This is a genomic window from Streptomyces rapamycinicus NRRL 5491 (assembly GCF_024298965.1).
GTDB lineage: Bacteria > Actinomycetota > Actinomycetes > Streptomycetales > Streptomycetaceae > Streptomyces > Streptomyces rapamycinicus.
On sequence record NZ_CP085193.1, the window covers coordinates 4,802,908 to 5,030,584 of the forward strand.

Below are 227,677 nucleotides of genomic sequence, written 5' to 3' on the forward strand. Positions count from 1 at the left end.
GCAGCGTGCCCGCCGCGCAGCGGATCGCCGGGGCGCTGCGCCCGGCGCTGCCCACGGTGGTCCAGATGTATGTGATCGAGTGTCCGCACGCCCGGCGGCGCGAGATCGTGCGGCGGATCGACCGCGAGGCGGAGGGCGGGGCGTGGATCGTGCCGTGTCCGGTGCGCCCGAACCACGTGCTCGCGCTCGTACCGCCCGAGCCGGGCCCGGGCCCGGCGACGGTGAGGGGTGACCCGCACGCGGGCCCGGCACCACTGGACCTGCTGATCGTCCGGCTGGTGCCCGAGTGCCGGGTCGGGGTGAGCGCGGCGGTCGCGCTGCGGGACACGCCGACCGCGTACGAGCAGGCCATCCACGCGCTGGCGGTGGCCCGTAACGCGCCCGGGCGCCGTGCGGGCTTCGGCGGCGACGTGGACGTGACCGTCCTGGCGGGCCCGGAGGGCTGTGCGTGGGCGAGCGAGCTCCTGGCGCCCTGTCTGCGGTACACACCGGCCCGCCGCGCCGACCCGGGCCCGCAGGAGCTGCTGGGCACGCTCGGGTCGTGGCTCAGCTTCGGCGGGGCGGCCAGCCGTCATCTGAAGATCCACCGCAATACGCTCGCGGCGCGGATGCGCCATCTGGACGAGCTGCTGGGCGTGGAGGTCAGCCGCAGCCTGGCCGCGCAGTCGGCCGCGTGGCTGGCGCTGCGGCTGCACACCGCGCCCCAGGCCGCGGCGGCCCGCGCCCAGGCCCCGCCGGGGCGCACGGCCACGCTGGACGCGGTGCTGGGCACTACCGCCGCCGGGACCTGGGCCCGGGCCCAGCTGCGCCCCCTGGAGCAGGCCGGTCCGACGGCCGGGCTGGAGACCATACGCACCTGGCTGCGCGCCGACGCCCGCCTCCCCGCCGCGGCCACCGCCCTCGGCATCTCACTCCCGGGCGCCCGCAAGCGCCTGACCAGGGCGGAGGACGCCCTGGGCCGCTCGCTGCTGACCGCGCCGAGCGCGAAGTACGAACTATGGCTCGCGATGCGCGCCCTGGGCTCGCTCTGAGACGGGGCGACGCACACCGGGGTCACCCTCGGGCGCGCTCACCGTTCGCCGCCGTACTCACCGTTCACCAGAGCACTCACCGTTCGAAGGGGAACCGCCCTGCGGGCTCACTGTGCACATCGTTCCTCGCCGCGGGTGCCGCGGCCGCATATTGTCCTGGACAAGCCACGACGGGCCGCGCAGAGCCCCGCCTCTCGCCGAGGGCTGAGTGCGCACTCCCCCACCCGCACGGCACCGCACCCGGCCACCCCGCCGGGCTCATGAGCCGGGGCCGGCCGCCGCGCGACGACGGGGGTGTCGCGCGCGCGGCCCGCCCCTGTCCCCGTGGCCCAATCGATCAGCTGAGCGCGGAATCGCCCTCACGACCCCAGGATCGACGTCAGGAACTCCCCGGTCCACGCCAGCAGCTCCCGCCCCACCAGCGGCTTTCCGCCGATGCGGGCGGTGGAGGGGCGGGGCACCAGGACCTGCTTGGTGGCGGGCTTGATGATCGAGCGCTGGTAGAGGCGCTTGAGGCGCAGCTCCTGGGATTCGCGGAGCTCCACCGGGGAGAAGCGGATGTTGGAGCCCTGGAGGGTGATGTCGGTGACGCCGCAGGCGCGGGCCAGCAGGCGCAGACCGGCGACCAGGAGGAGGTTCTCCACCGGCTCGGGGAGCTTGCCGTAGCGGTCGGTGAGCTCCTCGCGGACGGCGCGGATGTCGTCCTCGCTGCCGGCGGAGGCGATCGCCCGGTACGCCTGGAGTCGCAGCCGCTCGCCGGGGGCGTAGTCGTGCGGGACGTGCGCGTCGACCGGAAGCTCGATCTTGACCTCCAGCGGCGCTTCCTCCTCCTCACCGCCCTCGATCGAGGCCCGGTAGTCGGCGACGGCCTCGCCGACCATCCGGACGTAGAGGTCGAAGCCGACGCCCGCGATATGGCCGGACTGCTCGCCGCCGAGCAGATTGCCCGCGCCGCGGATCTCCAGGTCCTTCATCGCCACGTACATGCCCGCGCCCATCTCGGTGTGCTGGGCGATCGTGGCCAGCCGCTCATGGGCGGTCTCCGTGAGCGGCTTCTCGGGCGGGTAGAGGAAGTACGCGTAACCGCGCTCGCGCCCTCGCCCGACCCGGCCGCGCAGCTGGTGCAGCTGGGAGAGGCCGAAGTTGTCGCCGCGCTCGACGATCAGGGTGTTGGCGTTGGAGATGTCGATCCCGGACTCGACGATGGTGGTGGAGACCAGGACGTCGAACTTCTTCTCCCAGAAGTCGACCACGACCTGCTCCAGCGCGCCCTCCGACATCTGCCCGTGGGCGGTGGCGATCCGCGCCTCGGGGACGATCTCGCGCAGCCGGGCGGCGGCCCGGTCGATGGACTCCACCCGGTTGTGGATGTAGAAGACCTGGCCCTCGCGGAGCAGTTCGCGCCGGATGGCGGCGCCGATCTGCTTCTGCTCGTACGGACCGACGAAGGTCAGCACCGGATGGCGCTCCTCCGGCGGGGTGGTGATCGTGGACATCTCGCGGATGCCGGTGACCGCCATCTCCAGGGTGCGCGGGATGGGCGTGGCGGACATGGTCAGCACGTCCACGTTGGCGCGGAGCTTCTTCAGCTGCTCCTTGTGCTCGACGCCGAAGCGCTGCTCCTCGTCCACGATGACCAGGCCCAGGTCCTTGAACTTGGTTTCGGAGGAGAAGAGCCGGTGGGTGCCGATGACGATGTCGACCGCGCCGTCCCGCAGCCCCTCGAGCACCGCCTTGGCCTCGGTGTCGGTCTGGAAGCGGGAGAGCGCCCTGACGTTGACGGGGAACTGGCCGTACCGCTCGCCGAAGGTGCCGAAGTGCTGCTGGACCAGCAGGGTCGTGGGCACGAGCACCGCCACCTGCTTGCCGTCCTGGACCGCCTTGAAGGCCGCGCGGACCGCGATCTCGGTCTTGCCGTAGCCGACGTCGCCGCAGATCAGCCGGTCCATCGGAACCGACTTCTCCATGTCCTCCTTGACCTCGGCGATGGTGGTGAGCTGGTCGGGGGTCTCCGCGTACGGGAACGCGTCCTCCAGCTCGCGCTGCCACGGGGTGTCCGCGCCGAAGGCATGGCCGGGCGCCGCCATCCGGGCCGAGTAGAGCTTGATCAGGTCGGCGGCGATCTCCTTGACGGCCTTCTTGGCGCGCGCCTTGGTCTTGGTCCAGTCGGCGCCGCCGAGCCGGTGCAGGGTCGGCGCCTCGCCGCCCACGTACTTGGTGACCTGCTCCAGCTGGTCGGTGGGGACGAAGAGCCGGTCGCCGGGCTGGCCGCGCTTGGCCGGGGCGTACTCCACCACCAGATACTCGCGGGTGGCGCCCTGGACGGTGCGCTGCACCATCTCGATGTAGCGGCCCACGCCGTGCTGCTCGTGGACGATGAAGTCGCCCGCCTCGAGGGTGAGCGGATCGATCGTCTTACGGCGGCGCGCGGGCATCCGCGCCCCGTCCTTGCCCGCGGCCTTCTGCCCGGACAGATCCGTCTCGGTCAGCACGGCCAGCTTCAGGGCCGGGTCGATGAAGCCGTAGTCGATCGAGCCGCAGGCCACATGCACCACGGACGGCTTGATCTCGGTGAGGTCGCCGTCCAGCCGGGCCGCGATCCCCTCGCCGCCGAGTACCTCGACGGTGCGGGAGGCTGGGCCGTGGCCCTCGGTCACATAGACCGTGCGCCAGCCGTCGGCCAGCCAGCCCTTGGTGTCGGCCAGCGCCCGGGCGGTGTCGCCTCGGTAGCTCTCGGTGGCGTGCATGCCGAGCTTCACGGTGTCGCCCGCCGCGTCAGCGGCAAGTGTCTGCGTCAGCTCCTCATCGGCCGCGAAGGGGCTCACCGACCACCACATCATGCCCAGCTCACGGGCGTGGTCGCGGACGTCCGCGATGCTCCACAGGGAGGCCGCGCCGACGTCGATCGGGGCCTCTCCTCCCCCGGCGGTGGCCGCCCAGGACGCCTGGAGGAACTCCTGGCTGGTGGCCACCAGGTCCGCCGCCCGGGTGCGCACCCGCTCCGGCTCGCAGACGACCGTCATGCTGCCCGCCGGGAGGACGTCCAGCAGCAGCTCCATGTCGTCCACCAGGACCGGGGCCAGGGACTCCATGCCCTCGACCGCGATCCCCTCGGCGATCTTGCCGAGCAGCTCGCCCAGCTCGGGATGGGCCTCGGCGAGGGCCGCGGCCCGCTCCCGTACGTCGTCGGTCAGCAGCAGCTCCCGGCAGGGCGGGGCCCACAGCCCGTGCTCGGCGACCTCCAGGGACCGCTGATCGGCCACCTTGAAGTAGCGGATCTCCTCGATGTCGTCGCCCCAGAACTCGATCCGGAGCGGATGCTCCTCGGTCGGCGGGAAGACGTCCAGGATGCCGCCGCGCACGGCGAACTCGCCGCGCTTCTCGACCAGTTCGACCCGGGAGTACGCGGCGGCCGCGAGCCCGTCCACGATCTCCTCCAGATCGGCGGTCTGCCCGGCCCGCAGGCTCACCGGCTCCAGGTCACCGAGCCCCTTGACCTGCGGCTGGAGCACCGACCGTACGGGCGCGACCACGACCGATACGGGACCGGCCGCCGGGTCGTCCGGGCTCGGATGGGCCAGCCTGCGCAGCACCGCCAGGCGCCGCCCGACCGTGTCCGAGCGCGGGGAGAGCCGCTCGTGCGGCAGCGTCTCCCAGGACGGGTACTCCACCACCCGGTCCGGCGGCAGCAGCGAGCGCAGCGCCGCCGCCAGGTCCTCCGCCTCCCGGCCGGTGGCCGTCATCGCGAGCACGGGACGGCCCGCGGAGCGCGCCAGCGCGGCGATGGCGAACGGACGGGCGGCGGGCGGGCCGACCAGATCGACGTGGGGGCGATGGCCATCGGCGGCGCCGCGCACCGCCTCGGCGAGCGCGGGGTCCCTTACGACGGCGTCGAGCAGACCGGTGAGGCTCATAAAGGGGTATTCCATCCCGGAGGCGGACAACGCGAACGGCCCGACACGTGTCACGGGCCGGGGGTCTTCCAGAGTACGGCCACCCGCCGACAACTCGCGCCGGGTGCGGCCAGGGGGCCGGGCGGCCCTCATACCGCACTTGCAGGCCGGCTGCGTGAGGCAGCGGCGGTGGGCGGTGAGCGGCGTGTTCGGCCGCGGCGCCGTTTCGCGCCTTCGGCGCAATTGAGCAGCGGCGGCGGAGGTTGGGGGCGCGGCGCCACCGCCGTGCGCCGGGCCCGTGGATGCGGGCGCCGGTGGCGGCATCCGTTCTCGGGAGCAAGGCCGGTACCGGACTGCCGGGTCGGTGGGGGTGGAGCACCCCTCTGGAAACTGATTGATAAATTAGTTGCGTCAGATCAAGCATTTTTTCAGGGAGGACCGGGAGGGCCCCACCCGCAGTCCGGAGGGTTCCCCAGCCACTGAGCCCGGAAGCCGCCAACCGGCTCTCGCCCCCAGCGGCCCGGCGGACGGCGGCGGCGCCGCGCCCTCTGCCCCCTGCCCCGCTGCTCAATTGCGCCGAAGGCGCGAAACGGCGCCGCACCCGGCCGAGCCCGACAGCCCCGGCTCATGGGCACGCCGCCCCCGGTCCCGGTGCGCTCCCCCGTGGGCGCACCGGACCGGGGGCGTACGCTGCGCGAGCGAACGGCTGTGGTCCTCGCTGAGCCCGCAGGAGCGGGACGAGGCGGACGGGGCCTGAGCGCTCCGCCGGAAGTGCCCTGAGCCGCCGTCGATCGTCCGCGGCACCGTTTCCGGCCCGTGACGGCAAGCGGCCGTCTGGCCCATCACGACAGGCGGCCGGACACGCCCTGTGATCACACTGATGCACATGGCAGAGCGAGACCCGCGCCCATCGCCCACCAAGACGAGCACCCGGCCCCGAGCCCCCAAGCCGGCCGAGGCCGCCCGGCACGCGTGCGAACAGCTCGCCTCGCTGATCGTCCATGAGCCCGAGGGCGTCAGCGGGGTGGCCCGCCACGAGGACGGCTGGCTCGTCAGCGTGGACGTCCTCGAGGTCGCCCGGATCCCCGACACCACCAGCCTGCTGGCCACGTACGAGGTGCGCATCGACGAGCGGGGCGAGCTCCAGGAATACCGGAGGGTCCGCCGCTACCGGCGCGGTGCGGCCGACGACTGCTGAGACGACAGCCGAAAGGACACTCCGAGATGCCCACTGGCACTTACACGGAAGAAGTCGTCTGCGTCCAGCGGACCGGCACCCTCTACGACTGCCTGGAACTCATCCTCGACCGGGGCATGGTGATCGACGTCTTCATCCGGGTCTCCCTCGTCGGCATCGAGATCCTGAAGATCGACGCCCGGATCGTGGTCGCCAGCGTGGACACGTACCTCCGCTTCGCCGAGGCCTGCAACCGCCTGGACCTCGAGTTCGACCGCAGCAGCACGACCGTTCCCGAGCTGCTGGGCGGGGTCGCGGGCGGCGGCGGGAGTCCGGCCGGGCGGATGGCCACGGGCCTCGGCAAGAAGAAGGCCAAGAAGGCGGTGGCGGGCGTGGGCGAGAAGGTCAAGCGGGCCGTCGGGGCCGATGAGGACGAGGAAGAGGGGGAGCGGGAGGAGCGGGAGAGCCGCCCCCGGCGGCGCACCGCCCCCACCCGCCGCCGTTCCGCTTCCGCGTCCGAGCCTTCCGAGGAGGACTGATCCATGACCGCGCCCGCGCCCGCACCGCAGAGCGTGTACGTCTACGGCGTCGTCCGCGCCTCCCATGCGGTGCCGCCCGGCCGCACCGGAGTAGGCGAGCGGCCCGCCCCGGTCCGTACCGTCCGGGCCGGAGCGCTGGCCGCGGTGATCAGCGACGCTCCCGCCCGGCTGCGCGCCAAGCGCCGCGACCTCCTCGCCCACCAGGACCTGGCCCTGACGCTGGGGCGGGACGGTCCGGTGCTGCCGATGCGCTTCGGCATGGTCGCCCCCGACGAGGAGGCGGTGCGGCGGCAGTTGCTGTGCACACAGAACGACTGCCTGGCCGCGCTCGAACGCGTCGACGGGCGGATCGAGATGAACCTCAAGGCGCTGCCCACCGAGGCCGGCCTGGGCGCGCTGGTACGGGAGGACCCGGAGGTGAGCCGGTTGCGCACGGCCGCGCGCCGGGCCCCGGGGTACGAGGCCAGCGTGCGGCTCGGGGAGGCCGTGGCGCGCGGGCTGAAGCGCCGGGCGGCGGCGGCCGCGGCCACGGTGCTCGCGGAGCTCTCGGCCGTGGCGGACGCCACCGTGCACGGCCCGGAGGTCGAGGGGTGCGTACTCAACGCCTCGTTCCTGCTGGACCTGCGCGCGCAGCGGCGGTTCGAGGGCGCCGTGGAACGCCTCGCGGCCGCCCACCGCGACCGGGCCGAACTGCGTCTCACCGGTCCGCTGCCCTGCTACAGCTTCACGGAAGGCCGGGCCTGAGATGGGCGTACTGAGCCAGGTCGTCCTCTTCCCGCTGGCGCCGGTGCGCGGGGTGGTGTGGGTCGCGGAGCGCGTGCGGGACATGGCGGAGGAGGAGATGTGCCATCCGTCGGTGCTGCGCGCCCGGCTCGCCGCGCTGAACGAGGCCCTGGAGTCGGAGGCGATCGGCCCGGAGGAGTTCGACCGGGAGGAGGACCGGCTGCTGGATCTGCTGGAGCGCTCGGGCGGCCGGGGAGGAAGGGCGGGGGTGCGGACGCCATGACCGAACGCGACCTGGTCCACCCCCCGTCCGTGACTGACGAGCGGCACCCCTCCGACCTCGCCGAGATCCTGGAGCGGGTCCTGGACAAGGGCATCGTGATCGCCGGGGACATCAAGATCGACCTGCTGGACATCGAACTGCTCACCATCCGGCTGCGGTTGTTCATCTCCTCCGTGGACACCGCCCGCAAGGCCGGAATCGACTGGTGGGAAACCGATCCCGCGCTCTCGTCGCGCGCCGCGCGGGACACCCTCGCCCAGGAGAACGCGGAACTGCGGACGCGGCTTCACGCCCTGGAGTCACGGATCGGCGCGGAGGAGCTGAGCACGGTCGGCGCGGCCGAGGAGGAGAGGCACCCATGACCGAGGCCGCCACCCTCACCTACGCCTTCGCGGTCTGCCGGGGCGGCGACCTCACCGCCCCGGCGGAACCGTTCGCGGAACTCCCCGGGCTCGGCACCGGCGCCCCCGTCCGTACGGTCGCGGCGGGCCCGCTCACCGCCGTGGTCCAGGACGTGCCCGCGGCCGGGTACGACGAGGAGGCGCTGCGGCGGCGGCTGTCCGTCGGCGCCGAGCTGGAGCGGTGCGCCCGCGCCCACCACGCGGTGATCACGGCGGCGTCGGCGCTGGCCCCGGCCGTTCCGCTGCCCCTGGCCACGGTCTATCTCGACGACGGCCGGGTACGCGAGGCCCTGGGCGACCGGGAGACGTCCTTCCTGACCGCCCTGGGCCGGATCGCGGGCCGGGCCGAATGGGGCGTCAAGGTCTACGCCCCCACGGGACCGCCGCCCGCCCCGGCAGCCGTCCCGGCGGTCGTCCCGGCGGAGGGTCCGGGCCCCGGCGGGAACGGCCGCGCCTATCTGGACCGCGTCCGCACCCGGCAGCGCGGCCGCGAACAGCGCCACGCTCTGGCGCTGCGGGCCGCCGAGCGGGTGGACGCCGCCGTCCGAGGGCTCGCCGTGGCCGCGCGCCGACTGCGTCCGCACGGCGTCGAGGTGACCGGGAAGCACCGCACCCATGTGCTGAACGCGGCCTACCTCCTCGACCTGGGCCGGGAGCGCGAACTGCGCGCCGCGCTAGCGTCGTTGCGCCGCGACGAGACGGACGTCCAGATCGAACTCTCCGGGCCGTGGGCGCCCTACTCCTTCGCCGACGGAGGAATCACGGACCCGGGGGCGGCCCCATGACCGGGCCGTCCGCCTGGGACACCACCCCGGCGAAAGCGCGGTGGGCAGCGACCCCCGCCGCCACCGCCCGCGAAGCGGCCCCCGCGTGGGGAACCACCCCCGCCGAGGCGCTGGGCCCGCTCGGCGTCCCCCTCGTGGACCTCCTGGACCGGGTGCTCGCCACCGGCGTCGTCATCAGCGGCGACCTGGTCATCGCGATCGCCGAGGTCCCCCTCGTCCGCCTCTCCCTGCACGCCCTTCTCTCCTCGGTCAACGAACGGGTCCAGGCCCCATGGACCGACAGCGGCCCACTATGAGCGCGCCGATCCCCGACGCCCCCTCCCGCGTGTCCCGCGTGGACATCGACCGCGACTCGGTCGGCCGCGACCTGGTGGCCCTGGTGCTGACGGTCGTCGAACTCCTCCGTCAGCTGATGGAGCGCCAGGCCATCCGCCGCATCGACGCGGGCGGCCTCACCGAGGAGCAGATCGAGCGCATCGGCACCACGCTGATGCTGCTCGACCAGCGCATGACGGAGCTGTGCGACCAGCACGGCCTGACCCCGGAAGACCTCAACCTGGACCTCGGCCCCCTGGGCACCCTGCTCCCCCGCGACTGAGGCAGGGGCCGGTCAGCCGCCGAGGGCTTCCGCCATGCGGTCGAGGTCGGTGAGGAGGGCTGCCAGGCGCCGCTGCGGAAGGGCGCCGACCATTGTCCGTTCGATGGCGTAGACGGCGGACCGGGCCGCGTGGAGCCGTTCGCGGCCGTGCTCGGTGAGGTGGGCGGGGAGCGCGCGGCCGTGGTCGGTGGTGGCGGGCCGGGAGATCAGGTCCGCGTCCTGGAGGCCGCGGAGGACGACGTTCATGGACTGCCGGGTGACGAACGTGGAGCGGGCGAGCTCGGCGTTGGACAGGCCGGGCCGCTCGTCGAGGAGTTCGAGGCAGGCGTACTGCGGCACCGTCAGCCCGTGCTCGCGCAGGGCCTTGTCCATGGCGCCGCGCAGCGCCGCGGCGGCGCGTTTGAGGCGGTAGCCCACATGCTCGGTGACGTCGTCGGCGGGGTGCGGCGGGGGCACGGGGGTCCGGTCTCTCATGTCAGGATTTTGACATAGGGAGCGGCCGTGCGTACAGTCCATGAATGTCAAAGTCCTGACATCGACATCACTGGCTCAGCCAACAACCGGGGAGGACCCGTGCCCACCACCATCGAAGGCCCCGACTTCATCGCCTTGCAGGTACGCGATGTCGAGGCGGCGGCCGCCTTCTGCGAAACCCACCTCGGCCTGCGGCGGGCACCGGCCTCGCCGCCCGGTGCGGTGGTGTTCACCACCGAGCCGATCCCGTTCGCCGTCCGCGAGCCGCTGCCGGGCGTGGACCTCGACGGCGTCGCACGTCCCGGGCTCGGAGTGGCCCTGTGGTTCCGCACCGCGGACGCCCAGGCACTGCACGACCAGCTCGCCGCCGCCGGGGTGCCCATCCTCAGCCCGCCCCAGGACAGCCCCTTCGGCCGTACGTTCACCTTCACCGGCCCGGAGGGCTACGCCCTCACGGCACACGGAGGCTGACCGTGACCGCCGTCGCCCTCACCCCGTCCGGCCCCTTCTCGCTCGCGGCGGGCGTCCGCTTCCTGGAGGACTTCACCCCGGCGAGCTACCGGGGCGCGGCGGACGACGTGCTCCGCCTGGCCTTCCCCGCCGACGACGGCCACTCGACGGTGGCCGTCGCGGTGCGGCAGGAGGAGACGGCGGAGGGAGAAGCGGGCAGCGTCCGGGCCGAGTTCACCACGTACCCCGACCCCGACACCCCGGCGGACCCCAGGTCCGCCGGGACCGGGGCCGGGGCCGTCCGGGCCCAGCTGGCCCGCGTCCTCTCCCTCGATGTCGACGGAAGCGGCTTCCCCGGACTCGCCGCCGCCGACCCCGTGGTGGCCGGGCTCATGGCGGACTATCCGGGCCTTCGGCCGGTGTGCTTCCACTCGCCCTACGAAGCCGCCGCATGGGCGATCATCGGCCACCGCATCCGCATGACCCAGGCCGCCGCCATCAAGGCCCGCATCGCCGAGCGGCACGGTCGGCGCGTCCGGATCGAGGGCCGGACCCTGTACGCCTTCCCCACCCCACCGGCCCTGCGCGCGATCACCCGCGCCCCCGGCCTGACCGAGGTGAAGATCGAGCGGCTGCACGCACTCGCCGAAGCGGCCGACGCCGGTGAACTCGACGCCGCACGGCTGCGCTCGATGCCGGTGGACGACGCCCTCGCGGCGCTGCGCGACCTCCCGGGCATCGGCCCGTTCTCCGCCGAACTCATCCTCATCCGCGGCGCCGGGCACCCGGATGTCTTCCCGCGTCACGAACCGCGGCTGCACGCGGCCATGGCCGACGCGTACGGCCTCGGCGCGGCCGCCTCGGGCGACATCCGCCAACTGGCCGGTATCGCCGACCGCTGGCAGCCCTACCGCAGCTGGATCGCGCTGCTGCTCCGCGCCCGCGCCGCGCACATCAGCGGCCGCGGAACCAGCGCGATCCCGGTCGGGGCGCCCGCCGGGGCCGCCCCGAAACTCATCGGTCCCCCGGTCAGCGGTTGACGAAGGTGAGGCTCTTCTCGTCGTAGCGGGTGCCGGCGACCTGGTCGGCCGGGGCGGCGGCGTCGATCGCGGAGAGTTCCTCGGGGGTCAGCTCGAGGGTGGCGGCGGCCAGGTTCTCCGCCAGGTACTTCTGGCGCCGGGTGCCCGGGATGGGGACCACGTCGTCGCCGCGGTGCTGCACCCAGGCGAGGGCGAGCTGGCCCGCGGTGACGCCCTTCGCGGCGGCCAGTTCATCCAGCTTCTCCACGATGGCCAGGTTCTGCTCCAGGTTGCCGTCGGCGAACCGGGGCTGGGAGCGGCGTACGTCGCTCTCCGGGAGGCCGTCGGTCGAGGTGTAGCGGCCGGTGAGGAAGCCGCGGCCGAGCGGGGAGAAGGGGACGAGGCCGATGCCGAGCTCACGGCAGACCGGGACGATCTCGTGCTCCAGATCCCGCGTCCACAGCGACCATTCGCTCTGCAGGGCCGCGATGGGGTGCACCGCGTGGGCCCGGCGGATGGTCTCCGCGCCCGCCTCGGACAGTCCGAGGTGGCGCACCTTGCCCGCCCGGACCAGCTCGGCCATCGCGCCGACGGTCTCCTCGATGGGGACGTCGGGGTCGACGCGGTGCTGGTAGTAGAGGTCGATGTGATCGACGCCGAGCCGCCGCAGCGAGGCGTCGCACGCCTGGCGGACGTACGCGGCGTCCCCCCGGATCGCGGTCGGCTCCCCCAGCCGGTTGGCGAACCCGAACTTGGTGGCCAGCACCGCCCGCTCCCGCCGCCCGGCCAGGGCCCGGCCGAGCAGTTCCTCGTTGTGCCCGGTGCCGTAGAAGTCGGAGGTGTCCAGCAGCGTGACGCCGAGGTCGAGGGCGCGGTGGAGAGTGGCGATCGACTGGGCGTCGTCCGAGGCGCCGTAGCCGTGGCTCATCCCCATGCAGCCCAGCCCCTGGGCCGCGACGGTCAGTGCCCCCAGGCGGCGGATGGGCAGTTCGGACATCGGGTACCTCCTCGTGGTCGTGACGATCACGCTAGGAGTTGGAGCGCACTCGAAGTCAAACCGGCTCCGTACACCCGGAGATCCGCGGAGATATCGACCATCGGCGACGAACACGAGTGAATTCCTCGAATTGGTCCGGCTAGCTTTCTCGTTGAGGTGGAAGGTCCACCGGATCGGAGTGTTCGATATGCGCTCTCGTCGCCTTGCGTTAGCCGCGGCAACCACCCTCGGGGCCCTGGCCCTCACACTGGGGATCGGAGGAACGGCGCAGGCCGCTCCGCGCCCTCCGCTCACCAAGGCCGAATGCTGGGCCTCTGGAGGCATAGTCGTCCCGATCAATGTCGTCGGGTCCGTCTGTATCTGGCACAACCCCGACGGCACCAGCGACTCCGCGCAGATCACCGACCCGCTGGGCAGCAACTGACCTGAGTGCCCCGTGAACGCGGCCGGCCCGGTGCGCTCCCCCGTCGCGCACCGGGCCGGTCGGTGGGCCTGCTGCCCTGGCCCCCGTCGAGGGCAGCAGGCCTCATTTCCCCCGTTGGCTTTGCTATTCCGTGGCGATCGCGTTCAGGACGTTCATCCGCGCCGCCCGGAAGGCCGGGACCAGGGCCGCGATCAGGCCCACGACGGCGGAGCCGATGAAGACCGTGATGATCGTCGGCCACGGGATCTCCAGGGTCTTCAGACCCTCGAGTGCCAGCAGCTTCTGGGCCGTGGTGCCCCAGCCCATGCCGAGCCCGAGGCCCAGCAGGGCGCCGAAGAGCGCGATGACCACGGACTCCAGGCGGATCATGCGGCGCATCTGGCGGCGGGAGAGGCCGATGGCGCGCATCAGGCCGATCTCGCGGGTCCGCTCGACGACCGAGAGGGCCAGGGTGTTCACCACGCCGAGGACGGCGACGATGATCGCGAGCGCCAGCAGGCCGTAGACCAGGTTGAGCAGCTGACCGACCTGGTCCTTGACCTCCTTCTTGTAGTCGGTCTGGTCGCGCACCTTGACCGACGGGTAGTGGTGCAGCTGGGACTTGAGGGAGGCGTACGCCTGCTTCTCCTGGCCGTCCCTGGCCTGCGCCAGCATCATGACGTCCGCCGGGATCAGCTTGGCGGGGACATAGCGCTCGACGGTGGCGATGTCGAGGTACAGCGCGCCCTTGTCGAGGCTGACGTCGTCCGAGGTGATCGCGGCGACGGTCAGCTTGGCGGTGCGGCCCTCCTTGAAGGCGACGGTGAGGGTGTCGCCCCTCTTCACCTTGTGGTCCTTGGCGAAGCCCTCGGGCACCGACATGGCGTCCTTGCCGTACGCGGCGGACAGGTCGCCCTCGACGACCGGGGTGCGCAGGTCCTCGGCGTAGGTCGGGCTGGCGGCCGAGAGGTCCTTGGTGACCGTCTTGCCGTCGGGCAGGGTGAGCTTGGTGCCCTCGATGTCCTTGGCCTCGCTGATGTGCTTCAGACCCTTGGCCTGGCGTACCGCGTCCGCGATCCCCTTGGTGATCGGCTGGCCGGTGTCGGACTGGACGATGAAGTCCGCGCCCACCGACTTGTCCAGCTCGTCGGTGGCCGAGGCGACCATCGAGGAGCCCACCACCGACAGACAGGCGACCAGCGCCAGGCCGATCATCAGGGCCGCGCCGGTGGCGCCGGTGCGCCGCGGGTTGCGCAGCGCGTTGCGCTCGGCCAGCCGGCCGACCGGGCCGAAGATCCGCAGTACGACGGTGGCCAGTACGCGGACCACCAGACCGGCCAGCAGCGGGCCGATGACGATGAAGCCGATGAGCGTCAGCACCACGCCGAGGCCCAGGAACATCGAACCGTCGACCGCCTTGTCCGCGTTCCCCGCGACCACCAGGGAGGCCGCGCCGCCCGCGGTGAGCAGGGTGCCGATCGCGCCGCGGATCCATCCGGCCTTGCTGTCCGCCGGGGTGCCGGCGTCGCGCAGGGCCGCCATCGGGGAGATCTTCCCGGCCCGGCGGGCGGGGATGTACGCCGCGATGACGGTGACGACGACGCCGATGCCGATACCGACGATGGGCGTGGTGGCCTTCACCGTCAGCTGGTCGGTGCTCAGGTGGAGCCCCGCGCTGCCCATGATCTTCATCAGGCCGACCGCGAGGCCGACGCCGCCGAGGACGCCGAGGATCGAGCCGACGATGCCGAGCAGCAGCGCCTCGATCAGCACCGACCGGTTGATCTGCTTCCGGCTGGAGCCGATGGCCCGCATCAGGCCGATCTCACGGGTGCGCTGGGCGACCAGCATCGAGAAGGTGTTGACGATCAGGAAGATGCCGACCAGGACGGCGATCCCGGCGAAGCCGAGCATCGCGTACTTCATCACGTCCAGGAACGAGCCGATGTCGTCCTCGGCCTCCTTGCTGGACTCGGCCTTCGTCTGCACCTTGACCCCGGTGCCGAGGCCCGCGACGACGTTCTTCTTCAGCTGGTCGTGGCTGACGCCCGCCTTGGCGGTGAGCGAGTAGCTGGAGTAGACCCCGGGGGCGCCGAGCAGCTTGCGCTGCGCGGTGTCGGTGTCCATGTAGATCAGCGTGGCGCCGGGGTTGGTCACCTGGAACGTGGCGATGCCGACGATCTTCGCGCGGAACTCGCCCGGGATGGCGATGATCCGCACCTCGTCGCCGAGCTTGAGCTTCTTGTTCTTGGCGGTGTCGCCGTCGACCATGATCTCGGTCGGGCCGCGCGGCGCGTGGCCGGAGGTGATCTCGACCGAGCGCTGCTCGGTCGGGTCCCAGTTGGTGCCGATGGTCGGGGCGCCGGTGTCCGAGCCGATGCTGTCGTCGTTGCGGTCGGCGGCGGTGATCGACTGGCTGGTGACGTCGCCGAGCACCGACTTGACGCCGTCCACCTGCTTCAGCCGCGCCAGCTCCGAACCGGGCAGCGTACGGATCCGGCCCTGCCTGGTGTCCTTGTCGCTGACGCCCTTGGGGCTGACCGTGACATCGGAGGCCGTGCTCGCGAAGAGCTTGTCGAACGTGGCGTTGGTGGTGTCGGTGAAGACGAGCGTGCCGCAGACGAAGGCCACCGACAGCAGCACGGCGATCGCGGACAGCGCCATCCGCCCCTTGTGGGCGACGAAGTTGCGCAGTGAGGTCTTGAGGACGGTCATGACACCCGTCCTCGCGCGTCGAAGTGCTTCATGCGCTCCAGGACCAGATCGGCCGTCGGGTTGTACATCTCGTCGACGATCCGGCCGTCGGCCAGGTACAGGACCCGGTCGGCGTAGGAGGCGGCGACCGGGTCATGGGTGACCATCACGATGGTCTGGCCCAGCTCGTCCACCGACCGCTTGAGGAAGCCCAGCACCTCGGCACCGGCCCGCGAGTCCAGGTTTCCGGTCGGCTCGTCACCGAAGATGATCTCGGGGCGGGCGGCGAGTGCGCGGGCCACGGCGACGCGCTGCTGCTGACCGCCGGAGAGCTGGTTCGGACGGTGCTTGAGCCGGCCGGACAGACCCACGGTCTCCACCACCCGGTCCATCCAGGCCCGGTCGGGCTTGCGGCCCGCGATGTCCATCGGCAGCGTGATGTTCTCGATCGCGCTGAGCGTGGGCAGCAGGTTGAACGCCTGGAAGATGAAGCCGATCCGGTCCCGGCGCAGCTTGGTGAGCTTCTTGTCCTTCAGCTTGGTGATCTCGGTCTCATCGATGAAGATCTGCCCGGAGCTGACGGTGTCCAGACCGGCCAGGCAGTGCATCAGGGTCGACTTGCCGGAGCCCGACGGGCCCATGATCGCGGTGTACTGCCCCCGCGCGATGTCCACGTCCACATGGTCCAGCGCGACCACCCGGGTCTCCCCGGAGCCGTACGCCTTGGTGACCTGACGTGCGCGGGCGGCGACGGCCGTATGTCCTCCGCTGCCCCCGGTCCTGGGAATCGATACAGCCGTTGTCACGGTCTTTCTCCTTCGGTGTCCGATCGGCGATCTCTGTTCCCCGATCGCCGCAATAAGACTGCCGCGATCCGGGAACCTCCGCGATGGGGAATGACTCCCTCTTAGCGGTAGGGCTAGCCCCACCCCCTCGGTCGCGCAGCCCGTAGCAACCATATGAAGCGGGGACGACAGGCTCCTCATCCGCCCGGACGAACCGGGAGTAGGAGTACAGGGTGGGCATCCCCTAGGGGAGTGAGTCCTGGGTCTGACCCCGGACTCGGGGTCGATGGTGCACCCTCCCGCCACGTCAGGCTCAAACCGGGCCCTCTGGACAGCCCGGATGCGTTCTTCCGCCAGCCTGCCCCGGCATGGAATCGTGGGTCGTACAAGAATCGTGCGCAGGCGAGTCCGTCGTACGAACAACAGGGACACGTGCCGGCGCGGACCGGCGGAGGGAGCTCGCCACCGTGGGCGGCACCGCACGACGGCCGATGGACGCGGACCCCAGGCCCCCCGCACCCCAGCTCCACTCCGAGACCCCCGCCCCCGGCCACCGCCGCCCCGTCGTCGCCGCCCTGATGCTCGGCATGTCGCTGGCCGCGCTGGACTCGACCATCATCTCCACCGCCGTCCCGCAGATCGTCGGCGACCTCGGCGGCTTCTCCGTCTTCTCCTGGCTCTTCTCCGGCTACCTGCTCGCCGTCACCGTCTCCCTGCCGCTGTACGGAAAGCTCTCCGACACCTTCGGCCGCAAGCCCATCCTGCTGGCGGGCGTCGTGCTCTTCGTCATCGGCTCGCTGCTGTGCGCCGGGGCCTGGAACATGGCCTCCCTCATCGCCTTCCGGGTCGTCCAAGGGCTGGGCGGCGGGGCGCTCCAGGGCACCATCCAGGTCGTCGCCGCCGACCTCTATCCGCTCAAGGAGCGCCCGAAGATCCAGGCCAGGCTCTCCTCGGTGTGGGCGCTCTCCTCCGTGGCGGGCCCCGCGATCGGCGGCCTGCTCGCCGGATACGCCGACTGGCGGTGGATCTTCCTCATCAATCTGCCGGTCGGCGCCCTCGCGTTCACGCTGATCACCCGGCATCTGCACGAACCGCGACGGCACCGGGAGAGCCGCCCCCGGGTCGACTGGGCCGGGGCGCTCGGTGTGTTCCTCAGCGGCGGGCTGCTGCTGACCGCCCTCGTCCAGGGCGGAGTGGCCTGGGGCTGGCTGTCCGCGCCCTCGCTCACCATGCTCGGCGGCGCCGCGGTGTGCGCCGCGGCCACCGTATGGATCGAACGGCGCGCCGCCGAACCGATCATCCCCGGGTGGGTCTGGCGCCGCCGCACCATCTCGGCGGTCAACGTCGCCTTCGCCGCGCTCGGTCTGCTCATGATCGCCCCGACCGTCTTCCTGCCCACCTACGCCCAGTCGGTACTGGGGCTCGGACCGATACCCGCCGGGTTCGTGCTGTCCACGATGACGCTGAGCTGGCCGATCGCGGCCGCGCTCAGCAGCCGTCTCTACAACCGCGTCGGCTTCCGGCGCTGCGCCATCACCGGGATGACGGCCGCCACGCTGGTCCTGGCCGCCTTCCCGCTCCTCCCCTACCCGGGCGCCGCCTGGCAGCCCGCGCTGATCATGCTGCTGCTCGGGGGCGCGCTCGGGCTCTTCCAGCTGCCGCTGATCATCGGGGTGCAGTCGTCCGTCGGATGGGCCGAGCGCGGCACCGCCACCGCCTCGATCCTCTTCTGCCGCCAGGTCGGCCAGAGCGTCGGGGCGGCGCTCTTCGGCGCCGTCGCCAACGCGACGCTGGCCTCCCGGCTCACCGAGGCCCCCGGCGCCATCCGGCCGGGGCTGCCCGACGACCTGGACTCGGTCTCGCGCGCGCTGGAGCACCCCGGCGCCCTCACCGACCAGGCGGCCGACTATCTGCGACGGGCCGTGGACACCGCCGTCGACCACGTCTACCTGGGCTCGGCCACGGCCGCGCTGCTGGCCCTGCTGGCCCTGGTGTTCCTCGCCCCGCGCCGCTTTCCGGTCCGTACGGAGGCGGAGGCGGACGCGGAAGCCTGAACGACGGCCGGCGCACGCCTGCGGCTGCCGGTGCGTGGGTCGGACGCAGCTCGTCGGTACGTGGACCCGTCGGCGGTCCGCCGGTGCCTGCGGCGGCCTGTTCCCCTCCCCGCCCCTTCCCGTAACCAGGGGCTCCGCCCCTGGACCCCGGGATCCGGGGCAGAGCCCCGCCACGCGGCGGAGCCGCATATCGATGCTGCGGGAAGCGGCGGAGGCCCGGTCCAGGGTCTAGGGGGAGCCCCGCGCAGGGGCCGGGACGCAGCCCCGCGCAGGGGCCGGGACGCAGCCCCGCGCAGGGGCCGGGACGCAGCCCCGCGCAGGGGCTGGGGCGCAGCCCCGGGCGGGGGCTGGGGCGGAGCCCCAGTTTCGGGAAGGGGCGGGGAGGGGAACAGGCCGCCGCAGGCGTACGCGTACCGTCCGCCGGTGGGGTCAGGACTCGTGGTGCGGGGCCGCCGCCGCGTCCTCCGCCACCGGCTTGCCGGTCAGCGCCGCCAGGCTGCCGCGCACATGCTCCAGATGCGCCTTGAGCTCCTCGCGCCGCTCCACGTGCTCGCGCAGCGTCCGCTCCGTCTCCCGGGCCAGCCGCTCCTCCCGGGCCCGCGCCTGGGCGATGATCTCCGCCGCCTGCGCCTGCGCGTCCTCCTGCCGCAGCCGCGCGGCCTGATCGGCCATCCCGTACTCCCGCTTGGCGTCGGCGAGCCCCGCCTGCGCGTACTCCTCCAGCTGGGCCAGCCGGGCCGTCATCGCGTTGTCCCGCTCGGCCAGTTCGCGGCCCGCCGCCTCCCACCGCTCGGCGTGCTCCCGCTCCTGCTCGGCCAGGATCCCGGCGGTGCGCTGCCGCATCTCCTTCAGCTCCGCCAGCGCCTGGGCCCGCCACTCCTTGGCGTCCTGGCGCGAGACGGCCCGTAGCTCGTCCACATCCACCTGGGCCGACTCCAAGGTGGCGCGCGCCGCCGCCTCGGCGGCCTCGCGGACCAGCTCGGCCTCGTCGCGGGCGGCGTCCCGCACCGTACGGGCCACGGCCTGCACGGCCTCCCACTCCTCCTGCGCCGTCGCCTCGGCCGCCGCCCGCAGACAGACGACCTCCTCCTCGGCCGCCATCAGGATCAGCTGGGCCCGGTCGCCGAGGGACTCATAGGTCTGGGGGGCCAGTTGGGAGATCACCTCGCGCAGCCGCTCCGCCTCGGCGGACAGCTCATTGGCCAGCACGGTGAGGCGCGCGGCGCGCTCCCACGCCGCGTCCCGCGCTTCGGACAGGTCTGCCACATAGCGGTCGACCTGCGCGGGACGGTAGCCACGGCCCCGTCCGCCGACGATGGTGAAGCCATGACGTGACACCGATGCGCCCATCCTTGGAACCCCTTTTGTCCGGTATGCAACGCGCTTCGGCGCACATCTTTATAGATGGCCTCTCATCCCCATAACGCGACACTCCGCCCATATCCGCGGCCGGGAGCGCCGCCGGTGACAACAACGACGAGGCGCCCGCCCCCGTCACGGGGGTCGGGCGCCTCGATCGCCATTCGTGCTTCGGTCGCGCGGTTCGTTCGGTGGCGCGCGGTCAGGGCCGCGCGGGCGGGCTCACCGCGGGCTTACAGCAGGCCGTCCCACATCTGCTCCAGCAGCACCGCCCACCAGTTGTCCGGCGCGGACAGCGCCGCCGGGTCAAGACCCGCGAGCTGCGCCTGGAAGTCCACCGTCCAACGGCCGGCCTGGTCCGGCGTCAGCCCGTACCGCAGCCGCCACATCCGGCCCAGCAGCGCCATGCACCGCACGAACTCCGGCAGCCCGGTGTTCACGAACTGCGGCGGGATCGGCTGGGGCGTCGCCTCCAGCGGCACCGCCACGATGTTCGCCGTGCCGTACTGCACACACAGCTGACGCCCGAAGTCATTGCCCATGACCAGGTACGAACCCGCGTCCGGCGCGGACTGCGCCCCGCGCTCCGCCGCCAACTCCGCCAGCGTCGGCACCGGGCGGCCCGCCTGGGCCTGCGCCCAGAAGAACGGGCCGAAGTCCAGCGGCAGCCCCGCCCACACCAGCGTCTGGGCCACCACTTCCGGAACGCCCATCCGCGACACCGCGCGCTGGTCGAAGCGGACGATGCCCTGCGGCCCGAACGCCTGGCCCAGCTCATGCGCGAGACCCTCCGGCGGCACTGGCGGGATCGGCTGCACCTGGCTGGGATGCGGCAGCGGCACCCGGTTCGGCGCCGGACGGGCCGGGCCGTCCGCCACCTGGTGCAGCTCGCCCTGGTGCTCCAGCAGATGCCGTACGCCCTGCTGCCGGGTCGCGTGATCGCGTCCGTACGGAGCGGTGTGACTGATCCGCACCTGCGGCCAGCTCTCCCGGATCATCCGGGCACAGTAGCCGCCGGGCAGATCACAGGACTCCAGCTCGGTGTGGAGCTCCAGCACCTGCTGCGGTGGGACGTTCATCGCCCGCAGCTCATGCAGGATCTGCCACTCCGGATGCGGGGTCCCGGGCGCCGAACGGCGGATCAGCTGCTGCTCCGAGCCGTCCTGGGCGCGGTAGCGCAGCACCGCCATATAACCCGGGCCCACGGTCGGCTGACCGGGAGGCGGCGGATACGCATAGCCGGGCTGCGGCGCCATCCCCGGCGCGGGCGCGCCCGGAGGCGGCGCCACCCCCTGAACCGGAGCACCGGCGGGCGGCGGCATACCGGGGGCGCCCGGCGCGCCAGGGGCACCGGGTCCGCCCGGGTACGGCGGCCCGGCCGCGCCCGGCGGGGGCGGCGGCGTGTGCGGACCACCCGCACCGGGGACACCGGGTGGGCCGGGCGGCTGCGGGCCGGACGGGGCACCCTGGCCCGGAGCGCCGGGCGCACCGGGCGGATGCGGGGTGCCGGGGGGCGGGGTCTGCCCGGGCGCACCCGGCCCACCCGCGAGCATCGTCGCCGCAGCGTGCACCCCACCACCGGGCGCACCCGGAGCACCAGGCGGAGGCGGCGTCTGACCACCACCCTGCCCACCAGGAGCACCGGGGGCGCCATGGGCGCCGGGCGGACCAGGCGGCCCGGGAGGTCCGGGGGGACCGGGGGGACCGGGCGGATGCGGGGTGCCGGGGGGCGGGGTCTGGCCAGGCGCACCCGGCCCACCCGCGAGCATCGTCGCCGCAGCGTGCACCCCACCACCGGGCGCACCCGGAGCACCAGGCGGAGGCGGCGTCTGACCACCACCCTGCCCACCAGGAGCACCAGGGGTTCCAGGAGCCCCGGGCGCGCCCGGTGCACCGGGAGGCTGCGGGGCGCCGCCGAGGCTGTCGGAGTCGAGCTGCGAGACCAGCTGCGTCGGTACGTACCCCCCGGCCGGAGCGCCGGGAGCACCGGGCCCGGACGGCGCGGGCGGCGGAGGCGTGGAGTCCGCACCCGGCCGGGCACCGGGCGCACCCGGCGTCCCCGGGGCACCGGGCGGCGGAGGCGTCGGTCCGCCGCCCGCCTTGCGGGTGGCGGCGTCCGCGATGTCGCTCACGTTGGGATTGGCACCCGGACCGGCACCCGGACCGGCACCGGGGCCGCCCTGCTGCGCGGGGAAGTCGAGGGACGGGGCGATGGCCGTGGGCGGCAGCGCGCTGCCGCCGGACATCAACTCGGTCTTGGCGTCCGCCCGTATGCCCGGCGGCGGGGTGTCCTCGTCGTCGGACCCCGCGAGCGGCGGGGCGAAGACCGTGGCGGGCGGGGCGACCGAGCGGTCGTCGTCATCGTCGCCCTTGATGTCCGTACCGGCCCACGGCGTAGCGCCGCCGGGCGTGGCCGCGTTGTCGGCCTGGCCCCCCGAAGAGGGCGTACCGGCGCCCGGCGCGGGCGGCGCCCACGGGCCGGCCCCACCGGGCGGGGGCGGAGGCTGCGCGTTCCGCCAGCCCTCGCCGCCGGACGGGGCATTGGGCGCGGAAGGGGCGCCCGGCGCGGGCGGGCCGTCCTGCGGCCGGTCGCCCGCGAGCGGACGCGCGACTCCGTCGGACGGCCAGTCGTCCACGGTCCCGCCCCGCTCCCGGGGCGCACCCGGAACGGACCCACCGTGAGCGGGCGCGCCCGGCACGGGTCCAGACGGAGCGGGCGCACCCGGCACGGGCGCGGGCGGAGCGGGTGGCGCGCCCGGCGCGCTGTGCGGCGTGCCCGGACCGGCGCTCCGCACGCCGCCGTCCGACGGCCAGTCGTCCATGCCCGGGGCCCGGTGTCCCGGCGCCCCGGACCCGGCGGCCCCGGCCCCCGGCCCACCGGCCGGCGGCCAGTTGCCCTCCGGCGGCAAGGGAGGCGATGCGGCACCGGCAGGCGGAGCGGGCGGCCCGGAAGGGCCCGGAACCGAAGCGGAACCAGCGGACGCGGCGGCGGCATCCGGCCCGCCCCCGCCGGGCTCCGCCCCCGCCCGCTGCTCGGGAAGGTCCAGCCGCCCCTCGGACCGGCTGTTCATCGCGTCCGCCGCCTCCTGCAGCCACTCCGGCGGAGTCAGCAGGAAGGACGTCGCGTTCAGGTCGATGCGCTGCTGCCGCCCGGTGGTGGACTCGTCGCGGGAGCCGTCGGTCGTGCCGTACCGCTCCTCGTAACGGCGGATCACCTCGCCCACCGGCAGCCCCGGCCACAGCGTGGTCTCGCCGCTGTCGCGGGCGATCACCATCCGCGTGCCCTCGGCCCCGTGGCCCGAGACCGGTCCGTCCGCGCGGTCCTCGGCCCACACCACGAAGCCCAGGTCGAACTCCCGGACCCGTGCCTCGCGCTGCTGATAGGCGGGCACATCGCCGTTGATCCAGAGTTCCGCGCGCTCCTGCGCCTGTGCGAAGGTCACCATCGCGCTCACCCCTCCACCGGGACGGCGTACGCGAATCCACCGTCCACCATCAGGTTCGCCACGGTCTCCAGCTCCGGCGGATTGCCCGCCAGCCGGAGCAGGAAGGCGTCGAAGTCGTCGCCGCAGGGCAGCAACAGCCGCTCCACCCGCTCCTGGACCGTCCAGCCGTCACGGTCCCGCGCGTCGTCATACGCACAGAACCACACCGAGCCGATCGCGTCACCCTTCACCTTGACCGCGATCACCCCGCCCTGGACGAAGCCGACGCCCAGATAGTCCTTGGTGAAGTGGTCCCGCAGACACTTGTTGACATAGACGAGGTCATTGACCGCCGCCTCGTCGCGCACCGTGAAGAAGGGCTGGTCGATCAGCAGCCCCAGCTCCGGGTCGAGCGCCGTGCCGACCGGTGCGCAGCCGCCCGCCGCCTTGAGGAAGGCGCGGTACGAATCGGGCAGCCGGTAGCCGAGGTCCTCCTCGACGCCGAGCACCTGCTCCTCGGTGACGGAGATGCCCCGCAGCGGCAGGCCCACATGCATCGGCCGGGTCTCCTGCAGCGGGCGGGTGCCCCGCTTCTCCTGGTCGACCTGCGCCGTGGCGAGCCCTCCGTGGTGCCGCAGCAGCGCCTTGACCTCGACCGGAATCAGCTCCATGCGCCGAGTGCCGACGACGTGGTGCCAGGTCCAGCCGTGCGGAGTGGCCACCGCCGACGCCTCGTTCCACAGCTCGTGACCGGCGGCGTGCAGCGCCGCGTTCGCCGAGACGTAGTCCGTCAGCCGGAGCTCGTCGACGCCGAACCCCTCCGGGGGCTCGGCGATTTCGGCGGCCGCGCGCGCATACGGCGAGAAGTCCGGAAAGCCGTTTTCGTCCACGCGGACACCCTTGGGGTGGCGCGCGGCCCGGACCGGATCCGGGAAGTGCACGACCTGCCCGGCGTAGGCCGTGTTCGGTGGCGCGGCATGCTGCCCGAGCCGACCTGTCGTCATGGCGGTTGCCCCCTGCTGATGCTGGCTACTGGGCACAGCCTATGCGGTGACGCAACCGTCCGAACCGGGCGGCCATCCACCCTCACGACGGCCTCCGTCCCCACCAGGTCGTTCAGGCCCGGACTACCGCAGCGCCCGCGGGATTTGGCAATCTGATCATTGCAACCGGGGGATTGCACAGGGAGGGATCCACCACATGCACATCACGCAGAGCAACGGAGGCGGCGACGGCGCCACCCCCGCGGCCGGCGACCCCCGGCTGAGATGGAGCAGCGTCGACCCCGACGCAGGACCACCGCCGCTCCACCGCCGCCGCGACGGCATCCTGCCCGCCGTCGCGGCCGCGCTGTCCGTCCGCGGCGAGACGCTGACCTGCACCGGAGGCAAGGCCGACCAGCCGCCGACGCTCCATCCGCTGGTGCGGGAATTCCTCGACGCGCTCGCCAGCGGCCAGCGTGAACGATTCACCGGCCGCTGCCCCGAAGTGATCCTGCTCTCCCGCCATCTGGCGAGCGTCGAGGCCGGCCGTTCCAAGCGCGCCTCCCGCAAACCGCTCACCCAGGGTGAGGCCCGCCGCTCCCTCAAACAGGCCAAACTCACCACTCGCCGGATCCGGGAGGCGGGCGACCCGCAGCACGGCAGCTACGCCCCGCCCTGTCTGTCCTGCGCCGCGCTGCTGGCCCATTTCGGCGTACGGGTGGTGGGTGAGAGCACGTGAGCCAGGCACATCAAGCACCACAAGCACCGCAGACTGCCCAGGCCGCGCCGGGAGCGCGGACACCGCAGCCGACACGCCCGGCGCGGCAGTCGATCGACCGCCTGGACGTCACCCGCTTCTCCGTCGCCGTCGACGCCGCGCTGCGCGAGGCGGGCTGGCAGCCCGGCCACTGGGACATGCGGCGCGCCGAGGTCTGGGCCGACACCCTGCGCGCCCACACCTCCCCCGCGGGCCACCGGCACGCCGTCTTCCCGGCGGCGGTCGAGGCATGGGCGGAGTTCGGCGGGCTGCACATCCAGCCGCCCGGCGCGGGCCGCGAGATCGCCCCGACCCCGTTCCGCATCGATCCCCTGCTCGGCCTCCACCTCGCCCGCACCCTCGGCGATCTGGGCCGGGCCCTGGAGACCGAGGTGAGCCCGCTGGGCGAGGAGGCCGACGGGCAGGCGGTGTTGACCATCGACGCGGAGGGACGGGTCTACAGCCTCGACCACACCGGGGACTGGTACCTCGGCCCCACCCTGGACGCCGCCCTCAGCACCCTCGTCACGGGCGCGCTCCCGGCCAGGCTGACCCGCGCGTGAGGCAGGCAATCCGAGTGCGGCCCCGACCGCGCTCGGCCCCCGGCAGAAGTGCCCCGCAGGGGCGGACCGCGCTCGGGCCCCGGCGGATGCGCCCCGCAGGGGCGCGGGGGCTGTGCCGATGTGCGGCTCCGCCGCGTGGGCGCGACCAGCCACAACGGCGCAGCAGCCGAACGACAACGGCCCCTTGCAGAACGCTCAGGCGCTCTTCGCCCGCTCCACGACCCCACCGCGCCCCTCGGCCACATTGCGGTTCGCGGACCGATCCGTACCGTCAGGGCCGTCAGGGCCGTCAGGCCCATCCGGGATGACCGCCGACACCCGGAAGCCACCCGCCTCCGTGACCCCCGACACAAAGCCCCCGCCGAGTGTCGAGACCCGCTCCCGCATCCCGACCAGGCCGTTCCCCCCGCTCGGCAGCCCCGCGTCCGTCGCGCCGCGCTCCGACGGCCCGTTCTCGACCTGGACCGCGATCTCGGCGGTGCGATGCGCCACCCGGACCCGGGCGCTCGCGCCCGGGGCGTGCTTGTGGACGTTGGTCAGCGCCTCCTGGACCACCCGGTAGGCCGTCTGCTCCACCCGAGCCGCGTACCGCCGCTCCTCGCCCTCGACCGAGAGCTCCACGGCCATCCCCGCCGCCCTGGACTGCCCGACCAGCGCCTCCAGCTCCGCCAGCCGCGGCCCCCCGGCCACCTCCACGCCCTTACCGGCCGCCCCCGCGGCCTCGGCGGCCTCGGCGGCCTCGGCGGCCTCCGCGGCGGCCGAGGCCGCGGCCGCCACCCCCGCCAGCGGCCTCTCCTTGGCAGCGGACCCGGCGGCATCGTCGGCGTCGGAGGAGGAGCGTCCAGCGGCGGCGGAAGACGAGGACCCGGCGGCGAACGCCGCCCCCGCCCGCGGACCGTCCTCCGAGCGCAGCACCCCCAGCATCTGCCGCAGCTCGGTCAGCGCCTGCCGCCCCATGTCGCCCACCAGCGCCGCGTTCTTCGACGCCTTCTCCGGATCCTTGAGCGCCACCGCCTGCAGCGCCGCCGCGTGCACCACCATCAGGCTCACCCGGTGCGCCACCACGTCGTGCATCTCCCGCGCGATCCGGGTCCGCTCCTCGTTACGGGCCCACTCGGCCCGTTCCTCCGCCCGGTCCGCGAGCAGCGAGAGCTCTCGTTCCAGACCGTCCGCCCGCTCCCGCAGGCTCTCCACCAGCCGCCGCCGCGCCCGGACGTACAGCCCCAGCAGCACGGGCGGGGCGGTCAGCCCCAGGGTGAGCACCATGGCGAACATCGGGGCCTCCCACACCGAGGTCCCCAGACCACTCTGGGGGTCGTCCCGGCGGAGGCCGATCACCGTGACGAGGAAGCTGCCCACCGCCGCCATTCCGGCCAGCACCGCCGTGATCCGGCGCGGCACCTCGGACGAGGCGAGGGTGTAGAGCCCCACGACGCCGAGCAGCAGACCCATTTCGGCGGGGGTGACCGCGATCGATATCAGCACCACGGCGATCGCCCAGCGCCGCCGCAGCACCAGCGTGGCGCCGACGAGGATCCCGATCAGCACCCCGGCGACCACCGGAATCCGGGCATCGTGGGCGAAACCGACACCCTCCGCCGCGCACTCGATCGACGACGCCACGGCGAGCAGGACATCGAGCCCCATGCTCCGCCGCCGCGCCCACCACCACGGCCCCGCGGGCGCGCCCCGCGCGCCCGCGGCCTCTTCCCCCGTCGAACTCATAGCGACCAGCCTACGGCCGGGCGCCAGCGCTTTTCCCGGTGACACGGCGGCGTGCCCGCCGCGCCGTCCGCGCCCCGACGGGCTGGCACATACCGTCGCACCGAAGGCTCCTGGTACGGCATAGTGGAGGGCGCCGAGGCGGCGATCTGATCGAATTCCGGTCAGATGGCTTGCGCCATCCCCCGTGGTGTAATTGGCAGCACAGTGGCTTTTGGTGCCATTTGTCCGGGTTCGAGTCCTGGCGGGGGAGCTTCACATTCCGCCCCGGATCCCGCTCCGGATCCCACCTCGGACCCCGCCTCGCGCTCCGCCTTCCCGGGGTCTGACCTCCCGGCTCGGGACCCTCCTTCCTTTCCGCCCGGAAACCTCTCGGTATCCTGCGGGTGTCCACCCCCGAAGCCGAAGGGCACACCCGTGAGCGCCAACCGCCCGGCAGCCGTCGTCGTCCTCGCAGCGGGTGAGGGCACCCGCATGAAATCGGCGACCCCGAAGGTTCTGCACGCCCTCTGCGGCCGCTCCCTCGTCGGGCATGTCGTCGCAGCCTCCCGTGAGCTCTCCCCCGAACATCTCGTGGTCGTGGTCGGCCACGCCCGGGAGCAGGTCTCCGCGCATCTGGCCGAGACCGACGCCGAGGTGCGCACCGCCGTCCAGCACGAGCAGAACGGCACCGGCCACGCCGTCCGGATGGGGCTGGAGGAGCTGTCCGACAGCGGGGTCGCCCTCGACGGCACCGTGATCGTCGTCTGCGGTGACACCCCGCTGCTGACCGGCGAGACGCTCCAGCGGCTCGCCGCGGCCCACGACGCCGACGGCAACGCCGTGACCGTGCTGTCCGCCGAGGTCCCCGACGCCACCGGCTACGGCCGGATCGTGCGGGAGGACGCGACCGGCGCCGTCACCGCGATCGTGGAGCACAAGGACGCCACCGACGCGCAGCGCGCGATCCGCGAGATCAACTCCGGGGTCTTCGCCTTCGACGCCCAGCTGCTCACCGACGCCCTCGGCAAGGTGCGCACCGACAACAGCCAGGGCGAGGAGTACCTCACCGATGTGCTCGGCATCCTGCGCGAGGCCGGGCACCGGGTGGGCGCGTGCGTGGCCGGCGACCACCGCGAGATCGTCGGGATCAACAACCGCGTCCAGCTGGCCGAGGCCCGCAGGCTGCTGAACGAGCGGCTGCTGGAGCGGGCGATGCTGAGCGGCGTGACCGTCGTCGACCCCGCCACCACCTGGATCGACGTGACCGTCACCTTCGAGCCGGACGCGCTGGTCCACCCCGGCACCCAGCTGCTGGGGGCCACCCACCTGGCCACGGACGCCCAGGTCGGGCCGAACTCCCGGCTCACCGACACCATCGTCGGCCAGGGCGCGGCCGTCTCGTTCACCGTCGCGGACGGCGCGGAGATCGGCGCGGGGGCGAGCGTGGGGCCGTACGCGTATCTGCGCCCCGGGACCCGGCTGGGGGCCAAGGCCAAGGCCGGCACGTACGTGGAGATGAAGAACGCCACGATCGGCGAGGGCACCAAGGTGCCGCATCTGTCCTATGTGGGCGACGCGACGATCGGCGAGCAGACCAACATCGGCGCCGCCAGCGTCTTCGTGAACTACGACGGTGTGAACAAGCACCACACCACCATCGGCAGCCACTGCCGGACCGGAGCCGACAACATGCTTGTGGCTCCCGTCACGATCGGGGACGGCGCATACACCGCCGCCGGATCGGTCATCACCAAGGATGTGCCCCCGGGCTCGCTCGCCGTCGCACGCGGACAGCAGCGGAACATCGAGGGCTGGGTCGACCGCAAGCGCCCCGGAAGCGCCGCGGCGCGAGCCGCCGAGGCCGCTCGTCAGGAGGACGAGGGCCGGCAGTGACATCTGCACAGCTACGCCGTGCGGGGCGTACGGTGAGAAGTGCACCAAAGTGACATCCAAGGAGACTTGTTGTGACCGGGATCAAGACGACCGGCGAGAAGAAGCTGATGCTCTTCTCCGGCCGCGCCCACCCCGAGCTGGCCGAGGAGGTCGCCCATGAGCTGGGCGTCAGCTTGGTCCCGACCAAGGCATTCGACTTCGCCAACGGCGAGATCTACGTCCGCTTCCAGGAGTCGGCACGCGGTGCCGACTGCTTTTTGATCCAGAGCCACACGACTCCGATCAATAAGTGGATCATGGAGCAGCTCATCATGGTCGATGCGCTGAAGCGGGCCTCCGCGCGCTCGATCACGGTGATCGTTCCGTTCTACGGCTACGCCCGTCAGGACAAGAAGCACCGTGGCCGTGAGCCCATCTCGGCGCGGCTGATCGCCGACATGCTGAAGACGGCGGGTGCCGATCGGATCCTCACGGTCGATCTGCACACCGACCAGATCCAGGGCTTCTTCGACGGCCCGGTGGACCACCTCTTCGCGCTGCCCGTACTCGCGGACTACGTGGGCGCCAAGGTCGACAAGGCCAAGCTCACCGTGGTGTCGCCGGACGCCGGCCGGGTGCGGGTCGCGGACCGCTGGTGCGACCGGCTGGGCGCGCCGCTGGCGATCGTGCACAAGCGGCGCGACCCGGACGTGGCCAACCAGGTCACGGTGCACGAGGTGGTCGGCGATGTGCGGGGCCGGGTGTGTGTGCTGGTCGACGACATGATCGACACCGGTGGCACCATCTGCGCGGCGGCGGACGCGCTGTTCGCGAACGGCGCGGAGGACGTGATCGTGACCGCCACCCACGGTGTGCTGTCGGGTCCGGCCGCGGACCGGCTGAAGAACTCCAAGGTCAGTGAGTTCGTCTTCACCAACACCCTGCCGACCCCCAACGAGGTGGAGCTGGACAAGGTGACCGTGCTGTCGATGGCGCCGACGATCGCCCGCGCGGTCCAGGAGGTCTTCGAGGACGGCTCGGTGACCAGCCTGTTCGAGGAGCAAGCGTGAGCGGCTTAACCTCGCCCGACCGGACGTAGAGGCCACTCCCGTGAGGGGGTGGCCTCAGCCATTGGTAGAATGGTGGGGTTGCTCGGCGAGGGAGGCCGCTTCTCACAGCGGCTGTCCGTTATCGACGCGCTCTTCGTAGCAGGTCTGTCGTGGGCCGGGTAACGCCCACACACCGTTAACGATCTACGAGGAGTGCCCCATGGCCGAGGTAAAGATCGGCGCCAAGCCCCGCACCGAGTTCGGCAAGGGTGCCGCCCGCCGCACCCGCGCCGCCGACCGCGTTCCCGGCGTGGTCTACGGCCACGGCGTCGAGCCGCTGCACGTCACGCTGCCGGCGCACGACCTGCTGATGGCGCTGAAGACCCCGAACGTGCTGATCCGCCTGGACGTCGAGGGCGGCAAGAACGAGCTGGTCATCCCGAAGGCCGTGCAGCGTCACCCCATCAAGATCGGCGTGCTGGAGCACATCGACCTGCTGCTGGTGAAGAAGGGTGAGAAGGTCACCGTCGAGGTGCCGATCCTCACCGAGGGCGACCTGGCCCCGGGCGGCAACCTGCTCGAGCACCTGCTGAACGCCCTGCCGGTCGAGACCGAGGCGACCCACATCCCGGAGTCGGTCACCGTCTCCATCGCGGGCCTGGACGCGGGTGCCACCATCCACGCCAAGGACATCACCCTCCCGGCGGGCACCACGCTGGCCGTCGAGGAGGACGCGGCCGTGCTGCAGGTCGTCGCCGCCCAGGCCGAGGCTCCGGCCGAGGAGGGCGCCGAGGGCGAGGCCGAGGGCGCCGAGGCGTAATCTGCGCCTGCTCCCTTTTCGCTTCTCCGGCCGCCGTCCCGCCCCCCGGGGTGCGGGGCGGCGGCCGTCCTCAAGGAGAGACATCCAGATGACGGACGACACGAGCCCCTGGCTTGTGGTGGGCCTCGGCAACCCCGGTGGCGAGTACGCGGGCAACCGCCACAACGTCGGCTTCATGGTGGCCGATCTGCTGGCCGAGCGGATGGGCGCCCGCTTCAAGGCGCACAAGTCGCGGGCCCAGGTCATCGAGGGCCGGGTGGGCCCGCCCGGACCGGCGAGCCGCCGCGTCGTGATCGCCAAGCCGATGTCCTTCATGAACCTCTCGGGCGGTCCGGTGACCGCGCTGCGCGACTTCTACAAGGTGCCGGTCGGTCATGTCGTGGCCGTCCATGACGAATTGGACATCGATTACGGCGCGCTGCGGTTGAAGATCGGCGGTGGTGACAATGGCCACAACGGGCTGAAGTCGATCACCAAATCGCTGGGGGCGGACTACCTCCGGGTGCGCTTCGGAATCGGCCGCCCGCCGGGCCGGATGGACGTCGCGGCGTTCGTCCTCAAGGACTTCTCCGCTGCGGAGCGCCGGGAGTTGGACTACTTCGTGGACCGCGCGGCGGACGCGGTGGAGACGCTCATCGCGGACGGGCTGGAGCGCGCGCAGGGGACGTACAACTCCTGAAAGACGCCGTTCGCCCGTTTGTCCGGCGGAAGGTTGACCGGCGGCCCGGGGATGGCGAGGATCGCCGCCATGGCTTCCACCGGTGTGACCAAGCGCAGCCGTACGCGGCGGGCGGGCGAGAGCGCGTTCGGGTTTCTGTTGCTGGCGAAGAACGTGGCGATGACGCTCGTCGCGCTGCTGATCCTGGTCGCCGGCGTGTGGTCCTCCTGGGGCGACGCCAAGCCGTCCATGCTGACCAAGGGGCTTGAGCGCGGCACCGTCACGGTCTCCGACTGCGGCGACGAATGGTGCACCGGCTCCTTCACCCCGGCCCGCGAGGGCGGCAAGTCCCGTGGCCGGGTACGGATCGACGAAGCCGTCACGAACGGGACGGGCGACCGGGTGACCGTGGCCCTCAAACCCGGCACGGACCACGCCGTCCGCACCGGCGCCGCCGGCATCCTCCACGCCTGGGTCCCGTTCGGCGGCTCCCTCCTCCTCACCTCCCTGATCGTCGCGGGCGGCCTCGGCCTACGCCGCACAGGCTGGGCCATGGGCCTGCTGGGCGCGGCGCTACTGGGCGCGTCCTTCGCCACGCTTACGCTGTAGCGCTCACCGGTCCCCCCTCCTGCGTCTGTCCTCCCCCTTCGTCCCGGGACCACCCCACCTTCGCGGCGCGACGCCCCCCCTTGGCTTGGGCAGTTGGGCACCGCCGGACACCAGGGTGGGTGTCCTCGCCATCGCGGCGGGGAAGAGGGGCCGTACCGGGCAGCGGCGCAGCGCACGCAGGCAGTTCGGCACCGCCGGACACCAGCACCGGGGTCCTCGCCATCGCGGCGGGGAAGAGGGGCCGTACCCGGCAGGGAAACCCCGCCCCCGAGCGGGGAACACGTGCCGGGCGGCGGCGCAGCGCACGCAGGCAACTCGGCGCCGCCGGACACCAGCGCCGGGGTCCTCGCCATCGCGGTGGGGAGGAGCACGTGCGCGGCGTATCGGGAGCGCTCCCGGCTTCCGCAGTGGGCCGGTTGAGCGCGCCGACGAGCGGCAAGCACGGCACGGCGGCCCACCAGGGGGCGGGGCTTGGCAGCGGCGGAGCCTGCTGCCCGGCGGGGGGCCGGGGGCGGAGCCCCCGGGAATCTCACTACCTCACCAACACCACCGGGCGGGGCCCGCTCCGTCAGGAGTGGGCCCCGCCCGGTGTCGGGTGCACGCCGTCGTCAGCCCGTGTTGCGGAGGCCCGCCGCTACGCCGTTGACCGTGAGGAGGAGGGCGCGGGCGAGCAGGGGGTCGGGGTCCTCGCCCCGCTCGGCCGCGGTGCGCTGGCGGTGGAGCAGGGTCACCTGCAGATACGAGATCGGGTCGAGGTAGGCGTCCCGGACGTGGAACGTCTGCTTCAGCACCGGGTTGGAGTCGAGGAGTTCCCGTCCACCGGTGATCCGCAGCACCTCCCGCACCGTCAGTTCGTGCTCCTCCTGAATCACGTCGAAGACATGCTTCAGCTCATCCGGGACGAGCGTGTCGACGTAGTGCCGGGCGATCCGCAGATCCGTCTTGGCCAGCGTCATCTCGACGTTGGAGAGGAAGTTGCGGAAGAAGTGCCAGTGCTGGTGCATTTCGTCGAGGACGGTGTCGAGTCCGGCCTCGCGGGCGGCCTTGAGGCCGGAGCCGACGCCGAACCAGCCGGGGACGATCTGCCGGGACTGGGTCCAGCCGAACACCCACGGGATGGCCCGCAGCCCGTCGAGCCCGGCGCCGGAGTCGGGGCGGCGGGAGGGCCGGGAGCCGAGGTGGAGTTCGGCGAGCTGGTCCACGGGCGTGGAGGCGAAGAAGTACGCGGGCAGGTCGGGGTCGTCGACGAGCGTGCGGTAGGCGCCGTGTGCGGCTTCGGAGACGGTTTCCATGGCCGCGTCCCAGCGGGCGAGCGCCTCGTCGGACTGACGCGGGGCGGTGTGCAGGGCGGATGCCTGCAGCGTGGCGGCCACCGTCAGCTCCAGGTTCTCGCGGGCGAGCGAGGGCACGAGGTACTTGTCGGAGATGACCTCGCCCTGCTCGGTGACCTTGATCTCGCCCTCGAGGGTGCCCCACGGCTGCGCGAGGATCGCGTCGTGGGTGGGGCCGCCGCCGCGGCCGACGGTGCCGCCTCGGCCGTGGAAGAGCCGCAGCCGTACGCCGTGCCGGTGGGCGACGTCGCGCAGCAGCCGCTGGGCGCGGTGGATCTCCCATTGGGAGGTGGTGATGCCGCCGAACTTGGAGGAGTCGGAGTAGCCGAGCATGACCTCCTGGACGTCGCCGCGGAGGGCGACGAGCCGCCGGTAGGAGGGGTCGGCGAGCATCTCGTCGAGGAGCTTGTCGGCGATCTTCAGCTCTTCGGTGGTCTCCAGCAGCGGAACGATGCCGATCTTGGCCCAGCCCGCGTGGAGGTCGATCAGCCCGGCCTCGCGGGCGAGGACGGCGGCGGCGAAGACGTCGTCGGAGCCCTGGCACATGGAGATGATGTACGACTCGACGATCTCGGGGCCGAAGCGTTCGAAGGACTCGCGGATGGTGTGGAAGACGCCGAGGGTCTTGGCACCGGCGGCGTCGAGCGGCGCCGGGGTGGGGGCGAGGGGGCGGCGGGAGCGCAGTTCCCTGGCGAGCAGCTTGCGGCGGTAGTCGCGCGGCATGTCGGCGTAGCGCCAGGACTCCTCGCCGAGCCGGTCGAAGAGCTGGCCGAGGGCGTGGTGGTGGGCGTCGGCGTGCTCGCGGACGTCCATGGTGGCGAGCTGGAGGCCGAAGGCGGCGAGGGTCCGGATGGACCGTTCGAGCCGGCCGTCGGCGATGAGCTGGCCGCGGTGGGCGCGCAGGGAGTCCTGGACGAGGTGGAGGTCGGCGAGGAGCTCTCCGGAGCCGAGGTAGTCGCGGCCGGGCTGGTGGGGGGTGTCCCCGGCGAGCCGCTCGCGGGTGTTGACGAGCTTCTGCCGCATACAGGTGGCCTTGAGCCGGTAGGGCTCCTCGGCGTTGAGCCGCTTGTAGCGCGGGCTGATCTCGGGCAGCAGTCCGAGGTCGCGCTGGAGGGAGGCGAGGAGCTCCTCGGAGGCGCCGGTGTTGCGGATGGAGCTGGAGAGCGCGGCGCGCAGCTCGTCGACGATCTCCAGTGCGTCGGTGATGCCGTGCTCGTGCTGGAGGATCAGCACGTCGCGGGTGACCTCGGGGGTGACGTTGGGGTTGCCGTCGCGGTCGCCGCCGATCCAGGTGCCGAAGGTGAGCGGGCGGGTGGTGGCGGGCAGCTCGACGCCGACGCGCTCGAGCTCCGCGGTGAGGTCTTCGAGTACGTCGCCGACGGCTCCGGCGTGCAGCTCGTCGAGGTAGTAGATGGCGTTGCGGGCCTCGTCGGCGGGCTCGGGGCGGGCGACGCGCAGCTCGTCGGTCTGCCAGAGCAGGTCGATGCTCTCGGCGAGCCGCAGGTCGGCGCGGCGGGCGTCGCCGCCGACGGCGAGGGTGTCGAGCAGCTCGGCGATGCGCCGGAGCTTGGTGAGGACGGTGCGGCGGGCGGCCTCGGTGGGGTGGGCGGTGAAGACGGGGCGCACGCCGAGGTTGGCGACGGTCTCCCGGAGGTGCTCGGGGTCGGCGTCCTTGAGCTGGTCGGCGGTGCGGGCGAGGATGCCGCCCTCGGCGGCGCGGCGGGCCCGCAGCTCGCGGCCGCGGTGCACCTGCTCGGTGACGTTGGCCAGGTGGAAGTAGGTGGAGAAGGCGCGGACCAGCTTGGCGGCGGTCTCGAGGTCGGTGGTGCCGAGCAGGTCGGCCGCGGCCTCGCCGTCACTGCGGGTGAGGGCGCGGACGCGCTCGACGAGTTCGAGGAGGTCGGGTCCCTCCTGTCGGACGAGGGTCTCGCCGAGCAGGTCGCCCAGACGGCGGATGTCGGCACGCAGGGCGGCGTTGGTGTGGTCGGCACTGCTCACAGGTGCGGGCTCCTTGCAGTGAACGGGGGTTCGAAGCGCGTCATCAGAGCGTGCGCGGCGGGCGCCGCGGGCTGCTGACCCGGTGCTTTCGGCCATGTGCGGACCGCGCTGTCCGACGCTCACCAGGATAGGCGGCACGCCCCTGGGTGGGACCAGAGCCCTATTGCCCCGCTTCCCGGCCCTGCCATACTTACGACGCCGTAGGTTACGCATCCGTAGCCATGCCCCCGAGCCCCACGAGGGATCCCATGACTGCAAGCCCCGACGTGGTCAATGACACGCCGAAGGCCCAGGAGGCCCCGCTTTCCTCCGCCACGCTCGGCGGGGACAGCAAGCGCTCCGTCGAACAGATCACCCTTCTCCTGTTCATCACCGTCCCCTTCGTCGCGCTGCTCGCGGCAATTCCCCTGGCCTGGGGCTGGGGGGTCAGCTGGCTGGATCTGGCGCTACTGGTGTCGATGTACTACATCGGCTGCCACGGCATCACGATCGGCTTCCACCGCTACTTCACCCATGGCTCGTTCAAGGCGAAGCGGCCGCTGCGGATCGCGCTGGCGATCGCGGGGTCGCTGGCCGTGGAGGGCCCGCTGGTCCGCTGGGTGGCCGATCACCGCAAGCACCACAAGTTCTCCGACGCGGAGGGCGACCCGCACTCCCCGTGGCGGTACGGCGAGACCGTTCCGGCCCTGCTCAAGGGGTTGTGGTGGGCACATATCGCCTGGATGTTCGACGAGGAACAGACATCGCAGTCCAAATACGCACCCGATCTGATCAAGGACGGCGCCATCCGGGCGGTCTCCCGGCAGTTCGTGGTGTGGACCGTGGTCTCCCTGATGGTGCCGCCGGTGATCGGCGGACTGGTGACCTGGTCCTGGCAGGGCACGGTGACCGCCTTCTTCTGGGGGTCACTCGTCCGGGTGGCTTTGCTGCACCATGTGACGTGGTCGATCAACTCGATCTGCCACGCGGTGGGCAAGCGCCCCTTCAAGTCGCGGGACCGCTCCGGCAATGTGTGGTGGCTCGCGGTGCTCTCGTGCGGCGAGTCCTGGCACAACCTGCACCACGCGGACCCGACCTGCGCCCGGCACGGGGTGATGCGGGGGCAGCTGGATTCCAGCGCCCGGATCATCCGCTGGTTCGAGAAGGCGGGCTGGGCGTATGACGTCCGGTGGCCGAGCCAGGACCGTATCGATGCCCGCCGTCAGAAGGAGACCGCCGGAGCGGCATGATAGAGGGCGTGGCGACCGACAGTAATACCAGCGGTGAAAAGGACCGGCCGCGCCGGGCCGGCCGGTCCTCCGGATCCGGAGCCCGGCGGCCCCGCCGGGTCCGGATGACCGGTAAGGAGCGCCGGGAGCAGCTGCTGGACATCGGTCGCACGCTCTTCGCCGAGCGCGGTTTCGAGGGCACCTCGGTGGAGGAGATCGCGGCGAAGGCGGGGGTCTCCAAGCCGGTGGTCTACGAGCACTTCGGCGGCAAGGAGGGGCTGTACGCGGTCGTGGTGGACCGCGAGATGCGACGGATGCTCGACATGGTGACCACGTCCCTCACCGCGGGCCATCCGCGCGAACTGTGCGAGCAGGCCACCTTCGCCCTCCTGGACTACATCGAGGAGTACACGGACGGCTTCCGCATCCTCGTCCGCGACTCCCCCGTCGCCCAGTCGACGGGCACCTTCGCCTCCCTGATCAGCGATATCGCCACCCAGGTGGAGGACATCCTGGGCCTGGAATTCAAGGCCCGCGGCTTCGACCCCAAACTGGCCCCCCTCTACGCCCAGGCCCTGGTGGGCATGGTCGCCCTGACCGGTCAGTGGTGGCTGGACGTCCGCAAACCCAAGAAGGCCGAGGTCGCGGCCCACCTGGTGAACCTGGCCTGGCACGGCCTGGACGGCCTGGAGCAGAAGCCCCGCCTGATAGGCCACCGCAAGTCCTGACCTCCCGGGACTGGTCCGCGCGTCCCCCCTGTCGGGATGATGGTGGCCCACGGGGGAGGGGGAGACAAGGACATGAGTACGGGGGAACGGTCCGAGGCGCGCCGTAAGGCGGTGGCCGTGGGGCCTGGTATCTGTCATGCGCTCGGTCTGATGATGCTGGCCATCACGGAGTGGGTGCGCGCCGATCTGAAGGACGCGACGTCAGTGGCGTCGCACGCCTATCTGAAGGACATGATCGAGTTCGCGGGCTCGCTGGCCGACACGGACTGGTACAAGCCCGTCGTGGACCTGTACGACAAGGTCTCCTTCGGTGAGCCGCGGGCCGCCCTGTGGGCCGCCGTGTTCATGGCGCTCGTCGTGCGGCTCAACCGCTACGGGCCGGAGGAGGGCCAGCAGGCGCTGTCCTGGGTGGCCGCCGCGTACTGCCTGCTGGCCACGGTGGCTCTGCTGCCGTATCTGGCCGCCCCGGGGGTCGGCGTCATTCTGCTGCTGGCGCTGAGCGGGGGCCTGGTGAACGTGGCCACCCGCTGAGCGGTCAGCCCTGGTACACCATGGTGCACAGCAGTGTCCGGCCGTCGTTCACCAGCCATGACCAGTAGTACGTACGATCGCCCTGGACCCGGGCGCAGTTCGCCGCGGAGGCGCTCGCCGGGGCCTTGTAGACGCCGGTGATGTGCAGAATCCGGTTGTACCGGGCCGGGACCCGCTTCGCGTCGCAGTCCACCACGGTCATCAGCCCGGCGTTCATCCGCGCCTGCCGCCCGCTGCCCGTCTGCTCGGCCAGCAGGCAGTACCCCACCTTGAACTGCCGGGTCAGGCACAGGGCGGTGGTACGCCCCCGCGAGGTGTACGACATGTAGTTCTGCCCCGGCCCCTGCCGGCAGGCCCCGCCGCCGCTGCGCACCGCGCTGACCCACATGTAGGCGTTTCCGGCGTCGCAGTCGACCGGGGCGGGCACCTTGGTGTTGTAGTCGCCGTACCCGGTGTCGTACACGGCGAGGCAGTCCCCGGAGCTCACCGCCCGGTATGCCTGCTCGGTGGGGTCCGGCGCCACGGTGGGTGTGGCGGGCGCCCGGGTCCCGCCCGATCCCCCGCTTCCCCCGCTGCCTCCGGAGCCGTACCCGGGCAGCGAGGCGCTGGGGACCCCCGTGGGAACTCCGCTGGGAAGCCCACTGGGGAGCCCGCCGGGGCTCGTCGGCGGCCGTGAGGCTCCGCTGGACGGGAGGGCGCTGCCCGCGAAGGAGGTCTTGTCGTCCCCCTCGACCACCTGCGGCAGTACGAGCACCGCGAACGCCAGGGCGGCGGCCACCAGTATCCAGATGCCGCGCTGCCGCTGCTCCTCGCTGCCCCCACCCATGCCCGGACCCGCCCCGCCCGACGCGCTGCTCATGGCTCTCCCCCGAGAAACGTGGCCACCGTTCTGTTGTTCAGCACGTCAACGGTCTCATGACATGTCGATTCAGGGGAGCACCGCGGCAAAGCCTGCCCGGACGCCCCCAGCCGCGCCGACGTCCCGCCTTCACCTCGCTGACGAACGAGGCGAAGGCGTCGGCGGCGACCCTTCGGCCCCAGGTGGGCCACGAGGTGACCGGCCGCCGGACCGCGACGATGACCGCCGAGGACCAGATCGCGGTCACCGGAACCCTGGAGTCGGGCGCGGTCGCCGCCCTCCGCTTCCGGGGCGGCAGTTCCCGCGCCACCGACTTCCACTGGGAGATCAACGGCGCCGAGGGCGCACCCGGCTCACCCCGGACTTCACCCACGCGGTCCGCCGCCACCGCCTCCTCGACCGCATCCAGGAATCGGCCCGCACCGGAGCACGCCTGACGGTCACGGCCCGACGATGGCCTCGCCGATGACGAAACCCTTCGCGGGGCCATCCGGGATGACGGCGTCGGTGCCGTAGGGGACGCGGTGCTCGTCGGCGTAGGCGGCCTTGTCGGGGTCGGGCGCCGTGAGAATGACGACCGTGCCGTCGCCGTCGAAGTCGTCGATCAGGATGTAGAGCGGGATGCCCGCACGGGCGTATGCCCGGCGCTTGCGCTTTCTGTCACGGGAGCGGGCCTCGTAACCGGGCGAGACCACCTCAAAGGCCGCCTTGACCCCGCCCGCGTCCACTCCAAGATCTCCCTCGTCGGGGATCTCGTCGAGGTCCTCAAGGGCGATGAAGAGGTCGGGGATCCATACCTTGCGGCGGTGGATGACATTGACGTCGTGGTGCGTGACATCGTCGCCGCCTGCGAGATGGGCCTCCAAGGCCCGGCGGAGGCGGTTGATGATCACGCCATGACGGCGACGGCCGGTGGGCGACACCTCGATGAACTCCTCGATGATCTCGGCCCGGTAGCCCTCGGGGAGTTCCATGGCCTTCCACGCGTGCCACAGCACCTCGTCCAGGGACACGGCCTCATGCCCGGCGGTCGAAGGCACGTCTTCCTCCAGTGCGGGGTACGGCTCATGCGCGAGAGCGGTCATCGTGAAGCACCTCCTCCATCAGTTTGGGCGCCGACGCCACTGCGGCACAAGCGACACCGTGACGCTATGCGTCCGCGAGGGCTCAATCACGGCAAACATCGAACTGATCATCTGATCGGGTGATATCACCCGATTGGCTCCAGGAACTCCAGCCGGTTGCCGACCGGGTCCTCGGAGTAGAAGCGGCGGTGCCCCGGGAGTTTCCCGTCCCAGACGACCTCGGCACCGTGCCCGGCGAGGCGGGCGGCGAAGGCTTCTATGCCGACGACCCTGAGCCCCGGGTGGGCCTTGCGGGAGGGGCGGAAGTCCGGGTCGATGCCCAGGTGCAGCTGGACCGGGCCGCGGGCGAACCACAGGCCGCCGTTGGCTGCGAGGGTGGCCGGTTTGGGGAGCTCGGTCATGCCGAGCACCTCGCCGTAGTAGGCGCGCAGGGCGGGCTCGGTGTGGGGTGGGGCGGCGAGCTGTACGTGGTCGAGGGCCGTGATCATCGGGCGGCCCGGTGGGCGACGACGAAGCCGCGGCGGAAGGGGAAGGCCGTGCCGTGGGGGGCGGAGGGGTAGGCGTCGCGGAGGAGCTCGGCGTAGGTGGCCAGGAAGCGGTCGCGGGCGGGCGGGTCGTCGGCGAGGGCGGTCAGGACCGGGCGCAGGGCGGTGCCCTTGACCCAGTCGAGGACGGGGTCGGGGCCGGTCAGGATCTGCACATAGGTGGTCTCCCAGGCGTCGACCTCGCAGCCGAGCGCGGCCAGGCGCGCCAGGTATTCGGTGGGCTCCAGGACGCCACCGGGGTCGCGGACTCGGTCGGCGAGGCGGTCGCGCCATTCGGGTGCGTTGCACAGGTCGCGCAGCAGGGTGTGGCTGGGGGCGGTGAAGTTGCCGGGGACCTGGAAGGCGAAGGTGCCGCCGGGGCGCAGTCCGGCCAGCCAGGTGGGGAAGGCGTCGGGGTGGCCGGGGATCCACTGGAGGGCGGCGTTGGAGACGATCAGGTCGTAGGGCTCGTCCGGCGCCCAGTTCCGCACATCGGCCCGCCGGAGGTCGAGGCGGCCGCCGCCGGTGGTGGGGCCCGCCAGGGGCTGGGCCTCGGCGAGCATCTCGGCGGAGCTGTCCAGGCCGGTGACCTGGGCGTTCGGCCAGCGGTCGAAGAGCAGGGCGGTGACGTTGCCGGCGCCGCATCCCAGGTCGGCGATGCGGGGCGGGCAGCCGGGGTCGGTGGGCAGTTCGGGGACGCGGGCCAGCAGGTCCAGGAAGGGACGGGTGCGGTGGCCGGCGTGGCGCAGATACTGCCGAGGGTCCCAGTTGGGTGCGGTGGTCATGGTCGGTCCCCCTGCGGGTACGGTCGGTACGAGGCTCCGTGAACACGCTTGCGCGTTCCGGCGGCCTACCGTGCTCCACGTTATCTCTTGATGTCAAGAGACTTCATGTCGACAGACCCACTACACTGATCGCCATGGAGGACGAGGTCGATCGGCTGGTCGCGGCGTGGCGGCGGGAACGCCCCGATCTCGATGTGGAACCGCTCGAAGTGCTCAGCCGAGTCAGCCGGCTCGCCCGCCATCTCGACCGGGCACGGCGAATCGCCTTCGCCGAGCACAATCTGGAGCCCTGGGAGTTCGACGTCCTGACCTCGCTGCGCCGGGCCGGGCCCCCGTATCAGCTCTCCCCCGGGCAGCTGCTGACCCAGACTCTGGTCACCTCGGGCACCATGACCAACCGCATCGACCGGCTCGCCAAGAAGGGGCTGGTCGAGCGGGGGCCCGACCCCAGTGACCGGCGCGGTGTGCTGGTCCGGCTGACCGCCGAAGGGCGTGACCGCGCCGATCAGGCACTGGCGGGGCTGCTGGACCATGAGCACGCCATCCTGGCCGAGCTCTCCCAGGCCCAGCGGGCCGAACTGGCCGCGCTGCTACGCCAGCTGACCGCCCCGTTCGACAATTTCCCCGGCTAGGTCGACCGGGCCCACACCGGCGCGCCGGGCCAGCGCCACGGCCGCGAGCGTGGAGTGGACGCCCAGCTTGCCCAGCACATTCTGCATATGGGTGCGGACGGTGTGCGGGGAGAGGAAGAGCCGCTCGGCGACGGCCTTACGGCCGAGCCCGGCCACCATGCAGCGCAGCACCTCCCGCTCACGCGGCGTCAGCGACTCGACCAGCCGCTCGCTTTCGGTGCGGTGCTTACGGGCGGCCGTCAACTCCCGCAGAACGCCGGTGAGCAGAGCGGGCGGCAGATGGGTCTCCTCCCGCAGCACCCCCCGGATGACCGCGAGCAGCCGGACCAGTGAGCAGTCCTTGGCGACCCAGCCGGACGCACCGGCCTGCAGCGCCGCCGCCGCGCGGCGCGGATCGTCGCGCTCGGCCAGCACCACGGTCCGCACCCCCGGCTGGCCGGAGCGGACCGCGCCGACGAGCGATATGCCGTCGGCCGCCCGGCCGTTCACCGCCCGGGCGGGACCGCCATGGGCCCCACTGTGCGGCCCACTGTGCGCCCCGCCGTGCGCCCCGCCATGGATGCCGCCGTGCGCCGTGCCGTTCGCCCCGCCGTACGGCAGCTCGGCCGGCACTGGAAGCGGTGGCCCCATACCGTCGGCGGCCGTGCCCAAGTCGGCATCGACCAGCAGGACGTCGAAGCGGCGCCCCTCCGCCGCTCCACGCTCCAGACAGCGCAGTGCCGCCGGACCGCTGCCAGCCGCCGCCACGTCCACGTCCTGCTCCGCCGCGAGGGCGGCCGCTAAGGACTCGGCGAAAATACGATGGTCGTCGACCACGAGAACCCGAATACGTGCCACGAACAACCCCCCACGTCGCCGGATGAAAAGATCCCGGATACACCGAGAAACAGTGCGGGTACGGCGCCCGACGCAAGGTCACCGCAACCCGCACGGCCGCCGCCGTGCCCTGATTGCTACCCCACCCCGGGCGTCGTACCTGACTGTCTCGCCCCCTGATAAGCGTCGGCCCCCACCGACGCTGTACTCAGAGTAAGGCCGTGGTCTCATATAGGAAGCGGATTAGCGAAACTGACCGCTCTCGCCTGTTCACTGTGGGTTTCTTGTTCGCTCTTGAGGAGTACGAGATCCACGAGCGGCGAAAATTTACCGAGAGGCGATCAAGGGCCGGTGGGTACGGCCCCCTACAGCCGCCGCGCCCCCGCACTCGGCACCGCCGGGAAGATCCGCGGCGCCCGGTGCCCGGCCGCGCCGAACGCCTCGGTCACCGACTTGCTCACCGCCTCCGCATCCCCCTCGGCCACCAGCACGATGGCCGAGCCGCCGAAGCCGCCCCCGGTCATCCGCGCCCCGAGCGCCCCCGCCGCGTTCGCCGTCGCCACGACCAGGTCGAGCTCGTCGCAGGAGATCTCGAAGTCGTCGCGGCAGGAGGCGTGCCCGGCGGTCAGCACCGGCCCGATGGACCGGGTGTCCCCCGCGTCGAGCCGCTCGATGACCTCCTCCACCCGCCGGTCCTCGGTCACCACATGGCGCACCCGCCGCCGGGTGGCCGCGTCGCAGCCCAGCCGCTCCAGCTCGGTGAGCGTCGCGTCCAGCCCCTCGAAGGGCACGTCCCGCAGCGCCCGCACCCCGAGCGCCCGCGCGGCCGCCTCGCACGCGGCGCGCCGGCTCGCGTAGGCGCCGTCGCCCAGTTCGTGCTTGACCCGGGTGTCCACGACCAGCAGCCGCAGCCCCTCGGCCGCCAGGTCCAACGGCACCTGGCGCTGGGTGAGATCACGGGCGTCGAGGAAGAGGGCGTGCCCCTCGGTGCAGCACGCCGACGCCATCTGGTCCATGATCCCGCAGGGCACGCCCACGAACGCGTTCTCCGCGCGCTGGCACAGCTGGGCGATGCGCGGCGGGGTGAGCCCCAGTCCGTACAGATCGTTGAGCGCGGTGGCGGTGACCACCTCCAGCGCGGCGGACGAGGACAGCCCGGCGCCGGTGGGCACGGTGGACGCGAAGTGCAGATCCGCACCCCCGGCCGCGCCCGTCAGCAGCCCCGCCTCGCGCAGCGCCCAGACCACTCCGGCCGGATAGGCCGCCCAGCCGCCGCGGTCGCCGCCGCCCGCGCCGCCCGCGACCGGCGAAAGCTCCTCGACCCGCAGCTCGACGGCCCCGCCCGGGACGTCGCCGGAGTGCAGCCGCAGCACCCCGTCGGCGCGCGGGGAGGCGGCGGCCAGGCAGGTGTGGGGCAGGGCGAGCGGCATCACGAAGCCGTCGTTGTAGTCGGTGTGCTCGCCGATCAGATTGACCCGGCCCGGCGCCGCCCAGACGCCGCCGGGCTCGGTGCCGTAGACCTCGCGGAACTCCGCCGTGACCCGCCCGGGGCCGTGCTCGTCCGTCACTGACTCTCCCTCCGCTGCGCGAACTCCCATGCGTCCGCGACGATTCCGGCCAGGTCGGCGCGGGTCGGGCGCCAGCCCAGACGCTCCTTGGCACGCTCGGCGGAGGCCACCAGGACCGCCGGGTCGCCGCCGCGGCGCGGGGCGGCGATCTCCGGGACGGGGTGGCCGGTGACCTGGCGCACCGTCTCGATGACCTCGCGGACGGAGAAGCCGTTCCCGTTGCCGAGGTTGCAGATCAGATGCTCACCGGGATTGACTCCGCGGCGCGCAGCGCCTCCGTTGAGGGTGGTGGTGGGAGACGGGAGGGCGGCGCCGAGGGCGAGCAGATGGGCGTCGGCGAGGTCGGCGACGTGGATGTAGTCGCGGACGCAGGTGCCGTCGGGGGTGGCGTAGTCGTCGCCGAAGACGGAAATGGCCTCACGGCGGCCCTGGGCGACCTGGAGCACCAGGGGGATGAGGTGGGACTCGGGGTCATGGCGCTCGCCGTACGCCCCGTAGGCGCCCGCGACGTTGAAGTAGCGCAGGGAGACCGCGGCCAGGCCGTGGGCGGCGCACTCACCGCTGATCATGTGGTCGACGGCGAGCTTGCTGGCCCCGTAGGGGTTGGTGGGCGCGGTCGGGAGGTCCTCGGTGATCGGGACCTGGTCGGGCTCGCCGTAGGTGGCGGCGGTGGAGGAGAAGACCAGGGTGCGCACCCCGGCGTCGCGCATCGCGGCGAGCAGTTCGGTGGTGCCGCCCACATTGTTGACCCAGTACTTCTCGGGGTTGACGACGGACTCGCCGACCTGGGAGAACGCCGCGAAGTGCAGTACGCCGTCGTAGGTGGGGTCGAGCCACTTGCCCGCGTCCTGGATGCGGCCCTCGATGAACTCCGCGCCCTCGGGGACCCCGGCGCGGTGGCCGGTGGAGAGGTCGTCCAGGACCGTCACCCGGTGCCCGGCTTCGAGCAGATGCGCCGCGACCACGCTGCCGACATAGCCGGCACCGCCGGTGACCAGGTACTTCTTCTGCTGCGCAGTGTTCACTTGCTCGCTACCTCTCGCAGTCGCTCGGCCGCGGCCTCCGGCGGCACATCGTTGATGAACACATTCATGCCGGATTCGGAACCCGCGAGAAACTTCAGCTTGCCGGAAGTGCGGCGGATGGTGAAAAGCTCGAGGTGAAGTGCGAATTCACCGCGGTCGGCCATGCGGTACGGCGCCTGGTGCCAGGCGGAGATGTAGGGCGTGGGCGGCTCGCCCTCGCCGAAAATCCGGTCGAAGCGCTTCAAGAGTTCCAGATACATCTGTGGAAACTCTGTGCGCGCGGCCTCGTCCAGCGCCGGCAGGTCCGGGACCCGCCGCTTCGGGTAGAGGTGCACCTCGTAGGGCCAGTGGGCGGCGTAGGGGACGAACGCGACCCAGTGCTCGCCGTCGAGCACCACCCGGCGCCCGTCGGCCAGCTCATCGGCGACCACATCATCGAACAGATTCCGACCAGTCGCCTCACGGTGCTCGCCGAGCGAACGGAGCATCAGCCGTGTACGAGGGGTCACAAAGGGATACCCGTAGATCTGGCCGTGCGGATGGCCGAGGGTGACGCCGATCTCCTTGCCGCGGTTCTCGAAGCAGAAGACCTGCTCGACGGCGGGGTGTTGGGCCAGTTCGGCGGTGCGGTCGGTCCAGGCGTCGAGCACCAGAGCGGCCTGTTCGGCGTCGAGGTCGGCGAAGGAGGCGTCGTGGTCGGAGGTGAAGCACACGACCTCGCACCGGCCCGAGTCACCGGCCAGCGACGGGAAGCGGTTCTCGAAGACCACGACGTCGTAGTCGGAGGCCGGGATCTCGCTGTGCCGCCCCTCGCGGGAGGGGCACAGCGGGCATTCGTCGGCCGGCGGGTGGTAGGTGCGGGCCTGGCGGTGGGAGGCGATCGCCACCCGGTCGCCGAGCAGGCGGTCGTGCCGGATCTCCGAGCGGGTCGCGATGGGGTCGAGCGGCCGCTGGTCGACGGCGTCGCGCACCGCGTCGTCGCGTGCGTCGTAATAGATCAGCTCGCGTCCGTCCGCGAGCCGCGTCGCCGTCTTCTTCACTCCGCCAGCTCCTGTCAGGTGCACCCAACACAACTCAACATAATGAACCACAAGCCAACAGCGCCGTCAATGCACGGTGCAGGTGCTCGGACAAACCACAAGAATTCGGATACGTTCACCGAACGTTTCTGGTGCATTCCGTTCAGGCGATGAGGCGAGACCATGCACTATCTGGCCGAAGGGCTACGGCTCCCCACCAACGCACTCGACTACACGATCCTGATCCTCTATTTCGTCGTCGTCCTCGGCGTGGGATTCGCCGCCAGAGCGAGCGTCAAGACCAGCCTCGACTTCTTTCTCTCCGGCCGGTCGCTGCCCGCGTGGGTCACCGGTCTGGCCTTCGTCGCCGCGAATCTGGGCGCCCTGGAGATCCTGGGGATGGCCGCCAACGGCGCGCAGTACGGGGTGTACACGGTGCACTGGTACTGGGTCGGGGCGATTCCGGCCATGGTCTTCCTCGGCCTGGTGATGATGCCGTTCTACTACGGTTCCAAGGTACGGTCCGTCCCCGAGTTCCTGCTGCACCGCTATGGACCGTCCTCGCATCTGCTCAGCTCGATCATCTTCTCGATCGCGTCCGTGCTGATCGCGGGGGTGAACCTCTACGCGATGGCGATCGTGGTGGAGGCGCTGCTGGGCTGGCCGCAGTGGGTGGCCATCGTGGTCGCGGGGCTCTTCGTCCTCGCGTACATCACCCTCGGCGGACTGTCCTCGGCGATCTACAACGAGGTGCTGCAGTTCTTCGTGATCCTGGCCGCCCTGATCCCGCTCACCGTCGTCGGCCTCCGGCGGATCGGCGGCTTCGGCGGGCTCAAGGACTCGCTCACGGACTCCCACGGCCCCAACTTCGTCTCCGCCTGGGGCGGCACCGGCATCGGCTCGTCCAACCCGCTGGGGGCCAACTGGCTGACCATCGTGCTGGGCCTCGGCTTCTGTCTGAGCTTCGGCTACTGGACGACCAACTTCGCCGAGGTGCAGCGCGCCCTGTCGGCCAGGAACCTCTCGGCCGCCCAGCGCACCCCGCTGATCGCCGCGTTCCCCAAGGTGTTCATCCCGCTGATCGTGGTGGTGCCCGGGCTGATCGCCCTGGTCATGGAGCCGGACATCGGCTCGAAGACGAGCGGTCTGCAGTACAACGACGCGATTCCGCTGCTGATGAGCGAACTGCTGCCCAACGGGGTGCTGGGGCTCGCGGTGACCGGGCTGCTGGCCGCCTTCATGGCGGGCATGGCGGCCAATGTGTCGTCCTTCAACACGGTCTTCACCAACGACATCTGGCGGGCGTATGTGCGAAAGGGCCGACCGGACGGGTACTACCTGCTGACCGGGCGGGTGGTGACGGCGATCGGGGTGCTGGCCGGCATGGGGACGGCGTTCATCGCCTCCTCGTTCAGCAACATCATGAACTACCTCCAGACCCTGTTCTCGTTCTTCAACGTGCCGCTGTTCTGCGTCTTCATCATCGGGATGTTCTGGAAGCGGGCCACCGCCGCGGCCGGGTTCTGGGGGCTGCTGTGCGGCACGGTGGCCGCGCTGATCAACTACTTCTGGCTCTACCGGGCGGACGTCATCTCCATCCCCAGCGACCAGGGCGCCAACTTCGTCTCGGCCATCGTGGCGTTCGTGGTCGGCGGGGTGGTGATGGTCGCGGTGACACCGTTCACCAAGCCCAAGCCGGTGGAGTCGCTGGCCGGTCTGGTCTACGGCACCACCGCGCCCGGGGTGGCCGAGCCCCCGGCGCCGGGCGACGAGGCGTGGTACCGCCGTCCGGCCGTACTGGGCTGGAGCGTGCTGATCCTCGCGGCCCTGTGCTACATCCCGTTCTCCCTGTGACCCTTCCGGGATTAAGGAGCGTGCGCCATGAGTGAGGAGTACGAATACCGGCACGAGGTCGAGGACCTGCAGCAGAAGTCGGCGACCGCGGCCCGGCTGTTCGATGTGCGGCGGATCATCGGCGGGCTGTTCGTGATCTACGGGATCATCGTCCTCATCGCCGGGTTCACCGCCTCGGACGCGGATGTGAGGAAGGCGTCCGGCATCAACATCAACCTCTGGACGGGGTCGTGCATGCTCGCGGTCGGCCTGCTCTTCCTGCTCTGGATGAGGCTCAGGCCGCTGTCCGCGCCCGGGGCCGAGCCCAAGCCGGAGCCCGCTCGGCCCGGGGGCGGCCCCGGTGCCGGGCCCGGGACCGGAGAGCCCGGGCCCGGGGAGCCCGGGGGCCGGGAGCCCGGATCCGGAACGGGCTGAGCACCGCGGGCCACCGTACGGCCTACGGCGCCGACGCGGGCGGCTGCGGCGGGGCGGGGGGCTGCAGCGGGGGCGGCGCGGTCCGGCGCGTCGCCGCGCGGTCCAGCAGCCCCGTACGCGCCGCCAGGGCCGCCGCCTCCAGCCGCGAGCCCACCCCGAGCTTCATCAGCACCCGCTGCACATGGGTGCGGGCCGTGCTGGGGGCGATCCCCATGCCCGCCGCGATCAGCCGGGTGTCCTCGCCCTCGGCGACCCGCACCAGCACCTCCACCTCGCGCGGGGTCAGCATCCGCAGCAGCCGGGCGCCCTCGTCGTCGGGCTGGGCCGCGGGGTTGAGCAGCTCCGCGAACGCCCCCTGGAGCAGCTGGGGCGCCACGGCCGCCTCGCCCGCGCGCGCCTTCATCATGGCGCGTTCGACGCCCTCGATCCGCTCGTCGTGACGCACATAGCCGGACGCCCCGGCGGCGAAGGCGGCGGCTATGCCGCGCGGGCTCGGCACCGGACCGAGCACCACGACCGCGACCTGTGGCCGCTCCTTCTTGATCCGCACCACCGGGTCGAACACCCCCGGTTCGGCGGGTGCCGCCGTGCCCAGCAGGCACACCTCAGGTGCCCGGCTCACCACCAGGTCCGCCGCGCCCGCGCTCGGCGCCGCCGCGGCGAGCACCCGGTGCCCGCGCAGCTTCAGCGCCGAGGCGAGCGCCTCCGCGAGCAGACGGTGATCGTCGACCACCATGAGTCGCACGCCCATGAGCTCCCCCCATTCGCTCAGGGGGGAAAGCTACACGCTTGTTCGACGTTGCGCGCCCCTTACCGGGCAGAAGCCCCTCGGAATGCCGAAATCCCGGCCATTCGTGCCTACTTGACGTCCGGTTGACGTCCCAATCCGATCGATGCGGCCGGGCTCCCGGGGGCGCGCACCCCGGCGCTCCGCCGGCGCGCACAAGCGGCGGCCCCGCCCGTACGGTGTCGTACGGGCGGGGCCGCCGTGGGGTGGGCCGGGCGGACGCCGGAACGTCAGCTCGCGCCGAAGATGATCGCCAGCGGGTCGTCCCGGTCGTAGGTGCCCGAGGGCTTGGTGGCGTAGACGTCGCTCATGTAGAGGTGCTCCCCGGAGTAGATGATCTCCGAGTAGCTGGGGCTGAACTTCTGCTCCATCTCATGGTTGGCGACGGGGTTCTGCAACAGCTTGGTCTTGGCGTACGACTTGGGGTCGATCCGCCAGACCGCGCCGCCGGTCTCCCAGGTGCTCTCCTGGTAGGCGAGGACCGAGCCGTCCTCGTCCAGCCCGAGCGGGGTGAGGGCGGCGCCCTTGACCCCGTCGGTCTTCCCGACCGGCTTGCCGGTCTTCAGGTCGAAGGCCACGATCTCGTTGGCCGTCGCGGCGCTGGAGTCGGTGCGGTCCTCGGAGCCGAGGAAGAGGGTGTTCGCCGACTTGGAGACGGCGAGCTTCCGGCAGCCCTCGACGTTGGTCGACTCGCACTTGGCGTCGTACTTGCCGTTCTCGGTGCCGATCTTGCCGAGCACCTTGCCGGTCTTGGCACTGTCGTCGATGGACAGGAAGTCCGAGACCGCCGAGCCGGTGGAGTCACCGGCGTCCAGGCCGATCACCAGCGGATCGGTGGAGGCGACATGGACGTAGTCGATGCCCTGCGAGACCTTGTAGGCCGACTTCACCGCGCCCGTCTTCGGGTTCAGCGTCTGGACCTGGATCTGCGGGTTGTCGTAGTCGCCGCAGCGGCGCACCGCGACCAGCTTCTCCTCGCCGCCCGCGTAGCCGTCGTCCGAGCACTGCTCGCCCGACTTGGGCTTCCACAGGGACTGGCCAGAACTGGACCAGGCGGCGCCGCCGCTGGTGCCGCCCGCGGCCACCGTTCCGCCGCCGATGGTGACCTCGTCGAAGCGGATCTTCTCGTCACCCTCCTTGACGTTCCGGTGCCACAGCATCTTGCCGTTCTTCAGGTCCAGCAGCCCGACCTCGGTGCAGCCGGGGTACTTGTCCTCGGCCGACGGCTTGGCCTCCTGGTAGAGGACCGTGGTCAGACCGTCCTTGGTGAGGTGGTCCGAGGACCAGCAGACCGCGCCGTCCAGCGGGATCGTCCACTTGGCGGCGCCGCCGCTCAGCGGATAGCCGACGATCTTGTAGACACCGGCCTTCACGAACGTGTCGTCGGTGGTCCACATGCCCTCGACGGTGACCTGGTCGGAGACCTTGGGCATCGGGACCTTGTTGAGCAGCTTGGCGTCCACGGCCTTGGCGGGCTTGTCCCCGCCGCCCGTGGTGCCGCTCGAGGCGCCCTGGCTGGACTGCTTGTCCTTGTCCTTGCCCTTGGCCTCGCTGCCGCCGTCGTCGCCCTTGGTGGCGAACCAGATGCCGCCGCCGATGATCAGCGCGACCGCGACCACGGCGCTGACGATGATCGCCATGCGCTGCTTGGACTGGCCGGAGCCACCGGGGCCACCCGGACCGGGGCCGCCGGGGTACTGGGCCTGCGGCGGCTGGCCGTACTGCGGCTGGCCGTACTGCGGCTGGCCGTAGGGCTGCTGGCCATACTGCTGCTGACCGTAAGGCTGCTGGCCGGATCCATACGGCGACGCGCCGCCCTGGGTCGGCTGGCCGTGCGCCTGCTGATCCGGGTAGCCGTAGCCGCCGGCGCCCTGCGGAGGCGTCTGCGGCGGCGCCGGCGGTGCCGACGGCGGCGGAGGCGGCGGGGTCTGCGGCGGCTGGCCGGGGGCCTGCGGATAGCCGTAACCCTGCTGGCCCGGAGGCGGCGTGGGCGGCTGCTGTGGGTAGCCGTAACCAGGTTCCTGCGGCGCACCGAAGCCGCCCTGCGGCGGCTGGTTTGGCGGCGGAGGCGGCTGTGACATGCGAATTCCTTCAGATGCGGGACCCGTCGTCCGACCGGCCTCCCCCGCGATCCCGGTGGGTCGAAGACCCCTCGGGAAGGAGCGAATCGGACAGGGCACCCCGCCATTGAGCGGAAGGCAGGCGGGAGTTCTTTGTATCACCCGTAAGGGGCGCAATAGGGATCAGTGTCCAGGTCATCGATCAGCTGAGACCGGCCTGTGACGCGACCGTTGCCAGGGAGCGCGCCATCGCCGCACAACCTCTTCACACGATGCTTTCAGGCCACTCACATCACGCGTCGTGGGCTCATGCGTCCTCGGTTCATGCGTCCTCGGTTCATGCGTCCTCGGTTCATGCGTCCTCGGTTCGCGCGCTGTCGGCTCATGCGTCGTCGGCCAGCTCCAGCCAGCGGGTCTCCAGCTCGTCCCGCTCCCCCGTCAGCTCGCGCAGCTGCGTATCGAGCTCGGCGACCTTGGTGAAGTCCGTGGCGTGCTCGGCGATCCGCGCGTGCAGCCCGGACTCCTGCTCGCTGATCCGGTCCAGCCGCCGCTCGATGCGCTGAAGCTCCTTCTTGGCGGCGCGCTGGTCGGCCGCCGACCGCTGGCGGGCGGCCTGTTCGCCGGTCTTCCGCTTGGCGGGCGACGCGGCGGCCGGGGAGGCCGCGGCCAGGGCCCGCTGCCGCCGCTCCAGGTACTCGTCCACGCCGCGCGGCAGCATCCGCAGGGTGGCGTCGCCCAGCAGGGCGAGCACCCGGTCGGTGGTGCGCTCGATGAAGTAGCGGTCGTGGCTGATGACCACGAGTGAGCCTGGCCAGCCGTCGAGCAGGTCCTCCAGCTGGGTCAGGGTCTCGATGTCCAGGTCGTTGGTGGGCTCGTCCAGGAAGAGCACATTGGGCTCGTCCATCAGCAGCCGCAGGATCTGCAGCCGGCGCCGCTCACCGCCGGAGAGATCGTCGACCGGGGTCCACTGCTTCTCCTTGGTGAAGCCGAACTTCTCGCACAGCTGGGAAGCGGTCATCTCCCGGCCCTTGCCGAGGTCGACGCGCTGCCGGATCTGCTCGACGGCCTCCAGGACCCGCAGGTTCCGGTCGAGTTCGGCGACCTCCTGGGACAGATACGCGAGCTTCACGGTCTTGCCGACCACGACCCGGCCCTCGGCGGGCTGCTGTTCGCCCTCGCTGCGGGCGGCCTCGGCGAGGGCCCGCAGCAGCGAGGTCTTGCCCGCGCCGTTCACCCCCACCAGACCGATCCGGTCACCGGGCCCCAACTGCCAGGTCAGATGGGTGAGCAGCACCTTGGGCCCGGCGGTGACGGTCACGTCCTCCAAGTCGAAGACGGTCTTGCCGAGCCGGGAGTTGGCGAACTTCATCAGCTCGGCGCTGTCGCGGGGCGGCGGGACGTCCGCGATCAGCGCGTTCGCCGCCTCGATGCGGAAGCGGGGCTTGCTGGTGCGGGCGGGCGCGCCACGGCGCAGCCAGGCGAGCTCCTTGCGCATCATGTTCTGCCGCTTGGTCTCCTCGCTGGCGGCGATGCGCTCGCGCTCGGCGCGCGCGAAGACGTAGTCGCTGTAGCCGCCCTCGTACTCGTGGACGGCGCCGCGCTGGACGTCCCACATCCGGGTACAGACCTGGTCGAGGAACCAGCGGTCGTGGGTGACCACCACCAGGCCCGAGCGGCGCGCGCGCAGATGCCCCGCCAGCCAGGAGATGCCCTCGACGTCGAGGTGGTTGGTGGGCTCGTCGAGGACGATCAGATCCTGCTCGGCGATCAGCAACTGGGCGAGCGCGATACGGCGGCGCTCACCGCCGGACAGCGGACCGATGACCGTATCGAGCCCCTGGGGGAAGCCGGGCAGGTCCAGCCCGCCGAACAGCCCGGTGAGCACATCCCGGATCTTGGCGTCACCGGCCCACTCGTGATCGGCGAGATCGCCGATCACCTCATGGCGGACGGTGGCCTCGGGGTCAAGCGAGTCGTGCTGGGTGAGCACGCCGAGCCGCAGCCCACCGGCGTGGGTGACGCGGCCGTCGTCGGCGGGCTCCAGCTTGGCGAGGATCCGGATGAGCGTGGTCTTGCCGTCGCCGTTACGGCCGACGACGCCGATGCGGTCGCCCTCGTTCACCCCGAGGGAGACGCCGTCCAGCAGGGCACGGGTGCCGTACACCTTGCCGACGGATTCAACGTTGACCAGGTTGGTCGCCATCACACTCCATTACGCGGATCGATCGGCATCCCAGCGTAGTCGCCGCGCGGGGCGCCGCGCTCAGGCGTCGACCACAGGCTGAGGCGCGGGCCATATGGTGAGGCGTCGACCAGCCGCTGAGGCGTCGACCACTCGCTCAGGCGCGGATCGCAGGGTGAGGTGGATCACATGCTCAGCGCCGAGTGCGTGCGCACTCTGGCGCGGACTCCACGCTCAAACGCCGGCCAGCCGCTCAGGCGCGGACCACAAGCCCTGGCGCGGACCACACGCTCAGCGCCGACCACACGCTCAGGCGCGGAATCACGCTCAAGCGCCGACCGCCCCCGCCCAGGCGCCGAGCACATGCTCAGGCGTCGAGCAGCCGCGCGCCGGGGACCGGGCCGGAGGTGACCCGGACCGTGCGGCAGGTTCCCGAGGCGGCCAGCCCGTTCGCCACCGCCTGCGCGGCCTCGGTGTCCTTCGCCAGGAAGGCGCAGGTCGGACCGGAGCCGGAGACGAGGGAGGCGAGCGCGCCCGCGTCCGCACCGGCGCGCAAGGTGTCGGCGAGCGCGGGGCGCAGCGAGAGCGCCGCGGGCTGCAGATCGTTGGAGACGGCGGCGGCCAGCGCGGTGGCGTCGCCGGTGCGCAGCGCGTCCAGCAGCGCCTGGGAGGGCTCGGGGTCGGGGACGTCGGCGGCGCTCGCTCCCGCGCCGGACGCCTCGCGCAGCCGGTCGCATTCGCGGTAGACGGCGGGGGTGGACAGCCCGCCGTCGGCCACGGCGAACACCCAGTGGAAGGTGCCGCCGGTCTCCAGCGGCGTCAGCAGTTCGCCCCGGCCCCGGCCGAGGGCTACGCCACCGACGAGGCTGAAGGGGATGTCGCTGCCCAACTCGGCGCAGATTTCGAGGAGTTCGGCGCGGATCACCTGGGTGCCCCACAGCGCGTCGCACGCCAGCAGCGCCCCGGCGGCGTCCGCGCTGCCGCCCGCCATACCGCCCGCGACGGGGATGTCCTTGGCGATGTGGAGGTGCACGCCGGGCGCGATGCCGTGCCGCTCGGCGAGCGCGAGAGCGGCACGGGCCGCGAGGTTGCTGCGGTCCAGCGGCACCTGACCGGCGTCCGTGCCCTCGACGGTGATCCGGAGGGCGTCGGCGGGGGTGGCGGTGACCTCGTCGTGGAGCCCGACGGCGAGGAAGACGTTGGCCAGGTCGTGGAACCCGTCGGGGCGCAGTCCGCCGACCGCGAGCTGGACGTTGACCTTGGCGGGCACACGGGCGGTCACGGGGCGGCTCACGGGGCTCCTCGGTGGGGTTCGGGTGTTCCGGTGCGGCCATTGTCCCGCGTGCGGGGGTACGCCTGCGGCGGCCTTCCCCACCCCGCCCCTTCCCGAACCGGGAGCAAGCCCCCGGCCCCCGCCGGGCCCCCGCCCCCGGCCCCCGCTCCTCAAACGCCGGAGGGGCTGGGGATGCCTCTACGGCCGAAGCAAGACCCGGGGCAGAGCCCCAGCGGGCGTTCGGGGGGGGAGCCCCCGGGGCGGAGAGCCCGCCATGCCGCGGGGGGGGCGTGCATCGGATGCCGCGGGGAGGGGCAAGCCCGTCTGCGGGTGCGGGGTGTGGTCAGGTTGCCGGTCCGTGCTCGGCGATCGCGGCGAAGTCCTCCACCGTCAGCGATTCCCCGCGCGCCTGCGGCGAGACCCCGGCGGCCTTCAGGGCCTCCTCCGCGGCCCCCGCCGAACCGGCCCAGCCCGCGAGCGCCGCCCTGAGGGTCTTGCGGCGCTGGGCGAACGCCGCGTCCACCACCGCGAAGACCTCTTCCCGGGTGGCGGTGGTGCGCGGGGGCTCGTCCCGGCGGATCAGCGAGACCAGGCCGGAGTCGACGTTCGGGGCGGGCCAGAAGACGTTGCGGCCGATCGCGCCCGCGCGCTTGACGTGGGTGTACCAGGCGGCCTTCACGGACGGGACGCCGTAGACCTTGGAGCCGGGCGGGGCGGCGAGCCGGTCGGCGACCTCGGACTGGACCATGACCAGGGTCCGTTCGATGGTCGGGAACCGCCCGAGCATATGGAGCAGCACGGGCACGGCGACGTTGTACGGCAGGTTGGCGACCAGCGCGGTCGGGGCGGGGCCCGGCAGTTCGGTCACCCGCAGGGCGTCGCTGTGCACCAGCGCGAAGCGGTCTGCGCGGTGCGGCAGCCGGGCCTCGACGGTCGCGGGGAGGGCCGCCGCGAGGGCGTCGTCGATCTCGACGGCGATGACCCGGTCGGCGGCCTCCAGCAGCGCGAGGGTCAGCGAACCGAGCCCGGGGCCGACCTCGACGACCACGTCGTCCGGGCGTACCTCGGCGATCCGGACGATCCGGCGGACCGTATTGGCGTCGATGACGAAGTTCTGGCCGCGCTGCTTGGTCGGACGTACGCCGAGCCGCGCCGCGAGTTCGCGGATTTCGGCGGGGCCGAGCAGAACGTCGGAGTCGGTGGAGCTCACCCAGGAAGTTTAGGCCCCTTTTTCGGGGCTCGGTCCTCCCCCGGCCACCGCTGGCAGGCGGCCCCGCCGGAGCACCTCGGCCTCCCGCGGCCACCACTGGCCCGTGCCCCCACCGAGGCACCGCAGCCTCCCCCGGCCACCTGGCAGCCACCCCCACCGGAGCGCCCGAATACCCCTGGCCCCGGGGCACCCGGTCGAGCCCCCGTCACCGGTGGAGTTTGGAGCCGCAGCTGGGCCAGGGGCTGGCGCCGCGTTGTTGGTAGAGCTTCTTCGCGCGGTAGGTCTGCTCGGACGGGGGCGCGTCCTGGGGGCGGCCGTGGCCGCCGAGGGCGTGCCAGGTGCCCTGGTCGAGCTGGTAGAGGCCGCCGTAGCGGCCGGAGCCGTCGACCGCGTCGGGTCGGCCGCCCGATTCGCAGCGGGCCATCGCCCGCCAGTTGAGCCCGTCCGCCGGGCCGCCGACGCCGGCGGGCACGGTCATGGTGCCGACCCGGACGATCCGGGCCACGGGCGCCTTGACGATCTCGCTGCCGATCTTCCGCGGCCGCTGCCGTACGCCGTTGACGCTGCGCACCCGGTAGGTGATGCGCAGGGTGCCCGGCTCGCCGCGCCGGGCCACGAGCTCGGTGCCCTTGGGGAGGGTGGGGTCGACGCGGCGGACGGTGGTGAAGGGCACCGGATGGTCCCGGGCCTCCTTGCCGCCGGTGATCCGCATCACCGTCACCGTCTGGCCGTCGCGCGGGAAGCTGTCCTGCGGGACGGAGGTGGTGTCCTGGCCGCGCAGGGTGAGCCCGGCGGCGGCGAGGGCCTCGCCGACGGTGGCCGCGTTGGTGCGGACGGTGTGGGGGCGCCCGTCGGCGAGGAAGGTGACGGTGCGCTGGGTGCGGACGTGCAGGAGCAGCCCGCGGCTGGTGATGGCGGCGGAGCGGGAGGCGGACAGGTACGCGCCCTCGGCACGTACGCCCAGTTGGCGCAGTGCGCCGTCAACCGTGCGGGCGGTGGTCCACACCCGGCGGCGCTCCCCGTCGAGGGTGAGGGTGACGGGGCGGCCGTAGCGGACGGCGATCTCGTCGCCGTCGCCGAGCCGCTCCCCGGGCGCGGGGGCGACGATGTCGTGCGCGCCGACGCGGACGTCCTGGTCCGCCAGCAGCTCGCCCACGTCGTCGGCGTAGGTGTGCAATGTGCGCGCGTCGCCGTCGACGCTGAGCCGTACGGCCTTGTCCTGGGCGACAAAGGCGGAGGTGCCGCCGGCCAGGGCGGCGACCACCATCGCCTGCGGCAGCAGCCGGCGCATGGGATCGGTCCGGCTGGTGGTGCCGCGCCGGGCGGCTCGGCGGGCGGCGGCACGGCCGCCCGGGACGCGGTGGCTGGCCCTACGGCTCACGACAACACTCCGGTAACACTCCACAAGTCCACTGGTCAGGGCGTTGGGTCCGGGACTGTATCGGAGTGGGGGTGACTCTCCAAAGGAAGATCATCACGCAGTGTGATCACCGCCCCGGATCGCCACCGCCCCTCAATAGTCGAAGACGCGCGCCGTATTGGCCGCTACGGCGGTCGCCAGGGTGTCCTCGGGGACGCCCTTGACCTCGGCCATGGCCCGCAGGGTGAGCGGAATCAGATAGGGAGCGTTGGGCCGTCCGCGGTAGGGGACGGGGGTCAGGAAGGGCGCGTCGGTCTCGACGAGGACCAGGTCGAGCGGGGCGACGGCGAGGGCGTCGCGCAGCGGCTGGGCGTTCTTGAAGGTGATGTTGCCCGCGAACGACATGTGGTAGCCGCGCTCGGCGCAGATCTTCGCCATGGCCGCGTCACCGGAGTAGCAGTGGAAGACGACGGTCTCGGGCGCGCCCTCCTCGGCGAGCACCCGCAGCACATCGTCGTGGGCCTCCCGGTCGTGGATGACCAGCGCCTTGCCGTGCTCCTTGGCGATGGCGATGTGGCGCCGGAACGAGCGCTCCTGGGCGGCCATGCCCTCCGGCCCGGTGCGGAAGTAGTCCAGACCGGTCTCGCCCACGCCGCGCACCTGGGGCAGTGCGGCGAGGGCCGCTATCGCGTCGAGGGCCGCGTCCAGGGCGGCGTCGCCGCCGGGCTCCCTGGCGCCCTGCCGGGACCAGCCGTCGGGGTCTCCCAGGACGATGCGCGGCGCCTCGTTGGGGTGCAGGGCCACCGTGGCCCAGACGCTCTCGTGCGCCGCCGCGGTCTCGGCCGCCCACCGGGACCCGGCGAGGTCGCACCCCACCTGGACGACGGTCGTGACGCCGACCGAGGCGGCCTTGGCCAGCGCCTCCTCGACGGTGCCCGACTGCATGTCCAGGTGGGTGTGGGAATCGGCGACCGGGACCCTGAGGGGCTCCGGCGGCGGCGGGGGCGGGTCCTTTTCCTTTTGCGCGCCGCTCGCCTTGCCACTGCCGCCGGGGGTCGATGCTGTTTTCGCCATGGGCGCGATTCTATGAATCCCGGTGAATGTGAGGTGAATCGCGTCCGGCCGCTCAGTTGACCCGTGCCCGGCTCAGGTGAACCGGCTCATACGAACCCACTCGAACCGGCTCATGTGAAACAGCTCATATGAACCGGATCGTACTCAGTCGCTGTGGTGCTGAAAGGGATGCAGCAGATTCGGAAGGTGCCAATGGTGCCCACGGCGTCGCCCGGGGTCCTCGTTCTCCGGTGCGCGGTCCGGCGCGGCGTCCGCCTCGGCCTCCGGCGCGCCGGTGCCGTCCTTCCGGTCCCGGGTGGTGTGCGGCCTCCCGCGCCGCGCACTCTCCAGGACGGAGGAGACCTGACCCGAGCGCATGATCCGCACCAGATGCGCACCGCAGTTGACGCAGTCGGGGCTCGTCAGCGGGGACGGGACGCGCCGGCCGCCGGTGAAGTAGACGACGAAGGCCCGGCCCTCACCGTCCACGTGGTGTTCGATGTCGTACGACCGCTCCCAGCCGTGCCCGCACTTCATGCAGGCGAAGGCGTACGCCTCGTGGGCCACCTCGCCGGACTGATCGGAGGGGGTATGGGCGGCTATCGGATGAGCACCGCTCGAGGTTCCCGCTATATCGCTCATGGCAGCTCCTCTTGTCACACAGGACAAGTCTTCCGGGATGGGATCGCCCCAGGTCTTCCACAACCAGTGGACGCCTTTCCCGGCGCGACCGCACGGGCTCTTCCCTCTCTTTGAGCGAGATTTGGCATCGGCCATGGAGAAACTGGCGAGCAACTGCCCGGCTACTAACCTGAGCTTTGCTTTTCGCTACGGGGCTTTACCTCCGCGTGGCGTGCTTCCCGCGGCGTTCTTCGCGGCCACGACCGCGTCGAACACCTGTCGTTTGGGCACCCCGGCCTCCTGCGCCACCGCCGCGATGGCCTCCTTACGGCGCTCACCGGCCTCCTCGCGCACCGTGACCCGGCGGGCCAGCTCGGCGGGGCCGGCCTCGTCGGGCCCGGGCGCGGGGGCGCCCTCGACCACGATGGTGATCTCGCCGCGTACGCCCTCGGCCGCCCAGGCGGCCAGCTCGGCCAGCGGGCCGCGCCGCACCTCCTCGTAGGTCTTGGTCAGCTCCCGGCACACCGCGGCGCGGCGGTCCGGGCCGAACACCTCGGCCATGGCCGCGAGCGTGTCGTCCAGCCGGTGCGGGGCCTCGAACCAGACCAGGGTGCGGCGCTCGTCGGCGACCTCGCGCAGCCGGGTCAGCCGCTCCCCCGCCTTGCGCGGCGGGAACCCCTCGAAGCAGAAGCGGTCCACCGGCAGCCCGGACACGGCCAGCGCGGTGAGCACCGCGGACGGGCCGGGCACGGCGGTGACGGTGATCCCGCGCTCCACGGCGGCGGCCACCAGCCGGTAGCCGGGGTCGGAGACCGATGGCATGCCCGCGTCGGTGACCAGCAGCACCCGGGCGCCCCCGGCCAGCGAGTCGACCAGCTCGGGCGTGCGCGCCGACTCGTTGCCCTCGAAATAGGACACCACCCGGCCGCCCGGGCGCACGTCCAGGGCCTGGGTGAGGCGGCGCAGCCGCCGGGTGTCCTCGGCGGCGATCACATCGGCGGCCACGAGTTCGGCGGCCAGCCTCGGGGGCGCGTCCGCCGTGTCGCCGATGGGGGTCCCTGCCAGTACGAGCGTTCCAGTCACGCCCCCATCCTCGCAGCCGGGCGCGGCGGGCCCGGCGACCGCCCGCGGCCTCGGCCGAGACCGGCCGCGGGGTCAACCGCGGCGTCGGTGCGGCCTCGGCCGAGACCGGCCGCGGGGTCGGCCCCGAGGCCGCCGCCCCGGGCACGAATCCCCGTTCGCCGCCTTTCCCCGCCATACTCACAGACCCCTTCCCTACGATGGCCCGGTGAGCAGTGACACCGCGACCCACGCCCAGCCGGGCAAAGCCACCGGCCAACAGCCGCCGGCCTGGCAGCGCCGGCTGCGCCGTTTCGGATACGCGGGCCAGACCAGGCCCGGCGTACGGGAGCGGCTGGTCCCGCCGTACGCGGAGCCGGGCACCCGGCTCTGGGAGATCCTCGGCGCGACCCCCTCGGCGGCGGCCAGAATCGCCCGCTGGAGCGGCTGGGGCGGTCCGCTGCTGATCGCGCTGTGCGCCGGGCTGACCCGCTTCTGGCATCTGGGCCGACCGGACAACGTCATATTCGACGAGACGTACTACGCCAAGGACGCCTGGTCGATCTGGGAGTACGGCTACGAGGGCACCTGGCCGAAATCCGCCAACGACCGGATTCTCGACGCCCCGCAGCACATCCCGCTCAGCGACGCGGCCTCGTATGTGGTGCACCCGCCGGTGGGCAAGTGGGTCATCGGGCTCGGCGAGCAGTTCTTCGGGCTGCATCCGTTCGGCTGGCGGTTCATGGTCGCGGTGCTCGGCACCCTCTCGGTGCTGATGCTGTGCCGGATCGGGCGGCGGCTGTTCCGGTCGACGTTCCTCGGCTGCCTCGCGGGCGCGCTGATGGCCGTGGACGGGCTGCACTTCGTGATGAGCCGCACCGCGCTGCTCGACCTGGTCGTGATGTTCTTCGTGCTGGCCGCCTTCGGCTGTCTGCTCGTCGACCGGGACCGGGCGCGCGCCCGGCTCGCGGCGGCGCTGCCGGCCGGTGAGGACGGCGCGGCGCGGCCGGACCCGGCGGTCGCCCGGGGCCTGAAGCTGGGCGCGCGGCCGTGGCGGATCGCGGCCGGGGTGCTGCTGGGCCTGGCGATCGGCACCAAGTGGAACGGGCTGTACGTGCTCGCGGCCTTCGGCCTGATGACCGTGCTGTGGGACGTGGGCAGCCGCCGCGCCGCGGGCGCCCTCCGCCCCTACCGGGCGGTGCTGCGGCGCGATCTGGGCTGGGCGTTCGTCTCACTGGTGCCTGTGGCGATCCTCACGTACATCGCCTCCTGGTCGGGCTGGTTCACCTCGAGCGGCAGCTACGACCAGGGGCGCGGCTGGCGGCACAGCGGCTACTTCCGCCACTGGGCCGAGTCCGCCAAGTCCGACGGCGGCGGCGGCCACGGCACCGGCGGCACCTTCGACTGGCTGCTCAACCCGCTGCGCAGCCTGTGGCACTACGAGTCCGAGGTCTACAAGTTCCACGTCAACCTGGACTCGCCGCATGTCTACCAGTCCAACCCGTGGAGCTGGCTGGTCCAGTCCCGCCCGGTCTCGTACTTCTACGAGTCCCCCCGGGCCGGCCAGGAGGGCTGTCCCAAGGACGCCGCCGAGAAGTGCGCCCGCGAGGTGCTGGCCATCGGCACCCCGCTGCTGTGGTGGACGGCCTGTTTCGCGCTGCTGTACCTGCTGTTCCGATGGGCGCTGCGGCGCGACTGGCGGGCGGGCGCGATCCTGTGCGGGATCGCCGCGGGCTATCTGCCGTGGTTCCTCTACCAGGACCGGACGATCTTCTCCTTCTACGCCGTCGTCTTCGTGCCCTTCCTGTGCCTCGGGGTGGCGATGATGATCGGCGCGCTGCTGGGGCCACCGGGCGCGAGCGAGACCCGCCGGGTGATCGGCGCGGTCGGCTCGGGCGCCCTCGTCCTGCTGATCATCTGGAACTTCATCTACTTCTTCCCGCTGTACACAGGGCAGACGATGCCGATGGACGCCTGGCGTGCCCGGATGTGGCTCGACACCTGGATCTGACTCCCGCTCGGCCCCGGGCCCACCGCATGGATCCGGCCACGGCCCCCGCGCCCCCTACTGTGAGGGCGCGGGGGCTTCACGTGGTGCCGGTAGAGTGCCGGGCACCGCGGCCCCCATCGACTGATGGGGGGAACCGAGAACACAGTGTGGGGGTTCTGAAATGCGGAGTGGCGCGAGAGCCGCGATCGTCGGTGCGGTGTTCGCCGCCATGGTCGGTGTGGCCGGTTGCGGCAGCGGCCAGGACGATTCAGCCGGCCCGAAGGACGGTGCGAGCGCCGGCTCGGGTGATGACAAGCCGTCCCTGAAGAAGGTGAAGACCGGACCGCCCAGCGCGGCCGAGGTCAAGACCACCGCCCACGCGTTCCTGGCGGCCTGGTCGGCGGGCGAGACGGCGAAGGCCGCCGGCCTTACGGACGACAGCGGCGCCGCCACCACGGCACTGAGCGGCTACCGCACGAAGGCCAAGGTGGCCAAGGTGGCGCTGGACGCGGGGCAGGCGAGCGGCGCCAAGGTGCCGTTCTCGGTCAACGCCCAGCTCTCCTCCGGCGGTGACAGCGTCCCCTGGACGTATGAATCCTCACTGACCGTGACCCGCGACACCAAGACCGGCAAGCCGGTCGTCGCCTGGAAGCCCTCCGTGGTGCACCCCGACCTCGCCGAGGGCGACACGCTCAAGACCGGCGCGTCCGAGGCACCGCCGATCAAGGCGGTGGACCGCGACGGCAAGGAGCTGACCGCCTCCGAGCACCCGACCCTCAAGACCGTCCTGGCCGCGCTGCGCGAGCGGTACGGCAAGAAGGCGGGCGGCGAGGCGGGCGTGGAGACCTGGATCGAGCGCGCCAAGGGCTCCAAGTCCCCCGACAAGACCCTCAAGGTGCTCTCCAAGGGCACCCCGGGCACGCTCCGCACCACGATCGACGCATCGCTCCAGCGCACCGCCGAGCAGCAGGTGAGCAAGCGCACCAAGGCGTCGGTGGTCGCGGTCAAGCCCAGCACCGGTGAGATCCTCGCGCTGGCCAACTCCCCCACGAGCGGCTTCAACACCGCCTTCCAGGGCTCGTACGCACCCGGCTCGACGATGAAGATCATCACCTCGACGACGCTGATGGACAAGGGCCTCGCGGCGTACGGCAAGCCGCATCCGTGCCCGAAGTACTTCAGTTACGGCGGCTGGAAGTTCCAGAACGACAAGAAGTTCGAGATCAAGAACGGCACCTTCGAGCAGAGCTTCGCCCGCTCCTGCAACACGGCCTTCATCAGCCAGGCGGGGAAGCTGAAGGACGACGACCTGAGCAAGGAGGCCCGGGACGTCTTCGGCATCGGGCTCAACTGGCAGGCCGGCGTGCCCACCTTCGACGGCGCCGTGCCGGTGCAGTCCGCGGCCTCCAAGGCCGCCTCGCTGATCGGCCAGGGCGGCGTGCGGATGAACCCGCTCAACATGGCGTCGGTCGCGGCCACCGCCTCCACCGGCAGCTTCCACCAGCCGTACCTGGTCGCGCCGTCGCTGGACGACCGGACGCTGGCCAAGGCGAGCAGGACGATGAAGTCCAGCACCCACGACCAGCTGAAGAAGCTGATGAGGCTCACGGCCACCTCGGGCACCGCCGCGGAGGCGATGGCCGGGATGAGCGGTGACTTCGGCGCCAAGACCGGCTCGGCCGAGGTGGACAACCAGGAGAAGCCGAACGGCTGGTTCAGCGCGTACCGCGACGACGTCGCGGCCGCCGGCGTGGTCCCCGAGGGCGGCCACGGAGGCGATACGGCGGGCCCGATCGTGGCGGCCCTGCTGCGCGCGGGCTGAGCCTTCGCGGATACGCCCCGGGAGCCGGGCGGGCGCACCGAGCGCCCGCCCGGCTCCTTCGCGTTCGGCCGACCGGCCGGTCAGCGGGGCCCGGACGCCACCGACGGGAAAAGTCATGGCGGCGGGCGCGGGGGCGTCGATAGCGTCGTTCCATGGTCGACTCCACCCCTGACAGCGCCGCCCACCCCCGCTTCGCCGACGCCCTGCGCGAGTTCGGCCTGGAGGTCGAGGTGCGCCGGTTCCCCGACGCCACCCGTACCGCCGCCGAGGCCGCCGCGGCGATCGGCTGTGAGCTGAGCCAGATCGTCAAGTCGCTGGTCTTCGAGGCGGACGGACAGCCGGTGGTGGTGCTGATGGACGGGGCGTCACGGGTCGACGTCGAGCTCGTACGGCAGGAACTGGGCGCCGGGAGCGTCCGCCGGGCGGACGCGGCGCTGGTGCGGGAGACCACCGGCTACGCCATCGGCGGGGTGCCGCCCTTCGGCCACCGCACCCGTACCCGCGTCCTCGCCGACCGCCGCCTGCTGGACCACGAGACCGTATGGGCCGCGGCGGGCAATCCGCACACCGTCTTCCCGCTCGCTCCCAAGGCCCTGATCGCGCATGCCGAGGGCACCCTGGTGGATGTGCGCGAGCGTTCCGCATGACCCCGCTGGTCGCGGCCGCCGTGCTCATCGCGGCCGTCACACACGCCAGTTGGAACGCGATCGCGCACGGCATCAGGGACCAGCTGCTCGCCTTCACCCTGGTGGGCGGCGGCGGGGCGCTGTGCGGGCTGGCGCTGCTGCCGTTCACCCAGCTGCCCGCGGCGGACGCCTGGCCGTATCTGCTGGCCTCCGCGGCCATCCACGTGGTCTATCAGCTGCTGCTCATGCGCTCGTTCCACCTGGGCGACTTCGGCCAGATGTACCCCATCGCGCGCGGAACCGCCCCGCTGGTGGTGACCGTGGCCGCCGCGGTCTTCGTCGGCGAGCGGCCGGACCGCTGGCAGGCGGCGGGCATCGCGCTGGCCTCGGCGGGGCTGGTGGGCGTGGCGCTGTGGGGCATCAGGGGGGCGCGGCACGCCGAGCGCGAGGGGAACGGCGGGGGCGCGCCGCAGTGGCTCGCCCTTACGGCCGCCATCGCCACCGGTCTGTCCATCGCCGCGTACACCGTCGTGGACGGTCTGGGGGTGCGCGCCTCCGGCAGCCCGCCCGCCTACATCGCCTGGCTGATGATCCTGGAGGGCTTCGCCATCCCCGCCTGCGCCCTGGCGATCCGGCGCGGTGCGCTCCTTCGGCAGCTGCGGCCGGTCGCGGCGCGCGGGCTGCTCGGCGGACTGCTGTCGGTCACCGCCTACGGCCTGGTGCTGTGGGCCCAGACCCGGGCCGAGCTCGCCCCGATCGCGGCGCTGCGCGAATCGTCGATCATCGTGGGGGCGGCGATCGGGGCGCTGTTCTTCAAGGAGGGGTTCGGCGGTCCGAGGATCGCGGCGGCGGGGCTGATGGTGGCGGGCATCGGGCTGATGCTGCACGCGGGCTGACCGCGCACTCCGCTGCCCCCGCCCTTCGTTGGTCCTGCGCGGGCGGACCTGGGTACGACAGAATCGGGGAGACCGTCGTCACAAGGGGGACTTGGTGCGGATCGACGTAGCGGTGACCGGTGGGGAGGCGGAGCTCCGTTCGCTCCACGACTGGCTGAGACGGGATCCGGGCGCGCGCCACGGTGCCCGGGTGGAGCTGGTCCAGGCCGAGCCCTCGCCGGGACAGATGGGCGTGCTCACCGATGTGCTGCAGCTCATCACCGACAACGCCTGGAGCGCGGCCTCCTTCGCGCTGGCGCTGTCCACCTGGCGGCAGACGCGGCCGCACGGCCGACGGATCACCGTGCGCCGTGGCGACCTTACGGTCGACATCGACAGCGGCGGCGACGAAGAGCTGCGGCGGCTGATCGACGCGCTGGAGCGCCCGGCCGCCCCCGAACCCGAACGGGAACCGGAACCGGGCCGTCAGGGCGGCGGGGAAGGGCGATAGCCGTGGCCGTACTGCCCGATCCGGCCGCCAGCCGCGCGGTGCTCATCGGCACCAGCCGCTATGCCCACCTGGAGCAGATCCCGGCGGTGGCCAACAACCTGAGCGCGCTGGCCGCGGCCCTGTGCGCCCCGGGCTCCTGGGGGCTGGCGCCCGAACACTGCACGATCGTCGAGGACCCCGGCACGGCGGTCGAGGTCCTCGAGGCCGTCCGGACCGCGGCCGAGGAGGCCACGGACACCCTGCTGGTGTACTTCGCCGGACACGGCCTCGTGGAACCCCGCCGCGGTGAGCTCTTCCTGGGGCTGACCGGGTCCATACAGCACCGCTCCTACACCGGACTGCCGTACGGCACGCTGCGCGACGTCGTGCTGGACGGGCGGGCCGGGCGCCAGGTGATGCTGCTGGACTGCTGCTTCAGCGGCCGTGTGCTCGGTTTCATGAGCGCGGCGGGCGCCGAGGCGGTCATCGACCAGGTGGAGATCGAGGGCACCTATCTGCTCGCCTCCGTCCCCGACACCAGTTTCGCGCTCGCCCCGCCCGGCGAGACCCATACGGCCTTCACGGGTGAGCTGTTGCGGCTGCTGCGCGAAGGGGTACCGGGCGGGCCGGAGCTGCTGGACCTGGACACGGTCTACGCGCAGGTGTACGCGGCGCTGCGGGCCAAGGGGCGGCCGCTGCCGCAGAAGCGCGACCGCAATACGGCGGGCGGGCTCGCCCTCGCCCGCAACGCCGCCTGGGCACCGCCCGGTTTCGGCCCGCCGCCCCCGCCGTACGACCACGAGCCGACGCCGCCACCCACGCCCTACGACCACGAGCCGACGCCGCCGCCGTCGGCCACGCCGCTGCCCGCGGTGCCGCCGATGCCCACCTGGTCGCCGATGGCCTTACCGTCGCCCGCCCCGCTCCCCTCCCCCGGCGGCGCCTCTCGGGGCCGCCGCCGCGCCGTCACCTACGGGCTGGCGGGAGCGCTCTTCGTGGCCCTGGTGGCCGCGGGCGTACCTCTGGCGATGTCCTGGATGAAGGACTCGTCCAAGGACGACTCCGGGCGCGACACCGGGCGCGACACCTCCAAGTCGTCCGGCAAGCCGAAGCCGGGCCCCACCTCCGGGAACAACGCCGCGGCCAAGGGCTCCGTCGTCAACCCCTCGACGAGACGCGGCGGGACGCTGAAGTTCATCAGCAAGGACGACGCGGACTACTGGGACCCCCAGCGCACCTATTTCGGCTACGTCTGGAACTTCTCGCGCTACTACGCCCGCCAACTGGTCACCTACGCCCCCAAGTCCGGTATGGACGGCACCGAACTGGTACCCGACCTCGCGGAGAAGGTGGCCAAGGTGACCAACGGCGGTAAGACGTACACCTACACCCTGCGCAAGGGGATCACCTGGGAGGACGGCTCCCCAATCACAGCCGAGGACATCAAATACGGCATCGAGCGAGTCTGGGCCCAGGACGAGATCTCGGGTGGCCCGATCTTCCTCCAGCAGGCGCTCGATCCCGAACTCACCTACAAGGGGCCGTACAAGGACAAGCTCGGCCTGAAGGCCATCGAGACCCGGGGCGACAGGACCATCGTCTTCAAACTGCCGAAGGCCAACGGCGACTTCGAGCGCATGCTCGCCACACCGTCCGGATCCCCCGTGAAAAAGGAGAAGGACACCAAGGGCAAGTACACGAACAGGCCGTTCTCCTCGGGGCCGTACAAATTCGAATCCTACGAGCCGGGCACTTCGCTGGAGCTGGTCCGCAACGCCGAGTGGGAGCGGTCGTCCGACCCTATCCGCACCGCCCTGCCCGAGCGGATCACGGTGAATATCAGCAGCGACGAGCAGACGAACGCGAAAGCCCTGTTCGCGGGGGACTACGACCTGGACCTGCAATCCTCCGGGCTCAGCGTGCCTGCCCTCGCCCAGGCCACGAGGAGTTCCGACCTCAGCGCCCGGCTGGACAGCCCGTTCAACGGGCTGATCCTGTTCGCGGCCCTCCCCCGCTCCGTCAAACCGCTGAACAACGTCCACTGCCGTAAGGCGGTCCTCTACGCGGCGGACCGGGAGAACATGCGGACCGCCTCCGGCGGTGTGCTCTCCGGCGATATCGCGCCCCATATGCTCCCGTCCGCCATCACCGGCTCCGACTCCTCCTACGACCCGTACGAGACGCGCAAGCGGCGTGGCAAGCCGAACGCCACCGAGGCGGAAGCGGAGTTGAAGGCGTGCGGAAAGCCGAATGGCTTCTCCACCACCATCGCGGTGCGCAACAACCGCCCCGCCGAAGTGGCCGTCGCCGAATCGCTCCAGTCGTCGCTGCGGAGGGTCGGTATCGAAACCGAGATCGATCAGATCGACGGCAGTCAATACGCCGTGACGATGGGCTCCCCCACGGTGGTGAAGAAGAAGGGATACGGCATCGTCATCTACCGGTGGGGCCCCGACTTCCCGACCGGTCAGAGCCTTCTGCAACCGCTGGCCGACAGCCGTTTCATCCAGAGCACCGCCAATACCAATGTCGCCGAGCTGGACGATCCCACGATCGACCACCTCTTCGACACGGCGATCGCCGAACAGGACGCGACGAAGGCCGGGAGCGACTACGCGCAGATCAATCGGAGGATCTCCGACTCCGCCGTGTATCTGCCCATCCTGTTCCAGAAGAGCGTGCTCTGGCGCGGCTCCCGGCTGACCAACGTCTATACGAGCGAGCCCTGGCAGGGCGCTTACGACTATGTCTCGCTGGGCGTCTCCAAGTGACCGAAGGCCCTGCGCACCGCCACGTTCGTGGTCGTGATGCCGCCGTCCACGGGGAGGGTGGTCCCGGTGATCCAGGCGGCGTCGGAGGAGGCCAGGAAGGTGATTGCGGCGGCGATGTCGGTGGGTTCGCCGACCCGGCCGAGGGGGTAGACCTCGGCGGCGCGGCGCAGGGTGTCCTCCTGGCCGTCCCAGCCGGGGGTGCGGATCGTCCCGGGGGCCACGAGGTTGACCCGGACGCCCCGTCCGGCGGCGTGGGCGGCCAGGGTGCGGGTGAGGCTGCCCAGGCCCGCCTTGGCGGCGCTGTAGGCGTGGTTGCCGAAGTCCTGGAGGCCGTTGACCGAGCCGACGTTGACGATCGCGCCCCGGCCCTCAGCGACGGCCAGATGCGGCAGCGCGGCGCGGGAGCAGCGGAAGGCGCCGCCGAGGGTGACATCGATGTCCTGCTGCCACTCGTCGTCCGCCTGGTCCTCGAACAGCGGGGTGTCGACGTGACACGAGTGGGCGCTGTTGACCAGGACGTCCAGTCTTCCGAAGCTCCTTACGGCGTGCACCACGGCCGCCTCGGCATCCGCCCGCCGGGCCACGTCGCAGCCCAGCGACTCGGCCTCGCCGCCGTCGGTCCGTATGGACGCGGCGGCCTTCGCGGCCAGTTCACCGTCCTGGTCGGTGATCAGCACCCGGGCGCCCTCGTCGGCGAACCGGCGGGCGGTCACCTCCCCGATTCCGCGCCCCGCGCCGGTGAGCATGACCGCGTAGCCCTCGAATCTCCGCACCGTGTACCCCTTCCCGTCGGCTCCGGGACCGCCGCCGCCCCATTGGCGGCGGGTCCGCCGGGATCATGCCCGGCCCCGGCATGATCCTCCCGCGCGGGGCGTTGCACCATAAGGAGAAACACAAGCACACACGCTCGGTCGGCATGGCGGGAGTCGGACAGTGGTGGACGTCCAGGGCACGGTGGCGGACGGATTCGAACCGGTCCGGGACGCCTTCGCGGCGAACTTCGCCCGGCACGGCGAGCGCGGCGCGGCCGTGGTCCTGTACCGGGAGGGCGAGAAGGTCGTCGATCTGTGGGGCGGTACGAAGACCCCCGACGGCGGCGAGGATCCCGATGGCGGCCGTAAGGCGTCCGGCGACGGCCCCGAGCCCTGGACCCAGGACACCGCCCAGGTCGTCCGGTCGGTCACCAAGGGCGTGGCCGCCGCCGTGCCGCTGCTGCTGCACCAGCGCGGCCAGCTGGACCTGGACGGCCGGGTCAGCACCTACTGGCCGGAGTTCAAGGCGGCGGGCAAGGAGCGGGTGCTGGTGCGGCATCTGCTGGCGCACCGCACCGGCGTGCCCGTGCTCGACACCCCGCTGACCCCCGCCGAGGCCATCGACGGCATATCCGGGCCGCGGGCCGTAGCCGCCCAGCAGCCCGTATGGGAACCCGGTACGGCGCACGGCTACCACGCCCAGACGTACAGCTGGCTGCTGGGCGAGCTGGTGCGCAGGGTCACCGGGCGGACCATCGGGCGCTGGACAGCCGAGGAGATCGCCCGGCCGCTGGGGCTCGACCTGTGGCTCGGGCTGCCCGAGGAGCAGCGGGGCCGGGTCGGCCGGATCGCGGCGGTGGAGGCGCTCGCGGCGCCCGCCGCCCAGGGGCCACGGCTGCGCCCCAAGCGGTCGGTGGCCGAGGCGTACCGGGACCCCGAGTCGCTGACCCGGCGGGCGTTCGCCGCGATCACCCCGCTGCCGGACGAGAACGACCCCGCGTATCTGGCCGCCGAGTTGCCCGCCTCGGGCGGGGTGGCGACCGCCGAGGCGCTGGCCCGCTTCTACGCGGCGCTGATCGGCCCGCTGCCCTCGGCCCGTACGGCCCGTTCGGGAGGCAGGCTGTTCGCCCCGGCGACGCTGACGATGGCCCGTACCGAGGAGTCCGCGGGCCCCGACCGGGTCCTGGTCGTCGGCACCCGCTTCGGCCTCGGCTACATGCTGCACGGCCCGGCCTGCCCGCTGCTGGGGCCGGGCTCCTTCGGCCACCCGGGGCGCGGTGGCTCCCTCGCCTTCGCCGACCCTGAGGCACGCATCGGCTTTGCCTACGTCACCAACGGTATGCGGCGCGGCGTCACCGCCGATCCGCGTGCGCAGGCGCTCGTGCGCGCGGTGCGGACCAGCCTGGCGGCGCGGGAGGCGTAACCGCCCGAGGGGGCCGCAGGTGCGGCCGGGCGCCGCGACGGAGGGGCGTTACCGCGCGCCCCGGACCCCTCCCTTGCGGCCCCATGCGGTGCGAAGCCGTACCGGGGCAACGCGACGTCCCCTGCCGAGCGGTCAGGAGACAGAAGCTGATGACTCGTCAGCGTTCGTCAGACGCCGTGGAACTCTCCAGCCCTGACAGCCGATATGAACGATGCCCAGGACGACGGGGGGAAGACCAACGCCGGACCGCTGGGGTTCTTGCTGTCGCGAACGGGGACGACGGCAGGGATGCCGTCAGCCACCTCAACGCATGTGCCCCCGTTGCTGTCGCTATACGTACTCTTGCACCACACCACACCGGGCAGGGCGCTTGCGTTGCGGATCATGGTTGAAGTTCCTTCATGGTGGTGGCGAGCAGGTCGATTGAGGCTGCGGGTGACAGGGCCTGCGCCCTGAGCAGATCATAGGCGCGCAGGGCTGCCCTGACATGCTCAGGATCGGGCAGCAGCTGGCCTTGAGCGAACCCGTCCGCAAAGACGACTTCGGGGCCTTCCTCAAGGGTCAGAACGTGGAACGAGCCGACACCCGCGTGCGGTCCGGCCGAGTAGGGGACCACCTGGACAACGGTGGTCGGAGTCTCGGATGCCTCAATGACCCGGGCCAGCTGGTCATGCATCACGCGGGGTACCCCGGCAGGGCGACGAAGTACGTTCTCATCAAGGATGATCCACAGCTCAGGCGGGTTCTCCCGCGTCAGGATGTCTTGCCGTGTCAGCCGCGCCGCTAGCAGGTCGTCGACGTTGCTCAGGCGTCCGGCTTCCAGCGCGGCCCGCGCATAGTCCTCGGTCTGCAACAGGCCGGGAATCACGCGTAATTCGAACGACCGAATGATCTGGGCTTGCGCCTCAAGCTCAACGTAGGGCCGGAACCACGAGGGATACGCGTACTTCATAATCAGCGGCCAGAGACGGCCGAACAGCCCCCCTGTGTTCAGCACCTCATCGACACGAGCCGCGAACTCTCCGGACGGGACCCGCTGCGCTGCCTCCAGCTTCGCCAAAAGCGACGGAGTCACGAACACGGACTTCGCCAGAGCACGCTGGGTCATACCGGCTTCCTCACGGGCCCGACGTAACTCGCAGGCAGCAAACGCCAGCACAGACGACGACGGATCGAGTTTCTCCGCTGCACCCATGTGCCCACCCTCCATTGACAAGCCGCGAAGTCAACGCCACCGCCCTCCGATTGTGGCACCAGAGGGCAATGCTTTGCGTACAAAGAGTGATGACCGGTCACACGGTCTGAGCAACGTCTGACCCCGGCGACCGTGCTACCGGCCCCGGGGCGTGGCCACCAGCTTTCGAGGAGCTGATCGCATGCACGACCTTATCCGGTGCGCACTCGTATGGGTGAGGGCAGTTCTGGCCTTACGGCCGCCCGGCCGTCACCGTGCCGTCCCGAAGTTCCCCGCGTCGTATCCGACGCCTTCCCGGCCCGTGGCGGGGGCCGTGGTCGTCCCGGCCGGTGGGCCCGGACCCGTGCCCCCGCGCCCTTGCCCCGACTCGCCGACCCTGGAACTGCACACCGTTCCCCGCCTGCCACGGGGCAGCGAGCTGCCCGCTCTGGTGCGTCCCTACGCGGTGGACGATGAACGGCGGCAGCGACAGCGGTCGAAGAGCGTCCCCCGGGTGGAGTTGATCCGTCCCCCGCACGGGATGGTGGTGATCCGGTGACCGCCACCGGCCACGCCGCGCCCGCCCCGGCCCCCGGCTGCGTCCTGTGCGCCGCCCCCGGCACCTTCGGGCCCCGTAACCCCGCCGAGCCGCGTTCGGGCCTGTGCCCGGCGTGTATCGCGGCCGGGAAGCCCACCCGCGACGGCCTTGAACAGGCCGTCGTGATCGTGGCCGGACAGACCCTCGCGGGGGCGGAAGCCCTCGACCTGGCCACCGCCCCGCCGGAGGAACTGTCCTACCACCTCGGCGCGGTGAAGCGGAGCCTGCGCAGCGTGCTCCAGCTCCTGGCCCCGGTCGAGGGGGAGGGCCGGTGAACGCCCACAAGGCCCGGGGCGGGGGCGAGCGGCCGAGGATGACGATGTGTGTCTACACGATGGCGCGCGACGGGATGGTGACCGCGCGGTGCGCGTTGGTGGCCGTGCTGGTCGGGGAGGATGTCAACCCCTACGCGTTGGGGCAGGCGTGGCCGCCCTGCCAGTGCCCCCGCCACCGGGAGGAGAACGCCGCCTACCGCTTCCGGCGCACCTGAGACGGCCGTCAGCACGCCGCGTCCGCACGCGGGTGAGCGGACCGCCACCTCACCGGCACCCTCTCCCCACCGGAAACACCGGCATCCTCACCTCACCGGCACCGTCACCGAGCGCGGGTCGAAGCCGAAGGGGAGCTCCAGCCGGTGCTCGCGCATCAGCTCCTCGTCGCACAGCAGCTCCTGCGTTCCGCCGTCCGCCGCGATCACCCCGCCGCTGAGCACCACAGCGCGCGGGCACAGCTCCAGCGCGTACGGAAGATCGTGGGTGACCATCAGCACGGTCACCTCCAGGGAGCGCAGGATGTCGGCGAGTTCGCGCCGCGAGGCCGGGTCGAGGTTGGACGAGGGCTCGTCCAGGACCAGGATCTCCGGCTCCATGGCCAGTACGGTCGCCACGGCCACCCGCCGCCGCTGCCCGAAGGAGAGGTGGTGCGGCGGCCGGTCGGCGAACTCCGCCATCCCGACCCGCTCCAGCGCGCGGCGCACCCGCTCCTCCAGCTCCGCGCCGCGCAGCCCGGCCGCGGCCGGGCCGAAGGCCACGTCCTCGCGCACGGAGGGCATGAACAGCTGGTCGTCCGGGTCCTGGAAGACGATGCCCACCCGGCGGCGGATCTCAGCCAGATGCGCCTTCGCCACCGGCAGCCCCGCGACGGTGACCGTCCCGGCGCCCGCCGTAAGGATGCCGTTGAGGTGCAGCACGAGCGTGGTCTTGCCCGCGCCGTTGGGCCCGAGGAGCGCCACCCGCTCGCCCCGGGCCACGGTCAGATCGACGCCGAAGAGGGCCTGGTGGCCGTCGGGGTAGGCGTAGGCCAGACCGGCCACCTGGAGGGACGGCGGGGTGGTGGCGGGGTCGGTCATGGCAGCATCCATCCGGTCAGGCAGACCGCAAGCGCGGTCAGCGGGAGGGCGGCGGCGTACGTCCACTGGGTACGGGACGCCGTCACATCGTCGATCACCGGCATGGTGCCCGTATAGCCCCGGCTGACCATCGCCAGGTGGACCCGCTCGCCCCGTTCGTAGGAGCGGATGAACAGCGCCCCGGCCGAGGAGGCGAGCACCCCCCAGTGCCGCACCCCGCGCGCCTCGAAGCCGCGCGACTGGCGGGCGATCCGCATCCGGCGCATCTCATCGGAGATGACGTCCCCGTAGCGGATCATGAACGAGGCGATCTGGACCAGCAGCGAGGGCATCCGCAGCCGCTGCAACCCCAGCAGCAGGGCGCGCAGTTCGGTCGTGGACGCCAGGAGGACGGAGGCGGCGACGCCGAGGGTGCCCTTGGCGAGGATGTTCCAGGCGCTCCACAGCCCGGACTCGCTGAGCGACATCCCCAGCACCTCCACCCGCGGGCCCTCCGCGATGAACGGCATCAGCACGGCGAAGGCCACGAACGGGATCTCGATCAGCAGCCGCCGCAGTACGTACCCGGCCGGGATCCGGGCCGCCACCGCCACTCCGGCCAGCAGCACCGCGTACGCCCCGAAGGCCCAGACGGCCTCGCGGGGCGTGGAGACGACGACGAGGACGAAGCAGAAGACGGCGGCGATCTTGCAGTGCGGGGGGAGGGCGTGGACGGGCGACCGGCCCTCCCGGTAGAGCTTGTGCGCGTGTCCCGCGCCCACGGTCAGCCCCGCCCGCTCTCGGCCGTCGCCCTGCGCCGCCGTATGACGATGAAGACCCCGGAGCCGACGGCGAGCGTGGCCCCGACCCCGATCACCCCGGCGAGCCCGCCGGAGAGCCGGGCGTCGGTGATGTCCTTGACGCCGTAGTCGGCGAGCGGGGAGTCCTTGGCGGCGTGGTCCTCCTCCTTCTGGTCGATCCCCTTGTCATGGGCGACCTTCTCCAGCCCGTCGGGGCTGGCGGAGGCGTAGAAGCTGACGACCCCGGCGCACAGCAGCGCGGCCGCGAGCCCGGCCCACCACACGGGCCGCGCCGACCGCCGAGGCACGGCGGCGGGCTCGGGGGTCGCGGCGGACTCAGGGGTCGCGGCGGACTCAGGGGTCGCTGCGGACTCAGGGGTCGCGGCGGACTCAGGGGTCGCGGCGGACTCAGGGCTCCGGGACGTCGCGGCGGCGGGTTCGGCCGCCGGGCCCTCGGCCCGCGCCACCGCCCCCGGGGCGGCCGGGGCCAGCGGGCTGCTGCGGATCTCCAGCGGACGCGCGGCCACCCCCCGCGCCCCGTGCACCAGATCCGGCCGTACGGCCACGACGGCACCGACCGTCAGCGCGGTGATCGCCGCCTCGCCGATGCCGATCAGCACATGCACACCGACCATCGCCGCGAAGACCTTGCCGATCGCCACATCGGCCGTACCGCCGAGCGCGTAGATCGCCGTGAAGGCCACGGCAGCGGCCGGTACGGAGATCAGCGCGGCCACGAAGGACGCGACGGTGATCGTACGGCGGCGATGCGGGGCCAGCTTCACGATCGCGCGGAAGAGCCCGTACGCCACGACGGTGGTGACCAGGGCCATGTCGGTGATGTTGACGCCGAGCGCGGTGAGCCCGCCGTCCGCGAACAGCACGCCCTGCATCAGCAGCACCACGGAGACGCACAACACCCCCGTGTACGGCCCCACGAGTATCGCGGCCAGCGCCCCGCCCAGCAGATGGCCGCTGGTCCCGGCGGCCACCGGGAAGTTCAGCATCTGCACGGCGAAGATGAACGCCGCGACCAGCCCGGCCAGCGGCGCGGTCCGCTCGTCCAGCTCCCGCCGGGCACCGCGCAAACTGACCGCGACGGCCCCGGCCGCGACCACACCGGTCGCCACCGACACCGGTGCGTCGATGAATCCGTCGGGCACATGCATGGCGGGACTCCGCTCCTGAGCTGCAGCTATCGGCCCGATGGTAGCCCGTACCTGCAAGTCGTTCGCAAGAGCGCCGACGTCGCGGAATCGCGCGGGCTCGCGGAAAACGCCGAACGGCGGCCTTCCGGGATCGGAAGGCCGCCGTCGGGCCGAGGCGTGACGCCAGGTGTTCAGACGCGGGTCAGAAGCGAGTCAGAGGCGAGTCGGACGCGAGTCGGACTCAGGTCAGACGCGGGTCAGCTCGGCGTCGGGGTCGGAGTCCCTGTCGTGCCGCCGGTCCGCGGAGGGCTGCTCGAGCTGCTTGCGCAGGCCCTCGCCCTCCACATCCACGTTGGGCAGCGCCCGGTCCAGCCAGCGCGGCAGCCACCAGGCCGCCTTGCCGAGCAGCGCCAGGACCGCCGGGACGATGGCCATACGGACCACGAAGGCGTCGAAGAGAACGGCGGTGGCGAGGCCGAAGCCGATCATCTTGATCATCGACTCGGACGAGCCGATGAATCCGGCGAAGACGCTGATCATGATGACCGCGGCCGCGGTGACCACCCGGGCGCCGTGCCGGAAGCCGGTGACGACGGCCTGGCCGGGGCGCTCGCCGTGGACGTATGCCTCCCGCATCCGGGTCACCAGGAAGACCTCGTAGTCCATCGCCAGACCGAACACCACACCGATCATGAAGATCGGCATCATGCTCATGATCGGGCCGGTCTCCTCGACCCCGAACAGGTCCGCCAGCCAGCCCCACTGGAAGACCGCGACCACCGCGCCGAGCGCCGCGACGACGGAGAGCAGGAAGCCGAGCGCCGCCTTGAGCGGTACCAGGACGGACCGGAAGACCACCATCAGCAGCAGGAAGGCCAGTCCGACGACGAGCACCAGATAGGGCACCAGCGCGTCGTTGAGCTTCTGCGAGATGTCGATGTTCATCCCCGTCTGGCCGGTCACCAGCACCTCGGCGCCGGTGTCGGACTTGAACCCGCTCGCCTTGTCCCGGATGTCGCCGACCAGGTTCTCGGTGTCGATGCTGCTCGGCTTGTACTTGGAGATGACGGTGAGCGTCGCGGTGTCACCGGCCCTGTTGAACGTGGCCGGGCTGACCCCCGCCACCCCGTCCAGACCGGTGATGGTCTTACGGACCTGCTGGGCCGCGCCCCTGGCGTCATCGCTGCCCTTGGCGTCGACGACCACCATCAGCGGACCGTTGTAGCCGGGGCCGAAGCCCTCGGAGATCATGTCGTACGCCTGGCGCTTCTGGCTGCTGACCGGCTGCGACCCGTCGTCCGGCAGACCGAGCTCCAGGCTGGCGGCGGGCAATGCGGCCGCGCCGAGTCCGAGCACGGCCACCAGCAGCACCAGCACCGGGCGGCGCAGCACGAAGCGGGCCCAGCGGGTGCCCATGTTGGGCTTCTCCTCGGGCGCCTCCGCGCCGCTCGCGGCGGCCGCCGCGGCACGCTCCGCCATCCGCCGGCGCGCCCTGCGCCCGAACACCCGCTTGCCCGCGAAGCCCAGCACCGCCGGGATGAGGCTGATCGCGATGAGGACGGCGATGACGACCGTACCGGCCGCGGCGAAGCCCATCTTGGTGAGCATCGGGATGTTGACGACGGCGAGGCCGACCAGCGCGATGACGACCGTAAGGCCGGCGAAGACGACCGCGGAGCCCGCGGTGCCCACCGCACGTCCGGCGGCTTCCTCCCGGTCCCGTCCCTCGGCCAGCTCCGCGCGGTAGCGGGAGACGATGAACAGCGCGTAGTCGATGCCGACCGCGAGGCCGATCATCATCGCCAGTGTGGAGGTGGTGGTGGACAGCCCCAGGGTGGTGGCGAGCGCGGTGATCGACGAGATGCCGATGCCGACGCCGATGAGCGCGGTCAGCAGTGGCAGTCCGGCCGCGACCAGCGAGCCGAAGGTGATGGCGAGGACGACCGCGGAGATCGCGATGCCGATGATCTCGGTGGAGCCGGTCTCCGGCATCTCCTGGAGCGCGTCACCGCCGATCTGCACCGACAGCCCCGACTTCTCGGCCTTCTCCCCCACCTCCTTCAGACCGTCCTTGGCGGGGTCCTTCAGCTCCATGGCGTTGACCTTGTAGCTGGTCAGGATGTACGCCGTGGTGCCGTCCTTGCTGACGGCCCGAGCCTGGTAGGGGTCGGCGACCGAGGCGACCTGCGGCGAGCTGGCCTTGAGCTCGGCGACGGTCTTGGTGACCACCGCCTTGTTGTCCGGGTCGGTCATCTTCTCGCCGCTCGGGGCGCGGAAGACCACACGGGCGGTGGCGCCGTCCGCGTTACCCCCGGGGAACCGCTGTTCCAGCAGGTCGAACGCCTTCTGGGCCTCGGTGCCCGGAATGGAGAAGCTGTCGTTGGCGGGCTGGGAGGCGGTGGCGGCGCCGACGCCCGCGACCGCGAGCAGCGCCACCCATATCAGCGCGACGAAGCCGCGTCGCCGGAAGGCGAACCGGCCGAGTTTATAGAGGAAGGTGGCCACGAGAAGGGGTGCTCCCGTCGATTGACTGGCAGGGCAGGGATGGGTGACCGAACCGGCGACGAGAGCGGCGCGCCGGCCGGGGCCTTATGTGATTGTGCGGGGAGATCAGGGGGGAGTGAGGAGGTGAGAGGAAGGGCTATGCGGCGCCGAGCGCGGGGAGGATCACGGCGTCGATGTACTCCAGGAGATACGTCTGGTCCGGCTGCTTGCCCTCGACGAGCGGTCGGGTGATGAACGCGCCGCACATCATGTGCACGACGTAGTTCAAGGCGGGCCGGTCCGGGGCGACTTCGCCGCGGTCGACGGCGCGCCTCAGCAGCGCGTGGAGCGCGTTGATCTCGGGGAAGATCAACAACTCTCGCAGGGCCTGATGAAGGTCCGGGTTGTCATGGCTTGCGTGGGCGAGTCCCCTCATCAGCGCGGCGTCCCGCTCATGGGCGGTCTCCGAGCACCGCGCGATCTCCCGCAGGTCCCCGCGGAGCGATCCGGTGTCGACGCCTTCGAGCAGAACGGGCTTGGTGTGCCGCAGCGCGGTCGCGACCAGCTGCGGCTTGCCTTTCCACTGGCGGTAGAGCGTGGCCTTGCTGGACCGGGTGCGGGCCGCGACGGCGTCCATCGTCAGACCGTCGTACCCGACCTCGCCCAGCAGCTCGACCACCGCCTCGTACAGCTCCCGCTCGCGTTCGGGGGAGAGTCTGCTGCGGCGCACCCGGGCGGTGTCGCGATCCTCCGTCGGCGGATCCGTGGTCCGCATGGGGTGTCGCCTCCCTCCGAACTCCGAAATCCCGAACGAAACGGTTTCGTACTCCTCCAGCATAAGCCCAGTCGTATCGAAACTACGCCGTTTCGTTCGTGGTTTCGGTCACACAACCGAGTTGCTCCGAATGGCGTAGCTCGAAAACATGGGTGGGGTGGAGCCTTACGCGTGCGACGACGACCTGGCGTACCTGCGATTTCCGCATCTGCACGGCGACTTGCTGTGCTTCGCGGCCGAGGACGATCTGTGGGCCGCCCCGCTGACCGCCCCGGGCGAGCCACCCGGGCGAGCGTGGCGGCTGACCGTGGACCGTACCCGCGTCGGACCTCCCCGCTTCTCCCCCGACGGCTCCCAGATCGCGTTCACCACCTGGCGCAGCCTCGACCCGGAGATCTATCTCGTCCCCTCGGCCGGCGGCCCGGCCCGCCGGCTGACCTACTGGGGCAGTACGGACGCCACGGTCCGCGGCTGGACCCCGCCGGACCAGGACGGCGCCTCCCAGATCCTCGCGGTCTCCTCCCATGAGCAGCCGTTCTCCCACTTCTCCTGGGCCTACAGCCTGCCCACCGACGGCAGCCCCGGCGGGCGGCTGCCCTGGGGGCCGGTGGCCGACCTCGCGGTGGCCGACCTCGACGGCGAGCGCCGCACCCTGCTGCTCACCGGCAAGCCGCCGCACGAGCCCGCCACCTGGAAGCGCTACCGGGGCGGCGCCACGGGCCGGCTGTGGCTGCACGGCACCCGGCTCGTGGAGAAGCTGAACGGCCACCTGGACGCGGCGATGTTCGTCGGCGGCCGGATCGCCTTCCTCTCCGACCACGAGGGCATCGGCAACCTCTACTCCTGTCTGCCCGACGGCACCGATCTGCGCCGCCACACCGACCACGCCGACTTCTACGCCCGGCACGCCTCGACCGACGGCTCCCGCGTCGTCTACCAGTGCGCGGGCGAGCTGTGGCTGGTGGACGACCTGAGCCCGGACGGCGAGCCGCGCAAGCTGGACGTACGGCTCGGCGGCGCGCGCACCGGGCGGCGGCCCTACCAGGTGCCCGCCGCCTCGCACATCGACTCGCTGTCGGTGGACACCACCGGCCGGGCCAGCGCGGTGTGCGTCCGCGGCAGCCTGTACTGGCTCACCCACCGCGACGGCCCCGCCCGCACCCTCGCCGACACCCCGGGCGTCCGGGTGCGGCTGCCCGTGATGCTGGGCTCGACCGGCCGGGTCGCGTACCTCACCGACGCGGAGGGCGAGGACGCCATCGAGATAGCCCAGCTGCCCCGGGCCACCGGCCCCGCCGAGCCGCGCCGGCTGGCCGCCGGCCGGCTGGGCCGGGTGCACGAGCTGGAGCCCTCACCGGACGGCGACCTGCTCGCGGTCGCCGCGGGCGACGGGCGGCTGCTGCTGGTGGACACCTCCCCCGACGGGGACGGCGAGGTCACCGAGCTGATCCGGTCGGACAACGGCCCGGTGGGCGACCTGGCCTTCGCCCCCGACTCGGCCTGGCTCGCCTGGTCCCACCCCGGGATAGGGCGCACCCTGCGCTCCATCAAGATCGCGCGACTGGCCGACCGGACCACGGTGGATGTGACCAATGGGCGGTTCGAGGACGAGGAGCCGGTCTTCACCAGCGACGGCCGCTATCTCGCCTTCCTCTCCTGGCGCGGCTTCGACCCGGTCTACGACGTGCACACCGGCGACCTCTCCTTCCCGCTGGGCTGCCGCCCCTATCTCGTACCGCTGTCCTCCGCCACCCCCTCGCCCTTCGCGCTGTCCCCCGAGGGGCGCCCGGCGGCGGGCGGTCTTGACCCGGACGTCAGCGGGGGCGAGGGCGACGGCGACGGCACGGTGACGGTCGAGGTGGAGGGGCTGGCCAGCCGGGTCACGGCCTTCCCCGTCTCCGCGTCCAAGTACTCCTCGCTGAGCCCGGTCAGCGGCGGCGGCCTGGTGTGGCTGCGCTGGCCGATCTCGGGCGCGCTCGGCGAGACGTTCGCCAGCCCGGACGAGACCTCGAGCCGCCCCACCCTGGAACACTTCGACCTGGCGAAGGCCAAGCGCACCGAACTCACCGGTGAACTGGACTGGTTCGTGGTCAGCGGCGACGGCACCCGGCTGGTGGCCTACGACGACGGCGATCTGCGCGCGATGCCCGCCACCGAGTCCGGCGACAGCGACTCCACCGTCCACCTCGACATGCGGCGGATCCAGCACACCGCCGATCCGGCGGCCGAGTGGCGGCAGGCGTACGACGAGGCCGGGCGCATCACCCGCCACTACTACTGGGACCCGGGGATGTGCGGTGTCGACTGGGGCGGGGTGCTCGACCAGTACCGTCCGCTGGTCGAACGCGTCGCCTCGCCCGACGAGTTCGCCGATCTGCTCCGCGAGACCCTCGGCGAGCTGGGCACCTCGCACGCCTACGTCAGCGCCGCGCGGCGCAACGAGGGGCCGTCCCACTACCAGCGCCCCATCGGACTGCTCGGCGCCAACCTCACCCGCGCCAAGGACGGGCGGTGGACGGTGGCCCGCATCCTGCCCGGTGAGTCCTCCGACTCCCGGGCCCGCTCACCGCTGGCCGGTCTGGGCATCCGGGACGGCGCCGTGCTCACCCATGTCGACGGGCGCCCGGTGGACCCGGTGGCCGGTCCCTATCCGCTGCTGACGGCCGCGGGCGGCACGACGGTGGAGCTGACCTTCGAGCCGCCGGACGGCGAGGGGCCGCCGCGCCGGGTCGCGGTCTCCCCACTGATCGACGACCGGCCGCTGCGCTACCAGGACTGGGTCGCCCAGCGCCGGTCCGTGGTGCGGGAGTTGAGCGACGGGCGGTGCGGCTACCTCCACATCCCCGACATGGGCGGCTCCGGCTGGGCGCAGTTCAACCGCGATCTGCGCCGCGAGATGTCGCTGCCCGCGCTGATCGTGGACGTCCGGGGCAACGCGGGGGGCAACATCAGCGAACTGGTGGTGGAGAAGCTCACCCGCAAGGTCATGGGCTGGGACCTCACCCGCAACGCCCAGCCCGTGTCGTACTCCAGCAACGCGCCGCGCGGGCCGATCGTCGCGGTCGCCGACGAGGCGACCTCCTCCGACGGCGACATGATCACCGCAGCCTTCAAGATCCAGGGCATCGGGCCGGTGGTGGGGCTGCGCACCTGGGGCGGGGTGGTCGGGATGACCGGCCGTCACCGCCTCGGCGACGGCACGTCGATCACGGTGCCGATGAACGCCGCGTGGTTCGACGCCTACCGCTGGGGCGTGGAGAACCACGGTGTGGAGCCGGACATCGAGGCGCCGCGCTCCCCCGTGGACTGGGCGGAGGGCCGCCATCCGCAACTGGGGGTCGCCGTCCGTACGGCACTCGATCTGCTGGAGCGGCATCCGGCCGCGACCCCACCGGACTACTCGGACGTCCCCGACCTCCGCCGCCCCCAACTCCCGCCGCGCAACGGGAACTGAGGGTGTGGGTGCAGGGGTGTATCCCCATGATCAATCATGGGGATACACCCCTCCCGCCCTATGTGCCGCCTCTGTGCGTCACATCTCCTCGAAGGGCTCCTGGTCCATCGTCTCGTCGCCCATGCCCGGCTGACGGCGCTCACGGCCCATCCGCTGGGACTGCCCGTGAGCCTCCGGCCGGTCCTGCTGGCCACGGCGCTGCTCCTGCCCCGGTTCCCGGCGGGAGCGCTCCTCCATCCGCTCACCGGACTGCATGCGCTCAGCCGACTGCATGCGTTCACCGGACTGCGGCTGCTGACCGCGCCGCGGCTCCTGGCTCCGCCCGCCCTGCTGCTTCCGCCTGGCCTGCTGAGCCTTCTCGTTCGACTGGTCCTTGGGGCCCATGTGTCACTCCTCATCGGGTGAATGGCGTCGGGCCCGACAAGAGTTACATGCACTGACTTTCTGCGCATTCCGGACCGGAGGGACCGAAGAAAGCCCAGGTCAGCACGGTTGACGGAGCGTTACCGGTGACGCTCCGTGTCCGCAGCGCCCGCCGTGCGCGCCTTCTCGTCCGCCGCGCCGCCCTCGCCCACCAGACCGCCCCGCGCCTCCCGGGTCGCCGCCAGCCGCGGCTCGGCGCGGCGCATCTCGCGCCGCCCCACGGCGTGGATGAACGCGGGCAGATAGCCGCGCATCGACTGCATACCGCGCAGCCACCACTGCGCGTACACATGCGCCGACCGGCGCTCGATGCCCGCCACCAGCCGGTCCACCGCCGGGCCCAGCGGATAGGTGCGGCCCGCGGGCCAGGGCAGCCGCTGCCGCAGCTCACGCATCACCTCGTCCCGGTCGGCGCCGCGCACCATATCGGTGTCCGTCCAGCTCAGATAGCCCACGCCGACCCGGACCCCACGGTGGCCCACCTCGGCCCGCAGACTGTGGGCGAACGCCTCGACCCCGGACTTGGACGCGCAGTACGCCGTCATCATGGGCGCGGGCGCGATCGCGGCCAGCGAGGCGATCTGCAGCAGATAGCCGCGGCTGGCGGTCAGCGCGGGCAGGAAGGCGCGGGCCGTGGTGGCGCTGCCCAGCAGATTGACCTCGATCACCCGCCGCCAGGCCGTCTCATCGGTGTCGAGGAACGGACCGGCCTGGGCCACTCCCGCGTTGGCACAGACGATGTCCACCGCGCCGAACCGCTCCACGACCTCCTCCGCCACCCGCGCCATCGCCTCGGCGTCGGTGACATCGGCGTGCCAGCAGGCGGAGTCGGTGGGCAGCCGCTCCGAGACCCGCTTCAGCTCCTCGGGTTCCAGGCCCACCAGCGCGACCTTCGCGCCGCGTGCGGAGAGCTTGCGGGCGAGCAACTCGCCGACGCCCCGCGCCGCGCCCGTCACCACCGCGACCTGGCCCTCAAGACCCCTGCGCGCACTCATGCCGTCTGCTCCTTCGCTGCCACTGCCGGGGATTCCTGAGAAGTGGGCTGGGATTCCTGAGAAGTGGGGTGGGATTCCTGAGAAGTGGGGTGGGATTCCTGAGAAGTAGGGTGGGGTTCCTGGGACGTTGTGAGATCGGTTTCCCGGGCCGTCCCGTACTCCTCGACCAGGCCGCGGATCACCCCGGTGACCGCCTCAGGATCCTCCAGCGGGGTCATATGGCCGAGCCCCGGGAGCTCGGTGAGGCCGGTGCAGTGCGGCAGCGCGGCGGCGAGGGCGTGGGCGTGCTCGGGCGGGGTGAGCCGGTCGGCGGTGCCGACGATGACGGCCGTGGGCACGGCCAGTTGACCGACCCGCGCGTCCAGTTCGAGGTCGGCCAGGACCCGGCCCCATCCGGCGCGTACGACGCGGGGGCAGGCGTGCAGGATCCGCGCGGCCACGTCCACCGTGGCCGGATCGGTGCCGGGGCCCATCGCGACGTACCGCACCAGCCGCTTGGCGAGCGGGGTGACCGGGCCCAGCGGGGCGCGTGAGCCGAGCAGCAGGCGGTGCACCCGCGCCCGTGCCCGCGGGGAGCGCAGCGGCACCACCCGCGACCGCTCCATCAGCCGTGAGGCACCGGTGCTGCACAGCACCGCGGCGGCCGCGCGCTCGCGCAGCATGGGACGGTCGGCCGCGGCGATCAGCGTCATCGCCCCCATGGAGTGGCCCGCCAGGACGGCCCGCCGACCGGGCGGAATGGTCGCTTCCAGCACCGCCACCAGGTCGTCGGCCAAGGCGTGGGGGCTGTAGCCGCCGGGTCCCGGGGCGGGGCTGCGGCCATGGCCGCGCTGGTCGTAGAGGATCACCCGGTGGTCGGCCGAGAGGGCGCGCAACACCGGCGCCCAGAAGGCCGTGGAGCAGACCCAGCCGTGCGCGAGCACGACGGCCGGGGCGTCCTCGGGGCCGTGCAGCTCCGTATGGATCCGGCTCCCGTCGGCCGAGACGACCGTCAGCTCGCGCTCCGGCGGGGGCGGTGCGTACGGCCCCGAGGGCTTGGAAGGAGCCCGCCTCACCGCGACCCCCTCCCCGCACCGGCCGTGGACACCGTGGCCTTGACCGGCCCGGTGCGCGGCCGCACCACCGTGTACTCGGCGAGGTCCACGCGCCGGGTGACCCTCCTCAGCTCGGACGTCGTCCCGGGCCACAGCGTGGTGTTGCGCCCGTTGTCGAGGTACCAGCTGTCGCAACCTCCGGTGTTCCACACCGTGCGTTCCATCCTTTCCTGGATCATGTCGGTGTACGCGCGCACCGCCGACGGCCGGGCGTCCAGCGCGACCTTGCCGCCGAGGGTGTCCAACTGGCGCAGATAGTCGGCCATATAGGCCAGCTGCGCCTCTATGACGAGGATCATCGAGCTGTTCCCGAGGCCGGTGTTGGGCCCGATGATGGTCAGGAAGTTGGGGAAGCCCGCGGGGGTGGTGCCGCGCAGCGCCTCCATCCCGCCCTTCCACTCCTCGGCGAGCGTCGTCCCGCGCGCCCCGGTCACCCGCTGGGCTATGGGGACGTCGGTCACATGGAAGCCGGTGCCGAAGATGATCACGTCGGCCTCGGTCTCGGTGCCGTCGGCACCGACCAGAGTGGCGCCGCGCACCTCCTTCAACCCCGTCGGGACCACGTCCACATGCGGCTGGGCGAGCGCCGGATAATAGTCGTTGGAGAGCAGGATGCGCTTGCAGCCGATGCGGTAGTCGGGAGTCAGCGCCGCCCGCAGCCCCGGGTCCTTGACCGCCCGTCGCATATGGGCGCGGGCCAGCCGCTCCACGAACCGCATCTCGCCCGGCCGTTTGGTGAAGGCCCCGACCTGCAGCTCCCGGATGCCCCACAGCACCCCGCGGCGCAGCGACCGGGTGGCCGGGATCTTCGAGTGCATCCATCGCTCGAGGCCGCTGATCCGGCGGTCCATCCGCGGCAGCACCCAGGGCGGGGTGCGCTGGAAGAGGGCGAGCCGGCCGACCTCACGCTGGATCGCGGGGACGATCTGGATGGCCGAGGCACCGGTGCCGATCATCGCCACCCGCTTGCCGCGCAGATCGGTGGTGTGGTCCCAGCGCGCGGAGTGGAAGACGGCACCGGGGAAGCCGTCGAGCCCCGGGATGTCCGGGATCCGGGGGTCGGCGAGCGGACCGGTGGCGCTGACCACCACATCGGCGGTCAGCGAGCCCCGCGCCGTCTCCACCTCCCAGTGCACCGCCTCGGTGTCCCAGCGCAGGGACCGCACCTCGGCGCCGAAGCGCAGGTGCGGCCGCAGCCCGAAGGTGTCGGCGACCCGCTCCAGATAGGCGCGGATATGGGGCTGACCGGAGAAGTTCCGGGGCCAGTCGGGGTTGGGCGCGAAGGAGAAGGAGTACAGATGCGACGGGACATCGCAGGCGCAGCCCGGATAGGTGTTGTCCCGCCAGGCGCCGCCGACCGCGTCCGCCCGCTCCAGCACCACGAAGTCCGTGATGCCCGCGCGGCGCAGCCGCACCGCCGCCCCCAGCCCGCCGAACCCGGCCCCGATCACCGCCACCCGTACATGCTCATGCGTCAGCCCAGCCATGCCGCCGCCTTCCACGAACGCGAATACGACCGTGCCAGCAATCACTGGCACGATGGGAGCGTAGGACAGGGATCTACCAAGCGGTAGGGGCTGTGGATAACGAAGTTACCGGCGGTCGCACCCGACCGGCCGCGGCATGGGCTTCGGCATAGGCTTCCCTCGTGGCGACGAGCGAAGCGGACGAGGTACGCGAGTACCGCATGGCGGAACTGGCCGAGAAGGCCGGGATCACCGTGCGCACCCTGCGCTTCTACCGGGAGCGCAAGCTGCTCCCACCGCCGCGCCGCGAGGGCCGGATCGCCTGGTACGACGACCACCATCTGGCCCGGCTGCGGACGATCGCGGCGCTGCTGGAGCGCGGCCACACCCTCGGCGGGATCGCCGAACTGCTCGCCGCCTTCGAAAGCGGCCGCCGGGACGTCGGCGAGCTGCTCGGGCTGCCCGGCACCGCCGCCTCCTGGCCCGCGGAGACCCCGGTCCGGCTCCGGCCCGAGGCGCTCGCGGACTACTTCCAGGGCGAGGTCACCCCGGAGAACCTCAGCACCTCACTCGACCTCGGCTACCTGGCCGTCGACGGCGACGAGATCGTCCACCTCAGCCGCCGCCTGCTGGACGTCTCACACACCCTGGTCGAACAGGGCGTCCCGCTGGCCGCCGTGCTCGGCGCGGCGCGCGAGGTGCGTGAGCATGTGGACGCGATCGCCGAGACCTTCGTCACACTGCTGCGCGCCCATGTGCTGGCGGACGCCGTGGAGCGCGGCGAGGACGTCGGCGAGACCGTGGAGCGGCTGCGGCCACTGGCGACGAGCGTGGTGGACGCCGAGCTGACGATGGCCATGAACCGCCGGATGCGGGCGGAGCTGGGCGAGGCGCCGCCCAGGGGCCACTCCGGCGATCAGTGAGCCCGCGGAGCCGGTGGGCCCGCGAGCCGGTGAGCCTGCGGAGGCCGGTGAGCCCGCAGGCCGGTGAGCCTGCGGAGGCCGGTGAGCTCGCGGAGGCCAGCGAACCCACAGGACCGCCGTCCCCCGCGAACCTCAGTGAGCCGGGCCGTAGGCCACCGTCACCGGGGCGTGGTCGCTCCACCGCTGGTCGTAGGCGGCCGCCCGCTCCACGGCCGCCTTGACCGCGCGCCCGGCGAGCCCCGGGGTGGCGATCTGGTAGTCGATGCGCCAGCCCGCGTCGTTGTCGAAGGCCCGGCCGCGGTAGGACCACCACGAGTACGGTCCGGCGACGTCCGGGTGCAGGGCACGCACCACGTCCACGTACGCCGCCTCCTCGAAGACGCTGGTCAGCCAGGCGCGCTCCGCCGGCAGAAAGCCGGACTTCTTCTGGTTGGCCTTCCAGTTCTTGAGGTCGGCCTCCTGGTGGGCGATGTTCCAGTCGCCGCACACCAGCGCCTCGCGCCCACTGGCCGCCGCCCGCTCGCGCAGCTCCTTCAGATACGGAAGGAACTCCGCCATGAAGCGCTCCTTCTCGTCCTGGCGGTCCGTGCCGACCTCACCCGAGGGGAGGTACAGGCTGCCGACGGTCACGCCCGGAAGATCGACCTCCACATAGCGGCCGCTGCCGTCGAACTCGGACGATCCGAAGCCGACCCGGACGCCCTCCAGCTCGCGCCTGGCGTACACCGACACCCCGGCCCGCCCCTTGGCGGCCGCCGGGGCGTGCACCACATGCCAGCCGTCGGGTTCGCGGACCGCCTCGGGCAGCTCCTTGGGTTCGGCGCGCACCTCCTGGAGGCACACCACATCGGCCGCGGTACCGTCCAGCCAGGGGACGAAGCCCTTCTTGGCGGCGGCGCGCAGCCCGTTCACATTCACGGTCGTCACGGTGAGCACGCCCGGCACGATACGCGACAAAAACAACGGCCCCTCCCCCCGCATAGAAGTACGATCCATCGCATGGACGTTCGAGTCATTCGCTACGATCACCCTGACGCCCGCAAACTCGACGCGGAAGTGCAGGTGGAGTACGCCGAGCGCTACGGCGACGGCGATCTGACGCATATGGACGCGGCCCACTTCGACCCGCCGCACGGCCTCTATCTCATCGTCTACGACACGGACGGCACCCCGATCGCGAGCGGCGGCTGGCGCAGCCAGGAGCGCGGCGAGGAGGGCTACGAGGACGGGGACGCCGAGATCAAGCGGATGTTCGTGGTGCGCGCGGCGCGCGGGCGGGGGCTGGCCCGGCGGATCTTGGCGGCGCTGGAGGACAGCGCGCGGGAGGCGGGGCGGATGCGGATGGTCCTGGAGACCGGCACCGAGCAGCCCGAGGCCATCGCGCTGTACACGTCGTCCGGCTACACCCCGGTGACCAAGTTCGGGTTCTACCGCTTCGAGGAAAGCAGCCGCTGCTACGCCAAGCTCCTTACGGACGCGACGGACGCGCAGGGTGTGGCGGACACGACGGACCATACGGACGGACTCGCGGGCGCACCCGTAAGCCCATGACGAAGGGCCCGCTCCGAACGCGGAGCGGGCCCATTGACGCCTGTCGCGTATCCGCGAGCCGATCAGCCCTGACCGGCGAACTTCTTGCTGATGGCCTCGAACACGCCCTTGGCCTCGGCGCCCAGATGCGGCCCGGCGAGCCAGGTGTGCCCGTACGAGCCGATCGAACTGTTGGACACCAGCACCGTCTTACCGCCGTGGTTGACGAACCAGCCACCGCCCGAGGTACCACCGGTCATCGAGCAGCCGATCCGGTACATCGTCGGCGAGGTGGGCGAGAACGACAGCCGGCCCGGCCTGCTGGTGCAGTTGAACATCTTCGCCCCGTCGTACGGCGGGGCCTGCGGATAGCCGTATGCGCCGATCGAACTCACCCGGTCCGCCGACGGCGCCCCGAACCACACCGGCACCGAGGCCCCGACCGTCTCCTGGAGCGACTTGCCACCGCCGTTCTCGGGCTTCAGATGCAGCACCGCGAAGTCGTACGCCGACCCGACCCCGCCGGTCTTACCGCCGTTCGCGATCCACTCGGACGAGGTCTGCGACCAGTCCGCCCACCACACGCCGTAGGGGCTGACCTCGTTCTGCGCCGCCGACTGGGTCTGCTCGGCCGGGAGTCCGTTGTCGTTGTACGAGGGCACGAACACGATGTTGCGCATCCAGCCGCCCTGCTTGCCCGAGTGCACACAGTGGCCCGCGGTCCACACCAGGTTGGACTTCCCCGGGTGGGCCGGGTCGTCGATGACCGTCCCGGAGCACACCATCGGCCCCTCGGGGCTGTCGAAGAACACCTTCCCGACCGGCGCCATGTTCTGGTGGTACGGCCGCGAGACCTGCTTGGCCGGCACGGCGGGCGGCTCGGGGTCCGTGGCCGCCTGGTCCTGGCCGGCGCTCTGTGTGGAGACGGTGTGCGACGAGTCCTTCGCCTTGGACATCCTGGACGGCTGCCAGAAGTTCTTGATGATCGGATTGGCGAATTCCGATGCCTTGCGGGCCCACTTGTCCCAGTCCTTCCAGCCGCCCTCCTTCCACTTCTTCAGGTCGTCCAGACTCGTCGGGACGCCATCGGGCAGCTTGATCCCGTCCTTGGCCTGCTGCCCGGTGGACGCGGCCGAGGAGCTCGACGAGGAAGCCGCCTCGTCGTCACCGGGCCCGCAGGCCGAAGCGGAGACCACCAGCAGCGCGGTCATGGCCGCGGCCGCCACGGTGGAACGGCGTATGAGTGGCATGGAGCCTTATCCCCCTGTTGTGGTGCAGTTGTTGCGCTGTGATGTGTTGTGCCGCCCTCTGTCCTACGGCGCTTTCACGCCATGGAGCCACAGGACCGGGCACCTACTATGCCCGTGCCCCTGGCCTGCGCCATCACCTGTCCCCCGGCCCGCACCAAACACGAACGCGGTAAGCACGATTCCATGACATCGCGGCCCGCCGACCACCTCGTCGGCGCCCGTTCCACCCGAGCGGATCAGACCCAGTGGCGGCGCGCGGAGATCTCCTCAAGGCTTGATCGCATACGAACACGGGCCTCCTGTGCCAGGGGTCTGCTCTGCGGCGCTTTCGAAGGAGACACGCCATGGCCGCTTCTGGGGGTTCCCGACGTTCGGAGAGCGATGTCGCCGGATTCACGGCCTCGCCGCAGCTCGCCCAAGCGCTGCAGCAGATCGTGGTGGACCTCGTCGAACTGCATCTCCAGGGCAAACAGGCCCACTGGAACGTGGTCGGCCACAACTTCCGGGACCTGCACCTTCAACTGGATCAGATCGTGGACGAAGCCCGCGAGTCGGCCGACACCATCGCCGAACGCATGCGCGCCCTGGCCGCCGTCCCGGACGGCCGCTCCGAGACCGTGGCAGCGACCACCACACTCCCCGCCTTCCCGGCGGGCGAGGCGAACGTGAGCGCCGTCGTCGACCTCATCACCGCCCGACTGCGCGCCACCGCGGACACCCTCCGCACCCTCCACGACCAGGTCGACAGCGAGGATCCCTCCACGGCCGACCTGCTGCACGCGATCATCGACTCCCTGGAGAAACACGCCTGGATGGTCAGCGCGGAAAACCGCTCCGCCTGACCGCCGCCGCACGGGCATCGGACACCAGAAAGCAGCTGTATCAGCGCATGTCCAGGGAAAGATGGATAGATTCGTTCCGCACGGCATGATGTACGAGTGTGAGGAACCGTGGGGTGGGCAGCGTCATTGGCGGTCGTTATCTGCTGCGGGACGGGCCGGTCGCCGGAGCACGCGGTGAGGTCCGGTCGGCGTATGACACCCGGCTCGACCGTAAGGTGGCGCTGAAGCGGGTCCGGTCGCGGGTGTGGTACGGGCACACCGAAAGAGCACGGAACGAGGTAGGCATTCTCGGCAAGGTCGGCCATCCCAACTTGGCTGCCGTGTACGACATCGTGCCGTGCCGTGGCGGGAACGAGTTCTGGTGGGTGTCGGAGCATCTGCCGGAGAGCATGGCCGGGAAGCCGCCGATACCCCTCGCGGAGGCGGCCGATGTCGGTGCGCGGATCGCTGGCGCGCTGGCTGCTCTGCACGCGGAGGGGCATGTCTACGGTGATGTCACCCCGGACAGCATCGGCATCGCCGACGACGGGACGGTCAAGCTCACCGGTCTCGATGTGGTGCGGCAGATCAGTGGACTGAAGGACACCATCGACGCCGACGTGGTGATCTGCCACTCGCGCTTCGCCGCACCGGAGGTACTTCGCGGATTCCATCCGGAACCGGCCTCCGATGTCTACTCTCTGGGAGCCACCATCTACGCGCTGGTGGTGGGTCGGTCACCGTACGACGCCGAGGTGGGCTTGGCGAGAGGCGCGGTTCAAGCGGTGGGGACCGCCCTGGGCAGCCGAGCAGACGACGTCCGCGTGGCCGCTGAAGTCGGACCGCTGCGCGATGTGCTTGTGGCGTTGCTCCAACCTGACTTCCGCGACCGGCCAGAAGCCGCCGAAGCGCAGAAGTGCCTGCGGGAGGGGGCCGCTGCGCGCGGAGGAGCCGAGTTGGGCATCGCGCTCGAGGAACGAGCCAGAATCTCCCGGGAGCCTTTGACCCAGGACCCCTTCTTTCAGGCCTCCTCCCCGGCGCCCACCACGATCCCGGAAACGGCCCCCGAGGGACGGCGGCCCTGGGGGCGGGTTGTGCGGGACGCGGTGTGCCGTCCACACAGGCTCCGGGTCATGAGCGGCGTGCTGCTGTGCATGGCGCTCCTGTTGATGACGGCGGTTTGCGGAATTTATGTCCCGCCGCCCGGTAAAGACTCCACCGGGGGCGATTCCCAGGCTTTCGGATCGAATGACGCGGCGACCTTGATCACGGCTCTGGGCACGTTGTTCAGCGGCGTGGGAGCGCTGCTCGCCGGCGGCGCGGCCTGGTACCTCGCACGCCGCGAGCATCGCCCATCCGAGCCACGGGCCGATCCCAATCCACCCGCCGACCCGCCGGGCGGCGACGGCTATCTGTAGTGGCCCGCGCCCCAGCGAGGTCGCGGCAACCGTGGAGGTAAGCAGGATCGGAAGTAGCTGCTGTACTTCGCCGCTGTACGGCACCAAAAAGCCCCCGCCGATATCCCCGGCGGGGGCTTTGAGCTGCGGTGGACCTGAGGGGATTTGAACCCCTGACCCCCTCGATGCGAACGAGGTGCGCTACCAGTCTGCGCCACAGGCCCTTGCAACGAGTGAAACTCTAGCATCCCCTCCGGGGTGCTTGGTAATCCGTTCCTCGCTGGTCAGTGAAGGGGCCGTCACTCGTTGGCAGCACGCGGCCGGTCCTCGTCGGCGTACTGGTCGAAGAGGGGGGTGCGGCCGCGGTCGCGGGTGCCGCGGGGTGGGGCGGCGACCGGGTCCGGGGCCGGGGCGGGGTCATGGGCGGAGGTGGGGTCGACGGTGCTGGAGCGGGCCGAACTCCAGGCGTCGGGGGCGGCCAGGTCGACGCTGCCGGTGGCGCGCGGGGCGACCGGGGCGGTGACGTAGGTGGGCAGCGGGACGGGCACCGGCTCCCAGCCCTCACCGGCGGCCGGGCCCCGCTCGCGCTCGCGCTCCTGGTCGACCCACTCGGCGTGATCGGTCTGCTCCACCAGCGCGCGGCGCCCGGCCGCGTGCGGCGAGGGCGCCTTCGCGGGGCGGGCGGGCTCGGCCTCGACGGGAGGGTCCGTGGGGCGGTCCTCGGCGGAGGGGCCCTCGGCGGGCGGATGGGCCCGCGGACGGCGCTCACGCAGCCGCTGCGCGGCCTGCTCGGCGTGGCGCTGGTCCATGGTGAAGGCGAAGCGCCGGCGCTCCTGGGCGCGGAGGTAGGCGATATAGGCGCTGAGCAGTATGGCCGGGATGCCCGGGGCCCACAGGAAGGCGAGGCCGCCGACGGCCGCGACGATCGCGCCGAGTGTGAAGGCGACGAAGAGGATCACGGTGGTGCGGCGGCGGCGCGCGAGCACTCGGGCGCGCCGTCCGCGGTCCAGCGCGCTCCAGCCTCCGCCGCCCGCCCCGCGCGCACCGCTCGTGCCCCGGGCGTCCGCGCCCCGCGCCCCGCTCGTACCTCCGGCCCCCGCGCCCCGTGCACCGCTCGCGTCCCCGGCCGCCGGTGCCGACGCGCCCTCGGCGGGAGCGTCGGCGCCCATGGGGGCGGGGGCACGCAGGGTTACGGGGTCGGCGAAGGCCCGGACGTCGACCGCGTCGGTCACCGCTTCCGGGTCGGCCGCATAGCCCCCCGGCTCGGCGGGGGCGCCACCCGTGGCGGGTGCGTCCGCGTCGTCGGCGGTGCGCTCGGCGGGGTCGTCCGCCGGGTCCCCGGGGCGCCCGAGGTCCACACGGCTCTTGGCGTAACGACGCTCCATGCCCGCCCGTCCGGACAGCAGCCGGATGGCGGTGCTGAAGCGTTCCGTCGGACGGGCCTCATTGAGCTCGTCCTGCCTACGAAGCCACATCGGCACCAAATAGGCGGCCCAGGCCCCGACGATGACTGCGTAGATGAGGCCACTGCTGCTCACGCTCACACGGTAGAGGGGTCCGCATGAGGCCATCTGCCAATTGGCGCGGTGTGTCGCACGATCTGGCTGATATCTCGAAAGTTTTTTGTGATTGTTGGGATGACCAGGTTGGAAATGTACTCCCGCCATTCGAACATCTATTTTATTTCTGCGACGCTCCTGGTCGGGTCCGGTGCCACCGGTTCAGCAGCCCCTCGGACAGTTCCTCCACCGTGAGCGCGTAGACCAGGTGGTCGCGCCATGCGCCGTCGATGTGGAGATAGCGCGGCCGCAGCCCTTCCTCGCGGAATCCGAGTTTCTCCACCACCCGGCGGCTGGGCAGGTTCTCGGGCCGGATACACACCTCGATGCGGTGCAGTCCGACGGTGCGGAAGCAGTGGTCGACGGCGAGCGCGACCGACGTCGGCATCACTCCGCGCCCGGCCACCGCCTGGTCGACCCAATAGCCGACATGGCCCGAGCACATCGACCCCCAGGTGATCCCGGCGACCGTCAACTGCCCGGCCAGCCGCCCCTGGTACTCGATGATGAACGGCAGCATCCGCCCCGCGTGCGCCTCGGCCCGCAGATGGCGGACCATCTGCCGGTAGGTGGGCCGGTGGGTGACGGGGCCGCCCGGCGGGGGCGGCGGGATGGTTGCCTCCCAGCGCCGCAGCCACTCCCTGTTGCGCTGGTTGACCTCGCGCCAGGCACGCTGGTCGCGCAGCTTTATGGGGCGGAGGACGGTGTCGCCGTCCGCCAGCACGACCGGCCAGGGGGCGTTCAGCGCGCGCTCCCGGCCTGCCCCGCGGGATCGGCGGGATCATCGGCGGGGATGGCGGAATCGACGGGTCTGCGGTGGTCCCCGCCGTGGATCTGGTCGACCGCGTGGACCAGCAGGCGGCCGAGCACCTTAAGGCCGTCACGCACCCCTCCGGTGGAGCCGGGCAGATTGACGACCAGGGTCCTGCCGGCGACCCCGGCCAGCCCCCGGGAGAGCGCGGCGGTGGGCACCTTGGCGAGCCCCTCCGCGCGGATGGCCTCCGCGATCCCCGGGATCTCGTAGTCCAGGACCCGGCGGGTGGCCTCCGGGGTGCGGTCGGTGGGGGTGAGACCGGTGCCGCCGGTGGTCACCACGACGTCGTACGAGGCCGTGACAGCGTCCCGCAGGGCGGCCTCCACCGGATCGCCGTCGGGCACCACGCGCGGGCCGTCCACGGCGAAGCCGAGCCCGGCCAGCCCCTCGGCGATCAGCGGGCCCCCGGTGTCGGCGTAGACCCCGGCGGCGGCGCGGTTGGAGGCGGTGACGACCAGGGCGCGGCGTGACGCCGCTGAGCCGCTCATGCCCGGCTCCAGTCGCCGGACTTGCCGCCGGTCTTCTCCTCCACCCGGACGTCGGTGATGACGGCTCCCTTGTCGACGGCCTTGACCATGTCGATCACCGTCAGGGCGGCGACCGAGACCGCCGTCAGGGCCTCCATCTCCACGCCCGTGCGGTCCGTGGTCTTCACGGTGGCGGTGATCTCGACGGCGTCGTCGGCGACCGCGAGGTCCACCGTGACGCCCGACACCGCGAGCGGATGACACAGCGGGATCAGGTCCGGGGTCCGCTTGGCGCCCATGATGCCCGCGATCCGGGCGGTGGCGAGGGCGTCGCCCTTGGGGAGGCCCTCGCCGCGCAGCAGTTCCACGACGCGCGCCGCCACGCGCACGCGGCCGCTCGCGCGGGCGGTGCGCGCGGTGACGTCCTTGGCCGAGACGTCGACCATGCGGGCGGCGCCCGACGGGTCGAGGTGGGTGAGATGGTCCTGGGCGCTGCTCATCGTTCTCCCGGTCCGGGCCAGGTGGCTCCTGTGTGGGACGACACCGTACCCGCCGCGGTCGGCGGCTAGGCCAGCAGGACGACGTCCACCTCGGCGCCGGGGGCGACCTGGGTGACGTCCTCGGGGACGACGATCAGCGCGTTGGCGTGTGCCATGGCCTTGATCAGGTGCGATCCCGCGCCGCCCACCGGGCTGACGGTGGCCGGCCCGTCAAGCGTGGCGGGCTCGTACCAGCCGCGCAGGAACTGGCGCCTGTCCTTGGGCGAGGAGGCGACGCCCTCGGGGCACACCGCCTGGACGGTGGTGCGGTGGACGTCGGCGCTGCCCAGCATGGTGCGGATGACGGGGCGCACGAAGAGCTCGAAGGAGACGTACGAGCTCACCGGGTTGCCGGGCAGGGCCATCAGCGGGGTGTTCTCCGGGCCGACGCGGCCGAAGCCCTGGGGCTTCCCGGGCTGCATGGCCAGCTTGCGGAAGTGCACCTCGTGCATCGCCTCCTTGACCACGTCGTAGGCGCCGACGCTGACGCCGCCACTGGTGACGACGATGTCGGCGCGGACCAGCTGGTCCTCGACGGCGGCGCGCAGCGTGGCGGCGTCGTCGGCCACCGCGCCCACCCGGTAGGCGATCGCGCCGGCCTCCCGGGCGGCGGCCGTGAGCTGGAAGCTGTTGGAGTCGTGGATCCGGCCGGGGCCCGGCTCCACACCGGGCTGGACCAGCTCGCTGCCGGTGGAGAGCACCACCACTCGCGGCCGGGGCCGCACCATCACGGTGGCCCGGCCGAGCGCGGCCAGCAGCCCGAGCTGCGAGGCGCCCAGGACCGTGCCGGCGCGCAGCGCGAGCTCGCCCGCGTCCGCGTCGCTGCCCCGGGTGCGCACGTGCTGGCCCTCCCGCGCCGGGCGGAAGACGCGCACCCTGCCGCTGCCGCCGTGGGGGTCGGAGCCCCGCGCGGGCATATGGGTGACCGGTCCGCTGTCGAGCCCGCCGTCGGTCCACTCGACGGGGACGATGGCCTGGCCGCCGGGCGGGACCGGGGCGCCGGTCATGATCCGGGCCGCCTCGCCCGGGCCCACGGCGGGCAGGTCACCGCTGCCCGCCGCGATGTCGCCGATGACGGTCAGCACCGCGGGATGGTCCTCGGTCGCGGCCGCGACGTCAGCCGTACGGACGGCATAGCCGTCCATGGAGCTGTTGTCGAACGGCGGAAGCGCGCCGGGGACGGTGACGTCCTCCACCAGGACGCAGCCCTGGGCCTCGAGCAACTGCAGCTCGATCGGCTCCAGCGGATGGACGTGCCCGAGGATGTCGTCGAGGTGCTCGGCCACCGTCCAGACCCGGTCCTGGTCCGGGCCGCGGTCCGCGGCCCGTTCTGCGGTGCTGCTCAAGGTGCTACATCTCCTCGGTGACGTAACTGCGAAGCCATTCCCGGAACTCCGGGCCCAGGTCTTCACGTTCGCACGCAAGTCTGACAATGGCACGCAGATAGTCGCCACGGTCGCCTGTGTCGTAGCGGCGTCCCTTGAAGACGACGCCGTGCACCGGGCCGCCGATGTCCGGACTGGAGGCTAGCGCCTGAAGGGCGTCGGTGAGCTGGATCTCGCCACCGCGGCCCGGCTCGGTCTCGCGCAGCACCCCGAAGACGGCCGGGTCGAGCACATAGCGGCCGATGACGGCGTAGTTGCTGGGCGCGTCCGCGGGGTCGGGCTTCTCGACCAGGCCGGTGACCTGGACGACGTCGTCGTCCACGGTCGGCTTGACGGCCGCGCAGCCGTAGAGGTGGATCTGCGCAGGGTCCACCTCCATCAGGGCGATGACGCTGCCGCCGCGCCGCTCCTGGATGTCGACCATGCGGGCCAGTAGCGGGTCGCGGGCATCAATGAGGTCGTCGCCGAGGAGGACGGCAAAGGGCTGATCACCGACGTGCGGGGCGGCACAGAGCACGGCGTGGCCGAGACCCCTGGGGTCTCCCTGGCGGACGTAGTGCATGGTCGCCAGGTCGCTGGACTCCTGGACGCGGGCGAGTCGGGTCTCGTCGCCCTTGCGGGTCAGGGCCTCTTCGAGCTCGTAGTTGCGGTCGAAGTGGTCTTCCAGGGGGCGCTTGTTACGACCGGTGACCATGAGGACGTCGGACAGCCCGGCGGTGACTGCTTCCTCGACGACGTACTGGATCGCCGGCTTGTCGACGACCGGCAGCATCTCCTTGGGGGTGGCCTTGGTGGCCGGAAGAAAGCGGGTTCCGAGTCCCGCGGCAGGGATGACAGCCTTGCTGATCCGAGTACGCGATTGAGTCATGTACCGAACCCTATCCGGTGCCTTTGGGACAGATGATGAGTATTCGGTGAATATGGCATGAGACAGGGAGATTGCGCACCCAGTGATCAACACCGACGCTAGTAAGCGCGCATTGCGGAGACGTCACCTGACGATGAGGTCCAGGTTGACGGCGGATGACATCGAGACGGCCGGCGCCGCTCTGGCGTGTCGCGCCCTGGAGCTTCCCGAGTTCGCCGGGGCGGCCACGGTGGCGGCCTATGTGTCCGTGGGCGGCGAGCCCGGTACGCACGCCCTGAGGGAGGCCCTGCGCGCCCGCGGGGTCCGGGTGCTGCTTCCGGTGCTGCTCGAGGACGACGATCTCGACTGGGGCGAGGACGAGGGGCCCGGACGGCTGGCGCCCGCCCGGCGCGGCCTGCTGGAGCCCGAGGGGCCGCGGCTCGGCACCGAGGCGGTGACCGGGGCGGACGTGGTGCTGCTGCCCGGGCTCGCGGTGGACCGCCGCGGCATGCGGCTGGGCCGCGGCGGTGGCTCGTACGACCGGGTGCTGGCCCGGCTGGCGGCGGCGGGGGCCGACCCGGCGCTGGTGGTGCTGCTGTACGACGGCGAACTGCTGGACGAGGTGCCCGAGGAGGCCCACGACCGTCCGGTGCACGCGGCGGTGACGCCGTCGGGCCTCCACCGCTTCACGCCGCGGCCCCGCTGAAGGCACCAGGAGGCGCCTGTCGGCGGGGCCACGAGGATCGGACGGGCCCGGGACCGACCGGGGGCGGAAACGCCCCTCAGACGGCCACCGGGCCCTTCGGGACCCCGTGCGGGGCCCTGGGTGCTTCATCGGGCACTACGGGGTGAGTGCCAGCTCGTCCTCCGTCGCCTTGTCCACGGCGCTCTTGTTGAACGCCCAGGGCAGCAGCTCGCCCTTCGCCCACTTCTCGGTCTGGTCCGTGTAGTGCGCGTTGTAGGCGTGGCCGGAGGCGCCGGTGAGGTTGATCCAGCGCGACTTGTCGAGGTTGTCGAGGTTGACGACCATCCGCATCGAGGGGACCCAGGTGACGTCGTAGCCGCCCGCGGCGTTCCAGCCGGTGGCGTTGACCGCCGCCTCGCCGCCGGAGAGGTTCCACGGGCCCCGGTTGAGGAGCCACTGCACCACGCCGGGGCCGTCGGTGCCCAGGGTCTGGTTCTTCAGCGTCAGCCGGTGCAGCCGACCCCAGCTCCAGCTGTTGATGTCCTTGCCCAGCTTGGCGGTGAGCTCCGAGCGCGCGGCCCGCATGGCCTGCCCCAGCAGTTCGTCACGGTTGGTGGCGCCGGGCTTGTTGCGGGTGCCCGCCGTCTTCCACCAGTCGTTCTTCGGGTCCTTGATGATCTTGCGCACGACCTCGTACCAACGGTCACCGCCGTCGGGCTGGGCCATGTCGGGGTCACGCTTACCGCATTCGCGCACCAGCCGGGTGTTGCCGTTCAGGTCCTCCAGCGGGCCCGAGTCGTCGGCCGGGCGCACCCGCAGGCACTCCCCCTTGACCCGCAGCTCCTTGGGGAGCTTGTCGCCGAAGGCCAGCTTGAGGGTGTTGCGCCAGACGGCGTTGAAGTACGCGGCGGCCGCCGAGTCCGAGTCCTGGGTGTAGTCCCAGCTCTCCAGCAGCTTCTGGGCCTGGCGTACGTAGTCGTCCTTGACGTCGATCTTCAGCAGATAGGGCGTCAGCAGCTTGGCGATCTCGCTGCTGTTGTCCATCTGCAGGGACTGCATGTCGTCCGTGGAGATCTTCCCGCCGTCCTTGACCTTCGACTCGATGAGGTCGGTGATGCGCTGGCTCCGCGCGCCGTAGCCCCAGTCGTCGGTCAGCAGATACGGGTAGCTCTTCTTGTCTATGACGGCCTGGTTGGCGGTGACGATATAGCCGCGATCCGGGTTGAGCTCCCAGGGCAGCGCCGACTGCGGGATGTACTTGCTCCACTTGTAGCGCGAGTCCCAGCCGGGCGCCGGGTAGCGGCCGTCGCCCTTGGAGCGCACCGGGATCTGGCCGGGCGCCTGATAGCCGATGTTGCCCTTGGTGTCGGCGTAGATGAGGTTCTGGGAGGGGACCGCGAAGTCGCGGGCCGCCTTGCGGAAGTCGCTGAAGTTCTTGGCGGTGTTGAGCTTGAAGACGGAGTCCATGGTGTTGGACGGGGTCAGCGCGGTCCACTTCAGCGCCACCGCGTAGCCGTCGCCGCGGTCGGGTGCCACGTCATCGGCGCCGGAGCCCACCGGGGCGCTCTTACCGACGCCGGCGAGTTCGTCGTCGCGGTCGGAGACGATCGGGCCGTTGTTGGTGGTGCGGACGGTGATCTTACGGCTCGTGCCCCCCGCGACCTTGATGGTCTCCTCACGGGTGGTGAACGGAACCTGCTTGCCGTCGTAGAGATAGCCGTCGGAGGTGACCTTCTCCAGGTACAGGTCGCTGACGTCGGCACCGAGGTTGGTCATACCCCAGCTGATGTCCTGATTGTGACCTATGACCACACCGGGCAGACCCGCGAAGGTGAAGCCCGCGGTGTCATACGGACACGCGCTGCTGACCTGCTTGCAGTGCAGCCCCATCTGGTACCAGACGGACGGCAGCTGGGGCGCCAGGTGCGGGTCGTTGGCGAGCAGCGGCTTGCCGGTGGTCGTGTACTTGCCGGAGACCACCCACGAGTTGGAGCCGATACCGGTCCCGTTCGGGCCCAGCAGCGCCGGGACGTCGTCCAGGGTCTTGGAGAGCGAGGACAGCTGCGTCTGCAGCCCCTGAGCGGCTCCGGTGGCCCCTCCGTCCACCGAGCCGGTGCCGCCCGTGCCGCTCGTGGAGCCGGCCGGGGTGCCCTTGGGATCGAACTCGTCCGTGACCTCGTTGACGGCGCCGCCCTGGACGATCGGCTTGTTCCGGCTGTACGGGTAGGACGGGTAGAGCTCGTCTATCTGCTTGGCGCTGAGCCGGTTGGAGGCCAGTGCGCGGTCCACCTCGTCCTGCATGTTGCCGCGCAGGTCCCAGGCCATCGCCTTCAGCCACGCCAACGAGTCGACCGGGGTCCACTTCTCGGGCTTGTAGCCGTCGTTCTTGAAGTCCAGGGCCGCGTACTCGACTGACAGCGCGTCCCCTTGATGGTCTTTGAGGTAGGCGTTGACGCCGTCGGAGTAGGCCCGCAGATACTTCCTGGTGGCGGCCGACACCTTGGTTTCGTACTCCTGCTTGGCCACCCGGTGCCAGCCCATGGTGCGCAGGAACGCGTCGGTCTCCACCTGGCCGGAACCGAACATCTCGGAGAGCCGGCCCGCGGTCATATGGCGGCGGACGTCCATCTCCCAGAAGCGGTCCTGGGCCTGGACGAACCCCTGGGCGCGGAAGAGGTCCTCGGGGGTGCCGGCGTAGATCTGAGGTATCCCGTAGTCGTCACGTTTGACCTGCACGGGGCCGGACAACCCCTTCAGCTGCAGCGAGCCCGTGGTCTCCGGGAATGAGGCTCGAACTGTACTGATGCTCCAGTACGCGCCGTAGCCGACGCCCCCGACGAGCAGCAGCACGACTGCGATCACGATCAGGCGGAGACGTCGGCTCTTCTTCTTTTTGGGAGAAGAGCCGGTTGTGTTGGCGGGCATCGCTGTCCTTCGAGGGGCAGGGTGAACCTGGAGTGCTGGAGCAACCATAGGCGCAGCGCTGTCGCCGCCCCTACGCGGAGTCATGACTGACGCCCTGCACCGGCCACCGCCCGGGCTCGTACACCTCGGTGAAGCCTTCTCGTGGAAGGCTCGCGTCAAGATCCCGTAAAATGTTAGGTAAGGCAATGAAGTTCCGGTCGGTGGGGACCCCTTCGCAGCGTTCCCCCCGCTCCCGCGAGAAAGGGTCGGCCCCTGACTGTTCACCACCTCAATGAGCTGCTGTTGATCTGCTCCCTCGTCCTGCTCTTCGCAGTGGCGGCCGTAAGGGTGTCATCGCGCAGTGGACTGCCCACGCTGCTGATCTATCTCGGGATCGGCGTCGCCATCGGCACGGACGGAATCGGCGTCACCTTCAACGACGCCGAACTGACGCAGATCCTCGGCTACGCCGCGCTGGTCGTCATCCTGGCCGAAGGCGGTCTGGGCACGAAGTGGGGCGAGATCAAACCCGCCCTGCCGGCGGCCGCCGTCCTGTCCACCGTGGGCGTCGCGGTGAGCGTGGGAATCACCGCGGCGGCGGGGCACTACGTGGTGGGACTGGACTGGCGGCAGGCGCTGATCATCGGCGCGGTGGTGTCGTCCACGGACGCGGCGGCGGTCTTCTCGGTGCTGCGCACGGTGCCGCTGCCCAAGCGGCTCACGGGCGTCCTGGAGGCCGAGTCGGGCTTCAACGACGCACCTGTGGTGATCCTGGTGGTCGCCTTCTCCAGCCAGGGCCCCATGGAGTCCTGGTACTCCCTGATCGGCACGATCGCCCTGGAACTGGCGATCGGCGCGGTGATCGGCATCGCGGTCGGCTGGCTGGGCGCCTACGGCCTGCGGCATGTGGCGCTGCCCGCCTCGGGTCTGTACCCGATCGCGGTGATCGCCATCGCGGTGACCGCCTACGCGGAGGGTTCACTGGCGCACGGGTCCGGCTTCCTCGCCGTCTATCTCGCCTCGCTCATCATGGGCAACGCACGGCTGCCGCACTGGCCGGCCACGCGCGGCTTCGCCGAGGGGCTGGGCTGGCTCGCCCAGATCGGGATGTTCGTCCTGCTGGGGCTGCTGGTCACCCCGCATGAACTGGGCGATGACATCCTGCCCGCCCTCGCGGTGGGGCTGGTGCTGACCGTGGTGGCCCGTCCGGTGTCGGTCCTGGTCAGCACGGCGCCGTTCCGGCTGCCCTGGCGGGAGAAGACGCTGCTGTCCTGGGCCGGGCTGCGCGGGGCGGTGCCGATCGTGCTGGCGACCATCCCGGTGGTCAGCGATGTGCCCGACAGCCGCCGGATCTTCAACATCGTCTTCGTGCTGGTGATCGTCTACACCCTGGTCCAGGGGCCTACACTGCCCTGGCTCGCCCCCCGGCTGCGGCTCGAGGAACCCGAACCGGCCGACCTGGGCATCGAGTCGGCGCCGCTGGAGCGGCTGCGCGGCCATCTGCTGTCGGTGTCGATCCCCCAGTCGTCCAAGATGCACGGCGTCGAGGTCGGCGAGCTGCGGCTGCCCCCAGGGGCCGCGGTCACCCTGGTGGTCCGGGACGAGACCAGCTTCGTACCGCTGCCCTCCACGGTGCTGCGGCGCGGCGACGAACTGCTGGTGGTGGCCACGGACCCGGTGCGCGACGCGGCGGAGCGGCGGCTGCGAGCGGTGGGCCGGGGCGGGAAACTGGCGGGCTGGCTGGGCTCGGGAGCGGGTTGAGGGGCCCGCCGGAGGCCGCCTCGGGCGGTGTGTTCGATCACCGCATGTCTCATCCCAGTGGACTGACGCGCGGGAATACTGCACTATGGAGCGTCGTTAGCACTCATTGAGTGAGAGTGCCAGGAGGAAGAACGTGCCGACCTACCAGTACCAGTGCACCGAGTGCGGCGAGGGCCTCGAGGCGGTGCAGAAGTTCAGCGACGACGCGCTCACCGAGTGCCCCAACTGCAAGGGACGCCTGAAGAAGGTGTTCTCGGCGGTCGGCATCGTGTTCAAGGGCTCCGGGTTCTACCGGAACGACAGCCGCTCCTCCTCCAGCAGCTCGAGCGGCGGCTCCAGCAAGTCGGCGGCGAAGAGCGACAGCTCCGACTCGTCGTCCGCTTCATCTTCTTCCTCGTCCTCGGACTCCTCTTCCTCGTCCTCCTCGACGTCTTCGTCATCGACGTCGTCTTCGTCGTCCACGTCATCTTCCTCGTCCTCGACGTCGAGTTCGGCCGCCTGATCCGGGCGTCTGTTTGTTTGGCTTCGTCGACACCCCGCCGCCTCCCCCGGGAAGTTGCGGGGTGTCGTTCGCGTGGGCACGGGTGGCTAGGGTGATCACATGGTCGAGACCAGCAGGCAAGCAGACATAGGGGTCATCGGGGGATCGGGGTTCTACACGTTCCTCGACGACGTGACCGAGATCACCGTGGAGACTCCCTATGGGGCGCCGAGCGACTCGCTCGTCCTCGGCGACATCGAGGGGCGACGGGTCGCCTTCCTCCCGCGGCACGGCCGCAAGCACCATCTGCCGCCGCACCGGATCAACTACCGCGCCAACCTCTGGGCCCTGCGCTCGCTCGGGGTGCGGCAGGTCTTCGGCCCGTGCGCGGTCGGCGGACTGCAGCCGGAGTACGGACCTGGCACGCTGCTCGTCCCGGACCAGCTGGTGGACCGCACGAAGGGGCGCACGCAGACCTACTTCGACGGCGAGCAGCTGCCGGACGGCCGGATCCCGAATGTGGTGCACACCACATTCGCCGACCCGTACTGCCCGGTGGGCCGGAAGGCGGCCGTGGACGCGGCGCGCGGACGCGGCTGGGAGCCGGTGGACGGCGGGACGATGTGCGTGATCGAGGGACCGCGCTTCTCCACCCGCGCCGAATCGCGCTGGCATGCGGCGCAGGGCTGGTCGGTGGTCGGCATGACGGGCCACCCGGAGGCGGTGCTCGCCCGTGAACTGGGCCTCTGCTACACGTCGTTGACCCTGGTCACCGACCTGGACGCGGGGGTCGAGACCGGCGAGGGCGTCACCCACACCGAGGTGCTGAAGGTCTTCGGGGAGAACGTCGGCCGACTGCGCGAGGCGCTCTTCGACGCGGTGGGCAGGCTCCCCGAGACCTCCGCCCGGGACTGCCTGTGCACCCACGCCCACGACGGCTGGGACCTGGGGATCAAGCTTCCGTAGGCGCGGCGCGGGGGCAGCCGGACAGGGCGGGTGTCGCTCGCTCGGGTGGCCGAGTTTTCCACAGCCCCGGTGGCCGTCCACAGGCTCCAGCGGGATCGGGCGGGGGCGGGCATGGTGAGGGGACCAGAAGCACCCGGACCCTCACGGCAGGCGGTGATGTGCCATGTCCCATCCGTCCCCCACCCTCGCGTTACCCCGTTCCGCTCCCCCGGCCCGTTCGGTGCCCCGCTTCGATCCGGTGCGCACCGGATGCAGCGGCGGATTCGGACTGCGGCGGACCGTGCGGCGACGCCGCCGCGCGATGGCGGCCGGGCTGGCGCTGACGGCCGCCGCGCTCGCGGCCGCCGCACCCTCCGGCCGGGGGCACACGGACGCGGTGTCCTCCCGGGCGCCCGCACCCGCGAGTGAGGAACGGCGGGGCGGCCCGCGCCCCGCGACGGTCTCGGCGCCGGTCCGGATCGCCGACGCGGCGGCGGTACGGCTGCTGCACCCCGGCGACCGGGTGGATGTGCTGGCCACACCGCTTCCGGACGCCGCACGAGCCCGGGCGTCCGGCGCTACGGCCCGGGTGGTCGCGCGTGGGGTCCGGGTGGCCGAGGTGCCGGGTGCGCGGAGCGCCCGCGCGACGGACGGCCGAGCCGACGGCGGCACACCGGAGCCCGGTCCGGACACGGATGCGAGCGGCGGCGGGGCGCTGGACGGCGGCGGGGCGCTGGACGGCGGCGGCGCGCTCGACGGCGCGGCGATCGGCGGTGGGGCGCTGGTGGTGCTGACGGTGCCGCGAGCGGACGCCACCGCGCTGGCCGGGGCCGCCGCCGACTCCCGACTGGCGGTGACGCTATGCGGCTGCTGACTCCCCCGGCTCCCCTGATGCCCCTCTCACCTGCGGGTGTAGGTTGCGGAACCGTCCGCTCAAGCACCGAGGCGGCGAGAGAGAGGCAGTGGGTTGAGCCAGGAGAAGGTGACCGAGGAGAAGAAGAGCGTCATGGAAGGGTTCAAAGCCTTCCTGATGCGCGGCAATGTGATCGATCTGGCCGTCGCGGTCGTCATCGGAGCCGCCTTCACCGCCGTCGTGAACTCGATAGTGAAGGGCCTAATCAACCCCATAGTCGGAGCCTTCGGCACGAAGGACCTCGAGAAGTACCGCTCCTGTCTCAAGGCGCCCTGCGAGACCAACGCCACGGGCGATATCGTCCACGGCATCCCGATCCTCTGGGGAAGCGTGCTCTCCGCCGTGCTGACCTTCCTGATCACCGCGGCGGTGGTGTACTTCCTGATGGTGCTGCCGATGTCGCGCTATCTGGCGCGGAAGGCCGCCAAGGAGGCGAAGGCGGAGGAGGAGCAGGCCGTCGCGGACGCCGAGGAGATCATTCTGCTGCGCGAGATCCGCGACGAGCTGGTGGCACAGCGCGCCACCGCCCGCGACGGTGGCGGCAGCGGCTCCAGCGCCTAGGAATCCGTCAGAGGTGGTGGGGCGGCTTCTCGTCGAGGAACCGGGCCAGATCAGCGGCATCGTCGGCACTGTCGCCGCCGGGAACCCGCTCGCCCCACCCGTGGTCCGTATCGTCCGATGACCGCTGCGCGAAGGGATCGTCGAAGATCAGCGCGGCGGCCGGATCGCGCGGTCCAGGGGCAGGGGCGGTGCTCATGCCTCAAGAGTACGGCCCGGGCAGCGGCTCGGTGTATCGGCCGAGCTCGTCGTGCCACCACAGGTCGCGCCCGGGCCGCCAGGACACCGGGCAGGCCAGCCGGTGGACCACCAGTACGGACCGCACCTCGGGGCAGCCGGCCAGCGCCCGGTCGACATGGCGCTTGAGCGGCTGTATCTCTCCGCCGTGCTGCCCGGCGTCCGCGGTGATGACGACCTTGGCGCCGACCTCCCTGATCCGGTCGCGCAACTCGTGGGGGCGCAGCCCCACGGGGAGGCTGGCGCGGACGACGTCGAGCCGGCCGCAGGCGAGCGTGGCGATCACGGACTCGGGCACCAGCGGCAGATGGACCGCCACCCGGTCCCCGGCTCGGACGCCGAGCCGGGTGAGCGCGGCGGCGGCCCGGGCCGCCTGGTCGAGCAGCTCGGCATGGGTGAGCTCCTCGGTGCAGTCCGGCTCGCTGATCCAGCGGAGGGCCACCCGCGCGGCCCGCCGGGGGTCGGCGGCCGGGGTCGGGAGCTCCTCCGTCCGAGACGTACGGGGCACGGCGGTCTTCTTTCGGACGGGGGCGAACGGCATACAGCTCAGATTGCTGCCAGGCCATCAACGTCTGATGAACGCCCTCTATATGAGCGGCCCCCATCCCGTCCGGCGCACTTTGGCGGCGATCGCGGAAGGGCGGATACGGGAGTGGTTCGCGCCACGTTACTCGACCATGCCACGGCTTCCCGTGCTACGCATAGCGTCCATGGATGCCGAGCGGACAAACCCCGAATCAGTTCCCACCGGTCCGGCCGACGGCCTGACGGATATCCGCGGACTACGGGTGGGCCATGCCCAGCGGTCCGGCGGCAGTCGGCTCACCGGGACGACCGTGGTGCTGGCCCCGGAAGGCGGTGCGGTCGCCGCAGTCGATGTGCGCGGCGGTGGGCCGGGCACCCGGGAGACCGATGCCCTCGATCCGCGCAATCTGGTCCAGCGTGTCGAAGCCGTCGTACTGACCGGCGGCAGCACCTTCGGACTCGACAGCGCCTCGGGGGTGGCCTCCTGGCTGGAGGACCACGGCCGGGGCTTCCGGGTCGGCCCCGATCCGGCGCAGGTCGTTCCGGTGGTCCCGGCCGCCGCCCTCTTCGACCTGGGCCGGGGCGGCGACTGGCGGGCCCGCCCGGACGCCGCGCTGGGGCGCGAGGCGATCGAGGCGGCGGCCGGTTCGGAGACGGGGGCTCCGGTCGCGCAGGGCAATGTGGGGGCGGGCACGGGCGCGGTGGCCGGTGGGGTCAAGGGCGGCACCGGTTCGGCCTCCACGGTGCTGCCGTCCGGCGTCACGGTGGCCGCGCTGGTGGTGGTCAACGCCGCGGGATCGGTCGTCGATCCCGGTACGGGTGCGCTGTACGGGGAGCACTACGGGCCGACGGAGGAGGGCGGGCCGCACCGGCCGGGTGCGGCCGTGCACGTCGAGGCGATGCGTCGGCTCGCCGCCGCGCGGGCCGAGTCGGAGCGGCGGCAGGCCGCGTCGGTGCGGCCTCCGCTGAACACCACGCTGGCCGTGGTCGCCACCGACGCGGTGCTCACCCGGGCCCAATCGCAGAAGCTCGCGGGGACGGCACACGACGGTCTGGCGCGGGCCATCCGGCCGGTGCATCTGCTCTCCGACGGTGACACGGTCTTCGCCCTGGCCACCTGCGGGCGCCCGCTGATACCGGAGGGCGGCCCCGAGGACGCCGGCGATCCGGCGTTCGGGGTGCACCGGGAGAGCGGTGCGCTGAACGAGATCCTGGCGGCCGGGGCGGATGTACTGACCCGGGCGGTGGTCAAGGCGGTGCTCGCGGCGGAGACCGTGGACGGCCCGGGCGGTGTCTTCCCCGCCTACCGGGACCTTTACGGCCTCTGATCCGCGAGGGCCGGATGGAAGGAAGCCGTCCGGCCGGTGATCCGCGACGGCCGGAGGAAGGAAGCGTCGGGCCGGGAGGAGCGGGCCGGAGCGATGAAGAGAACGGGGGCTTCGGATGGATACGGATCTGCTGATCGTCGGCGGTGGCCCGGCGGGCTGCGCCGCCGCCGTGATGGCGGCGAGCGTCGGGATGCGCTCGGTGCTGATCGAGTCGGGCGACGCGCTGTGCGGGGCGCTGCGGCGCATCCCGGTGGTGCGCAATGTCCTCACCGTCACCAACGGCCCGGATCTGGCGGCGGCGATCGAGGCGGACCTGGCGCAGTGCGATCTGTGCCGGGTGGAGCTGGGCCGCCGCGCCACGCTGATCGATGCCTTCGACGACCGCGTCGAGGTCACGGTCGAGCCGGCGGAGTCCGTGGAGTCCGTGGAGCCTAGGGAAACCCTGGAGGCCGCGGGGTCCGATCGGGCTCCTCGCTCGCGGCTGACCGCCCCGTATGTGGTCGTCGCCACGGGGGTCGGGCCGCTGGGCCCCGAGGGGGCGGGATGGCTCGGGGGCGCGGCGGGCCGGGCACTGCCACAGTTGTGGGAGGCGGATCCGGCGGCCATCGACGACCGGACGGTGCTGGTCCTGGGTGCGGACCGGCCTCTGGGGACCGTGGCGCGGGCTCATCCGGAGCTCAAGGCACGCTTTGTGGTGGCGTATCCGCCCGAGGACTCCTACAAGACCGAGGAGATCCGGCGGGACCCCCGGGTGGAGCTGGTGGCCGTGCGGCGGCTGGAGTTGGGGCCCGGGCCCGGGTCCGCATCGGCACCGGTCACCGCCGAGGCCGGGACGTTGGGGGGCGAGCGGCGGACGCTCACGGCCGATCTCGTCTTCCTCAACCTGGGCAGCGCCCCGGCGCCCCCGGCCGGGGCCGTGGCCACCGACCGGTCCGGGTACTGCCCTCCCGGGAGCCAGCATCCCCGGGTCTTCACCGCCGGTGATCTGCGGTCGGTCCGCTTCCAGCGGATCGCGACCGCCATGGGGTCGGGTGGCGAGGCCGCACTCGGCGCCTACTACGCCTCGCGCGGTCTGCCCGTGGAAACCGGCGGCCCGCCCACGGACGTGGGCGGGCCGCCGGGCCCGACAGGGGGTGGCTGAGATGCGGTCAGACCGCCACCGCCACCTTCGACTCGTCCTCGGTGGTGCCGCCCGTGGCAGCACCGCCGCCCGCCTGGCCGGTGGCCCCCGGCTCCGCCGTCTTCCGCAGCCCCTTGAGGAAGACCACCAGACCGGTCGAGACCACCGTGCCCGCCACGATGGCCAGCAGGTAGAGGAACGGCTGGCCGATCAGCGGGACCACGAAGATGCCGCCGTGCGGGGCGCGCAGCGTGCAGTCGAACGCCATCGACAGCGCGCCGGTGACGGCACCGCCCACCATCGACGAGGGGATCACCCGCAGCGGATCCGCCGCGGCGAACGGAATGGCGCCCTCACTGATGAAGGAGGCACCCAGCACCCAGGCGGCCTTGCCGTTCTCCCGTTCGGTCTTGGTGAACAGCCGTCCGCGCACGGTGGTTGCGAGGGCCATCGCCAGCGGCGGGACCATACCGGCGGCCATCACCGCGGCCATGATCTTGAGGCTTCCGGTGGAGGGGTCCGACACCGCGATACCGCCGGTCGCGAAGGCGTAGGCCACCTTGTTGACCGGACCGCCCAGGTCGAAGCACATCATCAGGCCGAGGAGGACACCGAGGCCGATGGCGTTGGCGCCGGAGAGGCCGTTGAGCCAGTCGGTCATCGCCTCCTGCGCGGAGGCGATGGGCTTGCCGATCACCACGAACATCAGGACACCGACGATCGCGGAGGAGATCAGTGGGATCACCACCACCGGCATGATGCCGCGCAGCGACGCCGGGACCTTGAACCGCTGGATGGCCATGACGACCGCGCCCGCGATCAGACCCGCGACCAGACCGCCGAGGAATCCGGCCTTGATGGTGGTCGCGATGTAGCCGCCCACGAAGCCGGGGACCAGGCCGGGCCGGTCGGCCATGCCGTAGGCGATATAGCCCGCGAGGACCGGCACCAGGAAGGTGAACGCCGCACTGCCGATCTGGAAGAGCAGCGCCGCCCAGCTGCTGGTCTCGGTCCAGACGAAGTGGTCCGCCACGGACTTGGCGCTCGCGATCTCGTAGCCGCCGATCGCGAAGGCGAGCGCGATCAGCAGACCTCCCGCGGCGACGAACGGGACCATGTAACTGACGCCCGTCATCAGCCACTTGCGCAGCCGGGTGCCGAAGCCGTCACCGGCGGCACCGTCCGCGTCCATCGGCGCCGAGCCCTCCGCCGCGCCGTCGGCCGGTGCGGCGATCTCGCCCCGCGCGGCCTTCCCCCGCGCCTCGGCGATGAGCTCGGCGGGGCGGTTGATGGCCGCCTTCACCCCGACATCCACCGTCGGCTTGCCCGCGAAGCGGGCCTTCTCCCGCACCTCCACATCGTGCGCGAAGACCACCGCGTCGGCGGCGGCGATGGTGGCGGCGGGGAGCTTGTCGAATCCGGCCGAGCCCTGGGTCTCGACCACCAGCTCGACCCCGGCCTCGCGAGCGGCGTTCTCCAGCGACTCGGCGGCCATATAGGTGTGGGCGATACCGGTGGGGCAGGACGTGACGGCCACGATCCGGAAGGGGGGCACCGGCTCCGACGCGGTCTGGGAGGCGCCGAAGGCCGCAGCCGAGTCGGAGGCGGCGGGCTCGGCCGCGGCAGGCTCCTCGGCGACAGGCTCAGTCGCGGCGGGCTCCTCGCCGCGGATCAGGGCGGCCACCTGCTCGGGCCGGTCGGCCGAACGCAGCGCATCGGTGAAGTGGGCGTTCATCAGCTGCCGCGCAAGGCTCGACAGGATCGTCAGATGGTCGCTGTCCGCGCCCGCCGGGGCGGCGATCAGGAAGATCAGATCGGCCGGTCCGTCCGCCGCGCCGAAGTCGACCCGGGCCGCGCTGCGCCCGAAGGCCAGGGTCGGCTCGGTGACATGGGCGCTGCGACAGTGGGGTATGCCGATGCCGCCGTCCAGGCCGGTCGGCATCTGCTCCTCGCGCGCCGCCACATCGGCGAGAAAGCCGTCGAGGTCGGTGACCCGGCCGGCCTCGACCATGCGTTCGGCGAGCGACCGGGCGGCGGCTTCCTTGGTGTCGGCGGACAGGTCAAGGTCGACCAGATCCGCGGTGATCAGCTCACTCATCTCGCGGCTCCCTTGTGTGCGGTGCCGCCCTGGGGGAGGCGGGCGGACGGAGTGGGGACGGGGGGTTGGGAGTGGGGTCGGCGGGTCACGCGGGCTCCTTGAGCACACGGTCCAGCGGAATGTCCGCCGTGGTGACCACGACGGACGGGTCGAGGTCGGCCGGGGTCGGCATGGCGCTGCCCGGCAGCTGCACCGCGGCCGCTCCATGGGCCACGGCCGAGGCGAGTGCGGCGGGCCCGGAGCCGCCCGCCGCGAGGAATCCGGCGAGCGAGGCGTCGCCCGCGCCGACGTTGCTGCGCACGGCGGTGACCTGGGCGGTGCCGAAGTACGCGCCGGTCTCGTCGACCAGCAGCTGGCCGTCTGCGCCCAGGCTGGCGAGTACGGCGCGGGCGCCCAGCCCGCGCAGTTCCTCGGCCGCCTTGACCGCCTCGCCCACGGTGGCCAGCGGACGGCCGACGGCCTGGGCCAGCTCCTCGGCGTTGGGCTTCACCACATCGGGGCGCTCGCGCAGGGCGGCGGTCAGCGAGGGGCCGGAGGTGTCCAGCGCGATCCGGGCACCCGCGCGGTGGGCCCGCGCCACCAGCTCGGCGTACCACTCGGGTGCGAGCCCCCGGGGCAGGCTGCCGCAGCAGGCGATCCAGTCGGCGCTCTCGACCCTCGTCCGGACGGCCTCCAGCACCGCTTCGGCCTCGGCATCGGTCAGTTCGGGCCCGCTCGCGTTGAGTTTGGTGAGGGTGCCGTCCGGTTCGGCCACGGAGATGTTGACCCGGGTCGAGCCCGCCACGTACACGCCCGCCGCCTCGATGCCCAGCTCCTCCAGCAGCCTGGCGAGCAGCGCGCCCTCCGGTCCGCCGAGCGGCAGCACGGCCACCGTGCGCTGCCCCGCGGCGGCCACGGCGCGCGAGACATTGACGCCCTTCCCGCCGGGGTCGACCCGGTCGGCCGTGGCCCGCAGCACGGCGCCGCGCTCCAGCGCGGGGATCTCGTACGTACGGTCCAGGCTGGGGTTGGGGGTGACGGTGAGAATCATGCGCGTGCCACTTCCGTGCCCCGGCGCTCGATGGCCAGGGCGTCCTGGGGGCTGAGCCCGGTGTCCGTGATGAGCAGATCGACATCGTCCAGGCCGCCGAACCGGGCGAAGTGCTCCCGGCCGAACTTGGCGGAGTCCGCGAGCAGCACCACCCGCCGGGCCGCCGCGATCATGGCGCTCTTGACCGCGCCCTCCGCGAGATCGGGTGTGGTGAGCCCGCCGTCCAGTGAGAATCCGTTGGTGGCGAGGAAGACCGCATCGGCCTTGATCTCGCCGTAGCCACGCAGCGCCCATGCGTCCACGGCGGCCCGGGTGCGGTGGCGGACCCGCCCGCCGACGAGGTGCAGCGCGATACCGGGGTGGTCGGCGAGGCGGGCCGCGACCGGCAGGGCGTGGGTGACGACGGTGAGCTTGGCCTCCAGCGGAAGGGCGGCGGCGAACCGGGCCGCCGTCGAACCGGCGTCGATGATCACGCTGCCGTCGGACGGCAGCTCGGCGATGGCGGCCCTCGCGATGCGGTCCTTCTCATCGGCGGCGGTGGACTCGCGCTCGGCGAGATCGGGCTCGAAGTCCAGCCGTCCGGCCGGGATGGCGCCCCCGTGCACACGGCGGACGAGCCCCGCCCGGTCGAGGGCGCGCAGATCACGCCGTACGGTCTCGGCGGTGACCTGGAACTCCTCGGCGAGGGACAGGACATCCACCCGCCCGCTCTCGCGGGCGAGCCGGAGAATCTCCTGCTGACGCTCCGGTGCGTACATGTGGGTTTACGTCCCTTCCATGCCCGAACCTGTGATTTCGCGGCCAGATTACGTGGGCGATGCAGGAAAGTAAACAGACTCGGGCACCAAACAAACTCGACCGGGCATGTTTCGTGGCTCGCGGTCGCCCAGCAGCCCCCGTCCGCCGCCCATCGCCCCAGCGCACCGTCCGAATCCCGCCGGACTTCCACGGCCCGCCCGGCCAGGATCGAGTCATGTCCTCCGGGACCACCGCATAGCGGTGCCCTTACCGCATAGCAGAGTCTTTCACCGCATAACGCGCATACAAGGAATAGAGGAGAAGGCATGACACTCGACGGCAAGGCGGCCCTGGTCACCGGCGGCAGCCGGGGCATCGGCGAGGCCGTGGCGATCCGGCTCGCCGAGGAGGGCGCCGATGTCGCCCTGACCTACCACAGCCAGGGAGAACGCGCTGCGGATGTCGTCGACCGGATCAAGGGGCTCGGCCGCCGCGCCTGGGCCGTACAGGCCGACGGCGTCGACGCGCAGGCGGTGCGGGCCGCCGTGGAGGGGGCGGCCGCCGAGTTCGGCCGCCTGGACATCCTGGTCAACAACGCGGGTGTCGGCGCCCTCGGGCCCATCGCCGAGCTGTCGCTGGACGATGTGGACCGGGTGCTCGCCGTGAACGTCCGGGCGCCGTTCCTCCTGGCGCAGGCGGCCACCGCACACATGGCCGACGGCGGGCGGATCATCAACATCGGCAGCTGCATGGCCGAGCGCGTCGCCTTCCCCGGCGGCAGCCTCTACGCGACCAGCAAGACCGCGCTCACCGGCCTCACCAAGGCCCTGGCCCGTGAGCTCGGCCCGCGCGGAATCACCGCCAACCTGATCCACCCCGGCCCCGTGGACACCGATATGAACCCGGCCGACGGCGAGAACGCCGCCTTCCAGAGCGGCTTCACCGCGCTCGGGCGCTACGGCCGCACCACGGAGATCGCGGCGACCGTGGCCCATCTCGCGGGCGACAGCGGCCGCTACATCACCGGTGCGTCCATCGCCGTGGACGGCGGCTTCGCCGTCTGACCGGTCGCCAGACCCCAACAGCCAGACCCCAACAGCCAGACCTCAAACAGCCAGACCCCAAACAGACAGACACCAACAGACAGCCAGAAGCGAGCCCCGACGCCAGGGGGGGAGGCGCCGGGGCTCGGTCTAGGGGTTGGAAGGGATCTGGTGGTGACTGGGGCTGGAGTCTGCTGGCCTGAGAACTCAAGCCGCTGCGTCGAAACCGGTCTGGCGGGCCATCTTCTTCAGCTCAAGCAATGCGTGCTTCTCGATCTGGCGGATCCGCTCACGCGTGAGGCCATGCTGCTTGCCGACCTCGGTCAGGGTGCGCTCCCGGCCGTCGTCGATGCCGTACCGCGCCTTGATGATGGAGGCGGTGCGGTCGTCGAGGCGGCCGATCAGATCCTCCAGCTCCTCGCTGCGCAGCAGCGTCATCACCGACTGCTCGGGCGAGACGGCCGAGGTGTCCTCCAGCAGATCGCCGAACTGGGTCTCCCCTTCGTCGTCGACCGACATGTTCAGACTGACCGGGTCACGGGCCCAGTCGAGCACATCCGAGACCCGCTCCATCGTGGAGCCGAGCTCCTCGGCGATCTCGGCGTGCTCCGGCTCGCGGCCGTGCTCACGGTTGAACTCCCGCTGCACCCGGCGGATCCGGCCGAGCTCCTCGACCAGGTGGACGGGCAGCCGGATGGTACGGGACTGATCCGCGATCGAGCGCGTGATGGCCTGACGGATCCACCACGTGGCATAGGTCGAGAACTTGAAGCCCTTCGTGTAGTCGAACTTCTCCACCGCGCGCACCAGGCCCGCGTTGCCCTCCTGGATCAGGTCGAGCAAGGGCAGCCCACTGCGCGGATAGCGGCGCGCCACAGCCACGACCAGGCGCAGATTGGAACGTATGAAGATGTCCTTGGCGCGGGCACCTTCGGCGGCTATCGCCTCCAGCTCCTCGCGGCTCGCACCTGCGGCAGGGGTCTCCTCAACCTCCCCGTCCAGGATCTGCTGGGCATACACCCCCGCTTCGATGGACTGAGAAAGCTCGACCTCCTTCGCCGCGTCCAGCAACGGGGTGCGAGCGATCTCGTCGAGATACATGCCGACCAGGTCGCGATCGGCGATCTCCCCGCCTGAGGCGCGAACGCTGTTGGCCCCATCAGCGCCACCACCGGCGGCGGACTGATTACGGGCGACGGCACGGGTTGCCATGCGTGCTCCCTTACAGATGGATCGGGCGCGGACTATGGACGGACTCTCCGGTGTCGGGTGCCCCGTCCGAAGGAAACAACGACTGGAATCAGGACAGAATTCCCATCAGGCCCCCACGTTTTTACGATCATGCAGTATCCTGTCCAGCCACACGCGGGTCAGCACACCGCCGAGACACCGGGAAGCGCAGGTCAGACCCCCTGTGCGGTCGCCCGCTACGGCTCTCCCGCCCTTCTCTCATCTGTCAAGACGAATCTCGCGGGCCGCCGGTTGCCCGTACGGCCCATCGTGCCGGGTTGCCCGGCCCTCCGCATGGGTGTGCGCTGGAAAGTGACAGGCCAGGGCGGGACGCGGCGACGAGGAGGTTCCGCCATGAATGCCCCCACAGCCCTCACTGCACCCGTGCGCCACCACCGCCATCCACGGCTCCCTGTCCAGCTGCACCCCTCCGCCTCCTGGGGTGTCCCAGCCGTTCTGGCCGCGCTCTACGGCGGCTGGGTGATGTTCGTGGCCCACAACCAGGGCTCCACCATCCCCACGGCCGCCATCTTCGGCGTGGTGTCGGCGGCGGTGGTCGGGGCGCTCTGCTACGCCCTCGGCAGGATGACACCGGGCCTGATGCCGGAGATCCGGGCCGTGCTCTATGGGACGGTCCTCGGCTGTGCGCTCGGCTTTCTGCACTCCGTGAGCGGAGGCTCGGTGTACCGGTCCTCGGGGATCGGGCTGGGGGCGGGGCTCGTGATGCTGGGCATGTCGTTCTACGTCTTCCACATGCGGGCGGAACACCCCCGGGAGTAGCCCTCGGCCCCAGTCCCCAGCCCCCAGCCCCCAGTCCCAACCCTCAGCCCCGGCCCTCAGCCCTCAGCCCTCAGCCCTCAAGGAGCGGCCCTCGGTCCCGGCCCGGCTTAGGTCGTTGGTCCCCGCACGCTTCCGTCCCCGGTCCGTTCCGGGGCCGCCCCGCCCTCCCTAGCGTGAGGTCATGACAGACGACACGAGTGGAACTCTCGACGAAGCCCTCGAGCGACTGCACGCCTCCGGCCCCGAGCGTCAGGGATGGCTGAGCAATCACGCGCCGATGGCCGTGGAGGCACTGGTGCGCCACGGCCAGGGGCGCATCGTGCACCGCTGGCTGGACCGCTATCGCGAAAAGCTGGAGGAGATGCCGCGCTCGTACGCCGTGATCACCGAGGAGAACTGGCACGAGGCGCTCGGCGATCCACGCCGGCTCGCCGACTGGCCCGTCTACTTCGACCGGGAACTCGCCGACCGCCCCTGGCAGGACGTGCTCGCCGTGTGGTGGCCACGGCTGCTGCCGGGCATCGCCGGCGGCGCGACCCATCCGGTGATCCGCGTCGGCCACGCCGTACGGACCCTGCTGGACGACCCGGGCACGACGGCCGCCCCTCGCACCGCCGAGCTGGCCCACGCCCTCGGCTACTGGGCCGCCCGCCACGCCCCGCTGCCGCCGCTCCGACAGCAGCCGGGCCCCGCCTCCGGCTCGGCGGCCGACGCGCTCGGCGCCGTGCAGCCGATCGCCGACCAGAGCGGTGGCATACGGGAACGGCTGGCCCGGCTCACCGCCTTCCCCACCTGGCCGCCCACCGCCCCGCGGCCCAGCCGGACGACCGACACCGACACCACCCCCAACCCCGGCCCCGCCCCCGGCCCCGCCCCCGGCGGCCTCGCCGGCCCCGACGGCCCTGCCGACCCCACCGACCAGCCCGAGGAGGCGCGCCGACGGCTGACCGAGCTCGTACGGGCCGCGACGCACCGCTACGCCACCCACGGCCACGGTGAACCGATCATGCTGGTCCACGCCGCGACCGCGCCCAACGCCGTCCTGCGCGCCCTGCCCGCGCTGCCGCGCGAACTGTGGGCGCCGAGCCTGGACGCGGCCTGGGCGGCGAGTGCCGCGGTCACGGCGGTGTACGCGCCGCGGGAGCCGCTCCCGGCCGACCGGCTGCCGTCCGTGGACGGGGAGGACGTCACCCCCGAGGAGGTCTTCGCCCAGGCCGCCGCGCACGGCGATGAGCACGCCATCAAGCTGACCGACACCGCGCTCGACGTCGCCCGGGGCGCGGACCCGACGGCCCTGGCCGCCGCACTGCACGCCTGCGCGATGATCGCCCCGGTGCTCTGAATCCAGAGCCCCAGCCCGGCCCTACCGCTCAGCCACACCCCACCGAGCCGCTCCGCCCCCGCTCCCCCTCACCCGAACCCCTCACCCGAACTGCAACGACCGCTTCGCCAGCCCCATCCAGAATCCGTCGATCACGCTCCGCTGGCCGCGCAGCTCCGCCTCCGCCGCGCCCAGCGTGACGAACAACGGCGCGAAGTGTTCGGTGCGCGGATGGGCGAGCCCCGCCGCCGGCGCCGTGTGCTCGAAGTCCAGCAGCGCGTCGATGTCCTGCGCGTCCAGGGCCCGCTGCCCCCAGTCGTCGAACTCGGCCGACCAACTGGGCGGCATCGGACCCGTCTGCCGTAGCGCGGCCAGGTTGTGGGTGAAGAAGCCGCTGCCGACGATCAGGACGCCCTCGTCCCGCAGCGGTGCCAGCTTCCGGCCGATCTCCATCAGCTGCCGCGGGTCGAGGGTCGGCATCGAGACCTGGAGAACCGGGATGTTGGCTTCCGGATACATCTCGACCAGGGGCACATAGGCCCCGTGGTCCAGTCCCCGGTCGGGGATGTCCTGCACCGGGGTACCCACCGTGCGCAGCGTCTTGCGGATCCGCTCGGCGAGCTCGGGGGCACCCGGCGCGGCGTACCGCACCTGGTAATAGTGCTGAGGGAAGCCCCAGAAGTCATAGACCAGAGGCACCTGTTGGGTGGCGCCGATCGCCAGGGGCGCCTCTTCCCAGTGAGCGGAGATCATGAGAATGGCGTTGGGCCGGGGCAGACCGGCGGCCCAGGCGGCGAGCTGTCCCGGCCAGACCGGATCGTCGGCGAGCGGCGGAGCACCATGGCTGAGGTAGAGCGCGGGCATGCGCCCGTCGAACGCGGACATGAGGACTCCTCGTCAGTCGACAGAGCTCGCCAAGATGCTTGAAGTCTCAAGCATGTAGGTATCACTGTAGCGCACAGTTATTTAAGATTCAAAGAGAATTCCCTAGAATGGACGCGTGGACGACGCCATGAAAACCCCCGCAGACGCCGACGAGCCGCGTTGGCTGACCGAAGACGAACAGCGCAGCTGGCAGGCGTATGTCCAGGCGAGCATGCTCCTGGAGGACCACCTCGACCGCCAGTTGCAGCGCGACGCGGGCATGCCCCATGTCTACTACGGCCTGCTGGTGAAGCTCTCCTGGGCACCGCGCCACCGGATGCGGATGACCGAACTGGCGGAGGCCGCCAAGATCACCCGCTCCCGGCTGTCCCATGCCGTCGCGCGCATGGAGAAGGACGGCTGGGTCCGGCGCGAGGACTGCCCCGACGACAAGCGCGGACAGAACGCGGTCCTGACCGACAAGGGGCTCAAGGTGCTGCAGGACACCGCCCCCGGCCATGTCACCGCCGTGCGGACAGCCGTCTTCGACCGGCTCACCCCCGAGCAGGTCGAGCAGTTCGGCGCCGCATGCCGGATCATCGCGGACGGCCTCCAGCCGGCCGGCGCCGACCTCCCCTGGCTGCGCTGACGCCAAAACCCCGAAGCCTGAACCAACATGTGAAGGCCCCGCTCCTCCTCGAGGCTCGAGGAGGAGCGGGGCCTTCACCTGACACAGGACCGCCAAGGAACGACAGCCAGGAACGACAGCCCAACGGGCAGGTCTCAGCGCATCAGTGCGCCATCACCGGAACAGCGTCCTCCGCCGCATCGTCACCGGAGCCGGCGACCGCGCCGCCGCCCTCCGGCTGTCCGGCGTTGATGAACGTGATGGCGATGACCGCGGCCAGCACCAGGATGCCGACCGCCCACCAGATGGCGGCGGTGTAGCCGTGCACCATCGACTGCAACTGCAGCGCCGTGCGGGAAGGGGCCCCCGCCGCATGCGACTTCGCGTACTCGGTGGTGGCGCTCGCCGCGATCGTGTTCAGCAGAGCGGTGCCGATGGCGCCGCCGACCTGCTGCGAGGTGTTGACCATCGCCGAGGCGACACCCGCGTCACGCGGCTCGACACCATGCGTGGCCAGGCTCATCGCCGGCATGAAGGCGGTACCCATACCGAGGCCGAGCAGCAGGAACCCGGGCAGGATCAGCGCCGGGTACGAGGTGTCCAGGTCGATCTGGGTCAGCAGCAGCATGCCGACCGAGGCGACCAGGAAGCCCGGCCCCATCAGCAGCCGCGCCGGGACGCGGGTCATCAGCCGGGCGCCGATCTGCGTAGAGCCGGTGATCATGCCCGCGACCATCGGCAGGAAGGCGAAGCCGGTCCTGACCGGGCTGTACCCCTTCACGACCTGCATGTAGTAGGTGAGGAAGAGGAACAGGCCGAACATGCCGATGATGGCGAGGGCCAGCGAGGCGTAGACACCGCCGCGGTTGCGGTCGGCGACGACGCGCAGCGGCAGCAGCGGCGCCTTCACCCGCGACTCGACGATCACGAAGGCCACCAGCAGCACGGCCGCGGCGACGAACAGACCGATGGTCGGGCCCGCGGACCAGCCGTCGGACTCGGCGCGGGTGAAGCCGTAGACCAGCGAGACCAGACCGGTGGTGGCCAGGATCACGCCGGGGATGTCCAGCCGGGACGAGTTGTGGCTCTCCACCGGCTCGCGGATCACGGCGACCGCACCGACCACGGCGATGATGGCGAACGGGATGTTCACGAAGAAGGTCCAGCGCCAGTCCATGTACTCGGTGAGGACACCGCCGAGGATCAGACCGACGGCGCCGCCACCACCCGCGATGGCACCGAAGACACCGAACGCCTTGGCGCGCTCCTTGGGGTCGGTGAACATCACGGCGAGCAGCGAGAGCGCGGAGGGGGCGAGCAGCGCGCCGAACACGCCTTGGAGCGCACGCGCGCCCAGCAGCATGCCTGTGTTGAGCGCGGCACCGCCGACGGCCGAGGCGGCGGCGAAGCCGAGCAGGCCGACGATGAAGGTCTGCTTGCGTCCCCACAGGTCGGCGATCCGGCCGCCGAACAGCAGCAGTCCGCCGAAGGCGAGGGCGTAGGCGGTGATGACCCACTGCCGGTTGCCGTCGGAGATGCCGAGATCGGCCTGGGCGCTGGGCAGCGCGATGTTCACGATGGTCGCGTCGAGCACGACCATCAGCTGGGCGAGGGCGATGAATATCAGCGCTTTCCAGCGCCGAGGATCGACGAATTTAGCCGTTTCAGGCATGGATGGGCCTACCTAGCGGTGCGGAGAGTGAGAAATGGGACGTAAGGGGCCGGTCGAGGTCAGACCGGCACAGGCCGTTGGGTAAGAGGTAGCGAGAGGCGACGACGCACGTAAGGAAGACGTGTGAACGTGCGCGGAATAAGCGGTGCTCCGGGATCGACCGGGTGCGATTTATGTCACTGTCACGGCCGGTGCTGCAGATCCTCCAAGGTCACGGACTTTCCGGGTAGTTCCGAGCGCGCCGGGGTGTGCAGTCCGTCCAGGAACAGCTGCAGATGCCGGTGCACAAAGGGCTCGAAGTCCACACAGGCACTGCCGGGCAGCGGCCGGGTGAGCTGGTTGAGCGCGACCATCAGGTCACCGACGCCGATGTCGGTGCGCAGTTTGCCGTCGGCTTTCGCGGCCCCCATCAGGGCTTCGACACCGTCCGCCAGACGGTCGCGGGTGGCGATGAGATCAGGGTGCTCCTTGTCGAGGCCGTCGGAGAGCAGCAGGCACAGCGCGCCGATGTGCTCCTCCGCCGCGGCGTGAACGAAGCGCCGCAGCGCCGAGAAGGTGTCGGCCTCCTCGGCCAGGGCGGATTCGGCCTGGTCGGCGACACGCGACATCACCGAGAGCGCCACATGGTGGATCAGCTCACGGCGGTCCGTGAAGTGCCGGTAGATCGTGGCATTGCCGACCCCCGCCCGTCGAGCGATTTCATCGAGGGGGATGTGCGCCCCGCACTCGACGATCACCTCTCGGGCGGCCGCGACAATGCGCTCCCGGTTGCGCAGGGCGTCCGCGCGCAGCCGGGGCTGTGCGGACTTCGCGGTCATCGTGTCGGCGGCCATGACAGCACTCCCTTCTGCGTACGGCTTCCACGCGTACGGTTCTCCGTGGCCGGTGCTCCGGCGGCTTGGCGGCGGCGCCGCGCCCCGGCCTTGACGTTCGAGCTTCAATACGTTCGAGCTTCAACTTTTCCGGGGAGTGAGTCCCCGTTTATGCGTTCACCGGGTTAAACGGGGAATGAGTCCCCGGAATTTCTGCGTCCGTAGGTGACCTGCCTCACACTTGCCCGGCGCCCCCGCCGCCCGGACGGAGCAGGTCATTCCACCGTTCGGCGGCACCCCACGGGCGCCCCGGTCCGCGCCGTCACACCGTGGTCGGCAATGGACCAGACGCATGGGACCGCCCGCCCCCGCATACGAATACGCCGGCCCCGCAGAGGCAGCGCGTTCGCCACCGCCGCCGTGCTCACGGTGGCGGTGGTCGCCCCGGCGGCGGCCCCGCGTCCCGAGCCCCCGGCATCCCCCGAGCTGGCCCCGGCGCCCTCCGCGCGCCCGGCCTTCGGCTCGCTCGCGCCCTGCGCCCTCGCCTCAGGACCGGGGCTCCAGATGGCCGAGGGCATACCCACCGGCCGCGGCTACAGCCGCAGCACCGGCACCGTGCACGCCCTCAACCTCATGATCGACTTTCCCGATGTCCGCGGCCAGGGCACCGCCCGCCAGCGCTTCGAGGAGTTCTTCCCCCAGACCTCCCGGTGGTTCGCGCAGAGCTCGTACGGGCGGCTGGACTACCGCCCCGAGATGCCGATCGCCCACTGGCTGCGGATGCCGCGCCCGTTCCGCGCGTACGGCATCAAGCGCGGCAGCCCCTTCGACCCGGGCTATCGCAAACTCGTCGCCGACATCGCCAAGACCGCCGACCCCAAGGTCGACTTCCGCCGCTACGACCTGGTGAACGTCCTGGTCACCCCGAACGCCGGGCCGCCGGCCGCGCATGCCGTGCTGTCCGTCACCTACGCCGACAACCAGCACGCCCCGACCGCCGACGGCGTTCCGCTGGCCAATGTCTCCTTCGTCTACAGCCGCCAGGACGACGGCTCCGGCTCGCTGCGCCGCACCGGCTTCCGCGTCCTGCCCCATGAGAACGGCCATGTCTTCGGGCTGCCCGACCTCTATACCCACGGCGGCGGCGACAAGGCGGGCCACTGGGATGTGATGTCCGAGGACTGGGGGCCCGGCAACGACCTGCTGGCCTGGCACAAGTGGAAGCTGGGCTGGCTCGGCCCGCGGCAGATCGCGTGCGCCGCCCGCTCCGGGGTCTTCGTCCACACGCTGTCCCCGCTGAACCGCACCGAGGGGACCAAGCTGCTCTTCGTCCCCGTCTCGCCGTCCACCGGCTACGCGATCGAGGCGCGGGCGACCGGCGGCAACGACGAGGCCATATGCAAACCCGGGGTCCTGATCTCCTGGGTGGACACCGGTGTCGACTCCGGCGGCGGCCCCGTCACCATCGTGGACTCCACCCCGCACGGCCGCGGCTGCACCCGGGAGCGCAATGTCCACCCAGGACTCAGCGACGCGGCCTACGCGCCCGGCGAGACCTTCGACACCGCGGCGAACGGCATACGGATACGGGTCCGGGTCACCGGCCGGGACGCGGCCGGTGACTACGGCGTGGAGATCACACGTCGTGCCAGTGCCGGCGCCCGAGGCTGATCAGCAGCAGCTGTTTGCGCGCGGTGGCGGCCACCCGCCGCTCGTCCGCGGCCTCGGGGTGATCGGCCTGCGCCTCCAGGAACGCCGTCGCCGTCATCACCATGTGGTCCACATACATCTCCGCAAGCATCCGGACATCTTCCGGTGGCCAGGATTCCGCCGGGAGCCGCGGGCGGAAGGCGGTGGCCACCTCATCCGCGAATCGGTCCAGCTCGGCGGCTATGGCCTGGCGCACCGGGCGCACCCCGCCATGCCGCTCACGTGCGATGAAGCGGATATGCGCGGGATAGCGGCGGACATGCTCGGCGACCGCGTCGACGGTGGCCTCGATCCGCTCCTCGTCACCGTCCTGACCGGCGAGTATGGCGCCGATCATATGGTGCAGGCTGCTCAGGCACTCCTCGACCAGCGCGACGCCGAGATCGCTCAGATCCCGGAAGTGCCGGTAGAACGCGGCCGGCGCCACCCCCACCGCCCGCGTGACCTCCCGCAGCCCCAGGCTGCTCAGGCTCTGGTCCTCCAGCAGCCCCAACGCGGCGTCCATCAGCGCGCGCCGGGTCTTCTCCTTTTGGGCCTGCCGGACCCCGGACGTGTGACTCATATCATTCAGTAAACAGCCGTTCGCTGAATTTTTCCAGGGTTCGGCGGGGTACTCTGGATCTCAGTGAACAGTTGTGACTCCAACTGTTCACCGAACAACTACCATCCGCACGCCAACCGCATCCGGATCGTCACTTCGAGAGAGGCACACATGCTCTTCATCGTCGCGGCACTCGCCCTGATGGGAGTTCTTCTGGGGGCGGCGGCGCACACTCCGCTCCCCCTGTTCCTCGCCGCCGCGGGCGCCATCGGCGCCTGGCTGCTGATCTTCTTCATCCGCGAACGCACCGGGCACAAGGGGAGCTGAGACCCATGGCACTCACCGCACCGTCCCGCACCTCCCCGGTCCGGGCGCGCCGGGACGCCGACGGCATGGCCGTCGCCTCCTTCGTGCTCGGTCTGATCGGTCTGCTGCTGTTCAACGCGGTCTTCGGGCCCTGCGCGATCGTCCTCGGGACGCTCGCCATCGCCCGGGACACCCGCCGCAGGGGCCGGGCGCTGCTCGGACTCACCCTCGGCATCGCCGATGTGGTCCTGCTGATCGTCCTGCTGACGCTGAATCACTCCGTGTTCTGGCAGTTCGGCGGCTGACCCGCCCGGCGGTCCACAGGCGCACACCGCCGACGGCCCACAGCGGCACACCTCCCCGCGCGGCCCTTCCACTCAGTGGAAGGGCCGTTGCCCGTGCGTGACGGGCGTCACCACGCTGGCACGCATGACCGCCTTCGCCAAGAACCAGTGGTACGTCGCCGCCTACGGCCGCGAAATCGGCCGCGAGCTGCTGGGGCGCACCATCCTCGACGAGCCCATCGCCTTCTACCGCACCGAGTCCGACGACAAGGTCATCGCGCTCGCCGACCGCTGTGTGCACCGCCGCTATCCGCTCACCGCCGGCCGTCTCGACGGCGACACGGTCGTCTGCGGCTACCACGGCTTCACCTACGACACCGGCGGCACCTGTGTGTTCGTACCGGGCCAGAAGCGCGTCCCGCGCACCGCCCGGGTCCGCTCCTATCCCGTCGTCGAGCAGGACTCGCTGGTGTGGGTGTGGATCGGGGACCCGGCGCTCGCCGACCCCGGCGCGCTGCCGCGCGCCCCCTGGCTGGCCGATCCGCGCTGGACGACGGTGGGCGGCATGGAGCCGATCGACGCCGACTACGGCCTGCTCGTGGACAATCTGCTGGACCTCTCCCACGAAACGTATCTGCACGGCGGCTACATCGGGACCCCCGAGGTCGCCGAGACCCCGATCACCACGGAGGTCGACGAGGGCGCGGGCGTCGTCCGGGTCAGCCGGCACATGGACGACGCCGAATGCCCGCCCTTCTACGCCCGCTCCACCGGCATCGAGGGCCGCATCACCCGCTGGCAGGACATCGAGTACCACGCGCCCTGTCTGTATCTGCTGCACAGCCGGATCGCCCCGGTCGGGGTACTGCCGGAGCCGGACGGCTCCGATCCGAACGCCTTCCATGTGGAGATCACCTACGCCATCACCCCGTCCACCGACCACCATGTGTACGACTTCTGGGCCGTCTCACGGGACTTCGCCCAGGACGACGAGGAGGTGTCCACCTTCCTCCACGACCTCAACCGGACCGTGGTGCTCCAGGACGTGGCGGCGCTGAACGTGCTCCAGAAGGCGCTGGACACCGAGCGGGAGGGCTATCAGGAGCTCAGCATCAACATCGACACCGGCGGGCTGGCCGCGCGCCGCATCCTCGCCCGCCTCGCCGCCGAAGGGGAGAAGACCGCGCCGGTGGTGGCTGCGAAATGAACGAGCGGCGCGCAGCGCTTCCGTTGAGGGTGGTGGCGGGCGACGGGTGGGCGAGCGGCACGCCCACGGCGGAGGTGTACCGGATCGACTGGCTGCCCGGCACCGATGTGCTGCACGGGGTCTGCCACTGCGGCGCCGAGCACACCGCGGAGGACCCGGTCGAGCTGTGGCAGTGGATGCTCGCCCATCCCAGCGGACACCACCCCGCCGGACACCACCCCGCCGGCCATCGCCCCAGCGGACACCACTCCGCCGGTCCCGCCGAGCACCAGCCCACCGGACACCGTGAGGAGCCCCGTCCATGAGCCCCGGCGGCGAGTACGAGGACACCCTGCTCGTGGCCCGCAGGGAGGAGGTGGCCTCGGACGTGGTGGCGCTGACGCTGCGCCACCCGGCGGGGCGTGACCTCCCCGCCTGGGAGCCCGGCGCCCATCTCGACCTCGTCCTCGACGCGGGCCCGACCCGGCAGTACTCGCTGTGCGGCGACCCCGCCGACCGCGCCTCCTGGCGGATCGCGGTGCTCCGCGCCCCCGCCGGGCGCGGCGGCTCCGCCTACGTGCACGACACCCTCGCTGAGGGCAGCACGGTGCGGGTGCGCGGACCGCGCAACCACTTCGCGCTGCGCCCGGCGGCCCGCTATCTGTTCATCGCGGGCGGCATCGGCATCACGCCCCTCCTCCCCATGACGGCCGCCGCCGAGGCCGCGGGCGCCGACTGGCGGCTGCTCTACGGCGGGCGCACCCGCGCCTCGATGGCCTTCACGGACGGGCTCGCCTCCGCCTACGGCGACAAGGTGCGCCTGGTGCCGCAGGACGAGGAGGGGCTGCTCGACCTCGCGCCGTATCTGACCGCCCCGGCCGGTCCCGGCACCCTGGTCTACTGCTGCGGCCCCGAGCCGCTGCTCCAGGCCGCCGAGGAGGCGTGCCGCGACTGGCCGGAGGGGTCCCTGCGCACCGAGCGGTTCCAGCCCCGCAACGATGACGCGGGCGCCGAATCGGAAGGCCGGGCCTTCGAGTTGGTCCTCACCCGCTCCGGGCTGACGCTCACCGTGGAGCCGGAGCGCAGCGTGCTGCGCACGGTCGAGGCGGCGGGGGTGCCGGTTTTGTACTCCTGCGAGGAGGGCACCTGTGGGACGTGTGAGACGGATGTAGTCGAGGGGGAGGTGGACCACCACGACTCCGTGCTCACCGACGAGGAGCGGGCCTCGGGCGAGACGATGATGATCTGCGTCTCACGCTGCCATGGCCCGCGATTGGTACTGGACCTGTGAATCCGCCCTGAACGGCCGTATGAGCCCCTCGATGTGAGGTTCGGAACGACCCCACCCACTGGACAACCAGGTTGGTTAGGCTAACCTAACTACGTCCTCGGGTTGCCGTCCCGTTACCACGTCCCCGCACGCATCGAGAGAGAGCACCATCATGCGCCAGGCCAGAGCACTCCACCTCTCCCGCCGCGGTCTGCTCACCGCGGGCGGCGCCCTCGGACTCGGAGCCCTGGTCACCGCCTGCGGGGACAACGGCGGTTCGGGCTCCGGCGGCGACGACAGCGGCGGCGGCTCCTGGTCGTTCACCGATGACCGCGAGAAGAAGATCAGTCTCGACAGCCGGCCGCAGCACATCGTCGCCTACATCGGCGCGGCGGCCGCGCTCTACGACTTCGGCATCGAGAAGCAGATCACGGGCGTCTTCGGCCCGACCACGCTGAAGAACGGCAAGCCGGACGTCCAGGCGGGCGACTTCCCCGTCGACCGGGCCACGTCCCTGGGCAACACCTGGGGCCAGTTCAACGTCGAGAAGTACGCCTCACTCAGCCCCGATCTGCTGATCACCAACATGTTCGACCCGGGCGCGCTCTTCTACATCCCGGACGACAGCAAGAAGAAGATCCTGCAGCTGGCCCCCAGCGCCGCCATCTCCACCGGCCGGATCTCCATGCTCGAGCCCATCAAGCGCTACGCCGCGCTGGCCGAGGCGCTCGGCGCCGATCTGAAGGCGAAGAAGGTCACCGACGCCAAGGCGCGGTTCGAGAAGGCCACCGAGACCCTGCGCAAAACCGTCAAATCACACAAGATCAAGGTCATGGCCTGCTCCGCCAGCGCCGATCTCTTCTATGTCTCCAACCCGAAGATCAATGCCGACCTGATCTACTTCAGCGAGCTCGGCGTCGACTTCGTCGTCCCCGAAAAGCCCGACAAGGGCGGCTACTTCGAGAGCCTCAGCTGGGAGAACGCCGACAAGTACGACGCCGATGTGCTCTTCCTCGACAACCGCACCGCGACCCTCCAGCCCAAGGCCCTGACCTCCAAGCCGACCTGGTCCAAGCTGGCCGCGGTCAAGGCCGGTCAGATCACCCCCTGGAGCAGCGAGCCGCGCTTCTCGTACGCCGGCGCCGCCCCCCTCGTCGAATCCCTCACCAAGGCCATCCAGGACGCGAAGAAGGTCAGCTGACGGTCAGTCGACCGGCTGGCCCCGGCCTCCCCACGGCAAGCGAAGGGAAGACCCCCCTCCCATGACCACCGCAGCCATCAAAACCGCCACCACCACCGCCATCCCGTTCCGGTTCTTCGACGCGCGGGTCGTAAGGACCCGCTCGCTCGGACCGTCCATGGCGCGGATCACCTTCGGCGGCACCTGTCTGAAGGACTTCACCGGCGGCGGCCGCGACCAGCGCTTCAAACTCTTCCTGCCGCACCCCGGCCAGACCGCCCCGGTGGTGCCGGTCGAGGCCGGGGAGGGCTGGTTCACCACCTGGCGGGCGATGGACCCGGCCGAACGCGGCATCATGCGCTCGTACACGGTGCGCCAGCAGCGCCGCGACCCCGACGAGATCGACGTGGACTTCGCGCTCCACCACGACGGCGGCCCGGCCGCCCGCTGGGCCGCCCGCGCCGAGGCCGGTGACCGCGTCACCCTGCTGGGCCCGGTCGTGGAGGACAACGGCGGGGTGGACTTCCGGCCGCCGTCCAGGACCGACTGGGTGCTGATCACCGGCGACGAGACCGCGCTGCCCGCCATCGCGGGCATCCTCGAATGGCTGCCCGCCCACTTCCCCGTCAAGGTGTGGCTCGAGGTCCAGCACGCCGAGGACATCCAGGAGCTGCGCACCGAGGCGAAAGCCGAGATCACCTGGCTGGTCCGGGACGCCGTCGCCCCCGGCACCCCGCGCTCCGCCCTGCTGCTGAACGCGGTGGGCGCCACCGAGCTGCCGCACGGCACGCCGTACGCCTGGATCGCGGGCGAGGCCGGAACGGTCAGGGCGCTGCGCCGCCACCTGGTGCGCGAGCGCGGCTTCGACCGTAAGGCCGTCACCTTCACCGGCTACTGGCGCCTGGGCGCCTGTGAGGAGCAGCTCGTCGAGGAGGCCGTGTCGGGCACCGGCCCCGCGACCGACGACTGACCCCCGTCGCCGTACCCGCTGTCCATCCCCACAGCCACGACCCTCGGCTGAGCCGTCAGCCACAACTCACAGCTGAATCGTCAGCCGCGACCCACAGCTGACTCCACAACCGCGCCGCACAACTGAATCCATCTGAAGGACCGCGGAGGACCGACCGCTGGACGCCAGGCGGCCGACCGCTCGGCGCGCCCCCACGCGCCCTGCCGCCACGTCCAGCGCCCCCGCACGCCCCCGTACGCCCACCAGGCCGTGAGGCAGTCAGGCCGCGGGACACCCCTCCCCACCCCAGCCGCATGCCCGCGCCGTCCGCACGCCCGCATGCTCGTTTCCAGAAGGGACAGACCGTGAGTTTCCTCGCGCAGACCGCTGAGGACCCGTCGCCGGAGCCGATACCCGGGGCGGCGGATGGCAGGGCCCACCTCTTCAACGGCCGTACGGCGGAACGTTATCGGCGCTCCGTGACCGACGGCGTCAGCCTGGTGGCCGCCACCGTCGCCCGCGCCGAGCGCCCCTTCACCGGCATCACCCCCGCCGAACTCGCCCCCGAGATCTCCGGAATCGACCTGGAGCGCCCGCTCGGCGATCCGGATGCCGCGCTCGATGAGCTGGAGAGCGTCTACCTCAAGGACGCCGTCTACTTCCACCACCCGCGCTACCTGGCCCACCTCAACTGCCCCGTGGTGATCCCCGCGCTGCTGGGCGAGGCCGTCCTCTCCGCCGTCAACTCCTCGCTCGACACCTGGGACCAGAGCGCCGGCGGCACCCTGATCGAACGCCGGCTGATCGACTGGACCGCCGAGCGCATCGGCCTCGGCGAGGCCGCGGACGGCATCTTCACCAGCGGCGGCACCCAGTCCAACCTCCAGGCGATGCTGCTGGCCCGCGACGAGGCGTGCACCCTGGTCGAGAAGGAGGCCATCGCCGCCGGTGAGACGATCGCCAAATCCGCGATCCTGCCCCGGCTGCGCATCCTCACCTCCCAGGTCGGCCACTTCTCCATCCAGAAGGCCGCCGCCATCCTGGGGCTCGGCTACGAGGCCGTCATCCCGGTCCCCTGCGACCAGGACCGCCGGATGCGGACCGTCTCCCTCGCCCATGAGCTGGACCGCTGCCGCCGCGAGGGCCTGATCGTCATGGCCGTCGTGGCCACCGCGGGCACCACCGACTTCGGCTCCATCGACCCGCTGCCCGAGATCGCCGAGCTGTGCGCCCGGCACGGCACCTGGCTGCACGTGGACGCCGCGTACGGCTGCGGACTGCTGGCCTCCCCCACCCGCCGCCACCTCCTGGACGGCATCGAGCGCGCCGACTCGGTGACCGTGGACTACCACAAGTCCTTCTTCCAGCCGGTCAGCTCCAGCGCCGTCCTGGTCCGCGACCGCGCCACGCTGAGCCACGCCACGTACCACGCGGACTACCTCAACCCCGAGCGCAGCGCCCGGAAGCTGATCCCCAACCAGGTGGACAAGTCGATCCAGACCACCCGACGCTTCGACGCGCTCAAGCTCTGGCTGACGCTGCGGATCATGGGTGCGGACGCCGTCGGGTCGCTCTTCGACGAGGTGGTGGAGCGGGCCGCCGAGGCATGGGCCGTGCTCGACGCCGATCCGCGCTACGAGGTGGTCACCGAGCCCCAGCTGTCCACGCTGGTCTTCCGCTACGTACCGCCCACCGGCGACGGATCCGACCCGGACCTGGTCGACCGCGCCAATCTGCATGCCCGCGAGGCCCTGGCCGCCTCGGGCGAGGCGGTCGTGGCGGGCACGGTCGTGGACGGCCGCCACTACCTGAAGTTCACGCTCCTCAACCCGGAGACGTCGCTGCGCGACATCGCGTTCGTCCTCGGCCTCCTCGCCGAGCACGCCGGTCAGTACCTGGCCCTGCACATCGAGCCCGAACTCAGCCACTCCCGCGCCAGCTGAGCCGCTGACCGCACGTCCCCCTCGGAGCACCCCGTGTCCACCCCGCACATATACGACTTCATCGCGGTCGGCCTCGGCCCCTACAACCTGGGCCTCGCCTGCCTCACCGAGCCGATCGGCGAACTCGACGGACTGTTCCTGGAGAGCAAGCCCGACTTCGACTGGCATCCGGGCATGCTGCTGGACGGCGTCACCCTCCAGACCCCGTTCATGGCCGACCTGGTGACCCTGGCCGACCCCACCTCCCCGTACTCCTTCCTCAGCTACCTCAAGGAATCGGGACGGCTGTACTCCTTCTACATCCGCGAGATCTTCTATCCGCTGCGCGCCGAGTACAACGACTACTGCCGCTGGGCCGCCGCGAAGCTCCCGTCCGTCCGCTTCGGCCACCAGGTGACGAGCGTCGAGTACGACGAGGCCGACGGCCTCTACACGGTGCGCGCCCTGCGTCCCGCGAGCGGCGAGACCACCACCCACCGCACCCGCCACCTGGTACTGGGCACCGGCACCCCGCCGTATCTGCCCGAGGTGTGCCGGGACCTGGGCGGCGATCTGCTGCACAACACGGACTACCTGGAGAACAAGCGGGCGCTGCAGTCCAAGAAGTCCATCACCGTCGTCGGCAGCGGCCAGAGCGCCGCCGAGATCTACCAGGACCTGCTCGCCGACATCGACACTCACGGCTACCGGCTGAACTGGGTGACCCGCTCCCCGCGCTTCTTCCCGCTGGAGTACACCAAACTCACCCTGGAGATGACCTCGCCCGAGTACGTGGACTACTTCCACGCGCTCCCCGAGGACACCCGCTACCGGCTGGAGGGCGAGCAGAAGGGCCTGTTCAAGGGGATCGACGCCGACCTCATCAACGGCATCTTCGACCTCCTGTACCAGAAGAGCGTCAGCGGCCCGGTGCCCACCCGGCTGCTGACCAACACCGCGCTCACCGACGCGGCGTACGACGAGCAGTCCGCCACGTACACCCTCGGGCTGCGCCATACGGAGCAGGAGCGGGACTTCTCGCTCACCACCCAGGGGCTCGTCCTGGCCACCGGCTACCGCTACCAGGTGCCCGCCTTCCTCGACCCGGTGCGCGACCGCATCCGCTGGGACCGCCACGGCCGCTTCGACGTCGCCCGCAACTACAGCATCGACACCACCGGGCGCGGCATCTTCCTCCAGAACGGCGCCACCCACGCCCACAGCCTGACCTCCCCGGACCTGGGCATGGGCCCGTACCGCAACGCGTGGATCATCCGTGAGCTGCTGGGCCGGGAGCACTATCCGGTGGAGAAGTCCATCGCCTTCCAGGAGTTCGGCGCACCGGAAGGAGCCGTGTCATGACAACCCCGCCACTTTTCCAGCACACCGACGCACGTCTGGGCACCTTCGCCCTGCGTGCCCTGGACCCGGCGGCCGACACCGCGCTGCTGCACGGCTGGGTGACCCACCCCAAGGCGTCGTTCTGGATGATGCAGGAGGCGGACGAGGCCGAGGTCGCCGACGAGTACCGCAGGATCCACGAGCATCCGCACCACGAGGCGTTCATCGGCCTGCACGAGGGACGCCCGGCGTTCCTGGCCGAACGCTACGACCCGTCGCGGGTGGAACTCGCCGGTCTCTACCCCGCCCGGCCCGGCGACGTCGGCATGCACTTCCTGTGCGCGCCGACCGGCACCCCGGTGCACGGCTTCACCCTCGCCGTGATCACCGCCGTCATGGAGTTCTGCTTCTCCGATCCGCACGTCCGGCGCGTCGTCGTCGAGCCCGATGTGGGCAACGACGCGGTGCACGCGCTCAACGCGGCCGTCGGCTTCGAGATCGTCGAGCAGATCGCCAAACCCGAGAAGGACGCCTACCTCAGCATCTGCACCCGCGAGCGGTTCGAGGCCGCACGCACGGCGCTGGCCGCCGACGCGGCCCGGACCGACAGGACCGACAGGACCGACAGGACCGACAGGACCGACAGGACCGACCGCGCCGATGGGACCGACGGGACCGAGATGACCGGCCGGACCGACGGGACCGACAGGACCGCCCGGAGCGACCGAACCGCCCGCACCGCCCAAGGAGTGACCCGATGAGCCCCCGCGACGCCGTCGCCCACCTCACCCCCGACCTGTGGGACCGGGCAGGCCGCCTCCTCATCCGCAAGGCCCTCGCCGAGTTCACCCACGAGCGCCTGCTCTCCCCCGAGCTCGGCCCCGCCGGCCGCTACGCCGTGACCAGCGACGACGGGGCGGTGACCTACCGCTTCGCCGCCCAGGTCCTCTCCCTGGACCACTGGCTGGTCGAGGCGGACAGCATCACCCGCCACGACCGGACCGGCGCCGAACTCCCCCTGGACGCACTGGACTTCTTCATCGAGCTGTGCGGGCGGCTCGGCCTGAGCGAGGACGTCCTCCCCGTCTACCTCGAGGAGATCAGCTCCACCCTCTCCGGGACGGCGTTCAAACTGGCCGGTGAGCCGGAGGCCGCCGCCCAACTGGCCAAATCCGGCTTCCAGGAGATCGAGACGGGGATGACCGAGGGCCACCCCTGCTTCGTCGCCAACAACGGCCGCCTGGGCTTCGGCATCCACGAATACCTCTCGTACGCCCCCGAGACCGCGAGCCCCGTCCACCTGATCTGGCTCGCCGCCCGCCGCGACCGCTCCACCTTCACCTCCTCCACGGACCTGGACTACGACGCCCTGGTCCGCTCCGAACTGAGCGAGGAGACCCGGACCCGCTTCGCGCGGACCCTCACCGACCTCGGCCTGGACCCGGCCGACTACCACCTGCTACCGGTGCACCCCTGGCAGTGGTGGAACAAGCTGTCGGTCAGCTTCGCCGCCGAGGTCGCCCGGCAGTACCTGGTGTGCCTGGGCCCCGGCGACGACGAGTACCTGGCCCAGCAGTCGATCCGGACGTTCTTCAACACCAGCGACCCGTCCAAGCACTATGTGAAGACCGCGCTGTCGGTGCTGAACATGGGCTTCATGCGGGGCCTGTCGGCGGCGTACATGGAGGCGACACCGGCCATCAACGACTGGCTGGCATCTCTGATCGCCTCGGACGAGACCTTCCGCGCCGCGCGTTTCTCCATCATCCGGGAACGAGCCGCCATCGGCTACCACCACCGCCAGTACGAGACGGCCACGGCGAAGGGCTCGCCGTACCGCAAGATGCTGGCGGCCCTGTGGCGCGAGAGCCCCGTCCCGTCCCTGGAACCCGGCCAGCGCCTGGCCACCATGGCCTCGCTCCTCCACACCGACCCCGACGGCGTCTCCTTCGTCAGCGCCCTCATCGAGGAATCCGGCCTCACCCCCGCCACATGGCTACGCCGCTACCTGGACGCCTACCTCACCCCGGTCCTGCACAGCTTCTACGCCTACGACCTGGTCTTCATGCCGCACGGCGAGAACGTCATCCTGGTGATCGAGGACGGCGCCGTCCAGCGCGTGATCTTCAAGGACATCGCCGAGGAGATCGCCGTCATGGACCCCACAGCGGTCCTCCCCCCGACCGTGGAACGCATCCGCGTAGACGTCCCCGAGGACAAGAAACTCCTCTCGATCTTCACGGACGTCTTCGACTGCTTCCTCCGCTTCCTCAACGGCATCCTGGTCATCGAGGGCCTCCTGGAGGAAGACACCTTCTGGCAGACGGTCGCCGACTGCGTCCTCTCCTACCAGCGCTCGGCCCCCCACCTCGCGGACAAATTCGCCCGGTACGACATGTTCGCCGAGGACTTCGCCCTCTCCTGCCTCAACCGCCTCCAGCTCCGCAACAACCGCGAAATGGTGGACCTCCAGGACCCGGCGGGCGCCCTCCAGCTGATCGGCACACTGAAGAACCCACTCGCAGGGCTGAGGGCAGGGGCCTGACCCACCCGACGCCCCCGACAGCCCCGAGGGCTCGGGCCGGGACATCCCGGCCCGAGACGAAACCCGGGCCCCACCACCCCGGAGCCCCCGAACGCCCCCGTACCCGACCCGCTACACTGTGACGGCGCGCCGCGGCGGCACCACCATGCCGCCCTGACGCCGGGCCTCCGTGGGGCTTGTAGAAAACTCCGTCGCTGCAGGTCAACGCGCGGCAAGCAGAATGCTTCGGAACGCTTGACCCCAGATCCTGAAACGCAGTGCGAATTGCTGCAGGTCAGACCCGGAGCTCGCGAGGCATGGCGACGGCCAGCTCCTGGCCGAGGTTTCAGCCAGCCGGGCCGACGAGCAGGCTTGCAGATGCCTTCACTTGAGTGGCAATCAGCCAGCTCAGCGCTTCGCTCATGCGGCGGCCGTTGGCTCGCCATGACTGGGGCCCAGGCCCACCGTGAAGCATGGGCATTTCCTGTCTGAGTACACGGCACACCGTACTGATCGTTCTGCTGTCCCATGACAGCAGAACGATCCTGCTACATCAGCCGACAAGCACGGCAACGTGGTGGCCGCTGCGGCTTGATGTGCCGCGGGGTAGCTCAAGCGCCAGGGTGGTACGCCGATGGCAGCGGCAGGGCACGGCGCTGCGCAACCTTCGCAGAGGCGGAGTAACCGGATATCTGACGACGACCGTCTCAAGCCCAGCCGGCCCGACCACCCAGAAATATCGGGTAATGATTTTCAAGCTTTCAGAGCCGACGGCACCCGGCTCAGTGACCCCTTCTGCTCAATGGTGGCCCATTACGCAGCTCAAGCAGGCCACGGTTTTCCCCCGAGAGTTGGGCCTCTTCATGGAAGGGTACGTCGAAGGCTGGATTCCGGACGGTAGAATCACTCTGGACAACTGATGCACGAGGTCCGGCTTGGTTTACGCGGCGGCCGAGTCGTAGAGGCCAGTGCGCACATCCGCTCCTCACGGTGTGTTCAGCCGGCTGGACACTCGTCACGGAAGTTCGTCGAAATTCATCTGTCCCGATGTGATCTGCTGTCGATCCGCTTCACGGGCACTGAGCAGCGCCTCCACGTGCCCCACCGTGCGTACCAGGTGTGCGTCGTAGAGCCAGTGGAGATTTCCTTCGCGCTCCAGCCGGCCGCTGACATGCACGGCGAGGTTCTCCTCGTAGGCGTGGATCGCCTCGTGGTACTCGTCCTCGTCGGCCAACCGGACACGTACCTTTCGCGGCTGGCCGCTTGTCAGATTCTCGACGCCGAACACACCGGGGCTGTCGGCCTCTTTACGGGCCAGCAGATGCACTCTGCCGGTGACTGAAACGAACTCGGAGTCCTCTGCGGCCGCTAGCCGGTGTGCGGCCTTCCCCAGAACCGGGGCATCGCCGCCCGAGAACTCATAGCGCGATACGGGTTCGTCAAATCCGCCCGGCACCGAGGTGTCCCACTCGATGGTGATCTCGGAACCGTCCGCGTCCTCCGCGATGCCGAGAACGGCTGTCGTCATCTCGTACGAGATGCCTTCCGGCACCCCTGCGTCGAAGCCAGACAGCGATCCACTGGACCGGAAGTGGCTGATCGCCTCGACGGTCGCCGCGAGGGCCTTCATCACGCTCTCGCTGACGTCACGACTGAGGGCCCCAGCTGCCGTTCCTATGTCGAGGACCGGAGCGCTGGTCTTGCGGAGCGGCACGGTCGATGCAGAGGGGGCCAGGGCCTTGACGATGTAGCTGCCCGGTTCGGTCTGTCCCATCAGGACCGAGTCGAGGTAGCGATTCGCGAACTGCCCGTGCCTGTTGCCGAAGTGCCGTACGGGGTCCACGTAGGACTTGGCACCAGCGATCAGTGTGCGGCGTGCCGAGGAGATGAGCCGCTCGCACCGCGCCTGGCCGTAGCCGCCACGGCCACGTCAGCAACTCGGCCGCAGCCACCATGCGCCTCCGCCGCTCCGTCGTCCGCGCCGCGTATCGGACCCTGCGGGAGCTGAAACTGAGCGACACCGACCCGACCCGGGACATTCGCCTGCCCAGACGGGCTGTCGGGGATGTACGGCCGCTGACCGAGGACGAGACCATCGACCTGCGTCACCACGCCTCATTCGTCACCCGCCCCAGCCGCCACGGTGCCGCTGCCGCTCTCGCCCTGGCCGGCGGCCACAGCGGCGAGATCGGGCACGTTCGTGTGCGGGACCTCGATGTCGAGAACCGCCGCGTGTGGATGCACGGTTCCACCAAGACCGATCCACGCTGGTGCCCGCTGGACAACTGGGGTTTCGATATTCTGGTCAATCGAGCGAGGTTTGTGTCGGCCCGGCAGCTCAGGCCGGAGTCCGGCCCTCGGGCCCGCTTGGCTGTCTCCGATCGTCACGCCTCCGACGCCGCTCTTCAGGCACGCGTCTGTGTCGCCCTCCGTGATCTGCTCACACGCATTGGTCTCGCCGACGAGGCCGACGTCAAACCCTCTTCTGTCACCGCATGGGCGGGCGTCGAGACCTTCGAGCGAACCGGGCATATCGAGGAGGCGGCGCGACGCTTGGGCCTGCGCTCCCTTGACCGAGCCGCAGCCGTCATCGGGCATGCATGGCGTGAGCAGACACCGCCGGAGTGCTCGCCGGAGGTACGGAGTGCCTGACGACATCTTCGGCGACCCCAAGCCCACGGCTGACCGGCCCAGGAGGAAACGTCAGCTGGCCGACCAGGACCAACGGAGCCAGGAACAGCGGATCGAGGACTGCCTTGAGTACCCCCTCATCTACGAAATGGCGGAACACCTGGTAACGCCTCAGACGGTCGGCTGTCCCCGCCGCTACCCGCCCGTCGTGTACCTACTGCTCGCTTCACTCATGCCCGTCACCGGATCCAAACGCTCTGCTGTCGGTGCGCTCACCGACAAGCAGTGGAGCAGATTGCGCGCATCAGTACGTCGCAACGCAGGGCGCAGAACCGCAGCCCTGCTGCCCACCACACCTCCGAGCCGCGGCCAGTACCTGTACGCCGAGGAGCAACTTCTGGCCCCAAACGTTGATGTGCTGCAAGACCTCTTCGAGCGTCGTGCCATCCAGCAGGCGCTGGAGCAAGGTCTGTTCCCCATCGACGCCGCCCGCAACTGGTCCCGGCCCGAACGACGCCCGCTTCTCGTGGGTGATGCGACCGTCCCCAAGGCTCCTTCCAAAGCCGAGCACTCCCAAACCGTCGACACCACAACCGGCGAGTTCCGCGCCCACCGGGTCGACCCTGCCGCCCGCCTCTATTACGAGAACGGCGAGAAGGAGAAAACGGTGGCCCGCGGCACCAAATGGTTCTTCGCCTCGGGACGCGACACCGGCTACTGGCGGCGCGTCATCCTCTGCTTCCGTCATGTCTCTGGAGCCGAGTACGAAGACGAAGCAGCAGTCGCGGTACGTGCCTTCACCGCACTCCGACCACAGTTGCTCGGCTGCATGGGTACCGTCTACGACGGCGCCTTTCGGGGAGTCCACCGCGACAGCCTCGCCCGCCTCGGCCTTCTCGTGATCAACAAGCAGCACGGGGCGGTCAGGCCTCGCGCCTACGAACTCCTACGCTACGGACGCTGCCGCCACGATCTGTGGTGTGACCAAGGCCGCATCGCTGAGCGCATCCTGCTGGACGATGGAACGAGTGCCCTTGTCCCGGTTCCCGTCTCGCGTATCGAACACCGCCAAGGCCAGGCCAAGAGCCGCTGGTATCACCTGCTACGTATCCCTTGCCGCCACGGTGGGCACGCTCACCGAGTCCAAGTCGGCATCACCACCACACCCGACGACCGATCAGCCCGGGATCGCTCGACCGGCAAACGGCGGCTCAGCGATGTCGAGCGTGACTTCCATCGTGCCGAATACCTCCAGCAGATCCCCGAACAGACCCTCGCCCACCAACGGGTCTACCCCTACCGAAGCGACTCCGAGTCCGTCCACAGCCAGTTCGACCGAAGCCTGTGGAATCAGCGCATGATCTCCTACGGCCTCGAACGCCAAAAAGTCTTTGTCCTGGGCTTCGCTCTCGCACAGAACGCCACAAGCCGTCGCGTCCACAGCGAACGGCACATCACCGCAGAGGAAGCTCGATCCGGGATTGCCGTGGCCGAAAAGGCGAAATGATGAGCGGCACAGCAGAAGCCCGGTCGTCCTATGGGACGGACAAAGCCCCTCGCCCAGCTCGGCAATCCCTCCTCCGCCGAGCACTACCGTTGCTCCGCTCAGTACTGGGACCCGCTGCCACCCTCGCGTCTGGCCACAAGCCCTGGACGGCATGACCGGAGTCACCGGCTCCACCCGCGTGCAGAAGGCCGTGGCCAGCGCCCGAGGTCACCTGGCGGTCTTCCGCCGCAAGGGCGTCACAGGCGAAGTGGCGTGGTCAGCTCGCCAAGCGATGGGGCTCAACCTCGACGACCCGTTTGCATAGTGCAATAATTAGAAGGGAAGGGCAGTCTTCTGGCCCCTTCGGGCCGGTAGGGACGGTGATCATGAACGGGAGAGAAGCAGGCGACTCGACTCTCGAAGCCTATGCGTTCGTCTGTCTCACGTGCGGGCATGGCTGGGAGGAGGAGTACGAGATCCGGCACCCGGCTGATGTCCACGGTCTGCGGCATACCGTCTACTTCGTCCATGGGCACCGAGTCGAATCCCCACTGGCGCACGCACGCTGCCCGTCGTGCGAAGGGCGCAAAATCAGGATTTTGCGGCCCGGCCGGGTGATGTCGGTGTGGAGTGCCCTCCCAGGGCATTGACCCTCGTCTGCGGCGCATGAGGTAGGGCCGCGTCGTGCGAGCGGTGCCGTTCACCGACGGCATGCATGCCTCGTTCCTCGCCCTGCGCGGCGCCTGGCATAACCCCGCGCGTGCTTGGCTTGTGCATCCCCTGGTTCGTGGGGATGGCGCTCATCACCCACTTCCTGGCGGGGCTGGACTGGACGACGTCCTTCCAGGTTGGTGCGGTCTGCGGCTTGGCGCTGGGCGTCGCGTTGTGTTGCATTGCTAGTGAACGGACTGATGGGGCTCCCGGCGCTCGGTGCGAGCCACGAGGCGGTCGGCGGAGCTGAGCAAGTTCGCGGCGCTGCCGGTGTTGGGCGCGCTGCTGATCTCGCTGGTCGGCGCGCGCTTCGCGCGGCGGGAGAAGCTGGCGGCGGTCTGGTTCGTGGCGAAGGGCTTCGCGTGCGTCGTCTACGGCCTGCTCGTGTTCCGAGTCCGGCATCCCGCAGGTATGGGCGGAGGCTCACCGCAAGCGCCGACGGTCGTCGCCTTCGCGCCGCCTCCCCGGATGCGGGGCTCCCACCGCTGGAGCGCTCACGGGGTAGGCGTTGATGACGTCGTGTCCGGGATGTGACCCGTGTTTCCGCCCCCATTGCTTAGGCTCAAGAGATCCGTCCCGCCTGTGGCGGCTCTGGCGGCGGCAGCGGCACACGTTCCACGCGACACCCTCGGGAGTGTTCATTGGCTGAGGAGAACGATCCGAAGGACTCCCTGCTCCTGGCCGTGCTGCCCTTTGGCGTGATGGCGGTCGTGACGGCGCTGGACCTCACCTCGGGACCCGGGGTGGGCCTGCTGCCCCTGGTGTCGCTGGGTCCGGCCTTCGCGGGACTCACCGGAGGGTGGCGGCGCACGGCTGTCATCGGTGTGGTTGCTGTCGTCCTGTGCCTGGGGCTCAGCGCTTTCGACGGCCTGTTCGGCACCCGCCGCGGTTTCACCGCGGTGCTCTCGGTGGTGGGCGTCACGGCCGCTGGTCTCGTGGCGGCGGTGTTGCGGCAGCGGCGGGAGGCGGAGCTGGCCAGCGTCCGGTCGATCGCGGAGGTGGCGCAGCGGGTGCTGCTGCGGCCGGTGCCGCGGAATGCGGGGCGGTTGCGGGTGGCGGTCTCGTACACCTCGGCGGTGGCCGAGGCGCGCATCGGTGGGGATCTGTACGAGGTGGTGACCTCGCCGCAGGGGGTGCGGCTGATCGTGGGGGATGTGCAGGGCAAGGGGCTGGAGGCGGTGGAGACCGCGGCCGTGGTCGTGGGCGCCTTCCGGGAGGCGGCGTACGACGAGCCGGACCTGAAGGCCGTCGGTGAACGGCTGGAGCGGGCCTTGGAACGGCATCTGACCCGGGAGAAGTTCGTCACGGCCGTGTTGGCCGAGGTGAGGGACGGCACCGATTGCACTCTGCTCAACTTCGGTCACCCGGCGCCGCTGATGGTGCGAGCGGAGGGGGAGGTCCGGTATCTGGCGCCGCCGGAGCGGGCGCTGCCGCTGGGACTGGGCGCGCACGGGGCACCGGGGCCGAAGCCGTACCAGGTGTCTTTCGCATCGGGTGACCAGGTGCTCTTCTACACCGACGGGGTGACCGAAGCCCGCGATCCCTCGGGGGTCTTCTATCCGCTGGAGCAGCGGGTGGGCGGGCTCACGGACCCTGACCCGGAGGCGGCGCTGGCCGCCGTGCGGCAGGACCTGATGGAGCACGTGGGGGGACCGTTGCAGGACGACGCCGCGATGCTGTTGCTCCGCCACCGCGACGGCTGACATGGATCGGGGCGGGGCGGGCGGATGAGCCCTCTCCGCCCGCCCGGTGCGCACCGTCGTCCGCCCTGCGATGGGTGCGGAGGTCAGAAGGAGGAGGCGATGTCGTCGTAGGTGGCGGCGTCGACCAGTCCGGAGTCGTCCAGGACGTTCTGGTGGTCCAGGACGGTGAGGTTGACCTCGGAGGCGAAGCGGCGCATCAGGGAGTTCTTGGTGCTGGCGCGGACCTGGGCGATGGTGACGAAGATCTTCCCGTGGGTGCCGCGGAGGATGTTGGCGAACTTCTTGTCGAAGTCGGCCCCTTGGGCGTTCTCCAGGGTACGGACGAAGCCCTGCTGCTCGGGGCTGGCCTCGTCCGGCAGGGAGACGTTCAGTGCCTCGGCGGTGTTGCGGACGAACTCATCCAGCTTGGAGTGTCCGTCCATCACGTGCATCCCGGCCCGTTTGACGGCCTCGCTGGTGGCGTGGGTCTGCGCGAGCCGTCCGGCCGGCGCCTCCCACAGGTTGGCCTGCCGCACTTTCGCGAGGAACTCCATGTCCAGCTTGCTCACCGGCCCGGCCGTGGTGACCACATCACCGGGCGCGGCCGGTTTCGCGCTGGGGAAGCTCGCCGAGGAGTTCTCCGTGGCGCTCGCGTCGCCCCGGGTGGCCCAGACGATGGCTCCGGCGATGACGGCCAGGGCGAGGAGCAAGACGCCCGCGATGGTGAGGTTGCGTGAGCGGCCGGGTACTGACCGGGCGTGAGCGGTCATGGTGCCTCCTGGATCGGATGTGCGTCCGCCCGCTAGGAGACGGACGCGTGCGTCGTGGGCACGCAGAACGCTAGGCTTTTAGACACTGCAAAATTTGCACTTTGATTAAGAGTGCGGAACCGATGGCAGAGCCCCCTCCGATTCGCTACAGTCCCGCTCCCCGGCGCCGTCGTGGCGTCACCGTACGTGGATCCAGGCGGCCTTGGACGGTGTGCCGTGCCGGTTGGTGACGAAGAGCATGTACCAGCCGGAGGGAACCAGGGCGGGGTCCTTGGGGACGGTGACGGTCACCGATTTTCGCCCGCGGCGGATGTCCAGTGCGACGGAGCGCTGGTCGACGTCGGTGACATGGGTGGCGGATCCGGGGTGGATCAGCCGGGCGGTCCTGATCTGGGCGGCCTGAGAGGTGGTGTAAGTGACGGTGTGGCCGCGGTGAACCTGACGGGCGCCGCGATGGAGGCGTGGCCGCGATGTCCCGTACAGCGAGGGCGGGGTGTAGACCTCGACGCGCTGCTCGAAGGTCCCCGGACGGGTGTTGTCCTTGTCGCCGAATAGAGGGTCGGAGCCGAAGACGGCGACCCGTCCGTCGGGCAGGAGCAGCGCTTCGGTGTGGTAGTCGCGGCCCACGGTGGGGGCGGCGGCGGGGGTGAAGGAGCGCGAGCGCGGGTGATAGATCTGGGCCCGGAGGATGTCGCTGGCGCCGCGGCCCCGGTAATCCCGGGAGCCGCCGGTGGTGAAGACGGTGTCGTCCGGCATGATGACGCTGTTGAGGTAGCGGGTCTTCTCCGGCAGATCGGGCCCACGCCGGAAGACCGGATGACGAGAGGTCAGGTTGACGATGGCGGTGCGGGCGGTGGACCGCCGCGATTCGCCGACCCCGCCTCCGCCGAGGACCATCACCGTCTGGTCCTGCGCGGGCGGAAGCAGCACCGAGGACGACGTCTCCAGCGCCTCGGGGTCGGACAGGCCCCGGACCGGGCGGAAGGTGTTGTGCTTCAGGTCCCAGACACCGGGAACGCGCCCCTGGCCGGCGGGACCGTACCCGGCGTTGGAACCGGAGTAGAACAGCTTGCCGCCCTTGAGCAGGAACAGCGTCGGGTAGGTCGGGAAGTAGCGGTGCGGCCCTGCGGTCCAGGTCCGCCTCACCGGGTCGTAGATCTCGTTCTTCCCCGGCACGACCTGCCCGATGTCGTCCAGCCCGGAGACGGCGAGGATGCGCCCGTCGGCCAGGCTGACCAGAGTGGGGTACCAGCGGGCCTGCCGCATCGAGTCGGTGCGGACGTACTTCTCGGTGAACGGGTCGAATACATAGGCGTCCCTGATGCCCTGGAAACCCTTCTTGTCCATGCCGAGTTTGTTGGCCATGCCGTAGAAGTTGTGTCTGTCATCCCCGGTCAGGCCCTTGATTTCATACTGCTCGGAGGTGTTGGTGATGCCTTGCCGGCCTGGTGCGGTCGCTTCGACGTAGACGCGTGCCTCGCTCGCCGTGATGGTCACCTTCGCCTTCTTGTGGCTCTTTCCCTTCTTCCCTTGCCGCGTCGAGGTCGTCTTCTTGGCCCTGGGGACGCGGACGGCCAGTTGCGAGGCGTACTCCTTCCCGTGGGGGGAACGGAAGAGGGTTCCCTTGGGGAACACGTGCGCCTTGTCCGGGTCCTCGTTCTTGATGAGCATGGCGCCCCCGGCCCGCTTCACATCCCCTCGCAGGACCTCATAGCGCGCCGTGCCACCGGCGATCAGGAGCCGTCCGTCGGGCAGCTGAGTGTGTCCGGAGCAGAACAGGTCCTTCGGAGTGGCAATCTTCTGGAACGTGTTCCCGGCGGGGTCCCAGAGGGTGCTTTTGAAGGCACCGCCTTCGAACAGCCTGATGTCGTTGCCGGATCCCGCGATCAGCAGGACCTTGCCGGTGGGCAGGAGCGTGGCGTGGATGGAGTTGAGCTGGGATCTTTCCGGCATGTCGGCCACATCCCAGTGGCCGTAGCGAGCCAGGTACTTCGGCTGGTTGATCTTGAATTCATGGTATCTGGACCGTGAGATGTCCATCAGAGCAGGTGCGTTGAGTCCGGCGGCCATCGCGACAAGCGTGGCGCCGAGCAGGGTCCTGCGCTGTGCGGGGTTCGGCTTGAGCACCCTCATGTATGTCCTTCCCCGAGATGACGCCCGATGAGTATCTTGAGTCCATGCAACGTTTGCATGATCGAAGTAGTTGTTGGTCGCGAACCGCCGACCGTGCCTCTCATCGGGGGATGCGCGGAGAGGTGAGGTGGGGCCAAGGTGGCCCGCTCCGGAGCGGGGAGGAGATCGACCGATGAGGGCCCGACGCATGCGGGTGCGCTCGGCCTCCGGGCTGCGGAGGGTGGCGTTTCGGGCGCCGATTCTGCTCTATCGGTGGCATCTGGGGTGGTTGCTGGGCGGTCGGATGCTGCTGCTCACCCATACCGGCCGCATGAGTGGCTTGCCGCGACAGGTCGTCTTGGAGGTGACGGGCCGGGATCCGCGGACCGGCGCGTATCACCTCGCCTCCGGTTTCGGTACGGGCGCGCAGTGGTATCGCAACATCCAGCACACTCCGCGGGTCACCATCCAGGTCGGGCGGCACAGGATGGCTGCGGTGGCGCGGCCGCTGAGCCCGGAGGAGTCCGGGCGGCTGATGGCCGCCTACGCCCTGCGGCATCCGCGTCTGGCCCGTGGACTGATGCGGATGTGCGGTCTGAAGACCGACGGCAGTGCGGAGGACTACCACCGCATCGGCCAGGACTGCATCCCCTTCGTCCGAGTCCTCCCCGATGAGCAGGGCGCGCGTCGGTGAATTGCGGCGCGGGACTCGGCACGCGGTCAGCGGTTCCCGGGCGGACCCGCGTGGAGGACGCTCAGCACGGTCTGGTGGGTGAGCCAGCCGACCGGTTCGCCGGTCGCCGCGTCCAGGACGGGCAGCCCGGTGCCGTCCGTGGTGACCAGGCTGTGCAGCGCCCCGCTCAGCGGGGCACCGGCCTTCACCGCCGGGGGGCGTTCGGCGAGGTCGGCGACGACGCGCGGGGTGGCTTGGGCGTCGAGGGCGGGGTCGGGTTCGGTAAGTGCCTCGGCTACGGCGCGGGCGGTGACCACGCCCAGGTACGCGCCGTCCCGGCCCGTGACGGGGAGGACCCCGTGGCCGGAGCGGGCGATCACGTCGGCGGCGTCCTCCAGCGGCAAGGCCCCCGGTAGCGGGGCGGGCGGTTCCTCCATCACGTCGCACACGCTCGCACCGGCCAGCGGGGATCCCAGCCGCGCGCCGTCCAGGTCGATGCCGCGGCGGCGCAGCTTGAGGGTGTAGATGGTGTCGCGTGACAGCAGGCGGCTGGTGAGCGTGGCCAGGACGATGGCGAGCATCATGGGCAGGATGATGGAGTACTCGCCGGTCAGCTCGAACAGCACGATCACCGCCGTGATCGGGGCGCGGGCCGAGCCCGCGAAGGCCGCGCCCATGCCGACCAGCCCGTAGGCGCCCACCGCGCCCGCGGTGCCGGGCAGCAGCTGGTGGGCCGTGGCGCCGAACGCGGTCCCGGCCATCGCGCCGAGGAACAGGCTGGGGGCGAAGACACCGCCCGAGCCGCCGATGCCGATCGTCAGACTGGTCGCGACGACCTTGCCGACCAGCAGGACCAGCAGCAGACCGACGGCATACCGACCCTCGATGGCGTTCTCCAGAACCGGATAGCCCACCCCGTACATCTGGGGCAGCGCCATCAGCAGCCCTCCCAGCAGCAGCCCGCCGACCGCCGGGCGCAGCCACTCCGGCCCCCGCCAGGCCCAGTCGCAAGCGTCCTCGATCAGGTACAGCACCCACGTGAACGCCACACCGACCGCGCCCGCGACCACCCCGAGCAGTGCGAACAGCAGGTACTGCGCGGGATGGGCCACATGGAAGGCGGGCAGGGTCAAAAACGCCTCGTCCCCCAGCACCGCCCGGCCGATGACACTCGCGGTGACACTGGAGAGGACCACGGCGCCGAAGGACTCCACGGCGAAGTCCCGCAGGATCAGCTCCATGGCGAAGAACACCCCGGCCAGCGGGGCGTTGAACGTGGCCGCGATCCCACCCGCCGCGCCACAGGCGACCAGCAGCCGCCTGCGGTCCTCCGGCATCCGCAGCACCCCACCGACGGTCGAGCCCAGCGCCGAGCCGATCTGCACGATCGGGCCCTCCCGGCCCACCGAGCCGCCCGACCCCATGCACAGCGCCGAGGCCAGCGCCTTGACCACCGCGACCTGCGGGGCGATCCGGCCCCCGCGATGGGCGACCGCGTACATCACCTCCGGTACGCCGTGCCCGCGCGCCTCCCTGGCGAAGCGCTGCACCAGCGGCCCGTACAGCAGCCCGCCAACCACCGGCGCCAGCACCACGAACCACGGGCCGAGCCACGGCAGACCCGGATGAGCGGCGTGACCGACGGCGGAGTAGTCGGCGTGGCCCGACAGCAGACGGGTGAAGGTCTGGATCAGCCACCGGAAGGCGATCGCCCCGAGCCCGGCACCGCACCCCACGAGCAGCGCGAGCGCGATCACCCTTCCGTACGTCTCCTGCGCGCCGCCCAACGGCCGAGTACCCGCTCTGACGCGGAGCGAAGACGTACTCCGGAGATCCATCGCTTCACCGCTCATCTTTGCATTATGCAAAATGATAAGTGGAAGGTACAGCCGGTATGGGCCGGGTCCGACTTCGGGAGAGCCGATCAGCGGCGGCTGTCTGCCGGCCGAGGGTGGCGTCGATGGCTACAGCGGCGCGCTGGTCGTGGTGACGGGCTTGGCGGAAGACGACGAGATTGGGGACGCCGATCGCGTGTCCCACGACCCAGTAGGCTCCGCCTCCGGTCTGTGTCGGCGTAGGCGCCGATGAAGGACATGGTGACCAGCGCCGTGCTCGCCGGCGTGGCCGCGAACGCGGCGCTGCGACGCAGCGGCAGGGGTGGCCGCCGCAGCGGCGTGCGGTGACCACGGCCGTGAGGTAGGCGGCGGTGACCACAACGAAGCCCAGCAGCAGGGCCGGCCGGTGGCTACCGTCGCCAGCCGCGCCCCGGCGTCCGCCTCGGTACCGCCGGAATCGCCGCTGGACGTCACCAGGTCGCGTGCACCTGTGGACCGTCTCCCACCGCGGGCTCGCCGCCGGCTTCCGTGAACGCCTGTAGCGCCTCGATGAGATAGCGTCGCTGGCCCGGCGGCATGGCGTCGACGATGCGCGCGATCTCCTGGCGCCGCCGCCCCGTGGCCTCACTGACGATCCGCCGACCGAGCTTGGTGAGAGAAATCACGCTGGTGCGCCGGTCCCCCGCGGAGACGCCGCGCGCGACCATGCCAGCCGCGACCAGCCGGTCGATCATGCGCATGGCCGTCGAGGGCTGCACCCCCATCTCCCCCGCCAGCCCGGACAGGCTCAGCGGCCCCCGGCCGTCGAGGACGACCAGCATGCGGAACTGCGGCAGCGTCAGGGAATCCTCCACCGCGGCCAGCGACCGGGCGGAGACGGCGACCAGCAGCCGGGACGCGGTCAACAGGGCGGTGACCATCGCCTCGGCGTCGGACTCGGAATCTGGGGAGCGGCGCGGCATACGTCCTTTCTACCGTCCCGGCCCGCTGCACGGGGCACCGGCCGGTTCCCAGGACAGCGGCCATGGCGATGTGACGGCCTTTCGTGGCGCTGTGGGCTTGGCTCGGCGAGCGCGACGATCCAGCGCTACCGGGCGAGCGGCCCGTCGAGGACCGCCAGCAGAGGACCGCCCACCACACCGAGGACGACGGAAGCAGTTGCCGCCGCGTAGGCCACCGTGCTCGGCCGGTTGGAAACCCGGGAGAGCGGTTCCTGTGGCCGACCGGAGACCGCCGGGGCGATCCAGCGCAGATAGTAGAAGCGTGAGGCGACGGTGTTGACCGCCGCTACCACTGCGAGCCAGGCGTAGCCGCCGTCGACCGCGGCGCTGAAGGCTTCGAGTTTGCCGAGGAAGACGGCCGTGGGCGGAGTTCCTACCAGCCCCAGCAGACACACGGCCAAGGAGACCGCGAGGGCGGGACGGCGGCGTACCAGACCTCGGTAGTCCTCAATGTCGGTTGCCCTGGGCAGGGCGCAGACGACGGCGAACGCACCGAGGTTGGTCAGGGCGTAACCCGCCAGGTAGAACAGCAGCGCCTGCTGGGCGATGCTGGAGCGCCCGGCCATGGCGATGGGCATCAGGAGGTAGCCCACCTGGCTGATGGCGGAGTAGGCGAGCAGCCGCTTGACGTCGCGCTGGAAGAAGGCGGCCAGGTTGCCGAGCGTCATGATGCGGCGGCGAGGACGGCGATCAGGGGAGCCCACGGCGCGTCGGTACGGGAGAAGAGCAGCTCCCCGAGGCGGTACGCGGCCGCCAGGGCGCCGATCTTCGGGACGGTGGTGAGGAGCTCCCCTGGACGGCGTCGGGCACCCAGAAGTGGCCCGGCACCGCACCGGCCTTGAACAGGACACCGCCCGCCTCGTCGGCGTCCGTCTCTTGGGGATCGAGCATGAGCAGGACTTCGTCACCGGACCGCAGTCGCGCGGAGGCGCGACCGGGCACAAGGGAAACCTCTCGGATGACCATGCTGATCCACACGTGCTCACCCAAATCCAGGTCGCCGATGGCCGCTCCATCGGCCGGTGCCCCGGCGCGCGCGGTCGTGCGGCACACGCCTTCGGGTCGGTCTCGCAGACGCACGCCCAGTGCCCAAGGTTCCAGCGCGCCCGTCCGCATCGGGACGCGACACCACCGTGCGACCGTGGGCAGCAGAGCGCCCTGGACCACTACTGAAAAGGCGACGACCACGAACATCACGTCATAGACGCGGCTGCCGTGCGGCCGGTGCTCACTGACCGCGAAGCTGCCCAGCAGGATGGGCACCGCGCCCTTCAGGCCCGTGAAGGCTACAAAGGCCCACTCTCCCGCCCGTAGCCGCAGCGGCCACAGCAGCACGGCCATCACCAGAGGTCGGACCAGCAGCACCAGTACCACAGCCAGCACGAGACCGGCTCCCCAGGCGCCCTGGGAGGCGAACATCCGAAGCGGCACGGTGAGGCTCAGAAGCGCGAAGGCCACGATCTCGGCCAGGCTCGCCAACGCGGCGTGGAACCGCTCGATCTCCGTTTTGCAGGGAGCACGGACATCACCCAGCAGCACCCCGGCCAGGAACACCGCGAGAAATCCCGATCCGTGCGCGACCGTGGCCAGGCCGTACAGAGCGAACGCCCCCGCCAGGGCCCGCAGCGGGTACAGACCCTCATGGGGCAGTGACACCCGCTGCATGAACACTTTCAGGGCCAGACCGCCGACCGCCCCGACTGCGGCGCCGATCATCATCTGTACGGCGAAGGCCCCCGCGACATGCCCGGCCGTCACGGCAGCCGAACCGCCGGCCGCGCCGAGCAGACTCCCCATGAGGGCGATGCCCACCGGGTCGTTGAACCCGGATTCGCCCTGCAGAAGCGGCCCGGTACGACCGGAGATCTGCTTGCGGCCGAGGACGGAGAAGACCACGGCGGGGTCGGTCGGCGCGAGTGCCGTGCCCACCAGGAGTGCGGAAGTCCAGTCGAAGCCGATCAACCGGGCGGACAGGGCCATCACCGCTGCGGTAGCGAAAGTGCCGACGGACCCGATCCACACCACAGCCCCGGCGTTCGGCCGGAAGCGGCGCCATCCGAGGTCCATTCCGCCGTGGAACAGCAGGACCACCAGCGCCAGCGCCACCACGACCTGCACGGAGCGGATCGGCGCGTTCCGCAGCACCGGCACCAGATCGGAGGCGACGGCGGCAGCCAACAGGAAGAACGCCGGAGCGGGCGGCGAACCCGCCACTGGACGCGGCCCGCCTGGACATCGTGCCGCCAGGGTTGTGGGGGCGTTCGGAGGCCATTCGTACGTGCGTGCGCACGGCGGGGGAGTTCGCTGCCCCGCTTCTGTTCGGAGTCGTGGCTGCCGAGACGTTCGGAGGGGAGGGGCGGACGGCTGGGCTCCAGCAAGCGTTCCTCCTCGCACTCGTTCCCCTGTTCGCCGCCGGCGTCATCGGCCTTCTCGCCCTGCGAACCTACCCACGTGATGTCGCTACGGCCCTCGCGTCCGTCCGAGCCGGACGACAGGATCCCCGCGAGCGGTAACCCATAGTCACACCGCTGGATCTCGATGACCGAGCGAGGTTGAGACGCATACGGCCACCCGGCTTGCCAGGCCCGACAGCCCGCCGGTCACAGCACGACTCGCAGTGGTCAGCCAAAGGGTGGACGCGCGGCAAATACGTGGGGAATCCCGCAGACCGGATACGTCACATAAGTCCCCTCACCGGCAGAGGTCATGATGCGCCTGTTGCTCGTTCATCCCAGCGCCCTGATGTACTCGGAGATCTTTCTGCATCTGGAGCCGCTGGACCTGGAGCGGGTCGCGGGCGCCGCTCGTGACGCCGGACACCAGGTATGTCTGATCGATCTTCAGGCTCCGCCTGTCGCCGCCCGCCTGCCTTGATGCCATGGAAGGGCTCCGGGGCCTGCCCCCGGAGCCCGGCTGGAGCGCCCCGCTCGCGGAATGCGGACGAGGCAGCGGTGCACGCGATCTTGCGGCAGGGAGCGAGGCTTCCAATCTGGGCAGCCCAAGTCGAATAAACGGCCTCCAAGGAGGGACTCGCAGCGAAAGCCCCAAACCTCCCGAAGAGGAGATAGTAGTCATGTCGCATCCGCGGGAATCCAGCGAGATACGTACGCATCCTGACCTCGCAGAGATACGGGAGCGACTGGAACGCACCGCCTCCAGCGGGCAGGCCATCCTCTCGAAGGGCTCATTCTGCTGGCGGGCCTCTACGCCGCCATCTCACCCTGGGTGGTCCACTTCACGAACGAACCCAATATCACCATCAACAACCTGATCGTCGGCCTCACCGTCGGCCTGATCGCCCTTGGCATGACCACGGCCCCCGGCCGCATGCTCAACCTGACCTGGGTGGTTGCGCCGCTCGGTGTCTGGCTGGTGATCTCCCCCTGGGTCGTCACCGCCGCCCACGGCGCCCGGGCCGGCATCATCTGGAACAACTGCTGGGTGGGCGGAGTGACAACCGTTCTGGGCCTGGCCGCCATGGGCCTGACCGTCGGAATAGCCCGCCGCGGGGAGCATGTCTGAGAAATTTCGAAGCCCGTGATGCGGCAGGGTGGCCGATGCCCAGCGGCAAGCTCCCCTCTCCCACCCACCTTCACCTGGACGGGTGAAAACGGGTGAAATCAGCGGCCGGGGTGTGCAGCAGTCCTGAGCGTCCAGCCGCTACCGGTGCAGTCCTCCGGAAGGGGAGGGAACCGGTGGCCCTTGACGTCCGTGCTGTACCGATGCGGTCGGCCGCAGTCGCACTGGTAGATGCCCGATTCCTGCACGACCTCCCCCGGACGATGGACCGTTCCGCTTTCATCGCTCATGCGTCCTGTGTACGGCACGTGCGCGTGACTCGCGACTCGGACGTAGGGCGTCCCGTAGGGGAGCTCGTCAGACGGACTCCGTGGGGAGGTGCCGGATCAGGGATGGAAGTCAGACACTCGGCGCCCCATACACGCCCACCGTCATGTGTACGCTGGCGGGCCGCAGGTCCCCGGTCAGCGTCAAGCCCGAACAAGTAAAACAACTCCTTCGAGGAGATGACCCGGATGCTCTTCCTCGGACTGCTCCTCCTCGCCGCTGCGGGCGCCTTCACCGGTCTGTTGATCGCCGACAACCTCGGCGGCCCCGAGTACACCGTGTCCGTGCTCGGTCAGGACATCGCGACCATGAACTCGCTCGCCATTTTCTGCTCCGGTCTGGCCTTGGCGCTCCTCTTCTGCGTGGGCCTGAGCGCGGCGGCAAGCGCAGCCACCCATCGCCGCCGCCACCGCCGTGGTCCGTATGCGACTCACCGTGGCAGTGCCAACCAGGCAGAGGGGCCGGACGCCCGGCCCTGAAACACGCTGCACGCCGAGCAGTAGTCGGTGACCAGGAGCGACCGAAGGGTGCGGGGTGGACCCGGATGTCGCCGCCGCGTCACACGCCGCAAGCAAGCATCTCTGGCATGCTGAAGCATGTCCTCCACAGGCAAGGAAGACTTGCGGGTGCTCTGTACTCCGTGCCAAACGCAACCACACAGGTGCGCCCCGAGCGCCGGCTCGCCGACCATACCTACCGTCCGCTGACAGTCGGCCTGCTCCCTTACAGTCCGCCGCCATCGGAGCTGGTCCCACGCCAGGCCTGATCCTGACTCATCGCTTCCTGTCGAGGAACGACCGACCGAGTGACGGCTGGCGGGGGAGGTGGCCGGTCCGTGTCCTCACCTGACCGGGAAAGACAGCAGGCGGTCACAGGGAAGGCGAGGTGGGTTCAGGACCGGACGGCAGGTGTTGCCGCGCTCACCCCGCTGCGGAGGTGGCTTCGATTGGTTCAGCGCGCGGAGGGCGCCCATGTCGCAGACACGTCCGGGGCCGGGCAAGTCACAGGTCACCACCCGTGAGCCTCGCATTCTCACCGGGCAGCTCATCAGGGACTACCTGACCACCACCGATCACAAGAAAATCGCCCACCTGTATTTGATCACTTCGTTCGGGTTCTTCTTGTTCGCCGGCATGCTGGCTATGGTCATGCGTGCCGAGTTGGCGCGTCCGGGACTGCAGATCGTCACCAACGAGCTGTTCACGATCCATGGGACGATCATGATGCTGCTGTTCGCGACCCCCACGTTCGCTGGTTTCGCCAACGCCATCATGCCGCTACAGATCGGTGCCCCCGATGTCGCCTTCCCGCGCCTGAACGCACTGTCGTACTGGCTCTTCCTTTTCGGTGGATTGATTGTTCTCTCCGGCTTCCTCGTCGATCAGGGACCGGCCCCGTTTGGCTGGTTCGCCTACTCGCCCTTGAACAACGGGGTTCGCTCCCCCGGGCACGGACGAGACTTGTGGGCCATCGGGCTGGCGGTCGCGGGAGTGAGTACCACGCTCGGCGCCGTCAATTTCATCGCCACGATCCTGTGCCTGCGCGTCCCGGGGATGACCATGTTCCGGATGCCGATCTTCACCTGGAACATCCTGTTCACTTCGATTCTCGTGCTGCTGGCCTTCCCGGTGTTCACCGCGATCCTGCTGGCCCTGGTGGCCGATCGTGTCTATGGTGCCCACATTTTCGACTCCGCCACCGGCGGGGCGCTGCTGTGGCAGCACCTGTTCTGGTTTTTTGGCCATCCGGAGGTCTACATCGTGGCACTGCCGTTCTTCGGCGTCGTCACGGAAATCTTCCCGGTGTTCAGCCGCAAACCAGTCTTCGGATATGTCGGGATGGGTGGGTGCGACCATCGCGATCACGATGCTGTCGGCCACCGTATGGGCTCACCACATGTTCGCCACGGGCGCCGTGCTGCTGCCGTTCTTCTCCCTGATGTCGTTCCTGATCGCCGTCCCGACGGGAGTGAAGTTCTTCAACTGGATCGGCACCATGTGGCAGGGCAGCATCTCCTTCGAGACACCGATGCTGTGGTCGGCCGGGTTCCTGGTGACCTTCCTGCTCGGCGGGCTCAGCGGTGTCCTCATCGCCTCACCTCCGCTGGACTTCCACCTGACTGACAGCTACTTCATCGTCGCCCACCTGCACTATGTGCTCTTCGGGACGATCGTCTTCGCCATGTTCGGCGGATTCTACTTCTGGTGGCCCAAGCTGACGGGCAAACTGCTCGACGAACGCCTGGGGAAACTCCAGTTCTGGACATTGTTCGTCGGATTTCAGACCACCTTCCTCGTCCAGCACTGGCTCGGCGAGATCGGGATGCCCCGCCGTTACGCGGACTATCTGCCTGCCGACGGATTCACCGTCCTGAACACCATCGCTACGGTCGGCGCCTTCCTGATCGGACCTGCTCACCACCCTCCCGGACCTGAGCCCTTCCCTGTGCCCGCATCACCTGTTGAACCGACCCGCGAAGGATGAACCGATGTCCTCCTCCCCTGCCGCGTCCGTGCTGTTCGTCTGCGTCCACAACGCCGGACGCTCGCAGATGGCCGCCGGATTCCTCTCCCACCTCGCGGGCGCCCGCGTCGAGGTCCGCTCCGCTGGCTCGATCCCGGCCGACCAGGTCAACCCGGCCGCGGTCGAGGCGATGAAGGAAGTCGGCATCGATATCTCCGACCAGAAGCCGAAGGTGCTGACCACCGAGGCCGTCCAGGCGTCCGACTACGTCGTCACCATGGGCTGCGGCGACGCCTGCCCGATTTTCCCCGGCAAGAAGTACCTCGACTGGGCCCTGGAAGACCCGGCAGGCAAGGGCGTGGAGTCCGTTCGCCCCATCCGCGACGAGATAAAGACCCGCATCCAGGCACTGGTTGCCGAGATCGACGCTCAGCAGGAGAAGTAACCGTCGTGACCGACACCCCTGTGCGTGAGGCCATCGTCATCGGCTCCGGCCCCGCGGGATACACCGCCGCCCTCTATACCGCCCGCGCCGGCCTGAGGCCACTGGTCTTCGAGGGAGCGGTCACCGCAGGCGGGGCCCTGATGACCACCACCGAGGTCGAGAACTTCCCTGGCTTCGCCGACGGCACCCCCGCCCTCATGGACGCCATGCGCGCCCAGGCCGAACGCTTCGGCGCCGAGCTGATCGCCGACGACATCGTCTCCGTCGACCTGACCGGCCACATCAAGACCGTCACCGACACCGCCGGCACCATCCACCGTGCCAGGGCCGTGATCGTCGCGACCGGATCCGGCTACCGCAAACTCGGCCTCCCGGACGAGGAGGAACTCTCCGGTCGCGGCGTCTCCTGGTGCGCCACCTGCGACGGCTTCTTCTTCCGCGACCACGACATCATCGTGGTCGGCGGTGGCGACACCGCCATGGAGGAAGCCACCTTCCTCACCCGCTTCGCCCGCTCCGTCACGGTCGTCCGCCGCCGCTCCACCCTGCGCGCCTCCAAAGCTATGCAGGACCGCGCCTTCGCCGAGGACAAGATCTCCATCGCCTTCGATAGCGAAATCGCCCAGATCAAGGAAGCGGACGGCAGGCTCGTCGGCGTTGTCCTGCGCGACACCTTCACCGGCGCCACCCGTGAACTGGCCGCCACCGGACTGTTCATTGCTATCGGCCACGACCCGCGCACCCACCTGTTCACCGGCCAGTTGGAACTGGACGCACAGGGCTACCTCAAAGTCGACGTACCCTCCACCCGCAGCAACCTCCCCGGCGTCTTCGCCGCCGGCGACGTCGTCGACCACACCCACCGCCAGGCCATCACCGCCGCCGGCACCGGCTGCGCCGCAGCCCTGCACGGCAAAGGCGCCAACTCCCTGTAACGCAGGCGGAAGCGCGATAACTGATCACGCCGCTCGGTTCAGGACTGATGGGTCTGCCTGGTGACAGTGGCGGCGATGGTGGCCAGGGCGAGGCAGGCGGCCATGACTGCTGCCATCGGTGCGGGGCTGTGGGTGCCGAACAGTCCGACCAGCGGGGAGACGGCCGCTCCGAAAAGGAACTGGCCGCCGCCCAGGAGGGCGGAGGTGGCTCCAGGTGCCGTGCGGCCGCGGCTTTGGGCGATGGTGACCACAGCAGGGAAGAAGACCCCGAACGCGGTGAGGGAGAGCAGAAGGCACAGCCACGTCACGGGCATGGTGCTGCCGATGGTCACCTGGACGAGCAGCAGGGCTGCTGGGCCTGCCATCGCCAGCACGGCACTGGCGACGAGGAGGGTTTCGGCGGACCAGCGTCTGGCCAGCCGTCCGCAGACCAGGCTGCCGGCCATGTTGCCGATGGCGTTGACGCCGTAGACGAGGCTGGCAAGGCCAGGGGCGAGGTGGTAGATGTCCTGGAAGACGAAGGTGGTCCCGGCGATATAGGCAAAGACCGCAGCCCCGCCGAACGCCAGGGTCAGTACCGGGGCGATGACGGCGCGCTGGGCGGCAACCTGTCCGATGGCGCGAAGGCTGCCGGCCAGTCCTCCGGTCAGGCGCGCGTGCGGCGGATGGGATTCCGGAACCCACCGCAGTACACCCAGGAGAAGGAGCAGCCCGATGAGGGCGAGGGCTGCGAAGACGTAACGCCAGGACACGACCAGCAGCAGAGCTCCCCCTAGCAGCGGGGCCAGGACCGGGGCCGTGGCGCCGATCGCTCCTAACCGGGAGAAGACCGTGGCCAGTTCACCGTCGTCGAACAGATCGGCGACGACCGCGCGGGCGATGACGATGCCGGCCGCTCCCGAGAAGCCCTGCCCGGCCCGCGCCGCGTTCAAGACGGCCAAGGTCGGGGCCAACGCGCACACCATAGAGAAGAGGGCGAACAGCACGGTACCCGAGACGAGAACAGGGCGGCGTCCGATCGCGTCACTGAGCGGCCCCATGACAAGCTGTCCGGCGATGATGCCCGCCAGGAAGCCGGTCAGGGACATCTGCGCGCCGGAGGCGTCGGTTCCCAGTGATCGTGCCAGGTCCGGAAGCCCGGGAACGTACATGTCGGTCGCCAGCGGACTGGCCGCGCTCAGCCCGGCCAACACCACCAGCAGCCGCGCCCGTTGCCGGGAAGCGACGCGAGGGGCGTGAAGTGGCCGGGCTGCGTTCTCAGCGTGGTGAGCGGTCATAGCGGGGGAGCAGCCCCCTCTGCGTCCGTGTGTGCTGGCGTGCTTCGCGCCTTGGTGGCGACCTCGGCCGTAGCCACCTGCTCTATCAGTCCGGCGGCAATCTGCAACATGCCGCGCTCGGCAGGCGACAGCGTCTGACGCAGCGCCTTTGCCAGCCACCTGTTGCCGTCTCGGACGTGCTCCTGCAGTGCCTCCCGTCCCGCGTCCGTGAGCACGATGTTCTGGCGGCGTGCGTCCACCTCACTGCGCGAGCGGCGGATACGTCCCTGCTCCTCCAGCTCGTTGAGTACTCGGGTCAGGGACTGCACCTGAAGCCCTTCGATGGCGGCCAGTTCGGAGGGCGTCAACGCGCCGCCGTGCCGAAGGTTCGCCAGTACCGAAGCAGCCAGTCGCGTCAGTGTCGGTCCGCTTCCCGGTTGCTCGGCGCGGAGCCGTGACGCCAGTCGGGACACCCCCCACCGCAACGACTCGGCCAGCAGGAGATCCGCTTTCGCTTGCCTGTCTGTATCACCGTCCACAGATAGAAAGCTAAAGCTGGGTATATAAGGGATGCAAGCCTTGATGGGGCGTCATTTTGTAAAGCATAGGCTTGCTTTCTGGCAGAGAGAGGCTTGGCAGTCGAGGGGCGGTCGGGGTGGACTTGCCAATGCTTTGCCGACCGGCACCCCTCACCGCTCGTCTTGGCCGTGTGGGGCGGGCAGCGTCAGGGCCAGGGCGGCAACACCTGTGCACACGGCCGCAATGGTCAGGAACACCGCCCGGTAGGAGGCGGCCGTACCGGCAGTGGTGGCAGCGAGGGTGACCAGGGCGGCGAGGCCGAGGGCACCGCCGATCTGCCGGGTGGCGTTCATCAGTCCCGAGGCCGCGCCGGCGTCCTGCTCGGGGATGCCGGAGGTGACCGTGGTGGTGATGGGGGTGATCAGCAGGCCCATCCCGGCGGACATGACGACCGCGGGCCCGAGCAGGCCCTCCAGGTAGCCGCTGCCTGTCTCGATCCGGCTCTGCCACACGAACCCGGCCGCGGACAGCAGTGCGCTGCCCATGATCAGGGTCCGGGGCCCGGCGTGCCGCATCACGGCGGGGGCCAGGCGGGCGGCGGCGATGCCGACCAGAGTGTGTGGCAGGAACCCCGCTCCCGTGGCCAGTGCTCCGTAGTGCAGCTCGCCTTGCATATACAGCGACAGGAAATACCACATGGGGATGAAACAGGCCCCGGCCAGCAGCATCACCACGTTGCCCGCCCAGACCGGGCGCATCCGCAGCAGGCGCGGCGGCAGCAGCGGAGCCGTCGCGTACCGGGTCTCCACCGCCGCGAACGCGGCCAGTGCGGCAACCCCGACGCTGAGGCCCACCAGGACCGCCGGTGAGCGCCAGCCGTGTGCGCCGGCCTGGGTGACCCCGTGGACGAGGGCGCTCACGCCGAGCGTCGCCAACAGCGCCCCCGGCAGGTCGAGCTTCCCCGGCTCGCTGCGAGCGTGGTCGGCGGGCAGCAGCCGTACGGCGGCGAGAACCGCCGCCGCGCCGATGGGGACGTTGATCAGCAGGATCGATCGCCAGGACAGGGTGTCGGTGAGGACGCCGCCGAGCAGGTTGCCCGCGGCTCCCCCGGCGGAGCTGACTGCGGTCCAGGTGGCCAGTGCCCGGGTGCGGGCCGGCCCTTCGGTGAAGGTGGTGGTCAGGATCGTCAGCGTGGCCGGGGCCAGCACCGCGGCCCCCAGCCCTTGCACGGCCCGCATCGCGATCAACACCCCTGGTGTGGTGGCCAGTCCGCCCACCAGGCTGGAGGCGGTGAAGAGCGCCAGCCCCCACAGGAAGACCCTCCGGCGGCCGTACAGGTCCGCCAGGCGCCCGCCGAGTAGCAGGAATCCGGCGAAGACCAGTGCATAACCGCCGACCACCCACTGCAGACTTACGGAGTCGAAACCCAGGGCGGCTTCGATCGAGGGCAGGGCGACGTTCACCACCGAGACGTCCAGCACCACCATGAACTGCGCCGCACAGGCCAGCCACAGCACCGCTGATCTCCCGCGGCTCGGTGCCCCGGCCGGCTGGGGCGTGGCGTCCGGTGTGCTGCTGGCCTCGTGCGCTTCGCGGAATCCCATGCCCCTCCACCCGTCGTCGTCGCTGCCCAGTTTTATCGTACAGCGGTACTATGAAAACCCCCGGTTGCTGGACGGAGAGGGGACGGGGTGCCGAAACGGGTCGATCACGCCCAGCGTCGCGGGCACATCATCGATGCGCTGGTCCGGGTGGCCGCGGCCGAGGGACTGCATGCGGTGACGATGCGTGGGGTTGCGGCGGAGGCGGGCATGTCGCTGAACCTGGTGCAGTACTACTTCGACTCCAAGCCGCAGCTCATGCACGCGGCGCTGGAGCGGTTGGAGCAGCAGAGCCATGAGCGTTGGTCGGCCAGGCTGGCCCGCCTGCCGCATCCTGTGACCGCTCATGCCTTCATCGAGGCGTTCTGTGCGGAGGCGCTGCCCACTGACGGGCCCAGCCGCGCCTTCCACCTGGTGTGGACCTCATACGCGGTGCTGGCCATGACCGATCCGGAGCTGGCCGCGCAGCCGTTCGTCGAAGGCCCCAATCGCCTGGAGCGGCAGCTCACGGACGTACTGCGGCAGGCCCAGACCGACGGCGAGCTGGCCGCTGACGTTGACGCGTCTGTCGAGGCTGCGCGCCTGCTGGCCATGAGTCACGGTCTGGGCACCAGCGTTCTGGTCGGACAGCGCACAGCGGAGGCGGCAGAAGCCGTGATGCGTCATCACCTCACCAAGCTTTTCGGCCTGCCCGCCGAGGTATAGAGGAGGCGGGAGCTGCGCTGCCCGCCGGGCACGGTCGTTGTGGCCGCTCAGGCGGTGGTGATTCTCGTGTTCTGGACGGTGCAGACCCACCACGCGCCGTCCTTCCTGGTCAGTACCCAGGTGCCGGCGTTGGCGCCGCTGTCCTGCGGGGTGGCCCAGTGCTGCCGGGTGGACACCACGGCGACGTCGGCGGCAGGGAAGGTGATGTGGTCGATCTCGAGCGAGGTGCGGAAGCCCTCGGCGTGATGGTCCAGCCGCTCCTTGTGATAGGAGTGGATCTCCTCCCAGCCCCGGAACCGTCGGCCATCTCCTACCGTGAACGTCACGTCCGCGGTGAACCGGGCGTTGAACCCGACGGCGTCATGAGCCGAGGCGGCCGTCTCCAGTTCGGTGAAGAGCTCCTGGATCTGGTGAACGTCCTCTTCGCGGGCGGGCGTGCTCTGGGCCCAGGGGCGGTCGGCCATGCGAACTCCTTGAATACGGCTGGTCGTGGCTGAAAGGGCACGCTAGAACCTGAACCCCGGTTGAGGTCAACGCCCCCGCTGTCCGGTGAGCGAGCCATTCGGGTGCCGGGGGTGCTGAAGCCCTGTCACCCGGAATGCTGCGCCGATGCGAGGCGCTCGCGCAGCGTGGCGGCGAACTCTTCCGCCCGCGCCAGCTGGGTCCGCAGATCCGCCACCCGCTGCTGCGCGGCCTCCTGGAAACCGCGCACACGCTCCAGCAGATCCGCCCGCTCACCGGGCTGCAGTTGGGCGCCGGAGTCGAGGCGGTCGGTGGCCTCCAGCAGGTCGCGCATCTGCTCGAGGGTGAAGCCGAGCGGCTTCATGCGGCGGATGACCATCAGGCGGGCGACATCAGCCTCGGTGTACAGGCGGAAGCCGCCCTGGGAACGCGCGGAGGGCACCACGAGGCCGGTCTCCTCGTAGTGCCGGATGGTGCGCAGGGACAACTCGGTCCGCGCGGCGACCTCACCGATCTGCCTGTGCTTGCCGTCCACGCCCGTGATCCTCCGGCCCTTCTCATCCCCGGCGGGCCGCGTCCACTCGCGGCTCCACCGATCTCTACCCTAACGTTAGGGTAGAGTTGCTGACGGGTGAGGGCGGTCTGCCGCCGCCCCGCCGCTGCCGTGTCGGGGCCGACGCTGCCCCCGGCGAAGATCCGATTCTTGCAGGAGTACCGCGTGCGCGAGCCCATGACGCCCGACGCCGCGGCCTGCCCGCCGTGACACCTCGCCCCTGGACGTAAGCCCGGCCGCACCGCCACGCCGCAACCCTCCGCTCCGTCCCGCCTACGCCTTCCGGCCCACATCTTTCGGGGCCGTTCGTGGGGTGCCGACCCGGCCCTCCGCGCCATTCCCCACGCCCCCCGGCCTGCCGGACAGGGGGCGTGCCCGAGCACGAGGTTCCTCCTTCCTTGTCTGGTTCCGCTGTGTCCCCGGCCGCGCGCCTGCGCGGCCTGAAGCCCGAGTGGCTGACCAATCCGAAGGTCTGGCGTACCGAGGTACTGGCCGGCCTGGTGGTGGCGCTCGCGCTGATTCCCGAGGCGATCTCGTTCTCGATCATCGCCGGGGTCGACCCGGCCATCGGTCTGTTCGCCTCCTTCACCATGGCCGTCACCATCGCGATCGTCGGCGGGCGCCGGGCGATGATCTCCGCCGCGACCGGCGCCGTCGCCCTGGTGATCGCACCTCTGAACCGTGAGCACGGCCTCGGCTACCTCGTCGCCGCGGTCATCCTCGCCGGCGTCTTCCAGGTGGCGCTCGGCGCACTGGGGGTGGCGAAGCTGATGAGGTTCATCCCCCGCTCGGTGATGGTCGGCTTCGTCAACGCCCTCGCCATCCTGATCTTCATGGCCCAGGTCCCCGAAATGACCGATGTGCCCTGGGCCGTCTACCCGCTCGTCGCCGGTGGCCTGGCGCTGATGGTGTTCCTCCCGAAGATCACCACCGTGATCCCCGCGCCCCTGGTGTCGATCGTGACTCTCACGGTCATCACGGTCGCGGCAGGGATCGCGGTGCCCACCGTCGGCGACAAGGGCGACCTGCCGTCCTCCCTGCCGGTGCCCGGCCTGCCCGATGTGCCCTTCACCCTGGACACCCTGACCACCATCGCGCCGTACGCCTTCGCCATGGCCCTGGTCGGCCTGATGGAATCGCTGATGACCGCCAAACTGGTCGACGACATCACCGACACCCGCTCCAACAAGACCCGCGAGTCCATCGGCCAGGGCATCGCCAACATCGTCACCGGCTTCTTCGGCGGCATGGGCGGCTGCGCCATGATCGGCCAGACGATGATCAACGTGAAGGTCTCCGGCGCCCGCACCCGCCTGTCCACCTTCCTGGCGGGCGCCTTCCTGATGGTGCTGTGCATCGCGTTCGGGCCGGTCGTCTCCGACATTCCCATGGCCGCCCTGGTCGCCGTCATGGTCATGGTGTCGTTCGCGACCTTCGACTGGCACTCCATCGCCCCCAAGACCCTGGGACGGATGCCCGCCGGTGAGATCACTGTCATGGCGATCACCGTCGCGGTCGTCGTCGCCACCCACAACCTCGCCATCGGCGTCGTCACCGGCTCGATCACCGCCATGGTCATCTTTGCCAAACGCGTCGCCCACCTGGCCCAGGTCACCGCCGTCACCGACCCCGACCACACCACCGTCGTCTACCGGGCCACAGGCGAACTGTTCTTCGCCTCCTCCAACGACCTCGTCGGCCAGTTCAACTACGCCACCGACCCGAAGAAGGTCGTCATCGACCTGTCCGCCGCCCACATCTGGGACGCCTCCTCCGTCGCCGCCCTGGACGCGATCGAGACCAAGTACGCCCAGCGTGGCAAGACCGTCCAGATCACCGGCCTGAACGAGCCCAGCGCCAACCTCCACGGCAAACTCAGCGGCGAACTCACAGCCAGCCACTGACCAAACCATCCCGCACCACAAGGCCGCCTTGGCAGCACAGCTGCCAAGGCGGCCTTCCGGGTTATGCTCCGCCACCGGTCACCCGCCCAAGCCGGCGCCTCCGGCTACGAAGAGGCGGTCTGATCAAGGGAGCCCAACGGCTCAGGGCCACGCCGGAAGAGGGCGCCGAGCTGCTGCAGGCCGACAGCCACCGCCATGGCCGCGGCCGTCGACGCGAGCTGCGACAACCTGCCCCCTGCGCGTCCAGCGCGTGCCGCCCTTCATCGACCTGGCCGAGGACAACCACCATGCCGTGACCCGACTGCTGACCAGCCGTCAGCCGCACAAGCGCTACCTGGCTGACCTGCGAAGACGCCTGATTCATTCCCGATTCGGAGGAAAGGCGTTCCAGAGCCTCACTGAGACACGGCCCTGACCTGCGGCTACAGAATTATCCGCAAGGCCCACGTTGAGCCCGGTGCTGGTCTGCTGTACCCACAGGCTCAGTGCCTGTGCCAGTTGGTGGCCGGCGACGACAATGCCACCCAGATCGTCATGGGGGGCCACCCGGGGCAGCCGCGTCAAGGAGCTGTTCACCCGTGGCGTGGGCGAGTCCATCATCGAGGAGCGCTGGTCGGAACTATTGAATGGGACCGGGGGCCTCCGTCAGCGACCGGCGTCGTACTGTTCCCGCCAATTGTCGATCAACGCCGTCATCTCGCGCCGCATGAATGCGTAGAAGTCCCGCATCTCGTGGAGGCGGCGCCCGGCGACGCTGTCCGCGCCGGCCTCCTTGATGCCCTCGGCAGCGGCGTCGCCCATGACGGCGAGCATCTCGTTCTGGCTGCTCATCAAGGTGGCCCAGGCGTGCTCGCGGAAGCGGTAGTGGTCACGGCGGCTTCCCGGAGCCGGGACGCGCTCGATCATGCCCGTGGGAATGAGTTGCTTGACCGCGCTGGAGACGGCGCCGGAGCTGATGCTCAGCTCCTCGCAGAGGTCGGCAGCCGTCATCGTCTCCTGCCGACTGAAGAGCAGGGCGGTCATCACCCGCGCGGTGGTCTTCTGCATGCCGCCCTGCGCCAGGGTAAGCGCCAGTCTTTCCGCCGTCTCGCGCAGTCGGGTGCCCTCGTCGCCTTCCATGGCTCTCAGCATACTCAATCATCAGACATCTCTATTCGTTTACAGATCTCTGAATATTCGCTATGTTCCGAGTATGGAAAATGTCATCGAACTCCGGGAGCTCACCAAGACGTACGGCCTCCGCCGCGGCCTGACCGGCCTGTCCCTGGACGTCCATGCCGGGGAGGTCTTCGGGTTCCTCGGGCCCAACGGTGCCGGCAAGTCCACCACCATCCGCCTGCTGCTCGATCTCATCCGCCCCACCGGCGGCACCGCCACCGTCCTCGGCCTCGATCCACGTGCCGACGGGATCCGACTGCGCACCCGGGTGGGCTACCTGGCCGGTGACTTCGTCTGCGACGGACGACAGAACGTCTACGACTATCTTCGTTTCCTCGCCGCCCTGCGCGGCGGCGTGCCACAGGAAAGCATCGACGATCTGGCCGACCGGCTCGGACTCGACCAGAGCACGAAGATCAAAAAACTGTCCAAGGGCAACCGGCAGAAGGTCGGCCTCGTGCAGGCGTTCATGCACCGCCCCGAGCTGCTGATCCTCGACGAACCCACCTCAGGGCTCGACCCACTGGTCCAGCAGACCTTCCTCGATCTGGTCCTCGAGGCCGCCGCGAGGGGCCAGACCGTCTTCATGTCCAGCCACATCATGAGCGAGGTCGAAGCGGTCGCCAACCGGATCGGCATCATCCGCGACGGCCGCCTGGCCGCTCTGGACACCGTCGCCAACCTGCGCGCCGGCGCCGTCCGCAATATCGAGGTCACCTTCGGCCGACCGGCAGAGGCGGCCGCGTTCACGGCAGCCGACGGCGCCGGACGACTGCGACTCGACGAGTCCGGCACCACCCTCACCGGTCAAGTCATCGGCAGCCCCGACGCCCTCATCAAGGCGCTCGCCCAGCACACCGTCACCACCCTGCGCGTCACCGAGCCCGCCCTCGAAGAGCTTTTCCACTCCTACTACGAGGGTGCCGAGGCCGCGCCACGCGCCGTCGCCCAGTCCACCTGAAACCGGCTCAGCCCACTCGGCTCTCCCCAGGGGGCCGGAGAACTCCATCCCCCATAGCGAAAGGACAGCCGTCATGAGCGCCGCCGTCTACACCAAGTTCCTCTCCGACAGCCGTCGCGGACTCATCGGCTGGGCGCTCGGCACCGCAGCGGTCGCGATGATGTACGCCTCCACCTACCCCTCCCAGAAGAACAACACAGCAAGCCTGCCCGAGGCCATGCGTGATGCCCTGCACATCGACGCCACCGCTGCCGGCTACCTCCAGGCCAGCGTCTTCGGCCTGATCCTGCCGTTGCTCGCCATGATCTACGGCATTGCCACCGGGTCCCGCGCCCTCGCGAGTGAGGAGGAGTCCGGGCAACTCGACCTCCTGCTCGCTCACCCCGTCAGCCGAACCGCTGTGGTGCTCCAGCGCTTCGGTGCTCTGGCCACCGGGGCCGTGGTCATCTGCGTTCTCGTCTGGCTCGCCCTGCTCGCCATCCGCGACGGCGCCGAGCTCACCAGCGTGTCCCTGGGCGAACTGCTCGCCCAGTGTGCGCACCTGGCTCTGCTCGCGATCACCTTCGGCGCCCTGGCAACCGGACTCGGGGCCGCCTTCGGTCGACGTGTCGTCGTCCTGGCCGCGACCGCGGTGATCGGTGTTCTCGCCTATGCCGCCCATACCTTCGCCGCTCAGATCGGCGCCGGCTGGCTCGCCTACCTGTCGCCCTTTCACTACTACATCGACGGAGAGCCCCTCACATACGGCTTCCAGTGGGGCGATGCCGCGGTCCTCGGCGGTGCCGCGGTCGCGTTCGTGGCGCTGGGCGCGGTCCGCTTCGGGCGCCGCGATCTGAACACCTGACGGCCCCGCTCGGGGCACAGGGTGGCTCTGCCGAGGGCCGATACAACCCGGGATCAAGATTCCATAGTCAACGCGTCAGGATCCTGTAAGGTGCCTGGCGGTGTGCCGGGAAGCCTGGTCGGCGAACAGGGGATCACTCTCTTTGCCGATCGGGGGCGGAACAACCCATGGTGCTCATCGCTGTTTTCGGCGTCGCACTCCTCATCGCGGTACTGGTCTCGGGCTTGGCGGCCCGCTCCGTACTCTCCACCTCGCTGCTCTTCCTCGTCGCGGGCGCGCTCGTCGGTGACGGGGCCTTTGGCCTGATCCACATCACGGCGGACAGCCCGATCGTCTCGGTCACCGCCGATCTGGCGCTGTTCGCGGTGCTGTTCACCGACGGCATGCATGTGTCGTTCCCCTCGTTGCGCGGCGCCTGGCGGAATCCGGCGCGTGCCCTCGGGCTCGGGATGCCGCTGGCGTTCGTGGGGATGGCGCTGATCACCCATTTCCTGGCCGGGCTGGACTGGACGACGTCTTTCCTGGTCGGTGCCGTGCTGGCGCCGACCGACCCGGTGTTCGCGTCGGCGATCGTGGGCCGTAAGGAGGTCCCGGCGCGGTTGCGGCAGTTGCTGAATGTGGAGAGCGGGATCAACGACGGGCTGGCGCTGCCGGTCGTACTGGTGCTGATCGCGACGGCCGGGCCGACCTCGGATGCGGCGGAGGCGTCACTGTCGAAGATCGCTCTGGAGCTGGTCGGTGGTCTGGCGCTGGGCATCGTGCTGCCGCTGGTCGTGAACGGGCTCGTACGGTTCCGGCTGCTGGGTGCGGAGCCGAAGCTCCAGCCGCTGCTGCCGCTGGCGGCCGGGGTGATCCTCTACGCGACGTGCCACCTCACCCACGCCAACCCCTACCTGGCGGCCTTCTCCGCGGGCGCGGTGCTCGCCTCGGTGTCGCCGGAGTCCAGGCACGCCTTCGAACCGCTGGGGGAGGCGCTGGCGGAGCTGAGCAAGTTCGCGGCGCTGCTGGTGTTCGGGGCGCTGCTGACGCCTCGGCTGTTCGGTGATCTGTCGGCCGGCGGATATGTCGCCGTGGTGCTGGCGATCGTTCTGGTCCGGCCTGCGTCGCTGCTGCTCTCGCTGATCGGCACGCGTTTCGACCGGCGGGAGAAGCTGGCGGCGGCCTGGTTCGGCCCGAAGGGCTTTGCCTCCGTCGTCTACGGGCTGCTGGTGCTGCAGTCCGGCATCCCGCAGGGCCAGGAGGCATACACCCTGATCGCGGTGTGCATCGCCTTCTCCATCGCCGCCCACAGCAGCACGGATGTGCCCGTCGCCCGTCTCTTCGATGTCGAGGACCTCGTCGGCATACCGGATGACGACGATGACGATGAGCACAAGAGGAAGCGGACTGTGGTGGCCGCGGAGCCTGCGGCCCGGATGGAGGAGGACGGCAATGCGCGCACGTGATCTGGCGGTGGAATATCCGTCAGTGCGTCTGGACAGCGATGCGCTGGACGCGGCCCGGCTGCTGGCGGAGCAGCGGCTGCCCGGGGTACTGGTGATGGACGAAGGAGCGGAGCCCTATGCCGTACTGCCCGGGTCGGCCCTGGTCAAGCTGCTCGTGCCCGGCTACGTGATCGAAGACCCCACGCTCGCGGCGGTGGTCGATGAGCCACACGCGGACCGGCTGTGCCAGGCGCTGGCGGGACGGCGGGTGGCCGACTGCCTGCCCCGGGAACGTCACAAGCCGCCGGTCGCGGACCCGGATGACACCGCGCTGGAGGTCGCGGCGCTCATGGCGCGCGAACGCAGCCCGCTGATCGCGGTGGTGGAACGGGGTGAGCGCGGGGAGCGCGGCGGCTCCCGGTTGCTAGGCGTGATCACCGCCGCACATCTGCTGGAACGTCTTCTTGGGGCGACATGAGCGACTGGCACAGCTGGGCGGCGATCGCCGTCTTCGTGATCGCGTACGCGGCCATCATCAGCGAGCGCGTGCACCGCACGGCCGCCGCCCTGGCAGGGGCCGCGGCCATGCTCGCGATCAGCGCCACAGACGACACGGCGGCCTTCTTCGACGAGCACTCCGGGATCGACTGGAACGTCATCTTCCTGCTGCTCGGGATGATGGCGATCGTCGGGGTCCTCAAGCAGACGGGCCTGTTCGAGTATCTGGCGATCTGGGCGGCCAAACGCGCCCGCGGCAAGCCCTTCCGCGTGATGACCATGCTGATAGTCATCACCGCCACCGCCTCCGCGCTGCTGGACAACGTCACCACGGTGCTGCTGGTCGCCCCGGTCACCCTGCTGGTGTGCGAGCGCCTCGCGCTGCCCGCCGCCCCCTTCCTGATCGCGGAGGTGCTGGCGTCCAACATCGGCGGCACCGCCACCCTGGTCGGCGACCCGCCGAACATCATCATCGCCAGCCGGGGCGGGCTGACCTTCAACGACTTCCTGGTCCACCTCGCCCCCATCGCCGCGCTACTCACCGTCGTGCTGGTGGTGATGTGCCGGGTGATGTTCCGCAAGGTGCTGGTGTACGACGAGGAGCGCGCCGCCGAGGTGATGGCGCTGGAAGAGCGCGAGGCCATTCGCGACCACCGGCTGCTGTACCAGGGCCTGGGGGTTCTGGCCCTGGTCGTCTTCGGGTTCGTGGCGCATCCGGTGCTGCACTACGCGCCGAGCGTGGTGGCCCTGCTCGGTGCCGGGCTGCTCATCGCCATTTCGAAGGTGGAGACCGGTGAGGCGCTGAAGGAGGTGGAGTGGCCAACGCTCGCGTTCTTCGCCGGGCTGTTCATCATGGTCGGGGCGCTCATCGAAACAGGCGTCATCGGAGAGGTCTCCCGCGCCCTGGCAGACGCGACCGGTGGCAGCGAGCTGGGTGCCACAATGCTGCTGGTGTTCGGCTCCGCCGTGCTGTCCGGGATCGTCGACAACATTCCGTACGTCGCCACCATGGCCCCCATCACCGCCGACCTGGCGCACGGCTTCGGCGGCGACGGTGTCCATGTGCTGTGGTGGGCCCTGGCCCTGGGCGCGGACCTCGGCGGCAACGCCACCGCCATCGGCGCGTCCGCCAACGTCGTCGTCCTCGGCATCGCCGAACGCAACCAGCAGCCCATCTCCTTCTGGCAGTTCACCAAGTACGGCCTGGTCGTCACCGCGGCCACGGTCACCATCGCCGCGGGGTACCTGTGGCTGCGGTACTTCGCCCTCGGCTGACCGCTGACATCACCGACCGACGGGGGTCTCCACCATCATGTCTTCCTCACCTCAAGGGCCGCCCGGCGATCCCGCCGTCCCGCACATGATCGTCTGCGGCGACGACGCGCTGGCCCACCGCCTGGCGGCCGAACTGCACGAGGTCTACCGCACACAGGTGACGGTCGTCGTTCCGGTCGCGGCCCAGGCAGGGGAGACCCCGCGGTTACGGACCACAGGACCCGCTCGCGCGTCCGCCCTCCTCGGCCGCGTGGCAGCGGCGGTCGGACGGGCGCCGCTCCCCCGCCAGGGCGCGTCGGGCGGGGCGCCGGATACCGGTGTTCGGGTCATGGAGGCGCCAGACCTCGCCGATGACGTGCTGACCGAGGCGGGGGCGACACGGGCCACGGCACTGGCTCTGGTCCATGACGACGACGAGACCAACATCCACGCCGCACTACGTGCCCGTCGGCTCAACCCCCGGCTGAGGCTGGTGATCCGGCTCTACAACCGCAAACTGGGCCAGCACCTGGAAGACCTGCTCGACCAGGCCGCGGTGGTCGCCGACCCCGGCATGGACCCGGCGGAGCTGGACGCCGCCACCACCGTGCTGTCCGACGCGGACACCGTGGCCCCCGCGCTCGCGGCCACCGCTGTCGCGGGCACGCGGAAAGTGGTGCAGGCCGGCGGGCTGCTGCTGCACGCGGCCGAGCGCACCCCGCCCGGCCGCGACGAGGTCGCCGATCCGGGTCTGTGTACCCTCGCGCTGCTCTCGTCCACCACCAGCAACCCCGGTGGCAGCGAGGGCTCGGACAGCAGCGGAGACGACGGTCCGCGCCTGCTGCCCGGCGACGCGGAGGTCGCCGCCGCCACCGGGCGCGGCACGGTGGTGCTGGAAGCCGTCTCCTTCACCGGTACGCCCCTTCCACCGCGGCGGCTCGGCAGCCGCAGGGTGCCGCTCGCCTCGCTGTTCTCCCGACGGCTGCGCTGGTCCGTCGCCGGGATGGTGACCGCCGTTCTCGCGCTCGCCCTCGCCTCGTGGCGGTTCACCGGGGACGACCTCCCGCACGCGGCTTACCTCACCGTGCTGGACGTGCTGGCCATCGACGACCCGGCGCTCGACGAGCCGACCGGGCGCAAGGTTCTCCAACTGCTGTCCGGGCTGGTCGGCTTGCTCCTGCTGCCCGTCCTGGTGGCCGCGGCCCTCGAAGCGCTGGGCACCTTCCGGACCGCGTCCGCGCTGCGTCGGCCGCCGCGGGGACTCTCCGGCCATGTCGTCCTGCTCGGCCTTGGCAAGGTGGGCACTCGTGTGCTGGCGAGACTGCGTGAGCTGGACATCCCCGTGGTGTGTGTGGAGGAGGACCCCGAAGCGCGCGGCATCCCGCTCGCCCGGCGGCTGGGGGTGCCGACCGTCGTTGGTGACGTCACCCAGGAAGGCGTGCTGGAGGCCGCCAAGATCCGGCGGGCGCATGCGCTGCTCGCGCTGACCAGCTCCGACATCACCAACCTGGAGGCGACGCTGTACGCTCGCTCGGTCAAACCCGACCTGCGGGTGGCACTGCGCCTGTACGACGACCACTTCGCCACTGCCGTCTACCGCACCCTGCGTGCCGCTCACCCCCAAGCGCTGACCCGCAGCCGCAGTGTCTCGACACTCGCGGCACCGGCCTTCGCCGGGGCCATGATGGGCCGCCAGGTCCTGGGCGCCATACCGGTCGAACGCAAAGTGCTGCTCTTCGCCGCATTGCATGTCGCGGGCCACCCGCAGTTGGAGGACCGCACGGTCGCCGAAGCGTTCAAGCCGGGCGCCTGGCGGGTGATCGCGCTCGATGCGGCGGAACCGGCGGACCGGCGGCGCGACCTCGCCGCAGCGCTCCCGTACGACGGCGCCGACCGGGAGCCCGGTCTGGTGTGGGACCTGCACCCCGGCTATGTACTGAAGCCGCACGACCGCGTGGTGCTGGCCACCACCCGCCAGGGCTTGGGCGAACTCCTCGGCGCAAACCCCGTGCCGCGAGGGATCCCGGAGACCGGATGACCGACGCGGGAGCAGCCATGGGAACCACTCGGCGGATGCCGGTCCTGGACCAGAAAGAGCAGAAGGAGCAGTCAGGTGAAACGAGGTGGCATACCCGGGCATTTCCTCGGGGACTACGCGGGCATGCTCGCCGATGTCTCCGGGACCGGACGGTTGTTGCGGCGGCCCGAGCTGGACGCGCTGCGCGAGCTGGGGGAGCGGGCGGCGGAGGCGGGGTACGGGCTGCGGGAGCTGATCGGACTGTATCTGGGCGAGACCCGCAGACTCTGGGGTTCGCTGCCCGGCGTCGCACGGGCGCCGAGTGCGGCGGCGGTGGCCCGTACCGACGACGCGCTGCTCGGCGCCGTGGACGCGGCGATCAGCGCGCTGGGGGAAGGGCACGAGCGGGCGCAGCACCTGGCGGTACGTCAGGAGGAGGCGGTGCGGCGCGAGTTCATCGATGATCTGCTGTACGGGCGTAGTGATCTGGGGAGGCTGGCCGAGCGCGCCGAGCGGTTCGGGCTGCGGCTGGCGCGTTCCCACGCGGTCGCCGTCGCCGAGGGCGATGAGCCGTACGACGACGTCCATCCGGTGGTGCGCCGCGTCGAGCGGGAGTTGATCGCCCGGTTTGGTGAGCACGACGTACTGCTGACCACCAAGGACGGCCGGCTGGTGTGCGTCGCCGCGAGCAGTGAGCGAGTGATCCTGGACGCCTTCGCGAAGTACGCGGAATGGCCCGGCACCGGGTACTCAGGGGCGCGCTGGGTGGCCATCGGCCGTGAGCATCCAGGAGCGGGCGGTGTGGTGCTCAGCTACGAGGAGGCGCTCGGTGCCCTGGAACTCGCCGAGCGGCTGGAGCTGCCAGGGCCCGTTCTGCACGCCGGGGACCTGCTGGTCTTCCCGGTGCTGTTGCGCGACCGGGCGGCCATGTCCGACCTGGTGCGGACGGTGCTCGGCCCGCTCACGACGTCGCGCGGCGGGGCCGGGCCGCTGCTGGAGACGCTCACCGCGTGCGCGGCGGCCGGTTATGTCAACGCCGAGGCGGCACGGCGCCTGAAGATCAGCGTACGCACCCTCTCCTACCGGTTGGAGCGGATCAAGACCCTGACCGGCTATGACCCCGGGGACGCGCTACAGCGCTTCACGCTGGAGACGGCGGCGATGGGGGCGCGGTTGCTGGGGTGGCCGGCGGAGCCGCTGTAGACGCTTCCCGGAGCCCGGTCGGTTCCCGCGTCAACAGGACGTCAGGAGCGCGTAAAGATTGCCGGGATGCGGCAATGTGCGGCCGTACCTCCCGGTGTCACGATGCCGTGGCACCGAGACGAGGGACGGGGGTGGTGCTGTGGCTGGGTTCCTGCGGGCCGCGCTGGGGTTTCCCACGGTCCTGTTCAGCTTCGCGCTCCTCGTCGTGGCCGGGTACTGGCTTGTGGTGCTGCTGGGAGGGATCGGCGTGGACGCCTTCGACGGGGGAGACGGCGTCCACGCCGGTACGGCCGGAATACCGGTCACCGCCATGGTCTCGACCGGAATCGTCATTGCCTGGTTCGTGGCCCTGGCCGGTGACGCGCTGATCGTCCACCGCTGGCTGCGGGTCGCCGTGCTGCCCGCCGCGCTGGGGGCGGCCTGGGTCGGCATCAGGGTGCAGCGGCGCCTGGCTCACCGCTTGCTGCCTCCTGAACGGGTGCCGTCGCGCGAGCATTTCGTGGGCCGCGTCTGCGTGATCCGCACCTCTCGCGTGAGCGCCGACTTCGGCCAGGCCGAGGTGACGTCCGACGACGGATCGACCGCGACCGTCCAGGTCCGTACCCACGAGGCCGGACTGGTCTCGGGCTCCCACGCGCTCATCTTCGACTACGACGCCGACGGCGAGTTCTTCCGGGTCGCGCCCTTCGACATCGCGCTCGACCCCCACCGTCCGGCCGTCTGAACACCTCCACATCTCTTTTCCCACATCCCGGACAACCAAGGGATCTCATCGATGGATGCCATCACCGTAGGGCTGGGCGTGGTCATCGCCGTCGTCCTGCTCGTCGTACTCGTCGTGTTCCTCGCCGTCACCCGGCTGTACCGCAAGGTGCCCCAGGGGCAGGCGCTGATCGTCTCCAAGTACCGCAAGGTCGATGTGACCTTCACGGGTGCCGTGGTGCTGCCCGTGCTGCACAAGGCGGAGGTGATGGACATCTCGGTGAAGACCATCGAGATCGGCCGCACCGGCCGTGAGGGGCTGATCTGCCAGGACAACATCCGCGCCGACATCCGCATCGCCTTCTTCGTACGGGTCAACAAGACGAGGGAGGACGTGGTGAAGGTCGCCCAGGCGATCGGCACGGCGCGCGCCAGTGACCCGCGCACCTTGCAGGAGCTGTTCAACGCGAAGTTCTCCGAGGCGCTCAAGACGGTCGGCAAGCAGTTGGACTTCGCCGACCTCTACACCAAGCGCGATGAGTTCCGGGACCGGATCATCGCGGTCATCGGCACCGACCTCAACGGCTACAGCCTGGAGGACGCGGCCATCGACTATCTCGAACAGACGCCGATGGGCCAGCTGGACGCCGCCAACATCCTGGACGCCCAGGGCATCCGCAAGATCACCGAGCTGACCGCCATCGAGCATGTGCGCACCAATGAGTACCAGCGCACGGAGGAGAAGGAGATCACCCGGCAGAACGTCGAGGCCCGCGAGGCGGTCCTGGAGCTGGAGCGGCGGCAGTCCGACGCCGAGATCAAGCAGACGCGCGAGATCGAGACCGTACGGGCCAGGGAAGAGGCGGAGACGGCGCGGGTGCAGGCCGAGGAGCGGCTGCGGTCGCACAGCGCGCACCTGAAGACCGAAGAGGCGCTCGGCATCCAGAACGAGAACCGCGAACGCGAGATCGCCGTCGCGGTCAAGAACCGCGAGCGCGTCATCGCCATCGAGAGCGAGCGCATCGAGAAGGACCGGCTCCTGGAGGTCATCGCACGGGAGCGGGAGACCCAGCTGAGGCGCATCGCCGCCGACAAGGAGGTCGAGGCGGAGAAGCGGGAGATCGCCGACGTGGTGCGGGAGCGGATCGCGGTGGAGAAGACCGTCGCGGCGCAGGAAGAGGAGATCAAGAAGCTCCGCACGGTGGAGGAGGCCGAGCGCGAGCGCCAGGCACTGATCATCCACGCCGAGGCAGAGGCCCAGGAACGCCTGGTCAAGGACATCAAGGCGGCCGAGGCCGCCGAGCAGGCGGCAGAGCACCGGGCCGCCGAGGAACTGACGATGGCCGAGGCGCGGCGCAAGGCCGCCGATCTGGACGCGCAGTCCGCGATCCGGCTCGCCGAGGGCAAGCGCGCGGACGCGGCGGCCGCCGGACTCGCCCAGGCCGAAGTCCAGGAGCGCACGGCGGAGGCCATCGCCAAGGTCGGGCACGCGGAGGCCGACGTCGCCCGGGAGAAGGCCCTTGCGGGGGCCGAGGGACTGCGGGAGAAGCTGAAGGCCGAGGCCGAGGGCCTGACGGAGAAAGCGGCGGCGATGGCGGCGCTGGACGCGGCCGGCCGTGGCCACGAGGAGTTCCGCCTCCGGCTGGAGGCGGAGAAGGACGTACGGCTCGCCGGGATCGACGTACACCGGCAGGTCGCCGAGGCCCAGGCCACCGTGCTGGCCACCGGCCTGGAGAACGCGAAGATCGACATCGTCGGCGGGGAGAGCGTCTTCTTCGACCGGCTGGTGAACGCGATCTCGCTCAGCAAGGGCGTGGACGCCTTCGTCGACCGCTCGGAGTCCGTCCAGGCCATGGCGGCCCCGTGGCTCGACAAGGACGCCTCGACCTTCACCGAGGACATCGGAGCGATGCTCACGGGCCTGGGCAGCGGCGGCCTCCGCGACCTGACCCTGGCCGGTGCGCTCACCCGGCTGATCACCGACGCCGGTCCGAAGGCAGGCGCGTTGGAGGGCCTGCTGGAGTCCGTACGGGCGAGCGGCCTCGGCGACACGAAGCTGCTCGAACTCGCCGCGCCCGCTCGGGCCAACGGGACAGCCCGGTAGCCACCGGGTTCGGGGCTGTGCCGCATGGCCGCGTGCCGACGCCAGTGAGGAGAGGGAACGACATGAACACCGACGGGCAGGCCACAGCCGCGCCACGAGCGCCAGGGCGTACGAGCCAGGGCGCGGCCTCACCGGCGGGCGGCCCCGGGGCCGGGCTTCAGGACGGGACGTACGAGGTGCTGCGGGACCGGCTGCTGGGCGCGGCCCGCGAACTGGGCAGCCGGGCACGGGCACTCGACGAGCGCCGGGTGGAGATGTTCGGCGACGGCGCGCTCGACCTCACCGGCACCGGGGTTCTGCGCACCGCCCAGCCGACCGTCGTGTGCGATCTGGTACAGGTCGGCGGGCTGCTGCTGTGCGGCCACAACACGCCGTCGACGGAGGTCGCCGATGTCGGGGACGTCTTCACGCTCTTCCACCGCGCGGACGACGGCTTCCGGTCGGCCGCTCCCGACGCCCTCGCGGGCCTGCTCGACGACGACGGTTTCCAGCGGGACTTCGCCGAGCTGTACCGCTACTACCGCTCCACCCGGCTGTTGCGGCTGCGCCGCACCGGCCTGTATCTGCTGGCCGTCTTCCGGACCGGCGAGCGGCCCACCGATATCCGGGTGCTGCGCTGGCGGATCGCGGCCGACGGCACGCCCGCCTACCTCGACGCCAAGGGCGAGCGCGACCACGTCCTCCCGCCGCCCCACGACGTCACCTGGACCGCCACGACCCGGGACGACCACGTCCTCGGCCGCCACCCCCACATCCGCGTCGCGGACGGCCTGTACGTCGCCACAGTTGGCGGCACCCTGACCGTCAAGACCGAGGACGACACCGAGACGGGGGAGGGCGTCTACGCCGAGCCCGTCGAGGAACCGTTGCAGTCCCTCGCCGACGCCGAGGTCGAGTACGCCCGCGCCGGACCCCTTCTGCTGCTGCGTATCCGCCCGTACAACGAGCCCGCATGGCGCCATCTCGTCTTCAACACCCGGACGCAGGAGGTACTGCGTCTGGACGGCGTCGGGCAGGCGTGCCGCCTCCTCCCCGACGGCCAGGGCATCGTCTTCCCCGGCGGCTACTACCTCGCCACCGGTGCCGTCAGGACCTTCGAGAGCGACACCACCGGACTCGGCTACGAGCGGGCCGTCCGGTCTCCGGGCGGCGAGGACACGCTCTTCGTGTTCCACGCCGAAGCGGACGGCCGGGTCCTGCTGCTGCCCTACAACGTCATCCGGCAGGAGGCCGCCGCACCGATCGTGGCGCATGGCTGGGCGCTCTTCGACGACGGCGCACTCGCCACCCTCAAGACCGCCCCCGGTGAACCGGCCCGAGCGCATCAGGTCCAGCTGTGGACCACGCCGTACCTCTCCGAGACGTACGCCGCGCAACGGCCCCCGGGCACCGGCCCGCTCGCCCGCATCGGCAATCCCGAGCTGGTGCGCGGCATCTCCGGTTGTCTGTCCTTGGCGCGGATGGCGCATGACATGGTGCCCGGCCAGGCCGTGTTCGAGGCGATCGGGGCCACCGCGAAACGAGTCGCCGACTCCTGCCACTGGCTCGCCGACCCCGAGCTCGGCGCACTCGGCGAACCGGTGGAATCGATCCGGGCCACCGCCGCCCGGGTCACCGAGGAATTCCGGCGGATCGCGGAGCTGGGGCACAAGGCTGCCGAAACGCTCGGCGAAGCCACGGCACGCATCACGACGCTGGTGCGGCGCGTACGCGGCGAACAGCCCGGTACCGCCGACGGCTGGGTGCGGGCGCTCGCGGAACTGCGGCAGGAGCAGGGCCGGCTGGAGACCCTGCGCGACATCCGGTACCTCGACCTTGAGCAGTTGGACGCGCTCGCGGCGGGGCTGAACGACGGCCTCGCCGCCGCCGGGCGGCGCGCCGCCGCGTTCCTCAGTGGGGAAGACGCCTTCGCGGCCACGCACCAGGCGGTCGCCGTGCTCACCGGCGAAGCCGCGGCCGTCGCCACCGTCGCGGACGCCACGCCCGTCGCCGAGCGTATCGACGAGCACGCGGACGGACTGCGCGTGGTCACGGACGTCATCGCCACACTGGACCTCGCCGACGCCACGGTACGCACCTCCGTCCTGTCCCGCGTCGGGGAAGTCCTCGGCGCGGTCAACCAGGCCCGCGCCACCCTCGACGCCCGGCGGCGCGAACTCCGAGGATCCGAGGGACGTGCCGAGTTCGCCGCGGAGCTCGCGCTGCTCGGACAGGCCGTGGCGGGCGCGCTGGCGGCCGCCACGACACCCGAGGAGTGCGACGAACAGCTGGGCCGACTGCTGTCCCGCATCGAGGACCTCGAAGCCCGCTTCGGTGACGTCGACGCCCACGAAGAGCGGATCGCCACCCAGCGGGAGGAGATCCATGAGGCGTTCTCGGCCCGTCGGCAGACACAGCTCGACGAGCGTGCGCGCCGTGCGCGGCGGCTGGCCGAGTCGGCCCGGCGTCTGATCGGCACCGTGGCCCGCCGGGTCCGGTCGCTGGGCAGTGCCGACGAGGTGGCCACGTTCTTCGCGTCCGACCCGCTCGTCTCCAAGGTCCGGGCAACGGCGGACGAGCTGCGGGCCACCGGAGATCCGGCACGCGCCGGGGAGCTCGACGGTGGGCTCACCGCCGCACGGCAGGAGGCGGCCCGCGCGCTGCGGGACCGGGCGGACATGTATGACGGCACCGGCACCATCCGGCTCGGCCGACACCGCTTCACCGTCCCGCCTCCGAACCAGCGGACCGACCTCACCCTCGTCCCGCACGACGGTGCCCTCGCCTTTGCCATCACCGGCACCGACTACCTCGCGGCCGTCACCGATCCGGCCCTGACCGGGCACCAGGAGTTCTGGGAACAGCCACTGATCTCCGAATCCCCCAATGTCTACCGCTCCGAACACCTGGCGGCGGCCCTGCTGGAGGCGGCCGAGGAAGGAGGCACCGGGGCGTGGGAAGCGCTTTCCCGCGCGGATGAGGCCGCACTCCTCGCCGAGGTCGGACGCGCCGCCGCGTCCCGCTACGACGAGGGCTACGACCGAGGCGTCCACGACCACGACGCCGCCCGCATCCTCACCGTCCTGCTCCGGCTGCGGGCCGAGGCCGGGCCGCTGCGCTTCGCTCCGGAGGTGCGGGCGGCGGCCCAGCTCTTCTGGGCGTACGGAACGGAGGAGCGCGTACGCGCCCTGTGGACCACCCGCGCCCAGTCCTTCGCGCGGGCCCGTGGCGTCTTCGGACACGTCCCCGGAGCGGCGGACCTCCGTACCGAACTGGGCGCGGCCGCGGCCGGCTTCCTGCCGCAGGCGATACCCGATCTCGCGGCGGCGTCCCGGGATCGCGAGGCCATCGGCGCGTACCTCGTCGAGGAGCTGGCCGACGGGCCGCCGCGTTTCGCGACGAGCGCTGAAGCCCGCACCCTGATCGCCACCTTCCGCACGGCTCTCGGCGGCGACGGCTCACCCGGCGCCAAGGAGTTCACCGAAGACCTCCGCGCGCTCTCCGGCGACCTGGCCGCCCGCTACCAACTGGCGGTGGCCTGGCTCGGCGGCCATGTAGAAGCAAGCGGACTCGAACGCCGTGATCTGGCGGAGGCGGCCGCCATCGAGGTCTGCGGTACCGCGATCGAGCGCCGCGACATCGCCGCACCACTGGCCGCGTCCGTCGACGGCCTGCTCGGTACGCACTCGCGCGTCGCAGGCGGCACCATGCCCCTCAGGCTCGATGAATTCCTCACGCGTACTACGGAGTTCCGGCGCGTCCGCGTGCCCGCTTACCGCTCGTACGCCCGCAAGCGCACGGAACTGCTCGCCGCCGAACGCGAGCGGCTGCGCCTGGACACGTACCAGCCCAAGGTGCTGTCGTCCTTCGTCCGCAACCGGCTGGTCGACGAGGTCTATCTGCCTCTCGTCGGGGACAACCTCGCACGTCAGCTCGGCGCCGACGGAGACGGCCGCCGTACCGACAGCCAGGGGCTGCTCCTGCTGCTGTCCCCACCCGGCTACGGCAAGACGACCCTCGTGGAGTACGTCGCCTCCCGCCTCGGTCTCCTCTTCGTCAAGGTCGACGGCCCCGCGCTCGGCCGCCGCACCGACTCCCTCGACCCGGCCGCGGCGCCCGACGCCGCCGCCCGCCGCGAGGTCGAAAAGATCAACTTCGCGCTGGAGATGGGCAACAACGTCCTTCTCCACCTCGACGACATCCAGCACACCGCTCCCGAGCTGTTGCAGAAGTTCATCCCCCTCGGCGACGCCCAGCGCCGAGTGGAGGGAGTGAGGGGCGGCCAGGCGTGCACGTACGACCTGCGTGGCAAGCGCTTCGCGGTGTGCATGGCCGGCAACCCCTACACCGAGTCCGGGGCGCGCTTCCGCGTCCCCGACATGCTTGCCAACCGGGCCGACGTGTGGAACCTCGGTGATGCCCTGAGCGGCAAGGAGGAGCTCTTCGCGCTCAGCCACATCGAGAACGCTCTCACCTCACACCCCGTGCTGGCCCCCCTCGCTTCTTGGGACCGTGGGGACATCGACCTGCTGGTCCGCCTCGCGCGGGCGGACGACGGCGACGAAGGGGCACGGCCGGACCGCCTCACCCGCCCGTGCACCCCGGCCGAGCTGGACGAGATCCTGTCCGTCCTGCGCAAGCTGCTGCACATCCAGAAGACGGTGCTCGCGGTCAACCGCGCCTACATCGCATCCGCCGCTCAAGCCGACGCCTCCCGCACCGAGCCCCCGTTCCGCCTGCAAGGCTCCTACCGCGATACCAACAAGCTCGCCGCGCGCATCGTCCCGGCCATGAACGACGCCGAACTCGAAGCGCTCATCGACGACCACTACCGGGCCGAGGCCCAGACCCTCACCGCAGATGCCGAGGCCAACCTCCTCAAACTGGCCCAGCTGCGCGGCAGCCTCACCGCCGAGCAGGCGGCGCGCTGGAATGAGGTCAAGCAGGGGTACTCAAGGCGGCGCACGGTGGATACACCTACGAACACGACCGAGTCCTGATGATGTTGTCCGAGGTGTCTGACAGTTGACGGCTGGGTCCGGGTGGCGGTGAGCAATCGAATGATTCCCGGCGGCTTGGCTCAGCTCAGTTCGGCGAACGCTTCCACAGCGGCGGTCTTTCCGGTGACGATGATGACGTCGCCCTTCTCGACGACCGTGTCGGCCGTCGCGTGGGTGAAATCCGCTCCCATGGGCTTGATGCCCACGACCGTCACGCCGTATCTGCTGCGCAGCCTGCTCTCGCCGAGCGGAATGCCCCGCACCACGCTCGGCGCGATCGTCTTCACCAGGGCGAAGTCGTCGTCGAACTCGATGAAGTCCAGCATCCGCCCGGTCACCAGGTGTGCGACGCGCTCACCCATCTCGTGCTCCGGCAACACGACATGGTGGGCGCCGAGCCGTTCCAGGATCCGGCCGTGCTGGCGGCTGATGGCCTTCGCCCAGATGTTGGGGACGCCGGCCTCCAGCAAGTTGGAGGTGACGAGGATGCTCGCTTCGACGTCCGTCCCGATGGCGACAACGGCGCTGCTGAACTCGTCGACACCGAGCTGGGCGAGTGCTTCCGGGTCGGTGCCGTCCGCCACGACGGCGTGGGTGAGTGAGTCGCTGTACTTCTGAACCAGGCGAGCGTTCTCGTCGATGCCCAGGACGTCCCAGCCACGCCGCATCAGCTCGGCGGCGAGGGAGGTGCCGAACCGGCCGAGCCCGATCACCGCCACCCGCTGATCGCCGCGCGGCGTGGGCTGTTCTGCCGCCCGCTTGCGGCGGCGCAGTCTGCGCAGGGAGTTCAGGAAGTCAGCCAATGACGGGTCGCTCCTCGGGTAGCTGGTAGCGGCGGGTCCGCTCGCGCAGGGCCAGGGCCGACACCAGGGTGACCGGGCCGAGTCGCCCGATGAACATCAGCAATGTCAGTACCAGTTGGCCCGAGGCGGGCACATCCGCGGTGATTCCTGTGGAGAGGCCCACGGTGCCGAATGCCGAGACGACCTCGAAGAGGACCGCCTCGAAGGATGCCTTCGTCACGGTCAGCAGGGCGAGCGTAGCGCCCATCACCAGGCCGATGCCCAGCAGCGCGACGGTCAGTGCCTGGCGCAGTATGTGCGGAGCGAGCCGTCGCCCCATGACGGCCGACGTGGGCTCGCCCCGTACCTCTGCCAGGATCGCGGCGCCCAGTACGGCGAACGTGGTGACCTTGATGCCGCCCGCGGTCCCCGCGCTGCCGCCGCCGATGAACATCAGCATGCACACCAGGAGCAGTGTCGATGGGCGCAGGGCACCGGTGTCGACGCTGTTGAATCCCGCGGTCCGGGTCATGGTGGAGGTGAAGAACCCGTTCAGCACCTTGCGCGGAGTGCTGAACGCTCCCAGCGTCCCCTGGTTCTCCCATTCGAACAGGCAGATGAGCACTGTGCCGAGGACCAGCAGGATCGCGGTGGTGCCGAGCGTCAGCTTCGTGTGCAGTGACCAGCCGCGCCGCCCCGTGAGCCGCTGCCGTCTGCGGTGGCGCAGCACTTCCAGCAGTACGGGGAAGCCGATCCCGCCCAGGATGACGGCAACCGCTATGGGCAGCGTCACCCACGGGTCCTGGGCGTAGCGCGTCAGGCTGTCGGCGTGCAGCCCGAAACCGGCGTTGTTGAAGGCGGAGACGGCGTGGAAGAGGCCCATGTAAGCGGCGTCCCCATGGGACATGCCGTAGCCGAAACGGAAACGCAAGGAGAGGATCACGCCGGCCGACAGCTCGACGATCAACGTGGTTCCGGCCACACCGAGCAGCACTCGGCGCACATCCCCGATGCCCAGGCTCTTGGTCTCCGCCTGAGCGGTGAGCTGCATACGCAGCCCCAGCTTGCCGGACACCAGAAGGGCCAGCAGCGAGGCCATCGTCATGATGCCGAAGCCACCCACCTGGATCAGGCCCAGGATGACGCCTTCGCCGAAGCCGCTCCAGTACGTGCCGGTGTCCACCACCGCCAAGCCCGTCACACAGACCGCGGACGTCGAGGTGAACAGCGAGGTGACCGAGCCGGCCGAGCTTCGCCCCTCGGTGGCCGCCGGCAGCGACAGCAGTGCCGCACCGCCCAGGACCACCAGGGCGAAGGCGAAGACCACGCTCCGTGCCGGATGGCCGAAGAGGGCGCGACGCACCGGCGTCACATATCGATTCACCCGCGGTCCCTTCCCCTCTGCGCACCGCGGAAAGCGTACGTGACCGCCAATGCCCCTGGGCGAGGTCGGCCCCCAGGGCAGACGAAGCCGCTCGCGGCGCCCGGAGGAGTCTGACGCGCATACGCGGCCTTCAGGCCGACGCAAACGCGGAAGGCTACTACCGCATCGGCCGTGACCACAGCCCCTTAACCCGGGCCCTCCCCGACGAGCGCCCGCAGTGAGGTGAGGAGGAAATCGACAGTGCGTCCGGGTGGCCGTCGGCCTGCCGGGCGGCCGGTCCGTCCCGGCCACCCGGTACACCGGTTGCTGCCGCCGTGAGCGCCGATCCACGTTCCCTACCGATGAAGGAGACCTCCCTTAATGTCATCCGACCGGGCCGGCGAGGCGTATCGCTTCGACGGTCTGCGTGCCCTGTACGTCAACTGCACGCTCAAGCGTTCCCCAGAGGTCAGCAACACCGAGGAGTTGCTGGAGCGGAGCCGGGCGCTGATGGACGAGCGTGGTGTCACCACCGAGGTCGTGCGGGCCGTCGACCATGACATCGCCACCGGGGTGTGGCCCGACATGCGCGAGCACGGCTGGGAGAGCGACGAGTGGCCCGTGCTGTACGAGCGGGTGATGGACGCGGACATCCTGGTGCTGTGCGGGCCGATCTGGCTGGGCGACAACAGCTCCGTCATGAAGCGCGTCATCGAGCGGCTCTACGCCTGCTCCAGCCTGCTCAACGAGCGGGGCAGTACGCGTACTACGGCCGGGTCGGAGGCTGCCTGATCACCGGGAACGAGGACGGGGTCAAGCACTGCGCCATGAACGTGCTCTACAGCCTTCAGCACCTCGGCTACACGATCCCGCCCCAGGCCGACGCCGGATGGATCGGCGAGGCCGGCCCCGGGCCCTCATATCTGGATCCGGGCTCGGGCGGGCCGGAGAACGACTTCACCAACCGCAGCTCCTCCTTCATGACCTGGAACCTTATGCATCTGGCCGCGATGCTCCAACGCACGGATGGCATTCCGGCGCACGGCAACCGGCGCACCGAGTGGGTCGCGGGCTGTCGCTCGGACTACCCCAACCCCGAGCACCGCTGAGCGGCCAGAGGAGAGATACGGTCCGGCGGCACGGACATGTGGGGGGGCGCTCAACACGGTCTGGTGGGTGAGCGAGCCGACCGGGTCGCAGTGCCTCGGTCGCAGCCTTCACGGGTGAGGGCTGCGACCTCTCGATGACAGCCAGCACCGGGGTGCGCGGCGGCGACGGGCTCTTCGACAATCCGGCCGCCGGGCAGGCGGCGGCTACGCCGCCCCGGCGCCCATACCCGTGCAGGGGCCACCTACATCTTCGAGGGGGTCGGTCGACGAGTCCACACTCAGCCATGGAGTAGAGCCACCACCCATCACCCCCAGAACGGATAATTCGCTGCTCCATGCAGGCGGGATCCTCTCCACTGCTCGCTCGATCGACGGTCTCATCCCTTGCAAAGCTGCACGTCAGGCGACTTTGCGAGGGAATCACACCTACGAGAGCGAACCGCAGCGAGCACATCCGCTAGGCTGTTGGGGGTCAGTCGGGATTTCTCCCGCGCCCTGTCGCTCGGCTCTGCCAGCGATCAGAGTGTGGCCGCCTGACCAGCGGGTTTGTACAGCCGGGCCGAAGATCAGCCATCGGGTTTTCGACAAGGTTTTCCACAAGCCCCGGCCTCCGTAGCTCAGGGGATAGAGCACCGCTCTCCTAAAGCGGGTGTCGCAGGTTCGAATCCTGCCGGGGGCACCATGCCTGACCAGGCCGAACGCCCCCACGATCTTGGATCGTGGGGGCGTTGACGGCAGAAGTTGACGGCAGTTCTACCTACGGGGCCTGAGAAGCCGGTCCATGTGGCCCATCGCCTCACGCCGACTGGCGTCGTTCACGTGCGTATAGACGTTCATCGTGACCGCGATCTGCGAGTGCCCCAGGATCTCCATCACGACGCGCGGGGGAATCCCGGCCGCGAAGAGCAGCGAGGCGCAGAGGTGCCGGGTGTCGTGCAGACGCACTCGTGGCAGTCCAGCGGCCTCCGCGATTCGGCCGAAGGACCGGTACAGGTTTCGAGGCTCTATAGGGGCTACCGCTGCGCGTGGTGAACACGTAGTCGCTCGCCTTCCAGTCCGCCCCGGTAACGGCCCGCTGAGCGGCCTGCCGAAAGCGCTGCCAGCGGAGCGGGGCGACGCACATCAGCGGGATGGGGATCGTCCTCGCACGACGGTTCTTGGTGGTGTCCTCGTACAGCTCCTTGCCCCCGCGCTGGAGCTGAGACCGCACGGTCAGCGTGCGCCGATCGAGGTCCACGTCTCGCCAGTGCAAGCCCAGGATTTCCCCACGGCGGAGCCCGAGCGCGACCGCGAGAACGAACGCCGCGTACAGGGAACGCGCGGCCTCCAGGAACGTCCTGGTCTCGTCCAGCGTCCACGGCCGCAGCTCCCGAGACTCGACACGCGGCGCGGGGACCAGTTGCGCAACGTTGCGGCTGATCAGTTCCTCACGACAGGCCGCCGTCAGGGCTGACCTGAGCACCCGGTGCGATTCCTTCGCGGTCGCGGCCGAGGCTTGCGCCGTGACAGCGGCGATCATCCGTCGTACGTTCGCGGTGCTGAGCGACTCCAGCCGACGCGTGCCCAACTGTGGGACGAGGTAAAGGCGCACGTGCATCTCATACTTGTCGTACGTGGTGCGCTTGCGCTGAGGCGGCCTGATGTACTCCCCCAGCCAGTACGACAGCCACTCGGAGAGCTTCGCGGACCGGGAAGGCGTCGGGATTCCCTGGCGCTCGCGCCGGACGAGTTCCTGACGCTTCTCGTCGAACTCCTCATGGTGGGGTTACAGGACGTCCCAATGAAGGCCGCTTAGAGGACTCAGAGAGGACTTCTATGGGACCTACGAGCGAAGTCAGGAGGGTGAGGGTCCCCAAATGGGCCCTTCAAAGCTACCGTTGGCGGAGCTGACCAGCCCCATCGAAACCGTGGGGAAGTCCAGTGCCCAGGCCAGTGGGAAACGTTCGGCTCAAGGCCGCCCGGCAGGCGGCGGGATACGCGTCTCAGGAAGCGTTGGCGGAGGCCATCCGTATCACCGCTCCTCAGCTCGGCATACGGTCGTTGCAGATCAGCGTGCGCCAGGTCCGCCGCTGGGAGTCAGCGAATCCACCATGGCCGCAGCCTGACGTTCAGCGGGTACTGACGCATCTGCTGGGCCAGTCCATCGAGGAACTGGGCTTCACCGCCCTGTGGGACGGAACGAATTCGACGCGGGAGGGTGCCAGTCGACGGCCCGTCGCAGCATCGGGAGCGCCCGCGATCGGACCCGCCCCCGGACCGTTTCCCAGCGCAAGCAATGCCACGCAACCAGCCACGGTAGGGAGCGACTTCGCCGCGATCACGGCCGCTCACCGACGCCTGTACTGGTCCGTGCAGCCCTCCCAACTCCACGCCACCGTGGTGGAGCACACACGTCTGGGCACAGCGCTCATCGGTGAGACGACCGGCCGCTGCCGTACGGCCCTTGCCGCCGCACTCGCCGAGTCCTACCTTCTCGCCGGAGGCATCGACTTCTTCGACCTCCAGCAGCCCAATGCCGCGAACAACGCGTTTGTGCGTGGCCTCCAGGCCGCCGGGGAAGCCGACGACGCGCTATTGGGAGCGGCGATCCTGGCTCATACCGCGTTCATCCCAGGCTGGGAGAGCCACAGGGAAGACGCCGAAGAGCGCATGTCTGCTGCCCGTGCGTATGCCCGTAGGGGCAACGCGCCGTCGATGATGCTGGCTTGGCTTGACGCCGTCGAGGCCGAATGCATGACGCGGTGCAACGACACCCGTACGGCGCTGCGCCTGATCTCCCACGCCGAAGGCGTACTGGCCGAAGGCGATACCGACGAGCCACGCCCGGTGTGGATGGACTGGTTCAGCCCCGTCCGCCTCGCCGCGTTCAAAGGCAACACCCAGCTGATCGCCGGGCACACGGCCCAGGCTCGGGCCACGCTGCTGGGAGTCCTCGACAGATGATGACGATCTCTGGAATCGGCTCTGTCCGCAGTTTCGTGAAGCCCTGAGACGTGGCTGGAGGTGGGGTCTGCCCTACCTCGTGCCCGGGGGCTTGTAGGAGTGCCTGAGGCCAGCCGTGCATGATCCCCTGCTCGCACGTGAACCGTGCGAGAGAAGGTGGATATGAAGTCTCGGATCGGATACGCCGCGTGGGTTGCAGGTGTGGCGCAGTTCTTCGTGGCCCAAGTGATCGCCGAATCAGCTTGGGCCAGACCATACAGTTGGGCGCGGAACAACATCAGCGACTTAGGTAACGCTCACTGCGCCATGCAGTCGGAACCCGAACCCCGCTATATCTGCTCGCCCGAACACGGCCTGATGAACGCCTCGTTCATCACTTTGGGGACGCTCCTCGCCGTCGGTGTCTTCTTCACCGGCGCTGTGTGGCGCAGAGGCGCGAGCCCGCTCGTGGCCCGGTGGCTACTGGCCTGCGCTGGCATGGGATTCGTGATCGCCGGGCTAGCGCCTGCGGACGTCCACGAGAACCAGCATGTCCTGGGTGCGCTGCTCATCATGGCCATGGGCAACATCGGTCTTGTGCTAGCGGGCGTCGGCCTGGCGGACCATGTGCCGGGTCCGCTGCGCTGGGCTACCAGTCTGCTAGGGGTAACGGCGCTCGTAGCCTTCGGGCTCTTCCTCTCTCACCGCTGTCTCGGACTCGGGATGGGCGGCATGGAGCGGGTAGCGGCATTTCCCCTCTTGGTATGGGCATTGGTAACCGGAGTCCACGGCCTGTTCCACCAGGCGACTCGCACGCGCATGCAGGACGCGCCGCCGAAAAGCCATGGCACGCAGGCCTCTCACAGCTGATGCTGCTTCGTGCAGTCGATGTCCCGGAGTGCTCCGAGGGCCTGGCGGTAGTACCGGATCGCGTCGTCGTGGCGGTGGAGCCGGTGGTGGATGGTGCCGAGGATGTCGAGTGTGACGCCTTCGCCCCAGCGGTTGCCGCCCGCGCGCAGGATGGTCAGCGACCGCTCCAGATGGTCGATGGCCTCGTCGAAGCGGCCGAGCCGCTGGTGGATGTCGCCCAGTCTGGCCAGGGCGAGGCCCTCTCCCCAGGCGCTGCCGTACGCCCGGTCGAGGACGAGTGAGCGGCGGATGTATTCGGCGGCCTTGTCGAACCGGCCGAGCTGAAGATACGTGTTGCCCAGGTTGCCCATGGCCTTGGACCTGCCGGGGGTGTCCCCGAGTTCCCGGCAGCGGGTCATCGCCTGTTTCAGGTGGCCGATGGCCTCGTCGAAGCGGTGGGTCATGGTCAGTGCGACGGCCAGGTCGTTGAGGCTCCATGCCTCGCCCACGCGGTCGTGGGTGGTGTCGCGGCCCGGTGCACCGCGGCTCCAGCACCTTGCGCAACCGCGACGCGTAGGTGCGCAGCACGGACACGGCTGCCGGCGGCGGCTCGTCACCCCACACGGCGCCCACCAGTTCGGCGACCGTGACCGGCCGCCCGCGCCGCAGCAGCAACGCGGCCAGCACCACGCGTTGCTGCGGCGAACCCAGATCCAGCTCATGTGCGCCAGGCCATGCCCTGACCGGCCCCAGCACCGCGAAACACAGGGAATCCTCAGGATCCTCACGGGTCGCGTTCACGACACGGGTTGAGGTGTTTCGGCGCATGCTTCGGCCAGTACGGCGCCCATCCCCGCGACGAGCCCGGGGACCGGATCGTGGGTGAGCTCTGTCATCCGTAGCCGCCCGCCGACCGTGACGACACCGAGAATGTGCTCGCCTCGCAACTGAGTGATCTGTGCGGGGCCCCACAGAGCGGAGAGCCCGCGCGGGCTCTGCCGACTCGGGCTCTGCCGACTCGGGCTCTGACCGCTCAGGCCTTCCCCGCTCGGGCCTTCCCCACTCGGGTGTGCCACTCCGAGGTTGGTTATCTGGATGTCGGCCGCGGTGGCGGCGCAGAGCGCGGCGTGCACGGACGTGCGCTCCTGGCGGCAGCGGCGAACGAGCCGCGTGGTCAGTCCCCGGTCCAGAGCGAGCGTATCGACGTGCGGTGTGCGCCCGGCGAACGGCGTGAGCTCGCCGATGGCACGCATGCGCTCGTCACCCTCCACAGGCGTGTCGGCCGCGGCGTCGCCGTCGTCCGCCGTTCCGTCGAGGTGGGCGAGGAGGTCCTCCTGTACGTGTGGATACGTCCTGTACGTGTGGAACGTCGCCAGGCGGCGTCAACTCCTCACCGCACAGGGTCGCCGCCACCAGGTCCAGCAGAGCCCGCAGACCGCCGACACCGTCGGTGATCTGGTGCGCGAAGGTGAGCACTATGGCGCAGCCCGGCTCCTGTGGGACGAGCACCGCGCGTACCAGGGGTCCCGGCGCCGGGGGGATCGGCCGCGTCTGCTCGACGGCGACGATGGCTTGCCATGGAGTGCCGTCGGCGGCTGTCTCAAGAGGGATCGTGCCTTCGGACACCCGGTACACGGCCTCGGGCGCGGTGCGGTCAACCGCCACCCCGAGCAACGGATGCCGGTCCTGGAGCGTGGCCAGCGCCGAAGGCAACCCGCTCGCCGACACCGGTCGGTCCAACTCGGCGACCAGGGAGAACTGGATCGGATTGCGGTGCGTGTAGAAGTCAATGGTCCGCTCGAACGCACCCAGCGGTCGGACGACGCAACCCTGACTCGTGGTCACCTCGGTCCTCATGTGCCCCAGCCGCCTCCGACGGCCCTGCTCGACAGGTACGAGTCGCGCAGGGCCTTGCGCAGCCCGGGCACGGCGTCGTCGAAACGTGCGGCGAGGGACTTGAACGTCTGCTCGTGCTCACGGCGTTCCTTACCGGAGAACACACTGGTCACCTCCACCTCGGCCGCGAACACGGCCATGGTCAGCTCCTCCATCGGGACCGCTGCCGGATCGGGCCCGCGGAGCACGGCGTCGCGCACCCTGCCCTGAAGGGCGCGTACCCGCTCCGGATCGTTGACGGTGACCCGGTCGACGGCGAGCAGCCCCAGCCGCCTCTCGTGCCGGACCGTGACCACGCCCGTCGCGGCAAGCTGCTCGCGGATGGGCTTTTCGGCGGTGTGCGCCTTGTTGTGGACGAGCGAAAGCCAGCTCTTGGGCTTCTCTACGGGTACGTCGCGCCATACCTCGGCCAAGAAGGGATCGTTCGGCGGCTCGGCGGGCAGCCGGACGACCTTCTTTCCCGCGGCGCCGAGCAGCCCGTCGATGGTCAGCACGGTCAGTGCCGCGGCGCGCAGCAACTGGCCGCGGCCCTGGAGATTGGTGAGTTCGAACTTCTCCTTGTCCACGGTGTAGCAGAGCAGGAACAGGCTCTGGGGCAGGGACTGGCTCTGGGGCACTGACTGGCTCTGGGGCAGGGACTGGTTCTGGGGCAGGGGCTGGTTCTCGGGCGGGAACTGGTCCATTTCTCTCCTCAGGGCTCCAAAAGGGGTCGTCGGTCGGGCCAGGGTCGTCGGTCAAGCCGGGGTCGTCGGTCAGGCCGATCGCGCGGGCCGCGGGCCGGCCAGGGCCGTGAGCCGATTGCCCGAGCGGCGGCCCGCCCACAGCACGACCAGGAAGGCCAGAGCGAGAAGGGGGTAGCCCATCGCGATCTTGGTGAAGGCGAGCCAGCCGGTGGCGTCCTTTTCGTAGAGCCACTGCTGTACGGCGACCCGGGCGGCGAAGACGGCCACCAGGGTGAGGGTGGCGATGTCGTAGTAGTGGCGCGAGGGCTTGTCCTTGAGCCAGGCGGTGCCGGTGCCGTTGAGCGAGCCCCAGACGATTCCGGCCAGCGGGCGGCGTACGAGGACCGAGAGCAGGAAGAGCACGCCGAGTGCGAGGTTGCCCCAGATGCCCGTCAGGAAGAAGCCCTTGGCCGATCCCGTCTTCCAGGCGACGAACGAGGCGACGGCGACGCCGAACAGGCCGGAGAGCGCGGGCTGAATCGACTCCTTGCGCACCAGGCGCAGCGCGGAGATGGCCAGGGAGACGCCGACGGCGGTGCAGATGGCGGCGGTCAGCCCGTAGGAGGCGTTGGCGAGCACGAAGGCCGCGACCGGCAGCATCATGTAGACCAGGCCTGTGGTGCCGCCCATCTGCTCCAGCGGTGTCTGCTTCGCCCGGCCACCCGGGGGCCTGCCTGGCCCGTGCGAGCCGGGCGCCGGGTCGGCGGTGCGTATGGGCTGAGGTTCAGTCATGCGAAATCACTCACCAGGTAGGCATTGGTCGGTACGGCTGCGTCGGCAAAAGGGCCGTGGCCCTCGCTTACCGGCAGTCCGCGTACTCAGGCGACGGGGTCGCCGACGACTCCGCCGGTGGCCGAGCGGATCGCCTGGGCGTAACGCCGGGAGACGGCCACCACGTCGGTGAACTCCGTGATGTCCGCGCCGGCGAGGATGGCGGCGCCGATGTGCTCATCGAGGACCCGTACGACCGCGGCGGCGGCCGCCGCGTACTGCCGCACCTCCAGATCACCGGCCGGGCGCTCTAGACGGTCGGCGATGATCGCGCACAGCTGCCGTTCCGTCTGGTCGCAGGCCATCAGCCACGCCGTGCGGAGTGCCGGTTCGGTGTCGGCGAGCCGGATCATCTTCATCCCGAGCATCTCGTCGGCAAGGTCGACGGGCGGCTTCTCGTGACGGAATCTGGCCAGTTCCGTGGCCAGATGGTCTTCGAGGGAGCTCTGCCGGGGCCAGCTGCGCAACACGCTCATCAGGGTGACGCCACTCTGCATGACGATCGGCTCGGCGCAGCTCTCCTTGCTGCGGAAGTGCCGCCAGATGGTGCGCGTGGACAGGCCCACGGCCTCGGCGATCTGATCGCCGCTCGTGGCGGTCACCCCCTGCTCCCAGAACAGACGCGCCGCCTCCCGCGAGATCTCCAGCCGCAATCGCGCACGCCGCCGCTCACTCATCCCCCCTCCGTCGCGCTTCTGCGTCGTGGCCATGGGCACCTCCCCCTCTCTCGAACGTCCCTGAACGACAGAATGTCACTAAGTGACGCTCCCGACAAGACGCGAGGTCCCAAAGCCACTCGGTTCGGCCGTCGACCTGAGCTTCTTGGGGCCGGTGGGCAAGCCCCAAGTCATCGTCATGGCCGACTCAGACGCTACGGATGACGCTACGGATCTCGCGTCCTGGAGTCGTCCCCACGCGGCGGTCACCCGCGTGTGGCTCGCGGGAGGGACAGCCCCACAAGGCCCCTCCGGTCAGCGACGACCGGTCAGGACCCGGGGCGCGGACAGCCAAGGGGGCGCCGACAGCGAGGGATGCCGCCGGGACTCACGCCCCGGACCGGGTGCGGCGGGCGTAGGCGCGGGCGGCGCGGGCGCGGTCGCCGCAGCGGGTGGAGCACCAGTGGCGGCGGCCGTGGCGGAGCAGGTAGCGGTTGCAGGGGGTGGAGCCGCATGCGGTGAGGCGTTCGGCGTCCGGGCCGGTGAGGAGGTCGGCGGCGTCGGCGGCGACGGTTGCCAGAGCGTGGTCGACGATCTCGGTGGTGGGGTGGGGGGTTGTGCGGTAGGGGCCGGCCTTGTCATCCCATCGCAGGAGCGGGGCGGTGGGGACGCGGGTCATCGCGTCGTTGATGGCCGCGACAGCGGCGGGGAGGGCGGGGAGCCCCGCGGCACGGGAGGCGAACAGCGACCTGATCTGTTCGCGGAGCGAGCGCACCTGCGCCGCGCACATTTCCATCATCCCGGCGTCGACCGGGGCGAGGCCGCGCTCCGTCAGCCAGCGGTTGGCCTGCGCGGGAGTCCCCAGGAGATCGACCGTATGCCCGCCGGCCAGGGCGATGGCGCTGTTGGCGAGGGCGAGGGAGAGGTGCTCTTTCTCGCCCGTGGCGGGCGGCAGGGCCGGTTCTTCCATTACGGGCTCCTTCATGACTCTCATGGTATGGCTTGCGCGTATCCGTGAGAAGTGCCTACAGTCACCTCACGGTTCAATCGAATCCATCCGTGAGGTGTTGTTCCTCGTGACCGCTCTCCACACAACCGGCCAGTTCCCGGTCCGGGCTCTCGGCGGCCCGACCGCCCTTTTCGACTACGGCGGCCTGCGGTTCCTGACCGACCCGACCTTCGACGGCCCCGGCGACTACGGGCCGCCCGGCCGCACCCTGACCAAGACCGCCCCCGCCACCACCGCCCCCGCCGGCCTCGGCCCCATCGACGTGGTCCTCCTCTCGCACGACGAACACCCCGACAACCTCGACACCTCCGGCCGGGCCCTGCTCGCCGACGTGCCGCTCACCCTCACCACCCCCGGCGGCGGACAACGCCTCGGGGAGAAGGCCAAGGGCCTGGCCGACTGGGAGTCCATCGAACTGCACCGTCCCGACGGCGGCACCGTGACGGTGACCGGCGTGCCCGCCATCCATGGACCCGGGGCCCGCGAGGAGGTCGAACCGGTCACCGGTCAGGTCGTCGGCTTCATCCTCACCGGGGAGGGCCTGCCCACGGTCTACGTCAGCGGCGACAACGCCTCGCTCGACGCGGTCGAGCGGATCGCCGAGCGCTTCGCCCCGGTGGACACCGCCATCCTCTTCGCCGGAGCCCCCCGCTTCCCCATGCTCTTCGACGGCGCGCTGATCGTCCTGGACAGCGCCCAGGCCGCAGGGGCCACCCAGATCCTCGGCGCCCGCCGCGTCGTTCCGGTCCACTACGACAGCTGGGCCCACTTCACCGAGGGCCACGACGAACTCGAGGCCGCCTTCACCGCCGCCGGCCTGGCCGACCGCCTGGACTGGGGCCGACGGGCCTGAGCCGCCGGGGCGACGACGGCCCGAGCCGCTGAGGCCGACGGGCCCGAGCCGCCGAGGCCGACGAGCCCGAGCCGTCCGGCAGCGAAGCCCACGCCTCCACGGGCAGCGGGCATGGGTCGATCAGCGATTCACACCGATTTCCGGCGACGCGTGTTGGCGCGTGGGGGCCGGGTCAGCGGGTGCGCTCGTAGTGGCGGCGCGCTTTTTCGCGGTTGCCGCAGACAGCCATCGAGCACCAGCGCGCCCGGTTGGCGCGGCTGCGGTCGAGCAGGAACAGCTGGCACTGGTCGTTGGCGCAGGGCCGCAGCCGGCCGGGCAGTTGCCGCTCGGTGGCGGCCCAGGCAAGGACCGCCTCGACGGCCAGCCGGGCGTGCGGGGGAGCCTTGACTGTCCACTGAAGACCATCCGAAGTGATCTCCGGGATCTGGTGGACCCCTTCGAGCAGCGGGCTCAACGCGGCGGGCGAGCTTTCTCCGCGCACTACGCCCTGCAGGGCGTCCCGCGCCTCGCGCAGCAGCGCCAGTTCCGCGAGGCTGCCCTCGCCGCCGCGCTCCCGTGCCCAGCGCCTGCCTCCGACCGGGTCGCCGAGCGCGTCCTGTTCCTCGCCGTTGACCAGTGGCCTGCTGTTGAGCAGGTCCAGCAGCTCGTTCATCGGGCGTCACCCCATCTAACCAGACTGAATCCTTTGACAGGTTAGCTCAGCTCGTGCTTGCATGGCGAGGAACTAACCGGATCGAGCAGTTAAAGGGGTTACAATGAGCTCGGTGCACCACCGGACCGCCACCGTCGGCGGCCACGAGATCTTCTACCGCGAAGCGGGCCCCGCCGACGCCCCCGCGATCGTCCTGCTGCACGGTTACCCGACCAGCTCGTTCATGTTCCGCGAACTCATCCCGGCGCTGGCCGACGACTACCACGTCATCGCGCCGGATCACCTCGGCTTCGGCCACTCCGCCGCCCCCCTCGTAGGGGAGTTCACCTACACCTTCGACGCCCTCGCCGAAATCACCTCCGGACTGCTCGACCAACTGGGCCTGGACCGCTACGCCCTCTACGTCCAGGACTACGGCGCCCCCATCGGATGGCGTCTCGCGCTCAGGCACCCCGAACGGATCTCCGCCCTCGTCACCCAGAACGGCAACGGCTACGAGGACGGTTTCGTCGAGTCGTTCTGGACCGACGTCTGGGCTTACGGAGCGGACCCCGGCCCCGCCACCGAACCCGCCGTCCGCGCCGCGCTGGGCATCGACGCCATCCGGTGGCAGTACGTACACGGCGTGCCCGACCCGAGCCTGGTCAGCCCGGACACCTGGGAGCACGACTTCGCCCTCGTCTCCCGCGAGGGCAATGACGAGGTCCAGCTGGCGCTGTTCCGCGACTACCAGAACAACCGCCCGCTGTACCCGCTGCTACACGAGTTCCTGCGCACCAGCGAGGTCCCGGTGCTCGCCGTGTGGGGCCGCAACGACGAAATCTTCGGCCCGGCCGGCGCGCGAGCCTTCGCCCGCGACGCCAAGGACGCCGAGATACACCTGATCAACGGCGGCCACTTCCTGCTGGAGAGTCACCTGGACGTCGTCGCGGGCTACCTGCGCGGCTTCCTCGGACGGGTGCTGGGCTGAGCGATGTCCCGTGACTGATCTTCCGGCTCCAGATCAGGAAATCCGCGCACTCCGACGCTCGATGAGGACGACGTCACGCCATACGCCTTCCTTCGTCGATGCCGAGCTGGTGGATCGCCAGGACCTCATCCGCGTGCCCGGCCGTCAGACCGGTGCTGCGGATCGTCTCGGCGTGCGGGGTCACCCGCGGCCTCCAGCGGTGAGTTCGCCGACGAGGCCGTGCACGCGGGCCCCGATCTCGTCACGGATCGGCCGCACCGCGGCGACACCCCGCCCGGCCGGGTCGTCGAGCTTCCAGTCCAGGTAGGTCTTGCCGGGGAAGTAGGGGCAGGCGTCGCCGCAGCCCATGGTGATGACCACGTCCGAGGCCCGCACGGCTTCGGCGGTCAGCACCTTCGGGATCTCCGCCGCGATGTCGATGCCGACTTCCGCCATGGCTTCCACCACGGCGGGGTTGACGTGCCCGGCGGGCGCCGAACCGGCCGAGCGGACTTCGATGCGGTCGCCCGCGAGGTGGGTGAGAAAGGCGGCGGCCATCTGGGAACGGCCCGCGTTGTGGACGCAGACGAACAGCACGGACGGCTTCTCGGGGTGCTGAGGGTTCTCGGGGCCCTGGGAGTCAGACACGGGCGGCACCTTCCTGGGCGGGCGCGTGCTCAGTGGTCATGGCGGTGGGCTGAGGGAAGTAGCGGCGCGCGGCCAGGGCCACGTGGACGAGGCCGATCAGTACGGGGACCTCGATGAGCGGGCCGACGACTCCGGCCAGGGCCTGCCCGGAGGAGGCGCCGAAGGTCGCGATGGCGACGGCGATGGCGAGTTCGAAGTTGTTGCCCGCGGCGGTGAACGCCAATGTCGTGGAGCGCGGATAGTCCAGGCCCACGGCCTTGCCCAGTGCCATGGACCCGGCCCACATCACGGCGAAGTAGACCAGCAGCGGGAGCGCGATCCGTGCCACGTCCATCGGCTGTGAGGTGATCGCGTCGCCTTGGAGGGCGAACAGGACGACGATCGTGAACAGCAGCCCGTACAGGGCGAACGGGCCGACGCGCGGGATGAGCTTCGTCTCGTACCAGGCACGGCCCCCGGCCCTCTCGCCGAGGCGCCGGGTGAGGAAGCCTGCCACCAGGGGGACGCCGAGGAAGATCAGCACGCTGCGGGCGATCTCCCACACGCTGATATCGAGATCGGTCTGTTCCAGGCCGAGCCGGCCGGGCAGCACGGTGAGGTAGAACCAGCCGAGCGCGGAGAAGGCGATCACCTGGAAGACGGAATTCAGGGCGACGAGGACGGCGGCCGCTTCGCGGTCGCCGCAGGCCAGGTCGTTCCAGATGATGACCATGGCGATACACCGGGCCAGGCCGACGATGATCAGGCCCGTCCGGTACTCCGGCAGGTCCGGCAGGAGCAGCCAGGCGAGCGCGAACATGACCGCCGGGCCCAGGACCCAGTTCAGCACGAGCGAGGGGATCAGAAGGCGCCGATCCCGGGTGACCGTGTCGAGGCGGTCATAGCGGACCTTGGCCAGCACCGGATACATCATCACCAACAGGCCCAGCGCGATGGGCAGGGAGACGCCGGTGACGGTCACCTTCGCCAGGGCGGCGCCCAGGCCGGGGACGAGCCGCCCCAGGCCGAGTCCGGCCGCCATCGCCAGCAGGATCCACACCGCGAGGAAGCGATCCACGAACGACAGACGCGCGGCGACCGGAGCGGTCGGGGACGCCGCCGTGGGGTCGGCGGCCATCAGGCGTCCCCCGCCGTCCCGGCGGGCTCGGGCAGAGACCGCCCGGCGGGGCGGGTGAGGATCCCGGCGAGCCGGTCGGTCATCTCCGGCAGCAGCCAGTAGTACACCCACGTGCCACGGCGCTCGCAGTCGATCAGCCCGGCCTGCCGCAGCAGCTTCAGGTGATGGGAGATCGTCGGCTGCGACAGGTCGAAGGCCGGGGTGAGGTCACAGACGCACACCTCGCCTCCGGCGCGGGAGGCGATCATCGACAGCAGCCGCAGCCGGATCGGATCGCCCAGCGCCTTGAACACCTTCGCCAGCTCGATGGACTGTGCCTCGTCCAGGGGGGCGGTCAGCAGTCCTGGGCAGCAGCCGTCGACGCCGTCCTGGCCGAGCACCGCAAGCTTTTGTTTCGACATTCTTCTATGTTGACGTTTTTCGATCCAAGGCGCAATGTTGCATCGAGGAGCATCGATACAACCCGTTGGGAGACCTCGTCATGTCCCGCGTACAGCTCGCCCTGAACGTGCCCGACCTCGGCGCTTCGGTTGCGTTCTACTCCAAGCTCTTCGGCGTCGAGCCCGCCAAGCGCCGCCCCGGATACGCCAACTTCGCGATCACCGAGCCGCCACTGAAGCTCGTCCTGATCGAAGGCGAAGCCGGACAGGAGACCCGGCTGGACCACCTCGGCGTCGAGGTCACCTCCACCGAGCAGGTCACCGCCGCCACCGACCGCCTCAAGGACGCGGGCCTCGCCACCTTCGAGGAGAACGACACCTCCTGCTGCTACGCCCTCCAGGACAAGGTCTGGGTCCACGGCCCCGGCAAGGAGCCCTGGGAGGTCTACGCCGTCAAGGGCGACGCCGGCCAGATGGGCAAGAGCGCGGCACTCGGCACCGCCGACACGTGCTGCGCCGGTGAGCCCGCCCCGACGGAGGCCCTCAAGGCAGCGACGCACAGCGAACACTGAGGCAAGGCCCGGACCCGTTTGGCGGCACACCAGGTGAGGGCGCGATCACCTGTAGTTACAAATGAAACGTCATCTTGCCATCCCGGTTGCCCAGCATGGCCGCTGGTGCCCGTGATGCGCCGCTTCACTCCAGTGCTGAGGAAGGCGTAGCGATGAAGTACATATTGCGGTCCGGCGCCATGACCGCCGCGGTCGGTGCGGGACTCTCCCTGGCGGTCCTGCCGGCCGGGTCGGCCAGTGCCGCCGAGGACATCCGAGTCGGGTGCGACGACATCCCCGGCCTGGTGGCCGCGGTCAACGAGGCCAACACCAGCGGTGCCCGCATCACCCTCGCGTCCCACTGCACCTACACACTGACCACACCCGACAACCCCGACGACGGGCTTCCGGAAATCACCGGGGACGTGACCATCTCCGGCAACGGCTCCACCATCCGACGCGACCCGGACGCCACCGAAAGCTTCCGCGTCTTCCACGTCGTATCCGGTGGCACGCTCACCCTGAAGTCGCTCACGGTCAGCGGCGGCCTCAGCAGCAACTTCGGCGGCGGAGCCGCGAACGAGCAGGGCACGCTGAACCTGAACGACACGGTCTTCAAGGACAATTTCGCGGTCACCGGTGGTGGCGTCTCCAACGACGGTGGGCAGCTCAACCTGGAGCGCACCACCTTCGAGCGCAACCGCGCGGCCAGCTTCGGCGGCGGAGTCCTCAACACCGGTAACGGCACGACGACGATGAAGGGCGGCTCCCTGCTCAAGAACCGGGCCGTCACCAGCAACGGTGGCGGTTTTGAGAACCAACTGGGCACCGCGTCCCTGGAGTCGGTATCGGTCCGGGGCAACACCGGCATTGAGGGTGGCGGCATCCGCAACGTGAACTCCTCCACCCTGAACCTGAAGTCGACCACCCTCAGGGACAACATCGCCGTGAGAGGCGCGGGCCTCTCAAACCTCTCCACCACCTTCGGCACCGCCACCGCCACACTGGTCGACAGCCTGATCACCCGTAACACGGCGATCACCGCCGGCGGCGGCATCGACAACCAGGCCGGTCAGGTCACGCTCACCAACACCAAGGTCATCGACAACATCCCGGACAACTGCGCCCCCGAAGGCAGCGTCCCCGGCTGCACCAACCCCACCGGAACCATCGACCCGCCCCCCACGCAGCAGCTCCTGCCGGGCGACGACATCAAGGACCCCGAGTGAGCCGCCCACCACGATGACGCAGAAGGGCGGGACCCGACTCACTGGGCCCCGCCCCTCCGCTCACTGGGCCCCACCCCTCCGCGCGCCCGTCCGAGTCACAGCGCCCCTCGTGGCGCGGACCAACAGGGTGCCGATCTTCCGGGGGCCGACCGGCGGGGGCAACAGCCGTGCGGTCGCTCCGGTGAACCCGTGGTGGCGCAGGATCTGCGTCCAGTCCGGTGGTTCGTAGTCCCAGCGCTTCACCACCAGCGGATCCTCGTCCTCGGACCTGGTGATGTACGACGCCTGGCAGCCGTAGCAGCCCTCGACAGGCGGGCCCTGGGAGAAAGCGAGCACGCCGCCGGGACGGAGGCGCTCACGAATCGCCGGCAGTAATCGGGCAGGGTCGGTGAACCACACCGCGCCGAAGACGGAGAACACCGCGTCGAAGGTGTCCGTGCAGTGAGCCAGGAAGTCGACGGCGCCTCCCTGGTGCAGTTCGAACTCAACGGCGTCAGTCCATCGGGCCCTGGCGGCCCTGAGCTGGGCCAGGGACAGGTCCACCCCTACGGCCCGCACGCCGAGTGTTGTGACGTGTGCGAGGTTGCCGCCCTTCCCGCAGCCGAGCTCCAGCACCGACGACCCGCGGCTTACACCGAGGATCTCGGCACCGGGGCCGTGGTCGGGGTACTGCGTCCAGTTGAACCACGCCGTCTCCCCGGCGGCGTTCACGGGCCGCCGCTGGGGCTTCTGTTGCGCGTAGGTGTCCCAGGCGGTCTCCGTCATGCGCCCTCCGTTCCTGTGGGCCGGCCGCCCGGCGGCGGTGCCGGGCGGCCGACGACGTGCTTACGTCGGCTCTTGCCACTGTTGGGGCTGTCGGAGCAGCCCGCGTGGCATTGGCTGCAGTCGGCCGCCTCGGGCCAGAGGTCGGCGTCCGACGCGTACCCGGCGGCCGCGATGGCGTCGAGGGTGCGCTGCCGGGCCGCCGCGGCTGTGCCGTACTCGCCCTCCGCCGGGTTCGTGGGGACGTGGTGGATGAAGTGTCCCGCAATGCGTTGGCAGAAGTCGGCGTAGTCGCGGGTGTGGAGGAGGAAGGTGTGCCAGCCGATGTCGACGGCCTTGCTGGGCGTTAACGGCCGGCCGGTGTTGTTGGCACAGGCGGCGAGGAACGCCGCGGTCTGGGCGGCGATCCGCTCGGCGAGCGGCAGCGCGACGTCGTGATCCTTCACGATGCGTGTCGCCGGCCGATCGAGGACAGCGGCGCTGAGGAGCGACCTGGGTCGGTCGCGGTGCCGAGCGGCCGTTCTGCGGTGACGGTCATATTGCCTCCTACGTCGGGTGGTCTGGTCTGGTCTTGCCGGGTGGGGCCCGTCCGGTGGTCCGACCGGCCGGGTCCCGCTGCCCCTGCCTTGTCCGTGGCCGCGTCTCGGTATGTCGACCGGCAGGGGGGTCTTGGAGGGCGGGCCGCCGGCGCGCGAAGCCCAGCCCGGGGCGGGGGATCCCCGGGCCGCCGACGGCCCACCCGGTCTATCGGGTGGGGTCCTCGACGACGCGGAGGCCGACCGCGAGCACCAGCAGCGCGGGGATCGAGCTGAGCGGTGGGCCCGGCCGGGTGGCACGGAAGACGTTCAGCACTGCCCGTTCGGCCGGGGTTTGACGTCGGTACCTCATTCGCCCTCCCCTGACCGGGCGTGCCGAGCAGCCTCCTCGTACGCGGTGAGCAGCCACTCCCCCGTCTCGAACCTGGCGCCGGGCGCCCGGCAGGCCGGGCAACCGGCGGCATGCTCCAGGGCCGCGCGCCACTCGTTCGCGGCGGCCGGGCCCGGCAGAATCCTCGCGGTCATGCCATCAGCTCTTCCCGAAGACGAGGGGTGCGGGGCCGCGGTCGTAAGTGGTCGTCACCGGCCGGCCTCCCGGGCAGGGCCGAACTCGGCGGCGACCACCTGGGCCAAGGCCCCACGTAACAGGGGGCTGTCGGGAGGTAGCAGTCGGGCCCGAGCGGGACGCGCCGGTGCAGTACCGGCCCGGTGGTGTGGCCGATGGGGGGAACGCCGATGTACGAGGTCGAGGCCGCACCGAGCGCCTGCACCTGCGGGAGGCGCCGCCAATACTGGGCGCCTCCCGACACGATCAGCCAGTACATCTGTGCGTAGTCGGCGATGACGGCGCCAGTCGCCCCGCCGAGTAACTCCAGCGCTCGCTCACCGATCTCCACTGGAGCGCGCACGGCATCCCAGTGGGAGCCGACCTCGACCATCTCTACGTTGTCCCCGCACGGCGGTGTCCATCGCCCTGCTTTACGGCTGCTGGTTGGCACGGGCTCCCCCGGCGTCATCGGTGATCAGGTGCTGACCGACCGTAAGGGCGCCGGGGACGGAGGAGGGGCAGAGGTTCTGCCCCTCGAACGCCGGTTCAGGCAGCCAATACGCCGATCTTCACTGCCAGTTCGGCAGCGCGACGGCGATGCACCGGAGACTTCGACTCGGTCTCCTCCAAGATGATCCGGCGCGCGTAGCCGTTGTAGCGGATCGTCTCCGGCGCGGCCTCGTACGCCTTGTCCAGCGTCGCCAGCGCGGTCTCCGGCTGCCCGTCCAGGTGGTAGCCGCGCGCCTCCTCGATCCGGTGCCGGGCTCGCCTCGGCCGTGACGGGATCGTCCTGGCGTCCGACTTCGCGGCCTGCCGTACGGACTCCCCGCCCGCGTGCGACTCGACGGCGATCGTGACCGCGTGCGCGCCCATGATGCCTCGGGAGAACGACGTCATGGGGTGGTAGTAGTTGGCAGGCAACCGCTCGGCCATCTCGCGGGCGGTGTCCCAGTAGCCCCAGGCGGCGCCGGTGTCACCGCGGCGGGCCGCGGTGTATCCGGCCTCGAACCGCAGGGCGCCGGCGATCGCGCGTACGTTGTCCGGCGCGTCCGGCAGTAGTGGGGTGAGGTAGCGCAGCGTCTCCATGGTGACCGCGTCGGCCGCGTCGTAGTGGGCGGGACCGCTGTCGCGGTGGGCCTGGGCGGCGAGCCATGCCGCCATGCCGATGGCGTGCGGGTCCTCGCTCTCCTGGGCCGCGACCGTGCCGCGTTCGGCAACGCGCCAGAGGAGCGCGGGGTCGGGCTGGTAGGCGATGAAGAACTGGCTGAGGCTGTAGACCTCGGCGAGGACCGCTTGAGCTGCCCGCCGTTCGGGGGCGCGGTCGGCCTGGCGTACGGCGAGTTGCGCATCCCGGATGAGGGCCGGCAGCAGGCCGCCGATCACTTCGCGGTGGTTGGGTGCGGAGTGTCGGGCGGACCAGGCACTTCGGAGACGTGCGCTCAGGTGCGCGGGCGACGGCGCTTCGCGGTCGGCGGTGAAGGGGAACGCTTCGATCGCGGCTCGTACCGCGGGCAGCTTGGCGTGACCGGGGCCGATGAAGAGGTCGACGGGCATGGTCTGGTCGCCGGTGAGCTCGGAGAGGTCGCGGACGCGCAGCACCTCGGCGACGCGCAGGATCATGGGGAGTGCGGGGGTGTGGAGAGTGCCGTTCTCGACCCGCTTCACCCAACTCGGGGACTTGCCGAGGAGACCGGCGAGGACGGTACGGCTCATACCCCGGCGGGTACGGAGGACTTGCATCCGCTGGCCGAACACCAGCGGATGGTCAAGCGGGTCCGGGGTAGCGTCAGATGACATGGCCTTGCCCCTCTCTGTCCAGCTCGTCACTGCCAGGGTATGGGCAGGGCCGTTGCCTAGTTGTATTGACCACAAGCGTTGTTGACGCGGCTGATAGGTGGTTGACCATCGAGTGCGGTGTGGCACCGGTGGTAGTTATAGGTGTGCAGGAAGTCCGCCAGGGCTTCGGCGCGTTCGGCGCTGCCGGAGTACGGGCGTACGTATGCCCACTCGTCGAGCAGGGTGCGATTCAGTCGCTCTGCCTTGCCGTTCGTCTGCGGGCGATAGGGGCGCGTGCGTTTGTGGGCGATCCCGGCGGCGCTGAGGGGCCGGGAGAACAGCTGGGACCTGTAGCACGAGCCGTTGTCGGTGAGGACGCGCTCGACGGTGATGCCGTGCGCGGTGAAAAAGGCATTCGCGCGCTGCCAGAACGCGGAGGCGGTCTCTTTGCGTTCGTCGGCCAGGACCTCGCTGTAGGCCAGTCGGGAGTGGTCGTCGATGGCTGTGTGGACGAAGCTGTAGCCGATTACGGGGCTGCCGCCCTTGCGGACGTCGGTTGTGGCCTGCCGGTTGCTGCTGGCCTGCTGACGGGGCATGATCCGGTGTCCGCCGCCGTCGCGATGGACCGTTGAGACGGGCATTTCCAGGATCGGGCCGATGTGTGCGGGGCCGAGCTTGCGCTCGCGCCGCAGCTCGCAGATGCGATTCTCGACTTCGGTGGGGGTGCGGTGTGGTGTCGACAGAGGACGGCTGGAGCGGTCGTACAGCCCCGCGTCGCCTTCGGCTCGCCAGCGGCGGACCCACTTGTGGGCGGTGGTGCGGGAGATGCCCATTTCGTCGGCGACGTGGGCCACGGGCCTGCCCGCACGGACTCGGTCGATGAGGAGGCGTCTGCCGTGGACGGTCAACCGCGCGTTGGGGTGAGACACGGGCACCTCGTCAGTCGATGACCGTCCCGCTCTGGGCGGGAGGTGTCTCGTGGGGGAGGCAGAACTGTCCGCCTGCCTGTTCGGCGAGGCTGGCACCGAACAGAGCGCCGGGTGTGTAGGCGCCCGACTGGCCCTCGCCGCAGGCGAGTTTGGCGGCCACGGCGGCTGCCACCGAGGCGGTGTAGTCCATACCGTCGTCGGCGCGCAGCCAGCCCTCTCGGCGGATGCCGTCAGGCCAGGTGACGACCGCGTGCCCCCAGGAGTGCTGACGCGGGCGCGGGGTGTCCTTCATCTTGGCCTTGGCCATCTGATCAAGGGCGAAGCGTCGTAGCGGTTCGATGGACAGCAGCTTTCCAGCCAGTGGGGCCACGGCCCGCAGCACGGGCGAAGTGGGGGCCATCCCGGTGGTCACCGTGACGGACGGCGCATTGCTGGCCCGGTGGGCAGCGAGGAGCTCGGCGGTGGGAGCACTCGCGGACTTCGCCTGTTGCCCGTCGGGGAGGGTGAGGTTTTGGAGATCGGCGCCGAGGCGTGCGGTGACCATGCGTCCGCCGGTGTAGCGGCGCCCGCCGGTGGTCAGCATGTCGATCATCGAGGCGGCGAAGGCGACGCCGACGACTCCGGCGTTGAGGGACACGGAGGCCAGGGCGTCGACGTGTACGGCGGCGGGGGTCGGGCGGTCCTCGCACAGCTTGATCACGACGGCCTCGGTGGCCAGCACACCGAAGCCGGAGCCGGTCACCAGCGTGCTGCCGGCCCGTTCGGCTTCCTGATGCAGGTCGAGCAGACGGGGGGCGGCTGTCAGGTCTGCGGCCAGGTCGAGGTAGTGGCCGCCAGGCATGCAGGCGCGGGCGAGGGTCGGGGCTGTCTCGGCGTAGTTGCCGATTCCGTTGAAGACCACAGCAGGTCGCTGCCGGGTGATCTCGGCAGCGATGCCGTCGACGCCGTCGGCGATGACGGCATGCGTGCCGAGGTCTGCAGCGGTCTTGCGCAGCCGGTCGCCGCCGCTTTCGCGTCCGACCAGAACAGGCTTGAGTCCTTGTGCGGCGAGGTGCGCGGTGACGGCCGCTCCGATGCGTCCGCTGGCGCCGAGGATCCAGATTTCTCCGGAGCGTGCGCTCTGTGTGGTGTCAGTCATGGGGTTGCTCCTGTCGTTCTGGAATGCAGGGGTCGTCCGACCCCACAATGATGTCTCACTGTGTCATCACTCAGCCTAGCACTGATGACACACTGGGACATCACTTGTTATCGTCCGACTATGGCCAGATGGGATCCCGGAACCGCGGAGCGCCTCACGCAAGCGGCGCTTGAGCTCTACACGGAGCACGGATACGACAACGTGACCGTGACGCAGATCGCCGAGCGGGCCGGGATCACCCGCCGCTCGTACTTCCGCTACTTCCCCGACAAGCGCGAAGTTCTGTTCGCCGGCTCGGAACGGCTGCCCGCCGCAATCCGCGAGGCAGTCCTCGACGCCCCCCGGACCGGCTCCCCGCTATCGGCAACCCTTCAGGCCCTCGCCCGGGTCGGCACCACCCTCATCGAACACATCGACCGCACCGCCGAACGCCGCGCCGTGATCGCCTCCAGTCCGGAGCTCCAGGAACGGGAGCGCACCAAGCTCGCCGCGGTCACCAGCGCGATCCAGGACGCACTCCTGCAGCGAGACATCGACGACGACAGTGCGAAACTGGTGGCGCAGATCGCCACCATCGCATCCCAGAACGCCTTCGACCGCTGGACTGACGCGCACGGTCAGAAGGACTTCGCAACCTGCCTCGACGCAGTTGCCGCGTCGCTCCGGGAAACGCTCACCGCAGACATCGACACCAGTCGCTCCGAGTGAGAACTCCACTACCTTCTATCTCCCATCAGACCCACACGCCGGCCGTCAACAACGCTTGTGGTCAATACGCCTAGTGAGGTGGTTCGCTCCCAGGCGGTCGCTGCCGCGCGTGACTGAGCTGCCGAGAACCTGGTCTGCCCGGAGGGGCCCATGCACATCAGCGAGTTGGTCGGCACGGACGAGTGGGACACGGTCGAGGGGCGGCCGTACGTCGTCTACAAGTACGCCGCCACGCTGGACGGCCGGATCGCCGCGGCGGACAGCACCAGCCAGTGGATCACCAGCGCGGAATCCCGTACGGAAGTCCACGCGCTGCGCGCGGCCTACCAGGCGACCGTCGTCGGTTCCGGCACCCAGCGGGCCGACAACCCCCACCTCGCCGTGCGCTCGGTGAAGGACGACCCCAACCTGAAGGTCGCCGTGCCGATCGATGAGCAGCCATGGCGCGTGATCGTCGACACCAACGCCCGGACTCCGGCTGATGCCCGGGTGCTCGACGATGCCGCACCCACCATGATTGCCGTCGCCGATGGCGCCGACGCATCCCACCTGGACGGCGTGGCCACCGTCGTACGGCTGCCCCGTGCGAAGGTCGGCCTGGACGTGCAGGCACTCCTCCGTGAACTGCACCAGCGCGGCGTGCGCGCGATGTTCCTCGAGGGCGGCCCCACTCTCGCCGCGTCGTTCGTGTCGGCCGGCCTGGTGGACCGCATCGTCGCCTACATCGCCCCCGCGCTCCTCGGCCGCGGGAAGAGCGGACTCGAAGGCGGCACCATTGAGACGATCGGCGACATCCTCCGGTGCGAGCTGGTGGACGTGGCGCGCTCCGGCCCGGACGTCAGGCTGATCGCACGTCCGCAGCGCTGAGTACGGCCTGGTTGCCCGCGAGACCTACCCACAGACACCGCACCAAACATCGCCGCGCCGCCGCAAGGTCGGCTCGCCTACGAGCGGAAGCCAACATGAATGTTGGCAACATCGACGTTAGTAACATGCCAGTTTGCACCAGACCCTGTGGGGCGGCCGCTGCGTGAGGTGAATGCGTAGCCGGTGGCCCGCCAGTCCGGCTACGTGCCCCGCGTCGCGAATACCGCCGCGCCCAGGAGTGCCTGGTCCTCGCCGTCGGCGTGTACCGAGAGGGTGAGGCGGGCGAGGCGTGGGGCGTGGTGGGTGAGGCCGGTGGTGAGGGGTGGGCCTATCAGGTGCCAGGCGGCGGTGATGGAGCCGCCGAAGGCGACCGTGTCGGCCTCGAAGGCGGTCAGCCACGGGGCGGGGGCGGTGCCGAGGGCGCTCAGGGCCGAGGTGATGACGTCGCGGGCGGTGGCGTCGTCGTCGGCGGCGAGGGCCGTCAGTTCGCGCAGCCCGTCGACGGGACGGCCGGTGCGGGCCGTGTAGTGGGTGGTCATCGCCCGGGTGGAGACGGTGTCCTCCAGCGGACGGCCGTCGATGGTGAGCAGGTCGACGCGGCCCTCGGGCGGTACGCGCGGGTCGTTCTCGACGATCGTCCCGTGGTCCAGGAACGCGGAGCCGACCCCCGTGCCGAGGGTGACCGCGACGAGGCGGCGGCTCTCGGCGTGGGCCGTGTGCCGGGCGCCGAGCGCGAAGGCGGAGGCGTCGTTGAGGAACCGCAGTCGGGTCGGGCGCGGGTTCAGGCGGGGTGCCAGGCGGTCGCCGACGGCGAGGCCGTCCAGCGACGCGAACTTGCCGACGCCGTGGTAGCGGGCGATTCCGCGCGCGTAGTCGAACGGGCCCGGGACCGCGATGCCCCAGGTGTCGCCCCAGGTGCCGCGGATCCCGCGCGCGTCGGGGGCCGTCGCCAAGGCTGCGGGGGGTGCGGAGAGCGCGCCGTTGGCGGCCTCGGCCAGCGTCGTGAGGAAGTCCTCGGGGCCGATGCCTGGCGTCAGCGGCAGGCGGCGCCTGGTGCCGTCGGCGATCCGGCCCCGGTCGAGGTCGACGGCCGCCGCGGTGACATGGGAACCGCCCACTTCGAGGACGGGCACGAGAGAGGGCTCGTCAGCGCGTCGGTGCGGCACGGCATGGCCTCCGGAAGCCGTCATCGGCGCCTACCGCGGTGCCGGATGGTCGACGAGTGTGGTCGCGATGGTCACCCGGCGCGGCGGCTGCGGGGCGGTGCTCGCCTGGCGCTCGAACAGCAGCGTCGCGGCGGCCCGGCCGAGTTCGACCGGGTCGTAGGAGACGACGGTGAGCGGCAGGTGCAGCATGTCGGCGAGTTCGATGTCGTCGAAACCCGCGAGGGCGACCGGCTCCTGGTCCTGCGTGCGGTCCCGCAGGGCACGCAGCGCGCCGACCGTGTTCCGGTTGTTGGCGGTCAGCAGCGCGGTCGGCGGGTCCGGCAGGGCGAGCATTTCGCGCGCCGCCTCCTCCGCGAGCGCGCTGTCGCCCCGGTGCCGGCTGATGTACCGCTCGTCGAGCGCGATGCCCGCCTCCTCCAGCGCCACCGCGTAGCCCCGGAAGCGCTCGGAGCCCGTCCAGAGCGACGGCGGCAGGCCGAGGAAGCCGATGCGCCGGTGGCCGCGGGCGACGAGGCGGCGGCATGCCTCCCGGGTGCCGCCGAAGTCGTCGACGAGGACGCAGTCCACGTCGATGCCCATCGGCGGGCTGGCCGCGAGCACCACCGGGAGGTCGCGCAGCCGTGTCCCGCCGAGGTGGCTGTGGTCATGCCCGGCCGGGGCGACGACCAGGCCGTCCACACCGCGGTCCACCAGGTCGGCCACCACCTCCCGTTCGGTGGCCGGGTCCTCCCCGGTGCTGCCGAGCATGACCCGGGCACCGTAGCCCACACAGATCTGCTCGAGGCCCACGGCGAGTTGGGAGTAGAACGGGTTCGCCAGGTTGGTCACGACCAGCCCGATGAGCTCGTTGGGGCCGCCCGAACGCAGCTCTCGGGCCCGCTTGTTGGGGCGGTAGCCGAGGGCCGCCACCTCGGCGAGCACCCGCTGGCGGGTGGCCTCGCCGATGCCGCGCTGACCGCGCAGCGCACGGGAGACCGTCATCGGGCTGACGCCGAGCCGCGCGGCCACGTCCCGCATGGTGAGGGCCGGTCCGGACTCCGAATGCGCGCTCATACCACCTGTGCCTTCACCAGACGGACCGGCTCCGGCCCCTGACTGTGCACGTGGTAGGCGGTGACGGACGCCGGGACTGCGAGAGTTTCGGCATAGTGTACGGAGTGCCGGTGCCCGGCGGCGGTGGTGATGACCGCGCCCTGCCCGTCCACGACGGTCAGCACGTGGAAGCGGCCGTCGGTCCGCTGCTCGGCGGCCCGGTCCGGTTCGACGGCGATCCGGTGCACCTGGAAGAACATCGCCGGCAGCGCGCCCAGCACCTCCTCCCGCCAGCCGTCACCCGCGCGCAGCGGCCGGGGCCGCTGGATCAGCTCGCGGGCGACCGCTCCACCCGACCGCTCCGGGTCGAGGTTGCGGAAGGCGTGCTCCACGTGCACGGCACGCTGCCGGTCCGCCGCGTCCCGCCGCAGCCAGTCGTAGAACCGCAGTGAGTACAGATAGGGGGTGGCGCTGACTTCGAGTACGACATTGCCCTCGCCGCTGCCGTGCGGCGTACCGGCCGGGACCAGGTAGAGCTGGCCGGCCTCGGCGGGGAACACCTGCACATACCGCTCGATGTCGAACGGTGTGCCGTGCGCGTCGGCGGCGTGCGCGCTGTGGTGGAACGCCTCGACGTCGGCGTCCTCGCGCAGTCCGAGGAAGACCTTGCCGTGCTCCCCGGTGTGCATCAGGTAGTAGGTCTCGTGCTGGGTGTACGGCCAGCCGAAGACGTCGCGCATGTCGTCGGGCCTGGGATGGCAGTGGACGGACAGATTGCCGCCGCGGACGGTGTCGAGGTAGTCGAAGCGGACCGGGAACGACGTGCCGAACATCTCGTGCACGGCCGGGCCGAGCACGTCCACCGGGGAGAGCGCGACGACGAGCTGGAACGGCACCTCCACACATCTGGAGGCGTCGTCGCCGAGCAGGACGCCGCTCTCCGGCGCGATCAACTCGTAGCCGAGGGCCGTGTTCTCCGCGTCCGGGTTGTGACCGAGCGTCTCCTGTGCCCAGTGCCCGCCCCACGGCGTCGAGTTGAAGGTCGGCCGGGTGCGGAAGGGGCGGGTGGCGAGCGACCGGCAGGTCTCGCGCAGCGCCTGCCCACCGATCGACGTCGGGGTTACGGTATCGGTAACGTCGATCCATCGCGCGATCCGCTCCGCCATGTGGTCGCGGTGGCGGTCGAGCAGCGGCCAGTCGATGTAGAGCAGCCGCCGCAGGGTGGGCGGCTCGCCCTCGGGCGCCGCGAGGTTACGGCCCCGGCCGTGCTTGACCGCCGCCTCCGCGTACCGCTTCGGCAGATCGGCCCACCACAGGATGTCGGACTCCGCGAGCGCGGCGCCGGGCCCGAGCAGGACGCGCAGCGCGCCGCCCTCGGCCGGGCCGGACTCGCTTGCGCCGCCCCCGGCCGGGCCGTCCTCGCTCGGGTCGGACCCGCCCGCGCCAGCCCCGCCCGCACCGACCTCGCCCGCACCGGATTCGTCCAGGTCGGCCAGCGCCGCCAGGGCCGCCAGGGCCGCCGGGTCCATCAGGTCGGAGAGGTCGCCGCCCGCCAGCCGCGCGAAGTCGGGGTCGTCCCGTAGCTCGTCGGAGTCGGTGAGCCGCCGCACGGTCTCCCAGTCGCGCACCGCCGTACGGACGTCCGCGAACTCCACCCGGGCGCCCCGGGCACCGAACGCCGCGCCGAGCCCGGCGGCGACGGCGGCCCAGTCCAGTACCGCGGGGCCGTCCACGGCGAGGACCCGGGTCCCCTTCGGGAGCGTCCCGGCCGCGTCGGCCCAGCCGACGGCGACCGCGTCGGCGAGGACCGGATAGCACGGCGTCGGGTCGTACTGCGGCGCCTTCACCTTGACCTGCGGACTCTCGCCCATGTCACCAATCCCATGAGATCCCGTGAGATACGTTAACGCGACTTCTTTTCAAACTACCTGCACACCTGTACGTTACCGATAACTTACCAGGTCGCTGATTCGGTGACGAGGGGGCCAGATGGGCTCGATCGACATGCCAATCGACATGCCACAGGGGATGAGCCGGCGCCGGCTGCTGGCCGCCTCCTCCGCGGGCGTCGCAGGCCTCGCCCTCAGCGCGTGCGCACGGGGTTCGATGAGCCGGCCCGCGCCCGCCGACGTGGTCTCGGTGTTCAACGACAACCCCACCTGGTCGCCGGGTTTCCGGGCGGCGGGCAGAAAGTTGCGGCCGCTGTCCGGTTTCCGGCTCGCGCCGCGGGCGGTTCCCAACGTCAGCAACTATCAGCAGATCGTGCGGATGTCGGCGCGGACCGACTCCACGGCGGATCTCATCAAGTGGTGGAACGGCTACCGGCTGCGCGACATCGCCCGCGCCGGGATCCTCGCCGATGTCACCGAGGCCTGGGACGAGGCGGCCCGGCGCGGCTGGAGCGACGACACCGCGTTGCGCGAGACCTTCAGCCATGAGGGAAGGCAGTTCGGCGTCCCGCTCTACAAGTCGTACTACGTGGTCTTCCACAGCCGGACCGTCTTCGAGCGACTCGGTGTGGAGGTGCCGACGACGTGGCAGCAGTTCCTCGACATCGTGGACGCCGCCCACGCCAAGGGCATCACGCCGATCTCCTCCGGCGGCGCGACCACCTGGGAGTCCTCGATCTGGTTCCAGCAGCTCCTCAACGGGCTCGACCACCGCTTCTACCTCGATCTCACGGCGGGCAGGGCCTCGTACACCGACGACGTGTGCCGGCGTGCGATGGCCCTGTGGAGCGATCTGTACCGGCGGGGCGCGTTCTCCTCGCCCGACGCCTCGGCCACGGAAGTGCCGGGCCAGTTCGCGCAGGGCCGCACCGCCATGTGCCTCTACGGCACCTGGAACACCGGGGCGTTCCTCGACGCCGGGGTCAAGGACGCCGACCTCGGCGCGTTCCTGCTGCCTCCGCCGCCCGGCGGCAACCGCTCGGTGCTGGTGGAGAGCGGTGTGCTGGCGGTGTCGGCACAGGCCCACAAGCGCGACGCCGCCCTCGCCGTGGCCCGCGCCTGGCTCGACCCGGCGGTCCAGACGGCGTGGACGGGATTCCTGCGGGACACCTCCGCCGACCCGGGCGTCGTGCCGAACGTGGGCACCGTGCGCCAGATCGCCGCCCAGGTGCGGCGCGAACGGCCGAAGCAGGCCATCCGCTACTGGGAGGCGTCGCCCCCCGTACTGATCGAGGGGAACGTCCAGGACCTGAGCGCCTTCATGATCGAACCCACCCCCGCGAAGGCGACGCGGACCCTGACGAACATGCAGCACCGAGCCGACAAGGAGTGGAAGGTGTGGACGTCCTGACCACTGCCGACCAGGCAGCCAGCCGAACGGGGCCACACCGGCCCGAACCCCTCGTGCCCGATCCGCGCTCCGCCCGCTTCCGCGCCACCGCCTGGGTGGGCGCGTTCCTGGCGCCCGCCGTGGCGCTGATCCTGCTGCTTCTGGTCGTGCCCTTCCTGGTCACCGCGTGGCGCAGCCTCTTCGACGACAACGGCATCACCGCGCGCTTCGTCGGCCTGTCCAACTACACCGCGCTGTTCACCGACCCCGACTTCGGCCGGTCGCTGCTGAACACCGTGCTCTGGGTGGTGGGCACGCTGGTCCTTCCCGTGCTGCTCGGCCTGCTGCTCGCGGTGCTGACCCACTCGATGCGCTGGGGGGCGGTGGCCCGTACCGCCGTGGTCATCCCGTACGCGCTCTCCGGCTCGGCGACGGCGCTGCTGTGGACGTACCTGCTGCGGAGCGACGGGGCGGTCAACCAGACGCTGGGCGCGGTGGGGCTCGGCGGCTGGCAGCAGGAGTGGCTGCTGCACTGGCCGTTGAACACCCTCGTCATGATCGTGGCGACGACATGGCAGGCGACCGGGGCCTCGCTGATCCTCTTCCTGATCGGGCTGCAGACCATTCCCACGGACACCATCGAGGCCGCCCGGATCGACGGCGCGCGGGGCCTCCAGCTGTTCCTGCGCGTGATCGTGCCGCAGCTGCGGCCGATGACGGTCGTGGTGGTGGGCATGTCCATCGTCAACAGCCTCAAGACCTTCGACATCGTGTGGCTGCTCACCCAGGGTGGCCCCGGAACGGCCTCCGAGACGCTCGCGCTGACGATGTACCGGCAGACCTTCACCCTCAACCGGTACGGCTACGGCGCGGCCGTCTCCGTCGTCCTTACGGTCGTCGTCATCGCCGCCTCCTGGCTCTACCTGCGGCAACAGGTGCGGCAGCGGTCGGGCGATGCCGTATGACGGGCAGAACGGCGCGCGGCGTCCTGGTCGCCCTGGTCTCCGTGCTGTGGCTGGTGCCGACCTGGCTGGTCGTCGTCAACGCCTTCACCCCGGCGAAGGAGTACACCGGATCCCCCCGGTGGTGGTTCGCCTCCCCCGGGCTGTTCGCGAACATCCGCACCGCGTTCGAGAGCGCCGACGTCGGGCGGGGACTGCTCAACACCACGGTCTACGCGGTGATCGGCGCGGCGGTGGCGGTGGTGATCGCGGCACTCGCCTCGTTCGCCGTCACCGTGATGCCGGTGCGGCGGCCCGGGCTCTGGTTCTGGTTCATCTTCATCGGCACCGTACTGCCCCTCCAGACGTTCCTGTCCCCGCTGTTCAGCGGGTACGCCACCACCGGCCTCTACGACACCCAGTACGGCATGCTGCTGATCTACGTGGCGCTGACGATCCCCTTCGCGTTCTTCGTCAACCGCAACTTCATGCTCACCGTGCCGAGGGAGATCTCCGAGGCGGCCCAGCTCGACGGCGTGAACTGGCTGTCGATGTTCCTGCGGATCCACCTGCCGCTGGCCAGGAACGCGCTGCTGGCCGCGTTCATCTTCCAGTTCACCTGGATCTGGAACGACCTGCTGTTCGGCATCACCCTGTCGCTCAGCCCGAACGTGCGGCCGGTGACGGCCACCCTCGCCGACCTCAACGGCAACTACGCCACGGTGGGGCCGCCCGTCGTGCTCGCCGGCGCGCTCGTCGCCTCGGTGCCGACCGTGGTCCTCTTCTTCGTGTTCCAGCGCTTCTTCGTCAACAGCCTGCGGCTCACGGCCTGAACCGTCTGACGGCCTGAAACGAACCACTGAACCACCCTGGGAGAGAAGACACACATGACGACGCGCGCCCTCGTACGCGACCGCCGCTGGTCCACCGACAAGGCCCGGACGAGCATGATCGGCCTCGCCGTCGCCGCCACCGCGCGGGCCGGCACCACGGAACTGCGGGCCCTGCCGGAACACCTCGTACGCCGCGACGGCGCCGGGGCCCGGCGCGGAGTGCGCATCCTCATCTCCGGCGAGGCGCCCGGCCCCGGCGCTCCGGGCCATGACCAGTGGACCTTCGACGTGGAGATCGCCGGCCGTGGCCGGGTGCCCGTCGAGGTGCTGCCCACGCCCGGCGGACCACGCCTCATGCTCCCCCTGGAGCGCGACCGCCGCGACGTGCGCGTCGAGGCCCGCAACGGCGACGCCTCGGCGGTGCTCGCCTTCGCGCTGGAACCACCGCGGGACTGGACGATCCACCTGGTCCACCACTCGCACCTGGACATCGGCTACACCGATCCGCAGGGCACCGTCCTCGGCGAACACGTCGCCTTCCTCGACTCCTGCCTGGATCTGACGCGTACCACCGACGGCTGGCCCGACGACGCCAGGTTCCGGTGGGCGGTGGAGTCGCTGTGGTCGTTCGAGCAGTGGGCCGCCGTCCGGCCGCCGGAGCGGGTCGCGGAGTTCATCGAGCGGGTACGCGCCGGCCAGATCGAACTGACGGCCATGCCGTACAACCTCCACAGCGACACCTGCTCCACCGACGAACTCCACGAACTGCTGCGGTTGGCCCGCCGGGTGCGGGATACCTACGGGATCGACTTCCGCTCCGCCATGCAGACCGACGTGCCCGGCTCCGTCGCCGGGCTGCCGGACGCCCTGTCCCCCCTGGGCGTGCGCTACCTGTCGGTGGCGCACAACTGGGCCGGGCGCTCGGTGCCCACCACCAACGGCGGGGCGCGGTTGCCGCGCCTGTTCCGGTGGCGCGCCCCGTCGGGCAAGGAGGTGCTGGTGTGGATGACCGACAGCCCCCACGGCCTGGCCTACATGGAGGGGCCCGTGCTGGGCTTCGACACCTCCTACGCCATGGTGGACGACCTGCTGCCCGCCTATCTGACGTCGCTCGCGACCAACCCCTACCCGTTCCCGCCCGAGCTCCTCGGCTCACCGGCCCCCGCGCCGGGCGAGCGCGAGCCCTACCCGTGGGACGTGCTGCACCTGAGGGTGCAGGGCCACTTCGGGGACAACGCGCCGCCGCGGCTGATCCTCGCCGAGACCGTACGCCGCTGGAACGAGACCTGGGACAGCCCCCGGCTGCGGCTGTCCACCAACACCGACTTCTTCACCGACGCCGAGGCCCGCCTCGGCGACGCCATCCCCGCCTTCGAGGGCGACTGGGGCGACTGGTGGGTCGAGGGCGTCGGCTCGGGCGCCCGGCCCCAGGCGATGGTGCGCCGCGCCCAGTCCACCGTCACCGACGCCGCCACCCTGTACGGCATCGCCGCGCTGGCCTCCGCCACGGGGCCCGGCACCGACCTGGCCACCGCCGCCCGCGGCGGCGCCGACCAGGTGTACCGGTCGGTGTCCCTGTTCAACGAGCACACCTGGGGCGCCGCCGACCCATGGACCCATGGTGACGCGGGCGGCGAGTCGGGCGAGCAGCAGTGGCACTGGAAGTACGGGTACGCGCTGCACGGGGACAACGACGCCGACACCTTCCTCGACCATGCCTCGGCCGCGCTCGGCGCCGTACTGCCCGTCGCGGCGGCCGCCGACGTGACGTACTGGGCCGTCAACACCACGGCGGCCGCGCGCACCTCCGTCGTGACGGTGTTCCTGCGCGAGAGCCGGGTCCCGCTCACGAGGGCGGTGTCGGTGACCGACGGCCGCACCGGCGCGGAACTGCCGCTGGTCCAGGAGGCGCAGACCAACCCGGTCCACCGGGACGCCGGGCGGTGGCTGCACGTCCAGGTGCCCGACGTGCCGCCGTTCGGCCTCGTACGGCTGGACGTGACGGTGACCGGCGAGGACGGCGGCAAGGTGGTGGCCTCCCCCGCTCCGCTCCGCCTCGACGGGGACGCGGACGGCGAGGAGCGCGAGGACCGCAAAGCCCGCGCCGTGCCCCTGCCCACCGCCGACGACCTGGTCCTGGAGAACGACCACCTGCGCGTCCGCGTCGACCTGACCACGGCCTGTGTGGCGAGCCTCGTCGAGAAGGCCACCGGCCGCGAACTCGTCGACCAGGACGCCGTCGTCGGCTTCAACGGCTACGTCTACGACACGTACACCACCGCGGGCGGCTACAACCACCAGGCCAACAAGACCACCGTGAGCGAGGAACTGGAACTCCTCGGCTCCCGGACCCTGGCCCGCCCCGCCGTGCTCCTCGAACGCGTCGACGACGCGCTCGGCGGGCGCCTCACCTACGAGTACGCGGCGGACGGCGTCCGCCGGGCCCGCACCACGGTCAGCCTCGGCCGCGACGACGCCCACCTGGTGATCGACAACCGCTTCGACAAACCCGCCACCATGACGAAGGAGAGCGCGTACCTCGCCTTCCCGTTCGCGCTGACGCGGCCCACGGTCCACTACGAGATCACCGGCGCCCTGACCGGCAGCGGCCTCGCCCATGTGCCCGGCGCGCCCCAGCACATGCGCGCCGTCAGGTCGTTCGTCTCCCTCACCGATGACGGCGGCCCCGTCGCCTGGATCACCAGGGACGCACCGCTGGTCGAACCGGAGACCATCGCCCTGCCCTACGCCCCATTCCCCGACTCGACGTCGCCGCGCCGGCCCGGCACGGTCTACTCCTGGGTGCACAACAACCTGTGGGACACCAACTTCCCGTCCCAGCAGGCGTTCCACACCACCTTCCGGTACGCGGTGGGCGTCCGCCGACCCGGCGAGACCATCGACGCCGACGCCCTGGCACTGCGCACCGCCTACGAGGTCGACCACCCGCTGATCGGCGTCCCGGCACACGGCGCCCCCGACACCGACCGGCCGGCCGAACTCGCGCTGCTCTCCGTGGACGACACCCGCGTCGCGGTCCGCGACGCGGCCCCGGTCCCGGTCTCGGTCCCGGGCGACGACGGCGTCGACCTGCTGGTGAGGCTCCAGTCCTTCGCCCCGGAGCCACGCACGGTCCGACTCCACTGCGGCTTCCCCGCCGCGGGCGCGGAACGCGCCACCTACCTGGGCGACCCCGACGGCCCCGCCGCCCTCGACGGCGACGACATCCTCGTGGAGATCCCGCGTCTGGGCACCACGGCGGTACGGGTGCGCCTGGCGCCGCGGGGATAGCGGGGAAGCGGGCCCGGGTCCGTCACCTGTCAGTTCTGGTGGGTGACGGACCTTTGACATCCAGGTCCGGCCGCAACGAGGTGTTGCCGCTCAGGTAGCGCCCCGGGGAGGTGCCGACGGTCCGCCGGAACGCCGCGAGGAACGCGCTCGGTGTCGCATAACCCACGGTGTGCGCGACCCGGGAGACGGGCCGGCCTTCCGCGAGGAGGGAGAGGGCCGCGCGCAGTCGCGCATGGGTGCGCCAGCGGTCGAAGGTCATGCCGGTGTCGCGGATGAACAGCCGGGTGAGGGTGCGTCGGCTCACGCCCACGGCCCGAGCGTGCGCCTCCAGGCCGCGCGGGTCCGCGGGGTCGGCGAGCAGCGCCTCGGTGACGGCGCGTACGCGATCGTCGGTCGGGGTCGGCACGTTGATGGGCGTGCTCGGCAACGGGCGCAGCAGATCCAGTACGACCGCCTCGGCCCGCAGCCGGGCGTCGTCGGGGAGGTCGTTCCGGCCGAGGTAGGCGATCAGGTGGGCCAGCAGCCCGTCGACGCCGACCGGCGTGGGGTCGGACCAGTCCAGAGCGCACCGGTCGGGTTCGAAGTAGAGGCCGCACAGCACCGCGTCGCGGGTCGCGCCGGTCCGGTGAACGATCCCCCCGGGCAGCCACAGCGCCCGGGTGGGTGGCAGAACCCAGTAGGCGTCGTCGACGGCGACGCCGAGTACACCGCGCCGAGTCCAGGCCAACTGGTGTTGCGGGTGGGAATGCCGGCCGAACCACTGCCCGGACGCCAGCGGAAAGTGTCCGACGACGATGGCGCCGACCCCGGGCGGGACGGGCCCCACGATGGCCTCGGTCATGCCGCCCAGCGTATGTCCCCAAGGCGATATGGCCTGGCCTTGTAGCGCATCGCGGCCAGAACGGCCGGTGCATAGCGTCGCCGTATGACGATCCCTCATCCGCGCCGTGGGCGCCGCCACGTTATGAACGGCTCGCCGGTTTCGGCGGCGGCCTCCGACACCGGCCGCCGTGGACCGGCCCTGGTGGTGCTGTGCCTGGTGCAGTTCATGCTCGTCCTGGACGACAACGTGGTGAGCGTGGCGCTCCCCAGCATCCGCGACGACCTCGGCTTCACCGCCGCCGGCCTGGCCTGGGTCGTCAACGCCTACTTCCTCGCCTTCGGCGGGCTGTTGTTGCTCTTCGGCCGCATGGCCGACCTGTGGGGCCGCAGACGCGTCTTCCTGACCGGGGTGGCGCTGTTCGGCGCGGCGAGCCTGCTCTGTGGGCTGGCGCGGGAACCGTGGCAGCTTGTGGGCGGGCGGTTCGTCCAGGGCGCGGGAGCGGCCATGGCCAGTCCGGCCTCGCTGGCCCTGATCACCCTCCTGTTCCCCGGTGACAAGGAGCGTGCCAGGGCATTCGGCGTCTGGGGCGCCGTCGCGGCCTTGGGCGGCACCTCTGGCCTGGTGATATCCGGTGCGCTGACCGGCCTCGCATCCTGGCGCTGGATCTTCCTGATCAACCTGCCGGTGGCCCTCGTGGCGCTTGCCCTGCTCCCGCGCCTGGTCCCCGAGAGCCGGACCAGCCGCCCGGTACGCCTCGACATACCCGGTGCGGTACTGGGCACCGGCGCCCTGGTGTCCCTGGTCTACGGGCTGCTCCAGACCGAATCGGGCTGGGGACGCGCCGCTGCCGGACCCCTGGTACTCGCCGTCGTCCTGGCCTTCGCGTTCATCACGGTCGAGGCCCGCACCGCGGAGCCGCTGGTACCGCTGTCGTTCCTGTCCTTCCGCGTCCGTGCCGTCGCCAACGGGGCGACCCTGCTGTTCTCCGCCGCCTTCTACGCGATGGCCTTCCTGCTGATGGTGCACCTGCAAACCGTGCTGGGCTACCGCCCCCTCGCGGCCGGCGTCGCCTACCTGCCCTACGGCGCCGGGATCCTCGCGGGTATGTGGCTCTCCTCCCGGGCGGTGGCCGGGCTCGGCATGCGCTGGACGCTCATCATGTCGTTCCTGATCAGCGCGGCCGGACTGGTGCTGCTGTCCGGAGTGGCACCGAGCGACGGCTACGCCTCCGGAGTGCTGCCCGGCATGCTCGTCACGAGCCTCGGATGCGGACTGAGTCTGCCCGCCCTGACCGTCGCCGCGCTCACGGGCACGACCGAGGAGAACGCCGGCCTCGGCTCGGCCTTCCTGAGCTCGGTCCAACAGGTCGGTGGCGCGGTGGGCGTGGCGGTCCTGGTCGCGCTGGCCACCCGCCGCGGCAAGGCCCTGGCCGCGGCGGACGGCCCACGGCGTGCCGCGGCGGAAGGCTTCTCCCACGCGCTCTCCATCGCCGCCGCCCTCCTCGCGCTCGGCGCCGTCCTCATAGCCGCCCTGCTCGGGAAGGACCGCCATCCAGGTCACGCACTCGCCGGTAAGCTGACGGTCGATGCCGGAAACCCGCCAGCCCTCCCCACCGCCCCCGACGACGCCGCGGAAGACGTCACCTCATAGCGGAGGAGGCTGGCTTCCCCACGGGTACCGCCTCGACACCCACTCCCACCCCCAGGGTCAGCTGGTGTACGCGGCCGCCGGTGCCCTGGCCACCACGACCGAGCGCGGGACCTGGGTCGCCCCGGCCAACCGGGTGACGTGGACGCCGCCCGGTTTCGACCACTCCCATCGCTTCTACGGCAGGACCGACGCCCGGCTGGTCGTCATCCCGGCCGAGCTGTGCGACGCGCTCGTGGCACATCCCAGCGTGTTCGCGGTGAGCCCCCTGCTGCGTGAGGCGCTGCTGGCGCTGACCGATCGGCGGGAGGTCAGGCCCGGCGCCCATGAACGGCTGCGCGCGGTGGTGATCGACGAGCTCACCGCGGCCCCCGAGCAGTCCCTGCACCTGCCCGAACCCCGTGACGACCGGCTGCGTGCCGTCACCGACCTCCTGCACGCCGACCCCGGCCGGACCACGACCCTGACCGGGCTGGGGCGGGCCGTGGGTGCGAGTGACCGCACGCTGAGCCGTCTGTTCCACACCGAGCTGGGCATGAGCTTCCACCGGTGGCGCACCATCCTGCGCATCCACCACGCCTTGGTCCATCTCACCAACGGCCGGTCCGTCACCGACACCGCGACGGAGTGCGGGTGGTCCAACCCGTCGGGCTTCATCGAGGCGTTCACCGAGGTCGTCGGGCAGACTCCGGGCCGCTATCGGGCGGGTCTGCGCGACGACGCGCGGTAGTTGGCGGCTTTTCGGTATTCGGTGTCCATTCATCAGTGGGCGGCGACGGCGGCCGGGTCCACAGTGGTGATCGGCACACCGCATCACCTTCAAGGAGGCTTGGAAATACATGTCCGAAACAGTCGAGGACACCGCCGTGGTCATCGTGGGGGCCGGGGTCGCCGGACTGACGCTCGGCAATTTCCTGTTGCGCAACGGCATCGGCTGCGTCGTTCTCGAAAAGCGCAGCCGGGAATATGTCGAGCGGCGACAGCGGGCCGGGACCATCGACAGCCGCGGAGTGCGCATGTTCCGCGCGTGGGGGCTCGAAGAGGTCGTGGAGAGTTTCGGCGCTCCGGAGGAATCGATAAGCTTCCGGATGGACGGAGAAGAGTTCACGCAGGATCTCTTCGACGACGAGGACGGCGATTTCGACGATATGGTGTTCTGCCCTCAGCAGGTCCTCGTCCGGAACCTCACGGACGCTTTCCTGCGGGACGGCGGAGACCTCCGTTACGAGTCCGCCGGCATCTCCCTCGAAGACATCGACAGCGCACGTCCGCGCGTCCGCTACCGGGACGCCTCGGGCGCGACACGGGTCGTCAACTGCGACTATCTCGCCGGCTGCGACGGCTACCACGGGGTCAGCAGGGAATCCGTCCCCGCCGGCGCCCTTACTCGTTACTCCTACGACTACGGGTACGCCTGGCTGAGCGTCCTGGCCGATGTGACGCCGGACCCCTCGGCCATGGCGATCCATTCCCGCGGGCTGGCGGGAATCATCCCCCGTGGCACGACGGCCAGTCGTCTCTATCTCCAGTGCGCGCCGGACGACACCCTCGAGCAGTGGCCGGACGAGCGCGTCTGGAGCGAACTGGAAGCTCGTTTCGGTGTCCCCGTGGCGACCGGCCCGGTCCTCCACAAACAAATCCTGCCGCTCCGGAGTGTGGTCTACAGCCCCATGAGCCACGGCAGGCTTTATCTGCTCGGAGACGCGGCGCACATTGTCCCCCCGATGAGCGCGAAGGGAATCAACCTCGCGCTCCACGACGCCGAAGTGTTCGCCCGTGCCGTCATCGCCCGGCTCCAGAAGGACGATCCGGCCCTGCTCACCGGCTACTCGGAGACCTGTCTGCGCCATGTCTGGAACTACCAGGCATACGCGGCATGGATCACCGAGATCATGCACAACGCCGGTGACGCGTCCTACGAAGGAGAGTTCCGCAAGCAGATCGCCCGGGCGGAACTGGAACGCCAATTCAGCTCGCCCACGGCGAACCGCCTCTTCGGCGAACTCGCCGCCGGGGTGAATTAGGGCACCCCGCCGTCGGGGTAGCGGGCCGCGGACGGGTCTGGAGCGGACGTTCCGGGTTCTGTTTGAATGCTTCCTGTACCGAGCCGGTCCAGGAGGGACGGACATATGGTGTCCACGGAGAGCATTCTCGCGTTCGCGGCGATGTCGCTACTGGTGATCGTGATTCCGGGGCCGAGTGTGCTGTTCGTGGTCGGCCGGGCCCTCGCCTACGGCCGTCGCACGGCCCTGGAGACGGTCCTCGGCAACGTCGTCGGCTGCTATCTGCTCGTGATCGCCGTGGCGTGGGGTCTCGGCGCGCTGGTGCAGAGCTCGGCGGCGGTGTTCACGGGCGTGAAGCTGGCAGGGGCGGCGTATCTCGTCCATCTGGGCGTGCAGGCGTTCCGGCGCCGCGGGGAGATGCGCGTGACGGACATGGAGGCCCCGGCCCGTGCGCAGCGGGGCGATCTGCGCACGGTCCTGGACGGCATTTTCGTCGGCGTCACGAACCCGAAGGGCATCGTCTTCTTCGCGGCCGTGCTACCGCAGTTCGTCAACCACTCGGCGGGCCACCTTCCGCTGCAGATGATGGTGCTGGGTCTGGTCCCGGTCACCATCGGGCTGATCACGGACACCCTGTGGGGCCTGGGCGCCTCGGCGGCCCGTTCCTGGTTCGCCCGCTCCGACCGGCGGCTGTCGATGGTCGGCGGGGCGGGTGGCCTCGCGATGATCGGCCTGGGCGTGACCGTGGCGGCGACCGGTCGCGCCGACTGACCCGGTGCCGACCGTCCGGGTCGGCGTCAGCGGCGGATCACGCGCCCGGGCGGGGGGCCCGTAGGTGCCGGCGCTGGACCAGTTCCTCGTCGTCGACCAGGGTGACCATGGGCTGGCCCGGTGCGCAGAACATGGTGACGATGAAGCGGCTCCAGGCGTCCGTCCGGTTGTTTCCGTCCTGGTAGTGGATGACCTCGCCGCCCGGCTCCCAGAACGTCTCCCCCGCCCTGATCACTCGCTCCGGCTCGCCTTCCAGCTCGAAGAGCATCTCGCCCTCCAGCACGTAGCCGAAGGCGGGGCCCGAGTGGCGGTGCGGGGGCAGGCCGGGGTTGCCGGGTGGGTAGTCCACGCGGATCGTCATTCCCTCCGCTCCCTCCGGCACGAACGGCGGCTTCGCCGACTGCAGCACGGTGATCGCCGAGCTCAGCTCCGCCAAACGCGCTTGGCTCTCGGCGCTGCCTGCCATCTGCTCCTTGCTCGACATGGCGCGACCTCCAGGGGTGGGCCGGGTGGTACGGGAGAGCCCGTCGGCATGGTCGACGGGTCCCCATTCGCCGGGCGCCGACGGCTCATGGGTCCAGATTGCGACGGTGCGGGGCGGGGCGCACGCGGGCCGGGGGACATGGGGGCCGCACGGTCAGTGACGGCCTCACGTCCGGCTTCTCCGCCTTTGGCCTCAAGTTCTCAGCTCCGAAGGAGAGTTGGACCGCGGCTGGGTTGATCACGACCCTGTCTCGTTTTCCTTTGGTTGTGCAACCGTTCAGCTTTCGGACAGCTCTCCTTACATGACCCTTCCGTTCCGGCCGCCGGGGGAGACAGGTGGCGGTCGTGGCTCAAGGGCGACCGACGCGTTACTCATGGAGGATTTGTGCGCAACAGAACCCGAGGTGTGGTGGGCGTGGCGGTGGGTGCCGTCGTGACCGCCGCTGTGGCCGCCGGGGCCGGCGCCGTGGTGTCGAACGGCGACGGGACCGACCAGAAGCAGCCCTCCCCCACGGCTGCCGCGGCGGGCAAGACCACACCGGGCGATATCGACGGCGACGGCTATGCCGACCTCGGTGTGGGCGCGCCCGACGGGACCGTTTCGGCGAAGTCCAAGGCGGGCTACGTGGGCGTGACCTACGGCGCCAAGGCCGGGGTCGACACCGGGCGGCACGGCACGTTGTCGCAGGCCAGCCCGGGGATCCCCGGTACGCCCGAGGCCTCGGACCACTTCGGCTCGGCCGTGCTGCGCGGCGATGTGGACGGGGACGGGTACGGCGATCTGATCGTCGCCGCCAACTACGAGGCCATCGGCAGCGCCAAGCGGGCCGGTTCGGTCACGGTCGTCTTCGGCTCGAAGGACGGCCTCTCCAGCGACGCCATCGCCTTCCACGCGCCCAAGGCCACCGCCTACGCGCTGTTCGGCGACCGGATGGCCGTGGGCGACTACAACCACGACGGCCGCGACGACATCGCCATCTCCGACGGCACCGAGGTCCAGGTCGTGAACGGCGCGGCGAACCTGCGCGAGACGGCCACTCCGAAGATGTCCAGCGTCACCCCGCCCGGCGGCGGCGCGGGCACGGAACACCTGTCCTCCGGCGACATCAACGGGGACGGCTTCGCCGACCTGGTCACCGTCGCCTACCAGGACGACCCCGCCGACGAGGGCACGCTCGGCGTGCTGCCCGGTTCGTCCGGGGGGCTGAAGAGCACATCGCTGGGCGAGGACGTACCGCTGCCGTTCGCCTCGTACCGGGCCGTGGTGGGTGACATCAACGGCGACGGCAAGGACGACGTCGTCACGGACACCGGGTTCACGGACGGCCCGGACGACGCGCGTCTGCGGACGTACCCGGGCACGGCCGGGGGGCTCGACACCGCCAATCCGGTGAACTGGACGGGCAAGGCGCAGAACGGCATCGCCTCCCGCCTCACCGACATCAACGGCGACGGCCACGACGACCTCGTCGTCAGCGACACCGACGCCGAGGCCCCCGGGGGCTACAACGACGCCGGTGCCATCACGGTGCTCAAGGGCACCAAGGACTGGCTGACCGACGCGGGTGCGCAGACCTTCTCCCTCGACACCGAGGGCGTCCCCGGCGAAATGACGGGCGGCGACTGGTTCGGCGACGCCATCTCGCCGGCCGACTACAACGGCGACGGCAAGCCCGACCTGGCCGTCGGGGTCCCGAACCGGACCGAGGGCGCGGGCGCGGTGGCCCTGCTGTACGCGGGCGCCGACGGCCTCACCGCCGAGGGCTCCGCCCTCATCGGGCCGAGCGACCTCGGCTCCCCGGCGGACGACGCCGCGTTCGGCAAGGAGCTGTCCGGCCCCGCCACGAAGTAGCACCACCTGGTTGTTCACTGGTCCAGGAGGGTTCCCCTCCTGGACCAGTCCTCGTATCAGCACCCCTCCGCTTGTGCGCACCGCCTCAGCCGGTGACCTTGGCGATGATGCGGCCCATATCCTCCCGACCGAAGGCCCGCAGAGTCGTGGTGCGGACATTGCCCAACGCGCCGAGCTGCAGCGACGCCGCGGTCGCGGTTTCGTCGTCCGGGGCCTCTACGATGCACACGAGGTCGTACGGCCCGTCCGTCCAGTAGATGTCCACGAGCCCCGCCCCGAGCTTTTTCAGCGCCGCGGCGAAGTCCTCGGTGCGCTTGGTGGTGTCCTTGTAGGCGCGGACTCCCTGCTCGGTCCAGTTCAGCAGCGTGATGTACGTCGCCACGGCCCTCACCTCCACGAGAAGACTCACCGTGCGATCAATTCTGGAAGTAACACCGCGAACCCGCACATCTGGTGCGTCGACGAGCGGCCGGAGTGGTTTGCCGAACCGGCAAGGAGTGTGGTCCGAATCGCCCGAAGCACGGCAAGCTCGGTCGCAACGGCCGGCACACGGAACGTTCAGCGCGACCCGGGAGGGAACCATGCCGCAGACACCGCCCAAAACCGGCCGCACCCACCGTCTGGTGCCCTCACCCGCCGGGCGGATCCACCTCGTGGAGCAGGGCACCGGCCCGCTGGTGCTGCTCGTCCACGGCTTTCCGGAGTCCTGGTACTCATGGCGCCACCAGCTGCCCGCGCTGGCCGCGGCCGGGTACCGGGTGGCCGCCGTCGACGTCCGTGGGTACGGGCGCTCGTCCCGGCCCGCGGCGGTGGACGCGTACCGGATGCGGGAGCTGGTGGCGGACAACGTCGCCGTGGTGGAGGCGCTCGGCGAGGAGTCCGCCGTGGTGATCGGGCACGACTGGGGCTCGCCCATCGCCGCCAACTCCGCCCTGCTGCGCCCGGACGTGTTCCGGGCGGTCGGGATGCTGAGCGTGCCGTACGCCCCGCGTGGCGGCCCCAGGCCCTCCGAGGTCTTCGCCGGGATGGGCGGGGACGAGGAGTTCTACGTCTCGTACTTCCAGGAGCCGGGCCGGGCCGAGGCGGAGATCGAGCCGGATGTGCGCGGCTGGCTCGCGGGGATCTACGCCGCGCTGTCCGGCGGCACCATGCCCGGGCCCGATCTGCCCGACCCGCACTTCGTCACGCGCGGCCGGACGCTGCGCGAGCGGTTCCCCGCCGGACGGCTGCCCGCCTGGCTGAGCGAGGGGGACCTCGATGTCTACGCCGGTGAGTTCGAGCGGACCGGGCTGAGCGGAGGGCTGAACCGCTACCGGAACATGGACCGGGACTGGGAGGACCTGGTCGCGTACGACAGTGCGCCCATCACCCAGCCGTCGCTGTTCGTCGGCGGCGCCCTGGACGCCTCGACCGCCTGGATGGGCGACGCGATCAAGGCGTACCCGAGCACGCTGCCCGGGCTCGTCGGCTCGCACATCCTCGAGGACTGCGGCCACTGGATCCAGCAGGAGCGCCCGGAGGAAATCAATCGGCTGCTGGTCGACTGGCTGGTTTCGCTTCCCGCGTGACGCATATGGCCCGCCTGAAGCGCAGGACCATGGTCATAGGCTTGCCGCGGCCGCCGCCGCGCCGGCGGTCGGCGGGGGATTCGGTGCGCCGGCGGCGGGTGCGACGGGTTCGACCGGTTCGAGGGGTGCGACCGGCTGCCCCGATCCTCCTCGCCAACCGGATAGGCGGCTGTCTGTCGTCATCGGTGACGAGCGACGGCGGCCCCGGTGGTCCAGGAGGCCCCGGCGGTCCCGGGACGTCCGGCGGCGTGGTCAGCAACGCCGACTGGGGGCTCGCCTCGGGCTATGTCGTGGTGGAGCCGGGCGCACGGGGCCGTGACCTCGTCGCGCCGGACGGTACGTACTACGGCGTGGCGCCCGCCGCCATCGTCGACCTCAAGGCCGCCGTCCGGTATCTGCGCCACAACCAGGGCCGCGTCCCCGGCGACACCGACCGCATCGTCTCCTCCGGCACCAGCGCCGGAGGCGCCCTGTCCGCCCTGCTCGGCGCGTCCGGCGACAGCCCGTTGTACGAGCCGTATCTGCGGGAGCTGGGCGCGGCCGACGCGAGCGACGCCATCTTCGCCGGCGGCGGCTGGTGCCCCATCGCCGACCTCGAACATGCCGACATGGCGTACGAGTGGATGTTCGGCGGCAGCGCGCTGAGCTCGGGCGAGCTCGTCGACCAGACCGTCTCGAAGGAACCTCTTCGGCCGCGGACCCACCAAGGCCCGGCACTTCACGCCGTACAGCCTCCGCCACACGACCGGCGACGACGGAGCACGGCTCGACCGCGATCTGCCCCGGACGCTGGCCCTGATGTACTGGGACGCCGGGCACGGGGCCACTCAGGACCCGGATGCCTTCATGCGATGGATCGGCGAGGTGACGGGCTACCGGAGGTAGGGGCCCTCAGAGCTCCCATGCCCCCTTCGCCAGCGTGGACAGCCCGCCTGCCAGCGCCAGCAGCAGGACGAGCAGGCGGGCTGTGCGGTCGGGGACGCGGGTGGTGAGGGACTTGCCGATGAAGGCGCCCGCCGTCATTCCTGTCGCCGCCAAGGCCCATAGGGGCGGGCCGAGTTGGGGGACGCCGTTGGTGGCGACGGAGAACGCGTTCACCACGATTCCGTAGAACTGCGCGTTCGGCACGAACTCGCGGACCGTCCAGCCCGCGTTCACCGCGTACAGGGATATCGGCGGGCCGCCCACACCGGCCGACGCGTTCATGAAGCCTCCGGCGGCACCGGCGGTCAGGGCGCCTTTGGCGCCGTTCAGGGCGGGGACGCGCATACCGGCCATCACCAGCAGGACGGCCACGCTCACCAGGGTGCCCGTACCGGCCAGGAGGACGGGTTCGGGGAGGCGGGCGGCCACCCAGGTGCCGGCCGGGACGGTGCAGGCGGAGGCGGCGACCAGGGGGACCATCGCGGTGAGCCGCACCCGCCGCCAGCCGCCGTCGATGAGTCCCAGCGCGCAGATGGCACCGGACCCGCAGTTGGCGAGGGCGACGCCGTCGGCCGGGCCGAGCAGCAGGACGAGAGCGGGCACCGCGATCAGCGCGAACCCCATGCCCGTCAGCCACTGCACGGACGCCCCCGCCATGACGATCCCGCCGAGTACCAGCTCCGCGCCGCAACAACCACTCATCGCGGGAGTCTCTCGCATCCTGCGCGGAGGAGACCCGGAGGAGACGCGGAGGAGACGCGGAGGAGCCCCGGACGGCGGCGCCTTGGGTGACGCCGTGCGCCGCGCCGCCGATCAGTGGGTGATCTGCACGGTGAGGGTGAGGGCTCCCTTGTTGTCGTCGAGGCAGCCCTCGCGGTCGTTGGCGCGGAGTTGCAGGGTGCCCGAGCGGGTGGCCTGGAAGCTCCAGGCGCGGTGTACGGCGTGGGGGTTGTCGGGGATTCCGGGGAAGCGGCCCAGGAGGGCGCCGAAGGTGACCGACGAGTCCACCTTGCAGTCCTGCCAGGCGAAGCGGAGGGATTGGTCGTCGGCGGCGGTGTGGCCGGCCGGGCCGACGAGGGGGAGGTTGGCGGAGTCCACGGTCCAGGTGCCGCTGGTGTAGCGGACCGACACCTTGTCGCCCTTCTGGACCGGGGTGCTCGTCGCGGACTGCCAGCCGCGCGACGCGTCCACGGTCACCTTGCTGGTGCTGGTGGTGGGCTGCGCCGCGTCGTCGTCCCCGTCGCCGTCGGACGGGGGGCCGAAGGCGAAGAAGAGCCCGGCGGCGAGGGCGGCCACCGCGACCGCGGAGCCCGCCGCCCACCACCAGGTCCGGGCCCGGCCCCGGCCGCGGGATCGAGGGGGTGACGCGGCCGCCTGGTCCATGACGGTCGGTTCCCGGTCCAGGGCGGGGGCCCCGCCGAGGGTGGGCGATCCGGTGAGGGTGTGGGGGGCGGTGGGGGCGGGGGGCCCGCTGCGGGTGTGGGGTGCGGTCGCCGCGGGGGTCGCGGTCAGCGTCGGGGGGTCCATCACGTTCGCGGAGGTGGCCGCCACGGCCGTGGGGGGCTCCGGGAAGCCGCCCGGAGTGCCCGCCGGGGGCAGCGGGCCCGGGTCGTCCGC

General features: G+C 70.8%; 199 protein-coding genes, 3 tRNA genes and 11 pseudogenes (2 of these 213 running past the window's edge). 111 read left to right on the top strand and 102 right to left on the bottom strand.

Annotated features, from left to right (window positions below; translation table 11 throughout):
- A protein-coding gene (locus LIV37_RS19745; RefSeq protein WP_020868878.1) for a PucR family transcriptional regulator crosses the window boundary here: on the top strand, window positions 1-1,031 show its 3' portion. Its footprint begins 514 nt before the window's first position; the window shows 1,031 of its 1,545 coding nt (coding positions 515-1,545); its start codon lies beyond the left edge, outside the window; the stop codon is at window positions 1,029-1,031.
- Window positions 1,032-1,390: 359 nt separating this feature from the next.
- Here the strand turns inward: LIV37_RS19745 and mfd are convergent, their stop codons facing one another.
- A complete protein-coding gene (mfd, locus tag LIV37_RS19750; RefSeq protein ID WP_020868879.1) occupies window positions 1,391-4,945 on the bottom strand; it encodes a transcription-repair coupling factor in 3,555 nt (1,184 codons plus the stop codon).
- An 865-nt stretch (window positions 4,946-5,810) separates the two neighbouring features.
- On the opposite strand from mfd, the gene LIV37_RS19755 reads away from it, so the two are divergent.
- The 8 genes from LIV37_RS19755 to LIV37_RS19790 all read left to right on the top strand — a co-directional run bounded on the left by LIV37_RS19755 (window position 5,811) and on the right by LIV37_RS19790 (window position 9,430).
- On the top strand, window positions 5,811-6,122 hold the full coding sequence (locus LIV37_RS19755; protein WP_121825367.1) for a gas vesicle protein GvpO: 312 nt from the start codon (window positions 5,811-5,813) through the stop codon (window positions 6,120-6,122).
- Window positions 6,123-6,148: 26 nt separating this feature from the next.
- Window positions 6,149-6,640, top strand: a complete 492-nt coding sequence (gvpJ, locus tag LIV37_RS19760; protein ID WP_020868881.1) for a gas vesicle protein GvpJ — start codon at window positions 6,149-6,151, stop codon at window positions 6,638-6,640.
- A gap of 3 nt (window positions 6,641-6,643) precedes the next feature.
- Complete coding sequence (locus LIV37_RS19765) at window positions 6,644-7,384, top strand: GvpL/GvpF family gas vesicle protein (RefSeq protein WP_020868882.1); 741 nt, start codon at window positions 6,644-6,646, stop codon at window positions 7,382-7,384.
- Between the two features lies 1 nt (window position 7,385).
- Window positions 7,386-7,646 (top strand): gas vesicle protein GvpG, encoded by a 261-nt coding sequence (locus LIV37_RS19770; RefSeq protein WP_020868883.1) that lies wholly within the window; start codon window positions 7,386-7,388, stop codon window positions 7,644-7,646.
- Complete coding sequence (locus tag LIV37_RS19775; protein WP_121824737.1) at window positions 7,643-8,008, top strand: gas vesicle protein; 366 nt, start codon at window positions 7,643-7,645, stop codon at window positions 8,006-8,008. Before LIV37_RS19770 ends, LIV37_RS19775 begins: the two co-directional genes overlap by 4 nt.
- Window positions 8,005-8,832, top strand: a complete 828-nt coding sequence (locus LIV37_RS19780; RefSeq protein ID WP_020868885.1) for a GvpL/GvpF family gas vesicle protein — start codon at window positions 8,005-8,007, stop codon at window positions 8,830-8,832. The genes LIV37_RS19775 and LIV37_RS19780 overlap by 4 nt, the downstream gene beginning before the upstream one ends.
- A gap of 110 nt (window positions 8,833-8,942) precedes the next feature.
- Entirely contained in the window at window positions 8,943-9,128 is a 186-nt protein-coding gene (locus LIV37_RS19785) for a gas vesicle protein (RefSeq protein WP_121825366.1), read from the top strand.
- A complete protein-coding gene (locus tag LIV37_RS19790; protein WP_020868887.1) occupies window positions 9,125-9,430 on the top strand; it encodes a gas vesicle protein K in 306 nt (101 codons plus the stop codon). Before LIV37_RS19785 ends, LIV37_RS19790 begins: the two co-directional genes overlap by 4 nt.
- Before the next feature lie 12 nt (window positions 9,431-9,442).
- On the opposite strand, the gene LIV37_RS19795 is transcribed toward LIV37_RS19790, so the two are convergent.
- Entirely contained in the window at window positions 9,443-9,904 is a 462-nt protein-coding gene (locus tag LIV37_RS19795) for a MarR family winged helix-turn-helix transcriptional regulator (RefSeq protein ID WP_121824736.1), read from the bottom strand.
- 99 nt (window positions 9,905-10,003) lie between these two features.
- On the opposite strand from LIV37_RS19795, the gene LIV37_RS19800 reads away from it, so the two are divergent.
- Window positions 10,004-10,375 carry a VOC family protein gene (locus LIV37_RS19800; protein ID WP_020868889.1) on the top strand — a complete coding sequence of 124 codons (372 nt, stop codon included), beginning with the start codon at window positions 10,004-10,006 and terminating at the stop codon, window positions 10,373-10,375.
- A gap of 2 nt (window positions 10,376-10,377) precedes the next feature.
- Window positions 10,378-11,394: a DNA-3-methyladenine glycosylase family protein gene (locus tag LIV37_RS19805; RefSeq protein WP_020868890.1), complete on the top strand. Its 1,017-nt coding sequence runs from the start codon at window positions 10,378-10,380 to the stop codon at window positions 11,392-11,394.
- On the opposite strand, the gene LIV37_RS19810 is transcribed toward LIV37_RS19805, so the two are convergent.
- Window positions 11,384-12,370: an aldo/keto reductase gene (locus tag LIV37_RS19810; RefSeq protein WP_020868891.1), complete on the bottom strand. Its 987-nt coding sequence runs from the start codon at window positions 12,368-12,370 to the stop codon at window positions 11,384-11,386. The two genes, LIV37_RS19805 and LIV37_RS19810, sit on opposite strands and share 11 nt — an antisense overlap.
- Window positions 12,371-12,557: 187 nt before the next feature.
- On the opposite strand from LIV37_RS19810, the gene LIV37_RS19815 reads away from it, so the two are divergent.
- Window positions 12,558-12,794, top strand: a complete 237-nt coding sequence (locus tag LIV37_RS19815) for a hypothetical protein (protein ID WP_148717821.1) — start codon at window positions 12,558-12,560, stop codon at window positions 12,792-12,794.
- A gap of 123 nt (window positions 12,795-12,917) precedes the next feature.
- Here LIV37_RS19815 and LIV37_RS19820 read toward each other — a convergent pair whose 3' ends face one another.
- Both LIV37_RS19820 and LIV37_RS19825 read right to left on the bottom strand, forming a co-directional pair.
- Entirely contained in the window at window positions 12,918-15,488 is a 2,571-nt protein-coding gene (locus LIV37_RS19820; protein ID WP_020868892.1) for an ABC transporter permease, read from the bottom strand.
- Window positions 15,485-16,273: an ABC transporter ATP-binding protein gene (locus LIV37_RS19825; RefSeq protein WP_121824735.1), complete on the bottom strand. Its 789-nt coding sequence runs from the start codon at window positions 16,271-16,273 to the stop codon at window positions 15,485-15,487. Before LIV37_RS19825 ends, LIV37_RS19820 begins: the two co-directional genes overlap by 4 nt.
- A 446-nt stretch (window positions 16,274-16,719) precedes the next feature.
- Between LIV37_RS19825 and LIV37_RS19830 the strand changes: the two genes are divergently transcribed.
- On the top strand, window positions 16,720-18,306 hold the full coding sequence (locus tag LIV37_RS19830) for an MFS transporter (RefSeq protein ID WP_121824734.1): 1,587 nt from the start codon (window positions 16,720-16,722) through the stop codon (window positions 18,304-18,306).
- A gap of 429 nt (window positions 18,307-18,735) precedes the next feature.
- Here LIV37_RS19830 and LIV37_RS19835 read toward each other — a convergent pair whose 3' ends face one another.
- The 3 genes from LIV37_RS19835 to LIV37_RS19845 form a co-directional block, all read right to left on the bottom strand.
- A complete protein-coding gene (locus tag LIV37_RS19835; protein ID WP_121824733.1) occupies window positions 18,736-19,656 on the bottom strand; it encodes a coiled-coil domain-containing protein in 921 nt (306 codons plus the stop codon).
- 242 nt (window positions 19,657-19,898) lie between these two features.
- Entirely contained in the window at window positions 19,899-23,111 is a 3,213-nt protein-coding gene (locus LIV37_RS19840) for an SUKH-4 family immunity protein (RefSeq protein WP_121824732.1), read from the bottom strand.
- A 5-nt stretch (window positions 23,112-23,116) separates the two neighbouring features.
- Window positions 23,117-24,094, bottom strand: coding sequence for an HNH endonuclease (locus LIV37_RS19845; RefSeq protein ID WP_121824731.1), 978 nt, complete (start codon window positions 24,092-24,094; stop codon window positions 23,117-23,119).
- A 196-nt stretch (window positions 24,095-24,290) separates the two neighbouring features.
- On the opposite strand from LIV37_RS19845, the gene LIV37_RS19850 reads away from it, so the two are divergent.
- Entirely contained in the window at window positions 24,291-24,812 is a 522-nt protein-coding gene (locus tag LIV37_RS19850; protein WP_020868898.1) for a YwqJ-related putative deaminase, read from the top strand.
- On the top strand, window positions 24,809-25,393 hold the full coding sequence (locus LIV37_RS19855; RefSeq protein WP_020868899.1) for an SUKH-3 domain-containing protein: 585 nt from the start codon (window positions 24,809-24,811) through the stop codon (window positions 25,391-25,393). The genes LIV37_RS19850 and LIV37_RS19855 overlap by 4 nt, the downstream gene beginning before the upstream one ends.
- A gap of 195 nt (window positions 25,394-25,588) precedes the next feature.
- On the opposite strand, the gene LIV37_RS19860 is transcribed toward LIV37_RS19855, so the two are convergent.
- Entirely contained in the window at window positions 25,589-27,118 is a 1,530-nt protein-coding gene (locus LIV37_RS19860) for a sensor histidine kinase (RefSeq protein ID WP_121824730.1), read from the bottom strand.
- Window positions 27,119-27,296: 178 nt separating this feature from the next.
- Here LIV37_RS19860 and LIV37_RS19865 point away from each other — a divergent pair.
- From LIV37_RS19865 to LIV37_RS19890, 6 genes are all read left to right on the top strand, one after another.
- Window positions 27,297-27,368, top strand: a tRNA-Gln gene (locus LIV37_RS19865).
- A 164-nt stretch (window positions 27,369-27,532) separates the two neighbouring features.
- Window positions 27,533-28,990, top strand: coding sequence for a bifunctional UDP-N-acetylglucosamine diphosphorylase/glucosamine-1-phosphate N-acetyltransferase GlmU (glmU, locus tag LIV37_RS19870; protein ID WP_121824729.1), 1,458 nt, complete (start codon window positions 27,533-27,535; stop codon window positions 28,988-28,990).
- A gap of 71 nt (window positions 28,991-29,061) precedes the next feature.
- Window positions 29,062-30,039 carry a ribose-phosphate diphosphokinase gene (locus LIV37_RS19875; protein WP_020868902.1) on the top strand — a complete coding sequence of 326 codons (978 nt, stop codon included), beginning with the start codon at window positions 29,062-29,064 and terminating at the stop codon, window positions 30,037-30,039.
- A gap of 199 nt (window positions 30,040-30,238) precedes the next feature.
- The gene (locus tag LIV37_RS19880; protein WP_020868903.1) at window positions 30,239-30,838 is read left to right on the top strand and encodes a 50S ribosomal protein L25/general stress protein Ctc; all 600 of its coding nucleotides are present in this window, start codon (window positions 30,239-30,241) and stop codon (window positions 30,836-30,838) included.
- A gap of 88 nt (window positions 30,839-30,926) precedes the next feature.
- Window positions 30,927-31,517, top strand: a complete 591-nt coding sequence (gene pth, locus LIV37_RS19885; protein ID WP_020868904.1) for an aminoacyl-tRNA hydrolase — start codon at window positions 30,927-30,929, stop codon at window positions 31,515-31,517.
- Window positions 31,518-31,586: 69 nt separating this feature from the next.
- Complete coding sequence (locus LIV37_RS19890) at window positions 31,587-32,105, top strand: hypothetical protein (protein WP_020868905.1); 519 nt, start codon at window positions 31,587-31,589, stop codon at window positions 32,103-32,105.
- Between the two features lie 608 nt (window positions 32,106-32,713).
- Here the strand turns inward: LIV37_RS19890 and ppc are convergent.
- Window positions 32,714-35,434 (bottom strand): phosphoenolpyruvate carboxylase, encoded by a 2,721-nt coding sequence (gene ppc / locus LIV37_RS19895; RefSeq protein WP_020868907.1) that lies wholly within the window; start codon window positions 35,432-35,434, stop codon window positions 32,714-32,716.
- Between the two features lie 248 nt (window positions 35,435-35,682).
- Between ppc and LIV37_RS19900 the strand changes: the two genes are divergently transcribed.
- The 3 genes from LIV37_RS19900 (at window position 35,683) to LIV37_RS19910 (ending at window position 37,901) form a co-directional block, all read left to right on the top strand.
- Window positions 35,683-36,663 carry an acyl-CoA desaturase gene (locus LIV37_RS19900; protein WP_121824728.1) on the top strand — a complete coding sequence of 327 codons (981 nt, stop codon included), beginning with the start codon at window positions 35,683-35,685 and terminating at the stop codon, window positions 36,661-36,663.
- Window positions 36,660-37,370 carry a TetR/AcrR family transcriptional regulator gene (locus LIV37_RS19905; protein WP_121824727.1) on the top strand — a complete coding sequence of 237 codons (711 nt, stop codon included), beginning with the start codon at window positions 36,660-36,662 and terminating at the stop codon, window positions 37,368-37,370. Before LIV37_RS19900 ends, LIV37_RS19905 begins: the two co-directional genes overlap by 4 nt.
- A 72-nt stretch (window positions 37,371-37,442) precedes the next feature.
- Window positions 37,443-37,901 carry a hypothetical protein gene (locus tag LIV37_RS19910; protein WP_020868910.1) on the top strand — a complete coding sequence of 153 codons (459 nt, stop codon included), beginning with the start codon at window positions 37,443-37,445 and terminating at the stop codon, window positions 37,899-37,901.
- Window positions 37,902-37,905: 4 nt separating this feature from the next.
- Here LIV37_RS19910 and LIV37_RS19915 read toward each other — a convergent pair whose 3' ends face one another.
- Window positions 37,906-38,760, bottom strand: coding sequence for an LppU/SCO3897 family protein (locus LIV37_RS19915; protein WP_148717820.1), 855 nt, complete (start codon window positions 38,758-38,760; stop codon window positions 37,906-37,908).
- A 194-nt stretch (window positions 38,761-38,954) separates the two neighbouring features.
- Here LIV37_RS19915 and LIV37_RS19920 point away from each other — a divergent pair, with 194 nt between their 5' ends.
- A complete protein-coding gene (locus tag LIV37_RS19920; RefSeq protein ID WP_243146202.1) occupies window positions 38,955-39,197 on the top strand; it encodes a hypothetical protein in 243 nt (80 codons plus the stop codon).
- A gap of 3 nt (window positions 39,198-39,200) precedes the next feature.
- On the opposite strand, the gene LIV37_RS19925 is transcribed toward LIV37_RS19920, so the two are convergent.
- The 3 genes from LIV37_RS19925 to LIV37_RS19935 all read right to left on the bottom strand — a co-directional run bounded on the left by LIV37_RS19925 (window position 39,201) and on the right by LIV37_RS19935 (window position 41,154).
- A complete protein-coding gene (locus LIV37_RS19925) occupies window positions 39,201-39,845 on the bottom strand; it encodes a Uma2 family endonuclease (protein ID WP_020868912.1) in 645 nt (214 codons plus the stop codon).
- 125 nt (window positions 39,846-39,970) lie between these two features.
- Window positions 39,971-40,333, bottom strand: a complete 363-nt coding sequence (locus LIV37_RS19930) for a VOC family protein (RefSeq protein WP_020868913.1) — start codon at window positions 40,331-40,333, stop codon at window positions 39,971-39,973.
- Window positions 40,330-41,154 (bottom strand): trans-aconitate 2-methyltransferase, encoded by an 825-nt coding sequence (locus LIV37_RS19935; protein WP_020868914.1) that lies wholly within the window; start codon window positions 41,152-41,154, stop codon window positions 40,330-40,332. Before LIV37_RS19935 ends, LIV37_RS19930 begins: the two co-directional genes overlap by 4 nt.
- Before the next feature lie 134 nt (window positions 41,155-41,288).
- Here LIV37_RS19935 and LIV37_RS19940 point away from each other — a divergent pair, with 134 nt between their 5' ends.
- Window positions 41,289-41,786, top strand: a complete 498-nt coding sequence (locus tag LIV37_RS19940; RefSeq protein ID WP_020868915.1) for a MarR family winged helix-turn-helix transcriptional regulator — start codon at window positions 41,289-41,291, stop codon at window positions 41,784-41,786.
- On the opposite strand, the gene LIV37_RS19945 is transcribed toward LIV37_RS19940, so the two are convergent.
- The 4 genes from LIV37_RS19945 to galT form a co-directional block, all read right to left on the bottom strand.
- Window positions 41,745-42,623, bottom strand: a complete 879-nt coding sequence (locus LIV37_RS19945) for a response regulator transcription factor (protein ID WP_121825364.1) — start codon at window positions 42,621-42,623, stop codon at window positions 41,745-41,747. The genes LIV37_RS19940 and LIV37_RS19945 overlap by 42 nt on opposite strands.
- Before the next feature lie 344 nt (window positions 42,624-42,967).
- Window positions 42,968-44,200 (bottom strand): galactokinase, encoded by a 1,233-nt coding sequence (galK, locus tag LIV37_RS19950; protein ID WP_214663033.1) that lies wholly within the window; start codon window positions 44,198-44,200, stop codon window positions 42,968-42,970.
- Entirely contained in the window at window positions 44,167-45,195 is a 1,029-nt protein-coding gene (gene galE / locus LIV37_RS19955; RefSeq protein WP_020868918.1) for a UDP-glucose 4-epimerase GalE, read from the bottom strand. The genes galK and galE overlap by 34 nt, the downstream gene beginning before the upstream one ends.
- Window positions 45,192-46,235: a galactose-1-phosphate uridylyltransferase gene (gene galT / locus LIV37_RS19960; RefSeq protein WP_020868919.1), complete on the bottom strand. Its 1,044-nt coding sequence runs from the start codon at window positions 46,233-46,235 to the stop codon at window positions 45,192-45,194. Before galT ends, galE begins: the two co-directional genes overlap by 4 nt.
- A gap of 162 nt (window positions 46,236-46,397) precedes the next feature.
- Here galT and LIV37_RS19965 point away from each other — a divergent pair, with 162 nt between their 5' ends.
- Window positions 46,398-48,068, top strand: coding sequence for a sodium:solute symporter family protein (locus LIV37_RS19965; protein ID WP_020868920.1), 1,671 nt, complete (start codon window positions 46,398-46,400; stop codon window positions 48,066-48,068).
- Window positions 48,069-48,095: 27 nt separating this feature from the next.
- Window positions 48,096-48,401 (top strand): annotated as a pseudogene (locus LIV37_RS19970) (hypothetical protein); the annotation flags it as partial.
- Between the two features lie 103 nt (window positions 48,402-48,504).
- On the opposite strand, the gene LIV37_RS19975 reads toward LIV37_RS19970, so the two are convergent.
- The 9 genes from LIV37_RS19975 to rsmI form a co-directional block, all read right to left on the bottom strand.
- Window positions 48,505-49,233, bottom strand: a complete 729-nt coding sequence (locus LIV37_RS19975; protein WP_020868922.1) for a response regulator transcription factor — start codon at window positions 49,231-49,233, stop codon at window positions 48,505-48,507.
- Window positions 49,234-49,499: 266 nt separating this feature from the next.
- Window positions 49,500-51,350, bottom strand: a complete 1,851-nt coding sequence (locus LIV37_RS19980) for a hypothetical protein (RefSeq protein ID WP_020868924.1) — start codon at window positions 51,348-51,350, stop codon at window positions 49,500-49,502.
- Between the two features lie 361 nt (window positions 51,351-51,711).
- Window positions 51,712-53,532, bottom strand: a complete 1,821-nt coding sequence (locus LIV37_RS19985) for an ABC-F family ATP-binding cassette domain-containing protein (protein ID WP_020868925.1) — start codon at window positions 53,530-53,532, stop codon at window positions 51,712-51,714.
- A gap of 346 nt (window positions 53,533-53,878) precedes the next feature.
- Window positions 53,879-54,805 carry a 4-(cytidine 5'-diphospho)-2-C-methyl-D-erythritol kinase gene (locus LIV37_RS19990; protein ID WP_121824726.1) on the bottom strand — a complete coding sequence of 309 codons (927 nt, stop codon included), beginning with the start codon at window positions 54,803-54,805 and terminating at the stop codon, window positions 53,879-53,881.
- A gap of 322 nt (window positions 54,806-55,127) precedes the next feature.
- Window positions 55,128-55,994: a 16S rRNA (adenine(1518)-N(6)/adenine(1519)-N(6))-dimethyltransferase RsmA gene (gene rsmA, locus LIV37_RS19995; protein ID WP_020868927.1), complete on the bottom strand. Its 867-nt coding sequence runs from the start codon at window positions 55,992-55,994 to the stop codon at window positions 55,128-55,130.
- Window positions 55,995-56,199: 205 nt separating this feature from the next.
- Window positions 56,200-57,399: a resuscitation-promoting factor gene (locus tag LIV37_RS20000; protein WP_251983295.1), complete on the bottom strand. Its 1,200-nt coding sequence runs from the start codon at window positions 57,397-57,399 to the stop codon at window positions 56,200-56,202.
- A 108-nt stretch (window positions 57,400-57,507) separates the two neighbouring features.
- On the bottom strand, window positions 57,508-58,428 hold the full coding sequence (locus tag LIV37_RS20005) for a TatD family hydrolase (RefSeq protein WP_121824725.1): 921 nt from the start codon (window positions 58,426-58,428) through the stop codon (window positions 57,508-57,510).
- Window positions 58,429-58,572: 144 nt separating this feature from the next.
- Complete coding sequence (locus LIV37_RS20010; RefSeq protein WP_020868930.1) at window positions 58,573-59,049, bottom strand: hypothetical protein; 477 nt, start codon at window positions 59,047-59,049, stop codon at window positions 58,573-58,575.
- A 186-nt stretch (window positions 59,050-59,235) separates the two neighbouring features.
- Window positions 59,236-60,111: a 16S rRNA (cytidine(1402)-2'-O)-methyltransferase gene (rsmI, locus tag LIV37_RS20015; protein ID WP_020868931.1), complete on the bottom strand. Its 876-nt coding sequence runs from the start codon at window positions 60,109-60,111 to the stop codon at window positions 59,236-59,238.
- A 205-nt stretch (window positions 60,112-60,316) separates the two neighbouring features.
- Between rsmI and LIV37_RS20020 the strand changes: the two genes are divergently transcribed.
- The 6 genes from LIV37_RS20020 (at window position 60,317) to LIV37_RS20045 (ending at window position 68,661) form a co-directional block, all read left to right on the top strand.
- The gene (locus tag LIV37_RS20020; protein WP_020868932.1) at window positions 60,317-62,098 is read left to right on the top strand and encodes a dolichyl-phosphate-mannose--protein mannosyltransferase; all 1,782 of its coding nucleotides are present in this window, start codon (window positions 60,317-60,319) and stop codon (window positions 62,096-62,098) included.
- A gap of 160 nt (window positions 62,099-62,258) precedes the next feature.
- Complete coding sequence (locus tag LIV37_RS20025) at window positions 62,259-63,899, top strand: penicillin-binding transpeptidase domain-containing protein (protein WP_020868933.1); 1,641 nt, start codon at window positions 62,259-62,261, stop codon at window positions 63,897-63,899.
- Between the two features lie 152 nt (window positions 63,900-64,051).
- The gene (locus LIV37_RS20030) at window positions 64,052-64,546 is read left to right on the top strand and encodes a YbaK/EbsC family protein (protein ID WP_020868934.1); all 495 of its coding nucleotides are present in this window, start codon (window positions 64,052-64,054) and stop codon (window positions 64,544-64,546) included.
- A complete protein-coding gene (locus LIV37_RS20035) occupies window positions 64,543-65,421 on the top strand; it encodes a DMT family transporter (protein WP_020868935.1) in 879 nt (292 codons plus the stop codon). The genes LIV37_RS20030 and LIV37_RS20035 overlap by 4 nt, the downstream gene beginning before the upstream one ends.
- Window positions 65,422-65,515: 94 nt before the next feature.
- A complete protein-coding gene (locus LIV37_RS20040) occupies window positions 65,516-65,911 on the top strand; it encodes an effector-associated constant component EACC1 (RefSeq protein WP_185057980.1) in 396 nt (131 codons plus the stop codon).
- A 2-nt stretch (window positions 65,912-65,913) separates the two neighbouring features.
- Window positions 65,914-68,661 (top strand): caspase, EACC1-associated type, encoded by a 2,748-nt coding sequence (locus tag LIV37_RS20045; RefSeq protein ID WP_020868937.1) that lies wholly within the window; start codon window positions 65,914-65,916, stop codon window positions 68,659-68,661.
- On the opposite strand, the gene LIV37_RS20050 is transcribed toward LIV37_RS20045, so the two are convergent.
- Entirely contained in the window at window positions 68,634-69,434 is an 801-nt protein-coding gene (locus LIV37_RS20050; RefSeq protein WP_020868938.1) for an SDR family NAD(P)-dependent oxidoreductase, read from the bottom strand. The two genes, LIV37_RS20045 and LIV37_RS20050, sit on opposite strands and share 28 nt — an antisense overlap.
- Window positions 69,435-69,594: 160 nt before the next feature.
- Here LIV37_RS20050 and LIV37_RS20055 point away from each other — a divergent pair, with 160 nt between their 5' ends.
- The gene (locus tag LIV37_RS20055; protein ID WP_020868939.1) at window positions 69,595-70,836 is read left to right on the top strand and encodes a serine hydrolase domain-containing protein; all 1,242 of its coding nucleotides are present in this window, start codon (window positions 69,595-69,597) and stop codon (window positions 70,834-70,836) included.
- A gap of 167 nt (window positions 70,837-71,003) precedes the next feature.
- Here LIV37_RS20055 and LIV37_RS20060 read toward each other — a convergent pair whose 3' ends face one another.
- Together LIV37_RS20060 and LIV37_RS20065 are read right to left on the bottom strand one after the other, a co-directional pair.
- Entirely contained in the window at window positions 71,004-71,222 is a 219-nt protein-coding gene (locus LIV37_RS20060) for a DUF397 domain-containing protein (RefSeq protein WP_121824724.1), read from the bottom strand.
- Window positions 71,219-72,031, bottom strand: coding sequence for a helix-turn-helix domain-containing protein (locus LIV37_RS20065; RefSeq protein WP_121824723.1), 813 nt, complete (start codon window positions 72,029-72,031; stop codon window positions 71,219-71,221). The genes LIV37_RS20060 and LIV37_RS20065 overlap by 4 nt, the downstream gene beginning before the upstream one ends.
- 181 nt (window positions 72,032-72,212) lie before the next feature.
- On the opposite strand from LIV37_RS20065, the gene LIV37_RS20070 reads away from it, so the two are divergent.
- Genes LIV37_RS20070 through LIV37_RS20080 form a run of 3 tightly spaced genes read left to right on the top strand, consistent with a single transcriptional unit; the run spans window position 72,213 to window position 73,098 of the window.
- Window positions 72,213-72,569 carry a hypothetical protein gene (locus LIV37_RS20070; protein ID WP_148717819.1) on the top strand — a complete coding sequence of 119 codons (357 nt, stop codon included), beginning with the start codon at window positions 72,213-72,215 and terminating at the stop codon, window positions 72,567-72,569.
- Window positions 72,566-72,883 carry a hypothetical protein gene (locus tag LIV37_RS20075; protein ID WP_020868941.1) on the top strand — a complete coding sequence of 106 codons (318 nt, stop codon included), beginning with the start codon at window positions 72,566-72,568 and terminating at the stop codon, window positions 72,881-72,883. The genes LIV37_RS20070 and LIV37_RS20075 overlap by 4 nt, the downstream gene beginning before the upstream one ends.
- On the top strand, window positions 72,880-73,098 hold the full coding sequence (locus LIV37_RS20080; protein ID WP_020868942.1) for a hypothetical protein: 219 nt from the start codon (window positions 72,880-72,882) through the stop codon (window positions 73,096-73,098). Before LIV37_RS20075 ends, LIV37_RS20080 begins: the two co-directional genes overlap by 4 nt.
- Window positions 73,099-73,185: 87 nt before the next feature.
- Here the strand turns inward: LIV37_RS20080 and LIV37_RS20085 are convergent, their stop codons facing one another.
- The 5 genes from LIV37_RS20085 to LIV37_RS20105 all read right to left on the bottom strand — a co-directional run bounded on the left by LIV37_RS20085 (window position 73,186) and on the right by LIV37_RS20105 (window position 79,142).
- Complete coding sequence (locus LIV37_RS20085) at window positions 73,186-73,956, bottom strand: energy-coupling factor ABC transporter ATP-binding protein (protein ID WP_020868943.1); 771 nt, start codon at window positions 73,954-73,956, stop codon at window positions 73,186-73,188.
- Entirely contained in the window at window positions 73,953-74,717 is a 765-nt protein-coding gene (gene cbiQ, locus LIV37_RS20090) for a cobalt ECF transporter T component CbiQ (protein WP_020868944.1), read from the bottom strand. Before cbiQ ends, LIV37_RS20085 begins: the two co-directional genes overlap by 4 nt.
- A 2-nt stretch (window positions 74,718-74,719) precedes the next feature.
- On the bottom strand, window positions 74,720-75,904 hold the full coding sequence (locus LIV37_RS20095; protein ID WP_020868945.1) for an energy-coupling factor ABC transporter permease: 1,185 nt from the start codon (window positions 75,902-75,904) through the stop codon (window positions 74,720-74,722).
- 225 nt (window positions 75,905-76,129) lie between these two features.
- Window positions 76,130-78,388 carry an MMPL family transporter gene (locus LIV37_RS20100; protein ID WP_020868946.1) on the bottom strand — a complete coding sequence of 753 codons (2,259 nt, stop codon included), beginning with the start codon at window positions 78,386-78,388 and terminating at the stop codon, window positions 76,130-76,132.
- A gap of 136 nt (window positions 78,389-78,524) precedes the next feature.
- On the bottom strand, window positions 78,525-79,142 hold the full coding sequence (locus tag LIV37_RS20105; protein WP_020868947.1) for a TetR/AcrR family transcriptional regulator: 618 nt from the start codon (window positions 79,140-79,142) through the stop codon (window positions 78,525-78,527).
- A gap of 157 nt (window positions 79,143-79,299) precedes the next feature.
- Between LIV37_RS20105 and LIV37_RS20110 the strand changes: the two genes are divergently transcribed.
- Window positions 79,300-82,596, top strand: coding sequence for a S41 family peptidase (locus LIV37_RS20110; RefSeq protein ID WP_243146200.1), 3,297 nt, complete (start codon window positions 79,300-79,302; stop codon window positions 82,594-82,596).
- A gap of 78 nt (window positions 82,597-82,674) precedes the next feature.
- On the opposite strand, the gene LIV37_RS20115 is transcribed toward LIV37_RS20110, so the two are convergent.
- The 4 genes from LIV37_RS20115 to LIV37_RS20130 form a co-directional block, all read right to left on the bottom strand.
- Window positions 82,675-82,980: a hypothetical protein gene (locus tag LIV37_RS20115; RefSeq protein ID WP_020868949.1), complete on the bottom strand. Its 306-nt coding sequence runs from the start codon at window positions 82,978-82,980 to the stop codon at window positions 82,675-82,677.
- A 119-nt stretch (window positions 82,981-83,099) separates the two neighbouring features.
- Entirely contained in the window at window positions 83,100-84,014 is a 915-nt protein-coding gene (locus tag LIV37_RS20120) for an SDR family oxidoreductase (protein WP_020868950.1), read from the bottom strand.
- On the bottom strand, window positions 84,011-85,069 hold the full coding sequence (locus LIV37_RS20125; protein WP_020868951.1) for an alpha/beta fold hydrolase: 1,059 nt from the start codon (window positions 85,067-85,069) through the stop codon (window positions 84,011-84,013). Before LIV37_RS20125 ends, LIV37_RS20120 begins: the two co-directional genes overlap by 4 nt.
- A complete protein-coding gene (locus LIV37_RS20130) occupies window positions 85,066-86,595 on the bottom strand; it encodes a flavin-containing monooxygenase (RefSeq protein ID WP_020868952.1) in 1,530 nt (509 codons plus the stop codon). Before LIV37_RS20130 ends, LIV37_RS20125 begins: the two co-directional genes overlap by 4 nt.
- Window positions 86,596-86,795: 200 nt before the next feature.
- On the opposite strand from LIV37_RS20130, the gene LIV37_RS20135 reads away from it, so the two are divergent.
- The gene (locus LIV37_RS20135) at window positions 86,796-87,497 is read left to right on the top strand and encodes a MerR family transcriptional regulator (RefSeq protein WP_020868953.1); all 702 of its coding nucleotides are present in this window, start codon (window positions 86,796-86,798) and stop codon (window positions 87,495-87,497) included.
- Between the two features lie 132 nt (window positions 87,498-87,629).
- Here the strand turns inward: LIV37_RS20135 and LIV37_RS20140 are convergent, their stop codons facing one another.
- Entirely contained in the window at window positions 87,630-88,433 is an 804-nt protein-coding gene (locus tag LIV37_RS20140; RefSeq protein ID WP_121824722.1) for an exodeoxyribonuclease III, read from the bottom strand.
- Window positions 88,434-88,496: 63 nt separating this feature from the next.
- On the opposite strand from LIV37_RS20140, the gene LIV37_RS20145 reads away from it, so the two are divergent.
- Window positions 88,497-89,048, top strand: a complete 552-nt coding sequence (locus LIV37_RS20145) for a GNAT family N-acetyltransferase (protein ID WP_121824721.1) — start codon at window positions 88,497-88,499, stop codon at window positions 89,046-89,048.
- Window positions 89,049-89,110: 62 nt separating this feature from the next.
- Here LIV37_RS20145 and LIV37_RS20150 read toward each other — a convergent pair whose 3' ends face one another.
- Window positions 89,111-90,277: a trypsin-like serine peptidase gene (locus tag LIV37_RS20150; RefSeq protein WP_020868957.1), complete on the bottom strand. Its 1,167-nt coding sequence runs from the start codon at window positions 90,275-90,277 to the stop codon at window positions 89,111-89,113.
- 344 nt (window positions 90,278-90,621) lie between these two features.
- Between LIV37_RS20150 and LIV37_RS20155 the strand changes: the two genes are divergently transcribed.
- Both LIV37_RS20155 and LIV37_RS20160 read left to right on the top strand, forming a co-directional pair.
- The gene (locus LIV37_RS20155) at window positions 90,622-91,119 is read left to right on the top strand and encodes a Dps family protein (RefSeq protein WP_020868958.1); all 498 of its coding nucleotides are present in this window, start codon (window positions 90,622-90,624) and stop codon (window positions 91,117-91,119) included.
- 113 nt (window positions 91,120-91,232) lie between these two features.
- Window positions 91,233-92,516 carry a serine/threonine-protein kinase gene (locus LIV37_RS20160; protein ID WP_020868959.1) on the top strand — a complete coding sequence of 428 codons (1,284 nt, stop codon included), beginning with the start codon at window positions 91,233-91,235 and terminating at the stop codon, window positions 92,514-92,516.
- Window positions 92,517-92,645: 129 nt separating this feature from the next.
- Here LIV37_RS20160 and LIV37_RS20165 read toward each other — a convergent pair.
- The 7 genes from LIV37_RS20165 to galU all read right to left on the bottom strand — a co-directional run bounded on the left by LIV37_RS20165 (window position 92,646) and on the right by galU (window position 98,127).
- Window positions 92,646-92,719 (bottom strand) — tRNA-Ala (locus LIV37_RS20165).
- Window positions 92,720-92,794: 75 nt separating this feature from the next.
- Window positions 92,795-94,033 carry a divisome protein SepX/GlpR gene (gene sepX / locus LIV37_RS20170; protein WP_455569394.1) on the bottom strand — a complete coding sequence of 413 codons (1,239 nt, stop codon included), beginning with the start codon at window positions 94,031-94,033 and terminating at the stop codon, window positions 92,795-92,797.
- 142 nt (window positions 94,034-94,175) lie between these two features.
- Window positions 94,176-94,799 carry a GNAT family N-acetyltransferase gene (locus LIV37_RS20175; protein ID WP_121824718.1) on the bottom strand — a complete coding sequence of 208 codons (624 nt, stop codon included), beginning with the start codon at window positions 94,797-94,799 and terminating at the stop codon, window positions 94,176-94,178.
- Window positions 94,796-95,356, bottom strand: a complete 561-nt coding sequence (locus LIV37_RS20180) for a MogA/MoaB family molybdenum cofactor biosynthesis protein (RefSeq protein ID WP_020868963.1) — start codon at window positions 95,354-95,356, stop codon at window positions 94,796-94,798. Before LIV37_RS20180 ends, LIV37_RS20175 begins: the two co-directional genes overlap by 4 nt.
- Entirely contained in the window at window positions 95,353-95,835 is a 483-nt protein-coding gene (gene moaC / locus LIV37_RS20185) for a cyclic pyranopterin monophosphate synthase MoaC (RefSeq protein WP_020868964.1), read from the bottom strand. Before moaC ends, LIV37_RS20180 begins: the two co-directional genes overlap by 4 nt.
- A 65-nt stretch (window positions 95,836-95,900) precedes the next feature.
- A complete protein-coding gene (gene glp / locus LIV37_RS20190) occupies window positions 95,901-97,220 on the bottom strand; it encodes a molybdotransferase-like divisome protein Glp (protein WP_020868965.1) in 1,320 nt (439 codons plus the stop codon).
- Between the two features lie 4 nt (window positions 97,221-97,224).
- The gene (gene galU / locus LIV37_RS20195) at window positions 97,225-98,127 is read right to left on the bottom strand and encodes a UTP--glucose-1-phosphate uridylyltransferase GalU (protein WP_121824717.1); all 903 of its coding nucleotides are present in this window, start codon (window positions 98,125-98,127) and stop codon (window positions 97,225-97,227) included.
- Window positions 98,128-98,212: 85 nt separating this feature from the next.
- Between galU and LIV37_RS20200 the strand changes: the two genes are divergently transcribed.
- On the top strand, window positions 98,213-98,812 hold the full coding sequence (locus LIV37_RS20200; RefSeq protein WP_167525868.1) for a 5-formyltetrahydrofolate cyclo-ligase: 600 nt from the start codon (window positions 98,213-98,215) through the stop codon (window positions 98,810-98,812).
- Window positions 98,813-98,947: 135 nt separating this feature from the next.
- Here the strand turns inward: LIV37_RS20200 and LIV37_RS20205 are convergent, their stop codons facing one another.
- Window positions 98,948-101,716 (bottom strand): penicillin acylase family protein, encoded by a 2,769-nt coding sequence (locus tag LIV37_RS20205; protein WP_020868968.1) that lies wholly within the window; start codon window positions 101,714-101,716, stop codon window positions 98,948-98,950.
- A 252-nt stretch (window positions 101,717-101,968) separates the two neighbouring features.
- On the opposite strand from LIV37_RS20205, the gene LIV37_RS20210 reads away from it, so the two are divergent.
- The 5 genes from LIV37_RS20210 to mscL all read left to right on the top strand — a co-directional run bounded on the left by LIV37_RS20210 (window position 101,969) and on the right by mscL (window position 106,356).
- Window positions 101,969-103,456 carry a potassium/proton antiporter gene (locus tag LIV37_RS20210; protein WP_121824715.1) on the top strand — a complete coding sequence of 496 codons (1,488 nt, stop codon included), beginning with the start codon at window positions 101,969-101,971 and terminating at the stop codon, window positions 103,454-103,456.
- 133 nt (window positions 103,457-103,589) lie between these two features.
- On the top strand, window positions 103,590-103,958 hold the full coding sequence (locus LIV37_RS20215) for an FmdB family zinc ribbon protein (RefSeq protein ID WP_121824714.1): 369 nt from the start codon (window positions 103,590-103,592) through the stop codon (window positions 103,956-103,958).
- A 99-nt stretch (window positions 103,959-104,057) separates the two neighbouring features.
- The gene (locus tag LIV37_RS20220; protein WP_020868972.1) at window positions 104,058-104,903 is read left to right on the top strand and encodes an S-methyl-5'-thioadenosine phosphorylase; all 846 of its coding nucleotides are present in this window, start codon (window positions 104,058-104,060) and stop codon (window positions 104,901-104,903) included.
- Window positions 104,904-105,066: 163 nt separating this feature from the next.
- Window positions 105,067-105,756 (top strand): hypothetical protein, encoded by a 690-nt coding sequence (locus LIV37_RS20225; protein WP_121824713.1) that lies wholly within the window; start codon window positions 105,067-105,069, stop codon window positions 105,754-105,756.
- Window positions 105,757-105,864: 108 nt separating this feature from the next.
- Window positions 105,865-106,356, top strand: a complete 492-nt coding sequence (gene mscL / locus LIV37_RS20230) for a large conductance mechanosensitive channel protein MscL (protein WP_020868975.1) — start codon at window positions 105,865-105,867, stop codon at window positions 106,354-106,356.
- 7 nt (window positions 106,357-106,363) lie between these two features.
- On the opposite strand, the gene LIV37_RS20235 is transcribed toward mscL, so the two are convergent.
- Window positions 106,364-106,552 (bottom strand): hypothetical protein, encoded by a 189-nt coding sequence (locus LIV37_RS20235; RefSeq protein WP_020868976.1) that lies wholly within the window; start codon window positions 106,550-106,552, stop codon window positions 106,364-106,366.
- A 3-nt stretch (window positions 106,553-106,555) separates the two neighbouring features.
- Window positions 106,556-107,098 carry an AMP-binding protein gene (locus tag LIV37_RS20240; RefSeq protein WP_243146197.1) on the bottom strand — a complete coding sequence of 181 codons (543 nt, stop codon included), beginning with the start codon at window positions 107,096-107,098 and terminating at the stop codon, window positions 106,556-106,558.
- Between the two features lie 202 nt (window positions 107,099-107,300).
- Here LIV37_RS20240 and LIV37_RS20245 point away from each other — a divergent pair, with 202 nt between their 5' ends.
- Both LIV37_RS20245 and LIV37_RS20250 read left to right on the top strand, forming a co-directional pair.
- The gene (locus tag LIV37_RS20245) at window positions 107,301-108,443 is read left to right on the top strand and encodes a P1 family peptidase (protein ID WP_121824712.1); all 1,143 of its coding nucleotides are present in this window, start codon (window positions 107,301-107,303) and stop codon (window positions 108,441-108,443) included.
- Window positions 108,444-108,558: 115 nt separating this feature from the next.
- Window positions 108,559-109,584: an FAD-dependent oxidoreductase gene (locus LIV37_RS20250; protein ID WP_020868979.1), complete on the top strand. Its 1,026-nt coding sequence runs from the start codon at window positions 108,559-108,561 to the stop codon at window positions 109,582-109,584.
- A 7-nt stretch (window positions 109,585-109,591) separates the two neighbouring features.
- Here LIV37_RS20250 and LIV37_RS20255 read toward each other — a convergent pair whose 3' ends face one another.
- The 3 genes from LIV37_RS20255 to LIV37_RS20265 form a co-directional block, all read right to left on the bottom strand.
- Window positions 109,592-111,661 carry a PTS fructose transporter subunit IIABC gene (locus LIV37_RS20255; protein WP_020868980.1) on the bottom strand — a complete coding sequence of 690 codons (2,070 nt, stop codon included), beginning with the start codon at window positions 111,659-111,661 and terminating at the stop codon, window positions 109,592-109,594.
- Window positions 111,662-111,746: 85 nt separating this feature from the next.
- Complete coding sequence (gene pfkB, locus LIV37_RS20260) at window positions 111,747-112,691, bottom strand: 1-phosphofructokinase (protein WP_020868981.1); 945 nt, start codon at window positions 112,689-112,691, stop codon at window positions 111,747-111,749.
- Entirely contained in the window at window positions 112,688-113,449 is a 762-nt protein-coding gene (locus tag LIV37_RS20265; RefSeq protein WP_020868982.1) for a DeoR/GlpR family DNA-binding transcription regulator, read from the bottom strand. Before LIV37_RS20265 ends, pfkB begins: the two co-directional genes overlap by 4 nt.
- Before the next feature lie 306 nt (window positions 113,450-113,755).
- Between LIV37_RS20265 and LIV37_RS20270 the strand changes: the two genes are divergently transcribed.
- Window positions 113,756-114,493: an SDR family NAD(P)-dependent oxidoreductase gene (locus tag LIV37_RS20270; RefSeq protein WP_020868983.1), complete on the top strand. Its 738-nt coding sequence runs from the start codon at window positions 113,756-113,758 to the stop codon at window positions 114,491-114,493.
- A gap of 186 nt (window positions 114,494-114,679) precedes the next feature.
- Here the strand turns inward: LIV37_RS20270 and LIV37_RS20275 are convergent, their stop codons facing one another.
- Window positions 114,680-115,684 carry a sigma-70 family RNA polymerase sigma factor gene (locus tag LIV37_RS20275; protein WP_020868984.1) on the bottom strand — a complete coding sequence of 335 codons (1,005 nt, stop codon included), beginning with the start codon at window positions 115,682-115,684 and terminating at the stop codon, window positions 114,680-114,682.
- 372 nt (window positions 115,685-116,056) lie between these two features.
- On the opposite strand from LIV37_RS20275, the gene LIV37_RS20280 reads away from it, so the two are divergent.
- A complete protein-coding gene (locus LIV37_RS20280) occupies window positions 116,057-116,482 on the top strand; it encodes a hypothetical protein (RefSeq protein WP_121824711.1) in 426 nt (141 codons plus the stop codon).
- Between the two features lie 181 nt (window positions 116,483-116,663).
- Window positions 116,664-117,824 (top strand): questin oxidase family protein, encoded by a 1,161-nt coding sequence (locus LIV37_RS20285; RefSeq protein ID WP_121824710.1) that lies wholly within the window; start codon window positions 116,664-116,666, stop codon window positions 117,822-117,824.
- A gap of 81 nt (window positions 117,825-117,905) precedes the next feature.
- On the opposite strand, the gene LIV37_RS20290 is transcribed toward LIV37_RS20285, so the two are convergent.
- A complete protein-coding gene (locus tag LIV37_RS20290; protein ID WP_020868987.1) occupies window positions 117,906-118,688 on the bottom strand; it encodes a dioxygenase family protein in 783 nt (260 codons plus the stop codon).
- Window positions 118,689-118,815: 127 nt separating this feature from the next.
- Between LIV37_RS20290 and LIV37_RS20295 the strand changes: the two genes are divergently transcribed.
- Window positions 118,816-119,316, top strand: a complete 501-nt coding sequence (locus LIV37_RS20295) for a MarR family winged helix-turn-helix transcriptional regulator (protein WP_121825362.1) — start codon at window positions 118,816-118,818, stop codon at window positions 119,314-119,316.
- Between the two features lie 142 nt (window positions 119,317-119,458).
- Here LIV37_RS20295 and LIV37_RS20300 read toward each other — a convergent pair whose 3' ends face one another.
- Together LIV37_RS20300 and LIV37_RS20305 are read right to left on the bottom strand one after the other, a co-directional pair.
- Window positions 119,459-120,967, bottom strand: coding sequence for an MFS transporter (locus tag LIV37_RS20300; protein ID WP_121824709.1), 1,509 nt, complete (start codon window positions 120,965-120,967; stop codon window positions 119,459-119,461).
- A 182-nt stretch (window positions 120,968-121,149) separates the two neighbouring features.
- A complete protein-coding gene (locus LIV37_RS20305) occupies window positions 121,150-121,800 on the bottom strand; it encodes a TetR/AcrR family transcriptional regulator (RefSeq protein WP_020868990.1) in 651 nt (216 codons plus the stop codon).
- A 318-nt stretch (window positions 121,801-122,118) separates the two neighbouring features.
- Between LIV37_RS20305 and LIV37_RS20310 the strand changes: the two genes are divergently transcribed.
- Window positions 122,119-123,450 (top strand): M6 family metalloprotease domain-containing protein, encoded by a 1,332-nt coding sequence (locus tag LIV37_RS20310; RefSeq protein WP_020868991.1) that lies wholly within the window; start codon window positions 122,119-122,121, stop codon window positions 123,448-123,450.
- Here LIV37_RS20310 and LIV37_RS20315 read toward each other — a convergent pair.
- Window positions 123,416-124,051, bottom strand: coding sequence for a TetR family transcriptional regulator (locus tag LIV37_RS20315; RefSeq protein WP_020868992.1), 636 nt, complete (start codon window positions 124,049-124,051; stop codon window positions 123,416-123,418). The genes LIV37_RS20310 and LIV37_RS20315 overlap by 35 nt on opposite strands.
- Before the next feature lie 150 nt (window positions 124,052-124,201).
- Between LIV37_RS20315 and LIV37_RS20320 the strand changes: the two genes are divergently transcribed.
- The 11 genes and pseudogenes from LIV37_RS20320 to LIV37_RS20370 all read left to right on the top strand — a co-directional run bounded on the left by LIV37_RS20320 (window position 124,202) and on the right by LIV37_RS20370 (window position 135,013).
- On the top strand, window positions 124,202-124,357 hold the full coding sequence (locus LIV37_RS20320) for a hypothetical protein (RefSeq protein ID WP_014054348.1): 156 nt from the start codon (window positions 124,202-124,204) through the stop codon (window positions 124,355-124,357).
- Window positions 124,358-124,362: 5 nt separating this feature from the next.
- Entirely contained in the window at window positions 124,363-124,641 is a 279-nt protein-coding gene (locus tag LIV37_RS20325; protein WP_020868993.1) for a DUF4190 domain-containing protein, read from the top strand.
- 124 nt (window positions 124,642-124,765) lie between these two features.
- Window positions 124,766-125,827, top strand: coding sequence for an aromatic ring-hydroxylating oxygenase subunit alpha (locus LIV37_RS20330; protein ID WP_121825361.1), 1,062 nt, complete (start codon window positions 124,766-124,768; stop codon window positions 125,825-125,827).
- Between the two features lie 32 nt (window positions 125,828-125,859).
- Window positions 125,860-126,039, top strand: a pseudogene (locus LIV37_RS20335) (hypothetical protein); the annotation flags it as partial.
- Window positions 126,040-126,128: 89 nt separating this feature from the next.
- The gene (locus LIV37_RS20340; protein ID WP_020868996.1) at window positions 126,129-127,097 is read left to right on the top strand and encodes a PDR/VanB family oxidoreductase; all 969 of its coding nucleotides are present in this window, start codon (window positions 126,129-126,131) and stop codon (window positions 127,095-127,097) included.
- A 151-nt stretch (window positions 127,098-127,248) separates the two neighbouring features.
- Window positions 127,249-128,277 (top strand): ABC transporter substrate-binding protein, encoded by a 1,029-nt coding sequence (locus LIV37_RS20345; RefSeq protein WP_020868997.1) that lies wholly within the window; start codon window positions 127,249-127,251, stop codon window positions 128,275-128,277.
- A 61-nt stretch (window positions 128,278-128,338) separates the two neighbouring features.
- Complete coding sequence (locus LIV37_RS20350; protein ID WP_020868998.1) at window positions 128,339-129,226, top strand: siderophore-interacting protein; 888 nt, start codon at window positions 128,339-128,341, stop codon at window positions 129,224-129,226.
- Window positions 129,227-129,570: 344 nt separating this feature from the next.
- Window positions 129,571-131,148 carry a pyridoxal phosphate-dependent decarboxylase family protein gene (locus tag LIV37_RS20355; protein ID WP_020868999.1) on the top strand — a complete coding sequence of 526 codons (1,578 nt, stop codon included), beginning with the start codon at window positions 129,571-129,573 and terminating at the stop codon, window positions 131,146-131,148.
- Between the two features lie 33 nt (window positions 131,149-131,181).
- Window positions 131,182-132,489 carry a lysine N(6)-hydroxylase/L-ornithine N(5)-oxygenase family protein gene (locus tag LIV37_RS20360; protein ID WP_020869000.1) on the top strand — a complete coding sequence of 436 codons (1,308 nt, stop codon included), beginning with the start codon at window positions 131,182-131,184 and terminating at the stop codon, window positions 132,487-132,489.
- Window positions 132,486-133,040, top strand: a pseudogene (locus LIV37_RS20365) (GNAT family N-acetyltransferase); the annotation flags it as partial. The gene LIV37_RS20360 and the pseudogene LIV37_RS20365, both read left to right, overlap by 4 nt.
- Window positions 133,041-133,225: 185 nt before the next feature.
- Window positions 133,226-135,013 carry an IucA/IucC family protein gene (locus LIV37_RS20370; protein WP_020869002.1) on the top strand — a complete coding sequence of 596 codons (1,788 nt, stop codon included), beginning with the start codon at window positions 133,226-133,228 and terminating at the stop codon, window positions 135,011-135,013.
- A gap of 994 nt (window positions 135,014-136,007) precedes the next feature.
- On the opposite strand, the gene LIV37_RS20375 is transcribed toward LIV37_RS20370, so the two are convergent.
- Complete coding sequence (locus tag LIV37_RS20375; protein ID WP_148717818.1) at window positions 136,008-136,766, bottom strand: hypothetical protein; 759 nt, start codon at window positions 136,764-136,766, stop codon at window positions 136,008-136,010.
- 179 nt (window positions 136,767-136,945) lie between these two features.
- Between LIV37_RS20375 and LIV37_RS20380 the strand changes: the two genes are divergently transcribed.
- The 4 genes from LIV37_RS20380 to LIV37_RS20395 all read left to right on the top strand — a co-directional run bounded on the left by LIV37_RS20380 (window position 136,946) and on the right by LIV37_RS20395 (window position 141,523).
- The gene (locus LIV37_RS20380; RefSeq protein WP_020869004.1) at window positions 136,946-137,644 is read left to right on the top strand and encodes a hypothetical protein; all 699 of its coding nucleotides are present in this window, start codon (window positions 136,946-136,948) and stop codon (window positions 137,642-137,644) included.
- Entirely contained in the window at window positions 137,637-139,130 is a 1,494-nt protein-coding gene (locus tag LIV37_RS20385; protein WP_020869005.1) for a hypothetical protein, read from the top strand. The genes LIV37_RS20380 and LIV37_RS20385 overlap by 8 nt, the downstream gene beginning before the upstream one ends.
- 909 nt (window positions 139,131-140,039) lie before the next feature.
- Window positions 140,040-140,354, top strand: a complete 315-nt coding sequence (locus LIV37_RS52100) for a hypothetical protein (protein ID WP_020869006.1) — start codon at window positions 140,040-140,042, stop codon at window positions 140,352-140,354.
- Between the two features lie 167 nt (window positions 140,355-140,521).
- Window positions 140,522-141,523: a PP2C family protein-serine/threonine phosphatase gene (locus tag LIV37_RS20395; protein ID WP_121825359.1), complete on the top strand. Its 1,002-nt coding sequence runs from the start codon at window positions 140,522-140,524 to the stop codon at window positions 141,521-141,523.
- A gap of 83 nt (window positions 141,524-141,606) precedes the next feature.
- Here LIV37_RS20395 and LIV37_RS20400 read toward each other — a convergent pair whose 3' ends face one another.
- The gene (locus LIV37_RS20400) at window positions 141,607-142,272 is read right to left on the bottom strand and encodes a DUF4142 domain-containing protein (protein WP_121824708.1); all 666 of its coding nucleotides are present in this window, start codon (window positions 142,270-142,272) and stop codon (window positions 141,607-141,609) included.
- A gap of 177 nt (window positions 142,273-142,449) precedes the next feature.
- Entirely contained in the window at window positions 142,450-144,405 is a 1,956-nt protein-coding gene (glxA, locus tag LIV37_RS20405; protein ID WP_020869008.1) for a radical copper oxidase GlxA, read from the bottom strand.
- 172 nt (window positions 144,406-144,577) lie between these two features.
- Between glxA and LIV37_RS20410 the strand changes: the two genes are divergently transcribed.
- Complete coding sequence (locus LIV37_RS20410) at window positions 144,578-145,078, top strand: nitroreductase family deazaflavin-dependent oxidoreductase (RefSeq protein ID WP_020869009.1); 501 nt, start codon at window positions 144,578-144,580, stop codon at window positions 145,076-145,078.
- Between the two features lie 26 nt (window positions 145,079-145,104).
- On the opposite strand, the gene LIV37_RS20415 is transcribed toward LIV37_RS20410, so the two are convergent.
- From LIV37_RS20415 to LIV37_RS20430, 4 genes and pseudogenes are all read right to left on the bottom strand, one after another.
- Window positions 145,105-146,811 carry a chloride channel protein gene (locus LIV37_RS20415; RefSeq protein ID WP_185058069.1) on the bottom strand — a complete coding sequence of 569 codons (1,707 nt, stop codon included), beginning with the start codon at window positions 146,809-146,811 and terminating at the stop codon, window positions 145,105-145,107.
- Between the two features lie 551 nt (window positions 146,812-147,362).
- Window positions 147,363-147,854, bottom strand: a complete 492-nt coding sequence (locus tag LIV37_RS20420) for a MarR family winged helix-turn-helix transcriptional regulator (RefSeq protein ID WP_020869012.1) — start codon at window positions 147,852-147,854, stop codon at window positions 147,363-147,365.
- A 125-nt stretch (window positions 147,855-147,979) separates the two neighbouring features.
- Window positions 147,980-148,748, bottom strand: a pseudogene (locus tag LIV37_RS20425) (NADH-quinone oxidoreductase subunit N); the annotation flags it as partial.
- Between the two features lie 285 nt (window positions 148,749-149,033).
- Window positions 149,034-150,287 (bottom strand): annotated as a pseudogene (locus LIV37_RS20430) (cation:proton antiporter domain-containing protein); the annotation flags it as partial.
- A gap of 324 nt (window positions 150,288-150,611) precedes the next feature.
- Between LIV37_RS20430 and LIV37_RS20435 the strand changes: the two are divergent.
- The 6 genes and pseudogenes from LIV37_RS20435 to trxB all read left to right on the top strand — a co-directional run.
- Window positions 150,612-150,767 (top strand): hypothetical protein, encoded by a 156-nt coding sequence (locus LIV37_RS20435; protein WP_167525769.1) that lies wholly within the window; start codon window positions 150,612-150,614, stop codon window positions 150,765-150,767.
- A gap of 199 nt (window positions 150,768-150,966) precedes the next feature.
- Window positions 150,967-151,415 (top strand): annotated as a pseudogene (locus LIV37_RS20440) (SPW repeat protein).
- Between the two features lie 503 nt (window positions 151,416-151,918).
- Entirely contained in the window at window positions 151,919-152,218 is a 300-nt protein-coding gene (locus LIV37_RS20445) for a hypothetical protein (protein WP_309471154.1), read from the top strand.
- A 492-nt stretch (window positions 152,219-152,710) separates the two neighbouring features.
- Window positions 152,711-154,148, top strand: a pseudogene (locus LIV37_RS20450) (cbb3-type cytochrome c oxidase subunit I); the annotation flags it as partial.
- A gap of 79 nt (window positions 154,149-154,227) precedes the next feature.
- A complete protein-coding gene (locus tag LIV37_RS20455; protein ID WP_020869021.1) occupies window positions 154,228-154,647 on the top strand; it encodes an arsenate reductase ArsC in 420 nt (139 codons plus the stop codon).
- Between the two features lie 20 nt (window positions 154,648-154,667).
- Window positions 154,668-155,555, top strand: a pseudogene (gene trxB / locus LIV37_RS20460) (thioredoxin-disulfide reductase); the annotation flags it as partial.
- A gap of 65 nt (window positions 155,556-155,620) precedes the next feature.
- On the opposite strand, the gene LIV37_RS20465 reads toward trxB, so the two are convergent.
- From LIV37_RS20465 to LIV37_RS20475, 3 genes are all read right to left on the bottom strand, one after another.
- The gene (locus LIV37_RS20465) at window positions 155,621-156,859 is read right to left on the bottom strand and encodes a multidrug effflux MFS transporter (protein WP_121824705.1); all 1,239 of its coding nucleotides are present in this window, start codon (window positions 156,857-156,859) and stop codon (window positions 155,621-155,623) included.
- Window positions 156,856-157,377 carry a MarR family winged helix-turn-helix transcriptional regulator gene (locus LIV37_RS20470; protein ID WP_202979603.1) on the bottom strand — a complete coding sequence of 174 codons (522 nt, stop codon included), beginning with the start codon at window positions 157,375-157,377 and terminating at the stop codon, window positions 156,856-156,858. The genes LIV37_RS20465 and LIV37_RS20470 overlap by 4 nt, the downstream gene beginning before the upstream one ends.
- A gap of 150 nt (window positions 157,378-157,527) precedes the next feature.
- Complete coding sequence (locus LIV37_RS20475) at window positions 157,528-158,961, bottom strand: MFS transporter (protein ID WP_121824703.1); 1,434 nt, start codon at window positions 158,959-158,961, stop codon at window positions 157,528-157,530.
- An 87-nt stretch (window positions 158,962-159,048) separates the two neighbouring features.
- On the opposite strand from LIV37_RS20475, the gene LIV37_RS20480 reads away from it, so the two are divergent.
- Window positions 159,049-159,663: a TetR/AcrR family transcriptional regulator gene (locus LIV37_RS20480; protein WP_020869026.1), complete on the top strand. Its 615-nt coding sequence runs from the start codon at window positions 159,049-159,051 to the stop codon at window positions 159,661-159,663.
- Window positions 159,664-159,710: 47 nt separating this feature from the next.
- Here LIV37_RS20480 and LIV37_RS20485 read toward each other — a convergent pair whose 3' ends face one another.
- On the bottom strand, window positions 159,711-160,127 hold the full coding sequence (locus LIV37_RS20485) for an SgcJ/EcaC family oxidoreductase (protein WP_020869027.1): 417 nt from the start codon (window positions 160,125-160,127) through the stop codon (window positions 159,711-159,713).
- A gap of 125 nt (window positions 160,128-160,252) precedes the next feature.
- Window positions 160,253-160,660 (bottom strand): MerR family transcriptional regulator, encoded by a 408-nt coding sequence (locus tag LIV37_RS20490; RefSeq protein ID WP_020869028.1) that lies wholly within the window; start codon window positions 160,658-160,660, stop codon window positions 160,253-160,255.
- 416 nt (window positions 160,661-161,076) lie between these two features.
- Between LIV37_RS20490 and LIV37_RS20495 the strand changes: the two genes are divergently transcribed.
- Window positions 161,077-162,582, top strand: coding sequence for a SulP family inorganic anion transporter (locus tag LIV37_RS20495; protein WP_121824701.1), 1,506 nt, complete (start codon window positions 161,077-161,079; stop codon window positions 162,580-162,582).
- Between the two features lie 645 nt (window positions 162,583-163,227).
- On the opposite strand, the gene LIV37_RS20500 is transcribed toward LIV37_RS20495, so the two are convergent.
- On the bottom strand, window positions 163,228-163,701 hold the full coding sequence (locus LIV37_RS20500) for a GbsR/MarR family transcriptional regulator (RefSeq protein ID WP_121825357.1): 474 nt from the start codon (window positions 163,699-163,701) through the stop codon (window positions 163,228-163,230).
- A 73-nt stretch (window positions 163,702-163,774) separates the two neighbouring features.
- Between LIV37_RS20500 and LIV37_RS20505 the strand changes: the two genes are divergently transcribed.
- The 10 genes from LIV37_RS20505 to LIV37_RS20550 all read left to right on the top strand — a co-directional run bounded on the left by LIV37_RS20505 (window position 163,775) and on the right by LIV37_RS20550 (window position 179,726).
- Complete coding sequence (locus LIV37_RS20505; RefSeq protein ID WP_020869033.1) at window positions 163,775-164,701, top strand: ABC transporter ATP-binding protein; 927 nt, start codon at window positions 163,775-163,777, stop codon at window positions 164,699-164,701.
- A 73-nt stretch (window positions 164,702-164,774) separates the two neighbouring features.
- A complete protein-coding gene (locus LIV37_RS20510; RefSeq protein WP_020869034.1) occupies window positions 164,775-165,545 on the top strand; it encodes an ABC transporter permease subunit in 771 nt (256 codons plus the stop codon).
- A 167-nt stretch (window positions 165,546-165,712) separates the two neighbouring features.
- The gene (locus LIV37_RS20515) at window positions 165,713-166,990 is read left to right on the top strand and encodes a cation:proton antiporter (RefSeq protein WP_020869035.1); all 1,278 of its coding nucleotides are present in this window, start codon (window positions 165,713-165,715) and stop codon (window positions 166,988-166,990) included.
- Window positions 166,977-167,447 carry a CBS domain-containing protein gene (locus tag LIV37_RS20520; protein ID WP_020869036.1) on the top strand — a complete coding sequence of 157 codons (471 nt, stop codon included), beginning with the start codon at window positions 166,977-166,979 and terminating at the stop codon, window positions 167,445-167,447. Before LIV37_RS20515 ends, LIV37_RS20520 begins: the two co-directional genes overlap by 14 nt.
- The gene (locus tag LIV37_RS20525) at window positions 167,444-168,742 is read left to right on the top strand and encodes an ArsB/NhaD family transporter (RefSeq protein WP_020869037.1); all 1,299 of its coding nucleotides are present in this window, start codon (window positions 167,444-167,446) and stop codon (window positions 168,740-168,742) included. The genes LIV37_RS20520 and LIV37_RS20525 overlap by 4 nt, the downstream gene beginning before the upstream one ends.
- 37 nt (window positions 168,743-168,779) lie before the next feature.
- Window positions 168,780-170,759: an NAD-binding protein gene (locus LIV37_RS20530; RefSeq protein ID WP_243146196.1), complete on the top strand. Its 1,980-nt coding sequence runs from the start codon at window positions 168,780-168,782 to the stop codon at window positions 170,757-170,759.
- 123 nt (window positions 170,760-170,882) lie between these two features.
- Window positions 170,883-171,941, top strand: a complete 1,059-nt coding sequence (locus LIV37_RS20535; RefSeq protein ID WP_185058071.1) for a PucR family transcriptional regulator — start codon at window positions 170,883-170,885, stop codon at window positions 171,939-171,941.
- 139 nt (window positions 171,942-172,080) lie between these two features.
- Entirely contained in the window at window positions 172,081-172,665 is a 585-nt protein-coding gene (locus LIV37_RS20540; protein ID WP_020869040.1) for a hypothetical protein, read from the top strand.
- Between the two features lie 51 nt (window positions 172,666-172,716).
- Window positions 172,717-174,747: an SPFH domain-containing protein gene (locus LIV37_RS20545; RefSeq protein WP_020869041.1), complete on the top strand. Its 2,031-nt coding sequence runs from the start codon at window positions 172,717-172,719 to the stop codon at window positions 174,745-174,747.
- A gap of 62 nt (window positions 174,748-174,809) precedes the next feature.
- Complete coding sequence (locus LIV37_RS20550; RefSeq protein WP_121824700.1) at window positions 174,810-179,726, top strand: DNA repair ATPase; 4,917 nt, start codon at window positions 174,810-174,812, stop codon at window positions 179,724-179,726.
- A gap of 80 nt (window positions 179,727-179,806) precedes the next feature.
- Here LIV37_RS20550 and LIV37_RS20555 read toward each other — a convergent pair whose 3' ends face one another.
- Both LIV37_RS20555 and LIV37_RS20560 read right to left on the bottom strand, forming a co-directional pair.
- A complete protein-coding gene (locus tag LIV37_RS20555) occupies window positions 179,807-180,529 on the bottom strand; it encodes a potassium channel family protein (protein ID WP_020869043.1) in 723 nt (240 codons plus the stop codon).
- On the bottom strand, window positions 180,522-181,892 hold the full coding sequence (locus LIV37_RS20560) for a TrkH family potassium uptake protein (RefSeq protein WP_121824699.1): 1,371 nt from the start codon (window positions 181,890-181,892) through the stop codon (window positions 180,522-180,524). The genes LIV37_RS20555 and LIV37_RS20560 overlap by 8 nt, the downstream gene beginning before the upstream one ends.
- A 360-nt stretch (window positions 181,893-182,252) precedes the next feature.
- Between LIV37_RS20560 and LIV37_RS20565 the strand changes: the two are divergent.
- Window positions 182,253-182,980, top strand: a pseudogene (locus LIV37_RS20565) (flavodoxin family protein).
- 606 nt (window positions 182,981-183,586) lie between these two features.
- A tRNA-Arg gene (locus tag LIV37_RS20570) sits at window positions 183,587-183,662 on the top strand.
- 71 nt (window positions 183,663-183,733) lie between these two features.
- Here the strand turns inward: LIV37_RS20570 and LIV37_RS20575 are convergent.
- Window positions 183,734-184,733, bottom strand: a pseudogene (locus LIV37_RS20575) (tyrosine-type recombinase/integrase); the annotation flags it as partial.
- Between the two features lie 167 nt (window positions 184,734-184,900).
- Between LIV37_RS20575 and LIV37_RS20580 the strand changes: the two are divergent.
- Window positions 184,901-185,923 carry a helix-turn-helix domain-containing protein gene (locus LIV37_RS20580; protein WP_148717817.1) on the top strand — a complete coding sequence of 341 codons (1,023 nt, stop codon included), beginning with the start codon at window positions 184,901-184,903 and terminating at the stop codon, window positions 185,921-185,923.
- A 162-nt stretch (window positions 185,924-186,085) separates the two neighbouring features.
- Complete coding sequence (locus LIV37_RS20585; RefSeq protein ID WP_121824698.1) at window positions 186,086-186,772, top strand: DUF998 domain-containing protein; 687 nt, start codon at window positions 186,086-186,088, stop codon at window positions 186,770-186,772.
- Here the strand turns inward: LIV37_RS20585 and LIV37_RS20590 are convergent.
- The 8 genes and pseudogenes from LIV37_RS20590 to LIV37_RS20625 all read right to left on the bottom strand — a co-directional run bounded on the left by LIV37_RS20590 (window position 186,763) and on the right by LIV37_RS20625 (window position 191,781).
- Window positions 186,763-187,260 (bottom strand): tetratricopeptide repeat protein, encoded by a 498-nt coding sequence (locus LIV37_RS20590; RefSeq protein ID WP_020869048.1) that lies wholly within the window; start codon window positions 187,258-187,260, stop codon window positions 186,763-186,765. The two genes, LIV37_RS20585 and LIV37_RS20590, sit on opposite strands and share 10 nt — an antisense overlap.
- Before the next feature lie 31 nt (window positions 187,261-187,291).
- Window positions 187,292-187,579: pseudogene (locus LIV37_RS20595) on the bottom strand (AfsR/SARP family transcriptional regulator); the annotation flags it as partial.
- On the bottom strand, window positions 187,549-188,004 hold the full coding sequence (locus tag LIV37_RS20600; RefSeq protein ID WP_243146195.1) for a hypothetical protein: 456 nt from the start codon (window positions 188,002-188,004) through the stop codon (window positions 187,549-187,551). The gene LIV37_RS20600 and the pseudogene LIV37_RS20595, both read right to left, overlap by 31 nt.
- Before the next feature lie 7 nt (window positions 188,005-188,011).
- Entirely contained in the window at window positions 188,012-188,596 is a 585-nt protein-coding gene (locus LIV37_RS20605) for a condensation domain-containing protein (protein WP_254807108.1), read from the bottom strand.
- A gap of 8 nt (window positions 188,597-188,604) precedes the next feature.
- Window positions 188,605-189,330 (bottom strand): GOLPH3/VPS74 family protein, encoded by a 726-nt coding sequence (locus LIV37_RS20610; protein WP_020869050.1) that lies wholly within the window; start codon window positions 189,328-189,330, stop codon window positions 188,605-188,607.
- Between the two features lie 69 nt (window positions 189,331-189,399).
- A complete protein-coding gene (locus tag LIV37_RS20615; RefSeq protein WP_121824697.1) occupies window positions 189,400-190,101 on the bottom strand; it encodes a DUF3159 domain-containing protein in 702 nt (233 codons plus the stop codon).
- A gap of 86 nt (window positions 190,102-190,187) precedes the next feature.
- Window positions 190,188-190,850: a TetR/AcrR family transcriptional regulator gene (locus LIV37_RS20620; RefSeq protein ID WP_243146193.1), complete on the bottom strand. Its 663-nt coding sequence runs from the start codon at window positions 190,848-190,850 to the stop codon at window positions 190,188-190,190.
- A 334-nt stretch (window positions 190,851-191,184) separates the two neighbouring features.
- A complete protein-coding gene (locus LIV37_RS20625) occupies window positions 191,185-191,781 on the bottom strand; it encodes a CGNR zinc finger domain-containing protein (protein ID WP_121824695.1) in 597 nt (198 codons plus the stop codon).
- Between the two features lie 91 nt (window positions 191,782-191,872).
- Here LIV37_RS20625 and LIV37_RS20630 point away from each other — a divergent pair, with 91 nt between their 5' ends.
- Window positions 191,873-192,658: an MBL fold metallo-hydrolase gene (locus LIV37_RS20630; protein ID WP_243146192.1), complete on the top strand. Its 786-nt coding sequence runs from the start codon at window positions 191,873-191,875 to the stop codon at window positions 192,656-192,658.
- A gap of 172 nt (window positions 192,659-192,830) precedes the next feature.
- On the opposite strand, the gene LIV37_RS20635 is transcribed toward LIV37_RS20630, so the two are convergent.
- Window positions 192,831-193,310: a CGNR zinc finger domain-containing protein gene (locus LIV37_RS20635; RefSeq protein ID WP_020869055.1), complete on the bottom strand. Its 480-nt coding sequence runs from the start codon at window positions 193,308-193,310 to the stop codon at window positions 192,831-192,833.
- 103 nt (window positions 193,311-193,413) lie between these two features.
- Here LIV37_RS20635 and LIV37_RS20640 point away from each other — a divergent pair, with 103 nt between their 5' ends.
- Entirely contained in the window at window positions 193,414-194,280 is an 867-nt protein-coding gene (locus LIV37_RS20640; RefSeq protein ID WP_020869056.1) for an alpha/beta fold hydrolase, read from the top strand.
- A gap of 180 nt (window positions 194,281-194,460) precedes the next feature.
- Here LIV37_RS20640 and LIV37_RS20645 read toward each other — a convergent pair whose 3' ends face one another.
- Genes LIV37_RS20645 through LIV37_RS20655 form a run of 3 tightly spaced genes read right to left on the bottom strand, consistent with a single transcriptional unit; the run spans window position 194,461 to window position 196,425 of the window.
- Window positions 194,461-194,907 (bottom strand): arsenate reductase ArsC, encoded by a 447-nt coding sequence (locus LIV37_RS20645; protein WP_020869058.1) that lies wholly within the window; start codon window positions 194,905-194,907, stop codon window positions 194,461-194,463.
- On the bottom strand, window positions 194,900-196,024 hold the full coding sequence (gene arsB / locus LIV37_RS20650; protein WP_020869059.1) for an ACR3 family arsenite efflux transporter: 1,125 nt from the start codon (window positions 196,022-196,024) through the stop codon (window positions 194,900-194,902). The genes LIV37_RS20645 and arsB overlap by 8 nt, the downstream gene beginning before the upstream one ends.
- Window positions 196,024-196,425 carry an ArsR/SmtB family transcription factor gene (locus tag LIV37_RS20655; protein ID WP_121824693.1) on the bottom strand — a complete coding sequence of 134 codons (402 nt, stop codon included), beginning with the start codon at window positions 196,423-196,425 and terminating at the stop codon, window positions 196,024-196,026. Before LIV37_RS20655 ends, arsB begins: the two co-directional genes overlap by 1 nt.
- 80 nt (window positions 196,426-196,505) lie before the next feature.
- Here LIV37_RS20655 and LIV37_RS20660 point away from each other — a divergent pair, with 80 nt between their 5' ends.
- Window positions 196,506-196,976, top strand: a complete 471-nt coding sequence (locus tag LIV37_RS20660; protein ID WP_020869061.1) for an ArsI/CadI family heavy metal resistance metalloenzyme — start codon at window positions 196,506-196,508, stop codon at window positions 196,974-196,976.
- A gap of 152 nt (window positions 196,977-197,128) precedes the next feature.
- Window positions 197,129-198,184 carry a hypothetical protein gene (locus LIV37_RS20665; protein WP_020869062.1) on the top strand — a complete coding sequence of 352 codons (1,056 nt, stop codon included), beginning with the start codon at window positions 197,129-197,131 and terminating at the stop codon, window positions 198,182-198,184.
- Window positions 198,185-198,244: 60 nt separating this feature from the next.
- Here the strand turns inward: LIV37_RS20665 and LIV37_RS20670 are convergent, their stop codons facing one another.
- The 7 genes from LIV37_RS20670 to LIV37_RS20700 form a co-directional block, all read right to left on the bottom strand.
- Window positions 198,245-198,949 carry a class I SAM-dependent methyltransferase gene (locus LIV37_RS20670; RefSeq protein ID WP_020869063.1) on the bottom strand — a complete coding sequence of 235 codons (705 nt, stop codon included), beginning with the start codon at window positions 198,947-198,949 and terminating at the stop codon, window positions 198,245-198,247.
- Complete coding sequence (locus tag LIV37_RS20675; protein WP_020869064.1) at window positions 198,946-199,392, bottom strand: glycine-rich domain-containing protein; 447 nt, start codon at window positions 199,390-199,392, stop codon at window positions 198,946-198,948. The genes LIV37_RS20670 and LIV37_RS20675 overlap by 4 nt, the downstream gene beginning before the upstream one ends.
- Window positions 199,393-199,690: 298 nt before the next feature.
- Complete coding sequence (locus tag LIV37_RS20680) at window positions 199,691-199,834, bottom strand: hypothetical protein (protein WP_167525803.1); 144 nt, start codon at window positions 199,832-199,834, stop codon at window positions 199,691-199,693.
- A complete protein-coding gene (locus LIV37_RS20685; protein WP_020869066.1) occupies window positions 199,831-200,007 on the bottom strand; it encodes a hypothetical protein in 177 nt (58 codons plus the stop codon). The genes LIV37_RS20680 and LIV37_RS20685 overlap by 4 nt, the downstream gene beginning before the upstream one ends.
- A 568-nt stretch (window positions 200,008-200,575) precedes the next feature.
- Window positions 200,576-201,826 (bottom strand): helix-turn-helix domain-containing protein, encoded by a 1,251-nt coding sequence (locus tag LIV37_RS20690; protein ID WP_121824692.1) that lies wholly within the window; start codon window positions 201,824-201,826, stop codon window positions 200,576-200,578.
- A 56-nt stretch (window positions 201,827-201,882) separates the two neighbouring features.
- Window positions 201,883-202,734, bottom strand: coding sequence for an IS481 family transposase (locus LIV37_RS20695; protein ID WP_121824691.1), 852 nt, complete (start codon window positions 202,732-202,734; stop codon window positions 201,883-201,885).
- Between the two features lie 10 nt (window positions 202,735-202,744).
- The gene (locus tag LIV37_RS20700; RefSeq protein ID WP_020869069.1) at window positions 202,745-203,872 is read right to left on the bottom strand and encodes a saccharopine dehydrogenase NADP-binding domain-containing protein; all 1,128 of its coding nucleotides are present in this window, start codon (window positions 203,870-203,872) and stop codon (window positions 202,745-202,747) included.
- A 120-nt stretch (window positions 203,873-203,992) separates the two neighbouring features.
- On the opposite strand from LIV37_RS20700, the gene LIV37_RS20705 reads away from it, so the two are divergent.
- Together LIV37_RS20705 and ribD are read left to right on the top strand one after the other, a co-directional pair.
- Window positions 203,993-204,580 (top strand): TetR/AcrR family transcriptional regulator, encoded by a 588-nt coding sequence (locus LIV37_RS20705; protein WP_020869070.1) that lies wholly within the window; start codon window positions 203,993-203,995, stop codon window positions 204,578-204,580.
- Window positions 204,581-204,730: 150 nt separating this feature from the next.
- Window positions 204,731-205,447, top strand: coding sequence for a bifunctional diaminohydroxyphosphoribosylaminopyrimidine deaminase/5-amino-6-(5-phosphoribosylamino)uracil reductase RibD (ribD, locus tag LIV37_RS20710; protein ID WP_020869071.1), 717 nt, complete (start codon window positions 204,731-204,733; stop codon window positions 205,445-205,447).
- A 200-nt stretch (window positions 205,448-205,647) separates the two neighbouring features.
- On the opposite strand, the gene LIV37_RS20715 is transcribed toward ribD, so the two are convergent.
- The 3 genes from LIV37_RS20715 to LIV37_RS20725 are packed head-to-tail and all read right to left on the bottom strand — an operon-like array spanning window position 205,648 to window position 209,516.
- Window positions 205,648-206,613 carry an ROK family protein gene (locus tag LIV37_RS20715; protein WP_243146190.1) on the bottom strand — a complete coding sequence of 322 codons (966 nt, stop codon included), beginning with the start codon at window positions 206,611-206,613 and terminating at the stop codon, window positions 205,648-205,650.
- Window positions 206,614-206,643: 30 nt separating this feature from the next.
- Entirely contained in the window at window positions 206,644-207,666 is a 1,023-nt protein-coding gene (locus LIV37_RS20720; protein ID WP_020869073.1) for a LacI family DNA-binding transcriptional regulator, read from the bottom strand.
- Window positions 207,663-209,516 carry a class I mannose-6-phosphate isomerase gene (locus LIV37_RS20725; protein WP_020869074.1) on the bottom strand — a complete coding sequence of 618 codons (1,854 nt, stop codon included), beginning with the start codon at window positions 209,514-209,516 and terminating at the stop codon, window positions 207,663-207,665. Before LIV37_RS20725 ends, LIV37_RS20720 begins: the two co-directional genes overlap by 4 nt.
- Window positions 209,517-209,673: 157 nt before the next feature.
- Between LIV37_RS20725 and LIV37_RS20730 the strand changes: the two genes are divergently transcribed.
- The 4 genes from LIV37_RS20730 to LIV37_RS20745 are packed head-to-tail and all read left to right on the top strand — an operon-like array spanning window position 209,674 to window position 215,989.
- On the top strand, window positions 209,674-210,945 hold the full coding sequence (locus LIV37_RS20730) for an ABC transporter substrate-binding protein (protein WP_158634899.1): 1,272 nt from the start codon (window positions 209,674-209,676) through the stop codon (window positions 210,943-210,945).
- The gene (locus LIV37_RS20735) at window positions 210,933-211,889 is read left to right on the top strand and encodes a carbohydrate ABC transporter permease (protein ID WP_020869076.1); all 957 of its coding nucleotides are present in this window, start codon (window positions 210,933-210,935) and stop codon (window positions 211,887-211,889) included. Before LIV37_RS20730 ends, LIV37_RS20735 begins: the two co-directional genes overlap by 13 nt.
- On the top strand, window positions 211,886-212,698 hold the full coding sequence (locus LIV37_RS20740; protein WP_020869077.1) for a carbohydrate ABC transporter permease: 813 nt from the start codon (window positions 211,886-211,888) through the stop codon (window positions 212,696-212,698). Before LIV37_RS20735 ends, LIV37_RS20740 begins: the two co-directional genes overlap by 4 nt.
- Window positions 212,699-212,752: 54 nt before the next feature.
- Complete coding sequence (locus LIV37_RS20745; RefSeq protein WP_020869078.1) at window positions 212,753-215,989, top strand: glycoside hydrolase family 38 N-terminal domain-containing protein; 3,237 nt, start codon at window positions 212,753-212,755, stop codon at window positions 215,987-215,989.
- A 22-nt stretch (window positions 215,990-216,011) separates the two neighbouring features.
- Here the strand turns inward: LIV37_RS20745 and LIV37_RS20750 are convergent, their stop codons facing one another.
- Window positions 216,012-216,830 carry an AraC family transcriptional regulator gene (locus LIV37_RS20750; protein WP_020869079.1) on the bottom strand — a complete coding sequence of 273 codons (819 nt, stop codon included), beginning with the start codon at window positions 216,828-216,830 and terminating at the stop codon, window positions 216,012-216,014.
- Between the two features lie 123 nt (window positions 216,831-216,953).
- On the opposite strand from LIV37_RS20750, the gene LIV37_RS20755 reads away from it, so the two are divergent.
- From LIV37_RS20755 to LIV37_RS20770, 4 genes are all read left to right on the top strand, one after another.
- A complete protein-coding gene (locus LIV37_RS20755; RefSeq protein WP_020869080.1) occupies window positions 216,954-218,462 on the top strand; it encodes an MFS transporter in 1,509 nt (502 codons plus the stop codon).
- Window positions 218,398-219,189 carry an AraC family transcriptional regulator gene (locus tag LIV37_RS20760; RefSeq protein WP_121824688.1) on the top strand — a complete coding sequence of 264 codons (792 nt, stop codon included), beginning with the start codon at window positions 218,398-218,400 and terminating at the stop codon, window positions 219,187-219,189. The genes LIV37_RS20755 and LIV37_RS20760 overlap by 65 nt, the downstream gene beginning before the upstream one ends.
- 109 nt (window positions 219,190-219,298) lie before the next feature.
- Window positions 219,299-220,483: a 4-hydroxybenzoate 3-monooxygenase gene (locus tag LIV37_RS20765; protein WP_020869082.1), complete on the top strand. Its 1,185-nt coding sequence runs from the start codon at window positions 219,299-219,301 to the stop codon at window positions 220,481-220,483.
- Between the two features lie 105 nt (window positions 220,484-220,588).
- On the top strand, window positions 220,589-221,233 hold the full coding sequence (locus LIV37_RS20770; protein WP_020869083.1) for a LysE family translocator: 645 nt from the start codon (window positions 220,589-220,591) through the stop codon (window positions 221,231-221,233).
- A 37-nt stretch (window positions 221,234-221,270) separates the two neighbouring features.
- On the opposite strand, the gene LIV37_RS20775 is transcribed toward LIV37_RS20770, so the two are convergent.
- Window positions 221,271-221,699: a cupin domain-containing protein gene (locus tag LIV37_RS20775; protein WP_243146310.1), complete on the bottom strand. Its 429-nt coding sequence runs from the start codon at window positions 221,697-221,699 to the stop codon at window positions 221,271-221,273.
- Between the two features lie 402 nt (window positions 221,700-222,101).
- Between LIV37_RS20775 and LIV37_RS20780 the strand changes: the two genes are divergently transcribed.
- Window positions 222,102-223,568 (top strand): FG-GAP and VCBS repeat-containing protein, encoded by a 1,467-nt coding sequence (locus tag LIV37_RS20780; RefSeq protein ID WP_121824687.1) that lies wholly within the window; start codon window positions 222,102-222,104, stop codon window positions 223,566-223,568.
- An 85-nt stretch (window positions 223,569-223,653) separates the two neighbouring features.
- Here the strand turns inward: LIV37_RS20780 and LIV37_RS20785 are convergent, their stop codons facing one another.
- The gene (locus LIV37_RS20785; protein ID WP_121825355.1) at window positions 223,654-223,950 is read right to left on the bottom strand and encodes a GYD domain-containing protein; all 297 of its coding nucleotides are present in this window, start codon (window positions 223,948-223,950) and stop codon (window positions 223,654-223,656) included.
- A 199-nt stretch (window positions 223,951-224,149) separates the two neighbouring features.
- Here LIV37_RS20785 and LIV37_RS20790 point away from each other — a divergent pair, with 199 nt between their 5' ends.
- Window positions 224,150-225,136, top strand: coding sequence for an alpha/beta fold hydrolase (locus tag LIV37_RS20790; protein WP_020869087.1), 987 nt, complete (start codon window positions 224,150-224,152; stop codon window positions 225,134-225,136).
- Window positions 225,137-225,165: 29 nt separating this feature from the next.
- Window positions 225,166-226,128: an alpha/beta hydrolase gene (locus tag LIV37_RS20795; protein ID WP_309471202.1), complete on the top strand. Its 963-nt coding sequence runs from the start codon at window positions 225,166-225,168 to the stop codon at window positions 226,126-226,128.
- Here LIV37_RS20795 and LIV37_RS20800 read toward each other — a convergent pair.
- Together LIV37_RS20800 and LIV37_RS20805 are read right to left on the bottom strand one after the other, a co-directional pair.
- Window positions 226,028-226,762 carry a sulfite exporter TauE/SafE family protein gene (locus tag LIV37_RS20800; RefSeq protein WP_020869089.1) on the bottom strand — a complete coding sequence of 245 codons (735 nt, stop codon included), beginning with the start codon at window positions 226,760-226,762 and terminating at the stop codon, window positions 226,028-226,030. The two genes, LIV37_RS20795 and LIV37_RS20800, sit on opposite strands and share 101 nt — an antisense overlap.
- 111 nt (window positions 226,763-226,873) lie before the next feature.
- Window positions 226,874-227,677 carry the final stretch of a serine/threonine-protein kinase gene (locus tag LIV37_RS20805; protein ID WP_020869090.1) on the bottom strand. The gene runs 819 nt beyond the window's last position, so the window shows 804 of its 1,623 coding nt (coding positions 820-1,623); its start codon lies off the right edge, out of view; its stop codon occupies window positions 226,874-226,876.

Excerpts from the sequence above, each read along its gene's own strand:
- LIV37_RS20615 (WP_121824697.1), bottom strand. The coding sequence starts at position 190,101 with ATGACTGAACCTCAGCCCATACGCACCGCCGACCCGGCGCCCGGCTCG.
- LIV37_RS19775 (WP_121824737.1), top strand. The coding sequence starts at position 7,643 with ATGACCGAACGCGACCTGGTCCACCCCCCGTCCGTGACTGACGAGCGG.
- LIV37_RS19770 (WP_020868883.1), top strand. The coding sequence starts at position 7,386 with ATGGGCGTACTGAGCCAGGTCGTCCTCTTCCCGCTGGCGCCGGTGCGC.
- LIV37_RS20445 (WP_309471154.1), top strand. The coding sequence starts at position 151,919 with ATGACCCGGATGCTCTTCCTCGGACTGCTCCTCCTCGCCGCTGCGGGC.
- LIV37_RS20070 (WP_148717819.1), top strand. The coding sequence starts at position 72,213 with ATGCACGACCTTATCCGGTGCGCACTCGTATGGGTGAGGGCAGTTCTG.
- moaC (WP_020868964.1), bottom strand. The coding sequence starts at position 95,835 with ATGAGCAGCGCCCAGGACCATCTCACCCACCTCGACCCGTCGGGCGCC.
- LIV37_RS19755 (WP_121825367.1), top strand. The coding sequence starts at position 5,811 with ATGGCAGAGCGAGACCCGCGCCCATCGCCCACCAAGACGAGCACCCGG.
- LIV37_RS20455 (WP_020869021.1), top strand. The coding sequence starts at position 154,228 with ATGTCCTCCTCCCCTGCCGCGTCCGTGCTGTTCGTCTGCGTCCACAAC.
- LIV37_RS20095 (WP_020868945.1), bottom strand. The coding sequence starts at position 75,904 with ATGCATGTGCCCGACGGATTCATCGACGCACCGGTGTCGGTGGCGACC.
- LIV37_RS20705 (WP_020869070.1), top strand. The coding sequence starts at position 203,993 with ATGGCCAGATGGGATCCCGGAACCGCGGAGCGCCTCACGCAAGCGGCG.
- LIV37_RS20500 (WP_121825357.1), bottom strand. The coding sequence starts at position 163,701 with ATGGAAGGCGACGAGGGCACCCGACTGCGCGAGACGGCGGAAAGACTG.
- galU (WP_121824717.1), bottom strand. The coding sequence starts at position 98,127 with ATGACTCAATCGCGTACTCGGATCAGCAAGGCTGTCATCCCTGCCGCG.
- LIV37_RS19910 (WP_020868910.1), top strand. The coding sequence starts at position 37,443 with ATGAGTACGGGGGAACGGTCCGAGGCGCGCCGTAAGGCGGTGGCCGTG.
- LIV37_RS20610 (WP_020869050.1), bottom strand. The coding sequence starts at position 189,330 with ATGGACCAGTTCCCGCCCGAGAACCAGCCCCTGCCCCAGAACCAGTCC.
- LIV37_RS20085 (WP_020868943.1), bottom strand. The coding sequence starts at position 73,956 with ATGACCGACCCCGCCACCACCCCGCCGTCCCTCCAGGTGGCCGGTCTG.
- LIV37_RS20245 (WP_121824712.1), top strand. The coding sequence starts at position 107,301 with ATGGATGCCGAGCGGACAAACCCCGAATCAGTTCCCACCGGTCCGGCC.
- LIV37_RS20065 (WP_121824723.1), bottom strand. The coding sequence starts at position 72,031 with ATGGGTGCAGCGGAGAAACTCGATCCGTCGTCGTCTGTGCTGGCGTTT.
- LIV37_RS20220 (WP_020868972.1), top strand. The coding sequence starts at position 104,058 with ATGGTCGAGACCAGCAGGCAAGCAGACATAGGGGTCATCGGGGGATCG.
- LIV37_RS20760 (WP_121824688.1), top strand. The coding sequence starts at position 218,398 with ATGCCGGAAACCCGCCAGCCCTCCCCACCGCCCCCGACGACGCCGCGG.
- LIV37_RS19985 (WP_020868925.1), bottom strand. The coding sequence starts at position 53,532 with ATGGCGACCAACCTGGTCAACGTTGAATCCGTCGGCAAGGTGTACGGC.
- LIV37_RS20060 (WP_121824724.1), bottom strand. The coding sequence starts at position 71,222 with ATGATCCGCAACGCAAGCGCCCTGCCCGGTGTGGTGTGGTGCAAGAGT.
- LIV37_RS19765 (WP_020868882.1), top strand. The coding sequence starts at position 6,644 with ATGACCGCGCCCGCGCCCGCACCGCAGAGCGTGTACGTCTACGGCGTC.
- LIV37_RS20370 (WP_020869002.1), top strand. The coding sequence starts at position 133,226 with ATGAGCCCCCGCGACGCCGTCGCCCACCTCACCCCCGACCTGTGGGAC.
- LIV37_RS20375 (WP_148717818.1), bottom strand. The coding sequence starts at position 136,766 with ATGGGACAGACCGAACCGGGCAGCTACATCGTCAAGGCCCTGGCCCCC.
- LIV37_RS20660 (WP_020869061.1), top strand. The coding sequence starts at position 196,506 with ATGTCCCGCGTACAGCTCGCCCTGAACGTGCCCGACCTCGGCGCTTCG.
- LIV37_RS20625 (WP_121824695.1), bottom strand. The coding sequence starts at position 191,781 with ATGAAGGAGCCCGTAATGGAAGAACCGGCCCTGCCGCCCGCCACGGGC.
- LIV37_RS19925 (WP_020868912.1), bottom strand. The coding sequence starts at position 39,845 with ATGACCGCTCTCGCGCATGAGCCGTACCCCGCACTGGAGGAAGACGTG.
- LIV37_RS20105 (WP_020868947.1), bottom strand. The coding sequence starts at position 79,142 with ATGCGGACCACGGATCCGCCGACGGAGGATCGCGACACCGCCCGGGTG.
- LIV37_RS20770 (WP_020869083.1), top strand. The coding sequence starts at position 220,589 with ATGGTGTCCACGGAGAGCATTCTCGCGTTCGCGGCGATGTCGCTACTG.
- LIV37_RS20320 (WP_014054348.1), top strand. The coding sequence starts at position 124,202 with ATGCTCTTCATCGTCGCGGCACTCGCCCTGATGGGAGTTCTTCTGGGG.
- LIV37_RS20035 (WP_020868935.1), top strand. The coding sequence starts at position 64,543 with ATGACCCCGCTGGTCGCGGCCGCCGTGCTCATCGCGGCCGTCACACAC.
- LIV37_RS20545 (WP_020869041.1), top strand. The coding sequence starts at position 172,717 with ATGGATGCCATCACCGTAGGGCTGGGCGTGGTCATCGCCGTCGTCCTG.
- LIV37_RS20400 (WP_121824708.1), bottom strand. The coding sequence starts at position 142,272 with ATGACCGCTCACGCCCGGTCAGTACCCGGCCGCTCACGCAACCTCACC.
- LIV37_RS20300 (WP_121824709.1), bottom strand. The coding sequence starts at position 120,967 with ATGCCTGAAACGGCTAAATTCGTCGATCCTCGGCGCTGGAAAGCGCTG.
- LIV37_RS19930 (WP_020868913.1), bottom strand. The coding sequence starts at position 40,333 with ATGATCACGGCCCTCGACCACGTACAGCTCGCCGCCCCACCCCACACC.
- LIV37_RS20135 (WP_020868953.1), top strand. The coding sequence starts at position 86,796 with ATGGCGGAACTGGCCGAGAAGGCCGGGATCACCGTGCGCACCCTGCGC.
- LIV37_RS19845 (WP_121824731.1), bottom strand. The coding sequence starts at position 24,094 with ATGACGACAGGTCGGCTCGGGCAGCATGCCGCGCCACCGAACACGGCC.
- LIV37_RS20725 (WP_020869074.1), bottom strand. The coding sequence starts at position 209,516 with ATGGGCGAGAGTCCGCAGGTCAAGGTGAAGGCGCCGCAGTACGACCCG.
- glxA (WP_020869008.1), bottom strand. The coding sequence starts at position 144,405 with ATGAGGGTGCTCAAGCCGAACCCCGCACAGCGCAGGACCCTGCTCGGC.
- LIV37_RS20635 (WP_020869055.1), bottom strand. The coding sequence starts at position 193,310 with ATGAACGAGCTGCTGGACCTGCTCAACAGCAGGCCACTGGTCAACGGC.
- LIV37_RS20800 (WP_020869089.1), bottom strand. The coding sequence starts at position 226,762 with ATGAGTGGTTGTTGCGGCGCGGAGCTGGTACTCGGCGGGATCGTCATG.
- LIV37_RS20145 (WP_121824721.1), top strand. The coding sequence starts at position 88,497 with ATGGACGTTCGAGTCATTCGCTACGATCACCCTGACGCCCGCAAACTC.
- LIV37_RS20325 (WP_020868993.1), top strand. The coding sequence starts at position 124,363 with ATGGCACTCACCGCACCGTCCCGCACCTCCCCGGTCCGGGCGCGCCGG.
- LIV37_RS20130 (WP_020868952.1), bottom strand. The coding sequence starts at position 86,595 with ATGGCTGGGCTGACGCATGAGCATGTACGGGTGGCGGTGATCGGGGCC.
- LIV37_RS20310 (WP_020868991.1), top strand. The coding sequence starts at position 122,119 with ATGGACCAGACGCATGGGACCGCCCGCCCCCGCATACGAATACGCCGG.
- LIV37_RS20255 (WP_020868980.1), bottom strand. The coding sequence starts at position 111,661 with ATGAGTGAGCTGATCACCGCGGATCTGGTCGACCTTGACCTGTCCGCC.
- LIV37_RS19915 (WP_148717820.1), bottom strand. The coding sequence starts at position 38,760 with ATGAGCAGCGCGTCGGGCGGGGCGGGTCCGGGCATGGGTGGGGGCAGC.
- LIV37_RS20115 (WP_020868949.1), bottom strand. The coding sequence starts at position 82,980 with ATGGGCCCCAAGGACCAGTCGAACGAGAAGGCTCAGCAGGCCAGGCGG.
- LIV37_RS19850 (WP_020868898.1), top strand. The coding sequence starts at position 24,291 with ATGCACATCACGCAGAGCAACGGAGGCGGCGACGGCGCCACCCCCGCG.
- LIV37_RS20420 (WP_020869012.1), bottom strand. The coding sequence starts at position 147,854 with ATGCCGCGCCGCTCCCCAGATTCCGAGTCCGACGCCGAGGCGATGGTC.
- LIV37_RS20510 (WP_020869034.1), top strand. The coding sequence starts at position 164,775 with ATGAGCGCCGCCGTCTACACCAAGTTCCTCTCCGACAGCCGTCGCGGA.
- LIV37_RS20275 (WP_020868984.1), bottom strand. The coding sequence starts at position 115,684 with ATGGCAACCCGTGCCGTCGCCCGTAATCAGTCCGCCGCCGGTGGTGGC.
- LIV37_RS20250 (WP_020868979.1), top strand. The coding sequence starts at position 108,559 with ATGGATACGGATCTGCTGATCGTCGGCGGTGGCCCGGCGGGCTGCGCC.
- LIV37_RS19890 (WP_020868905.1), top strand. The coding sequence starts at position 31,587 with ATGGCTTCCACCGGTGTGACCAAGCGCAGCCGTACGCGGCGGGCGGGC.
- LIV37_RS20225 (WP_121824713.1), top strand. The coding sequence starts at position 105,067 with ATGTCCCATCCGTCCCCCACCCTCGCGTTACCCCGTTCCGCTCCCCCG.
- galK (WP_214663033.1), bottom strand. The coding sequence starts at position 44,200 with ATGGGAGTTCGCGCAGCGGAGGGAGAGTCAGTGACGGACGAGCACGGC.
- LIV37_RS20670 (WP_020869063.1), bottom strand. The coding sequence starts at position 198,949 with ATGACGGAGACCGCCTGGGACACCTACGCGCAACAGAAGCCCCAGCGG.
- LIV37_RS19810 (WP_020868891.1), bottom strand. The coding sequence starts at position 12,370 with ATGTCCGAACTGCCCATCCGCCGCCTGGGGGCACTGACCGTCGCGGCC.
- LIV37_RS20290 (WP_020868987.1), bottom strand. The coding sequence starts at position 118,688 with ATGTCCGCGTTCGACGGGCGCATGCCCGCGCTCTACCTCAGCCATGGT.
- LIV37_RS20180 (WP_020868963.1), bottom strand. The coding sequence starts at position 95,356 with ATGAGCGGCTCAGCGGCGTCACGCCGCGCCCTGGTCGTCACCGCCTCC.
- LIV37_RS20755 (WP_020869080.1), top strand. The coding sequence starts at position 216,954 with ATGAACGGCTCGCCGGTTTCGGCGGCGGCCTCCGACACCGGCCGCCGT.
- LIV37_RS19935 (WP_020868914.1), bottom strand. The coding sequence starts at position 41,154 with ATGACCACCGCACCCAACTGGGACCCTCGGCAGTATCTGCGCCACGCC.
- LIV37_RS19815 (WP_148717821.1), top strand. The coding sequence starts at position 12,558 with ATGCGCTCTCGTCGCCTTGCGTTAGCCGCGGCAACCACCCTCGGGGCC.
- gvpJ (WP_020868881.1), top strand. The coding sequence starts at position 6,149 with ATGCCCACTGGCACTTACACGGAAGAAGTCGTCTGCGTCCAGCGGACC.
- LIV37_RS20410 (WP_020869009.1), top strand. The coding sequence starts at position 144,578 with ATGAGGGCCCGACGCATGCGGGTGCGCTCGGCCTCCGGGCTGCGGAGG.
- arsB (WP_020869059.1), bottom strand. The coding sequence starts at position 196,024 with ATGGCCGCCGACCCCACGGCGGCGTCCCCGACCGCTCCGGTCGCCGCG.
- LIV37_RS20475 (WP_121824703.1), bottom strand. The coding sequence starts at position 158,961 with ATGGGATTCCGCGAAGCGCACGAGGCCAGCAGCACACCGGACGCCACG.
- LIV37_RS20795 (WP_309471202.1), top strand. The coding sequence starts at position 225,166 with ATGGTCATAGGCTTGCCGCGGCCGCCGCCGCGCCGGCGGTCGGCGGGG.
- ribD (WP_020869071.1), top strand. The coding sequence starts at position 204,731 with ATGCACATCAGCGAGTTGGTCGGCACGGACGAGTGGGACACGGTCGAG.
- LIV37_RS19860 (WP_121824730.1), bottom strand. The coding sequence starts at position 27,118 with ATGAGTTCGACGGGGGAAGAGGCCGCGGGCGCGCGGGGCGCGCCCGCG.
- LIV37_RS20520 (WP_020869036.1), top strand. The coding sequence starts at position 166,977 with ATGCGCGCACGTGATCTGGCGGTGGAATATCCGTCAGTGCGTCTGGAC.
- LIV37_RS20205 (WP_020868968.1), bottom strand. The coding sequence starts at position 101,716 with ATGCCCGCCAACACAACCGGCTCTTCTCCCAAAAAGAAGAAGAGCCGA.
- LIV37_RS20295 (WP_121825362.1), top strand. The coding sequence starts at position 118,816 with ATGAAAACCCCCGCAGACGCCGACGAGCCGCGTTGGCTGACCGAAGAC.
- LIV37_RS20620 (WP_243146193.1), bottom strand. The coding sequence starts at position 190,850 with ATGGCCACGACGCAGAAGCGCGACGGAGGGGGGATGAGTGAGCGGCGG.
- LIV37_RS19790 (WP_020868887.1), top strand. The coding sequence starts at position 9,125 with ATGAGCGCGCCGATCCCCGACGCCCCCTCCCGCGTGTCCCGCGTGGAC.
- LIV37_RS20315 (WP_020868992.1), bottom strand. The coding sequence starts at position 124,051 with ATGAGTCACACGTCCGGGGTCCGGCAGGCCCAAAAGGAGAAGACCCGG.
- LIV37_RS20465 (WP_121824705.1), bottom strand. The coding sequence starts at position 156,859 with ATGACCGCTCACCACGCTGAGAACGCAGCCCGGCCACTTCACGCCCCT.
- LIV37_RS20350 (WP_020868998.1), top strand. The coding sequence starts at position 128,339 with ATGACCACCGCAGCCATCAAAACCGCCACCACCACCGCCATCCCGTTC.
- mfd (WP_020868879.1), bottom strand. The coding sequence starts at position 4,945 with ATGAGCCTCACCGGTCTGCTCGACGCCGTCGTAAGGGACCCCGCGCTC.
- LIV37_RS20005 (WP_121824725.1), bottom strand. The coding sequence starts at position 58,428 with ATGGCGAAAACAGCATCGACCCCCGGCGGCAGTGGCAAGGCGAGCGGC.
- LIV37_RS19975 (WP_020868922.1), bottom strand. The coding sequence starts at position 49,233 with ATGGGCGTGCGACTCATGGTGGTCGACGATCACCGTCTGCTCGCGGAG.
- LIV37_RS19840 (WP_121824732.1), bottom strand. The coding sequence starts at position 23,111 with ATGGTGACCTTCGCACAGGCGCAGGAGCGCGCGGAACTCTGGATCAAC.
- LIV37_RS20550 (WP_121824700.1), top strand. The coding sequence starts at position 174,810 with ATGAACACCGACGGGCAGGCCACAGCCGCGCCACGAGCGCCAGGGCGT.
- LIV37_RS20765 (WP_020869082.1), top strand. The coding sequence starts at position 219,299 with ATGTCCGAAACAGTCGAGGACACCGCCGTGGTCATCGTGGGGGCCGGG.
- LIV37_RS20305 (WP_020868990.1), bottom strand. The coding sequence starts at position 121,800 with ATGGCCGCCGACACGATGACCGCGAAGTCCGCACAGCCCCGGCTGCGC.
- LIV37_RS20790 (WP_020869087.1), top strand. The coding sequence starts at position 224,150 with ATGCCGCAGACACCGCCCAAAACCGGCCGCACCCACCGTCTGGTGCCC.
- LIV37_RS20665 (WP_020869062.1), top strand. The coding sequence starts at position 197,129 with ATGAAGTACATATTGCGGTCCGGCGCCATGACCGCCGCGGTCGGTGCG.
- LIV37_RS20505 (WP_020869033.1), top strand. The coding sequence starts at position 163,775 with ATGGAAAATGTCATCGAACTCCGGGAGCTCACCAAGACGTACGGCCTC.
- LIV37_RS20235 (WP_020868976.1), bottom strand. The coding sequence starts at position 106,552 with ATGAGCACCGCCCCTGCCCCTGGACCGCGCGATCCGGCCGCCGCGCTG.
- LIV37_RS20120 (WP_020868950.1), bottom strand. The coding sequence starts at position 84,014 with ATGAGTGCGCGCAGGGGTCTTGAGGGCCAGGTCGCGGTGGTGACGGGC.
- LIV37_RS19780 (WP_020868885.1), top strand. The coding sequence starts at position 8,005 with ATGACCGAGGCCGCCACCCTCACCTACGCCTTCGCGGTCTGCCGGGGC.
- LIV37_RS20730 (WP_158634899.1), top strand. The coding sequence starts at position 209,674 with ATGAGCCGGCGCCGGCTGCTGGCCGCCTCCTCCGCGGGCGTCGCAGGC.
- LIV37_RS20700 (WP_020869069.1), bottom strand. The coding sequence starts at position 203,872 with ATGACTGACACCACACAGAGCGCACGCTCCGGAGAAATCTGGATCCTC.
- LIV37_RS19900 (WP_121824728.1), top strand. The coding sequence starts at position 35,683 with ATGACTGCAAGCCCCGACGTGGTCAATGACACGCCGAAGGCCCAGGAG.
- LIV37_RS20150 (WP_020868957.1), bottom strand. The coding sequence starts at position 90,277 with ATGCCACTCATACGCCGTTCCACCGTGGCGGCCGCGGCCATGACCGCG.
- LIV37_RS20720 (WP_020869073.1), bottom strand. The coding sequence starts at position 207,666 with ATGAGCGCGCATTCGGAGTCCGGACCGGCCCTCACCATGCGGGACGTG.
- LIV37_RS19820 (WP_020868892.1), bottom strand. The coding sequence starts at position 15,488 with ATGACCGTCCTCAAGACCTCACTGCGCAACTTCGTCGCCCACAAGGGG.
- LIV37_RS20585 (WP_121824698.1), top strand. The coding sequence starts at position 186,086 with ATGAAGTCTCGGATCGGATACGCCGCGTGGGTTGCAGGTGTGGCGCAG.
- LIV37_RS19795 (WP_121824736.1), bottom strand. The coding sequence starts at position 9,904 with ATGAGAGACCGGACCCCCGTGCCCCCGCCGCACCCCGCCGACGACGTC.
- pth (WP_020868904.1), top strand. The coding sequence starts at position 30,927 with ATGACGGACGACACGAGCCCCTGGCTTGTGGTGGGCCTCGGCAACCCC.
- LIV37_RS20155 (WP_020868958.1), top strand. The coding sequence starts at position 90,622 with ATGGCCGCTTCTGGGGGTTCCCGACGTTCGGAGAGCGATGTCGCCGGA.
- LIV37_RS20515 (WP_020869035.1), top strand. The coding sequence starts at position 165,713 with ATGGTGCTCATCGCTGTTTTCGGCGTCGCACTCCTCATCGCGGTACTG.
- LIV37_RS20745 (WP_020869078.1), top strand. The coding sequence starts at position 212,753 with ATGACGACGCGCGCCCTCGTACGCGACCGCCGCTGGTCCACCGACAAG.
- LIV37_RS20270 (WP_020868983.1), top strand. The coding sequence starts at position 113,756 with ATGACACTCGACGGCAAGGCGGCCCTGGTCACCGGCGGCAGCCGGGGC.
- LIV37_RS20025 (WP_020868933.1), top strand. The coding sequence starts at position 62,259 with ATGCGGAGTGGCGCGAGAGCCGCGATCGTCGGTGCGGTGTTCGCCGCC.
- LIV37_RS20340 (WP_020868996.1), top strand. The coding sequence starts at position 126,129 with ATGAGCCCCGGCGGCGAGTACGAGGACACCCTGCTCGTGGCCCGCAGG.
- LIV37_RS20525 (WP_020869037.1), top strand. The coding sequence starts at position 167,444 with ATGAGCGACTGGCACAGCTGGGCGGCGATCGCCGTCTTCGTGATCGCG.
- LIV37_RS20740 (WP_020869077.1), top strand. The coding sequence starts at position 211,886 with ATGACGGGCAGAACGGCGCGCGGCGTCCTGGTCGCCCTGGTCTCCGTG.
- LIV37_RS19965 (WP_020868920.1), top strand. The coding sequence starts at position 46,398 with ATGCACTATCTGGCCGAAGGGCTACGGCTCCCCACCAACGCACTCGAC.
- LIV37_RS19880 (WP_020868903.1), top strand. The coding sequence starts at position 30,239 with ATGGCCGAGGTAAAGATCGGCGCCAAGCCCCGCACCGAGTTCGGCAAG.
- LIV37_RS20680 (WP_167525803.1), bottom strand. The coding sequence starts at position 199,834 with ATGAGGTACCGACGTCAAACCCCGGCCGAACGGGCAGTGCTGAACGTC.
- LIV37_RS20750 (WP_020869079.1), bottom strand. The coding sequence starts at position 216,830 with ATGACCGAGGCCATCGTGGGGCCCGTCCCGCCCGGGGTCGGCGCCATC.
- LIV37_RS20640 (WP_020869056.1), top strand. The coding sequence starts at position 193,414 with ATGAGCTCGGTGCACCACCGGACCGCCACCGTCGGCGGCCACGAGATC.
- pfkB (WP_020868981.1), bottom strand. The coding sequence starts at position 112,691 with ATGATTCTCACCGTCACCCCCAACCCCAGCCTGGACCGTACGTACGAG.
- LIV37_RS20030 (WP_020868934.1), top strand. The coding sequence starts at position 64,052 with ATGGTCGACTCCACCCCTGACAGCGCCGCCCACCCCCGCTTCGCCGAC.
- LIV37_RS20330 (WP_121825361.1), top strand. The coding sequence starts at position 124,766 with ATGACCGCCTTCGCCAAGAACCAGTGGTACGTCGCCGCCTACGGCCGC.
- LIV37_RS19940 (WP_020868915.1), top strand. The coding sequence starts at position 41,289 with ATGGAGGACGAGGTCGATCGGCTGGTCGCGGCGTGGCGGCGGGAACGC.
- LIV37_RS20345 (WP_020868997.1), top strand. The coding sequence starts at position 127,249 with ATGCGCCAGGCCAGAGCACTCCACCTCTCCCGCCGCGGTCTGCTCACC.
- LIV37_RS19905 (WP_121824727.1), top strand. The coding sequence starts at position 36,660 with ATGATAGAGGGCGTGGCGACCGACAGTAATACCAGCGGTGAAAAGGAC.
- LIV37_RS20010 (WP_020868930.1), bottom strand. The coding sequence starts at position 59,049 with ATGAGCGATATAGCGGGAACCTCGAGCGGTGCTCATCCGATAGCCGCC.
- LIV37_RS20380 (WP_020869004.1), top strand. The coding sequence starts at position 136,946 with ATGCGCCTCCGCCGCTCCGTCGTCCGCGCCGCGTATCGGACCCTGCGG.
- LIV37_RS20655 (WP_121824693.1), bottom strand. The coding sequence starts at position 196,425 with ATGTCGAAACAAAAGCTTGCGGTGCTCGGCCAGGACGGCGTCGACGGC.
- LIV37_RS20285 (WP_121824710.1), top strand. The coding sequence starts at position 116,664 with ATGACAGACGACACGAGTGGAACTCTCGACGAAGCCCTCGAGCGACTG.
- LIV37_RS20535 (WP_185058071.1), top strand. The coding sequence starts at position 170,883 with ATGCTCGCCGATGTCTCCGGGACCGGACGGTTGTTGCGGCGGCCCGAG.
- LIV37_RS20600 (WP_243146195.1), bottom strand. The coding sequence starts at position 188,004 with ATGCGTGCCATCGGCGAGCTCACGCCGTTCGCCGGGCGCACACCGCAC.
- LIV37_RS20395 (WP_121825359.1), top strand. The coding sequence starts at position 140,522 with ATGGCGGTCGTGACGGCGCTGGACCTCACCTCGGGACCCGGGGTGGGC.
- LIV37_RS20265 (WP_020868982.1), bottom strand. The coding sequence starts at position 113,449 with ATGTACGCACCGGAGCGTCAGCAGGAGATTCTCCGGCTCGCCCGCGAG.
- LIV37_RS20280 (WP_121824711.1), top strand. The coding sequence starts at position 116,057 with ATGAATGCCCCCACAGCCCTCACTGCACCCGTGCGCCACCACCGCCAT.
- LIV37_RS20485 (WP_020869027.1), bottom strand. The coding sequence starts at position 160,127 with ATGGCCGACCGCCCCTGGGCCCAGAGCACGCCCGCCCGCGAAGAGGAC.
- LIV37_RS20685 (WP_020869066.1), bottom strand. The coding sequence starts at position 200,007 with ATGACCGCGAGGATTCTGCCGGGCCCGGCCGCCGCGAACGAGTGGCGC.
- LIV37_RS20775 (WP_243146310.1), bottom strand. The coding sequence starts at position 221,699 with ATGGCAGGCAGCGCCGAGAGCCAAGCGCGTTTGGCGGAGCTGAGCTCG.
- LIV37_RS20690 (WP_121824692.1), bottom strand. The coding sequence starts at position 201,826 with ATGTCATCTGACGCTACCCCGGACCCGCTTGACCATCCGCTGGTGTTC.
- LIV37_RS19835 (WP_121824733.1), bottom strand. The coding sequence starts at position 19,656 with ATGGGCGCATCGGTGTCACGTCATGGCTTCACCATCGTCGGCGGACGG.
- LIV37_RS19980 (WP_020868924.1), bottom strand. The coding sequence starts at position 51,350 with ATGTCACAGCCGCCTCCGCCGCCAAACCAGCCGCCGCAGGGCGGCTTC.
- LIV37_RS20530 (WP_243146196.1), top strand. The coding sequence starts at position 168,780 with ATGTCTTCCTCACCTCAAGGGCCGCCCGGCGATCCCGCCGTCCCGCAC.